Origin of the sequence: Allobosea sp. TND4EK4, assembly GCF_900156025.1 — a bacterium.
GTDB lineage: Bacteria > Pseudomonadota > Alphaproteobacteria > Rhizobiales > Beijerinckiaceae > Allobosea.
This window is the reverse complement of record NZ_FTMO01000002.1, coordinates 1-222,355: the sequence shown is the minus strand read 5'-3', so window position 1 is coordinate 222,355 and position 222,355 is coordinate 1. Positions and strand designations below refer to the sequence as shown.

The window sequence follows — 222,355 nt, the reverse complement described above, 5'->3', positions numbered from 1 at the left end:
GGAAGGCCTGCGCTATGGCGACGAGTTCGTGCGCCACAAGGTGCTCGACGCCATCGGCGACCTCGCGCTCGCCGGATATCCGATCATCGGCGAGTTCCGCTCCTATTGCGGCGGCCACCGCATGAATGTCCGCATTCTCGAGGCGCTGTTCGCAGACCGGGCCAATTTCGCGATCGTCGAATCGCAGCCGGTCTTTGCCGCCCCGCGCAATGCCCAGATCGCCGGCCTCGCTTCGGCCGCTTATGCGCCGGACCTGCACTGAGGCCATGCCTCGGCGCTGAAGCGCGCCGTTGCTGCCCCTTGCCGGCCTTGCTGTCGATCCTCCGAAAACCGCCCCGGAATTGCCCTGTTCGCGTCGCAGATGCCGCATGGCTGTGAAATCCGCCCGGAATTGCTTTTCGGCAGTGGCGCGCGACAGGCGTCTGGGGTAAGCCATGCTCCCCGAACAGGGACGATCGAAAGAGGACTGACGACGTGAGCGTGACGCGCCAAAGCCTTCCGGCAATCCATCGCGGCGCATTTCAGCGCAAGGGCCTGGCCCTGGCGCTCGGTGCCGCCATGCTGCTCGGCGGCTGCGATACGCTGTCCTCGCTGAATCCGTTCGACAAGCCGGAAGTCTACAAGCCGGACCTGACCCCGCCGACGCCCGCAGACAAGCTCTACAATGAGGGCCTTGCCCGTCTGCAGAATGGCGACAGCGAGGGCGCGGCGAAGAAGTTCGAGGACATCGACAAATCCGCGCCGTTCTCGCCCTATGCCCGCAAGGGCCTGCTGATGACGGCCTACACCAATTTCCAGGCCTCGAAGTGGGAAGAGGCGATCACCGCCGGCAAGCGCTTCATCGCCCAGAACCCGGCGAGCCCGGACGCGGCCTATGCGCAGTACATCGTTGCCGTCTCCTATTACAACCAGATCCCGGACGCGACGCGCGACCAGGAGAAGACAGCCCAGGCGATCCAGGCGCTCCAGGAACTGATCGCCCGCTATCCGAAGTCCGAATACGTCCTCGACGCCAAGGAAAAGCTCCTGGTCGCGATGGACCAGCTCGCGGCCAAGGAGATGAATGTCGGGCGCTTCTACCTCCAGAAGCGCAACTACACCGCGGCGGTGAACCGCTTCCGCGAGGTCATCATCAAGTACCAGACCACCCGCCATGTCGAGGAGGCGCTGGAGCGCCTGACCGAGGCCTATATGGCGATGGGCATCACCAGCGAGGCGCAGACGGCGGCAGCCGTGCTCGGGCACAATTTCCCCGACAGCCCGTGGTACAAGGACGCCTATGCGCTGCTGCAGAGCGGCGGGCTGGAGCCGCGCGAGGATCGCGGTTCCTATATCAGCCGCGCCTTCCAGGGCTTCACGCGCACGGTCGGCGGCATCGTCGGGATCAACCGTCTCTGACGGTGGCCGCATGACGAGCCATTGGCACCACGGCCGGCTCGATAGATCATCGCGCGTCCATCCGGACGCTGTTCTGATGATCTATATCATCGCTGCAGCATCGAGTTTGCCCGAAAAGTGGAATCCACTTTTCGGTTCGACGCTGGCGGACTGACGCCGATGCTGGCGCAGCTCTCCATCCGCGACATCGTCCTGATCGACCGGCTCGATCTGGGGTTCCGCGAGGGCCTGAGCGTCCTGACGGGCGAGACGGGCGCCGGCAAATCCATCCTGCTCGACGGTTTCGCTCTCGCGCTCGGCGGCCGCGGCGATGGCTCGCTGGTGCGCCATGGCGAGAGCCAGGGCCAGGTGATCGCGGTGTTCGACCTGCCGCTGGAGCACGCGGCGCGCAAGCTGGCGCAGGCGCAGGACATCGACACCGAGGGCGATCTCATCCTGCGGCGTGTCCAGCATGCCGATGGACGCACGCGCGCCTTCATCAACGACCAGCCCGTCTCGGTCCAGATCCTGCGGATGATCGGCGCGGCGATCGTCGAGATCCATGGCCAGCATGACGACCGCGCGCTGACCGATCCGGCCCAGCACCGGGCACTGCTCGACGGTTTCGGTGGTCTGGAAAGCCAGGCGCAGGCCGTCGCAGCGGCGAGCGAGACGCTGAAGCGGGCGCGGCAGGCCCTGCAGGCCCAGCGCCTGCGCGTCGAGGCGGCCCGCAAGGAAGCGGATTTCCTGCGCCACGCGGTCGAGGAACTGGGCAAGCTGGCGCCCAGGCCGGGCGAGGAAGACGAACTCGCGGCCACGCGGCAGGGCATGATGCAGGCCGAGAAGGTGGCCCGCGACCTGATCGAGGCGCATGAGGCCGTCGGCGGGCAGGGCTCGGCCGTACCGGCACTCGCGGCCGTGCTGCGCCGGCTGGAGCGCCGCGCCGGCCAGGCCCCGGAGCTGGTCGATCCTTCCATCGCCGCCCTCACCACGGCGATCGTCGCTCTGGAGGAGGCCGGCGAGGCGCTGTCCGCCGCGATGCGGGCGGCCGAATACGATCCCCGCGAGCAGGAGCGTGTCGAGGAGCGGCTGTTCGCCCTGCGGGCCGCGGGCCGGAAATACGATGTCCCGGTCGACGGGCTTTCGGTCCTCGCTGCGACGATGGCGAGCGATCTTGCCGCCCTCGACGAGAGTGAATCCTCGCTCGGCCGGCTCGAAGCCGAGCTGGCGGAGGCGGAGGCGGTCTTCGCCGGGCAGGCGAAAGCGCTCTCCGAAGCGCGCAAGGCGGCGGCAGCCCGGCTCGATGCCGCGGTCAAGGCCGAGCTGCCGCCACTCAAGCTGGAGCGGGCCCGCTTCATCACCCGGGTGGAGAGCGACGAGGCTGCCCGCGGTCCCGAAGGGTTCGACCGTGTCGAGTTCTGGGTGGAGACCAATCCCGGCACGCGGCCCGGACCGATGATGAAAGTGGCGTCCGGCGGCGAGCTCTCGCGGTTCATGCTGGCGCTCAAGGTGGTGCTGGCCGAGCAGGGCTCGGCGCCGACACTGGTCTTCGACGAGATCGACACCGGTGTCGGCGGCGCGGTGGCGGATGCCATCGGCGAGCGCCTGGCGCGCCTTGCGCAACGGGTGCAGGTGATCTCGGTGACGCATGCGCCGCAGGTGGCGGCCAAGGCCGGCCAGCATTTCCTGATCGCGAAATCGGCAGCCGGCGAAGGCGAGGCGTCGCGCACCGTGACGGGCGTGACCGCACTCGCCGATCAGGCGCGACGCGAGGAGATCGCCCGCATGCTGGCGGGCGCCTCGATCACGGAAGAGGCGCGGGCTGCAGCGGGGCGGCTGCTCGAGGCGGCCGGGCGGCGGGGCTAAAGGCCCCGTCGAGCGCGCCTCAGTCCGTCCGCGCCAGCCGGTAGCCTTGTCCCGATCGCTCGACGCGGCTGATGCCTTCGACATGCGAGCCGGCCACCAGCCAGCCTTCGTTCGCCGCACGCTCCAGAACGCCGCGACGCGAGTGGATCGCCAATGCGCTGTCGAGATCGTAGGCGAGGCCGAGATCGGGATCGGCCGATTGCAGGCCGGCCAGGTGCAGCGCGTCGCCCCAGAACAGCAGCGGCTGAGCGCCGCCTTCCAGCAGATAGCCGCTATGGCCATAGGTGTGGCCCGGCAGGGGGATGAGCGAGATGTCCGGCATCACCTCGCCCGGCGCGGCTGTCCGGATGCGGCCGGCATAGAGCCTCTTCAAGGTTGCGGTGATGGCAAAGCCGCCGCGCTTGTTCTCGGGAACGGTCTCGCGCTTTGCCTCATCGCCGAAGAAGGCGAAATCGGAAGCCGGCACGACGATCTCGGCGTTCGCGAAAACGGGCTTGTCGCCGTCGAAGAGGCCGAGCGCGTGGTCGCCATGGAGATGGGTGAGCAGGATGCGCTTCACCGCCTCGGGCGCGATGCCGGCCTTTGCCATGGCGGCCGGTGCATGGCCCAGCGCTTCGCCCCAGCTCGGGCCGGTGCCGGCGTCGATCAGGGTGAGGCCGTCCTCGCCGGCGAGCGCGAAGCAGTTCACGACGATGCTGATCTTCGGACCGACCTTGGCGATCGCGGCGGCGCGGGCACTTTCGCCGGCGGGATGGATCAGCACCTCGGAGGAGGTCGAGAAGACGCCATCGACCAGCGGGGTCAGTTCATAGCGGCCGAAGCGATGGGTCATGGTGCGATCTCCCGGTTCGCAGCTTTAGGGAGGTCGGCATCCCTGATGAAGCTCGTTGCGGGCGGACCCGCCCTGTGTGTGGCGCCGCGACCTGCGCATTCCCTTTTTGCGGATTTTGGTCTATGGCCTTGCGTCAATCGATAGCCGTGCGCATCGGGCGCGGGCTTCCTGCGCCGTTCGTCCGTCCGCGCCGCAACACTTTAGGTCCTTTAAGTCCATGTCCTTTTCTCTCACGAGCCCGTCGCTCGCGCGCGCGCTCGCCGACCGCAATTATGCAGAGCCCACCCCGGTTCAGAATGCCGTGCTGGAGGAGAACGCCCGCGGGCGTGACCTTCTGGTCTCGTCGCAGACCGGCTCCGGCAAGACGATCGCCTATGGGCTCGCCATCGGCGAGACGCTGCTGGGCGGGGCCGAGAGGCTCGGCCGCGCGGCTAAGCCGCTGGCGCTGATCATCGCGCCGACGCGCGAACTGGCCCTGCAGGTGCAGCGGGAGCTCGCCTGGCTCTATGAGCATGCCGGCGCCAAGGTGATCTCCTGCGTCGGCGGCATGGATCCGCGCCGCGAGGCGATGCTGCTGGAAGAGGGCGCCCATATCGTCGTCGGCACGCCCGGGCGCCTGCGCGACCATATCGAGCGCCGCCGCCTCGACGTGTCGGAGTTGCGCGCCGTCGTGCTCGACGAGGCCGACGAAATGCTCGATCTCGGCTTCCGCGACGATCTCGAATACATCCTGAAGACCACCCCGGAAGGCCGGCGCAGCCTGCTGTTCTCGGCGACCTTCCCGAAGGCGATCATCCAGCTCGCGCAAAGCTATCAGAAGGATGCGCTGCGGATCGAGGTCGAGGCGGCCCGCCGCGGCCATGCCGACATCGCGTACAAGGCCGTGCGCTGCTACCCCAAGGAGGCGGAACTCGCGGTCGTCAACCTGCTGCGCTTCCACAACGCGCCGGTGGCGCTGGTCTTCTGCAACACCCGTAACGCGGTGCGCCATCTCGAGGCGATCCTGCTGGAGCGCGGCTTCACCGCCGTGGCGCTCTCGGGCGAGCTCGGCCAGAACGAGCGCAACGCGGCGCTGCAGGCGCTGCGCGACGGACGCGCGCGCGTCTGCGTCGCGACCGACGTGGCGGCCCGCGGCATCGACCTGCCGGGGCTCGATCTCGTCATCCATGCCGAGCTGCCCAATGATTCCGAGGTGATGCAGCACCGTTCCGGCCGCACCGGGCGCGCCGGCAACAAGGGCATCAGCGTCGTCCTCGTGCCGCCTTCCCGCCGCCGCAAGGCGGAGCGGCTGCTGATGGAAGCCAAGCTCGAGGCCGAATGGATCGGCCCGCCGACGGCCGAGGAGATCCATGCGCTCGACCAGGAGCGCCTGCTGAAAGATCCGCTGCTTTCCGGCCAGGAGGGCGAGGACGATGCCGGCATGGTCGAGGCGCTGATGGCGGGCCGCGAGGCGCGCGAGATCGCCGCCGCTCTGGTCAGGCTCTATCGCTCGCGGCTGCCCGCCGCAGAGGAGGCCGGCGATCCGGGCTTCGGCCGCGAGGTGCAGCGCGCCCCTCGCACGAACGAGGACTATGCCGCCAAGCGCCGCCCCTTCGGGCGCGACGGCGAGGACGGAGAGCGGCCGCACAGGCAGGCGGGTGGCCCGCGTGGCGAGACTGTGTGGTTCCGGCTCGATATCGGCCGCAAGCAGGGCGCCGATCCGCGCCAGCTCCTGCCGATGCTGTGCCGCCGCGGTCACATCACCCGCGAGGAGGTGGGCGCCATCCGCATCTTCGACACGGAAACCAAGGTCGAGATCGACGCCGAGGTCGCCGAGCGCTTCTACGAGGCGGCGAAAGGCCAGGACCGCGACCGGATCACCATCGAGCCTGCGACCGAGGAGCGGCGCGCGGCGCGCTCCTTCGACGCCAAGGGTCCGGCCTCCGAGGCTCCCCGCGAGCGTGGGTTCGAGAAGAAGCCTTTCGAGAAGAAGCCCTATGTGAAGAAGCCCTTCGGCCGGGACGCGCATGATGGCAAGCCCGCCGAGGGCCGCGGCAAGCCCTACGAGGGCAAGGCCAGGGCCTTCGAAGGAAAGGGCAAGCCGCAGGGCGAGCGCAGCTACGATCCCGCGCGCAGCGACCGCGAGGGCGTGAACGACCCTAACCGCTCCTTCCGCGGTGGGCCGAAGCCGTATGCGGCCCGTGCAGCCGAGAGCGGCGACAGGCCGGGGTTTGCGGCCAAGAAGCCCTTCGTCAAGAAGCCGTTCGGCGACAAGCCCCGTGGCGATGGCCCTGGGCGCCCGGGTGGCAAGCCCTTCGGCAGCAAAAAGCCGCGGCGCGACGACCGCGGCTGATTGCCGGACCTGTCAGTCGTCCTTCCCGCCGGCGCCGAAGCTCCGGCGGATTTCCTTTCTCAGCGCAGGCCGAGGAAGGAAAGGATCGCGAGAACGACGACGATCAGGCCGACGATATAGATGATGTTGTTCATGGAAAGCCCCCGAAACGGATGGGCCGAGCGGCCCCTGTCGCGGAAATGAACAACCATCGGTGGCGAAAGGTTCCTTCCCGGCTCAGCCGACGGCCTTCCGATAGAGATGCCAGCTCGCATGGCCGAGGACCGGCATGGCGACGACCAGCCCAACCAGCAGCGGCAGGCAGCCCAGCACCAGAAGCCCGGTGACGGCAAGGCCCCAATAGAGCATCACGCGCGGATTGGCCTCGACCGCGGCGATCGAGGTGCGCACGGCCGTCGCCATGTCGACATGGCGGTCGATGATCAGCGGGAACGAGACCACCGAGATCGCGAAGGCGAGGATGGCGAAGAGCAGCCCGACCGAATTGCCCAGTGCGATCATGACCCAGCCGTCGAAGGTGGTGAAGGTCGCGCGCAGGAAGTCGGTGGTCGAGACGTTGGCGGGAAGGCCGAGCTGCGCCCGGTAGATCAGCCAGGCGCTGGCGAGCCAGGCGAGGAAGAGCCCGGTCAGCAGCAGCCCGAGCAGCAGGATCTGGCCGATCGCGGGCGAGCGCAGAACGTCGAAGGCGTGGCGCCATGACGAATCCATCCGGAGTTCGCGCCGCCGGCTGATCTCGTAGAGGCCTATCGCAGCAAAGGGGCCGAGCAGGGCAAAGCCCCCGAGCAGCGGGAACAGCAACGGAAAGATGTTGTAGGACACCGTGAGCTGGGCGAGCAGCACGCCGGCGAGGGGATAGATCAACGCGACGAAGGCGAGGTGGCTGGGCTGGGCCTTGAAGTCTTCCCAGCCGCAATGCAGGGCGTCCTTCAGGTCGGCGGTGGTGATGGTGCGGACACGCGGCGTCTCGTCCGCGTGGATACGGTGCAGGGTCGCTTCGTAATGGGTCATGGCGCTTATCCCGGTTCGAGCCCGGTTCGCCACGCTTCCGTCGATCCGATCCTTGGCGTCAACGGCCGTCCGGCGTCGAGCTTCCAATTCGCAGTGGGCTGAGCATACGCGTTCCGGTCGCGCCTGTCGCTGCTCTTCGCGGGGTTGTGAGGGGCGCCGCTCCTGACCTTCCGCGTCGGCGCCTTCTCGCTTAATGCTGTCGCCATGAGCGAGACCGACCCCACCGCTTCCCCGGAAACATCCGTGGCGGAGCTGACGCCGCGCCGCGCCAGACTCGAGCACAAGCGGCTCGCCGCCGAGGTGCAGGCGGCGAACGACGCCTATTTCCAGGACGACCAGCCGATCATGGACGACGCGTCCTACGACGCGAAGCGTCGGCGGCTGGTGGCGCTGGAAGAGGCCTTTCCCGAGCTGAAGGATGCCGACGGCGTCAGCGGCAAGGTTGGCGCCAAGGCGTCGGGCAAATTCGCCAAGATCCGCCACCGCGTGCCGATGCTCTCGCTCGACAACGCCTTTTCGGACGAGGCCGTGGCCGAGTTCGCGGCCCGCGTCTATCGCTTCCTCGGCCGGAAGGAGGAGGCCGGCATCGCCTTCACTGCCGAGCCCAAGATCGACGGGCTTTCGCTGTCGCTGCGCTACGAGAAGGGCGAGCTGGTCTCCGCCGCGACGCGCGGCGATGGCGAGGAGGGCGAGGACGTCACGGTCAATGCCCGCACCATTTCGGAGATTCCGCATGTCCTGACCGGCGAGGACGTGCCCGAAATCGCCGAGGTGCGCGGCGAGGTCTATCTCGGCCATGCCGATTTTGCGGGCATCAACCAGCGTCAGCGCGAGAAGGGGCTGCCGGAATTCGCCAATCCGCGCAATGCGGCGGCCGGCTCGCTGCGCCAGCTCGACGCGACGATCACCGCCGCACGCCCCCTGCGCTTCTTCGCCTATGCCTGGGGCGAGATGCCCGTTCTGCCGGCCGCCACGCAGAGCGGCGTGGTCGAGGCTTTCGAGCGCTGGGGCTTCCGCACCAACCCGCTGATGAAGCGCTGCGAGAGCGTCGCGGAGATGGTGGTGCAATACCGACTGATCGAGAGCCAGCGCGCCACGCTCGGCTACGACATCGACGGCGTGGTCTACAAGGTCGACGATCTTTCCTTGCAGGCGCGGCTGGGCTTCGTTTCGCGGGCGCCGCGCTGGGCGATCGCGCACAAGTTCCCGGCCGAGCTCGCCACCACGATCCTTGAGGCGATCGACATCCAGGTCGGCCGCACGGGCGCGCTCTCGCCGGTGGCGCGGCTCAAACCCGTGACGGTTGGCGGGGTCGTCGTGACGAACGCCACCCTGCACAACGAGGACTATATCCGCGGCTACGATTCCAAGGGCGAGCGCATCCGCGACGGCGAGCCTCCGGACATCCGCGTCGGTGACACGGTGACGGTGAAGCGCGCCGGCGACGTCATCCCACGCGTCGCGGCCGTCGATCTGAGCAAGCGGCCGGCGGATGCCGTGCCTTATGTATTTCCGACGCATTGCCCCATCTGCGGCAGCGAGGCGGTGCGGGAGCATAATCCGCGCACCGGCAAGGAGGATGCGGTGCGCCGCTGCACCGGCGGGCTGATCTGCGCGGCACAGACCGTCGAGAGGCTGAAGCATTTCGTCTCTCGCGATGCGCTCGACATCGACGGGCTGGGGGACAAGCAGATCGAGTTTTTTCACACCGATCCCGACCTGCCCGTGAAGGCGCCGGCCGATATCTTCACGCTGGCCGCGCGAGACGAGGCCAATTTCAAGAAGCTGAAGGACAAGGAGGGCTTCGGCGCGGTCAGCGCGAAGAAGCTGTTCGAGGCCATCGAGGCCGCGCGCAGGCCGCCGCTCAACCGCTTCATCTTCGGGCTCGGCATCCGCCATGTCGGCGAGACCAACGCCCGCCTGCTGGCGCGCAATTACGGCTCCTTCCAGGGGCTGCGGGAGGCTGTCGCGGCGGCGGCCGATCCGGCCTCACCGCAGCGGCAGGAGCTCGATGCCATCGACGGTGTCGGCCCGACCGTGGTCGAAGCGCTGCTGCAGTTCTTCGGCGAGCCGCACAATCAGGAGATGCTCGACCGGCTGCTGGTCGAGGTCGCGCCGCAGCCGCTGGAGGCAGTGGCGACGGCGAGTCCCGTCGCCGGCAAGGTCGTGGTCTTCACCGGTGCGCTGGAGCGGATGACGCGGGACGAGGCCAAGGCGATGGCCGAGCGGCTCGGCGCGAAGGTGGCGGGGTCGGTGTCTTCCAAGACCGATCTGCTGGTGGCCGGACCGGGCGCCGGCTCGAAGCTGAAGGATGCGGCCAAACATGGCGTCGAGGTGATCGACGAGGCCGGCTGGTTCGACCTGGTCGGCGGCTAGGCACGAAAAAGCCGCCGGCACAACCGGCGGCTTTTGGTCCTGTTTCAGGCGCGATCAGCGGTGATGGCGGTGCCGCTTCATGTGGTGGCGGCGGTGCCCGGCGCCGACCGAGGTCTTCTGCGGCACGCCGAGCACGCCCTTGACGCCACCGGTCACGCCGCCCACCGCGCCGCCGACGACACCACCGACCGCCCCGCCCACAGGACCGGCCGCCTCGTTGCCGACGCGGGCGCCGGTGGCCGCGCCACGCGGAATGCCCTGGGCGCTGGCGGCAACGGGCAGGGCGAGCAGGGCCGCGGTGAAGAACAAGGCGATCGGACGCAGGGTCATGAGGAATCTCTCGAAAAAGGCGCCGTCGGGCGGCGCTCCTTGAGGCAACGGCCCGCTGTGCCGCGTTGTTCCGTAGGGGCGATCGCCAGCATCACTTTTCTTCAAGACAGGGTGGCGGGCATCTGCGCTAACCTTGGTCCATGCAGTCGATCACGCAGGAAGAGGCCTTGCTGGAAACCCCGCTTCGGGCGGGCGAGAGCGCGCATCTCTTCGCGGCGCGTCGCTTCGGCGGGCTGGAATTCCTGGCCGCGACGTTCCGCACCCATGCCTATGCGCCGCATGCCCACGACACCTATGCGATCGGGACGATCGAGATGGGATGCGAGATCTGGCATGCGCGCGGGCAGACGCTTCATGCCGGCCCGGGCGACATCGTGATGAACCATCCGCTCGATGTGCATGACGGCGCGCCGAGCGAGGGTGGCTACCGCTATCGGATGAGCTACCCCACCGTCGAGCTGATGAGCGAGATCGCCGCCTCGCTGAGCGGGCGGCCGGCCACCGGCACGCCGTTCTTCCGCGAGCCCGTTGTGCAGGATGCCGAAGGAGCCGCGCTGTTCGGAGCAGCCCATCGGCTGCTGGAGGAAGGCGCCGATGCGCTCGCCGGCGAAGAGGCGCTGATCCGCGCCTACGCCCATATGCTGGCACGGCACGCCGATCTGACCCGGCGCGAGGTCGGCCGGGAAGAGGGGCCTGTCGCGCGAGTGAAGCGGCTGATCGAGGCGCGTCATGACGAGGATCTGTCGCTGGCGGATCTGGCGCAGCTCGCCGGCCTGCCGCGCCATCACCTGATCCGCGCCTTCCGGCGCGAGACCGGGCTGACTCCGCATGCCTATCTGGTCGATGTCCGGGTTCGGCGGGCGCGGGAGCGGCTGCGGCGCGGGGAGATGCCGGGCGAGGTCGCGGCCGCCACCGGCTTCTGCGACCAGCCGCATCTGACGCGGGCCTTCAAGGCGCGGCTGGGCGTGACGCCCGGCGCCTTCCGCGCGGCGCATGCCGGCTGAGCCGGCCTTTCGAGAGAGATTTTCGTCATGTCCAGCATGCGCGACGATATCCGGCGCGGCCTGAGCGATATCTGGCCGGCTGCCGTGGCGGCGGCGCCGATCGGCCTGCTGTTCGGGGCTGTGGCGGCGAGCAAGGGGCTCTCGCCGCTAGAGGTCTTCCTGATGAGCGCGATGGTCTTCGCGGGCGGAGCGCAGTTCGCCGCGATCGAGCTCTGGGCGAACCCGGCACCCATCGCGGCGCTGGTGTTCTCGACGCTGTTGATCAATGCGCGCCATGTGCTGATGGGCGCCTCGCTGGCGCCCAAGCTCCAGGGGTTCGGCCGCTGGCAGAAGCTGCTCGGGCTTTATTACATGGCCGATGAGAACTGGGCGCTGGCCGAGAAGCGGGCGCGCACGCACCGGCTGACGCCGGCTTACTGGTTCGCAATGGTCATCCCCTTCGTGCTGGGCTGGCTGATCAATTCGACGCTGGGCGCCGCGATCGGTGCCGTGCTGGGCGACCCGAAGCGGCTCGGTGCGGATTTCGCCTTCACGGCGTTGTTCATCGCGCTCGTCGCAGCCTTCTGGAAAGGACGCGTGACCTTCTGGACGGTCGCGGCGGCGGGCCTGGCCTCGGCGGTGACCTATCGGCTGGCGGGCCCGCCCTGGCATGTCGCGGCCGGTGCCGTCGCCGGGCTGGCGGCGGCCTGGATCGCTGCGGATGACGCCCCGCAGACCCGACCGATCGTGATCGACGAGGCCGGGCCATGAGCCTCGATCCGATCAACCTTCTCGCCTTCCTCGGCATGGCTATCGTCACTTATGCGACGCGCGTCGCCGGGCTGGCCCTGGCGGGACGGCTCAGCCTGTCGCCCCGAGCGCAGGCGGCGTTCGACGCCATCCCGCCGGCCGTGCTCGTGGCGGTGATCGCGCCGAGCGCGCTCGCGACGGGCTGGCCCGAAACGGCGGCGGCCGCCATCGCCGCGCTGGCGGCGACGCGCTTGCCTTTGCTGGGGGTGGTCGCGGTCGGCGTCGCTGCCGTGGTCGCGTTCAGGGCGGCCGGATGATTTGCGTCCTCCTCCCCGTCGGGAGGAGGTGCTTGCCTATGGCTGAGCCCTTTTTAGTCATTGCGAGGAGCGCAGGGATTCGCTGCGCTCGCAAAGACGCATAGGGTCCCGCGCTACAATGGTTGGCAGGCTGTCTCCAGCCAGGCCCTGGCATCGCCCTCGACCTGCGGCCCGATCTTCTCCAGAACGCTGGCGTGATAGGCGTCGATCCAGGCGATCTCGCCTGGGTCGAGCAGGCTCTTCTCGATCAATGCGCGCTCATAGGGACACCAGGTGATGGTCTCGAAGCCGTAGATCACGCGCTCGGCGCCGGGAATGGCCCGCTCCTCGACCACGATCAGGTTCTCGATGCGGATACCGTAATGGCCCTGCTTGTAGTAGCCCGGCTCGTTGGAGAGGATCATGCCGGGCTCCAGCGGCGTGGTGCCGAGCTTCGACAGCCGCTGCGGCCCCTCATGCACCGAGAGATAGCTGCCGACGCCATGGCCAGTGCCGTGGTCGAAATCGAAGCCGCCCTGCCAGAGCGGAAGCCGGGCGAAGGCATCCAGCTGCGCGCCGGAGGTGCCCTTGGCGAAGACCAGTCGCGAGATCGCGACATGGCCCTTCAGCACGCGGGTGTAGCGGTCGCGCATCTCCTCCGTCGGTTCGCCGATGACGATGGTGCGGGTGATGTCGGTCGTGCCGTCCTCGTATTGCGCGCCGGAATCGACCAGGAAGATGCCCGGCTCGAGACGCCGGTTGCTGCTTTCCGTGACGCGGTAATGGGGCAGGGCGGCGTTGGGACCGGCGCCGGCGATGGTGGTGAAGGAGACGTCCTTGAGCAGGCCCGTGCGGAGCCGCTCCTGCTCGAGGGCCGCGACCGCGTCGATCTCCGTCAGGCCGCCCTTCGGGGCCTCCCGGGCCAGCCATGACAGATAGTTCGTCATCGCCGCGCCGTCGCGCAGATGGGCGGCGCGGGTGCCGGCGAGTTCGGCGGCGTTCTTGCGGGCCTTCATCAGCGCGATCGGATCGGCGCCGGCATCAGGCGTGCCGCCCGCGTCGCGGATGAGGGTGGCGAGTGCCGAGGCACCCGTCGCAGCGTCCAGGCGGACCTTGGCCTTGGCGGCGCCGAGGCGCTTCAGTTCCTGTCCGAGGGCGGCCGGCGCCGCGATCTCGCCGACGGCGCCGATCGCGTCCCCCGCCTCGTTGGTGATCTTCTCGGAGGCGAGGAAGACGGTGGGCCTGCCTTCGCGCGGGACAATGGCATAGCCGAGCGGCAACGGGGTGTGCTCGACATCGCCGCCGCGGACATTGAAGAGCCAGGCGAGGGCGTGCGGATCGGAGACGACCAGCGCATCGACCTTCGCCTCCGCGAGCGCGTCGCGGACGCGGCCGAGCTTGGCGGCTGTGTCCTCGCCAGCGTAATCGGCGCGGTGGGCCTTGACCGGCGCCGCGGGCGGGGCAGGGCGATCCGTCCAGAGCGCATCGATCGGGTTCGGCGCGAGCGGCACGGCCTTGCCCCCCGCCGCGGCGGCCGCCTTTTCCAGCCTGGCGACACCATCGACCGTGTGCAGCCAGGGATCGTAGCCGAGCTCGCCGCCAGCCGGCAGGTTCTGCTCGATCCAGCGTTCCAGCGGCGTCTCCTCCATCCGCACGGGCGTAACGACGGAGGTGTCGGTCTGCGCCGCCGACTGAATGGTGTAGCGCCCGTCCACGATCAGTGCCGCCTTGTCGGCCAGGACCACGGCATGGCCTGCGGAGCCGGTGAAACCGGTCAGCCAGGCCAGGCGCGCCATATGAGCGGGCACATATTCACCCTGGTGCTCGTCGGCGCGCGGCACGACGAAGCCGGCGAGGCCCTGCGCCGCCAGCGCCTTGCGCAAGGCGGCGACGCGGCCGGCGACATGCGCCGGGTCGCTCGGCTCGGAAAAGGACTGGAAGCGGCAGGTCGGCAGGGTCGAATCGGTCATGGTCTCGTCCAGGGCAGAGTGCGCGCATCTTCATGCGGGCGGGCTCGCCACGCCAGCCAAAAGCGCTGTCACCGTCCTGCTCGTACGAGTGGCGCGGCCTGCCGCCATTCAAGGCAGTCGCCGCTTAGCTATGCAAATGAAGACATTCCTTAACGTAGATCAAACTTCGACATGCGTGCAGCGCATATTTCGCATCTGCGAAGTCTCCTTCTCGCAAGTGCAGCATGATCCTACTTTAGGAGCATAAGAGAACGAGGAAGCGACCGGGACTGTCCTTCGTTTTTCGGGAGATGGCCCATGACCTACGTACTGAACAATGCCGACATCCTGCCGGTGCCGGTGATCGCCGCGACGACGCGGGCGGAGCGCCAGGCCCCAGGACTGCTGAAGCGCTTCTATGCCGCAATGATCGAGAGCCGTCGCATCAGCGCCGAGCGCGAGCTGCGCGCCCGCAACCTGACGATCAACGAGACCGGCATCGTGCTGGGCGGCCTTCCCTACGCGACACTGTCGAGCGGCGAGCCGCTTCCCTTCAACCGCTGATGATCCGCCGCCAGGCGCTTTGCGCCGGGCCTTCGAAAGGACCTAAGATCATGATCGCTCTCATCAAGCACATCGCCGAGCAGATCGTCGATGCCGCCAAGTTCACCGTCGCCGTCTGGCACGACGCCCGCAGCCTGCAGGCGGAAACCGAGGCGAAGTACGGCCCGCTGGGCTTCTGAGAAACGATCCCGCGCCGGTCATACGGCGCCGGGGATCAGGCAGGGCGACGCGGCCTCGGGGCTGCGCCGCCTTTTTTCATGACCAGCGTGGCCCAGCCGTCCCGCAGCGAATGGCTCGCCAGGGAAATCCCCTGGTGCCGGTAGACGGAAACGATGCCGGGCACATCCATCGCGAGCAGGCCCGACAGGATCAGCGTGCCGTCATGGGCCAGGATCCGGGCCAGCGAGGGGGCAAGGCGCCTCAGCGGGCCCGCCAGAATGTTGGCGAAGACGAGGTCGAAGTGGCCGGGCCGCGCCGCCTTGGCGTGGCGCACGCCGGGCGCGACGTAAAGGTCGAGCGCCTGTGGCGCATGGTTCAGCCGGGCATTGTGGGCCGAGACCTCCACCGCGACGGCATCGATATCGCCGGCGACGACCTTGCGCCGGATCTGCTTCGCCAGCGCCAGCGCCAGGATGCCCGTGCCGGTGCCGACATCGAGTCCGCGGCGCGGGCGGCGCTTCTTCAGCTCGGCATCGAGCGCCAGCAGGCAGCCCGAGGTGGTGCCGTGATGGCCGGTGCCGAAGGCGAGCGCAGCCTCGATCTCGATGGCGACGTCATTGATCCGCACCGCCTCGCGGTCATGGGCGCCGTGGACGAGGACGCGCCCGGCGCGCACGGGCTTCAGCCCGTCGAGGCTGTTGGCCACCCAATCCTTGGTGTTGACGGTGGCGAAGGGCGTCTCATCGACCAGATCACCGACGATCGGCCGCAGCAGATCCCGCACCGCCTCTTCATCCGGCGGATTGGCGAAGTAGATCTCGACCTTCCACGGCGTGTTCATCGAGAGCGTGGTCACGCCTTGCTCGACCTCGAAGGCGGAAATCGCGGTCTCGGTCGGGTCGAACACCTCGCCGAGCAGCTCGGTCAGGGCCCGGGCCTTCTCGCCCGAGATGGAGAGTTCGAGGACGGTCGCGACCGTCGCTGGCAGGAGGCCTTCGCGCATGGGCTGCGCTTAACAGGGCGCGACGAGGTTGTCATGCGTCTGCGCCCCATTAAGCTTCACCGGCGGGGGAAGCGGGGAGGGGCCGGTGTATTCGCATGTCTGTCTCGGCACGAACGATTTCGAGCGCAGCTTCTCGTTCTACGAGGCGCTTTGCACGGCGCTGGGACTGAAGCTGCGCTTCAAGGATCAGGATGGCGGTGGCGCAGCCTGGCAGCCGGCGGATGACGACCGGCCGCTGCTGTTCCTGACAAAGCCTTTCGACGGGGCGCCGGCCATGCCGGGCAATGGGCAGATGGTCGCCTTTCTCGCGGAGAGCCGGGCGGCCGTCGATCGCGCTCACGCGGTGGCTCTTGCCGCGGGCGGACATTGCGAGGGTCCGCCCGGGCTGAGGCCGCATTATCATCCGAACTACTACGGCGCTTATGTCAGGGACCCCGACGGCAACAAGCTCTGCGTCTGCTGCCATCGGGCCGAGTAGCGGGCCGCGATCAGAAGTGCCGGGCGTTCAGCCCGGCGAAGACCTGCGCGAAGGTACCGTCAGCCTCGGCGAAGCGCAGGGGCTTGCACCGCTCGACGATGACCTCCGTCGCGTCGGCCTGCGTCTCCAGGATCGTCATCACCTCGTCGATGAAGTCGGCCAGCGGCATGGCGTCGGGATCGGTCGCCTGATGCGGCCCGAGCAGCTCGGTCTGGACATAGGGCGGCGCGATCTCGATGACCTCGACCGCAGTGTCCTTGAGCTGCTGGCGCAGCCCCATCGACCAGGAATGGATCGCGGCCTTGGTGGCGGAGTAGGTCGGCGTCGCCGCCAGCGGAACGAAGGCCAGGCCCGAGGACACGGTCAGGACGGTCGCGCGGGGCTGCTTCAGCAGATGCGGCAGCAGCGCGGTGGTCAGCCGGATCGGCCCCAGCAGGTTGGTCGCGATCGTCTCCTCGGCGACGGCGAGGTTGTCGCCGGCCGGGACGTTCTCCGGCTTCATGATTCCCGCATTGTTGAGGACGGCATTCAGCTTCGGGAACCGTGCGACGAGCGTTTCGGCAAAGGCTGTGATGCCGGCCTCGTCCTGGATGTCGAGCGTGACCGAGTGCATGCCCGGATTGGCTGCTGTGACCTCGTCCAGCGGGGCCTGGCGCCGGCCTGCGATGACGACGGTGTTGCCCCTGGCGTGCAGCGCTTCGGCCAGCGCCCGGCCGATGCCGGAGCCGCCGCCGGTGATGAGGATGGTGTTGCCGGTGATGTTCATTGCAAAGGCCCTCTCGTGGTTGCGGGAAGGCAGGTGGCGCCTTTACTCTTCACAAGGAAGAAGGCGCGCGAAAGTGCCATACGCACGAAAAGGAAACTATGCGATGCGGGCGGTTCGGAACGCGGTCGAAGCCGTGCACATGAGCTATGCGGCCATGCCGGAGGTCAGCCCGGCCGTCGAGTCTCTGGTGCGGCAGGTGATTGCACAGGTGGCGGACAAATGGACGATGCTGGTGCTGGAGGTGCTGGAGGAGCACGGCACGCTGCGTTTCAGCCAGGTAGGCCGCCTCGTCGAGGGCATCAGCCAGAAGATGCTGACCAACACGCTGCGGGAGATGGAGCGCGACGGTCTCGTCACCCGCACGGTCCACCCGGTCATACCGCCGCATGTCGACTACACGCTGACCGAGCTCGGCCGCGAGCTCAGCGCCGCCTTCTGCGGCGTCTGGCTCTGGGCCGAGACCTATCACGGGCAGGTGATGGCGGCGCGGGCGGCGTTCCGGGAGCGGGAGAGGGCTTGAGCCCGCAAACCTCATCTTCAACTTTATCTGCAAGACAGCGCCATGCGCTCATGGTGGACCATCCTGCCGAAAGCCTCGCTCGCGGCAGCCCTCTCGGTGGCAGCGTCGCTGGCGCTTGCGGCGACCGTCGTGCCGGCGCTGGGCGGCGTCGTGGACGGCAACGCCTGGCTCATGTGCGTGATCTGCCCGGTCGCGATCGCCTTTCCGGCCAGCGCCTGGCAGTTTCGCCAGGCCGAGCGGCTGCGCGCCGCTCATTCGGTCATCGCCAGCCTGCATGCCGAGCTGGCAGCCTCTCACGATGCGCTGCAGGCGGCGCATGACGACCTCGCTGAACGGGCCCGGCGAGACGGGCTTACCGGTCTGCTGAATCGCGATGGTTTCTTCGCCGCTTTCACCAAATTGGTGCCCGGCAAGGGCGCGGGGGTGCTGCTGATCGTCGATGCCGATCATTTCAAGGCGATCAATGACCGCTTCGGGCATCCGGCCGGCGATGCAGCCCTGCGCGCCATCGCCGAGGTGATCCGCGAGGTCACGGGCGATACCGCCCTCGCCGGGCGCATCGGCGGCGAGGAGTTCGCGATCTTTCTGGAGGGACTCGATCTCGCTCGTGCCGCATCTCTGGCCGAGGCCATCCGGCTGCGAGTCGCCAAGCTCGACCTGATCTCGGAGCAGGGAGACCCCTTGCCGCTGTCAGTGAGCGTCGGCGGAGCGTGTCACGACGGGACCGGCACCGCCGCATCCCTCATGAGCGAAGCCGATCGCCAGCTCTACCGGGCCAAGCATCAGGGGCGCGACCGTGTCGCGTTCGGTGAACCGGCGGCGGCGTAAGGTGGCGATACTCCGCAGCGCTGCGGAAGGCGGTCTTACGTCCCGGGATGCGGAGCATCCGCGATCTGTCCGATGTGCGCTGAAGGCTCTTTATTCGGCGGCCAGACGGGGCCGTGACGGCTCGAAAGGAACAGCCAGCAGGATGGCATCCCGAGAGTCGTCGATGAACGCCGGGTCCCGCCGCAATTCATCGATGCTGCGGGGAGCGGGAAATTCCGAATCCGTATCTTCGAGCCAGCTTTCGGCCGCGAATTCCAACACTTCGCGGGCTTGATCGAAAGCCTCCTCGAGCGTGTCGCCAGCCGTGAAGACACCCCTCACGTCGGGAAACTGGACTCCATAGCAGGACGTCTCGTCCTTATGGACGATGGCAATGTAGTGTCGCATCGCGACCTTCGCTCAATCCCGTTTCCAGCCAGCGTCCCTGTATATCCCATGGACCGTGCCGATGGGAATGTCCCGCTTCGGATGAGGCACGACCGTCATGCGCTTCGTCGCTTCATGCACGAATTTATGATGCGAACCGCGCACGCTCTTGAGAACGAAGCCGTCGCGCTTCAAGCGGCGAATGATGTGGGCGCTGTTGGTGAGTATCGGTGCCTCAATTCCCTGGAGAAGCACCTCGTAACCTACAGGCAACACAGCAAATCGTCGCTAAAGCCGAGGTATTGGTCCACAGAAATCAACTTAAATGATTGATATTATTGCTAAAAACCCCCTCTTACGCAGGGTAGTGAGAGGGGTTGACGAAGCAGTCGCACTTACCCCGCCTTCTGCACGAAACTGTCCAGAACCATCTTCCGGCCGGCCTTGTCGAAATCCACCGTCAGCTTGTTGCCGTCGACGCTGGCGACGGAGCCGGGGCCGAACTTGACGTGGAAGACGCGGGCGCCGGTGTCGTAGGCGGATTCGCCGGTCGATTTCGCCGTCAGCTCGCCCTCGATCAGGAGGGCGCCGCGCTGGCGCTGGCCGGTTCCAAAGTTGCCCTGGCCGAAGCCGCCGCCCGAGCCGAAGCCGCGCCCGCTTTCGGAGAAGCCGCTGCTGCCGCCGCTCTTCGCGCGGTTCTCCTGGGCGCGCTGCCAGCCCGGCGTGTTGTATCTGGAGCCGAAGCTTTCCATGCGCTCGAAGCGCGAGGCGCCGTAGCCGCCCTGGCCATAGGCGGTGGGCGCCTGCTCGACCTCGACATGCTCCTCGGGCAGTTCGTCGATGAAGCGGGAGGGCAGGCTGGTCTGCCAGAGGCCGTGAATGCGGCGGTTCGAGGCGAAATAGAGCTTCAGCTTCTTGCGCGCGCGGGTCAGCCCGACATGGGCGAGGCGGCGCTCTTCCTCCAGCCCGGCGCGGCCGTTCTCGTCGAGCGCGCGCTGGTTGGGGAACAGGCCTTCCTCCCAGCCGGGCAGGAAGACCGTGTCGAACTCCAGCCCCTTGGCGGCGTGCAGGGTCATGATCGAGACGCGGCGCTCGGCATCGCCGTCGGCGACGTCCATCACCAGCGAGACGTGTTCGAGGAAGGCGGGCAGATCCGGGAATTCGTCGAGGGAGCGCACCAGCTCCTTCAGGTTTTCCAGCCGCCCGGCGGCGTCGGCCGAGCGGTCCTTCTTCCACATCTCTGTGTAGCCGGATTCCTCCAGCACCAGCTCGGCGAGCTCGCCCTGCGGCATGTGCTCGGCGCGGGCGGACCAGCGGCCGAAGGCGTCGACCAGCTCGCGCAGGGAGGTCCGCGCCTTGGGCTTCAGCTCGTCGCTTTCCACGGCGGCGCGGGCCGACTGCATCAGCGAGAAGCCGGTGGCGCGGGCGTGGTTGTGCAGGAGCTGGGTCGTCGCATCGCCGAGCCCGCGCTTGGGGACGTTGACGATGCGCTCGAAGGCAAGGTCGTCGGTGGGCGAAACCACGCAGCGCAGATAGGCCAGCGCGTCGCGGATCTCGGCTCGCTCGTAGAAGCGCGGGCCGCCGATGACGCGATAGGGCACGCCGGCCTGGACGAAGCGCTCCTCGATCTCGCGCATCTGTGCCGAGATGCGGACCAGCACAGCGACCTCGCCGAGGTCGTGCCCCTTCGACTGCATCGCCTCGATCTCGTCGGAGAGCAGGCGTGCCTCTTCCTGACTGTCCCAGGCGCCGGTGATCGTGACCTTCTCGCCGGCCTCGCCCTCGGTGCGCAGCGTCTTGCCGAGCCGGCCTTCGTTGCGCGCGATCAGCTTGGAGGCGGCGGCGAGGATGTGGCCGGTCGAGCGGTAGTTGCGCTCCAGCCGGATCACGGTCGCGCCCGGAAAATCGTGCTCGAAGCGCAGGATGTTATCGACCTCGGCGCCGCGCCAGCCATAGATCGACTGGTCGTCGTCGCCGACGCAGCAGATGTTGCGGCGGCCCTGCGCCAACAGCCGCAGCCAGAGATACTGGGCGGTGTTGGTGTCCTGGTACTCGTCGACGAGGATGTAGCGGAAGCGCTCGTGATAGGTCTGGAGCACGTCCGGATGCTCGCGAAAGAGCGTCAGGCAGTGCAGCAGCAGATCGCCGAAATCGACCGCGTTGAGCGCCTTGAGCCGCTCCTGGTAAGCGGCGTAGAGCTTGCCGCCCTTGCCGCCGCCGAAGACGGCGGCCTCGCCCGGCGGCACGTCCTTGGGGGCCAGCCCCCGATTCTTCCACGAGTCGATGAAACCCGCCAGCATGCGGCCGGGCCAGCGCTTCTCGTCCAGCCCCTCGGCCTGGATCACCTGCTTCATCAGGCGGATCTGGTCGTCGGTGTCGAGGATGGTGAAGTCGCTGCGCAGGTCGAGCAGCTCGGCGTGGCGGCGCAGCAGCTTGGCCGAGATCGAGTGGAAGGTGCCGAGCCAGGGCATGCCTTCGGCGACCGAGCCGACGAGATGCGCGACGCGCTCCTTCATCTCGCGCGCAGCCTTGTTGGTGAAGGTCACGGCGAGGATCTGCGAGGGGTAGGCGCGGCTGGTCGAGATCAGGTGGCCGATGCGGGTGGTGAGCACGCGGGTCTTGCCCGTGCCGGCGCCCGCCAGCACCAGAACCGGGCCGTCCGTCGCCTCGACCGCCTGGCGCTGCTCCGGGTTCAGCCCGTTGAGATAACCGGCGGCAGGCTGCGCCGCGGCGCGGGCGGCGAGGCCGCCGGGGCGGGGCATCGGAGCCGAGGTGGTTTCATAATCGGACAAGGGGCGAAGCTGCTCGTGCGTGATTCGTTCTCACGGCAATATAGGTCGTCGCGGGCGCGATTGCGCCCCGCCCGCGAATTTTCCATGGGATGAAGCAGGCCGCGGCCCCGGCACTCAGCAGGAAGCCGGAGCCGCCTTTCAGCCCTGTTCGGGCTCGAAGACCATCGCTTCGCCATTGATGCAGTAGCGCAGGCCGCTTGGGGGCGGGCCGTCCGGGAAGACATGGCCGAGATGGCCGCCGCAATTGGAGCAATGCACCTCGGTGCGGTGCATGCCGAAGCTGAAATCCTCGGTTGTTCCGACGGAGCCTTCCAGCGGCTGGTCGAAGCTCGGCCAGCCGGTGCCGCTCTCGAATTTCTTGCCCGACTTAAACAGCTTCTGGCCGCAGCCGGCGCAGGCGAAGGTGCCGGCGCGCTTCTCGTAGTTGAGGGCGCAGGAGCCGGCGCGCTCCGTGCCGTGGCCCCGCAGGATGCGGTACTGCTCCGGCGTCAGGCGGGCTCGCCACTCGGCGTCGGTCAGCTGGAAGGGGAAGGTCTCCTCGCGCTTCGTCTCGGCGCCGAACATGCTGGACAGGCCCATTGCGATCTCCTTTCGACGTCGCCGCACCCTGTGTGGCCGGCGCGAACGTTCCGTTGGCGCGAATATGGCGATTCAGGTCGCGGATTTCAGCCCCCGGTGCTGCCGCTCCGGTTCACGAAGGCGGGACCCCGCCCGCCGTCGCTCGATCCCGCGTCACCGGACCGTCACGCATATCCTCTAGGCGGCTCGCCACCTTCACGGGAGGAGGCCCAAAGTGGCGCAGACGGCACGGACGGTTCGGCGGACGACGACGCTCGGCTTGAGCACGGCGGTTCAGCGCAGCAAGCCCCTCTCCAAGGCGGGGCTGCTCGAATGGCTGTTTACCCGGGCCTTTTCGGGGCTGGTCTATCCGCAGATCTGGGAGGACCCGGTCGTCGACATGGACGCGCTGGCGCTGAAGGCCGACGACCATGTCGTCGCGATCGCCTCCGGCTCCTGCAATATCCTGTCCTATCTCACGGCGGCGCCGGTCCGCATCAGCGCGGTCGATCTCAACGGCGCGCATATCGCCCTCGGGCGGCTCAAGCTCGCGGCGCTGGCGCGCATGGGCAGCCATGACGACTTCCTGCGCTTTTTCGGTCGGGCGGACGATGCGTCGAACGTTGCTGTGTACGACCGCGAGATCGCGCCGCAGCTCGACGCCGTTTCGCGAAGCTATTGGGAGGGGCGCGGGCTGAACGGGCGGCGGCGGATCAGCCTGTTCGCCAAGGGCTTCTACCGCTACGGGCTTCTCGGCCGCTTCATCGGCACCGGGCATCTGCTGGCGCGGCTGCTGGGCGCGAACCCGAAGGCGATGCTGGCGGCGCGCGACCTTGCCGAGCAGCGTGCGCTTTACGAGAGGCATCTCGCGCCCGTGTTCGAACGCAAGCTGGTGCGCTGGCTGGTGCGCCAGCCGGCCTCGCTCTACGGGCTCGGCATCCCGCCGGCGCAATACGCGGCGCTGGCGGCCGATGGCGACGAGGGCATGCTCGGCGCGCTGCGGCTGCGGCTGGAGCGCCTCGCCTGCGATTTTCCGCTCGCGGACAACTATTTCGCCCAGCAGGCCTTCGGCCGGCGCTATGCGCAGGGGCCGGATGCGGCGCTGCCGCCCTATCTCCAGCCGCGGCATTTCGAGGCGGTGAAGGCGAGAGCCGGTGCGGTGGGCTATCGTCAGGGTTCCGTGACCACCTATCTGGAGGAGCAGCCCGCCAAGAGCTGCGACGCCTATGTCCTGCTCGACGCGCAGGACTGGATGAACGACGCCGAACTGACCGCGCTGTGGACCCAGATCACGCGCACCGCCAAGCCGGGCGCCCGGGTGATCTTCCGTACGGCCGCGGACGAGCGGCTCCTGCCCGGCCGCGTGCCGGCGGCGATCCTCGACCAGTGGCGCTATGAGGAGGCGCGCAGCCGCGCGCTCTGCCGCCAGGACCGCTCGGCGATCTATGGCGGCTTCCACCTTTATGTGCTGCCGGAGGCGGCCGCGTGAGCGCCGCCCCGGCCGCCGGCAGTGGCTCCGCCGCTGGCCTGATGGACCGCATCTACCGGCACCAGCGCCACATCTACGACGCCAGCCGGAAATTCTATCTGCTCGGGCGCGACGAGCTGATCGCCGGGCTGGAGCCGCAGCCGGGCGCGGCGATCCTCGAGATCGGCTGCGGCACGGGGCGCAACCTCATCGGCATCGCCCGGCGTTATCCGCAATGCGATTGCTTCGGCCTCGACGTGTCGAGCGCCATGCTCGACACCGCGCGAGGCGCGGTGAAGCGGGCCGGGCTCGATGGGCGCATCCGGCTCGCGCAGGCGGATGCCACCGATTTCGACCCGCAGGGCCTGTTCGGGCGGCCGGGCTTCGACCGCATCGTGATCTCCTACGCGCTCTCGATGATCCCGCCCTGGCAGGCGGTGGTGGCGCAGGCGATCGCGCGGCTTTCGCCGGGCGGCTCGCTCCACATCGTCGATTTCGGCGACCAGGCCGGGTTGCCGCCGGCTTTCAAGGCGGTCCTGCAGCGCTGGCTGGCACTGTTCCATGTCACGCCGCGGGAGGATCTGCCGCAGGTGGTGCGGCGGCTTGCGGGCGAGGCAGGCGCGACCTGCCGGGCCGAGGCGCCGTTTCGCGGCTATGCGGTGCAGGTCGTGGTGCGAAGGGCGGAGGCCCATGCCCGGCCTTGACTGGAATCTCTCCTGACGAGAGCCTGATCCGTGTCGGGATGGTGGGGTCAAGCCCGACAAGGACGGCTGTAACTGCCGCTAGTGCCGTGTCTCGCCGTCGTCGGCCTCAGCGAGCTCCCGCTCGTCGACCTCGATCGCGGACTTGCCCGGCATGCCGATGATGCGGCCGATGGTGGCGGGCAGGGACATGCGCGTGTGGGCGGCCTTCATCAAGGCCAGGTTGGCGAGGATGTCCGGCGGGAAGGGCGTGACCTTGCGGTGGACCATGTCGACATGCAGCGACAGGTTCTCGCTGGTGGCGGCGAGCCAGCCCTCATGGGCGTGGCGCATCTCCAGATAGTAGTGCAGCCGCTTGTCGTCGAAGGCGATGAGCTGGGCGGTCACCCGCACCGCGTCGCCCTCTGTCAGCTCACGCTTGTAGAGGATGTGGCATTCGGCGGTGAAGGTCGAGGCATGGCGAGTCTCGACATAGTCCCGGGACAGCCCGACCAGCGAGAACACCTCGTCGACCGCCCGGTCGAAGAGCACATGGTAGTAGGCCATGTTGAGATGGCCGTTATAGTCGATCCATTGCGGCTCGACCCGCATCACGGATGAGACGAAGGGCGCAAAGAAGAGCGCCGGGGCGCGTGTCTCGCTCGTCATGATCGCCTCCCTGTCACTCGCTCGGCTCAAGGGCGGGCCGCTGAAAATCCACTGCCCATTCCCGCATCCCTTGCTTTACTATGCACCAAATCGCTGCGCCGTCAGCCGTCCATTCCGCCTCGACGATACGATGGACAGGACCTGTGGCCGCAGCGTAACCCGAAGCGAAACGACAACGTCCCAAACTCGACTTCTACAACCGGATCCATTCGCCATGAGCCTGCCCGCCGCGTCGCTTCACGAGCCCTCCGCCGCCGTCATGCCCCCGCCGAAAGCGGCAATCGAGGCCGTGACGCAGGCGCTCGCCGCCCGCTTCGGCAACCGGCTCGTCACCAGCCTCGCGGTGCGCCAGCAACATGGCCACACGCTCACCTGGATTCCGAATCTGCCGCCGGATGCGGTCGTCTTCCCGCAGAGTACGGAAGAAGTGGCCGAAATCGTGAAGCTCTGCGCCGCCCATGGCGTTCCCGTCATCGCCTTCGGCACCGGCACCTCGCTGGAAGGCCACGTCAACGCCATCCATGGGGGCGTGTGCATCGACATGTCGCAGATGAAGCGGATCGTCGCTGTCCATGCGGAGGACCTCGATGTCGTGGTCGAGGCCGGCGTGACCCGCAAGGAGCTCAACGAGCATCTGCGCGACCAGGGGCTGATGTTTCCGATCGATCCCGGCGCCGACGCCTCGATCGGCGGCATGGCGGCAACCCGCGCCTCGGGCACCAATGCGGTCCGCTACGGCACGATGAAGGACAATGTCCTGGCTCTGAAGGCGGTGATGGCGGACGGCTCGATCATCCAGACCTCGACGCGGGCGCGCAAGACCTCGGCCGGCTACGACCTGACCCGCCTCCTCGTCGGCTCGGAAGGCACGCTGGGCATCATCACCGAGGTGACGCTGAAGCTGCATGGCATCCCGGAGGCGATCGCCGCCGGAGTCTGCCCGTTCCCGTCAATCAAGGCGGCCTGCGACACCGCGATCATGACGATCCAGACCGGCATTCCGGTGGCACGGATCGAACTGCTGGACGAGGTGATGATCAAGGGCTTCAACCTGCATTCCAAGCTCGGCCTGCCGGAGACGCCGATGCTGTTCGTCGAATTCCACGGCACCGAGGCCTGGGTGAAGGAGCAGTCCGAGCGCTTCGGCGAGATCGCGGCCGACCATGGCGGCGGCCCCTTCGACTGGGCGACCAAGGCCGAGGACCGCACGCGTCTGTGGGAGGCGCGGCACAACGGCTATTGGGCCGGCCGGGCGCTGCGGCCGGGCGCCGACACGCTGGCGACCGATGTCTGCGTGCCGATTTCGCAGCTGGCGGATTGCGTCGAGGAAACCAAGCGCGACATCGAGGCGAGCGGGCTGATCGCGCCGATCGCCGGCCATGTCGGCGACGGGAATTTCCACACCCAGCCGCTGCTCGACCTCTCCGACCCGGAAGAGGTGGCGCGGGTGCAGGGCTTCATCGACCGGCTGGTCAAGCGGGCGCTGGCGATGGGCGGGACCTGCACCGGCGAGCACGGCGTCGGCCAGAAGAAGATCAAGTATCTCGAGCTGGAGCACGGCGCCGGGGCGATGGCGGTGATGCGCACGATCAAGCGCGCCCTCGACCCGCAGAACATCCTCAACCCCGGCAAAATCGTCGTGATGTGACGCCATAGCGGCTTGCACCTGGCGGGCGCTTGCCTGAAATCTGGCGATCTTGGCGAAACTTGCGGGCCGCATGCGGCACGCGGGTCATGCAGCCGTCATTGCGGGAAGCGAAGCGGGGAAGCAATCCAGGGAGACTGGGCAACCGCTTCGACCCAGTCCCCGGGATTGCCTCGCTTTGCGCGCAATGACGGATGACTTCATGATGGCGCGACGACAGGGGCATAAAGCGGAATTTGCGTGAGAGTCTGACAGTCCTCGCCGGCCTTCTGGTGCTGGCGCTGCTGGCGGCCCTGATCGGGCCGGGCTTCGTCGACTGGCGCGGCTATCGACCGCAATTCGAAGCCAGGCTGAGCGAAGCGCTGGGTGTCGAGACGACGATCGGCGGAGACATCCAGCTGCGGCTGCTGCCGTCGCCGCGCATCGCGCTCGGACAGGTCCGCATCGGCTCTCCGGGAGGCAAGGACAGCTTCGCGACTGTCGAGGCGGCGAGGGTGGAACTGGCGCTCGCGGCGCTGGCGCGCGGCGAGTTCCGCTTTTCCGAAGCGCGTCTCGACGGGGCGACCCTGTCGCTGTCGATCGACGAGAAGGGCGCCGTCCGGCTGCCGCGGCGCACAGGCGCCGGGCTGGGGGCGCAGGCAAGCCTCGACCGTCTGACGATCAGCCGATCCTCCGTGATCTGGCGCGAGGCCGGGCGGGCCCCGGTGACGCTCGTGCCGGTCGCAGCCGAGGTTTCCGCAGGCAGTTTCGCCGGCCCCTGGCGCTTCGAGGGCGAGGTGGCGGGCAGCTCGCTGCGCGTCACGACGGGCGAGATCGACGAGGCCGGCCGGCTGCGCACGAAAGCGTTCCTGACCGGCGATGACATGCAGTTCAACTTCGACGGCAACGTGCTGCTGTCGCGGGAGGCCGACACCCTCGGCCCGGAGGCGGAAGGAGCGTTCGCGCTTTCGCCGGGCGGGGCGGTTTCGCTGTCCGGCCGCCTGAAAGGAGGCAGCCGCCAGATCGACCTGTACGGCCTGACGCTGGACATCGCCGGCGGGGCCGCGCGGCTGGAGGGGGAGGGGCAATATCTGCCCGCGACCGGCGGGGGCTCGCTGGCGCTGCGGGCGCGGCGGCTCGATGCCGATGCGCTGGCGACCGCGCTGGCCGACCGCAAGGGGTTCGAGCGGGCGCTGAACGGACTGCCGGGGCGGATCGATTTCAGCCTCGATCTCGACCAGATGATCTGGCGTGCCGAGGATTTTGCGGCGCTGTCTCTGCGCGGCAAGCTGGACGAGCACGGGCTCGACGAGGCCACGGCCTCGCTGCGCGTCGCCGGAGCACTGGTCGGTGCCAGCGGCCGCGTCGATGGCGAGGCCGTCTCGGGACGCGTCTCCGTCAAGGCCGAGGATGCGCGACGGGTCGCGCTCGTGCTGGCCCGCAACGGGCTCGACCCGGCCTTGGCCGATCTGGTCGGCGGGCTGGGGCGGATCGATGCCGATGCGGCGGGCCGCTGGGGCGGCGGTACGCTCGCATTCCAGCGTCTCCTCGTCGCCGGCTCCTCGGGGTTGAGGCTGGAGGCTTCCGGCGAATTGACCGATGGACGGCTCGGCGCCAGGGCGACCGTCAGCGGGCTCGATCTCAACACGCTGCCGCCCGGCACCAGCCTCGCGGGTCTCGTCGGGAGGCGGGACATTGCGCTCGACCTCAGGCTCGCCAATGCGCGCTTTCGCAAGGCGCCGCCCGGCTCGGCCTCGCTCGACCTGCGGCGGGAGGGCGCGGCCTGGCGGCTGAGCCGCCTCAGCGTCGACGGCTTCGGCGGGGTCTCGGTCACGGGGGCGGGAGCCCTGCTCGCGGAAGGCGGCGAGATTTCCGGCCGGGTCAAGGCGCCGCGCTTCGAGACGCTGGCCGCGCTGGCCGGGCCCTTGCTGCCTGCCGGAGCGAGCGAGGTTCTGAGCCGCGCGGGCGATGGGCTGTCACGGCTCGATGCGGGGTTTCGCCTGACGCGGGCCGCAACGGGCGAGACCAGCCTTGCCGCGGAAGGCACTGCCGCAGCCGGCAAGCTTGCCATCGACGGCCGTCTCGACCGCGACGGGGGCTGGCAGCGTGCCACGCTGAATTTCGATCTCGGCGACCGGCGCCAGGCTTTCGCGGCGCTGGGCCTGCCGGCGCCGCTGCGCGCCGGGGCGGGCCGGCTCACGCTTGATCTCGGCGGCGGGCGGATCAGCGGGATGCTGGCGGGGCCGGGGCTTTCCATCCTCGTCGAGAACGGGGCGGAGCGGCCGCAGCTGACGCTCCAGGCTGACAGCCCGGCCCAGCTCCTGCCCGAAGGCGCCGCCCGGCTGCTGCCGGATGCGGTGATCGACGCGCATGCGCGGCTGGGGCTCGATGGCGACGCCGTGCGGGTCGACGATCTCACGGTCAATCTCGCCGGCGCCAGCGCGCAAGGGTCGCTGGTGCTGCCGCGCGAGGGCAGGATCACGGGGCGGCTCGTCCTGCCCTCCGCCGATCTGCGGATCCTGACCACGGCCGCGCTGGGGCAGGCCGTGCCGACGCCGGGCGCGACCTGGTCGACCTCCCGTTTCGGCCGGGCGCCGGAGCTTCCGGAGCTCGACATCGCCGTGGAAGCGGGGACGCTCACGGCCCTCGACGGGGTGGCCTTGCAGAAGGCGCGATTTGCCCTGCGCTCCGATGCGGACGGGCTGCGGGTCGAGGAGATTGCGGGTGGCTATGGCGGCGGGCAGGTCACCGGGAGGCTGGCGCTGCGGCGCGACGGCGGGCTGGCGCAGCTCAATGGCCGGCTCGACCTCTCGGGCGTCGATCTTGCGGGCCCGACGAGAGGCGCGCTCGGCGGCAAGGCCTCCGGACGCATCGAGCTGGGCGGTGCGGGGGAGAGCCCTGCGCGGCTGATCGCCGGCCTCTCCGGCGCAGGGAATCTATCCTTGGCAGGCGCGAGGCTCGCCCGCTTCGACCCCAGGGCCTATGAGCGGATCATCGCCGGGACCGGGGAAGACGCCTCCGAAAGCGAGGCGTCGCGCTTGCGCGACCGGCTGGCCGATGCGCTCGACCGCGATTCCTGGGCGCTCGCGGACGTCACGCTGCCCTTCACGCTCGCCGCCGGCATCCTGCGCCTGCAGCCCTTCGCCTTCGAGCGCAACGGGCTGAAGGCGGAGGCGAGCGGGACGGTCGACCTGCGCGCGCTCAACGCCGATCTGCGCCTCGGTCTCAAGCCGCTCGGCCCGTTGCCGAAGGGCTGGCCTGGGGACGCGCCGCAGATCGTCATCGCCTGGCGCGGCCCGCTGTCCGATCTCAAGCGCGAGAGCGATGTCAGCGCGCTCTCCAATACGGTCGCGGCGCGGGCCCTGGCGCGCGAGATCGAACGGGTCGAGGCCTTCGAAGCCGATGCGCGAGAGCGCGCGTTGCATGCAAGGCGCCTGCGGGCCGAACGCGAGATGCACGAGAACGAGCGCAAGCTGCAGGAGTTCCTGAAGGCAGAGGAGGAGCGGCGCGCCGCCGAGCAGAAGCGTCAGGAGGAGGCGCAGCGTGCCGAGGAGCAGCGCCGCCAGGCCGAGCAGGCGAAGGCCGATGCCGAGGCGCGCCGTCGTGCGGAGGCCGAGGAGCGGGCACGGGCCGCGGCCGAGAAGGCCGGGGCTCAGGCGCCGGCGCAGGCCCCGCCACCGGCGCCGCAGCCCCCGCAGGCCGGGCCGATGGTGCTGCCCGGCGCGCCCCGCGCCAGTTCGCCGGAAGGAGCGGTGCAGGCGCCGCCGTCAGTGCCGGCACGGCCGCAGGGCGCGCTTGGCGTTCAGTCGCTGCCAATTGCGCCGGTGCCGGCACCGCGGAGCACCCCGCTCAATTGAGGGGATGATTCAAGGGATTGAGAATTTGATTCGGGTGTTCGGTGTAAGTGCCTGAAAAAGCGGCCTTACTTTCGTGTTCCGCACTGTCCCGGCTTTTTCAGTCTGACTTCGCGCCGGATGAACCATCCACCAGCCGCTGGTAGTGCGCGAGCGCATGCAGCCTGAGCGCCGAGGACAGGTTCGCCTCGCCGCGCCTGGAATCGACTTCGGCGACCAGGGCCGTGATGCTGCGGCCTTCGGCGGCCGCGATCTCCTTCAGCGCGTCCCAGAACGCATCCTCCAGCGAGACGCTGGTGCGGTGGCCGGCGATGCTGAGCGAGCGCTTGCGCTCGGCGCTCATGGCTTGTCCGGAGCGTCGTCGCCATCCAGCCGGTGGCCATCGAGCTTGCGGCCGGCACTGTCACGCTCTGCCTTGGCAAGCGAGCGCTCGGCCTTGCTGAGGCCGAAGCTGATGCGGTTCTGCTCGGCAGTTCTCGCCGCATCGTCGCGCGCCTTCTGCTTCCGGACACGGCGCAGATTGACGATCTCGGCCATGGCTCTTCCTCCGCTCAGGCCGGATGGAGCATCAGCTCGGGCTTGACGGTCTCGTCGAAGAGCTTCGCATCGACGCCGGCTTTCAGCGCCTCCTCGCGCAGGGTCGTGCCGTGGTGATGCGCCGACTTGGCGATGTTCGCAGCCTTGTCGTAGCCGATCGCAGGAGCCAGCGCCGTCACCAGCATCAGCGAGCGGGAGAGCAGCTCCTTGAGCTGGGCTTCGTTCGCCTCGATGCCCTCGACGCAATTGATGCGGAAGCTGTCGGCGGCGTCGGCCAGAAGCCGGACCGATTGCAGGAAGGCGGCGGCGATCACGGGCTTGAAGACGTTGAGCTCGAAATGGCCCTGGCTCGCGGCGAAGCCGATCGTCGCCTGGTTGCCGTGCACCTGCGTCGCCACCATCGTCAGCGCCTCGGCCTGGGTCGGGTTGACCTTGCCGGGCATGATCGAGGAGCCGGGCTCGTTTTCCGGCAGGCTGATCTCGCCGAGGCCCGAGCGCGGGCCGGATCCCATCAGGCGCACGTCGTTGGCGATCTTGAACAGGTCGGAGGCGAGCGCGGCGAGGGTGCCGTGAGCGGCCGCGAGCGCGCCATGGCTCGCCAGCGCCTCGAACTTGTTCTCGGCCGTGCGGAAGGGCAGGCTGGTCAGGCTCGCGACCTCCTTGGCGAAGAGGACGGCGAAATCGGGATGGGTGTTGAGCCCGGTGCCGACCGCCGTGCCGCCCTGCGCCAGGGCGTAGAGCCCGCCCAGAGCCGCCTCGATGCGCCCGATGCCGAGATGGAGCTGCATCGCATAGCCGGAGAATTCCTGGCCGAGGGTGACGGGCGTGGCATCCTGCAGATGGGTGCGGCCGATCTTGACGAGGTCTGCGAAGGCCTTCGCCTTGTCGTCCAGCGCCTTTTCGAGAGCGCGCAGGGCCGGCAGCAGCTTGCGGGTGATCTCCAGCACCGCGGCGATGTGCATCGCGGTCGGGAAGGAATCGTTGGAGGACTGGCCACGATTGACGTGGTCGTTCGGGTGGACCGGGCTTTTCGCGCCGAGGCCAACGCCGAGGATCTCGTTGGCGCGGTTCGCCAGCACCTCGTTGGCATTCATGTTCGACTGCGTGCCCGAGCCGGTCTGCCAGATCACCAGCGGGAAATGGTCGTCGAACTTGCCCGCGAGCGCCTCGTCCGAAGCCTGACCGATGGCGCCGGCGACGCGCTGGTCGAGCAGGCCAAGTCTTGCGTTGACATGGGCGGCGGCCTTCTTGACCAGGACCAGCGCATGGACCAGCGGCAGCGGCATGCGCTCACGCTCGCCTCCGATGCGGAAATTCTGGAGCGAGCGCTGCGTCTGCGCGCCCCAGTAGCGATCGGCCGGCACTCCAATCGGGCCGAAGGAATCGGTTTCGGTGCGCGTTTCGCTCATGGGGCCGGATCCGTCAGAGGGGTTTGGGCGTGAGGTCCTGCTCGCTGTCGCGGGTGTTGTGTCGTCGCGCGGCTTCGACGTCCCGTCGCGTCAGGTCTTCTTGCGGAAGGAATCGAGGCTGACCACCTCGGCGCCGCCATGGTCGGCGTCGTCCTGCGCGTCCTCGGTCACCGCCTTCTCCGCCTTGCCGGGCTTCGGCGCCTCGGCGTCGGCCTTCTTCAGCGCCGGGACTGCGGCGGGTGCGATGCGGGACGGGACCGAAGCGGGCTTCGCCGCAAGGTCGGGCTCGGGCTCGAAAGCGGCAGCCGCGTCCTCGGCCTCCTGCGTCTCGAACTTCAGGCCGAACTGCACGGAAGGGTCGAAGAAGGTGGTGATCGCATCGAAGGGCACCAGCAGCCGTTCCGGCACGCCCGAGAAGGACAGGCCGACCTCGAAGGAATGCTCGCTGACGTTCAGGTCCCAGAACTGGTGCTGGAGAACGACGGTCATCTCCTCGGGATGCTTCTCGCGCAGGCGCTGCGACAGGCGCACGCCCGGAGCTCCGGTCCGGAAGGTGACGTAGAAATGATGCTCGCCGGGCAGGCCGTCGCGCGCCGCTTCCGTCAGGATCTTGCGGACGACGCCCTTCAGCGCCTCCTGCACCATCAGATCGTAACGAAGAACATCCTGGGACATTGTTTCCGCTTCACTAGCCGGCGGGAACAGCCGGGAGGCCAAACATGAAAGTGGAGGCTTCTGTTGCCAGGCGCCTCCGAGCCCCGCCTTACGCGGCTAAACGCAAGGGCTTTGGTTTGGGTACCTGCACCGCTTACGCGGCGACGGCGACCCGAGCATTGTTGTCGTTGGCAACTATGCTTTGGCCCGATAACGGCGGAACCATGCCGAGCAAAAGGACAACCTTTACACCCTCGTCGATCCTGTTTCGCCCCCGCCGAAACCCTTGATCGCCAAGGGCTTGGGTGGAGGCGCCGGGTACTGCCCCCGGGTCCGAAAGGCTTATTTCGAAGTCTGTTTATCGCCATAGCCGGTCTTGCGAACGGCAAAGGGAATATAGGCACAGCCGCGGCGCGGCGAAAGAGTGCGCCGCTGCATTTCGACGGCAAAGCGCATCGGTGAGGTTTTCGGGCCTCAAATGCGAATTGGAGAAGGTGCGGGGTTGGCGCGTGCCGCTCCTGCCGCAGGGCGACAGCTCTTGCTCAAAAGCTGGGGATGCCTGCGGTAAAGGCCCGCGCGGCCGCAGGCAGGACCCGCTATGGTCCGCCGCTCTTCGACGAGATTCGCCATGCGCCAGTATCACGACCTGCTCGACCGCGTGCTGACCGAGGGCGTCCGCAAGGATGACCGCACCGGAACCGGTACGCTCGCCGTGTTCGGCCACCAGATGCGTTTCGATCTCGGCGAGGGGTTTCCGCTCGTCACCACCAAGAAGCTGCATCTGAAGTCGATCATCCACGAGCTGATCTGGTTCCTGCGCGGCGACACCAACATCGCCTATCTGCGCGAGAACGGCGTCACCATCTGGGACGAATGGGCCGATGCGAACGGCGATCTCGGGCCGGTATACGGCCGGCAATGGCGTTCCTGGGCGGCGCCCGACGGGCAGGTGATCGACCAGATCGCCTGGGTGGTGAACGAGATCCGCCGCAATCCGGATTCGCGCCGGCTGATCGTCTCCGCCTGGAATCCGGCCGACATCCCGAAGATGGCGCTGGCGCCGTGCCACTGCCTGTTCCAGTTCTTCGTGCAGCCTTCGGAGGACGGGCGGGGCAAGCTCTCCTGCCAGCTCTATCAGCGCTCGGCCGACGTGTTCCTCGGGGTGCCCTTCAACATCGCGAGCTATGCCCTGCTGACCCATATGGTGGCGCAGGTGACGGGCTTGGGCGTCGGCGACTTCGTGCATTCCTTCGGCGATACGCATCTCTATGTGAACCACCTCGACCAGGCCCGTGAGCAGCTCTCGCGCGAGCCGAAAGCGCTGCCACGGCTGACGCTGAACCCCGCGGTGACACGGCTCGAGGATTTCCGCTTCGAGGACGTGACGATCGAGGGCTATGAGGCGCACCCGTCCATCAAGGCGCCGATCGCGATATGACCCTCTCCATCCGACCCGCGCGTCCCGGCGAGGCCGGGCTCGTCCTGCAGTTCGTCCGCGAACTCGCCGAATACGAGAAGCTGCTGCACGAGGTGGTGGCGAGCGAGGCGGAGATCGATGCGTCGCTCTTCGGCGAGAATCCGCGTGTCTTCTGCGAGATCGCGGAATGGGAGGGCGAGGCCGTCGGCTTTGCCCTGTGGTTCTACACCTATTCGACCTTCCGGGGCCGGCACGGCATCTGGCTTGAGGATCTTTATGTGCGGCCGGAGCAGCGCGGGCGCGGCATCGGCAAGGCGCTGATGGCGCGGCTGGCGAAACGCTGCGTCGACGAGGACCTGCCGCGGCTCGCCTGGTGGGTGCTGAACTGGAACGAGCCGTCGCGGGTGTTCTACCGCTCGATCGGCGCCAGGGCACAGGACGAGTGGACGGTGAAGCGGCTGGAGGGCGAGGCCCTCGCGACGCTCGGCGGGGAAGGCTGAGCGGGATGGCCGAGCTTCCCCTCGTCCTGGTCGCTGCGCTCGCCGACAACGGCGTCATCGGCAATGACAACCGGCTGATCTGGCGGCTGAGGAGCGACCTCCGGCGCTTCAAGCAGCTGACGATGGGCTGCCCGATCATCATGGGGCGCAAGACCTTCCTGTCCATCGGCAAGCCCTTGCCGGGCCGCCGGACCATCGTGCTCACACGCGATGCCACCTTTGCGGCCGAGGGCGTCGAGGTCGCGCATTCGGTCGAGGCGGCGGTGGCACTTGCCCGCAGGATCGGGGCGGAGATGGCCGCGCCCTCCGTGATCATCGGCGGCGGCACCGAGATCTACCGGCAGATGCTGCCGCTGGCCGACCGGCTGGAGCTGACCTTTGTCCATGCGACGCCGCGGGGCGACGCGACCTTTCCGGACTGGCCGCACGACGCGTTCGTCGAGACGGCGCGCGAAGATCACCCGGCCGACGCCGAGAACGAGCACGCCTTCACCTTCGCGAGCTTTGCGCGGCGCCAACCCTGTTCGCCCGGGCGATAGCGCGCCTGCACGCGTCTTTTGGACGCATCGTTGCGGGATCGCGGCACATATGCGGCTTCCAAACGTCGCTTTCGGGGCGGCCTGGTCGTCCTATTGCCGCTTTCCGTTCACGATGAATGGCTTGCGCCGTTGACGAATCCGTGGCCCATGACCAACTCAGGCCGGCGCCCTGCCAGGGTGCCGGCATCGGGTTGCCTTCGGGCAGAGCCCCAAGCATGACAAACGAACGAAAGGGAACGGGCCGAGAATGCCTTGGAGCAACCAGAGCGGCGGTGGCAACAACGGGGGAGGACCCTGGGGTCAGCGCGGAGGCAGTGGTGGCGGCGGCCCCTGGGGCGGCGGCTCCGGAGGCGGTGGCGGCAACGGCAATCCGCCCGATCTCGAGGACATCCTGCGGCGCAGCCAGGACCGGCTCAAGAACCTGCTTCCCGGCGGCAATCTCGGCGGGCGCGGGCTGATCCTGGGGCTGCTTGCCCTGATCCTGCTGTGGCTCGGATCCGGCATCTATTTCGTGCGGCCCAACGAAGTCGGCCTCAACATCGTCTTCGGCCGGTTCGTCGGCAAGACGGGCGAGGGCGCCAACTGGAACTGGCCCTATCCGATCGGCTCCGTCGTGAAGCCCCAGGTGACGAACGTCATCACCACCGAGGTCGGCTTCCGGACGGTCGAGTCGGTGCGCCAGTCGCGCCAGACGGACGTCATCGAGGAGAGCCTGATGCTCACCGGCGACGAGAACATCGTCGACATCGATTTCATCGTGCAGTGGCAGATCGACCCCGCCGCGCCGGAAGACTACATCTTCAACATCCAGGACCCGCCGGGCACTGTGAAGGCCGTGGCCGAGAGCGCGATGCGCGAGGTCACCGGCAAGCGCAACATCCAGCCGGTGCTCACCACCGATCGCGGCGCGATCGAGACCGAGGTGCGCCAGCTGATGCAGGACACCCTGAACGGCTATAAGGCCGGCGTGCAGATCCGTCTCGTCCAGCTGCAGAAGGTCGATCCGCCGCAGCAGGTCATCGACGCCTTCCGCGACGTCCAGGCGGCCCGCGCCGACCAGGAGCGCCTGCGCAACGAGGCGCAGACCTATGCCAACCGCGTCGTGCCGGAGGCGCGCGGACGCGCCGCCCAGCTGACGCAGTCGGCTGAAGCCTACAAGGAGCAGACCGTGGCGGAAGCGCGCGGCCAGGCCAGCCGCTTCAACGCGGTCTACGAGCAGTACAAGAACGCTCCGGGCGTGACGCGCGAGCGTCTCTTCCTGGAGACGATGGAACGGGTGATGGGCGGTACCGACAAGATCATCCTCGACCAGAACGGCAACGGACAGGGCGTGGTGCCCTATCTGCCGCTGGGCGAACTCCAGCAGCCCCGGCGGCCCGCGCCGGGCGCCCCGCAGCAGGGAGGCACCCGATGAACGGTTCCTTCCTTCGCGCGGCGGCGCTCGTCGTCGTCATCGCCGCCGCGGTCGTGTTCTACGCCTGCACCTTCATCGTCTCGCAGACGCAGTCGGCGCTCGTGCTGCGCCTCGGCGCCGTGCGTGCGGTCAAGACCGAGCCCGGCCTCTACTTCAAGTGGTTCGCGCCGGTCGAGACCGTTACGCTGCTGGACAACCGCATCCTCGATCTCGACCTGCCGGCGCAGGAAATCATCGCCTCGGACCAGAAGCGTCTCGTCGTCGATGCCTTCACGCGCTACCGCATCTCCGACCCGCTGCGCTTCTACCAGGCGGTCAACAACATCCCGCGGGCGAATTCGCAGCTGACCTCGATCGTGAACGGCAATGTCCGATCCGTCCTGGCCGACGCGACCTTCACCGACATGGTGCGGACCGAGCGCTCGCGGCTGATGGGCCGCATCCGCGACGAGGTCAACCGTGAGGCCGCGCGCTTCGGCATGACAGTCGTCGACGTCAAGCTGCGGCGCGTCGATCTGCCGGCGGCGAACTCGGCGGCGGTGTTCCAGCGCATGCAGACGGAGCGTCAGCGCGAGGCGGCCGAGGCACGCGCGCTCGGCGCCCAGCAGGCGCAGGAGATCCGGGCGCGGGCCGACAGGGATTCGACGGTCATCGTCGCCCAGGCCCAGCAGCAGGCCGACGAGATCCGCGGCCAGGGCGAGGGCGAGCGCAACAAAGTGTTCGCCGAAGCCTTCGGCAAGGACCCCGAGTTCTTCGCCTTCTACCGCTCGATGCAGGCCTATGAAGCCAGCATCAAGCCCGGCGACACCCGGATGGTCCTGACGCCGGACTCGCCGTTCTTCCAGTTCTTCAACGGCCCCAACGCGCAGCGTGGGAACGGCCAGCCCCAGGCGCCCGCCGCCTCCGGCACGACCGTGCCCGCGCCGGCGAGGCCCTGATCCCGGCGAGCGACGCGGATGTGGGATTTCATCGCGGCGCTCGGCCTGGTCTTCGCCATCGAAGGCATCCTCTTCGCCTCCATTCCTCATCTGGCGAAGGATGCCCTGCGGAGCGCGGCCGAGACCCCGCCAGATCGGATGCGTCTGATCGGACTGGGCTCGGCGGTGCTCGGCGTGGTGCTCGTCTGGCTCGCCCGGGGCAATTGGTAGAACACGACGACGCGCACGATCATGCGATGACGTGATCGTGCGTCGCTCTCATGCCGCATTTCGGGGTTCAATCTGGCACGGAAATCACGTCGCCTGAGCATCGTACCGAAAAGAGGATTCCGCTTTTCGGAAGAATCCGATGCTGCAACGATAAGATCGGTCGCTGCTTCGCGTCGGTTGCGATGCGCGGCGATCCGCCCGGCCTGCCTTTTTCGGACAAGAGGATCCAGATGGCATCGAATACCGTTTCCGCAGCCTCCCGGCCTGTTCGCCTTGCGCTCGCCGCCGGGGTCGCCGGGCTCGCGCTGATGACGCCCGTGGTGGCGCCTGCACAGGCGAACACGCCGCTGCTGCAAGGCCAGACTTCGCTCGCCGATCTGGTCGAGCGGGTGATGCCGGCCGTGGTCAACATCTCGGCCGTCACCACGGCCGATACGAAGGGCCGCAACATGCCGCAGCTGCCCCAGCTCGGCCCGGACACGCCCTTCGGCGATCTGTTCGAGGAGTTCTTCAACCGCCGCAACCAGCAGGGCGAGCGGCAGGCGCCGCAGCAGCGCCGCTCGCAATCGGCCGGCTCGGGCTTCATCATCGATGCGGCGGGCCTGATCGTGACCAACAATCACGTCATCGGCGACGCCAACGAGATCACCGCCATCCTGAGCGACGGCACGCGCCTCAAGGCCGAAGTCGTCGGCAAGGATACCAAGGTCGACCTCGCCGTCCTGCGGGTGAAGTCGGACAAGCCCCTGCCGTTCGTGAAGTTCGGCGATTCCGACAAGATGCGGATCGGCGACCCGGTGATGGCGATCGGCAACCCGTTCGGGCTCGGCGGCTCGGTCTCCTCCGGCATCGTCTCGGCCCGCAACCGCGACATCAGCCAGGGACCCTACGACACCTATATCCAGACCGACGCAGCCATCAACAAGGGCAACTCGGGCGGCCCGCTGTTCAACATGGCCGGCGAGGTCATCGGCATCAACACCGCCATCCTCTCGCCGACGGGCGGCTCGGTCGGCATCGGCTTCGCCGTGCCGTCGTCGCTGGCGACGAACATCGTCGAGCAGCTCAAGGACTTCGGCGAGACCCGCCGCGGCTGGCTCGGCGTGCGGATCCAGAGCGTGGACGATGCCACGGCCGACGCGCTCGGCCTTGGCAGCGCCCGCGGCGCGCTGATCGCCGGCGTGGACGAGAAGGGTCCGGCCAAGCCCGCCGGTCTCGAGACGGGCGACGTCATCACCAAGTTCGACGGCAAGGATGTGAAGGATTCGCGCGACCTGCCGCGCATCGTCGCGGCGACGCCGGTCGGCAAGGACGTGCCGGTCCTGATCATGCGGAAGGGCAAGGAGCTGTCGAAGACGGTCAAGCTCGGCCGCCTGGAGGATGGCGAGAAGGTCCAGACCGCCGCGGCCAACAAGCCGCCGGTCGAGACCGCCAAGCCCGCCGTCGCGACCGCGCTCGGCCTCGAGCTCTCGGCGCAGAACGACGAGCTGCGCAAGCGCTATTCGCTGAAGGACGGCCTCAAGGGCGTGATCGTCACCAAGGTCGATCCGAACTCCAACGCGGCCGACAAGCGCATCCAGGTCGGCGAGCTGATCGTGGAAGTGGGGCAGGAGGCGGTGAACTCGCCCGACGACGTCACGAAGCGCCTCGACGCCCTGAAGAAGGAGGGCAAGAAGTCGGCCCTGCTTCTGGTCTCGAATGCGCAAGGCGAGGTCCGCTTCGTCGCTCTGGCGATGAACTGAGGCGAGCCCGGCTTGCAGAAGCTGGAGGGCGGCCCGGAAGGGCCGCCCTTTTCATGTCCGCACCGCGTCACGGCCTGTCGCGTTGGCGAGGGGCGCCGATCCCGTTAGAGCAGGATTGCTGCGTCGCGACGCACATGCCCGGAGGCTGACATGAAGATGAGCGACATTCCCTTCGTCACCACGGATTGGTCGACGATCCCGGTGGAGGTCCATGCCGGCGACAGCGGCGAGGCAACCTGGCGGGTTCAGCATTTCGGTCCCGAGGGCAACCGCATCAGGGTGCGGATGGTCGAGTACTCGCCCGGCTATGTGGCCGATCACTGGTGTTCCAAGGGGCACATCATCCTGTGCCTCGCCGGTGAAATGGAGACGCGGCTGGAGGATGGACGCGTCATGCCGCTGAAGGCCGGGATGAGCTACCAGGTCGCCGACGGCGCCGAGGCGCATCGCTCCAGCACGGCGACCGGCGCGACGCTGTTCATCGTCGATTAGTCGCCAGCCCTCGGTTCAGGCTCGGACGATCTCGGCGCCGGTATAGCCTTGCGCATAGAGCAGCGCGGCCAGATCGGCATGCTCCAGCCGGGCATGGGCCGCCGCCGCGACGGCAGGCTTGGCGCGGAAGGCGACGCCGAGGCCGGCTTCGCCCAGCATGGCCAGGTCGTTGGCGCCGTCGCCGATCGCCAGGGTCTGCGACGGGGCGAGGCCGAAGCGCGCGCGCAGTTCCACCAGCGAATCGAGCTTGGCCTGCTTGCCGAGGATCGGATCGGCGACCTCGCCAATCAGGATGCCGTCCTGCGCGATCAGGACGTTGGAGCGGTGCTCGTCGAAGCCGATCGTGGCGCTGATCGGCCCCGTGAACACGGTAAAGCCACCGGAGACCAGGGCCGTGTAGGCGCCGTTGGCGCGCATCGTCCGGACCAGTTCGCTGCCGCCCGGCGTCAGGGTGATGCGGTCGCGGATGATCTCGTCCACGACGGACAGCGGCACGCCCTTCAGCAGCGCGACGCGCTCGCGCAGGGCCGGCTCGAAGGCGATCTCGCCGCGCATGGCCCGCTCGGTGATGGCGGAGACGAGGTCCTTGAGGCCGACATAGGCGGCGAGCTCGTCGATGCACTCCTGGCCGATCATGGTCGAATCCATGTCGGCGAGGAACAGGGCCTTGCGGCGCTCGGCGAGGGGTTGGACGATGATGTCGATGGCGGGGTCGCCCAGCGCGGCGCGGATATCCGCTTCGAGCTTGCGCGGCTCGCCCGCTTCCGCGAAGAGATCGGCCGCGACCTCGCCGTCCAGCACGGCCGAGCCGGTGACGCCCGGCACCGCCCGGCAGAGCCTGTCGAGCGCAGCGGCGCCGAGCAGCGCCTGGCCATGGGCGGAAACGAGCGTCGCGACGAGCATGGGACAGACCGGGTGGAACGGACGGGAGAGACGATCAGGGCGGTGCTCATCGCAGGTCCCACCGCCAGCGGCAAGTCCGCGCTGGCGATGGCTCTGGCGAGAGCCTTCGGCGGCGTCGTGGTCAATGCCGATTCGATGCAGGTCTATCGCGACCTGAGGATCCTCTCCGCACGGCCGACGCCGGAGGAGGAAGCCGCGGTGCCGCACCGGCTCTATGGCCATGTCGACGGTGCGGTGAACTCCTCTGCGATGCGCTATGCGGCGGATGTCGCGGCGTTGCTGCCGCAGCTCCGGAAGGAGGGGCTCCTGCCCATCTTCGTCGGCGGCACCGGGCTTTACTTCAAGGCGCTGACGGAGGGTTTCTCCGCGATGCCGCCGGTCCCGGACGAGGTGCGCGCGGCCTTCCGGGAGCGGGCCGACGGCGCGGCGACCGAAGCGCTGCATGCCGAACTCGCGGTGCGCGATCCCACGATGGCGGAGCGCCTGCGCCCGTCCGACCGGATGCGGATCATGCGCGCGATCGAGGTCCACCTGGCGACCGGGCGCTCGCTTGCAAGCTTTCAGGGCGAGCGCGAGCCGGGGCCGCTCTCCGGCGCGGGGACCCTGCGCCTGTTCGTCAGTCCTGAGCGGGAAAGGGTGCGCGCTGCGATCGACCGGCGTTTCGAGGCGATGATCGATCAGGGCGCGCTCGCCGAGGTCGAGCGGCTGAAGGCGCGTGGGCTCGATCCGCTGCTGCCGATCATGCGGGCGCATGGCGTGCCGGGACTCATTGCCCATCTCGATGGGACGCTCTCGCTGGAGGAGGCGATCCGGCTTGGCCAGGCCGATACGAGGGCCTATGCCAAGCGTCAGGTGACGTGGTTCCGGCACCAGATGGAGGGCTGGCAGGCGGTGGCGCCGGAGGTGGCCCCTGATGTCACCCGCGCGGCGCTGGCGCGGTAAGATCAGGCGGCGTTCGCGAGCGGCTGCTCGTCCGCCAGCGCGATCCGGTTGCGGCCTTCCTTCTTGGCGCGATAGAGCGCCTGGTCGGCCCGGTTCGTCAGCGCCGCCAGCGTCTCGCCCTCGCGCCGGCAGGCGATGCCGCAGCTCGCCGTCACGGCCAGTTCCAGCGTCTCGGAGACCGGCAATGCCCGCTCCGCCAGCGCCGCCTGCATGAGCGAGGCCTTCTCCAGGGCATCGCCGGCTGCTCCGCGGATGAGGATGGCGAACTCCTCGCCGCCGAAGCGCCCGATGAGGCAGCTTTCGGTCCGGAAGACGCCGAGCAGCAGATCCGCGAAGGCGCGGATGGCGGCGTCGCCGGCCGGATGGCCATGGGTGTCGTTGATCTGCTTGAAGTGATCGAGATCGATGATCAGCAGGCAGATGGCGCTCGCGTCGCTCGAGCTGGACTGGATCGCGGCATTGGCGCGTTCGGTGAAGGAGCGGCGGTTCAGCAGCGCGGTCAGCGGATCCGTCTCGGCAAGGCGCCGCAGTTCCTTCTCCCGCTCCTCGCGCTGGCCGATCTCCTCGGAGAGGGCCCGCCGCGTCGCGCGTTCGATGCCGACTTCGAGCGCGAGCGTGGCGGCGCGCTGCTCGAGGGACTGGTTGGCGCGCATGAGGGCGGAGATGTCCGACAGCGTGATCACGAGTCCGTCGCCGAGAAGCGCCAGCGAAACCTGGAGCCAGATCTGTCTGCCGGCCGCCAGGAACTCGACCTCGAACTGGTCCGGACGGAGCAGCTCGACCGCATAGCGCAGACGCGCCCAGGTCTCCTCATTCGCAAGGAAGGGCAGGATCTCGCGCACATCGCTGCTGAACAGCATGTCGGGATCGGTGCCGCAGAGCGCGGCGACCCGCTGATTGGCGGACAGCACGCCGAGGCCGGTCAGCCGCGCGTCCTCGTCCCGGACAGCCTCGACCGCGACGATGCCGAAGGGCGAGGTCTCCATCAGCAGCATGAGGAATTCTTCGCGGAAGCTCATCTGGCGGCAGAAGACGATGAGATGGCGACCGCCCTCGGCGTCGGTCGTCGGCAGGATCAGGCGCTCGAAGATGCCGACGCGTGCCGTGCGTACCGTACGGTGGACGGTGTAGGTGGCGAGCCCTTCGGCCAGAGCCCTGTCGTAGCAGCGGATCGTGAACTCCGCGACGTCGCTCTGGAGATTGGAGACGTAGCCGCCGGTGCGGTCGCGGCCGGTGGTGCGGGGCAGGGTGCGACCGCAGGTCTCGTAGCGGTAGTCGCCGGTCGGTGTCGGCGACATGAACATGATGTCGTCGCCGGCGGCTTGGATGGCCAGTGCCTGCAAGGCCTCGTGCTGCGCGCCGGCTGGCCCCGAGGCCAGCATCTCGAAATGCCGCATCAGCACCGCCACTTCCGGCGCATGGGCCCGAGTGAGAATGCTGCGCGGGTTGACGTCCTGATACATAGAGCCGCCCGTGATTTGATCTGACGCTAGGGCAGTGCGCTTGCCAAAAGGTTGCGGTGTGGCGGCGCGGCTCCGCATGTCCGGCATTTTCGCCAACACGGTTGCGAAATGGTTGCGCTTGACCGGGCAGCTCTCCTCCGCTAGCGTCCGGCAACTTCCGCAAAGGATCACGAGCGCGATGCGCAAGCTTATTCTCGTAAAGGTGCGCTGGTAGGGGCCGGTTTCAAGACCGGGCGTCCCCAACGCCAGCGCATGCCCAGGCCCCTCCGAGGGCCTTTTTTATTGCCCGAATTCCCGACTTCACCGACATCACAAAAAAAGCCGCGAGGAGAGCGTTATGAGCGAGATGATGACCGGAGCCGAGATGGTCGTCCGCGCGCTTCAGGACCAGGGGGTCGAGCATCTGTTCGGCTATCCGGGCGGCGCCGTCCTGCCGATCTACGACGCGATCTTCCAGCAGGACAAAGTCAAGCACGTCCTCGTCCGCCACGAGCAGGGCGCGGTCCATGCGGCCGAGGGCTATGCCCGCTCCGGCCCCGGCAAGGTCGGCTGCGTGCTCGTCACATCCGGGCCCGGCGCGACCAATGCCGTCACGGGCCTGACCGACGCGCTGCTGGACTCGATCCCGCTCGTCGTCATCACCGGCCAGGTTCCGACCCATCTGATCGGCTCGGACGCCTTCCAGGAGTGCGACACGGTCGGCATCACCCGCTCCTGCACCAAGCACAACTACCTGGTGAAGAGCATCGCGGATCTGCCGCGTATCCTGCACGAAGCCTTCTATGTCGCCGCCAACGGCCGACCTGGCCCGGTCGTCATCGATATCCCGAAGGATATCCAGTTCGCGACCGGCGCCTATAGCCGCCCGCGCGACAACCAGCACAAGACCTACCGCCCGGTGGTCAAGGGCGACCTCGGCAAGATCAAGGCCGCGGTCGAGCTGATCGCCTCGGCCAAGAAGCCGATCTTCTACACCGGCGGCGGAGTGATCAATTCAGGCCCGCATGCCGCGTCGCTCCTGCGCGAATTCGCGCGGCTGACCGGTTTTCCTGTCACCTCCACACTGATGGGGCTCGGCGCCTTCCCGGCTGCCGACAAGCAGTGGCTCGGCATGCTCGGCATGCACGGCACCTACGAGGCCAACCTCGCGATGCATGACTGTGACGTCATGATCAACATCGGCGCGCGCTTCGACGACCGGATCACCGGGCGCATCGACGGCTTCTCGCCGCGCTCGAGGAAGATCCATATCGATATCGATCCGTCCTCGATCAACAAGACGGTCAAGATCGACATCGGCATCGTCGGCGACTGCGCCCATGTCCTGGAGGACATGGTCCGGATCTGGCGCGAGACCTCGCCGCAGATGGACAAGTCCGCGCTCGCGGCCTGGTGGACGCAGATCGAGGGCTGGCGTGGCCGCAAGAGCCTGTCCTACAAGCGCTCCGAGACCATCATCAAGCCGCAATACGCCCTGCAGCGCCTGCAGGAGCTGACCAAGGATCGCGACACCTACATCACGACCGAAGTCGGCCAGCACCAGATGTGGGCGGCGCAGTATCTCGACTTCCAGGAGCCCAACCGCTGGATGACCTCGGGCGGGCTCGGCACGATGGGTTACGGCCTGCCGGCTGCGATCGGCGTGCAGATGCGCCATCCCAAGGCGCTGGTCATCGACGTCGCGGGCGAGGCCTCGATCCTGATGAACATGCAGGAGATGTCGACGGCGGTGCAGTATCGCCTGCCGGTCAAGGTCTTCATCCTGAACAACGAGTACATGGGCATGGTGCGCCAGTGGCAGGAGCTGCTGCATGGCGGGCGCTATTCGGAGAGCTATTCGCAGTCGCTGCCCGACTTCGTGAAGCTTGCCGAGGCCTATGGCGGCCACGGCATCCGCTGCGACGATCCCGACAAGCTGGACGACGCGATCATGGAGATGATCAAGACGCCCAAGCCCGTGATCTTCGACTGCATCGTCGCCAAGGAGGAGAACTGCTTCCCGATGATCCCGTCGGGCAAGGCGCATAACGAGATGATCCTGCCCGATTTCGAAGGCGATACCGGCCAGATCATCGACGCCAAGGGCAAGCAGCTGGTCTGAAGGACGGCAGTGGGCAGCAGGCCGCAGGCAATCGGGTTGGTCCGACTGCCTGTTGCCGATGGCCGACTGCGCAAGGGAGCGAAGCGACAATGGCCACCATCGGCCTCATCGGCGGCATGAGCTGGGAATCGACGGCGGTCTATTACCGGCTGCTGAACGAGGGCGTGCGCGCCCGTTCCGGCGGGCTGCATTCGGCGGACGTCCTGCTGCATTCGGTCGATTTCGCGCCGATCGCCGAGATGCAGGCCGGGGGCGACTGGGCGGCCGCCGGGGCGGCGCTGGCGGCGAGTGCCCGGCGTTTGCAAGCGGGCGGCGCCTCCTGCCTCGTGCTCTGCACAAACACCATGCACAAGGTCGCCGACCGCATCACCGAGGCGACGAACCTGCCCTTCCTGCATCTGGCGGATGTGACCGCCCGCGCGGTCAAGGCCGCCGGCTCGAAGCGGCCGCTGTTGCTGGCGACGCGGTTCACCATGGAACAGGGCTTCTATCGCGACAGGCTGAAGGCGTTCGGCGTCGAGGCGCTGGTGCCGCAGGCTCCCGAGCGCGACGAGGTTCATCGCATCATCTACGAGGAGCTCTGCCGCGGTCGGATCGAGCCGGCCTCGAAGGCGCGCTACCTCGCCATCGTCGAGCGGGCGGTGCGCGAGGAGGCCGCTGACGGTGTCATTCTCGGCTGCACCGAGATCGGCCTCCTGATCGGGCAGGGGGTTTGTGCCGTGCCCGTCTTCGACACGACGGCGCTGCATGTCGCCGCTGCGCTGGACTTCACCGCCGAACTGGAACGGGCCGCCGCATGAAGCTGCTGATCGGCAACAAATGCTACTCGTCCTGGTCGCTCAGAGCGTGGCTGTTGCTGCGCGCCAGGGGCATCGCCTTCGAGGAGCAACTGGTGCTGCTGGACGCGCCCGGTTTCAAGGATGCGGTGTTCGCGGCCGCGCCCGGCAGCGGTGGCACGGTTCCGACCCTCGTGGATGGCGAGATCGCCGCCTGGGAGACGCTGGCCATTGCGGAGTATCTGCATGACCGGTTTCCGGACGCCGGCATCTGGCCATCGGACATGGCGGCGCGGGCCCATGCCCGTGCCATCTCCAGCGAGATGCACGCCGGCTTCTCCTCCCTGCGCAATGCCTGCCCGATGAATCTCGGCAAGCGCTATGCGGCGCGCGATCGCGGGCCGGGCGTCGCTCGCGACGTCGAGCGCATCACATCCCTGTGGCGGCAGGCGCGCGAGCGCTTCGGCGGGGCAGGGCCGTTTCTCTATGGCGCGTTCAGCGCGGCCGACGCGATGTTCGCGCCGGTGGTCACGCGGCTCGATACCTATGCGATCGCGGTCGATGCCACCTCGCAGGCCTATATCGACGCGGTTCTCGCGCTGCCGGCCTATCGCGACTGGCTGGACGGCGCGCTGGCCGAGCCCTGGATCGTCGCCCATGACGAGGTGGACGAACCGGCCATTGCCGATCTTCGCAAGCTCTAGACTTTCAAGCCCTTCAACCCGCCGCCACAGGTCTTCCGATGTCGAGCACCGCCACGCACTACCCCAACGCCCCGAAGTCGCAGCCCAGCGCGCGCCACACCCTGGCGGTGATCGTGGACAACGAGCCCGGCGTTCTTGCCCGCATCGCCGGGCTGTTCTCCGGCCGCGGCTACAACATCGAGAGCCTGACCGTTTCCGAGACCGAGCATGACAAGCACATCTCTCGAATCACGGTGGTCACTTCCGGCACGGCCAATGTCATCGACCAGATCAAGGCGCATCTCGACCGGCTGGTGCCGGTGCACCGCGTCGTCGACCTGACGGAGCAGGGCGAGGCGCTGGAGCGCGAGCTGGCGCTGGTCAAGGTCGTCGGCAAGGGCGACCACCGCGTCGAGGCGATGCGGCTGGCCTCCGCCTTCGGCGCGCGCACGCTCGACGCCTCGCTGACCTCCTTCGTCTTCGAGCTGACCGGCTCGACCGAGGAAATCGAACGCTTCATCAAGCTGATGACGGTGGTCGGCCTCACGGAAGTCTCCCGCACCGGCATCGCCGCCATGAGCCGCGGGCCGGACGCGATGTAATTGCCGGATATCCAGGTATCCCCTATACGGATATCCGGATGTGGAGGCGGGCATGAAGGTCCAGGTCGCGAAATGGGGCAACAGCACCGCTGTGCGGTTGCCGAAGGCGGTGGTGAAGCAGCTCGGGCTGCGCCCCGGCATGGCGCTCGACCTCACCGTGGACGCTGGAGCATTGACACTCTCGGCAGGGGACGAGGCAGGGGGCATGCGGCGGCCTCAGCCGCTGACGCTCGACTGGATCGTATCCGAGATGCGGCGTCTCGGGCGTGAGCAGGAGCCTGAAACGCTGGATTGGGGAGGCGATGTGGGTGCGGAGGCCGTCGATGACGACGCCACGCACTGAGCGCGAAGCGCTGCGCCCCGGCGAATTGATCCTCGTCGATTTCGAGCCGATCCGAGGCTCCGAGCAGTCCGGGACGCGGCCAGCTCTCGTCGTATCGGCGCAGGCGATGCAGGCCGCGGGGCGGCGGGCGATCGTCTGCCCGATCTCGCGAAACCCATCGCCCTGGCCGACCAAGATCCCGCTGCCGGACGGCCTTCCCGTGACAGGAGCCGTGCTGGCCGACCAGATCCGGACCATCGATCACGAACAACGTGTGCTCCGGCGCCTGGGGGAGGCCCCGCGTCACGTCCTGGACGATGTCCGCGAGGTGCTGGCGCTCCTGCTCGAAATCTCGCCTGCGAAATCGGAATGATGCTCTCGCTTGAACACATCGCCCTCGGCCTCGGCGTCATCGGCTTCGCCTGCCTCGCCTGGCCGGTGGTGATGCGGCTGACCGGGCGCGCGACGGCCCCGCAACCGGCGCCGGGAAGCAGCCTGCGCTCGCCGTTGTGGTGGGCCGGCTTCGTCCTGACCGTGGCTGCGATCGGCCTGCTGAGGGTGGCCCAGCAGGGCTGAGTTCAGCCCGCGAAGCCGCCTTCCGCCAGGAACTCGCGTTCCTGGGCCGTCGTCCGGCGGCCGAGCACCGCGTTGCGGTGCGGGAAACGACCGAAATCGCGGATGATGTCGCGGTGGATCACGGCGAACTTCACGCCCTCCGCGTCCTCGGCTGCGGCGCAAAGATCGACGCAGCGCTGCTGGTCGGCCAGCTCCTCGGAATGCATGTGCGGCATGTAGAAGAAGCGCTGCTCGGGCGGCTGATAGTGCTGGTCGAAGCCTTTCGCGATGGCTTCCTCCGCGATCGCCAGCGCCTTGGCATCCGTGGCGAAGGCGCGCGGGCTGCCGCGGAACATGTTGCGCGGAAACTGGTCGAGCAGGATCAGGAGCGCAAAGGCGCCCTCCGGCGTGTCCTGCCAGCCGTCGAGCTTCCCTGCGGCGGCGGCCTCGTGAACCGGGAGGAAACGCCGCGTGATCTCCGCGTCGAAGGCCTCGTTCTTCTCGAACCAGCGCTCGGGCCCTGCTTCGCGCCAGAAGGCGACGATGTCGGCAGCGGTCGGCAAGGTCATGGTCTCTCCACTCTTGTGTTCGCGTGCCAGACATAATCGTTCCGGCTCAGGCGACCAGTGGTGAAATCGCGCTTGCCCGGCTCGCCTGGCTCCGTTAAAGGCAGAACCGTAACGTACGGTACTGGAGCTTTTGCCGACGATGACCGAGGCCGCCGCAGAGACGCAGGGCGAGGCGCTGACCGCGCGCCAGCAAGCCGTGCTCGATGCTGTGCTGGGCCTGATGGTGGAAAAAGGCGACCAGCTCACCATGACCGCCGTGGCGCGGCGGGCGAGCTGCTCCAAGGAGACTCTTTACAAGTGGTTCGGCGACCGCGACGGGCTGCTCTCGGCGACGGTGCGCTGGCAGGCCTCGCAGGTGAGGGCGGGCAATTTCGACCGCCAGCGGCTCGATGCCGGCGCCTTGCGCGAGAGTCTGATGCGCTTCGCCGCCAATTGGCTCGAGGTGATCTCCAGCCCGACCTCGATCGCGCTCAACCGCGTCGCCGTCAGCGAGGCAGCCTCGCGCGACGGCACGCTCGGCCGCATCGTGCTGGCCAATGGCCGCTTCGCCATCGGCGAGCGGCTGAAGCCGGTACTCGAAGCCGGACGCGAGGCTGGTCTGCTCGCCTTCGACGATACGGAAACGGCGTTCCGCACCTTTTTCGGCCTGGTCGGTCGCGATGTGCAGATCCGGCTGCTGCTCGGCGATGCGCTCAAGCTGGACAAAGCCGGGATCGCGCGCGATGTCGAGCGCGCCATCGACCAGTTCTTCACCCTCTACGGCACGGCACAGAACGATCCGCGCCGGACCACCCATAACGCGTGACAAAGGAGACACCCATGCGCGTCTATTACGATCGTGATGCCGACATCAACCTGATCAAGGGCAAGAAGGTCTGCATCGTCGGCTACGGCTCCCAGGGCCATGCCCATGCGCTCAACCTGCGCGATTCCGGCGTCAAGGACGTCGTCATCGCGCTCAAGGCCGGTTCGGCCACGCGCAAGAAGGCCGAAGAGGCCGGCTTCGCGGTGATGACCCCGTCCGAGGCCGCCAAGGTCTCCGACGTCATGATGATGCTGACCCCCGACGAGCTGCAGGGCGACATCTACCGCGACGAGCTGCACGGCAACATGAAGGAGGGTGCCGCCCTTCTGTTCGCGCACGGCCTCAACGTGCATTTCAACCTGATCGAGCCGCGCAAGGACCTCGACGTGCTGATGGTCGCGCCGAAGGGCCCCGGCCACACCGTGCGCTCCGAGTATCAGCGCGGCGGCGGCGTGCCGACCCTGATCGCGATCCACCAGGACGCCACCGGCAACGCCCATGACCTCGGTCTCTCCTACGCCTCGGCCAATGGCGGCGGCCGCGCCGGCATCATCGAGACGACCTTCAAGGAGGAGTGCGAGACGGACCTGTTCGGCGAGCAGGTCGTGCTCTGCGGCGGCCTGGTCGAGCTGATCAAGGCCGGCTACGAGACGCTGACGGAGGCCGGCTACGCCCCCGAGATGGCCTATTTCGAGTGCCTGCACGAGGTGAAGCTGATCGTCGACCTGATCTATGAGGGCGGCATCGCGAACATGAACTACTCGATCTCGAACACCGCTGAGTATGGCGAGTACGTCACCGGCCCGCGGATCATCACGGCCGAGACCAAGGCGGAGATGAAGCGCGTGCTGACCGACATCCAGTCGGGCAAGTTCACCCGCGACTGGATGCTGGAGAACAAGGTCAACCAGACCTCGTTCAAGGCGACCCGCGCCCGCTACGCCGCTCATCCGATCGAGGAAGTCGGCACCAAGCTGCGCGACATGATGCCGTGGATCAAGGCGAAGGCCCTGGTCGACAAGACCAAGAACTGACCCGTCCTCTCATCCGGATTCAACCGCCTCGCGGTTTGCATCCGGATTCCATCGCAAGAAATTGGCAAGGTTGACGAAACCTTGCCGGAGACCGGAGCGGGCGCCCTGTGCGTCCGCTCTTTTGTTTAACGGGACCGGCTGCGGCGTTAACCCCTCGGAACCCATGCTCGCCTCCCGGCGTTTGCTCCTCATGAGAACCCATCCGCAGGACGAGGCCATGAGGACGTATCGGGAGGCGATCGACGGCGAAATGAGGCGGCGGAATGCTGCTCGTGCAAGGGCGGAGCATGCGCCGCGATGGGATGATCGGCCCATGCGGCTGGCCTTCTTCGGCGCGCTCGCCCTGATGCTCGCCGTCAACGCCCTGCTGAACGTCTTCCCGGGCTGAGCCGGCGCTTCACATCCGCAGAGGAGGCGGTCGTCATGCCAATCGAGACAGAAGAACGCGCGAAAGAGCAGGCCTCCATGCGCGAGGGAGAGAGCTTTCAGCCGCTGCGTGCGGAGGCTCACACGACGCTGGATCCGGCGCGCGAGACGCCGGTCGAGGCCCGCCAGGGGTTCCTGGGGCGTCCGGTCCTGATGGTGCTGGTGGCGGGACTGGTCCTGGCGATGATCGCCTGGTTCGTCGTCGACATCTCGGTCTGATATCCGGTGGCCGAGGCTCGATGATCAGTGAGGACGTGACGTATCCGAGTTTGCCGAACCCAAGGGAGGCGACGATGGAACTGATGCGTATTCTCGAGACGCCGGGGGTCGTCAGGGTTGTCCTGGCCCTGTCGCTGGCCATGATGATGGCGATCGTCATCGGGCTGATCTAGCGTGGCCGCGGCCTGCCACGATCAGCGGGTCATGAACTCGGCGAGACGACCGGCCCCATAGAGCAGGCCAAAGCCCCAGGCGAAAGACGCCAGCCAGTTGGCCATGTGGAACTGAAGCGCCGGCATCCGCACGATGCCGGCCACCACCGCGATGACGGCGCGCAGCGGCCCGAAGAAGTGGCCGATGAGGATGCTCGCCACCCCCCATCTTTCGAAGAAATCGTGCCCCTTTCTCAGCATCTGCGGGTTGTTTCGGAACGGCCAGTAGTCGTGCACGCGGGGGCCGAGAAACAGCCCGGCCCAGTACGAGACCAGGAAACCTGTACCCGCTCCTAGTGAGGCCGAAATGGCGAGCGGCACCAGATCGAGGCCTGAAGCGCCGGCCGCCGCGCCGAAGGCGGTGAAGAACATCGTGGCGGGCACGAGCCAGGACAGGATTGCCACGCACTCGCAGAAGGCCACCAGGAAAACGATCGGGATCGCCCATTCCTGATGGACGCGCATGAACTCGACGAGGTCGCGCGTCAGCTGTTCCAGGCCGGAGATCACGAAGCGTTTCCTTTGCCGTGGCGAACGGGCGGAGGGGAAGGGCGGAGCGAGGCTTATGGCCGTGCCAAGACGGGCTTGGCAACCGGCATCCTCCCGCGATGCCGGCTGGCTTGCGGCGCAAGCCGGGCATCGCCTATGACTCGGCACAACGAGCAAGCAGGCGGCCGCCTCCGACACGGCCGGCGGGGAAACGAATTCATGACGTTGCAGGATCGCCCGCGGCAGGGCGCGGGAGCGGACGGCCCGGCGGTCGCGCTGGGCGGTGTCGACATCACGTTTCATCTCGCCGATGGCGGGCGCTACCAGGCCGTGCGGGACATCGACCTTGCCGTGAAGCCGGGCGAGTTCGTCTCGATCGTCGGGCCGACCGGTTGCGGCAAGTCCACGCTGCTCAACGCTGCGGCCGGGCTGCTGTCGCCCTCGCAGGGCACCGTCTCGATCTTCGGCAAGCCGCTTGTGGGCCTCAACCGCCGCGCGGGCTATCTCTTCCAGCAGGATGCGCTGATGCCGTGGAAGACGGCGCTGGACAACGTCAAGGTCGCGCTGGAGCCGATGGGCGTGCCCGAGCGGGAGGCTGATGCCCAGGCGCGCGAGTGGCTGGCGCGTGTCGGCCTGCGCAGCTTCGTCGACCGCTATCCGCACATGCTCTCGGGCGGGCAGCGCAAGCGTGTCAGCCTGGCGCAGATGCTGATCCGGAACCCGGAGATCATCCTGATGGACGAGCCCTTCGGGCCGCTCGACGCACAGACGCGGCAGATCATGGGCAATCTCCTGCTCGATCTCTGGTCGCGCGACCGCAAGGCGCTGATGTTCGTCACCCACGATCTCGAGGAGGCGATCGCGCTGTCCGACCGCGTCGTCGTGATGTCGGCGGGCCCCGCCGCCGGCATCGTCGCCGATTACGCGGTGAGCCTGCCGCGTCCGCGCGACATCGCCGACATCCGCCTGGAAAAGGCCTTCCACGAGATCCATCGCGACATCTGGTCTTCCCTGCGCGTCGAGGTCCAGAAGGCCTATGCCATGGGCGAGGGGAAGGAACTCGTCGAAGGCCAGCAGTCGGTCGGGGGAGAGGCGCGATGAAGCGGATCAAGCTCCTTTCCCTCCAAGTCCTCGTGATGCTGGTCTTCCTGGCGACCTGGCATGTCGTCACGGCGACGAGCCTGTTCGGCGACGTCAAGACGATGCAGTTCTTCTTCTCGACGCCGGCGGCGGTGCTGGGCCGCACCTTCAACCAGCTCACCGGCAGCGAGATCTACTACCATCTCGGCATCACCCTGACGGAGACGGTGCTGGCCTTCGGCATCGGCTCGGCGGCCGGCATCCTGTTCGGCTTCGCCTTCGCGCGGCGCGAGCTGCTGTCGGCGGTGTTCGACCCCTATATCAAGGCCGCCAATGCCCTGCCGCGCGTGGTGCTGGCGCCGATCTTCGCGCTCTGGTTCGGGCTCGGCATCTGGTCGAAGGTCGCGCTGGGCTTCACGCTCGTCTTCTTCATCGTGTTCTTCAACGTCTATCAGGGCGTGCGCGAGGTCTCCCCGACCATTCTCGCCAATGCCCGCATGCTCGGCATGAACGAGCGCCAGCTCTTCAAGCATGTCTACTGGCCCTCGGCGCTGACCTGGATGTTCTCCTCGCTGCACACCTCGGTCGGATTCGCGCTGGTCGGTGCGGTGGTGGGCGAATACCTCGGCTCCTCGGCCGGTCTCGGCTACAAGATCCACGAGGCCGAAAGCGTCTTCGACGTCACCGGCGTCTTCTCGGGCATGCTGATCCTGACGATCTTCGTCATCCTGATCGACGCGCTGGTGACGCTGGTGGAGCGGCGGCTGCTGGTCTGGCGCCCGGTCCAGAGTTCGACGACGACGGCATAGCGCTCGTCTTGCCGATCCTGGCGGATCGCGCCTATCCTCGCAGCCAAGCGCCCCCAGAGGCGCAATCCAGACATCCCTTGGAGGAACACCCATGAAGCTCACCCGCCGCGACGCGCTGACCGCGCTCGCCATTTCCGGCATGGCCGGCCCCGTTTCGCTTCCCGCTCTGGCTCAGACGGCCGAGAAGCCCGACGTCACCCTCGGCGTCGGCGGCAAGGCGCTGCTCTATTATCTGCCGCTCACCGTCGCGGAGAAGAAGGGCTACTTCAAGGAACAGGGGCTCAACGTCACGATCAATGATTTCGGCGGCGGCGCGAAGTCGCTGCAGGCGCTGGTCGGCGGCTCGGTCGATGTCGTCACGGGCGCCTATGAGCACACCATCCGGATGCAGGCGAAGGGGCAGGACATCCGGGCCGCGATCGAGCTCGGCCGCTTCCCCGCCATCACCATCGCGGTGCGCAAGGACCTCGCCGACAAGGTGAAGACCGCCGCCGACTTCAAGGGCCTCAAGATCGGCGTGACCGCGCCGGGCTCGTCCACCGCGCTGACGGCGCAATACGCCATGGTCAAGGCCGGGCTGAAGGCGACGGACGCCGCGATCATCGGCATCGGCGCGGGCGCCAGCGCCGTCGCCGCGATCAAGCAGAAGCAGGTCGACGTCATCTCGCATCTCGACCCCGTCACCTCGAAGCTGGAGGCCGATGGCGACATCGTCGTGCTGATCGATACCCGCACCGAGGCGGGGACGAAGGCGCTGTTCGGCGGCTCGAACCCGGCGGCGGTGCTCTATCTCAAGAACGACTTCGCCGAGAAGAACCCGGTCACCACGCAGAAGCTGGTCAACGCCTTCATGAAGGCGCTGAAATGGCTGGAGACGGCCAAGCCGGAGGAGGTCGCGGACCTCGTGCCCCAGGAATATCTGCTGGGCGACCGGCCGCTTTACCTGCGCGCGGTCAAGAGCTCGCAGGAGGCCTATTCGCGCACCGGCATCGCCAGCGCGGACGGCATGAAGAGCATGTACGATTCGCTGAAGCTGCTCGATCCGGAGCTGACGAGCTCGAATGTCGACCTGAGCAAGACCTTCATCGAGACCTTCGCGAAGAAGGCGCAGAGCGGGTCGTAGGCCCGGCTCGGTTCGCGCTGAACCACGCCGTCATCCCGGATCGACGCCGCTGAAGCGGCTTGTCCGGGATGACTGGGGAGCGGTGGGTAGCCAGGCCGCATCCCCGTGATGCCGCCCATCACCGCTTTCGATTGGCGCCCGGCGCGGGAGCGGCTAGGTTCGGGCTCCCGCCGACGATCCCCCGGTCTGCCTGATGAACATCCTGTCGATCCAGTCGCATGTCGCCTATGGGCATGTGGGCAATGCGTCCGCCGTGTTTCCGATGCAGAAGCTCGGCGTCGAGGTCTGGCCGATCCATACGGTGCAGTTCTCCAACCACACCGGCTACGGCGCCTGGAAGGGCCGGGTATTCGACGGCGGCATGATCGACGAGGTGATGGAGGGCATCGCCGAGCGCGGCGTGCTGCCGAACTGCGACGGCGTCATCTCCGGCTATATGGGCTCTGCCGATATCGGGCATGCGATCCTCTCGGCGGTTGCCGGCGTCCGGACCGCCAATGCCAAGGCGCTCTACTGCTGCGATCCGGTGATCGGCGATATCGGGCGCGGCGTCTTCGTGCGGCCGGGCATTCCGGAGTTCATGCGCGAGCAGGCGGTGCCGGCGGCCGACATCGTGACGCCGAACCAGTTCGAGCTCGAATTGCTGACCGATATCGGGGTGACAAGCCTGGCGGACGCGCATCGCGCGGTCGAGGCGCTGCGGGATGCCGGGCCGAAGGTCGTGATGGTGACCTCGCTCGTCACCGAGGAGACGCCGGACGACGCCATCGATCTGATGGCGGCGGACGGGGCCGGGAGCTGGCGGGTGCGCACGCCGAAGCTGGACGTCAGCGTCAACGGCGCGGGCGACGCGATCGCGGCGCTGTTCTTCACGCATTACCTGCGCGAGCGCTCGGCCGCGGCGGCGCTGAGCAAGGCGGCCTCGTCGGTGTATGGTTTGCTGAAGCGGACCAAGGAGGCGGGATCGCGCGAGATCCTGATGGTCGCGGCGCAGGACGAGTTCGTGATGCCATCGCGGGTGTTCGAGCCCGAGGCGATCTGAGGCGTGCCGCTTTTCCGAGGAGACGCAGCGTCATCCCGGGCCTGCCCCGGCGCTGCTTCGCAGCTTGTCCGGGATGACGGCGTGGATCGGTTGCCTCTCCGACGCGACGGAACGCCATGAAGCTGCGCGTCGGGACCTTCAATGTCGAGAACCTGCTGACGCGGCATCGCTTCGAGCAGGGCGGGCGGACCGAGACGGCCGCGGCAATGTCGCTGTTCCATTTTCCGCGTGCGGACGAGCGCGATGCGGTGGAGCGCTCGCTGGCGGTCGCGCTCGAGGACGACAAGCGGCAGATGACCGCGCTGGCCATGGCGGAGGCGCAGGCCGATCTGTGGATGCTGCAGGAGGTCGACTCGCTCGCCAGCCTGCAGGCGTTCTTCGCCAATTACGTCCACCGCATCGCCGATCACCGCTACGGCCATTTCACGCTGATCGACGGCAACGACAGACGCAATATCGATATCGCCTTCGCGGCGCGTCGCGACCTGCTTGGACCGGGGCAGGTGAGGGCGGTGTCCCACAAGGAACTCAGCTTCGCCGAGGCGGGCCTCTACGACGGGGATCTCGCTGCGCTTGGCATTCCCCGCCACGGCAAGGTGTTCGCGCGCGATTGCCTGGAGATCGAGCTCGAATTCGGCCGTCGCCGGCTCTCGCTCTTCGGCTGCCACTTCAAGTCGATGAACAATGGCCGCGAGGACGGGCGCCAGGTGACGCTGCCGGTGCGCCGGGCGGAGGCGCGGGCGGTGCGCTTCCTGATCGAGCAGCGCTTCGGCCACGACTGGCGCGAGGCGAACTGGATCGTGCTGGGCGATCTCAATGGCTACCGCCACGGGCTGGGGCCGCTGGCCGAGCCGGTCGACGAGGGTATCAGCGGGATCGAGCCGCTGCTCGACGGTTTCGCGGTCGATCCCACCCGGACCTTGCCGGCGCATGAGCGCTGGACGCATTTCCGGCGCTACTGGTCGGAGGCCCAGGAGCGGTTGATCGACAGCCATATGCCGCTCGATCACATCCTGCTTTCGCCTGCGCTGGCGGCCGCCAATCCCGCGCCGCCGATCCGCATGATCCGACGTGGGCTGCCCTACCGCGTGCCGCTCGACCCGCGGGACCCCGACCGCTCGATGGGCAAGCTCGCCACCGCCTGCGACCGCTATCCGCGCGTGGGCTGGGACAGGCCCAAGGCCTCCGACCACTGCCCGCTCACCGTCGACCTGACGATTCCCTGAGGTTTTGCGATGAAACGCCGCTTCGTCACGCTCGATGTCTTCACCACGCGCCGCCATGCCGGCAATCCGCTGGCGGTGGTGCTGGAGGCGGACGGGCTCGATACCGAGGCGATGCAGGCCATCGCCCGCGAGTTCAACCTGTCGGAGACCGTCTTCATCCTCCCGCCGGAAAAGCCGCAGCATCGTGCCGCGGTGCGCATCTTCACGCCGGGCGGAGAGCTTCCTTTCGCGGGCCATCCGACGGTGGGCACGGCGGTCTGGCTGGCGCTGCATGACGATGCGGCCGGGAACCTGCCGGAAATGCTGGTGCTGGAGGAAAAGGTCGGTCCCGTGTCCTGCGCCGTCGAGATCAAGGGCAGCCATGCCGGCCATGCCGTCTTCACGCTGCCGCGCCTGCCGGAGCATGTCGGCCAAGCGCCGGGGACGGACGCTGTGGCGGCGGCCATCGGCCTTGCTGCCGCCGATATCGGGTTCGATGGACATTCTCCGGCCAGCTATTCGGCCGGCGTGCCCTTCCTGTTCGTGCCCGTCGCGACCCGCGAGGCCGTCGGCCGGGCGAAGCCGCAGGCGGCGGAATGGCAGGCGGCGATCGGGCAGGGCGGGGCTTTTCTCTATACCCGGGAAACTGCCGAGACCGGCCATGCCTTCCATGCCCGGATGTTCTGGCCGGGCGCGGGCATCGGCGAGGACCCGGCCACCGGCGGCGCGGCGGCGGCTTTCGCCGGGGCGATCATGGCTTATGACCGGCCGGAGGATGGCGACCACCGCCTCGTCATCGAGCAGGGCTACGAGATGGGCCGGCCCTCGCAGATCGCGCTGGAGATGAGCGTGCGCGGCGGGGTGCTCGCTTCGGCAAGGATCGGGGGCTCGGCCGTTCTGGTCAGCGAGGGCGTGCTTCTGTGAGCGAAGGTATCGTCGAGGGTCGCATCGTCGCGCTCGACAGGGTCGAGGCCCGGCTGGTGCCCTGCGACTGGGTCTATGCGCGGGAGAACGAGGCCGCGATCGCTGCGCATTGGGCCGACATCAGTGCCGGAAAACCGGCGATGTTCAATGGCCGCGTGCTGTTGCAGCATACGGCCTCGATCCGCGACGGGGTGTTCCAGGCCGGCTATTTCGAAACGGACTACGCCGCCTTCATGGCTTGGCGCGATGCCGGCTTTCCGGGCCCGACCGTCCGGAACGGCTTTGCCATGGCCGCGCTGAGGGCCAGCGACGGGGCCTTTCTCTGCGGAAAGATGGGGGGTCACACGGCCAATCCCGGCAAGGTCTATTTCGCTGCCGGGACGCCGGATCGCAGCGATGTCCGCGCCGACGGCTCCGTCGATCTCGGCGGCAGCGTGACCCGCGAGCTGGCGGAGGAGACCGGGCTGCGCGCCGAGGATGTGACGGTCGGCGAAGGCTGGACCGCGCTGATCGAGACGGGCCGCGTCGCCTTCATGCGCCCGGTCGGGATCGACCTGCCGGCGCAGGCGGCGCGCGAGCTGATGCTGGAGCGGATGATGTCTCTCGAGGACGAGGAGCTCTCCGACATCGTGATCGTGCGCGACATGGCGGACAGCGAAAAGCACGACATGCCGCCCTTCATGCGCCGCTATCTCGCGCATATCTTCGAAGGCAGTTGATCCTGCCTGCCCTCGTGAAAGCCATCCGATGACCGCCCCTGCAACAGCCCACCCCGAAGCGCTTCCGCTCCCGGCCGAGAATCCCTTCGCGGCGCGCTGGGAAACGCCGTTCCGGCTGCCGCCCTTCGACGCCATCAAGCCGGAGCATATCCGCGCGGCGTTCGAGGCGGCGCTTGCCAAGCACAAGCACGAGATCGCGGCGATCGTGGCGGAGAAGGCGGAGCCCGACTTCACCAACACCATCGAGGCGCTGGAGCGTGCGGGACGTGCCCTCAGCCGTGTCGGTGGCGTGTTCTACAACCTCGCCGGCGCCGATACCAACGAGGCGCTGCAGGCGATCGAGCGGGAGATGTCGCCGGTGACCTCTCGGCACTGGTCGGCGATCATGATGGACGAGGGATTGTTCGCGCGTGTCGATGCGGTGAACGCGAAGCGAGATTCGCTCGGCCTCGGTGCCGAGCAGGCGCGGCTGCTCGAACGCACCCATAAGGGCTTCGTTCGCTCCGGCGCCAGGCTCGGGGCCGAGGACAAGAAGCGGCTCGCCGCGATCAACGAGCGGCTGGCGGGCCTCGGCACGCAGTTCAGCCAGAACGTGCTCAAGGACGAGTCAGCCTATGCGCTCTTCATCGAGGACGAGGCGGGGCTCGCCGGCCTGCCGGACTTCGTGAAGGCGGCGATGGCGCGCGCCGCGGCCGATCGCGGCAAGCCCGGCCAGCATGCGGTGACGCTGTCGCGTTCGGTGATCGAGCCGTTCCTGACCTTCTCGAGGCGGCGGGATTTGCGGGAGCAGGCCTTCATCGCCTGGAGCAAGCGCGGCGAGAACGGCAATGAGAGCGACAACCGGGCCATCGTCGCCGAGATGGTGATGCTCCGGGCCGAAAAGGCCAAGCTGCTGGGCTATCCCACCTTCGCGCATTTCAAGCTCGACGATGCGATGGCGAAGACGCCGGAGCATGTGCGCGGCCTGCTGGAGCTGGTCTGGAAGCCGGCGAAGGCCCGCGCGGCGCGCGAGGCGGCCGATCTTGCGGCGCTGGCTCAGGCCGAGGGCGAGAACGAGCCGATCCGGCCCTGGGACTGGCGGCACTATGCCGAGAAGGTGCGCCAGAAGACCTACGCGCTCGATGAGGCCGTGCTGAAGCCCTATCTCCAGCTCGACCGCGTGCGGCAGGCGGCCTTCGACGTCGCCGGCAAACTCTTCGGGCTGTCCTTCGCGCAGCGGCCGGAGCTCAAGGGCTATCACCCGGATGTCCGCATCTTCGAAGTGACCGAGACCGCGAGCGGGCGCCATATCGGCCTGTTCGTCGGCGACTACTTCGCCCGCGCCTCGAAGCGCTCGGGCGCCTGGATGAGCGCCTTCCGCGGCCAGCGGAACCTCGATGGCGAAACCCGGCCGATCATCGTCAATGTCTGCAACTTCGCCAAGCCCGCGGAGGGGGAGCCGGCGCTGCTCTCGCTCGACGATGCCCGCACGCTGTTCCACGAATTCGGCCATGCGCTGCACGGGCTTCTCTCGGACGTGACCTATGGCTCGCTCGCCGGCACGGCGGTGTCGCGCGATTTCGTCGAGCTGCCCTCCCAGCTCTACGAGCACTGGTTCATGACCCCCGAGGTGATGCGCGCCTATTGCATCCATGCCGAAACCGGCGAGCCGATCCCGGAGGCGCTGATCGAGAAGATCGGGAAGGCCCAGACCTTCAACCAGGGGTTCTCCACCGTGGAGTACACCTCCTCGGCGCTGGTCGACCTCGCCTTCCATTCGCTGGAGGCGCCCGCCGAGGTCGATCCGCTCGCCTTCGAGGCGGCGGAGCTGAACCGGCTCGGCATGCCGGCCGAGATCACCATGCGCCACCGCACGCCGCACTTCACCCATGTCTTCTCGGGCGACGGCTATTCGGCGGGCTATTACAGCTATCTCTGGTCGGAGGTGATGGACGCCGACGCCTTCAACGCCTTCACCGAGACCGGCGACGTGTTCTCGCCCGCCGTCGCGGACAAGCTGAAGCGCTACATCTATTCGGCCGGCGACACCCGCGATGCGGCTGAGGCCTACACGCTCTTCCGCGGCCGCCTGCCGACACCGGACGCGTTGCTGGCGAAGCGGGGGCTGGCGGCGTAGCTACTCGCATCATTCTCGGGCGAAGCGAAGCTTCGACCCGAGAAGCTCAGTCCGAAAGGGCGCTGGTTTCCGAGATACTCGGGGATGCTCGGGTCAAGCCCGAGCATGACGGTGCCTCTCAGCCCGGATAACCGAACTTCGCCTTCGTCGACCGGATCTGCCCGGTCGCCGCCGCGTCGCTGCCGGCGGAGCAGGTGGTGCGGGCGCGGGCGATGTCGCCGCTCATCCGGTCATGCACGCCCTTGGTGGTGTGGCCGGTGGCGAGGTCGTTGTCGATCACCGCCTGGAAGCGCTCGATCTCGCCCGAGCAGCCCGTCCCGGCCGGCATGCGGAAGGTGTTGGGCGTGACGCCCGGCGCGGCCTGCTGCGGGGAGGGAGCCGGCGGAGCCGAGGCCGTCTGCGTCTGGCAGCCGGCGAGCGCGAGGCCGAGGCCGGCAACGGCGAGAAGGGTGGGGCGCATGGTCGTCTCCGGCAAAGCTGGCGCCGAGGATGCCCGATTCCCGGTTGCGGTCAATCATGCCCCTGCAGCGGCAGGAACGGCACGAGGACCGCGAACAGCGCCGCCGCCAGCGCCGCGAGCCAGACCGCGCCGAGGCCGACGAGATAATGCGCGATCGCGCCGTTGACGCAGCCGGAGCAAAGGCCGAGCCAGAGCACGAAATGGCGCACCCAGCCGAGACGGGGGCCGCCGGTGAGGGCGGCGGCGATGCGCTGGCCCATCTTCACCAGCGTGCCGGTCATGTAGGTCAGGGCGATGGTGACCTCGCCGTCGCGCTGGAAGACGGCGTTCTCGGCGCCCATGGCGAAGGCGAGGAGGACGGCCCCGGCGAAGGCGAGGCCGATGCTGTCGAGGGACGCGGCGACGGCGAGCGCCAGCGCGACCAGCCAGAGCACGGCGGATTTGCGCCGCCGCCCGGCGAAATGCCCGACCAGCGAACCGCAGACGACCCCGCCGACGAAAAGCGCGAGGATGGTGCCGATGGTGGCGATGTTGCCGCCGTTCAACCCCGCCGTGGCGATGCCGAGCCGGGTGGTGTTGCCGCTCATGAAGGAGACGAAGAAGCCGCCGAGGCTGATGAAGCCGATGGTGTCGATATAGCCGGCGAGACCCGACAAACAAAAAGCCAGGCCGATGGCCCAGCGGTTGTACAGCATCATGCGATCGATCCTCCGCGCGACTCGCGGGCGGGACGATAGTGGCGCCATGCCGGCAGGCACCGCAAGCGGTTGGACCGCGACACAAGCTTGCGCGGCGTGCCGGCTTCGGGTTACAGAATGTCGCAAGGTTCACGAGGACTTCTCTTGCCGCAGGCTTTCGCCCACAGCTGCCGCACCGACCGCGCCATGGCGCGGAATGCTGCTCTGCGCGCGCGCCCGGCTGCCTCGCTTCTCGGCCTGCTTCTCCTTATCAGCCCCTGAGGGCCGGCCGGGCTTTGCCTGGGCGCTCAGGGGAGTGACGAGACCGCCGACTTCAGAACCCCCGCGCCTGCCGAGCGACGACCGCCGCGGCGCCGATACCGGACCAGACCCATGACCCACCCGATTCAGAGCGGCTCGCAGCACGCCGCGCCGAGCCACACCGCCGCCGCCAGGGACCGCGTCCTGATCTTCGACACCACCCTGCGCGACGGCGAGCAGTGCCCCGGCGCCACCATGACCTTCGAGGAGAAGCTGGAGGTCGCCGACGCGCTCGACGCGATGGGCGTCGATATCATCGAGGCCGGCTTCCCGATCGCCTCGGAGGGCGATTTCGAGGCCGTGTCCGAGATCGCGCGACGCATCAAGCGCGCGACCGTGGCGGGGCTGGCCCGCGCCATCAGCGCCGATATCGCGCGGGCCGGCGAGGCCGTGCGCCATGCGGCGCGGCCGCGCATCCACACCTTCGTCTCGACCTCGCCGATCCATCTGGAGCACCAGATGCGCAAGAGCGAGGCGCAGGTGCTGGACATCATCACGGCCACGGTCGCGCAGGCGCGCAATCTGGTCGAGGACGTCGAATGGTCGGCGATGGACGCCACGCGCACGCCGATCGAGTATCTGTGCCGCGCGGTCGAGACCGCGATCAAGGCCGGCGCGACCACGATCAACCTGCCCGACACGGTCGGCTATGCCACGCCGGCCGAGTACCGCGCCATGTTCGAGGCGGTGCGGGCGCGGGTGCCGAACGCCGACAAGGCGATCTTCTCGGCGCATTGCCACAATGATCTGGGGCTGGCGGTGGCGAATTCGCTGGCCGCGATCGAGGGCGGCGTGCGGCAGGTGGAGTGCACCATCAACGGCATCGGCGAGCGCGCCGGCAACGCCGCGCTGGAAGAGATCGTCATGGCGCTGAAGGTGCGCGGCGACGTGATGCCCTACGAGACCGGCATCGAGACCACGCAGCTGATGCGCGTCTCCAAGGCGGTCTCCTCGGCGTGCTCCTTCCCGGTGCAGTACAACAAGGCCATCGTCGGCCGGAACGCCTTCGCCCATGAGAGCGGCATCCACCAGGACGGGATGCTGAAGAACCAGTCGACCTACGAGATCATGACGCCGGCCTCGGTCGGCGTGACCAAGACCTCGCTGGTGATGGGCAAGCATTCGGGCCGGGCGGCCTTCCGCTCCAAGCTGAAGGAGATGGGCTACGATCTCGGCGACAACCAATTGGAGGACGCCTTCACCCGCTTCAAGGCCTTGGCCGACCGCAAGAAGCACGTCTACGACGAGGATATCGAGGCGCTGGTCGACGAGAACATCGCCACCGCCCATGACCGCATCAGGCTGGAATTGCTCACCGTGATCGCCGGCACGCGCGGCCCGCAGCGCGCGACCATGAAGCTCGCGGTCGACGGGCGCTCGGTGACCGAGGAGGCCGAGGGAAACGGGCCGATCGACGCCGTGTTCAACGCGATCAAGGCGATCGTGCCGCATGAGGCCGTGCTGGAGCTCTACGACGTCCATGCCGTCACCGAGGGCACGGACGCGCAGGCCGAGGTCACCGTGCGGCTGTCGCGCGACGGGGCGGCCGTGACCGGGCGCGGGGCCGATCCCGACACGCTCGTCGCCTCGGCCAAGGCGTATCTGGCGGCGCTGAACAAGCTGGTGGCCCGCGGCGTGCGCCAGCACGCCCAGGCGGCCGAGTAACCTCCCAGCGTCATTCTCGGGCGGCACGCAGTGCCGACCCGAGAATCTCATGACGCGGCGGCGCCTCACGCGGCACGAGATGGCCGGGCCAAGCCCGACCATGACGCGGCGCGAGCTCCGATTCCGGTGGATGACGCCGGCGCGATCTGGCGCCGGCCCGGTTCTTGCCCTCTTTTGCTTTTCCGGAGCGGCCGCCCCGTGCGGTCGCATGGGGAGCAAGGCCGATGGGCTATTTTCCGAACTGGACGCTGAAGACCTCCGGCGCCGTGATGCCGGACGAGCGCATGCCGACGGGCCAGACCGTCGTCGCCGGCCTGCAGCATGTCGTGGCGATGTTCGGCTCGACCGTGCTGGCGCCGGTACTGATGGGCTTCGACCCGAATGTCGCGATCTTCTTCTCGGGGATCGCGACGCTGCTGTTCTTCGTGATCACGCGCGGGCAGCTGCCGAGCTATCTCGGTTCGTCCTTCGCCTTCATCGGCGTGGTCATCGCCGCCACCGGCTATGCCGGCTCGGGCCCCAACCTCAATATCGGCGTCGCGCTGGGCGGCATCATCGCCTGTGGTGCGGTCTACGCGCTGATCGGCGTGATCGTGCAGGCGGTGGGCACGCGCTGGATCGAGGCGCTGCTGCCGCCGGTGGTGACCGGCGCGGTCGTCGCCGCGATCGGCCTCAACCTGACATCGGTCGCGATCGGCATGATCTCGGCCAGCCCCTACACCAAGTGGATCGCGCTGTTCACCGTCGTCGCGGTGGCGCTCGTCGCGGTCTATGGGCGCGGGCTGGCGCAGCGGCTGCCGATCCTGATCGGCGGGCTCGGCGCCTATCTTCTCTATTGGCTGACCGCCTCGTCCTTCGGCGCGCCGACAATCGATTTCAGCAAGGTCGCCAACGCCGCCTGGTTCGGCCTGCCGCATTTCACCGCGCCGGTCTTCGAGGCGAAGGCGATGATGCTGATCATGCCGGTCGCGATCATTCTGGTCGCGGAGAATCTCGGGCATATCAAGGGCATCGCGGTGATGACCGGCCGCAGCTTCGACCACATGATCGGCCGCGGCTTCATCGCCGACGGCATCGGCACCATGATCGCCGGCTCGGGCGGGGGCACGGGCGTCACCACCTATGCCGAGAACATGGGCGTGATGGCGGTGACGCGGGTCTATTCGACGCTCGTCTTCGTCGCCGCCGGCATCATCGCGGTGCTGCTCGGCTTCTCGCCCAAGTTCGGAGCTGTGATCGGCACGATCCCCGTGGCGGTGCTGGGTGGCCTCGCCGTCGTCGTCTTCGGCCTGATCGCCGCGACGGCGGGGCGCATCTGGGTCGAAGCGAAGGTCGATTTCTCGCAGCCCAAGAACCTGATCACGGTGGCGACCGCGCTCATCCTGGGCGCCGGCGATCTCAAGCTGCCGATCTTCGGCTACGAGCTCGCGGGCATCGGCACGGCGACCTTCGGCGCGATCGCGCTCTACCACCTGCTGAACCGCCGCGCGGCGTGAGCCTTCGGCGGCCTTCGGTGCAAAAGCGGCGGCCGCCGTAAAATTTCTGTCGCAGACGGGTGGACAGGTGAGGGGGGCTTTGCTACACGCCCCCTGCCTGACGCGGACGACTTCTCCGCCGAGGGCGACGCTTCGTGGCGTTTGGGTGATTAGCTCAGTTGGTAGAGCAGCTGACTCTTAATCAGCGGGTCGTAGGTTCGAGCCCTACATCACCCACCACGACACTCCAATATATTCAGCGACTTACGAAGGGCGGGCTTCTGGTCCGACGAGGCGACATCGCGTCAGGTCGCAAAGCCGTCGCGCCGAACCATAAGGCTGGGTCGGCAGACTGACTCCGTTGCCGAAAAGCGGACGCTTCCGACTTTTCTAGGCTTGCTTATGGAGAAGGCCGGGCAGCTCGATCTGCCGATGGATGCCGATCCTCGCAAGGAACCGCTCATCGTGGCTCACGGCGACCAGGGCACCGTCGTAGGCGGCGAGCCCTGCCTCGATCGCCTCGACCGAGGCGAGGTCGAGATGATTGGTCGGCTCGTCCAGTAACAGCAGCGCAGGCGGCCGCAGCCCGCCCAGGATACAGGCAAGCCCGGCCCGGAGCATCTGACCGCCGCTGAGCGTGCCGACGGTCTGGAGGGCAGCATCTGCCCTGAACAGGAAGCCGGCAAGTGCGGCGCGGCAGGCGTTTTCGTCGGAGCCGGGGTTCAAGCGCTTGAAGTTATCCAGGATCGAGGTCTGCGAATCCAAGATGCTCACGCGTTGGTCGAGCATGGCCAGGGTTACGAAGACGGAGACGGTGCCGGCAATGGGAGGCATCTCCCCGGCGATTAGCTTCAGCAGGGTCGTCTTACCGGAGCCGTTCGGCCCGACGACCGCGAGACGCTCCGGCCCGGACACAAGAAGCGAAAGATCGCGGATCAGCGGGGCATCGGCTCGATAGCCCGCTGTGACTGCATCGAGCTTCAGGACTTGCCGATGCGGCGAAAGTCCTGTGGGCGGCAGCACGATCGACAGGTGCTGCAGGATCTCGACACGCGCCCGGGCTTCCACCTCGGCCTGCTGCGCTTCGCTGCGTTGCCGTTCGATGCGCCGCGCAGCATCGCCCCGGCTCGCTTCGGCAGCGTTCTTCCGGGCGCCGAGCAGAATGCGAGGGAGATCGCCCCGGGTACCCTTCCGAGCTCCGGCCCCCTCGCGGCGATTCTGCCGTTCTGTTGCGATCTGGGCCTTGCGCTCGGCATCGGCTGCCTGCTTCTGCGCATAGGCGAGGTCTTGCTGGGCTGCCTGCAGCTCGATCGCCTTGCGCGCCTGATAGGCGTCCCAGTTGCCGCCATAGCGCGTGGCACCGAGCGAACTCATCTCGACGATGGCATCCATCTGTCCGAGCAGGTCCCGATCGTGGCTGATCACGATCGCCCCGGCACGCCATTCGGCGAGCAAGGCGATCACCGCTTCGCGGCCGTCCCGGTCGAGATTGTTCGTCGGCTCGTCCAGCAGGAGGAAGTCGGGCTTCCAGAGGGTTGCGGCGGCGAGACTAACCCTCGTTCGTTGTCCGCCGGAGAGTTCCGACAGCTTCACATCCGGGCCTGCGTCCACGCCGTGGAGGGCGAGGGCGGTCACGATCCGCTCGTCAAGCGTCCAGTCGGCCTCCGCCAGTTCCGCGAGCGTGGCGTCGCCGGCTTCCGCGCGGCGAAGGATCGCAAGTGCGCCCCGAGCGTCAAAGACATCGGCGATCGTCTCACGCGGGTCGATCTGGACGGTTTGGCGGACGACGCCGACTGTTCCGCTCACGACGATCGTCCCGGCCAGCGGTCGCAATTCGCCGATGATGAGTTTCAGCAGGGTCGATTTGCCGATCCCGTTGCGCCCGATGAGGCCGACGCGCTCCTGACCGAAACCGAGATCCAGGCCGGCAAAGACGCTGCGCCCCTCCGGTGTCGCCCAGGTCAGGCCCGAAAGGGTGATAGACGGCATGCGAGCAGATGTCCGGGAAAGCAATAACAGCACGTATCCGTGCTGTTATCATTCGAAGGCTTGAAACGCAACGGTTCCGTGCTGTTTATGCGGCGTCAGGGCGTGGAGGCATCGATGCGAAAACCCGGCGGACGGCCGACCCGAGAGCAGGCGGGTGTCCTTGAGATGCAGATTCTCGAGGGCGCGCGGTCGGTTTTTTGCCGCAGCGGCTTCGCCAACGCGTCTCTGGAAGAGATCGCGTTGCGCCTCGGCGTCTCGAAGCACACGATCTATCGTCGCTTTCCGAATAAGGCGGCGCTGCTCGACGCTGTGGTCGAGCAGGATCTGGGCCGATTCCGCGCCGCCCTGGTCGCGGCGGCGAAGGAGGGTTCCGGAGCTTTGGATGCGCTGCGCCGGATGGCCGGGCGCTATGTCCGGATTGGCTCATCGCGTGACTATGCGGCGTTCTATCTCTCGGTCAGCGCAGAGGCAGCCCTTTCGGCGACGCTTCGCGGGCGACTGGCGGAGTGGTCGCGGTCGGCCCTGGAGCCGCTCGTTGCTGCGCTTGCCGAGGCGCAGGCCTCAGGTGCGTTGCGGCCCGGACATACCGAGTCGGCCTGCGACATCCTCGTCGATCTTCTCGAAGGCGCCAATAACCGTGCCCGGTTGCGCCGAGACGCCGCCGCCGATGGCGAAGAGCAGCAGGCTTTGTTCGAGCAACGCTGGGCGGTCTTCCTGGCGGCCTTTGGAACGGTGCCTCTCTCGCCTGAGGAAACCCGGCCCGGGAACTGAGCCGCACGGTGCGTCGGGGCCGGCTGCCCGTCCGGCGTTGTGTACGTGACCGAGACTGACGGCCTCGACATCCTCCATTTGCGCTCGCCTCATGCCGACGGCTTGCCAATGACCATGACCCATGGACGGTGGAGCTCGATCCTGGAGCTCACCAAGGTCATAGGCCCGGTCGTCGACCCGACGCGCCATGGCGGTTCTGCCGCGGACGCATTCCATCTGGTCGTGCCCTCGATCCCGGGCTTCGGCTTTTCCGGCAATCGGGTGCCGAGGAACCGGGCGCAGCGCTGCTACAAGAACCTCTGCCATTTCAGCGCGGTCAGGAACGGTGGACATTTCCCGGCCTGGGAACAGCCCTAACTCCTCACGCGGGAGGTGCGGGCTGCGTTCCGTTCGCTTCGCTAACGAACAACTCCGGCGGCCGCCGGCAAAATGATGCCCGCGGCTTTGCTTCGACGAATCCCGAACCGGCTCAGGCAGGCTTGCCTGGCGCCCGTCTCAGCCCAGCGTCACTTCGGCGGCCAGGCCCCCTCCCGGCCGGTTTGCCAGGTGAAGCGAGCCGCCAATCGCGACGGAGAGCTGCTGGGCGATGGCGAGGCCGAGGCCGGTTCCGCCGGTGTCGCGGCTGCGTGACTGCTCGACGCGGTAGAAGGGCTGGAGGACGGCGTCGAGCTGATCGGCGGGAATGCCGGGGCCGCTATCGAGAACGGTAATGCGGAGCTTGCCGTCGGCGGCCCTGTCGACCTGGATTTCGGCCTCGCCGGCGAATTTCAGAGCGTTGTCGATCAGATTGCTCAGGATGCGCCGCAGCGCATGGGGCCGCGTGACGACGACGCCCGGGATCGTGCGCGGAACGGCCACAGCCTTGCCGGTATCCTGATAATCGAAGGCGATGCTCTCCACGAAGGAGGCGATATCGATGCGCGTCGGCTTCTCGGTATCGCCATGGGCGCTCTTGGCATAGGCGACGCCTTCGCGGACGAGCCGCTCGATCTCGGAGAGGTCGTTGATCAGCCGGTGCTTCTCCGGGCTTTCCTCGGCCATCTCCGCGCGCAGCTTCATGCGCGTGATCGGCGTCTGAAGGTCGTGGGAAATCGCAGCGAGAATCTGGACCCGTTCCTGGAGATAATGCGCGATGCGATCGCGCATGGCGTTGAAGGCGCTCGCGGCATAGGCGACCTCGGCCGGGCCGGTCTCTTCGAGCCTCACGGCCTTGCGGCTCGGGTCGAGCGCCTCGGCGGCATTGGCAAAGCGCTGCAGCGGCTTGATCGCGAGTTGCACGGCCAGCCAGGTGCAGAGCACGAGCAGGGCGAGCTGGGCCGCAAGCAAATAGGGCAGCCAGGTCGCGAGGGGCATCAGAGCCGGCAGCACGTCGATCGTCACGGGCGAGCCGTCGTTCAGCGTGACATGCGCCTGGAGATGCTCGCGCTTTCCGGGGATGCTCTCGACCTTGACGGGAAAGCGCCCTCCGGCCGCGACATTGATGGCCTGCGCGATCTCCGCTGCCCGCGGGCTCAACTCGGGCACGCCGGGCAGGCCGGTCCCGATTTCGTACCGATAGGTCCGGCGGTCCAGCATCGAAAGCCATTGCGGGCGCTCCTGCGGCGGAAGGCGGTCGAGCAGCGCGATCGAGGTAGCGACGTCGTTCTCCAGCGTCGTGTACATCGTCGCCTTGGCGCTCATGGTGCGCTCGTAGAACAGGACGGCGAAGGACAGGACATGTGCCGCCGCTAGTCCGGCGAACAGAATCAGGAACAGCCGCGAGCGCAGGGTGCGCGGCAGATGCAGGAGCCTGCGCATCTGGCTGGCGAAGCTCATTGCCGGGCCGTGACGATCTCGACCGGCGTGGCGAGGACATAGCCCTCGCTGCGAACGGTCTTGATGTAGGCGGGCTCGCGCGCATCGTCGCGCAGTCGCTGCCGGACACGGCTGACGAGCAGGTCGATCGAGCGGTCGAACAGCTCCGCCTCGCGTCCCTGGGTGAGATTCAGGAGCTGGTCGCGCGAGAGCACGCGCTGCGGATGATCGAGGAAGACCCGCAGCAGCCGGTATTCCGCGCCGCTCAGCGCCACTGCCGTGCCGTCTGCGTCGAGCAGGTGACGCGCGACGGTGTCGAGCTGCCACTCCCCGAAGGCGAGCAGCTGGCCCGCCTCGGTGACCTGCAGGTTCGGCGGCATCATCCGCGTGCGCCGCAGCACGGCCTTGATCCGCGCCAGCAGCTCGCGTGCGACGAAGGGTTTCGCCAGATAATCGTCGGCGCCCATCTCCAGCCCGACGATCCGGTCGGTGTCGTCGGCCCGGGCGGTCAGCATCAGCACCGGCGTCGCCTTGTGCTTGCCGGCCCGCAGCTCGCGACACAGCACGAGACCGTCATCGCCGGGCATCATCACGTCCAGGACAATCAGGTCGACCCGGTCGGCTTCGAGGAAGGCGCGCATCTGCCGCCCGTCGGCTGCCGTCGTCACCCGCAGGCCGTTCTTTTTCAGATAGCTCGATACGAGATCCCGGATCTCCCGATCGTCGTCGACGACGAGTACGTGGTCGATGTGATCCATCGGCGATGGCTTCCAGCTTCCGTTTCCCCGTCAATAGCAGAGGTCGAGCCGCCTGCGTGGCGCGCGGCGCGGAAGATTTGTACCCTCGTGTATCGCGGGCCGGGCCCGACATTGATGCGGACAATCTTCCCGTCGAACACTTCGCCGTCTTCCTGCACGGTGCCGGGGAGCACGTGGCCGCGACGGTTCGGGCTGCTTGCCCGTCACACCCATCATGAAACGATCAGGAAGGAAGCTTCGATGCGCGCGCGTTTTGTTTCGATCGCCCTCGGCGGGGCGTTGCTGTCGCTGGCCGGAAGCTGGTCCGGGGCGCAGGCCGCGACCGTCCGCAATATCGTCATCGTCCATGGTGCCTTCGCCGACGGCTCGGGCTGGCGCCAGGTCTCCGACCGACTGACGACGAAGGGCTACAACGTCACGATCGTGCAGGAGCCGCTCACGTCCCTGCAGGAGGACGTGGCCGCGACCCGCCGCGTCCTGGCGCTGCAGGATGGGCCGGCGATCCTCGTCGGGCACAGCTATGCCGGCATGGTCATCACAGACGCCGGCAATGACGCCAAGGTGGCGGGGCTGGTCTATGTCGCCGCCTTCCAGCCGGAGAAGGGCGAGAGCCTGGGTGCGCTTGCCGCCCGAAAGCCGGTTCCTAACGCGCCGCCGGATGCGATCAAGGCGACCGAAGATGGCTATCTCCATCTCGATCCGCAGGCCTTTCCCGCCGCCTTCGCGGGCGATCTCCCCAAGGCCGAGGCTGAGTTCCTGGCGCGCTCTCAGGTCTTCGCGGCGAAGGCGGCCTTCTCTGCCGAGGCCGGCGATCCCGCCTGGAAGAGCAAGCCGAGCTGGGCGCTGGTCGCAAGCCATGATCGGTCGATTAACCCCGAGCTCGAACGCGAGATGGCGCGCCGGGCGGGCAGCAAGGTCCGCGAAGTCGCGTCGAGCCACGCCGTCTATCTCTCGAAGCCGGCGGAGGTCGCTGCGTTGATCGTCGAGGCAGCCGAGGCCGTCTCGCGATAGCGCTCCCAGACGCCGGCCTACACGCCGTTACAGAACGGCCCGCCCGCAAAACATGGGAGATACGCTGGAGAGGCTGAGTGGCGTGCATCCGACGGAGGCCACCTTGCAGGTGGCCTCCGTCATCCTTGCGAGGCCCCGCCATGATCTTGTTCGTCATCTCCTATCTGGCCGGTGTGCTGACGATCGTCAGCCCCTGCATTCTTCCGGTCCTGCCCTTCGCCTTCGCGCGTGCCGATCAGCCCTTTACACGCGGCATCCTCCCCATGGTGATCGGCATGGCGCTCACCTTCTCCGTCGTAGCGAGCCTCGCGGCGATAGGGGGCAGCTGGGCTGTTCAAGCGAACGAGGTCGGCCGATGGGCTGCGCTGGCCGTGCTCGCGCTCCTCGGCGCGACCCTTGTCTCGCCGCGCGCCGCAGCCTTCTTCACCCGTCCGATCGTGGCGGTCGGCCACAGGCTTGCGAGCAGCCCTGAACCCGAAGCGTCCTCGATGGGCGGTTCGCTCCTGCTTGGAATCGCGATTGGTCTGCTCTGGGCGCCTTGCGCGGGGCCGATCCTGGGGCTCGTCCTGACAGGCGCGGCGCTGCAGGGGCCCGATGCCAAAACGACCCTGCTTCTGACCGCCTATGCCGCCGGCGCTGCGACCTCCATCGCCCTGGCTGTCCTGGCTGGCGGCCGGGTTCTGGCGGCGATGAAGCGTACGCTGGGCGTCGGCGAGCATATCCGTCGAGGCGTCGGCTACGCCGTGCTCGCGAGTGTACTGGCGATCGGTTTTGGGCTCGATACTGGACTTTTGACGCAACTGTCCCTTGCCGGCACAACCGGTATCGAGCAGAGGCTGCTGGCGGGGCTTGGCGGCGAAGGCGCCGTGGCGGCCAGCCAGCGCCTCGCAGAGAATGGCGGACCTTGGCCGACCGGCACTCCAGCAAAGTTGTACCGAAGCCCGCTGCCGGATCGTGGCGCGGCTCCGGGTTTCGAAGGCGCCGTGACCTGGCTCAACTCCGGGCCGCTGAAGGCCGAGGAGCTGCGCGGCAAGGTCGTTCTGGTCAATTTCTGGACCTATTCCTGCATCAACTGCATTCGCACCCTGCCTTACATCCGCGCCTGGGCGGAGAAGTACAAGGACAAGGGGTTGGTCGTGGTGGGCGTCCACACTCCGGAATTCGCCTTTGAGAAGAGCATCGGCAACATCCGGCAGGCGATTGCGCGTTTCGGCATCACCTTTCCGGTCGCGGTCGACAATGACTTCAGGATCTGGCGGGCCTTCCGCAACAGCTATTGGCCGGCGATTTATGTCGTCGATGCCCAGGGCCGCATCCGGCACAGCCATTTCGGCGAGGGCGACGAGAAGCAGTCGGAGCGGGTGATCCAGGATCTTCTCGCGGAAACTGCCGGAAGCCGGGGAGCCTCCGTCGGGGCCGTCGTCCCGGACATGCAGGGTGAGCAGGCTCCCGTGGATCCGGCCCGCCCCGCGCGCTCGGGCGAGACCTATCTCGGCTATGAGAAGGCCTCCGGCTTTGCCTCGCCGGAGCCCGTCGCGGGAGACCGGTCGCGCGAGTACAGCCTTCGAACGCTGCCGCTCAACCGATGGGGGCTCGCAGGCCGATGGACAGTCGGCGCCGAGAGCGCGGCGCTCGATCAGCCGGGTGGCGGGATTGCCTTCCGCTTCAGGGCGAGGGATCTGCATCTGGTGCTGGGTCCTGGCCCGGCGGGCCGGCCGGTGCGCTTCCTTGTCACCATTGACGGTGTGGCGCCGGGCGCTGACCACGGCGCCGACATCGACGCCGGGGGCAGCGGCACGATCTCCGAAACGCGGCTCTACCAGCTCGTCCGTCAGGCCGGCGATGTCAGGGAGCGCAGCTTCGAAATCCGCTTCCTCGACGCCGGCGCGGAGGCCTTCGCCTTCACCTTCGGCTGACCAGGTCTGGGCCGCTAAGCTGATCCGTGCGGATCTTCAGCCGGGCCGGCTGAAGATCCGCGGCATGCGCTTGTCACGGTCACGATCCGCCATGCGGGTTCATCACGGCTTTGAGTTCGAGATGATCCTCGATGCCGTAGACTCCGTATTCGCGCCCGATTCCCGATTCCTTGAAGCCGCCGAACGGCGCCAGCGGCTCATGCATGACACCGTTGATCGCGACCCGGCCCGCATCGATCCGGCCCGCCAACGCCCGCGCCCGCTCGACATCCTCGCCGAGGACATAGGCATGGAGCCCGAATTCGGTGTCGTTCGCGATTTCGACCGCATGGTCCTCGTCGTCATAGGCGATCACGCACAGGACCGGACCGAAAATCTCCTCCCGCGCGACGGTCATCGTGTTGGTGACGTCGGCAAAGACGGTCGGCTTGGCGAAATAGCCCCGGGGCATGTTGTCAGGGCGGCCTTCCCCGCCTGTGATCAGGCGCGCGCCCTCTTCGACGCCGATTCGGATGTAGCCCTGGACACGTCGGTACTGCTGGCGATTGACCAACGGCCCGAGGGTTGTCCGCGGATCGCGGGGGTCTCCCTGCACGATCGTGCCGACCGCAGTTTTCAGCGCTTTGCAGAACGCATCCATCTGTGACCGCTTCACCAAAATCCGCGTGCCGGCGATACAGGCCTGGCCGTTGTTGGTGAAACCTGCCGCCAGCGCGATCGAAGCCGCCTTCTCAAGATCGGCATCCTCCATCACGATCGTCGGCGCCTTGCCACCCAGTTCGAGCGTCAGCCGCGTCATGTGCGTTGCAGCCTTCGCCATGATCGCCTTGCCAACGCGTGTCGAGCCCGTGAAGGAAATCTTGCGGATGGCGGGATCTGAGGTCAGCGCTTCGCCGACGACTTCGCCCCGGCCAGTCACGACATTGATGACGCCGGCCGGCGCGCCGGCTGCGTGCAGGCATTCGGTGAACAACTGCGTCTGCCAGGCGCTATATTCGCTGGGCTTCACGATGACAGAGCAGCCGGCCGCCAGCGCGCCCGCCATCTTCACGCTGATCGCGTTGTAGACGCTGTTCCAGGGGACGATGTGCAGTGCCACGCCTGCAGCCTGCGCGACCACCTCGGTATCGTTGATCCGCCGCGAGAACGCGAAGTCCTCGAGCAGCCGAGCCGCAGCCAGGAAATTGTTGGCGGCGAGCCCGGCGCGCCACCTGGCCTGCTCGATGGGGCCGCCATATTCGAGGACAGTAGCCTCCGTCAGCGCGTCAGAACGGGCGCGGACCGCTTCGCTGAGATTGTAGAGAAGCTCGATGCGCTCCTTCCGACAGCTTCGCGACCAGCCCTTGAAGGCGATTCGGGCGCTGTCGACCGCTTGCCTGGCGTCGTCCTCGTCGGCCATCACGAGAACACCCAGCGGCTCTTCCGTGGCCGGATTGACGAGGCCGAGCTCCTCGCGGCCATGCGCCGTGCGGAACTCGCCGCCGATATAGACCTGATCGAAACGATGCATCGGGATCTCCCTTGGTGGCCGGGGCCCGGAATCCGGGCTTTGCCGGGCGTGTGCGACCTTGCTCAGATTGCAAGCCCCTTCGCGTCGCCATCGACATAGAGCCGGTGAAGCCAGCGGCGATCGATCAGCCATGTCCCGCCCTGTTGGGTAAGGCCGATTTCATAGCGGCCGCCGATCGTGAGACGGTGTTGTTTGCCGTCAGGATCCGTGAGGGCGAGATCCACGACCGCATCGACGCGAGCGCTCGCCCGGATCCGATCCGGCTGGATGTCGATGACCGGATTGACAAGCTTGTGCTGCGTCCAATCCGCCCGCGACAGCCTGGCCATCGCGGCGCGCATATAGGTTTCTGCCGGGACTGGAGCCGCTCCTCCCGAAGGGGCAGGCCGCACCGTGCCAGCGAGGCAGGCGAGATAGGTGGCCTCATCGCGGTCATCGGCCGCCTGTGCCAGCCGGGCCAGCAGCTGGCGAATCGCCAGATCGTGCAGTGCCATTTCCATCGCGACGGGGATCATCGTGCTCGTCCTTGTTGATCACCTGGACAGACGGCTGCCGGCCCCGATGGGCGCTGGACATCGCGCGACCGTCCGGGATGCGGCATTCTCTTGGCCGGCCCTAAGGCGCGAGCCTTGTGAAGACGTAGTCGCGCGCCTTCACCCGTGCTTCATGGCAGGCGAAACAGGTCTCGTGCTGGGCCTTGTCCACCGGCCTGCCGTCGATGAAGCGCCCGAAACCCCAGCCGCCGCTGGCAGCGAACTTTTTCGAGTCCTTGACCATTACCTGCACGGTCGTGGCCGCGCCGGGGACGAGGGCGGATTCGAACTCGGGCGACTGGATGTGCTTCCAGGCCAGCTTCACGAGCACCGTGCCATCTGGAAAGGGCAGTGTCTTGGCGCGGTAGGCGGCGATCGCCGTCGGGTTGCCGACGACGGCGCGAAGCTCGTTGAGAGGTTCATGCTCCAGCGCCGGCGCGATCAGCTCCCATTTGCGGTACCCGTCCGGGACATTGACCCCGTAGATCGGCGAGGCGGGCTTGCGAACTCCTTCGCCTCTGGCGATGGAGATCGCCCCGACGATGGCCATGGCGAGAGCGGCGCCGGCATAGGGTCGCCCGGAAAGGGCTTTCATTGGAGAGCTCCCTGGGCCGCCGTCAGAGCCGGTCTGCTTCGATCACGGCCTCGGCAAATTCCCGTGGCGCCTCCTGCGGCGGGTTGTGGCCGATGCCGCCCTTGAAGAGCCGATGCTCGTAACGGCCGGTGAAGCGCTTCCTGTAGGCGGCCGGCTCCGGATGCGGCGCGCCGTTGGCGTCGCCCTCAATGGTGATGGTCGGTACGCCGATGCTCGGGAAGGCCGCGAGCCTGCGCTCGATCTCATCATATTTTGACTCGCCCTGCGCCAGGCCGAGGCGCCAGCGGTAGTTATGGATCGAGATGGCGACGTGGTCGGGATTGTCGAGCGAGGCGGCCGACCGCGCGAAGACCGCGTCGTCGAGTTTCCATTCCGGGGAAGCCAGCTCCCAGATCAGGCGGGCGAAGTCCTTGGTATACTTGGCGTAGCCAGCCTCTCCCCGCGCCGTGGCGAAATAGTACTGATACCACCACTGCAGTTCGGCCTTGGGCGGCAGCGGCGCCTTGTTCGCCTCCTGGCTGCCGATCAGATAGCCGCTGACCGAGACCATCGCCTTGCAGCGTTCCGGCCAGAGCGCGGCGACGATGTTGGCAGTCCGGGCGCCCCAGTCATAGCCGGCGATCACGGCCTTCTCGATCTTCAGCGCGTCCATCAGCGCAATGACATCGGTGCCGAGCGCGGCCTGCTGGCCGTTCCGAGGGGTCCCGGCCGACAGAAAGCGGGTTGAGCCATAGCCGCGCAGATGGGGCACGATCACCCGGTAGCCGGCTTTCGCCAGAAGGGGCGCGACCTCGACATAGCTGTGAATGTCGTAGGGCCAGCCATGCAGCAGCAGCACCGGCGGGCCCTCCGCCGGACCGGCCTCGGCATAGCCAACATCGAGCGTGCCGGCCACGATCTGCTTCAGCGGAGCGAAGGAGGTCTCGCCAACCCTGTTGGTGCGGCCGGGAGCCGGGGCGGAGGTGCGGGTCTGGGCGCTGGCCGCGCCGATCGTATCGAGCTGCGCAAGGACGGTGCCGAGCGCCATTGTGCCGAGGAATTTCCGTCGTGGGTGGTCGATATGCTCTGACATGGCCGTATTCCCCTTTGCTCGAATGCAGGGAGAGGAAGCCTGTCGGCTGTATCGTGGCTGTGTCGCAAAACCCCGGAATTGAAAGCCCGCGTAGGATCGCGTTCCCCGGATACGCAAGCATACAATCAGCCCGGGCTCCCCGCTCCGGGGCATTCACGGCGGCCGTGGCGCGGGGCTGACGTCATCGTATGCCGATGTATCCAGTCCTGGAAACATCGACGATTCCTTGCGCATCGGACCAGTCCGCACACACGCCGGACATTTCAGCTTGGGACTGGCACTGCCGCAAGCCGCCGCCTGTCGCGGCGTCAAGGATGGAGCGGTTCATGACCAAGATCGATAAAGTCCTCTACACGGGCAAAACCCATACGGTGGGAGGGCGCGAGGGTGTCTCGCTCAGCGCCGACGGCCGGCTCGATATCAAGCTGTCGCCTCCCGGCAGCTCGGCTCCCGGCACGAATCCTGAGCAGCTCTTCGCCGCTGGGTGGTCGGCCTGCTTCATCGGCGCGATCGGCATCGCCGCCGCAAAGCGCAAGCTTGCCCTGCCGCCGGACCTTGCGGTCGATGCCGAAGTCGATCTCGGCATGACCGACGGCGCCTATCTCCTGCAGGCGCGTCTCACTGTCAGCCTCCCCGGCCTCGCCCGGGAGTTGGCCCGCGACCTCGTCGACGAGGCTCACCAGACCTGCCCCTATTCCAAGGCCACCAGGGGCAACATCAATGTCGCACTGAACGTCGTCTGACGGTGATCCGGGGCCGGCCATCGGCCGGCCCGTTCGACCGTTCGGCTTGATGGGCCCGGTGTCGGCTTGCCGACACCGGGCTTTCGTCTCGCGGTCGGCAACTCAATTTGCGGCGCCGGACAGCAGGGAGGCGATCGCCGGAAGCCATGACGCATCGTGGATGTCGCGGCTGTCCCAGGCGCAGGGAACCGCGGCGAGCGCCGCCACCGCCAGCGCCACGAAGACGACCTTGATCCCAGATGTCCTTTTCATGGGGTGTTCCTCCAGATCCTCCGGAACGGGCGCCTTTCAGGCGGGCACCGGCAAGAAGACGGCCTTGGTCTCGAGGAAGGCCACGAGGCCTTCGGGCCCGCCCTCGCGCCCGACGCCGGAGAACTTGCGGCCGCCGAACGGCACGGACGGGGCAAGTTCGACGCCGTTGATGCCGACCTGGCCCGTGCGGACCCGGCAGGCGAGGGCGTAGGCCCGCTCCACATCCCGGCTGTAGATGCTTCCGCTCAATCCGAGCTCGCTGTCGTTCGCGATGCGGACCGCCTCGTCCTCGTTGTCATAACCCTGGATCGTGACGACCGGCCCGAAGACCTCCTCGCGAGCGATCGCCATGTCGGGGGTCACATTCACGAAGACCGTCGGATCGATGAAATGGCCGCGATCGAAACCTCTCGTGCGGCCACCGCCGGTCACGATCTCGGCGCCCTGCCGTATCCCCTCGGCGATGTATCCGAGAACGCGGTCGGCTTGGCGCCGGTTGAGCACCGGCCCGATTTGGGTCTGGGGATCGCGGGGGTCGCCGACGCGAAGCCGGCCGATGATCCCGACATAGGCATTGACAGTCTCGGCAAGGCGCGCGCGCGGAGCGAGGATTCTCGTCTGTGCGAAGCAGATCTGGCCCGAGAACGGCATGGTGAATGGCGCGAGCGCGGCCATCGCCGTAGGCAGGTCAACATCCCCCAGCAGGATCGCCGCCGACTTGCCGCCGAGTTCGAGCGTCGCGCGCGCCATCCGATCTGCCGCGGTGGCCCCGATCTGCCGCCCGGCAGCGACGCTGCCGGTGAAACTGATCTTCTCGACAGCCGGCGATGCAACCAGATACGCGCTTTCCTCACGATCTCCCGTGATGACGTTGACGACCCCGGCCGGAATGCCTGCTTCGTGCGCGCACTCGGCGACGAGGAGACCCTCCAGGGGACTTTCCACCGGCGACTTGAGGATGCAGCTGCAGCCGGCAGCGAGAGCTGCGCCGAGCTTGTGGGCCGTGATCGGGAATGTCGCATTCCACGGCGAGATCAAGGCGGCGACGCCGACCGGCTCGCGGCGAATGCGAGCATGGCCCCTGGCCGTCGGCCGCCGGTCCTCGAAAGCGAAGCTGCCGGCAAGGTCGGCATAGTATGCGTAGCGTGCGAGGCCTGTCCTGACGAGGTTTGCGGCCAGAGAGACCGGCATTCCAACCTGTGCCGTCGAAAGGCGCGTCAGCAGTTCAAAGCGCTTTTCCAGCAGTGCGACGAACCGCTTCAGGTAAACGGAGCGTTCCGGGCCCGTCATGAGGGGCCAGGGGCCCTGATCGAAGGCAGCGCGTGCGGCAGCTATCGCCCGGTCTACATCGCTACGGTCGGCGAGCGGGAGGTCGGCAAGGGCATCTTCGGTCGATGGGTCGATGACCGTGGTGCGCTGGGCCGAATGGCTCGGGATCCATTCTCCGCCGATATAGAAGCGCGAGATGAGGTTTCGGGACAGGTCTTCCTTGATGTCGAGCATGGCAGGTCTCCTTCGTTCATCCCGAAGGCTGCTGCGATCGCGTATCGCGGATGTGTCCGGAAAGAGCCCAAATGTATCGCGTCGTACCGGGGCATGCCTTGCGCGACCTGCCCAGGCGCCGTCGGGTCCTGAGACGTCTCGGTCTGCCTCATGCGAGGTCCGTCGTTCGGGCTGTGCCGATCTGCGAATGTGCTGAGGAGACGAGGCGCCAGATATCGTCCAGCGCACGCATGTCACGCGTATCGCGTCCCTCCGACGGGCTGCGGTGGAGCGGTGCAATCAGCTCGAACGCGTCCGAGAGCCGGCCACGTCCGATCCAGAGCCGGGCGAGATCGCTTGCGCATCTTACCTCCCACGCTCTCGCCCCTTGCTGCCGAGCGCTTGCGAGTGCTTCCAGCAGCAATTCCTCGGACCTACCCGCTCGGCCGCAGGAGGGGTTCGGGATCCTGGATTGCATGCGGAGCAATTCCGGGAGGGCGAAACCATCACCGCCGTTCTTGCAGCGCTCGATGGCCCGCTGGACCAGATCCAGGGCCTCCGAGCCACGTCCGCTCTCAAGGTACCCTTCGACCAGAGCCATTTCGAAGGTCGTTGTCAGCATCTCGTATCGATTGGATTGCAGGCGCGCCAGACTGGTCCGGATTGAGGCGATCGCCTCCTGCGGGTGGCCCATTTTGATGGCGAGCGCTCCCCTCAGACCTTCGAGGGCGGCAATATTGGGCCCGAGCCCGTTCAACTCGCTAGATCTGGAAAATTCGTCAAGCGTGGCAGCCGCTTGATCGAGTTCCTCCATCCACAAGTACAGCGAGACCGCACCCAGCAATGCGATGCAATAGGTCACCGGGTGATCGAGCGCGGCGGCTTCGGAAATCGTCTGCTCGACTTGTTGCCTGGCTTGATCCGGATAACCCTGGAGCCACAGCGTGCGGGAGAGGGCGATGCCGGATCGGTTCCGGTAGTCGAAGCCGTAGTGGAGCGTCCAGCTGCGTCGCGACGGAAGACTGAGGCGCATCGCGTTTTCGAGTTCTGGCCGCGCAAGGGCCTGATTGCCCATGAGATGCTGCGAGACGCCAGCGAGAGAGGCTGCGACCGCAATGGCTTCCGGTCGGTCAATGTCCTTGGCGACCTCGACGGCCTGCTGCGCCCACATCATTGACGACCGGAAGTCTCCAATCCGCTCGAAGAATATCTGAAGGCGAGCCAGCAGCCGCAGTTGCCCCCAGGTGTCAGCCAGGGCTTGCGAGATCGCAAGGGCGCGTCGCAGCGCGACCTCGGCTTCATCGACACTGCCACGGGTGAACATCAGCGTGAGGCCGAGAGCCGCTTGGAGTTCCATCTCGCTTGCCGTGCCGCGATGTCGGTCATCGAGCCTTGCGATCGCCTGCTCACACCAGTCCCGGCACTCGACGAGCAGCGAAAGCGACAGAAGCAGCGGAATGCTCACCGCGGCCAATGGGACGCCGATTTCGAGATCTCCATGCGGCCCGAAACTCCAGGCCAACGCGCTTCTGAGGTTACCGAGTTGGCTGGACCAGCGGGCGGCTCGTTCGAAGCCTTCTTCCGATGCGGGCGCGGCTTGCGTGAGTCCTGCGAGATAGTACGCCGCATGGCGACGCGACGTATCCTGGACGTCCTCGGCTCCGCGAACGCTGTGTTTTTCCTTGGCGAAGGCCCTCGTCATCTCCAGCAATCTGTAGAAATCCGGATGCTTCGATCGATCCGGCACGATCAGCCCTTTGGCGACAAGGTTGTCTACGGCCGCCGCGGCAGCCTGCGTATCAATCCCGCCATCGGCGACGACAAGGCGGGCGGCGTCGACCGGGAACGGCCCCCAGAACACCGACAGTCTCTCAAGCGTCCGCTGCTCGACCTCAGGCAGGAGATCGTAACTCCAATCGAGCGTCGCCTGCAGAGTTTGCTGCCTGGGAACCGCGGTTCGCCGTCCGGACCAGAGCAGGCTGAGGCGTTTGCCCAGATCGGTGAACGTCGCCTCCACGCCGTGCAAGGCCGCCCGCATGGCCGTGAGCTCGATGGGCAGAGCCAGCCCGTCGAGCCGCCGGCACATCTCGGCAATGAGACGAGCCTCGCCGACGCTGGTTTCGAATGCGGCATTGCCGGCCGCTGCCCGCTCAAGGAAGAGTTCGACCGCGGGAAAGCCGGACAGTTCTTCCAGTGTCAAAGCCGTCGCATCTGCAGGACATTGGAGGGGACCGAGCCAGTGAACCTGCTCGTTTCGTGCTCGCAGCGGCTCGCGGCTGGTCGCGAGGATGCTCACCCGTGGCGCCGCCTCCACAATCCGCTCCGCAATTCTCGACACAGCGTCGACGAGGTGCTCGCAATTGTCGATGATCAGCACCAGTTCGCGAGTCTCAATCTGTGCGAGAAGCGCTGCCAGCGGATCCTCGGTCTGAACCAGGATGCCGAGCGCTCCCGCAAATGCCGAGGGGACAAGCGAGGCATCCGCGAAAGATGAGAGGTCAGCGAAACTGACCTCCCATCCCTCGCGCGACAGCCGGTGACCCGTCTCCACCGCAAGCGCCGTCTTGCCCGAGCCGCCGGCGCCGACGATCGTGAGGAGCTTAGGCTCGGCGAGCAAACCGAGAACCAGCTCGATATCCGCCTCTCGGCCGATCAACCGCACTCGCGGCGGCAGAGCTTCCGCACGGCTGAAGGAGGAGAGCCGCGGCGCCCCGGCACGCAGATCTCCCGAGAGTGATGGGCGGGCCTCGCTCGCAACCTGCCCGTTGTTGACCTGACCGACGAAGGCGTAGCCGACCCCGACCTGCGTCGCGATATAGCGTGCTCCGTTTCGGCCGTCCCCCAGGGCCTTTCGCAACCCGGCCATCTGAAACCGGAGGCTGCTTTCCTCCACGACGACATCAGGCCAGACCCGGCTGAGCAATTCCCGCTTGGAGAACACGCGCCCGGGCCGCTCGATGAGTGCAAGCAGGAGGTCGAGCGCTCGCCCACCAATCCCGACGGGACGGCCTTCTTCCGTGAGCAGCCGCGCGCCTGGCGAAAGCCGGAAGGGCCCGAAGGTGATCTGCTCGGGCTCGCGACTCGAAGGTCGAGGCTCCACGCGACACCCTCTCTCGATCTTGGCTGCCTGGGCGAATTGGCTGCCTTGGCGGGCCGGCTGCAGCGAGAACGACCTGCAACATGCCCGGGGAGCCGAGCGACAAGAGAAAGTCTATCATATGATCCGTGCCGCCAACACCGCCCGTCTCGACGCTGCCAAAACTCGCCGCGACGCGGGCCCAAACAGGCGCTGGCAGGAACTAACGACCTCTCACTGGCGATTCGGAGGCCACCGCGCCAGCGTAAGCTCTCATCCGAAAGAATGCGGAGTTCAGAGATGCTGTTCTTGCCGGTTCATTGTCACAACCATGATGTGACGGCTGCCGTTTCGCCAGCTTCCGGGGCAGGCGGATCGATCGCCGCGCGCGCTATCGAGATGGCGAGTGGATGGCTGCGTGGCGGTCGAAAACGCACCGCTGCGAAAGTTGGCGACCCTCGGACATCGACGGAATTGCTGGCGAGCGTCTCGCACGATCTCCTGACCCCGATCACGCGCATGAAGCTCCGTGCCGAGTTGATCAGCGCCTGCGCGGTCCAACAGAAGTTCATGGCCGATCTCGACGAAGTCGACGGGCTCGTCCGCAGCATTCTCGCTTACGCGGCCAGCGCTCATGGCCGGGCGGAGGCGTGCGTTAACGTTGAACTCGCCTCATTGCTGCGTTGCCTGACATTGGATTATCGGGATTCGGGCAAAGACGTCGAATTATCGGATACGTTCCCGGCCGTTGTCCCGACCCAGCCGCGGTCGCTTCGGCGCATCCTGACGAACCTGATCGATAACGCCCTCAAATATGGCGGCGCGGCGGAAATCGCCATGGAGATCGATGAAGGGGCGTCATTGAGCATCCGCGTGCTCGATCGTGGACCGGGGTTGCCGGAAGAACACTTGCGCACCGTCATCAGGCCCTTCGTGCGTCTTGGATCCGGCTCGAATGTCGCGGAAGGGTTGGGGTTGGGGCTCGCGACGGCCAGCAATCTGGCACATGCGCTGAGCGGATCGCTCTCCCTCAGCAATCGCGAAGGAGGCGGCCTGAAGGCAGAACTCCGGCTCCCAGGATATCGCCAACCTTGTTAGCGGCCCTCGAAATACAGAGGCCCAAGACGGGACGTGCCACTTCCGACATTCGTGCTCTGATTGCGAGCCGCTTCGCGATCGCGCCATCGGCGGACCTTGGGCCAGCGCCAGTGGCGGTCGTTCAGGTTGTCGCCGGGCTCCGTCGAGTTTCGACCATGGCTTGGAGGAACTGATCTCAAGCCGAGGCGGCGCGTCCTGGTCGAAGGCTGCGAACTGAGCGGAGCCCGAATGCATCGCGCCCGGCAGCGCGTCAAGCTTGGCCAGGAGCCGACCTCGAAATCAGAGCGCGGCGGACGTTGCGTGGACAGGCCCCGAGACGGGCCTGTCCCTTCGTGAGCCTTCAGCGGCCTGCTGCCGACAGTCGGCCGAGGCGCGAAACATAGTACGCGCCGGCCGCCTGCAGCGCCTGGGTATCCGCGCGCCGGGCGTCGTAGAGGAGGAAGGGCTCCGCCCAGGCCAGCGCACAGCGATGGGCGGTCGCTTCCAACGGCTTTAGTAGATCGCGCAAGGAGAAAAGGTTGGCGCCGTCTGGGGCATAGGCCGCCTCGACGTTGCCGGCGGTCGCCACGATCAGGAGCGGCTTCCCGGCGAGCGTCGCGCCCTCGGCCTCATAGGCCAGGTAGAACATCCGGGTCAGGACAGCGTCTTGCCAGGCCTTGAGCAGCGACGGCGTCGAGTACCACTGCACTGGGAACTGCAGCACGATACGTTCGGCGGCGACGAGCCGGGCGACCTCTGCGTCGGCATCGACGCGCCCATCGGGATAAAGTGCCTGCATGTCGACGATCTCGACCTCCGGCAGAGTGGTGGCGGCGTCGAGAAGGGCACGGTTGGCGCGCGAGCTCGCGAAATGGGGGTGAAACAGCAGGATAAGGGTCTTGGTCATGGCATCCTCCTTCGGGGAACGAGGCGAGGGTGCCTTTCGCGAAAAAATCACTCCAATGGATGATCAATATATCCTAATATCCATACCATGAATTTGCGGTCGTTCGATCTCAACCTGCTCGTGGTGCTCGACGCGCTGCTCGACGAGGCGCACGTCTCGCGCGCGGGAGAGCGAATCGGCCTGTCGCAGCCTGCCATGTCGAGCGCGCTGGAGCGTTGTCGCCATCTCTTCGCGGACAGGCTGCTGGAGCGCGGTGCGGGCGGAATGGTGCTGACCCCGAAGGCGCAGGCGCTTGCCGCCCCGATCAAGGAAGTTCTCGCCGGCATGGCGGCCCTGCTCGACAGGCGCGAGCCGGACCTGGCGACGATCCGCCAGACCGTGCGCGTCGTCATGGCCGATCTGCCAGCCGTCGCCATCGGTCCGGCGCTTCAACGCCGACTTGCGCAGACTGCGCCCGGTATCACGGTCGTGGTAATGCCCTGGCATGGCGCGGCGGCGGCGCTGGACGGGCTCGGGCGCGGGAGCATCGATCTCGCCGTCTCGGTGTTCCCGAAGGTCGATGCCGATTTCACCCGTCGGGAACTGCTTCAGGAGCACTATCGCGTGGCGATGCGGCGGGGCCATCCGGCGGCGGGCGCCTTCGATCTGGACCGCTGGCTCGCCTATCCGCACCTGCTGGTCTCGGGGCGCGGTGACGCGCGCAGCCCGCTCGACGAAGCCCTGGCGTGTATCGGCCGGGCGCGCCATGTCGGCATGGTCGTGCCGAGCTTCATCATGGTGCCGCCGCTGCTGGCAGAATCTGACATGATCGGGCTTCTACCGAGCCGTTGCCTGCCGGAGCGGGTCAGGGGCGAGATCGTCGCCTTCGAGCCGCCGATCACCGTCGAAGGCTTTCCGCTGCACAGTGCCTGGCACAAGCGCCGCGCGGCGGACCCGGCGGTGCAGCATGTCGCGAGGCTGATCGAGGAGCTGGTTGCGGCCCTGCCGGGCTGAGAACGCGATAGCGGCCCCGCCCTATGGCGCTGTTCGCGGCCGTGACGCGCCAATTCCGGAGATTGGCCTTCGCCTGAGGGCAGACCTTGTGAAATCGCCAGCCGTCAGAGGGACGATAGGGTCAGCGAGCGTTGCAGGTGATCTGGACGCTTATGTTGCCGGCCTCATCGGCCAGGTCCGAGGCGAGGGCTTGTCGCGGATGCGAGCGGGGCCACGGCTGGACGGTATGCTCTTGCCGTTTCATGCTCTTGGCGTCGCGATCCGAGGCCGCAAGCATGCATCCGTTTCCAGAAGCCGCCGAGCCCATCCTGCGAGTCGTGCTGGGCCTGGCGTCGGGCCTTGCCATCGGATGGCAGCGCACGGTTCGGCACAAGAGCGTGGGCATCCGGACCTTCGGCATCGTCGGGCTCGGCACGGCGGCGGTCGCCAGCGTGTTCAGCGAGACGCTTTATCCCGATGCGGCGAGCCGGGTCGTGCAGGGCGTGCTGACCGGCATCGGCTTCCTCGGGGCGGGGCTCATCATCCGCCGCCCTGACGATCCCATGCCGCATGGGCTGACGACGGCGGCGGCGATCTGGGTCACGGCCGCGCTGGGCTGCGCGGCCGGGCTCGGCCATTGGCCGGTCGTCGTCACGGCCACGCTGCTGGCGCTGGGGCTGCTCTTCCTCGACCATTCCCTGGAGATGCGTCTGCAGCAGCGGCATCCCTTGCCCGAGAGCGAGAAGGAGCCCCCGAGGGACCCCTGAAACTCCGAGAACCTTCGGCGCGCTGCGGCGTTTCCCTTCAAAGGAGCTCGCCGCCATGATGTCAGACTATACCGCCGCGCCCGACAATACGCCTGCGGTTCCGCAGCCGCCGCCGGAAGCGCCGCCGATGACGCCGGGCAACGTGCCGCCAGCCCCGCCGGTCGAGTCGCCGCCCGACGAGGAACCTCTCGGCATCCCGGCGGAGCCGCCGCCGGAGCTGCCGCCGAACGCGCCTCCGGAAGCCCCGCCGGCGACGCCCATCGACCTGCCGCCCGGCCGCGACCCGCGCCAGCCGCAGGAGTGACGGCTTTCGCCGCGCGATCTCAGAGTGGCGGCGCCTCGCCGCTGCCGATGTCCCAATAAAGCCCTGCCATCGCGGTCAGCCCCTCGCGGGCGATCGTCACGGGCAGGTGCTCGTCCGGGGCATGCTGGGAGCAGCCGGGGTAGGAATGCGGCACCCAGATGGTCCGCAGCTTCAGGACCTCGGCAAAGATGTCGTTGGGGAGAGAGCCGCCGAGATTGGGCAGCAGCGCCGGTTTCTTCTCGGTGCTGCGGGCGATCGACTCGATCGTGAAGCGCACCCAGGCGTCGTCGGGATCGAGCCTTGTCGCACCGAAGCGCTCCGTGCCCGGCATGATGATCTCGACCATCGGGAAGCCCTGACGGTCGAGATGGCGGCGCAGGGCCGGGACGACGTCGCGCGGGTCGATCCCGACGACGAAGCGCAGCGCGCAGCGGGCCCAGGCACTGGGCGGCACGGCGTTGACGGGCGTCTCCGGCACGCCGGATTTCATCGCCAGCACGTCGAAGGAGCACCAGCCGAAGACCTGCTCCGCCGGCGACAGGCCGGGCTCGCCCCAGTTCGGATCGATCACCGGCCCGTCCGGCCCGCCATCGACTTCGCAGTCGGCGACTGCGCGGCGTACCCCCTCCGGCAGTTCCTTCGGCACCCATTCATGGATTCGGATCTGCCCGGTGGGCGAGGTGATCGAGGCGATGGCGTGGGCGAGCTGGATCGCCGGATCGGAGAGCAGGCCGCCCCAGTTGCCGGAATGATGACCGCCCTCGCGGGCAACGATCTGGAGATCGAAGGTGATGACGCCGCGGGCGCCCAAAAAGACCGTGGGGCGTTCCGCGTTGAGGCGCGGGCCGTCGGAGGCGATCAGGATGTCGGCTTTCAGCAACTCCGCTTCGTCCTGGCAGAGCTCGCGCAGGCCGGGCGAGCCGGATTCCTCGCCCATCTCGATCAGGTACTTGGCGTTGAAGCCGAGCTTGCCGCGCGTTTCCAGCACGGCGCGCAGGCCGTTGAGGTTGATCAGATGCTGGCCCTTGTTGTCGACGACGCCGCGCCCGTACCAGCGCCCGTGCTTCTCGACGAGCTTCCAGGGTGAGAGGCCCTCGCTCCACTGCGCATCGAGCCCGCGGATGACGTCGCCATGGCCATAGCCGAGGATCGTCGGCAGGGACGCATCCTCGATCCGCTCGGCGTAGAGGAAAGGGCCCTTGGCCTTCGGGTGGGTGAGGATGCGGCAGGTGAAACCGAGCGATTCGAGCAGGGGCCGCATCTCCTGTTCGAGATACTCGCCGAGGACGGGCGCGCGGTCCGGGTTCTGGCTCTCGCTGGGAATCGCGACGAGGCGGGACAGGTCCGCTTTCATGCGGCCCGAGTCGAAATAATCCTGAGCGTTCGCGATCGCCTGCGCGCGGGTCATGTGTGGTGGTCTCCGAATAGCCAGGTCGGCACAGTGGCGGGGGACGAGTGATCGCGCCAGTGCGGGAATGCTCGGGCTAGCTATGTCCGCTGGACAAGGCGCCTGGTCTCGACCAACAAGACACACAACGATCCGTCACGACGTCATCCCGGGCGAAACGAAGTGAAGACCCGGGATCCATTCCGGACCGTTTCCGATCATGGTTCCGGCATGGATCCCGGATCGACGCCGCCTGCGGCGCCTTGTCCGGGATGACATCGGGGTTCTTCTCGACCGCTTCTGGCAACCGCCTCATGATCTTCAGGCCCCATCCCCACCAGCTCACCGCCCGCGACGCCATTCTTGCGGCGCGCGCCAGGGGGGCCGCCGGTTTCCTGCTCGGCGACCTGACAGGACTCGGCAAGACGCTCTCCGCCTGGCTCGCGCTCTCCGCCATGCCGGAGGAGGAGGTGCTGGTGATCTGCCCCAAGGGGGCGATCCCGCAATGGCGGCGCACGATGACGCTCTCGGGCCTGCCGGCGAAGCGCGTGACGCTGATGAATTTCGAGAAGACCAAGTCGCTGCTCGCCGCGCCCGCCGATTCCAGGAAGCGGTCTGTGCGGGCGAAGAACAACGAGCTGGCGAAGCTCGGTACGCCCAAGCGCGTCTGGCCGCTGGTGGTGATCGACGAGGCCCATCGCATCCGCAACCCGAATTCGCAGCAGGGCCTGGTCTGCCGGCAGATGGCGGCTGCGGCCGATTTCACGCTCTATATGAGCGCGACCGCCGGGCAGTCGCCGCATGAACTGTCCTATCTCGCGCCGCTGCTGGCCAGGGCGGCCGGCATGCCGAGCGCCGATCTCGACGGGTTCCGCGCTCTGATGAAGCGGCTGAAGATGGGCCGCGCGAAGGGGCGGTGGAAGAACTGGAGCTGGGAGCCGAACGAGGCCGACCGCAAGGTCATGGCCGATCTGCTCTATCGCGGCGCCCATGCGATCGGGCTCCGGCGCCGGCCCGAGGAGATCGCCGGTTGGCCGGAGGTGCAGCGGGAACTGGCGCCGATCGCTCTGGATGGCCCGGCACGCAAGCTCTACGAGGCGACCTGGCGCGAGTTCCGCAAGGAGCTGGGGCTGGCAGGCGGCTCCACCCGCAAGCCGCAGGGCTGGGCCGCGGACCTGCGCTTTCGCCAGAAGGCGAGCCTGCTGCGGATCCCCGGCACGGTGGACTTTTGCGACGATCTGCTGGGCAATGACGAGCAGGTCGCGATCTCCGTGGCTTTCCTGGAGACCAGCGCGATGCTCGGCGATGCCTTGCGCGGCCATGGCTGGCGCGTGGGCGAGATCAACGGGGAGCGCTCCGGCACCCAGAACGAGGAGACGCGGATCGCCTTCCAGACGGGGGCTCTCGACGCGGTGATCTTCACGGTGACCGAGTCGATTTCGCTGCATCGCGGGGAGATGCCGGGTGGGGAGCGCGAGCGGGCGCTCGTCATCCACGACATGCGCCATAGCGCCATCCAGCTCCAGCAGATCGAGGGGCGCTGCCACCGTGACGGCCAGCACGCCACCATCTTCTATGCCTATGCCGAGGACACGGTGGAGGAGGCGGTCGCGGGCACCGTCATCCAGCGCATGGCGGCGATGGAGGGCCTCGCCGGCGACGACACGCGCATGCTGGAGGCAATCGCCGAGATCGTGGAAGGGCGGCTGGGCTGAACCTCTCCGTCATTGCGAGCGAAGCGAAGCAATCCAGGGGGCGTCAAGCTCTGCCGCGTCTGGATCGCTTCGCTTCGCTCGCAACGACGGCGAATCTCTAACCCTCGCCGCGCTCCGGCCCCAGATGCGCCAGGCGCTCGCGCACCTTCGCATCGTCCAGCAATTCGCCCGCCTCGCCCTCGAGGCGATGCCGCCAGTTCGGCTTCTCGGTGGTCGTGCCCGGCACGTTCGGCTGCGTGCGGATGGCCAGCGCGTCCTCGATCGCCAGCAGCTTCAGCGTGCAGGGTGATCTGGCGATGTAGCGGATCGCGGCATCGACCACCGGCTCGGTCTCCTCCGGCGCGGGGCGTTCGCCCTGAACCAGGCCCTCGCGCTCCAGCGAGCCCCAGAAGATGCCGCGGTCCCAGGCCCGCTGCTCCTGCAGGGCCTGGGGCTGCTCGCCATCGTCGATATCGGAGCCGGCCCACCAGCCGGCGGTCGGCACGAGATCATGGGTGGTGGTGAGTGCCGCGGCCGCAGGGTCCCAGTCTGCGGGCGGAATATAGCTGTGGTCGTCCCGCTCGAAGCGCAGCACCCGCAGGCCGGCGACGCCTTGGCCGCGGAGATAGCCGCGAAAGCCGTCGGGCAGGATGCCGAGGTCCTCGCCGATGAGGACGGCACGGTGGCGCCAGGATTCGAGCGCGATCAGGCGGAACATCGTTTCCGCGGGGAAGGCGACATAGGCGCCATCGACCGCGCTCGCGCCCTCCGGCACCAGCCAGAGCCGGCTCATGCCCATGACATGGTCGATGCGGATGCCGCCGACATGGCGCAGGCTGGCGCGCAGGGTTTCGATGAAGGGCGCATAGCCTGAGGCTGCGAGGCCGCGCGGGGAGAAGGTGGTGAGTCCCCAGCTCTGCCCCTCGGCTGAATAATAATCGGGCGGGGCGCCGACCGAGAGACCGGTCAACACTTCCTGCTGGCGGCTCCAGGCATGGCTGCCGGAAGCGTCCATGCCGATGGCGAGGTCGGCGATCAGCCCGACCTTCATGCCGCCCTCGCGGCAGATCTGCTGGGCTTGCCCGTAGGACCGGCCGGTGAGCCATTGCAAGAAGATCTGGTACTCGATCTCCTCCGCATGGGCCTCGGCGAAGGCGGCAACCTCGGCGCTGTCCGGGTCGCGATAGACCTCCTGCCAGCCGCGCCAGTGCCAGGCAGCCGGATCGCGCAGCAGCTCGCTGGCATGCAGCACTTCGAAGACGGCATGGCTGCGCAGCAGCGGCGAGGCTTCCGCAAGTGCCTGCTCGAAGGCGGCGCGCTGCGTGGCGAGGGCGTCATGTTCGCGCAGCCTGCGGAAGAGCGCGTGCAGCAGGCGCTGGCGCAAGGGCGACGCGAGCGGCCAGTCGATCAGCGGCTCGGCGGCGAGGGCCTCCATCGTCCCGCCGAGCCCTTCCTCGGCGATCACGGCGGCAACGAAGCCGGGCGGGAAGACCGCCTCCGGATCGGCATGGAGCGGGTTGTAGAACAGCCGCGTCGAGGGCGAATAGGGGCTGAAATGGCTTGGCGAGGCGCCGTAGAGGGCGTGGACCGGGCTGATCGCCAGCGCGTCGGCGCCGAGCCGCGCGGCCTTGCGGCCGAGTGCCGCGACGCCGGCGAAGGTGCCGATCCCGCCATCATGAGGGGAGCGCAGCGAATAGATCTGGGCGGCGAGGCCAAAGCCGGGCCGGCCGTCATTGAGATCGGCGAAGGTGGTGCAGCGCTCGGGAGCGGCGGCGACGGTGACATCGCCATCCGGCAGGTGGACCGTGTGATAGCCGGGAATGTCGAAGCTCGGAAGGGTGAGCATCCCGTTCTGGCTTTCGAGAGCCACGACGAGGCGGCGCTCCCCCGCTTCCAGCGTGATCTCGACCCTGCTGCCGGCCTCGCCCCGTACAGGCAGCACGACGATCTGCCCGATGCGCGTCGTGGTGAAGCGGGCCTCGGCGGCTGCGTTCGCCCTCTGCTCGCCGGCCGCAAGCGCTTCGCGCAATTCGCCTTCGCCATGGGTCTCTAGCCCGAACGCGGCGAGGATGGCCCGCAGGGTGCCTGGCGAGACGCTATGCAGCTTGCCGGCCTGATCGGTCCATTCCGGGGAGATGCCAGCGCGTGTCGCAAGCTGGCGCAGGAGGTCGTCGCTCAACGGTCGTCTCGCTTCAGCTTCGTTGTCAGAATCGCGCCGCCGTTCCGGACCGGCAACGCGCTCATGGAAAACCCGATCACGGCTTGCCGCCTACGCTGTCATGCTCGAGCACGATCAGCGCCAGCGGCGGCAAGGTCAGCGAGAGCGAATGGGCCTGGCCGTGCGAGGCGATGGCCTCGGCGGTCATCTCGCCGGCATTGCCGAGGCCCGAGCCGGAATAGAGCCCGGCATCGCTGTTCAGCCGCTCGCGCCAGAGGCCGGGAGCGGCCACGCCGATGCGGTAGCCTTGGTGCGGCGTCGGCGTCATGTTCGCGACGATCAGGAGCGGGGGCTGGCCGTCTCCGGCCGAGCGGGTGAAGGCGAAGACGGCGTTGACGTTGTCGTCGGCGATGACCCAGTCGAAGCCGTCGGGCGTGTGATCCAGCCGGTGCAGCGCCGGCGTCGCCTTGTAGAGCGCGTTGAGATCGCGCACGAGCTGCATCGTGCCGCGCCGGCGCTCGTCATAAGGGTGCGGCCATGGGAAGGGCGCATCGACCTTCCACTCGTCTTCCTGCCCGAACTCGCAGCCCATGAAGAGCAGCTTCTTGCCGGGATGAGTCCACATCATCGCCAGGCAAAGCCGCAGGTTCGCGAAGCGCTGCCAATCGTCGCCCGGCATGCGGGAGAGCAGCGAGCCTTTGCCGTGCACGACCTCGTCATGCGAGATCGGCAGCATGAAATGCTCGGAGAAGGCGTAGACGAGGCCGAAGGTGACGTCGTCGCCATGCCAGCCGCGATGCACCGGATCGCGCTGGAAGAAGCGCAGCGTGTCGTGCATCCAGCCCATGTTCCACTTGAAGTGGAAGCCGAGCCCGCCGAAATCGACCGGGCGGGTCACGCCCGGCCAGGCGGTCGATTCCTCGGCGATGGTGATCGCCCCGCGCCCGCGCGCTCCAACCAGCGTGTTGAGCTCCTGGAAGAAGGAGATCGCCTCGAAATTCTCCCGCCCGCCGAGATGATTCGGCACCCATTCGCCGTCCTTGCGGCTGTAGTCGCGATAGAGCATCGAGGCGACCGCATCGACGCGCAGCCCGTCGAGATGGAAGGTCTCCAGCCACCACAAGGCCGAGGCGATCAGGAACCCGCGCACCTCGCGTCTTCCGACATTGTAGATCAGCGTGTTCCAGTCGATGTGGAAGCCCTGGCGCGGATCCTCATGCTCGTAGAGCGCCGTGCCGTCGAAGCGGGCGAGGCCGTGCTCGTCGGACGGGAAATGCGCCGGCACCCAGTCGAGGATCACGCCGATTCCGGCGGCATGGCAGCGGTCGACGAAGCGGGCGAAGGCCTCCGGTGAGCCGAGGCGTGAGGTCGGCGCGAAAAGCCCGAGCGGCTGGTAGCCCCAGGAGCCGCCGAACGGATGCTCGGTGATCGGCATGAGCTCGACATGGGTGAAGCCCATATGGTCGAGATAGGGGATCAGGCGATCGACCGCCTCGTCCCAGGAGCCCATCTGGCCCCATTCGGTCCGAAGCCAGGAGCCGACATGGACCTCGTAGACGGAGAGCGGTTCATGGATCGCGTTGCGCTTTTCGCGCTTCGCGACCCAGTCGGAATCCTTCCAGTCGAAGGCCGGTGCGGCCGCGACGACGGAGCCGGTGCGCGGCGGCAGCTCATGTTGCCGGCCGAGCGGATCGGCCTTCCAGGGGAGGCGCTCGCCGCTCGCGGCCGTGATCGCGTATTTATAGACGGCGCCGGGGCCGATGCCGGGGATGAAGAGTTCCCAGATGCCGGGGCCGAGCCGCCGACGCATCGGGTGCCGGCGGGTGTCCCAGCCGTTGAAATCGCCGACGACGGCGAGATGGGAGGCGTTCGGCGCCCAGACGGCGAAGAGCACGCCCTGGATGCCGTCGATGGTGGCGGGATTGGCGCCCAGCCGCGTCGAGAGTTCGAAATGCCGCCCCTCGGCAAAGAGATAGATGTCGTCATCCGACAGCAGCAGGCCGAAGGAATAGGGATCGGCGGCCTCGGTGATACCGTCCGGCCACGAGACGCGCAGCCGGTAAGGTTCGTCCTCCGGCGTGGCGGCTTCGAAGACGCCATTGCCCTGCGTGATCATCGCGACCGCCTCGCGCGTTTCGCCGTCGCCGGTGACGAGCTCGACGTAATGGGCGCCCGGCAGGAAGGCGCGGACGAAGGAGCCGCCCTCATAGGGATGCCGGCCGAGTACGGCGAAGGCATCCGGATGGCGAGCCTCCGCCAGCATCGCAATGTCGTGCGGGGAGAGTATCGGGAGGGCAGGCGACGTCGAGCGCATCAAGGGTCTTTTCAAGAGGGGCGTGCCGCCGAGGCGCGCCTGGTCATGATGCAACGCAGCAGAGCCGGTCGGCGTTCCGGCCGCAAGATGGCGTCAGTTTGGGCTTGCCTGAGCCGGAACCAAGGGCCGATGCTACCGTTATTGGTCCGGGCGGATGCCCTCAAGCTTGGAGAGCCGAGATGAGTCGGGATCAGATTGTCCGCGACACCGCCTATGCGATTTGGGAAGCCGAAGGAAAGCCGCAGGGCCGTGACGCCGAGCATTGGCGCCTTGCAGAGGAGCGCGTTGCAGCGAGCACGGCCGGCGGCCAGGCCACGGCGAAGGCGCCCGTGAAGGGCAAGGCTGCGGCCTCCGCCAAGCCGGAAGCGCGCGAGCCGGCCAAGAAGGCCGCGACCAAGGCGGCGGCTGCGAAGCCGGCCGCAAAGTCTGCCGCCAAGACCAAGGCCTGAGCGCGCCACCGTTGTCATCCCGGGCCAAAAGCCCGGGTTTTGGCGTGATGGCAGGTCGGCTCGGCGCATGCCGCCTTCTCGATCGGATTGCAGCCCGAGGGCCCGGCCGCGGGATTGCGGAGCGGGCTTGTTTCACGCGTGAAATCAGGACGCCGATGGAGCTGCGGGGCAGGACGCCTTGCTCGCAGCTCTTCTGCGCGACGGGCCGTGGTCACGCCGCCAAAGCGCGGGCGTAGACGTCGGCATAGCGGAAGGTGGGCTTGCGCCAGTCGAAGCGCTTGGCCATGGCGTGCTCGCGCATCACGCGGAAGGCTCGCTTGCTGCGAAAGGCTTCGAGCGCGCGCGCGACGGCTCCCGAAAGCCCGGCGCCGGTGAGCGAGGAAAACAGGAAGCCTGAAAGCCCGTCGTCGATCGTGTCGACGAGCCCGCCCGTGCGGTAGGCGATCGGGAGAGCCCCGGAACGCTGCGCATACATCTGGCTCAGTCCGCAGGGCTCGAAGCGCGATGGCATCAGCAGGAAGTCGCTGGCGGCGAACAGGCGGCGGGCCTCGGCATCGTCGAAGCCGATGCGCGCCGCGACCGCGTGCGGATATTGCCGGGCCAGCTTCTCGACGGCGTCCTCGATGCGGGGCTCGCCCCGGCCGGTGACCACGAGCTGGCCGCCGCTGGCGACGATCGTCTCGGCCGCTTCCAGCGAGAGATCGATCCCCTTCTGGTGGACCAGCCGCGACACGATGGAGAAGAGCGGGCCGCGCGATTCCGGCAGCTCGAAGGTCCTGCGGATTTCCGCGGCGTTGCGCCGCTTCCACTGCCGGATGATCTGCTCGGAGGTCTTGCCGCCCTCGATCAGGGCGTTCCAGGAATCGTCGATGCCGTTGACGATGCCGGTCAGGCGGCCTTCGTCCATCCTCATCTTGAGCAGCCCGTCCAGTCCGCAGCCATGCTCGGGGGTGGTGATCTCGTGGGCGTAGGTCTCGCTCACGGTCGTGACATGCGAGCCGTAATAGATCCCGCTCTTCAGGAACGAGACCTTGCCGTGGAACTCGGCGCCGTTGACGTTGAAGGCGAGGTCCGGGATACCCAGCGCCGCCATGCGCTGCGGCTGGTAGAGCCCCTGATAGGCGAGGTTGTGGATCGTCAGGATCGACGGCGTCGCCAGCCCCTTCCAGCGCAGATAGCCGGCAGCCAGGGCCGAGGGCCAGTCGTTGACGTGGAGGATGTCCGGCTTCCAGTTCGGGTCGGCTTCGCCGGCAGCGATTTCGGCTGCGGCGAGCGACAGGCGGGCGAAGCGGATGTCGTTGTCGCCGAAATCGCCCCCCGCGAACGGGCCGTAGGGCGAACCCTCGCGGTCGTAGAGCTCGTCACAGAGCACTGCGTAGATCGTCAGGCCGTCGGCCGTCGCGAAACGGCCGAGCGACCAGGCCGGGAGGCTCGCGGTGCGCGGCATCTGCCGTACGATGTCCATCGCGGGCCTTGCCTGGCGCACCTGGCGGAAGCCGGGGAGCAGGACACGAACGTCGCAGAAAGCCCGCAACTGGCGGGGCAGAGCGGTCGAGACCTCGCCCAGGCCGCCAGCCTTGATGAAGTCGCCCATCTCCGAGGTGACGAAGAGCAGCTTGGTCGTCGCGGGAATGGGGGAGGGCCTGTCGTAAGGATCGTCCTTGACGGCCGGCGCATAAGTCAGGGCATGACCTGAGGTGGACGAGACACCTTCGGCGCCAGCCAACTTCAACACCTCGGCCATCGTAACGCCCCCGGACCCGCCAGAACGTCAACGTCCACGCCGCCCACCGGTTCCATGCTGCGGCGCGAAAATTTCATGCAAGTTCGAGGCCGATATCCGGAACGTTCGGCAACGCGTCACGTTCCTGCCTTCGCGACGAAACATGGCGGCTGGATATGACGGCGGTATTGCATCGGCAACCGTTCGTCCGCGTCAGCAGGGTTACAGGGGTCAAGAATGGCTGACGGACAGGCGAAGCAGTTCGAGGTGCGTGCGGGTCAGGCGACGGAGCTCGGGGCGGTGCATGACGGGGAGGGCACCAATTTCGCGCTGTTCTCCGCCCATGCGGAGCGTGTCGAGCTCTGCCTCTTCGACGAAAGCGGGCAGAACGAGACGGCACGGATCACGCTTCCGGAATATACCGACGAGGTCTTTCACGGGTATCTGCCGGGCGTGAAGCCCGGCCAACGCTACGGCTATCGTGTCCATGGCCGCTTCGCGCCGGAGGAAGGCCACAGGTTCAACGCCAACAAGCTCCTGCTCGACCCCTATGCCCGCGAATTCGCCGGGCAGGTCCTGTGGAACGAGGCGCATTACGGCTACGACGTCAACGCCGATGCCGACGAGGACCTGACCTTCAGCGAACTCGACAGCGCGCCCTTCATGCCGAAATGCGTCGTCGTCGACTGGGCGGCGGATGCGGCGGCGCCGGCCAAGCCTGCCGTTCCGTGGGATCGGACGATCTTCTACGAAACGCATGTGCGCGGCTTCACCAAGCTGCATCCGGCGGTGCCGCAGGATATGCGCGGGACCTTCGACGGGCTCGGCGAGCAGGCGATCATCGACTACATCAAGAGCCTCGGCGTCACCTCGGTGGAGCTTCTGCCGGTCCATGCCTATCTCGACGACCACCACCTCGCCGCCAGGAACCTGACGAATTACTGGGGCTACAACACGATCGGCTTTTTCGCGCCGATGCAGCGCTACGAGGGCAAGGCGCACCTCTCCTCCTTCCGCGACATGGTGCGCAAGTTCCATGATGCCGGGCTCGAGGTCATTCTCGACGTGGTCTACAACCACACCGCCGAAGGCAACGAGATGGGGCCGACGCTCTCCTTCAAGGGCATCGACAACTTCGCCTATTACCGGACGATGCCGGAGGAGCCGCGCTTCTACATCAACGACACCGGCACCGGGAACACGGTCAACACCAGCCATCCCCGCGTGCTGCAGATGGTGATGGATTCGCTGCGCTACTGGACGCAGGTGATGGAGGTGGACGGTTTCCGCTTCGATCTCGGCACCATCCTCGGGCGCGAACCGCATGGCTTCGACCAGCGCGGGGGCTTCTTCGATGCGATCGGCCAGGACCCGGTCCTGCGCAAGGTCAAGCTCGTCGGGGAGCCCTGGGACATCGGGCCGGGCGGGTATCAGGTCGGCGGCTTCCCCCCCGGCTGGGCCGAGTGGAACGACAAGTATCGCGACACGATCCGCGGCTACTGGAAGGGCGAGGAGGGCATGGTCCGCGATCTGGCCGCCCGCATCACCGGCTCGGGTGACATCTACGACCAGCGCGGGCGCCGGCCATGGTCAGGCGTGAACTTCCTCACCGCCCATGACGGCTTCACGCTCCACGATCTCGTCTCGTACAACGAGAAGCACAACGAGGCGAATGGCGAGGACAACAAGGACGGCCACGGGCACAATTTGTCCTTCAACTACGGCGCCGAGGGGCCGACCGAGGACGAGGGCATCATCGCCGTTCGCGAACGGCAGAAGCGCAACATGCTGGCGACGCTGCTGCTCTCGCACGGCACGCCGATGCTGCTCGCCGGCGACGAGCACGGCCACTCGAACCGCGGCAACAACAACGTCTACTGCCAGGACAACGAGATCGCCTGGATGCGCTGGGAGGAGCTGACCAGGCGCGACAAGGCGCTGACCGGCTTCGTCCAGCGCGTGGCGCAGCTGCGCGCCGAGCATCCGATCTTCCGCCGCGCTTCCTTCCGCGACGGCTGCGTCCTGCGCTGGGTCAATCCGGCCGGCGGCGACCAGCAGGAGGAGCATTGGGACGACGAGGGCCTGCGCTCCATCGGTCTCCTGATGCACATGCCCGATGTGGAAGAGGGGGGCGACGAAGCCCTGATCCTGTTCAACAGCTTCGACGGGGCCGTCGTGTTCAAGATCCCGCCGCGGGTGAAGGCAGGCTCCTGGTCGGTCGTGCTCGACACCGAGACCGGGCCGGATTCCGACGAGGGCCGCAAGGGCCTGAAGGCGGATCAGGAAATCACGCTCGCCCCGCGCTCGCTGATCGTCCTGATGTAACGGCGCGTCTGTCATTCCGAGGCATGCCTAAGGCATGAACCGGGAATGACAGACGCCTAGACCTTCCGCCAGATGCCCGCGCTTCGTGCGGGCATCTCGCCGTCGGCGCCTTCCGTTGACGGAATGAGCCTCTCCCACCGCCCGCCGGGCAGCCGCAGCGGCACGGTTTCGCGCGCGCGATTGAGAGCGATCAGCAGGCTCTCGCCATCGCCGCTGAGATGAAGGCAGAGCGCATCCAGCCCGCTCCATTCCGCATCCTCGATGCGGCTTCCATCGGGCTTCAGCCACACGGCGTCGGGCGGGTCGCCCGCGCCCGTCAGAAAATTGTCGAGGCTCAGCAGCGGATGCTCACGCCGCAGCCGGGCGAGCTCCGCGACGAAGGCGATCAGCTTCTCATCCGCATGCTCCCAATCCAGCCAGAATGCGGCATTGTCCTGGGCATAGGCGTTGTTGTTGCCATGTTGCGTCCGGCCGAATTCGTCGCCGGCCGTCAGCATCGGAATGCCCCGCGAGAGGAAAAGCGTGGCCAGCAGAGCGCGGATGTCGCGGGCGCGGGCGGCGAGGATGTCGGGGTCGTCGCTCAGCCCTTCGGTGCCGTTGTTCCAGCTGTGGTTGTCGTTCTCGCCGTCGCGATTGTCTTCGCCGTTCGCCTCGTTGTGCTTGGCCGCGAAGCAGGCGAGATCGGCGAGCGGAAAACCGTCATGGGCCGCGATGTAGTTGAGGCTCGCCCGCGGCCCGCGATGGTCCGCTGCGAACAGGTCGGAGGAGCCCGCCAGCCGTGTCGCCAGCGCGCCGGCCATCCCGCCATCGCCACGCCAGAAGCGGCGGACATCGTCGCGGTAGCGGCCGTTCCATTCGGCGAAGGGTGCGGGGAAGCGCCCCAGCTGGTAGCCGCCGGGGCCGACATCCCAGGGTTCGGCGATCAGGATCGCCTGCGACAGGTCCGGGTCCTGCAGCATTGCGCAGAGCAGCGGCGCATCGGGCGTGAAGCCCTGCTCGTTGCGGCCCATCACCGTGCCGAGATCGAAACGGAAGCCGGCGGCTCCCAGCCTGCGCCAATAGCGCAGCGCATCCATCGCCATCCGCACCGCCGGAGCGCGGTCGAGCGCCAAAGTGTGGCCGCAGCCGGTATCGTTGACCAGCCGGCCGGGATCGTCGGCGGCGTGGCGGTAGTAGACGGCGTTGTCGAGCCCACGCAGGCAGATCGTGGCGCCGAACTCGTCGCTTTCGGCCGTGTGATTGAAGACCATGTCGAGGATCACACCGATGCCGGCTTCGGCGTAAGCCTTGCAGAGCTTCGCGAGATCGGCCCGGCCGCCCGGCGCCAGGCGCGGATCGAGCGCGAAAAAATTGACGGGGTTGTAGCCCCAGGCATTGGCGAGGCCGAGCGGAGGCAGGTGGCGCTCGTCCATCCAGGCCGCGAGGGGCAGCAGTTCGACATGGCTGACGCCGAGGCGCTGGAGATGCGCGACGATGGCAGGTTCGGTCAGCGCGGCCAGCGTTCCGCGCAGACGCTCCGGCACCTCCGGATGGCGCATGGTGAAGGATTTGACCGCGAGCTCGTAGATGAAGGCCGGGTTTTCCCCGGCGCCCTCCGTCCCGGCCGGGGCCGGGGGGAGCAAAGGAGCGCCGAGCCTGCCTTCGACCACGCAACGCGGCGCCAGATCGGCGGTGTCTTCTCCGAACTGTGCCAGGCGAGGGTCCCAGCGGAAGGGCCGGTCGATCCGCGTCGCGTAAGGGTCGATCAGCAGCTTGGACAGGTCGAAGCGATGGCCGCGATCGGGCTGAAACGGGCCCTCGACGCGCAGGCCGTAATGCAGGCCCGCCCCAGCTCCGGGCAGAAACCCATGATGGATATCGCCGCTGCGGCAAGGCAGCGGCAGGCGCGCGACCTCGTGCTCGCCACCCGCGTCGAAGAGGCAGACCGAAACCCGCTCGCCATGGCGCGAGAAGACGGCGAAGGCGATCCCGTCTTCGGTCACCGTCGCGCCCATCCCTGCCGGCAGCGGGCAGGGAGCGATGGCGGGAGCCCTCATCGCCTGCTCAAAGTTGCGCGGCGGGCTTCAGCGGCACGTTCCAGATGCGCTCGGCATATTCGCGGATGGCGCGGTCGGCGCTGAACCAGGCGCAATGGGCGGTGTTGGTCACCGACATGCGCCACCACGTCGCCGGGTCCGCCCAGAGCCCGTCGATGCGCCGCTGCGCCTGGCGATAGCTCTCGAAATCGTTGAGCACCATGAACCAGTCGTTCGCCCGCAACCCGTCGACAAGGCCGGCATAGCGGCCGCGCTCGCCCGGCGAATAGGCGCCGCCCGCCACCGCGTCGAGCACGCCCTCGAGATGCGGCGCGTCGCGGATGACATCGGCGGTTGGGCGCGGGTTGCGCTTGGCGGCTTCGACCTGTTCGGCCGTCATGCCGAAAATGACGATGTTCTCTTCGCCGACGCGCTCGCCGATCTCGATATTGGCGCCGTCGAGCGTGCCGATCGTGACCGCGCCGTTGAGCGCGAATTTCATGTTGCCGGTGCCTGACGCTTCCATGCCGGCGGTCGAGATCTGTTCGGAGAGGTCGGCGGCCGGGATGATCGTCTCTGCCAGGCTGACATTGTAGTTCGGCAGGAACACCACCTTCAGCCGGTCGCGGGTGGTGATGTCGTTGTTCACGACGGCTGCGACGTCATTGATCAGGTTGATGATGGACTTGGCCGTCGCGTAGTTCGAGGCTGCCTTGCCGGCGAAGATCTTCACCCGCGGCGCCCAGTCCCGATAGGGCTCGGAGCGGATGGCGTCGTAGAGCGCGATCGTCTCGAGGATGTTGAGGAGCTGGCGCTTGTATTCGTGGATGCGCTTGATCTGGACGTCGAAGAGCGCGTTCGGATCGACCGTGACGCCGCAATCCTGACGGATGACCTTGGCGAGGCGCTCCTTGTTGGCGCGGCGGATGGCGCGCAGCCTGTCATGCAGCCCGGTGTCGCCGGCATGGGCGCCCAGCCGGCGGATCAGGCCGATATCGTCGGTGACGGCCTCGCCGCAGGTCTCCTGCAGCAGCGAGGTCAGCCCGGGATTGGCGCTGAACAGCCAGCGCCGCTCGGTGATGCCGTTGGTGACGTTGGTGATGCGATCGGGGAAGACCGCGTGGAGCGGGGCGAAGACCGTCTCCTTCATCAGGCTCGAATGCAGCGCCGAGACGCCATTCACCTTGTGCGAGCCGACGAAGGCGAGATGCGCCATCCGCACGCGCCGCCCATGGCTCTCGTCGATGAGCGAGAGGGTCGCCAGATCGGCTTCCGGATTGTCGCGCCTGACGTCGTTGAGGAAGCGCGCATTGATGCCGAAGATGATCTGCATGTGCCGCGGCAGCAGGCGCTCCATCAGCGCGACCGGCCAGGTCTCCAGCGCCTCCGGCAGGAGGGTGTGGTTGGTGTAGGAGATCGTGGCGCTGGTGATCGCCCACGCCGCCTCCCACTCCATCTTGTGCTGGTCGATCAGGAGCCGCATCAGCTCGGCGACGGCCAGCGAGGGGTGGGTGTCGTTGAGCTGGATCGAGACCTTGTCGGACAGGTTCTCCAGCGTGCCGAACTGGCGGTAGTGGCGCCGAACGAGATCCTGCAGCGAAGCCGAGGTGAAGAAGAACTCCTGCCGCAGGCGCAATTCCTGCCCCGCCGGTGTCGAATCGTTGGGGTAGAGCACCTTGGAGATGGCCTCGGCGCGGTTGCGCTCGGCGACGGCCCCGATGATGTCGCCCTGGTTGAAGGCGTCGAGCGAGAGCGGGTGCATGGCGCGGGCGCGCCAGAGCCTCAGCGTCGTCGCGTCGCGGCCGCGCCAGCCGACGATCGGCGTGTCGTAGGCCACGGCGAAGACAGTCTCCTCCGGTGCCCAGAAGACCTCGCCCGGCATCGTCGTGCCGGTGACGGAGCCGCCGAAGCCGATGCGGTAGGAGGCCTCGCGGCGCTCGAACTCCCAGGGGTTGCGGAAGGAGAGCCAATCCTCGGGCACCTCGATCTGCTTGCCACCGTCGATGCGCTGCTTGAACAGGCCGTGATCGTAGCGGATGCCGTAGCCCAGCGCCGGAACGCCGGTGGTGGCCATCGCCTCCATGTAGCAGGCGGCGAGCCGCCCCAGGCCGCCATTGCCGAGCGCGGCATCGGGCTCGATCGTCTCGATCCGGTCCAGATCGACGCCCAGCTCGCGCATCGCCTGCGCCATCGCACCGGTGAGGCCGAGATTGTTCAGTGTCTCGGCCAGCGAGCGCCCGATCAGGAATTCAAGCGAGAGATAATAGACCCGCTTGCGGCCAGTCGCGTAGCTTTCCTTGGTCGTCCCCTGCCAGACATCGATCGCGTGATCGCGCGCGGCGAGAATACCGGCGGTCAGCCAGTCATGCGGCTGTGCCACCGACGGGTTCTTGCCGAGCGAATAGGTCAGCTTGCGCAGGATTTCCGTCTTCAGCCGTTCGACCTGGTCGTCAGGCTCGAAGTGGACGGCGGGCTTGGAGCTGGCGACGGCGTGGTCGGACAAGGCGGGCGTTCCCTGCGGTTGCGGCCGGCGGGACTGTCGAGCGATCGAGCGCGCAAGTCCAGATCAAACTGCCCATATTGCGAATTCGGGTCCCGGCCGGCTGTACCCTCAGTCGCGGACTTCGGTGCGGGCCCGCTCGCCGAGGTTCCGCGCGCCTTCGACCGAGGAATCGGTCAGCCGGACGATGCTGTTCCAGGCCTCGCGCGTGTAGGCGCCCTGATGGACCACGGCGTCATAACCGACCACGAGCACGAGGATCACGAGCAGCAGGCGGAACAAGATTTTCTCCTTCGGGTCTCGCGAGCAACGCGGTTCCAGCGGCGGAGTTCCGCTTCTGCGGATCCGCCGCTGGCCAAGCCGGGGGCATCTGCAGATCGGCCCGGCGGCGACGAAGGCCGCGGCGCCCAACGACGATGCGATGAGACCTGTTGGCGGACCTGTGACGCCGGCATCTTCAACCCCGCACGGCTGAAGCCCAAGGCGATGCGGGCCGAGATGCCGATGACGTATTGGCGGAACCTGCCCGAGGCCGAACTGATTGCTCCCCTGATCGCGGGCGCAATGCGCCGAGCCGAGGAGATGGTGATGAAAGGGCCGACGCATCCGCCCGAACGACATGTCCGGCAGGCGCAGCGCCAGGCGGAGGCCGGCGCGGCCGAGGATGCCGCAGCGCTCGACAGCTGGGCAGCGGCGGCGACGGCGTTGCGGCTCGGGCAGGCGGCTTAGCAGCCTGCCGGTCCTGCAGGAAACCCCTTCGTCGTCCCGGCTTGATCGGGGACCCATTCCGGACGGGTTCAGGCATGGACCCCGGGTCTGCTCCGCGCTCCGCCGGGGATGACCGCGCTTCCATGAGCCAGGAAGCCGTCATCACCCGGCCATCAATTCCCTGAGCCGCAGCAGCGAGATTTTCTCCACCTGCGCCAGCGCGGCTTCGAATTCCTGCTCCGAGTCGTTCTTGAGCCGGGTCTCGAACGCCGCGAGGATGTCCGCCTTGCTCGCGCCTTTCACCGCCATGATGAAGGGAATGCCGAAGCGGGCCTTGTAGGCGTCGTTCAGGGCGGTGAAGCGCGCTCGCTCGTCCGGCGTCAGCCGGTCGAGCCCCGCAGAAGTCTGCTCACCGATCGATTCTTCCGTCATCTCGCCAGCGGCGGCGAGCTTGCCAGCGAGATCGGGATGGCCGCGCAGCAGCGTCGTCAGCCGCTCCCGGTCGCCGGCGCGCATGATCCTGGCCATCGCGGCATGGAGCGCCGGCGCCTCGTCATGGGCAGGCGTAATGCCGGCGTCAAACGCGGCCTCGGCGATCCAGGGCGCGTTCTCCCAGATGCGGCCGAAGACCTCGACGAAGAGCGCCTTCGGCACGGCAGACGGGCGATAGCCGCCGGCGGGCGGGTGATGGCGGACCCAATGCCGGGCGATGTCGAGGCGGGTCGCGACCCAGGCCTTGTCGTGGCTCTTCACGTAATCGAGGAAGCGCGCGAGCGCCGCGGCGCGTCCGGGCCGGCCGACGAGGCGGCAATGCAGGCCGATGGACATCATCTTCGGCGCGGTCTCGCCCTCGGCGTAGAGCGTGTCGAACGAGTCCTTCAGATAGGCGAAGAACTGGTCGCCGCTGTTGAAGCCCTGCGGCGTGGCGAAGCGCATGTCGTTGGCGTCGAGCGTATAGGGCACGGCGAGTTGCGGGCCCTTCGGCCCCTCGAGCCAGTAGGGCAGTTCGTCGGCATAGACATCGGCCGTGTAGAGGAAGCCGCCTTCCTCCATCGTCAGCGGAATCGTGTTTTCCGAGCTGCGGCCCTGATAGCAGCCGAGCGGGCGGGCACCCGTCAGCTCGGTCTGGATGCGGATGGCCTCAAGGATGTCGGCGCGCTCGCGCTCCTTGGGCACGTCGCGATAATCGATCCATTTCAGGCCGTGGGTCGCGATCTCCCAGCCGGCTTCCTGCATCGAGGCGGCGATCTCGGGATAGCGGGCCAGCGCGCTCGCCACGGCGAAGACGGTGACCGGCATGGCGCGCTCGGTGAACATGCGCCAGAGCCGCCAGTAGCCGGCGCGCGAGCCGTATTCGTAGATCGACTCCATGTTCATGTGGCGCTGGCCAGGCCAGGGCGCGGCGCCGACGATCTCGGAGAGAAAGGCTTCCGAGGCGGCATCGCCGTGCAGGATGTTGTTCTCGCCGCCTTCCTCGTAGTTGATCACGAACTGCACCGCGATGCGGGCGTGCCCCGGCCAATGCGGGTGAGGCGGAGTGCGGCCGTAGCCCTTCATGTCACGGGGATAGGCAGTGTCGGTCATGGCGGGCGGCGCTCGCAAAGTGATTCAGGTGACGGGTCTAAGGCGTGGGGAGGACAAGGGAAACAGCGCCGTCATTCGGGCTGCAAATGCCTCAGCTCCCGCGATAGGTCGTGTAGCCGAAAGGCGAGGCCAGCAACGGGACATGGTGGTGGCGGCTGGTGTCCGAGATGCCGAACCGCACCGTCACCACGTCGAGAAAGGCGGGCTCCCCCAGCGGCACGCCGCGCGCGCGGAAATAGGGGCCGATGGCGAAATCGATCTCGTAGATGCCTGCCCGCGTCGCTTCGGGAGCGAGCAGGGGGACGTCGGTGCGGCCATCGGCATTGGTGACGGTCTCTGCCAGCGTCTCCGGTCCGCCCGCCCCGATCCGCCGCAGCGAGATCGCGACGCCCGCTGCCGGAATCCCGCCATGGGTGTCGAGGATATGGGTCGTCAATCCGGCCATGATCAGCTCTTCGTTGTTTCGCGCGGAGGCCAGCAACTTGCATGCCGGCGCCAGCCAACCGTAATTTGCGGATCGGCGAAGTCCACCGGCCTGTCGGGCCGGCTCGCCCGGGCAGAGGACCGCGACCGCCATGCTCAGCGCCTATCTGATGGAATGGGGCAGCATGATGCTGCGTTGGCTCCATGTCATCACGGCGATCGCCTGGATCGGCTCCTCCTTCTTCTTCATCCATCTCGATGCGAGCCTGCGGGCTGCGCCGGACATTCCGCAGGGAACCGGAGGGCGCGCCTGGCAGGTCCATGGCGGCGGCTTCTACGAGATGCGCAAATACATGGTCGCGCCCGCCGTGATGCCGGCCGAGCTGACCTGGCACAAATGGCAGAGCTACTGGACCTGGATCTCCGGCTTCTTCCTGCTGGTCTGGGTCTATTACGCGCAGTCCGAACTCTACCTGATCGATCCGGCGGTGATGCAGCTCTCTCCCTTGGCTGCGGGCGCGATCGGCATCGCGGCGCTGGCGGGCGGCTGGCTGATCTATGACGGGCTGTGCAGATCGCCCCTGGGCAAGCACGACCTCTCTCTCGGGCTGATCGGCTTTGCCTATGTGGTCGCGGCGAGCTGGGCCTTCGCAAACGTCTTTTCGGGGCGCGGCGCGCTGATCCATACCGGTGCGCTGATGGCGACGATCATGACCGCCAACGTCTTCTTCAACATCATGCCGGGCCAGCGAAAGGTGATCGCGGCGCTGACGGCCGGCGAAATGCCCGATCCGAAATACGGCAAGGCCGCCAAGCAGCGCTCGACGCACAACAACTACATCACCCTGCCGGTGCTGTTCCTGATGCTGTCGAACCACTACCCGGTCACCTATGCCAATGCCGCGGTCATTCCGCTGCTGGTGGCGCTGGTGATCGTGGCGGGGGCGCTGATCCGGCATTTCTTCAATGTCCGCCATGCCGACCACGCGAAGTCCCCCTGGTGGTGCTGGGCGGTCGCGATCCTGGCGCTCTGGCTCGCTTTTTGGGTGGCCATGTCGGCCTCGCCCGGCGGGCGCGAGCGATTGGGCCTCGCGCCGCGTCAGGCAGCGAAGCCGATGCTTATGGCCGGTCTGAGCCTGCCGCCGACCGAGGTGACGGACATCGTCACCGGGCGCTGCGCGATGTGCCATGCGGCCGAGCCCACATGGCCCGGCCTGCAGATCGCGCCGAAGGGCGTGCTGCTCGAGGGGGCGGAGCAGATCGCCCTGCACGCCCGCGCCATCCGCACGCAAGCCGTGATGACGCATGCGATGCCGCCCAACAACCTGTCGGGCATGACGTCTGACGAGCGGCGGGTGCTGGCACGGTGGCTTGCGGGCGGAGCATCCTGAACGGCGCCGGTCGGCGATGGCATGTGCTCTTTCCTGAGCCTGCCGACAGCCCGTTCACGGATGCGTGAACTCATTCAGATTCGGTTCAGGTGAAATACCACAGTCTCCGGCCGCTGAGAGGCTGGAGACCGATCCCAAGAATGGGAACGTCCACGCCTTGGGACCTTGGGGGTTCCGTTGGAACGCGTGGACGTGCGGCGCGCCGGCTATTGGGCGGCGGGGATCGGTTTTGTCTTGGCATGGGGCGTCCTGTGCTGGCCCTGGCTTTCCGGGTCGGTCACGATTCCCTTCGACGCCAAGGCGCATTTCCAGGCTCAGATCCAGTTCCTCGCGCGGGCCATCCATTCCGGACAGTCGCCGTTCTGGAACCACAACATCTTCGCCGGATCGCCGCAGATCGCCGATCCGCAATCGCTGATCTTCTCGCCGGCGATCCTGTTGGCGCTGATCTCGTCCAATCCGAGCTTCCGCGAGGTCGATGCCTTCGTGCTGGCGCATCTGCTGTTCGGCGGGCTGGCGCTGATCATGCTGTTCAAGGACCGCGGCTGGCACCCGGCGGGCGGGCTTCTCGCCGCGCTGGTCTTCGCCTTCGGCGCCTCCGCGGCCTGGCGCGTGCAGCATGTCGGCCAGATCGCGAGCCTCGCCTTCTTCGCCATCACGCTGTGGCTGACCGCCCGGATGCTGCAGCGGAACTCGCTGCTTTCGGGCCTGTTCGCGGGGCTCGCCGGCGGGCTCATGGTGCTCGACCCCGACCAGATCGTGCTGCTCGGCGGTTACGTGCTGGTCGGCATCGTGGTCGCGCACTGGATTTCAGGCGGCTGGCCGGCCTTGCGCGCCAGCCTGGCGCCGCTCGCGGTGGCCTGCGCCGCCGGCCTGGCCCTGATCGCGCTGCCGATGGTGTGGACCTGGCTGTTCGCCGAAGCCACGACGCGGCCCGAGATCGACCTCGTCGAGGCTGGACGCGGCTCGCTGCATCCGGTCTCCCTGCTGACGGCCTTCATCGGAGACCTGTTCGGCGCGAAGAATCCCAATGTCGATTTCTGGGGGCCGTACAACAATCCCGGCTGGGCGAAGGAGCTCTTCCTGTCCCAGAACATGGGGCAGGTCTATTTCGGCGCGCTGCCGCTGCTGCTGCTGGTCGCGCCGGGGATGACGCGCGGCTTCCTGTGGGACAAGGGCATCCGGCCGCTGACCATCGGCTTCGGCTTCATGGTGCTGTTCGCGCTCGGCCGGTACACGCCGCTGTTCCAGTTGACCTATGACTACCTGCCCGGCGTGAAGGTTTTCCGCCGGCCGGCCGACGCGACGTTCCTGATCGGCGCCCTCGGCGCGGTGCTTTCCGGCTATGTGCTGCATCGCATCCTGACCGCGGAGAAAGCTGTCTCGTTCCGGCGCGACCTCGCCATCGGGGCCGGCGTGGTGCTGGCGGCCATGCTCGCCGCCCTGCTGGTGTCGCGCGGCGAGGGGCATCTGGCGCAGGCCTGGCTGCCGATCGGCCAGGCGCTCGGCTGGTTTGCGGTGGCGATCCTGCTCTTCCTGGCGCTGCAGCGCTGGCGCTCGGCGCTGGCGCCGGCCGTTTCCGTCGCACTGGTCGCCGGCCTGATGGCGGCCGATCTCCATGCCAATAACGGCCCCAACGAATCCACCGCGCTCCCGCCGAAGCTTTACGATGTGCTTGAGCCGACCACGAAGAACGAGACGATCGCGCTGTTGAAGCGCCTGACGGCGCAACCGGCCGGCTCGGCGCGGCGCGACCGGGTCGAACTGCTCGGCATGGGCTTCGAATGGCCCAACGCCAGCATGGTGCATGGCTTCGATCACACGCTGGGCTACAATCCGCTCCGGCTCGAGGACTTCTCCGAGGCTGTCGGCACGCGCGACGGCATCGCCAGCCCGTCCGAGCGCAAGTTCACGCCGCTGTTCCCCTCCTATCGCTGCCGCATGGCGAATCTGCTGGGGCTGCGCTACATCGCCTCGCCGGTTCCGATCGAGCAGGTCGACCATGCCTTGCATCCCGGCGACCTCAGGCTCGTCGCGCGCACGAAGGAAGGCTATGTCTACGAGAACCCGCATGCGCTGCCGCGCGTGCAGTTCGTCGGCGGCTGGCAGTTCGCCGATTTCGACAGCATGAAGCTCTCGGGCCGCTGGCCGGACAGCGCCGACCCGCAGCAGGTCGTGCTGCTCGACAGCGAGCCGCCGGCGGCGGCGCATGAAGGCCCGGCCGGCGTCCGCGCCGAGGTCAAGCTGACGCGCTACGGCAACGCGCATGTCGAGATCGACGTCGATACGCCGGCCGTGGGCTTCGTGGTGCTCAACGATATCTGGCATCCGTGGTGGCGCGCCGAGGTCGACGGGGTCGAGACCGAGATCCTGAAGGCCAATGTGCTGTTCCGGGCCGTGCAGGTGCCGGCGGGCAAGCACAAGGTGCGCTTCAGCTTCCGGCCGCTGGAAGGCGCCATCGCAGAGCTGCGCGAGCGGATCGATCCGCAGGAGCCGGCCGACACCGCCCCGCCGGCGCCGATGCCGGAACTCGAGGGGCCGGGCGTGGCGGAGGCTCCGTTGCGCGGGCCGACCCTGGCCGGGCCTTCGGCGAGCGTGCGGGATTCGCTGGGGCTCGGGAACGGGGCCATGGCGACGCTCCGCAGCGGCACGGCGGCCGCCCATATGCCCGGGGAATCGCTGGCTCAGTGAGCCAGAGGCCGCCTTCGGCGCATCTCAGGACGAGGCGCACCGAAGGCGTGCCATCTCACGCCACGCCCAGCTTCTTCTGAAGGCTGGTCGAGGAGGTGGTGTATTGGAAGGTCAGCCGCTTGTCGGGATAGACGTAGCGATGGACCTTCTGGGCGCAGAGCGCGCCTTCGTGGAAGCCCGACAGGATCAGCTTGAGCTTGCCCGGATAGGTGTTGATGTCGCCGATGGCGAAGATGCCGGGCGTGCTGGTCTCGAAGGTTTCGGTGCCGACGGGGATAAGGTTCTCGTGGAGATTGAGGCCCCAATCCGCGATCGGCCCCAGCTTCATCGTCAGACCGAAGAAGGGCAGCATCGCGTCGCAGGCGATCTCGAAGGTTTCGCCCGCCGCGTCGCGGCAGATGGCGGCTTCGAGCCTGCCGTTCTCGCCCCTCAGACCCGTGACCTGGCCGAGCTTCATCTCCAGCTTCCCGGCGGCGACGAGTCCCCGCATCTGCTCGACGGAGTGGGGTGCGGCGCGGAAATCGTCGCGCCGGTGCATCAGCGTGACGCGGCGGGCGATGGGCTGGAGATTGAGCGTCCAGTCCAGCGCCGAATCCCCGCCGCCGATGATCAGGACATCGCGACCGCGGAAGGTCTCCATGCGGCGCACGGCGTAGTAGACCGAGCCCTCCTCATAGGCCTCGATCCCGGGGATGGGCGGCTTCTTCGGCTGGAAGGAGCCGCCGCCGGCGGCGATGACCACGGTCTTCGTCTCGAAGACCGTGCCTGCATCGGTGACGAGCCGGAAGCGCGGCGCCTCAGCCGTTCCGATCGATTCGACGGTCTCGATCATCTGGCCGAGATGGAAGGTCGGTCCGAACGGCCTGATCTGTTCCAGCAGATTGTCCACCAGCGCCTGGCCGGTGACCAGAGGGAAGCCGGGGATGTCGTAGATCGGCTTCTCGGGATAGAGCTCGGCGCATTGGCCGCCGACCTTGGGCAGGATGTCGACGAGATGGGCGCGGATATCGAGCAGGCCGAGCTCGAAGACCGCAAAGAGCCCGCAGGGCCCCGCGCCGACGATGACGACGTCGGAGTCGATGACCTCGCCCGGATTGGCAGCCTCGCTCATCCTCAGGCGCCCGTATCGGCCTTGAGGCCGGCGGCGGCGATGCCGGCGATGGCGGCCGCCTCGTCATTGTCGGAGGTGTCGCCGGAGATGCCGACGGCGCCGAGCAGCGCGCCATCGGTCGCGCGGATCAGCACGCCGCCCGGCACCGGGACGAGAAGGCCGCCCACCGCATGCGTCGCGGCCTCGATGAAATAGGGCCGCTCCTGCGCCATCTTGTGCAGCGCGCGAGAGCCGAGGCCGAGGGCGACGGCGCCGTGAGCCTTGCCGAGCGCGATCTCCCCGCGCTTCAGGCTGGTGCCGTCCTGCGCGGCGAAGGCCTTCTGCGCGCCGCGCGCGTCGATGATCGCGATGGCGAGGGGCTTGAAGTCTTGCGCGGTGGCGTGTTCGAGGGCCGTCGAGAGGATGGCCTGGGCCTGTGCGAGCGTCAGCATGATGGGAACTCCGATAGGGCGGCCGCCGTTTCTGACAGTCTGTCGCCCTTTGGGGAAGCGGAGGGCGGGAATGCCCTCCATGAGCCGCAGGGTGGGCAGGTGGATGGCCCGCTCTGCCGCGCTCGCGGCGTCGCGCTTGCGTCACAGGCTGCGAGCAGGCTTGATAGCACCCCAAACAAGGAGGGCTCCATGGGTCTGTTCAGTTTCATCAAGGAAGCCGGTGCCAAGATCTTCGGCGGCAGCGAGGCGAAGGCCGCGAGCGCCGACGATCTCAAGAAGGAGCTCGCCGGCCATGGGCTGCCCTCGGACGTGACGGTCACTGTCGATGGCGACAAGGTGAAGGTCTCGGGCCAGGCTGTCTCGCAGGAGCAGGCCGAGAAGATCATCCTCGCGCTCGGCAACACGACCGGTGTCGCGCAGGTCGATTCCGAGCTGATCGTCGAGAAGGAAACGCCGGCCGCGGTGTTCTATACGGTGAAGAAGGGCGACACGCTCTGGAAGATCGCCGAGGAGCATTACGGCAAGGGGCAGGGCGCGAAATACGCCGAGATCGTCAAGGCCAACACGCCGCCGGTGAAGAATCCCGACCTGATCCAGCCGGGTTGGGTGCTGCGCATCCCGCCGCTGGCCTGATCGGCCCCTCCAGGACATCCCGTCCTGCCGGGGCTTGACCCGGGCGCGGCCTGCACGAAATTCTCGGGCCGAAGCTCAGCTTTGCCCGAGAACGACGTTGTCGGCGAAGCCGACGGAGACTGTTCGCATGACGATCACCGATCTCGATATCGACGCCATCAAGCAGGGCCTCGCCGAGGGCTCGATCCTGCTCATCGATGTGCGCGAGCCGCATGAATTCGCGGCCGGGCATATCCCCGGTTCGCTCTCCCATCCGCTGTCGCAGTTCGATCCGGCAGCCCTGCCGGAGGCGGCGGACAAGCGCATCGTCTTCTCCTGCGCGGCGGGCGTGCGCTCGCGCCATGCGCTGGCCGCGGCGCAAGCGGCTGGGCTCGCCGTCGACGCCCATTACATCGGTGGTTTCAAGGACTGGGCGATGCGCGGCGAGAGCATTTCGTTCGACTGATATCAAGGCGCCGCAGCATGTCGCGGCGTGCCGTCCAAGGGATTTCCTCGATGATTCTTTCTCCGGGAAAGGTCGCCAAGGGCAAGGGCGATGTCCGCCGCGGCGCGGCCGAGGCCGCGAACTGGATCGTGCGGGGCTACAGCATGATGATCTCGCTCGCCGACAGGGCGGAGCGCTTCCCGCGCTGAGTCCTCGGCGGCCCCTGCGCCGCACGCCGCCCCGATGCGTGTCGCAGCGGGGCTGGTGGCGCGGCGATTCAGCTTCTAGTCTTTCATTCGACCAATCGAGGAAACCTCCATGCGCCCCATGAAATTCGGTTTCGGCCAGCCGGTGCGGCGGGTCGAGGACCAACGCCTGACGACCGGAACCGGCCGCTACACCGACGACATCGCCGCGGAAGGCGCGCTGCACGCCTATGTGCTGCGCTCGCCCTATGCCCATGCCCGCTTCACGATCCGCGACAAGCAGGCGGCCCGCCAGCTCAAGGGCGTCAAGCTAGTCCTCACCGGCGAGGATGTGGCTGAGTACGGCGATCTGCCGTGCAAGGGACATATCAAGACGACCTCCGGCGAGATGTCGCAATCGCTGCCCGTGCCGGTCCTTCCGACGGACACGGTGCGCCATGTCGGCGAGGCGGTGGCCTTCATCGTCGCCGAAACGCTGGCGCAGGCGCGCGACGCCGCCGAGGCGATCGCGATCGACTGGGACCCGCAGCCGGCCGTGACCGGCATCGCGGAGGCGCTGGCCGACGGCGCGCCGCAGGTCTGGCCCGACCGCACGGGGAATGTCGCCTTCGAGGCCGAGCAGGGCAACCGCGAGGCCACCGAGAAGGCCTTCGCCAAGGCCGCGCGCACCGTCTCGCTCACCATCGTCAACAACCGGCTCGCCTCCAACTACCTCGAGACGCGCGCCTGCATCGCCGATTACGACAAGGCCGAGAAGCGCTGGACGCTGACGCTGGGCAGCCAGGGCAGCCATGGCATGCGCGACCTGATCGCGACCTATGTGCTCAAGGTCGACCCCAAGCGCATCCGCGTGGTGACGCCGGATGTCGGCGGCGGCTTCGGCACCAAGATCTTCCTCTACCGCGAATATCCGCTGGCGATGATCGCGGCCGAGAAGCTCAAGCGCCCGGTGCGCTGGGTCGCCGACCGCAACGAGCATTTCCTCGCCGACACCCATGGCCGCGCCAACCTCTCGACGGCGACGATGGCGCTCGATTCGCGTGGCCGCTTCCTCGGTCTCAAGGTCGATCTCTCGGCCGAGATGGGCGCCTGGCTCTCGCAATACGGGCCCTTCATCCCCTGGGTCGGCACCACGATGACGCCGGGCTGCTACAACATCCCGGCCGTGCATGTCGTCTTCCGCGGCGTGCTGACCCACACGACGCCGGTCGATGCCTATCGCGGCGCCGGGCGGCCGGAGGCGGCCTATCTGATCGAGCGGCTGGTCGACGCCATCGCCCGCGAGACCGGCAAGACGCCGGACGCGGTGCGCGCGCTGAACTTCGTCAAGCCCTCCGAGATGCCGCACAAGACGCAGACCGGGCCGGTCTACGATTCCGGCGAGTTCGAAGGGCATATGCGCCGCGCCATGGAGGTGGCCGACTGGAAGGGCTTCAAGAGCCGCCACGGCGCCGCGAAGAAGGCCGGCAAGATCCGCGGCATCGGCATGGCGAGCTATATCGAGGCCTGCGGCGGCGGCGGGCCGGAGAGCTCGACCGTGATCTTGGAGAAGGACGGCATGGTGACGGTGCTGATCGGCACCCAGTCGAACGGGCAGGGCCATGAGACGGCCTATTCGCAGCTCGTCTCGCAGCATCTCGACATCCCGATGGATCGCATTCGGGTGATCCAGGGCGACACGGACAAGGTCGAGACCGGCTCGGGCACCGGCGGCTCGCGCTCGATTCCGGTGGGTGGCGCGGCGCTCGACAAGGCGACCGCGATCCTGACCGACAACCTCAAGCAGCTCGCCTCCGAGAAGCTCGAGGCGGCGGTGGGCGATCTCGAGGTCGCGGACGGCGCCGTGCGGATCGTGGGCACCGACAAATCGCTCGACCTCGCGGCCATCGCGGCGCTGCCGGGCGCCAGCCCGGAGATGCTGAAGGTGCATCAGAGCTGGCAGCCGCCGGAGGCGACCTATCCCAACGGCACCCATGTCTGCGAGCTGGAGATCGACCCCGGCACAGGCCACACCGAGATCGTCAACTATGTCGTGGTCGACGATTTCGGCGTGACGCTGAACCCGCTGATGCTGCAGGGGCAGGTCCATGGCGGGGCGGTGCAGGGCATCGGCCAGGCGCTGATGGAGGAGATCCGCTTCGATCCGGAAGGCCAGATGCTGACCGCGACCTTCATGGACTACGCCCTCCCGCGGGCCATCGACGTGCCGAATTTCCACTTCGAGACCCGCAATGTCCGCTGCGTCACCAACGCCATCGGCGTGAAGGGCGCGGGCGAGGCAGGGGCGATCGGCGCCTGCCCGGCGGTGATGAACGCGATGGTGGATGCGCTCGACCGCGCGGCCGGCATCAAGGCGATCGACATGCCGGCGACGCCGCTCAAGGTGTTCACCGCGCTGAAGGAGGCGGGCTACCCGCTTTGATGCAAGGCGGAACTTGCGGCCGCGCAAGTCGCTTCACGCAAAAGCGACTTGGCGCTGTCGTCTCGATGAGGTTGATCTAGAAGCATTCCAAAGCGGCGCTTTCCAGCGCCGTGGCTTCAAGGGGTAACTTCATGATCCGCACCGTTCTCGTCGTCGCCGGCCTCGGGCTCGGCCTCACCGCCGTGATGGCCCAGTCCAATCCCATCGCCGAGCGCCAGCAGATCATGAAGGCGGTCGGCGGTGCGACCCGCGAAGGCGCGGCCATGGCGAAGGGCGACGTGGCCTTCGACGCCGCCAAGGCGCAGACCGTGTTCAAGACCTATGCCGATGCGGCGGCCAAGATGCCGGCCCTGTTCCCCGACAGCTCGAAGACCGGCGGCGAGACCACGGCGGCGCCGAAAATCTGGGAGGATCAGGCGGGCTTCAAGGCTGCTTTCGTGAAGTTCGGGCAGGATGCCGAGGCCGGCGCCAAGGCGGCCGACCTTGCCAGCTTCCGCACCGCCTTCGGCGCGGCGACGAAGAACTGCGGCACCTGCCACGAGGTGTACCGCATCAAGAAGTGAGGGCGGCGCGCCACTGCTCTTGCAGCGCGCCCGGTTCGAGGCCCGGAAGCAACGCGTGATCCCGGGCGAAGCGAAGCGTGGACCCGCGATCCATTCCGGAACGCTGACGACTTGTGTTCAGGCATGGGTCCCGGATCGGCGCTGCTTCGCAGCCTGTCCGGGCCCCCCCTTTGCGGGTTTTTGACTCCGTCCGGCTCTCTCGAACACCTCTCATTCCAGCCTTGCCCTCCTTCTGCCCAGCGTCCACTCTGCCGGCTCGCTTCTGGAGATCGTGATGCTGTTGCTGCGCCGCCTGCTGGTCACCCTCGTCGTCCTGGCGGCGATCGGGCTCGGCGGCTTCTGGCTCCTGACCGATCCGCGGATCGTCTCGCCGGCTCCGGAGGTCGGGGCGCTGCCGGCGGCCGATCTCGACAACGGCAAGCTGCTCTTCGCCGCGGGCGGTTGCGCCTCCTGCCACGCCACTCCCGGACAGGAAGACCGCACCAAGCTCGGCGGCGGTCTCGCGCTCACCTCCGCCTTCGGCACCTTCCACGCGCCGAACATCTCGCCCCATACGCGCGACGGCATCGGCAACTGGGGCGTGCAGGATTTCGTCGACGCGATGGCGGCCGGCGTCGGGCGGCAGGGCGAGCATCTCTACCCGGCCTTCCCCTACACCTCCTACCGGCTGATCCCGCCCAAGGCCCTGGCCGACCTCTTCGCCTATATCCGCACGCTGCCGCCCATCGAAGGCAAGGCCGCTGCCCACGAGCTGCGCTTCCCCTTCAACATCCGCCGGCTCGTGGGCGGGTGGAAGTTGCTGTTCTTCCAGGGCGGCTCCTTCCAGCCCGACCCGACGAAGAGCGAGGCCTGGAACCGCGGATTCTATCTCGTCAACGGGCCGGGCCACTGCGCCGAATGCCACTCCAACCGCAATGCGCTCGGCGCTATCGTCCAGGCGACGCGCTTCGCCGGCGGGCCTGATCCGGAAGGCAAGGGCTGGGTGCCGAACATCACGCAGGACGAGGCGAACGGGCTCGGCAAATGGTCGAAGGATGAGATCGCCGAGCTGCTGAAGACCGGCTTCACCCCCAGCTTCGACAGCGTCGGCGGCTCGATGGCCGATGTCGTGCGCAACACGGCGCAGCTCTCGGATGCCGACCGCGCGGCGATGGCGGAATATCTGAAATCCCTGCCAGCGGTGCAGGGGCCGGCGAGGCCGCGGGGCGGGGGAGGTTAGGAGGGTTTGCTGGGGGCCGAACGGAGGCGCTGTGGGCCGTCACCCCTTGCAAGCCAAGGATTTGCTGCAACACTGGACCCCGGCTTGATGAGGGGGCTTCCATATGTTGCGCATCGGATTGTTCGGAGCAGCTCTGGGGATCGCGCTAGGCGCCGCCGGAACGGCGCAAGCGCAAGCGAGCCCCGAGTGCCGGGGCATGAGGCAAGTCAAAGCCTGCAACTGCGCAGTGAATTTCGGGGGCAGGGTCGAGGCGGATCCCCATGTCCCCGGGCGCAAGCGCTGGCGGGCGCCTTCGAAGCGCTCTCAGGCATTTACCGCGTATCTGAACTGCGCGGGCGCCGTCGGCCTCTAACCCAGGTGGGAAGGCCCTTCAGCGACCGCTGCCGGATGGGCCGCTGCAGATCGTCGCCGGAGGCGCGAAGCCGGATGGCGAGGGCCAAGGAACGGCGCCGGGCTGGCGGCGTTCCATAAGTGGCGCCTTCCGAACGCGAAACGACTTATGCCGGGCAAGGACAAGACGGCGCAAGCCGAGCAGATCCGACACGAGTGGCTGCTGCCCTCTTCGGTGACCTTAGGTTCGGCGGTTCGATCCAAAGGGATTGAACGCGAGCTGCGGAGGAAGCTTGCCTGGGGCCTGCGCAAGCATCTGACCGTGGACGCTGGCCGCATCGTCGTGTCATCGCACGATAACGACGCCGATGCCTTTCAGGAAATCCTCAAACGCGTCGAAGGGGAAGTGGAAAGTCTGCCCCGGTTGCCGGTCCTTCCCAGCGAGATCGAGGACATCCTTTCGATCTCTGCGCGAGAGCGGCACAAATGGCTCGCTGACGGGCGCTTGCAGAGCGCTGGCACCCGAACCGTCAAGCTTCGTGGCCGCGCCAAGAAGGTCACCTTCCACGTCTTCGATCCACGGCACGTCGAGGACATTCTGGACGCCGATTTGCCGGAGCTGTGGCGCGAGGAAGACGCGAGAACCGCCGCAGAGAACCGTAAGCGGGCTGCCGGCAAGGCCGCTATGCAGCGGGCGGCCAAAGGCAAGGCCATCCCCGACGCTGCACCTGATGAAAGCGAGCGTCTGGAAGGCTGGCACGAATTCGATGCAGAAGGCTTTCTCCGCTGAGCTCTTGTCCGGCGACATGATGGGCAGCCATCGCGCCGCCCCCTATCACGTCAGCACCATTCAGCCTCCGCGCCAGGCGCGGCAATCTCAGCTTTGAGCGTTGGCCCGCCTGCCTCTTTTCGCAGGGGGCTGTGCCGCCGGGGCGGTGCCTTTTCTGCGCTGATTCCCGAGACCCATCTTCTTCGCGAGCTGCGAGCGGGCCTCGGCATAGCTCGGCGCCACCATCGGATAATCGGCGGGAAGCCCCCATTTCGACCGATATTCCTCGGGCGTCATGTCGTAAGCCGTGCGCAGATGACGCTTCAGCGATTTGAACTTCTTCCCGTCCTCCAGGCAGATCAGGAACTCGGGCGTGATGGACTTCCGCACCGACACAGCCGGAGCCTTTTCCTCGACGACCGGGGCAGGTTCCTTGCCAAGCCCAACCAGGGCAGCGTGCGTGGTGGCGATCAGACCGGGCAGGTCGGCCGTGGGCACGCGGTTGTGCGCGACGTAGGCTGAAACAATTCCAGCCACGAGGTCGACGACGACGTCGTTATTGTCTGTCATGTGATCTGGCACTCGCGAATCTAATTTTTGAAACATCGAAGAATATGCCTTGGGACGCAAGCGCATTCCAGAATTCCGCGTCGAAACGCGGCGCAGTTAGGCATTGTTACCTAAGATGGGGTATTTCAACAACGCAGGAGGGGCGGTTTGGATTGGCGAAACATCCCCGGATCACTGCTTTCGTGCTTGCGGCCGTGTCAACCGCCCTGATTATCTTAAGCCCAGGCAGACTTGCGGCAATCATCTTTGCGGTCGGTATGATGGTTGATCCCAAAAGCGCCCTGTGACCGCATCGGGTCGGTAGCGGACCTGGCCGTCAGCCGCCCTTGAGGCTGAGCGTCCGTGCCGACGCGGTTGAGGCCGGGAGACTGCCCCATGGTCGGCGAGGCCCGGCCATGGCCCTCGGCACGGCATGAAACTTATCCCCGCCTCCCGCCACGCCCTTAATCTCCCATCACCTCGTCCCCGAGGGGCAGCCATCCGGAGGTGTGCCGTTGGTGGGGGCGGGTCGGCGCCTGCGGCTGGTCTCACAAGCCGGACTCGGGAGGTCGCGGGGCACCGCCCTGGGGGTAATACGGCCCCTGCGCGAGGAGCTCGCTGGACGGACAGGCGGCGCGGAAGGGTTTCGCGAGCGCGGTGGTGAACAGGCCGTGCCGGGCCGGCGAGGGACAGGCCCCTCCCGCAACCCGGAGCCAGCGGCCAAAGCGCTGCCGGGCGGACGGAACGCCGGACGCGGCGCCTTCCTTACAAGCGCGGCCCGTGGCTTGAAAATCGCCGGAAGCGGAGCGCCACGGGGCGTGCGGAGGGTGGCTCAATCCCTCCGCGCCGCATCCTGGCTCAATGGAAGCGGCCCGATACCCCTGCGCCTCGCGGCGCTCCGCTGCCCTTCACCGATCAACGAACGCGACAACGCGGGCGGGCGCAGAGCTGTGCGTCGCCTTGTGTTCAGCTGGCTGTTCCGGCGTATTGCGCCTCGCTGACCTGCTCCAGCCACTCCACGGCCGAGCCGTTCAGCTTTTCCTGGAGCGCGATATGGGTCATCGCCGTGGTCGCGGTGGCGCCGTGCCAGTGCTTTTCGCCGGGCGGGAACCAGACCACGTCGCCGGGGCGGATCTCCTCGACCGGGCCGCCTTCACGCTGGGCCCAGCCGCAGCCTGAGGTGACGATCAGGGTCTGGCCGAGCGGGTGCGTGTGCCAGGCGGTGCGGGCGCCGGGCTCGAAGGTGACGAGCGCGGTCGCGATCCGGGCCGGGTCCGGCGGGTTGAACAGCGGGTCGATGCGGACCTGGCCGGTGAAGTACTCGGCAGGGCCCTTGCCGGAGGGTTGCGAGCCGGCGCGTCGGATGTCCATGGGGGGCCTCGTCTGGCGGGCGGGTGGGTTCAGGAAAAGCGCGGGTCATCCCGGATCTCCGCTTCGCTGCGTCCGGGATGACCCGCGCACCGTCCGAGCCTGCCGAGCGCCCGGCGGCCGCCGACTATTCCATCACCGCCGCCTTGAGGATGCAGACCATCAGCGCGCTTCCGGGCTCGGTGCCGACGCAGCGGACGATGTGGCGGCGGTCGCAGCGGTAGCGCAGGGTTTCGCCCGCCTTGGCGCGCTGGACGATGTCGCCGACCTCGACCTCGAACTCGCCGGAGGTCACCGAGAGCGATTCGATCGAGCCGCGCTGATGGCCTTCGGAATCGAGCTCGCCGCCTGGCTCCGCGGAGACTTCGTACCATTGCAGCCACTCGACCGTCTTGATCCAGCCGACGATGGCGAGGCGCAGCTTGCCGTCTTCCGAGACGAGGATCGGCGTGTCGGCGCGGGTGGTCTTGTCGATGAAGGGCTCTTCCTCGGCGCTGGAGAGCACGCGCTCGATCGAGATGTCGAGCGCCTGCGACAGCCGCCAGATCGTCGCCAGCGTGGGGTTGGTCTCGTTGCGCTCGATCTGGCTGATGATCGACTTGGCGACGCCGGACTGCTCCGCGAGGTCGGACAGGGAGAAGTTATAGGCCTTGCGCAGCCGCTGGATGGTCTTGCCGAGCTGGCCGGAGATCACCTGGGCGCCGGATTCCAGCTCCCGCCCGCCGCGCTCTTTGGTCTCGATGCCCATTCTGACCGTCCTGCTCGCTGTTCCGGATCGCCTGCCTCGCGAACGATCTTTTTAACGAACGGACCATGCCCGCTCCGGCGGCGAGGAGCAAGCTGGACGGCTCAGGTGATGCGGCTGGGGCCGACTTCGCGCTGGGCGCGGCGGGCGATGCCGAGCTGGCGCTCGCGGAAGATGACGTAGATGCCGGAGCCGATCACGATGAAGGCGCCGATCAGGATGGTCGAGGCCGGCCATTCGCCGAACCAGAACCAGCCGATCGCGACCGCCCAGAGCATGGTCGAATATTCGAAGGGCGCGACCAGCGAGGCGTCGCCATAGCGATAGGCCTGGACGATCAGGATCTGGCCGAAGCCGCCGAGGATGCCGATCACCACCATGGTCAGCGCGTCCTTCAGGTCCGGGACGTGCCAGCCGAGCAGGATGGTGGAGAGGCCGAGCAGGCTGGTCAGCAGCATGAAGTAGAAGACGATGGCGCCGGTGCGCTCGGTCTGCGTCAGCAGGCGGACCTCGACCGAGGCGAAGGCCGAGCAGAAGGCGCCGGCGAGACCCAGCGCGGCGCCCAGCGCCGCCTTGGGCCCAAGCGCGTGGCTGCCGGCGCCGAGATGCGGCGAGAGCATGATGAGCACGCCGACGAAGCCGATCGTCACCGCGCTCCAGCGATAGATCCGCACGCGCTCCTTCAGGATCAGCGCCGCGAGCACGACGACGGCCAGGGGGGCGGCGTAGCCGATGGCGACCGCCTCCGACAGCGGCAGGAACTGCAAGGCCGCGAAGCCGCAGAACATCCCGGTCGAGCCCATGATGCCGCGCTTGAGGTGGCCGCGCAGATTGACCGTCTTGAGCGCCGCCGGAAGCTCTGCCCGCCAGGCGAGCCAGATCAGCAGCGGGATCATCGCGAAGAAGGAGCGCGCGAAGACGATCTCGCCCGTCGGATAGCGCGTCGAGATCGATTTGATGCCGGCCGACATCAGCGTGAACGCCAGCGCCGAGAGCAGCTTGTAGGTGATGCCGAGAAAGGGGGACAAGGCGCGGGCCGGCGGGAGGGCAGGACGGATTCGAGCGAAGCCGTTCCGTTCTTAGACCATGTCCAGGCGAGGCGGCGAAGCGTGAACTGCGCAGGGCCGGTAGGCAGTCGTGTCATTCTCGGGCGAAGCCTTGGCTTCGACCCGAGAAACCCGTGACGATGATGGCAGGAGCGTATTCCTGCCGGGGATGCCCGGGTCGAGCCCGAGCATCATGCGGCTGCGTCGGCCACCCGTTCAGAACGTGCCGCGGAAGGCGCCGCCGTCGATCAGGAAGTTCTGGCCGGTGATGTAGCCGGCATGGGCGCTGGCCAGGAAGGCGCAGAGCTTGCCGAATTCGTCGGGGGTGCCGAGGCGCCCGGCCGGGACTGAGGCGAGGCGGCGCTTGGTGGCCTCCTCGACCGTGATGTTCTGCATCTCGGCCATCTTGCCGACGGAGCTCTTGATTCGGTCGGTGTCGAAGACGCCCGGCAGGATGTTGTTGATGGTGACGCCGGAGCCCGCGACCTCGCGCGCCACGCCGGCCAGGAAGGCGGTCAGGCCGGCCCGCGCGGCCGAGGAGACGTCGAGGCCGGTCAGCGGCGTCACGACGCTCGCCGAGGTGATGTTGACGATGCGGCCGAAGTTGCGCGCCACCATGCCGTCGATCACGCGCTGCACCAGCTCCAGCGGCGTTGCCATGTTCTGGACCACGCCTTCGAGCAGGGCCTCGCGCGAGACCTCGCGGAAGGGCTTGGGCGGCGGGCCGCCATTGTTGTTGACCAGGATGTCAGGCTGGGGCGCTGCGGCGAGCAGGGCGTCCTGACCGGCCCGGGTCGACACGTCCGCGGCCACGGGAATCACCGTCGCGCCGGTGCTGGCACGGATCTCGCTGGCGGTGGCCTCGAGGACAGCGGCGTTGCGGCCGTTGATCACCACGATGCAGCCGGCCTGCGCCAAGGCTTCGGCGCAGCCGCGGCCGAGACCCTTGCTGGAGGCGCAGATGACCGCGGTGCGGCCCGAAATTCCGAGATCCATCGATATTCTCCGTAGGTTCCGCGGCCTGCCGCCGCATGTATCCAGTCTCGCCAGGGTGATCACGGATTGCCGGCTCCGTCATCAAAGCGCAACGCAAATCGGTCACACGCCGCAAGCATCGCAACGACTGGGGCCGGGCGGGATGAGCGACGAGGACAATGCGAAGCAGGTTCGCGCCATCTTCATTTCAGACCTGCATCTGGGCACGCGCGGCGCACAGGCCGATCTCGTGCTCGAATTCCTGCGGGCCTATGATGCGCCGCAGATCTATCTGGTCGGCGACATCATCGACGGCTGGCGGCTGAAGAGCGGCTGGTATTTCCCGCAGACGCACAACGACGTGGTGCAGAAGCTGCTGCGCAAGGTGCGCAAGGGCTCCAAGCTGATCTACGTTACCGGCAACCACGACGACTTCCTGCGCGATTTCACCGGGCTGCAGTTCGGCGGCATCACGCTCGTCGACGACATCATCCACGAGACGGCGGACGGCAAGCGCTTCCTCGTCATCCATGGCGACCTGTTCGACCTGGTCGTGCGCAACGCCAAATGGCTCGCGCTGCTCGGCGACTGGGCCTACACCGTCGCGCTCGCGCTCAACATGGCGATCAACAAGGTGCGGCGCTTCCTGAAGCTGCCGCACTGGTCGCTCTCGGCCTGGGCCAAGCAGAAGGTCAAGAACGCGGTCAACTATATCGGCGAGTTCGAGACCTGCCTCGCCAGCGAGGCCCGCCGCCACCAGGCCGATGGCGTGATCTGCGGCCATATCCACCACGCCGCCCATCGCGAGATCGAGGGGCTGACCTATATCAACACCGGCGACTGGGTGGAGAGCTGCACCGCCTTCATCGAGCATCACGACGGGCGCTTCGAGATGATCCGCTGGCCGCAGAGCCGGCTGAAGGGGGAGGCCGCCGTGCCGGTCGTGGTCCCCGCCCGCCCCGTTCGCAGGCCGGAACTCGTCGAGGCGGCGTGATGCGCGTCCTGATCGCGACCGACGCCTGGCGGCCGCAGATCAACGGCGTGGTGCGCTCGCTGGAGCGGATGATCGAGGCGGCGCCCGATTTCGGCGCCACCGCCGCCGCCCTGACGCCCGAAGGCTTCCGCCAGATCGGCCTGCCGAGCTATCCCGATATCCGCCTCGCGCTCGCCACCCGGCGGGCACTGGCGGCGCGGATCGCGGATTTCGCGCCGGACCATATCCACATCGCCACGGAAGGGCCGATCGGCTGGCTGGCGCGGGCGGTCTGCCTGGCGCAGAAGCGCCCCTTCACCACAAGCTACCACACCCGCTTTCCGCAATATGTCGCGGCGCGCTGGCCGATTCCCGAGAGCTGGAGCTACGGGCTGCTGCGCCGCTTCCACGCGCCGGCCTCCGCGGTGATGGTCTCGACCCCGACGGTCGAGGCGGAGCTGAGCGGCCATGGCTTTTCCAACATCGTGCGCTGGGGCCGCGGCGTCGATCTCGGCCTGTTTCATCCGCGCCCGCAAAGCCTGCTCGACCTGCCGCGGCCGATCTTCCTCAGCGTCGGACGCGTCGCGGTCGAGAAGAACCTGGACGCCTTCCTGTCGCTGCGGTTGCCGGGCAGCAAGGTCGTCGTCGGCGACGGGCCGGCACGCGGCGATCTCCAGCGGGCCTATCCGGATGCCCATTTCCTCGGCACGCGGGAGGGCGAGGATCTCGCCGGCATCTATGCCTCCTGCGACGTCTTCGTCTTCCCCAGCCTGACCGACACCTTCGGCATCGTGCTGCTGGAGGCAGCGGCGAGCGGGCTGCCGGTGGCGGCCTTTCCGGTCCAGGGGCCGAGCGACGTCTTCGCGGGCAGCGAGGCAGCGGTGCTCGACGAGGATCTGCGCAAGGCGGCGATGCGGGCGCTGCGAATCCCGCGCGAGCTGCCGCTGGAGCTGGCGTCCCGCCACAGCTGGCATGCCAGCGCGGCGCAGTTCTACGGGCATATCCGCAGTGTCGCGCAGCAGGCCGGCTTCGTGCCGCAGGAGGGACTGACGACTGCCGGCGGGGCGCCGCTCAAAGCCTTCGCGAGCGGGCGTGGCGGGGAAGGGCGCGTTCGGCGGCAGCACCAGCCGGCTTGAGCTCGGCACGGAAGCCGTCCCGCCGCTCGTGCACCGAGGCGATGACAAGGCCCATCGGCACGCCGAGCCCGACTAGCGCGGCCTCCGACAATTGCAGGCTGGCTTCGATCGTCTCCGGAACCGCGTCGTTGACTCCGATCTCGTAGAGATGGCGCGCATGTGCCGCATCGCGGGCGCGGGCAACGATGACGATATCCGGCCTCAAGGCGCGCGCGGCGCGGACGATCTCATCGACGGCGCGGGCATTGTCGATCGTCACGATCAACGCCGTCGCCTCTTCCAGGCCACAGAGCTTCAGGAACTCCGGCTGCGTCGCGTCGCCGTAGAAGGCGGGGCGGCCGGCCCGGCGCTGGGCGGTGATCAGCGCGGCGTCCGAATCGATGATGATATGCGACTTGCCGTGCTCCTCGAGCATCGAGGCGACAAGGCGCCCGACGCGGCCGCCGCCGACCACGACGGCCCGCGCCGCGCGGTCGTCGGGGGGAAGAACCTTGGCCTCGTCCGGCAACGCGACCGGGATGGCGAGCCTCGACGCCATATTGCGGGCCAAGCGCGCCAGGAAGGGCAGGGCAACCATGGTCAGCGAAACGGCGGCGAGGACGATGCTGCTCGCCTTGTGGTCGAGCAGCTTCGCGCCGGTGGCCGCGTTCAGCAACACGAAAGCGAATTCGCCGCCAGGGCTGACCATGATCGCGGTTTCGAGCGCTGTGGCGGTGGAGAGGCGGAAACGCCGGGCCAGCACGAAGACGATGCCCGTCTTGGCCAGGATCAGGCCGATCGCCACGGCCAGGATCGCCAGCGGATTCGCCGCGATCTCGGCCGGGTTGATGCCCATGCCGACAGTGAGAAAGAAGACGCCGATCAGCAGCGACTTGAACGGGTCGATCGTGACCTCGATCGCGCGGCGGAACTCCGTCTCGGCCAGCAGCAGACCGGCGATGAAGGCGCCGAGCCCCATCGAGAGCCCGGCGGCGGCGGCGATGAGGCCGGTGCCGAGTGCGGTGAGCAGCGTCGCCGCCATGAAGCTTTCGCTCGAATTGCTCGCCGCCACGAGGCGGAAGAGCGGGCGCAAGGCGAGCCGGCCGATGACCACGATGATGGCAATGGCGACCGCCGCCTGGATGAAGGCCTGAGCCAGCCCGGCCAGAAGCTCCCGGCCGCCGTTCTGCGCGTCGAGCACGCCGATCAGGAACAGCAGGGGGATGACCGCGAGATCCTGGCAGAGCAGCACGGCAAAGCTGGCGCGCCCGGCCGAGGTTGTCATGCGCTTCTTGGCGGCGAGCAGTTCCACCACCATTGCCGTCGACGACAGCGCCAGCCCGAAGCCGATGATGAGCGAGGCCGCCGCCGGCTGACCCAGCGAATAGGCGACGATGCCGATCGCGCCCGCGCTGAGGCCGACCTGGCCGAGTCCGAGCCCGAAGACCAGGCGGCGCATGGTCTTGAGGCGCTCGAAGGAGAGTTCAAGACCGATCACGAAGAGCAGAAAGGCGACGCCGAGCTCGGCCGGCCCGGCCAGGGCCTCGGCGTTCGAGACGGTGACGCTGCGCAGCAGCGGCAGCGTGGCGAGGAGGCCGCCAAGCCCGAAGGGCCCGAGCAGGGCCCCGCAAGCGATGAAGGCGATGATCGAGTTGATCCTCAGGCTCTTGGCGATCGGCACGATGACGCCGGCCGTCGCGAGCACGACGACGGCGTCCTTGTAGGCGGAAGGATCGACTGAAGAGGCCAAGGGGCCGGACCCTGCGATTCGAGGCTGAAGGGAGCGCGGTGATAGTGGCGGCTCGCGGCCTCCCGGCACAACCCTTGAATCGCTTCGAGGCGCGAAATTCGCCTTGCGGCACGCAAGCTTAGCCGCATTTGCTGAGAGCGGGGCGAGAAAGCGATTTTCGCACGGGCCTGCGATGGGCTAGCCTGCGCGCCTCAAGCCCAGAAGGACCGTCCATGCGCTTTGCCGGCACCGAGAACTATGTCGCGACCGAGGACCTGACGGTGGCCGTCAATGCCGCCATCCGGCTGGAGCGTCCGCTGCTGGTGAAGGGGGAGCCGGGAACAGGAAAGACCGTGCTGGCGGAGGAGATCGCGGCGGCGCTCGGCGCTCCGCTGATCACCTGGCACATCAAGTCGACGACCAAGGCGCAGCAGGGACTCTACGAATACGACGCCGTCAGCCGCCTTCGCGACAGCCAGCTCGGCGACCCGCGCGTCAGCGATATCGGCAATTACATCAAGCGCGGCAAGCTCTGGGAGGCGTTCGTCGCGCCGGAGCGGCCGGTGCTGCTGATCGACGAGATCGACAAGGCCGATATCGAGTTCCCCAACGATCTGCTGCTCGAACTCGACCGCATGGAGTTCCATGTCTACGAGACCGGCGAGACGATCAGGGCGGCGCAGCGGCCTGTGATGATCATCACCTCCAACAACGAGAAGGAACTGCCCGACGCGTTCCTGCGCCGCTGCTTCTTCCACTACATCCGCTTCCCCGATGCGGAGACGATGCAGAAGATCGTCGAGGTACATTTCCCCGGTATCAAGAAACGGCTGATGGAGGAGGCGCTGCGCCTGTTCTTCGAGGTGCGCGAGGTGCCGGGGCTGAAGAAGAAGCCCTCGACCTCCGAGCTGCTCGACTGGCTGAAGCTGCTCGTCGCCGACGATGTCGGGCCGGAGGTGCTGCGCGAGCGCGACCCCCGCAAGGTCATCCCGCCGCTGCACGGGGCACTGCTCAAGAACGAGCAGGATGTCAGCCTGTTCGAGAAGCTGGCCTTCATGGCGCGGCGGGAGGGGCGGTGAGGGGCGGGGCCGCCTTGCAAGGCGGGACCGCCGCGGCGAGATCGACCTTGGGATCGATGGCCCGCACGGCTTCCGTCAGGTCGAAGTCGCGCAACACCGGCACATAGTCCCGTGTCTCCGACGTCCTGAGGTAGCCGGTCATGGTGACCGGCTTGGTGGAAGGCTCGCCGAGGCGGCAGGCCTTGTCGGCACCGAGCGCAAGGCTGCCGCGATTGCCGCTATTCTGCGGACCTGTGAACATTTCCTCGCGGAACGCGCCCAGGCGCGCAGCGTCCGCGGCGTTCAGCCTGAAGACGGTGAAGCGCCGTCCCGGCGCGGCCAGCACCGGCAGCGACGCGAGTTCCGTCGCATCACGCACTTCTTCCAGCACGGCTTTGCGCTCGTGGCGGCTGCCATCCTTCGGCAAGGCGACGATGGTCATGGTGACGCCTCCCGGCAGCGGCCGGATATCGGCCGGGAGGCTTATCCCCGCGCGCAACTGCGACAATTCCGTCGTGCGGATGTCGATCCTCGAGAGTTTCGGCAGGGATGTCAGGGGAACATGGCCGCAGCCGGCCGCGAGGCTGGCGAGCAGGAGGCCGGCGAAGGGAGTGATGCGCATGGGATCTCTTAAAATCGTCGATTGACGTCTAATAATTCATCTCTTACTTTAATTTTGTCAATCGAGGAATTCATTATGTCAATGCACCTCCAATCCGCTGCGACGTTCCCCCCCGACGCCGCCATGCGCCTCCGCAAGGTCAGTCTCTTTGCCCGTGCCTTCAGCTACGCCGCCGGGGCGCTGATGGTCGTCGGCCTGGTCTGGCTTTGGACCGATACCGACGCGCTCCTCCATCATGCCCGCAGCACGATCGGACTGCGGGACGCCCTGATCGCGCCTTCTCCGAGGGGCTACTGGGCCGCGTTCGGCCTCGCCTGGATTCCCGCGCTGCTCTTCGTCCTGGCGATGCTGAGGCTGGGAAGGCTGTTCCGCGCCTTCGGTCAGGGCAGGGTGCTCGTCGATGACAACGCCACCTCGCTGCTGCGCGTGGGCTGGCTTCTGGTTGCCTGCGGCGCCGTCACCCCGGTGGTTCGTGCCCTGCAGAGCATCGCGATCACGATCGACAATCCGCCGGGGCATGGGTATCTGGCGATCACGCTCGACCCCGGGGTTTTCGCCGCCATGGCGGCGGGCGCCGCGCTGATCGCCTTCGGTCATGTGCTGCGGGAAGCGATCCGGCTGTCGGACGAGAATCAGAGTTTCGTGTAAGCCGGCCTCATGCCCGTCGTCGTCGAACTCGATGTCATGCTCGCGCGCCGCAAGATGCGCTCGAAGGAACTCGCCCAGCGGATCGGCCTGACCGAGCAGCAGGTCTCGCAGCTGAAGTCGGGAAAGGTGCGCGGGATGCGCTTCGACACGCTGTCGCGCATCTGCGACGTGCTGCAATGCCAGCCGGGCGATCTGCTGCGCTATGAGCCGGGGCCGGAGATCGAGGGCGACTGACCCCCTCGCAAATCGGCGGTGGCATCGCTAGGTTCTGCCCATGCTCCGCCTCATGCTGCTCCGCCATGCGAAATCGAACTGGCCGGCCGGGGTGGCCGATCGCGACCGGCCGCTCGCGCCGCGCGGCCGCGAGGCCGCGCCGCTGATCGGCGGCTATCTCGCGGAGGAGCTCCTGCTGCCCGATCTCGTGCTGATCTCGCCCGCCAGGCGAACGGTCGAGACCTGGGAGCTGGTGGCGCCGATGTTGGCCGAAAAGCCGGCAAGCCAATACGAGCCGCGCATCTACGAGGCCAAGGCCTCGGCGCTGCTCGATGTCGTGCAGGAGACCGAGCCTGCGGTGAAGACGCTGCTGATGATCGGGCACAATCCCGGCTTCGAGGAGCTGGCGCAGCGGCTGACAGGCCATGGCGACCGCTATGCCGCCGCACGGATGAGCCAGAAATACCCGACATGCGGGCTCGCGGTCCTCGACTTCGCGGTCGAGGACTGGCGCGACGTCGCCGGGCGCGGGGGACGGCTGGACCGTTTCGTCACGCCGGCCTCGCTCGGCGAGGGGCCGGACGACTGATGGCGCCTGCGTGAGCGATCCCTCCTATCTCGACAGCGCGCGGAACGCGGCGCTGGCCTTTGGCGACAGCCTGCTCGGGCTGGCGAAGCCGCGGCTGCGGCTCGGCGTGACCGGGCTGTCCCGCTCGGGCAAGACGGTGTTCACCACCGCGCTGATCCAGAACCTGATCGAAGGCGCCAAGCTGCCGGTCCTGAAGGCCTCGGCGCAGGGTCGCATCGCGCGGGTGCGCCTTGCTCCGCAGCCCGATGCGGACGTGCCGCGCTTTCCCTATGAGGCGCACCGCGCCGCGATGACGGGCGAGGAGCGCCGCTGGCCGGACTCGACGCGGCGGATCTCGGAGCTTCGGGTGGAGATCGATTACGAGCGGGCCGCCGGCTGGTTCAAGGGGCCGGCGACGCTGACGCTCGACATCGTCGACTACCCCGGCGAATGGCTGCTCGACCTTGCCCTGATGGGGCAGGACTACAAGGCATGGTCGGCGCAGGCAGTGGCCGATGCCCGCAAGCCGCATCGGCGCGCATCGGCCCGGGCCTGGCTCGACGACCTGCCGAGCCACGATCCGGAAGGGCTGCCGGACGAGCTCAGGGCCGAGGCGGCGAGCGAACTGTTCAAGGTCTATCTGGCCAAGCTGCGGGCGGACCCCGAAGCCGTGGCGGTCACGCCGCCCGGCCGCTTCCTGATGCCGGGCGACCTCGAAGGTTCGCCGGCGCTGACCTTCGCCCCGCTCGATCTCGGGCACGACCGCGCACCGCGTCCCGGCACCTTGGCGGGGCTGATGGAAGAGCGGTTCGAGGCCTATAAGCGCGTGGTGGTGGCGCCGTTCTTCCGCGATCATTTCGCCCGGCTCGACCGCCAGATCGTGCTGGTCGACGTGCTGGCGGCGCTCGATGCCGGCGCGCCGGCGCTGGCAGATCTCGAAACAGCGCTGGGGCAGGCGCTCGCGGCCTTCTCCGTCGGGCGCAATTCCTGGCTCAGCAGCCTGTTCGCGCCGCGCATCGAAAAGGTGCTGTTCGCGGCGACGAAAGCCGACCATGTCCATCACAGCAGCCATGACCGGCTTGCGGCGGTGATGAGGCAACTTGTCTCGCGCGCGGCCGCTCGGGCGCAGGGCGCGGGCGCGCAGGTCGAGGCAATGGCGCTGGCGGCGGTGCGTGCGACGCAGGAGGTGCGCATCCGGCAGGGGCGCGAGGACCTGCCCGCCATCGTCGGCGTGCCCGAGGCCGGGGAGGAGATCGACGGACAGGTCTTCGACGGGGTCGCGGAGGCGGCGATCTTCCCGGGGGAACTGCCGGAGCGGGCCGAGGCAATCTTCGACCCGAAAGTGCACTGGCAGGTCAGGGCGCCGCGTTTCCGCCCGCCGCTGGTCGAGCCCGATGCCGGCGGGCGGCTGAAGCCGCCGCCGCAAATCCGCCTCGACCGGGCACTGGAGTTCCTGATCGGGGACCGGTTGGCGTGAGGGGAGGCTGCTAGCATGAGCAAGGCGCCACGCGCGATCCGCCTCGGCGAGCCGGCAGCCGAAGGCGAGCTGCGCCTCGGCCACGGCGATGTCGCGGTCCTGCCGGAAAGCGAGCCGATCGATCTCGTCGAGGCCGCGGCCGCGCCGGTCGCGAGGCGGCGTTTCTCGTTCGGCTCGCTCTTCGTCGCAGGCCTCTCGGGATTTCTGGCGCTTGCGGCCGGCGTCTGGGCCCAGAACACCGTCACGAGCCTGATGAGCCAGAACCCCGTGCTCGGCTATGCCGCGCTCGCCTGCGCGGTGGTGGCCGGGTTCGCGCTCCTGGTCATGCTTGGACGGGTGCTGCGCGACATCCTGCGCGAGCGCAAGGTCGAGGCGCTGCGCGAGCGGGCGAGCGGCCTGCTTCTCGGCGGAACGCTGGACGACGCCAAGTCTTTGGCGGGAGACCTCGCGAGTCTCTACAAGGGGCGCGCGGAGACAGCGAAGGGGCGCGCGGAGCTGGATGCGGCGCTGCCGCAACTCTTCGCGCCGCGCGACGTGCTCAGCGTCGCGGAACGGACCCTGCTGGTGCCGCTGGATGCGCAGGCGCAGGCGCAGATCGCCATCGCGGCCCGCCGGGTCTCCCTGGTGACGGCTGTCAGTCCGCGGGCGATCGTGGATGTCGTTTTCGTGCTGGTGGCCTGTGCGCGGCTGCTGCGCAGCATCGCCGGGATCTATGCTGGGCGGCCGGGGACGCTCGGCCTGCTCAGGCTCGCCCGCCAGGTGCTCAACCACCTCGTGCTGACCGGAGGCATGGCAGCGGGCGACGCGGTGATCCAGCAGGTGCTGGGGCAGGGGCTCGCCGCCAAGCTCTCGGCCAAGCTGGGAGAGGGCGTGATCAACGGCATGCTCACCGCACGCATCGGGCTGGCGGCGCTGGCGGTGTGCCGGCCGCTGCCCTTCGTCGAGGCGCAGGCCCCGACGCTCTCGGAGGTGGCGGGCGACTTCGCGAACTGGCGCGGCGGGAAGGCTGAGCAGGGCTGACCCGGCAGAAACTGCCGGCTGCGACAGATTCTGCATGGCGGAAGCTGTCGCGAAACCTCTCGTAAAGCATCCAAGCCCTTGAAAAGACATGGCGCGTGCCGTGGCATGCGGCGTGCAGAATTTCGCCTCGAGTTGTGGGCCGCCCTTGCGGGTGTGCCGGTCGAGGTGAGGGTTCCATGGGTGTTTTCAGTGCGCTGACGACAGCGGTTTCGGGGATGACGGCGCAGTCCTATGCGCTGGAGAACATCTCCGGAAACATCGCGAATTCCCGCACGGCCGGCTACAAGCGCGTGGACACGACCTTTTCAGACCTGGTGCCGGATTCGGCTCTGAACCGGCAGATTTCGGGCTCGGTCGCCGCCTACAGCCGGGCGACGAACACGATCCAGGGCGACCTCAATGCCACCCGGATCGACACCAATGTCGCGCTCAACGGAGACGGCTTCTTCGTGGTCGATCAGCGCCAGAGCGGCGTCGGCGCCAGCACCACCTTCAGCAACAAGAACCTCTATACGCGCCGCGGCGATTTCGACTTCGATGCCAACGGCTATCTGGTCAATGGCGCAGGGTATTTCCTGAAGGGCCTGAAGATCGACCAGGTCACCGGCCAGCTCGTCGGGACGCAGCCGGAGGTCTTGCGCATCACCAAGGAGCAGTTCCCGGCCAAGGCCACCACCTCGATCGAGTACCGCGCCAATATCCCGGCCGTGCCGGGGACGACACAGAAGACGCAGGGCGGCACCGAATTCCTCAACCCCGCCTCGGTCACGGCGGCTGGCACGGCGCCCAACCCTTACGCGGCCAATGCCGCCGTGATGGGCAACAACATCGGCAGCTTCCTGGCGACCTCGATCCCCGGCGGATCGGTCACCGTCTACGACACGCTCGGCAAAGCGACGAGCGTCGAAATGCGCTGGGCCAAGATCGACAACGGCAATGCCGGTCCGCCGGTCACCACCGGCACCTGGGGCCTGTTCGTCGCACAGAACACCAGCGCGACGACCGCAGGCCAGGTCGCCTATGTCCAGGCTGGCCAGACCGTCAGCTTCGGCACGACCGGGCAGATGGTGTCGCCCAGCACGGGCGATATCACACTGCCGACCATGACGATCAACGGCACCAGTATCTCCGGCATCAATCTCACCACCGGCGGCAACGGGCTGACCCAGAACGGTGACGTCAGCGGGCAGATCAACGCGCGCAGCATTCGCCAGGACGGCTACACGGCCGGTACGCTCGACCGCGTCTCGGTCTCCGCCGAAGGGCAGGTGATCGGCACGTTCTCGAACGGCCAGGTCGTGGCTCTGGCCCAAATCTCCGTCGCGCGCTTCAACGCCGATAACTCGCTGAAGCGGCTCGATGGCGGGGCATATGAGGAAACGATCGAATCCGGCGCGCCGATCATCGGGCTCGGGACCTCGCAGATGGTCGGCGGCAATGTCGAGCAGTCCAATACCGACATCGCCGACGAGTTCTCGAAGATGATCGTCACCCAGCAGGCCTATTCGGCCAACACCAAGGTCATCAGCACCGCTCAGGAAATGCTGTCCTCGGTCTTCAACATCATCCGCTGAGGCGGCGCAGTCTGGCGGCCCAGGAGGGTCGTTGGTAACGACAGGAGTTGGCGATGGGGCTCAGCACCTCTCTCGGCACGGCGATCAGCGGGCTCAACGCCACGCAGGTCGGCATCGGCGTCGTCTCGCAGAACGTCGCCAATGCCGGGACCGCGGGCTATGTGCGTCGTGTCGTCTCGACCGCCGACAGCCTCTCCGGCCAGCAGATCGGTGTTCAGAACACGCAGGTCCAGCGCCTGCTGGACACCATCGTCCAGAGCCAGCTCTGGCAGGAATCGGCCGGGGCCGGCTATACCTCGACCCGCGCCAAGGCGCTGTCCAATCTCGATCAGCTCTACGGTGCGCCCGGCAGCGCGACCGCGCTCGATACGATCTACAACAAGTTCACGGGCGCCCTTCAGGGCCTCCAGAACGATCCCTCCTCCTATAGCCTGCGTTCCCAGGTGCTGGACGCGGCGGGCACGCTCGCACGGCAGCTCAACACGCTGTCTAACGGCGTTCAGGCCCTGCGGACGCAAGCCGAGGCCGGGATCGGCACGGCCGTCGCCAAGGTCAACGAGCTGCTGGGCGCGCTGACCAAGGTCAATGCCCGCGTCGTCTCCAGCCAGAACGACAGCGCGGCCGCGACGCTCAAGGATCAGCGCGACTCGATCCTTTCCGAGCTGTCGCAATATGTCGACATCAAGACCACCGAGGATGCGCGCGGCGCGGTGAGCGTCGTGACCGGCTCCGGCGTCCAGATCTTCGACGGCCAGGCCTCGGTCACCTTCGGTTTCGACCAGCACTCGGATGTGCGGCCCGGCGACCGCTGGAGCACGGACCCGGCCCAGCGCGGCGTCGGCACGATCACGATCCGGGACGCCTCCGGCAATTCGTCGGATGCGATCGCCAACAACGTCTTCCGCTCGGGCTCGATCGCGGCCAATATCGAGCTGCGCGACAAGACGCTGGTGCAGGCCCAGGGCCAGCTCGACGAGATGGCCGCACAGATGTCGAAGGCGCTGTCCGACCGCGAGGTCGCGGGCACGGCTGCGACGAGCGGAGCCCAGAGCGGCTTCGGGGTCGACCTCACCGGCCTGCAATCGGGCAACACGATCACGCTCGACTACCAGATCACACCGGGCGGGCAGACGCGGCGCTTCACCTTCGTGCGCGTCGAGTCGAACGCATCCCTGCCGCTGCCGGCTTCGGCACAGGGGGACGTCAACAACCAGGTCGTCGGCATCGACTTTTCGGGCGGCATGGCGTCGGTCGCCTCCCAGATCCAGTTGGCGATCGGAGGCGGCTTCTCCGTTTCCGCCACTGGCTCGACGCTGCAGATCCTCGACGACGGCGCGACGGGCACCCGCGACGTGCTGGGCCTGACGGCGCGGCCGACCAGCACGGCGCTCTCCTCCGCCGGCGGCACTGCCGAACTGCCCTTCTTCGTCGACGGCTCCGGCTTGAAGGCCTTTACCGGGTCCTATGAAGGCGTTTCCCAGACGGTCGGGTACGCCGGGCGCATCACCCTCAATCCCGCGCTGATCGCCGACCGCTCGCTGCTGTCGGTCTACAGCACCAGCCCGGCGACCGCTCAGGGCGATGCCACCCGGCCGCAGCTGATGCTGGACAGGCTGACGAAGAGCCAGCGCTCCTTCACCAACGCGGTCGGGCTCGACGGCGGCAATGCCAGCTCGAGCATGACGGTCTCCTCCTATGTGCAGAGGGTCGTCTCGTCGCAGGGGCAGGTCGTCGCCTCCGCGAAGAGCCTCGACCAGGGGCAGCAGGTCGCGCTCGCAGCGATCCAGAGCCGCTTCCAGGCGACCTCGCAGGTCAGCGTCGACCAGGAGATGTCGCAGCTGATCGAACTGCAGAATGCCTATGCCGCCAACGCCCGCATCATTTCCACGGTCAAGGAGATGATGGACGTGCTGATGAGAGTGTGAGGCCGCGATGACCATCAACGCTTATGGGACTGGCGCCTATCGCGCCGCGAGCGGCCCGAGCTTCGTCGGCCAGCGCGCGCAGTTCGACGATCTCCAGCGTCAGCTCGCGACGCAGGAGAAGAGCACGACCTATGGCGGCCTCGGCACCGACCGCACGGTCAGCCTCGACCTCAACGCCAAGCTCGCGACGATCGATTCCTGGCTGCACGGCATTCAGCTGTCGAGCACGAACCTCAAGCTGATGTCGGACGGCGTCAGCACCTTCGGCAAGCTGGCGAGCGACGCCCGCAACAACATGACCGCCAACTCCTATCTGCCCAGTTCGACCGGACAGACGGGCCCGCAGGTCCTGGCGACGGACAAGCTGAAGCAGACCCTCGATATCCTCAACAATTCGGTGAACGGGCGCTACCTGTTCTCCGGCAAGACCACGGATACCGAGCCGACCGCCAGCTTCGACCGGATCATGAACGGCGACGGCGCGGGCAGGGCCGGCGTCAAGCAACTGATCGACGAGCGCCGTCAGGCCGATCTCGGCTCGGGACTGGGGCGGCTCACCGTCGGCGGCAGCGGCACGACGGCGACGATCTCGGAAGAACCGACGGTCCACCCCTATGGCTTCAAGATCGCGACCGCCAACGCGACCGGCACGGCGATCACCACCACGCTGAATGCCGGGCCCCCGGCCGATGTCGGCGTGAACGTCACCGCCCAGCCGCTGGTCGGAGACGTGCTCAGCATCGGGCTCAACCTGCCCGACGGCACGACCACGACCATCCAGCTCACGGCGCGCGCGAACGGGAGCAACGGCCCGGCCTCCACGACCTTCGAGATCGGGCCCGACGTCAACACGACGGCGGCGAATCTGCGGGCGGCCATCGGTGCGGCGCTCGGCACGGAGGCACAGACCACGCTCTCGGCGGCTTCCTCCCAGGTCGCGGCACAGAATTTCTTCGCCGGCAGCGCGAGCAACCCTCCGGTGCGCGTGCCCGGCCCGCCCTTCGCGACGGCGACGGCGCCGCCCTCCAATACCGGCGCGGCGGCGACGGCAACGGTGATCTGGTACAAGGGCGACGATGGCTCCGATCCGGCCCGCAGCACCTCGACGGTGCAGGTCGACCAGGGCCAGCGCGTCGGCGTCGGGGCGCGGGCGAACGAGCAGGCCTTCCAGATCGGTCTCGCCCAGTTCGCCATCATGTCGGCGGAAACCTTCTCGGCCGCCGACCCGAACTCGCAGGCGCGCTATGGAGCCATGGCGGCCCGGGTGAACGACAGGCTGGGCTTCGGAGGAACGGCGCAGAAGCCGACGGAGATCATCACCGAACTCGGTTCGGCGCAGGCTGCGCTGAAAGGCGCGCAAACCCGGCACCAGACGACCCAGGATTACCTGACCACAACGCTGTCCGGCGTCCAGAATGTGTCGAAGGAAGATGTCGCGGCCCAGATCCTGGCGGTTCAGACCCAGCTCCAGTCGAGCTACCAGGTTACCGCGATGCTCTCGAAGCTGACGCTGACCAGCTACCTCTGAGCGGGATCCGGGTCGCCTGTCTCACAACGAAAGAAGCCGCCCGAACGGGCGGCTTCTTTCGTTCGCGGAGGTGGTCGGGCTCAGCGCCCGCGCAAGCCTGCGGCAATGTCGCGGTTGATGCCGATCAGCACGCCGAGGCTCTGCGCCTGCGGAGTGATGCTGATCTGGATCGTCTGGTTGAAGATGAAATTGGCCAGAGCCAGGATGTTCTGCTTGATTCCGACCGGGAGCGGATTGTCCTCCGCCGTGACGGCACTGACGAGCAGCATCCAGAGCCGGCGATTATAGGTCAGGGCTTCCTCTAGGTCACGCTTGCGCGCTTCCCAGTCGTCGGCAACGATCTGGAGCCGTGTCGCGGCCTTGATCAGGAGGGAGGCTTCGAGCTCTCGAGGAGAAACGACGGCTTGGGCGGTCTTGGCGGCGGCGGCGTAGGCGTTAAACCCGTTTTGCATGCTCGATGAGATCCGCTTCGTAGGCGATCAGCTTCTTGGCTGCCTTCAGAGCCTTGTAGAGGTCGCCGCTTAAGATGCGGTTATTGATCTCGTGAATATGCGGCAGAGCGCTCGGCGCAGCTTCGAGGAACTCGCGTACGAGCGTGAAGAAGGTTTCGTGCTGGTGCGTCGGGTCCTGCGCCAGGTACATCAGCTGGATCGCGAAGTAGATCTTCTTCGCCGGCGTATCGGCCGTCGTGGCGGTCAGGATGTCCTTCTCGCGCAAAATCGGCGCGTCGCCCTCGATGAAGAAGCGCGTGCGCTGCTCGTCGTTGCGGATCACCACCTGGCCGACGATGATCCGTTCACGCGGCTTGAGCTCGACCTTGAGAGCCATGTTGCCTTGAGCCTTCTGGCTGGAGGGAAAAGGGGCGGGAGCCCCTTACTGGAAGAGGCGAAGGACGCCCTGGTCGGCCTGGTTGGCCAGCGACAATGCGGTCTGGGAGAGCTGCTGGCGGGTATTGAGGGCCAGCAGGCTCGCGCCTTCCGCGTTGGAATCGGCCGCGACGAGGTTGTCGGCGCCCGTGGTCAGCGTGTTCGCGAGGTTCTTGGTGAAGTCCTGACGGGTCTGCACCACCGACAGGCTGGAGCCGAGCGTCGAGGAGGTCGAGCGCAGCGAGGTGAGGGCGCTGGTCAGGATGTCGGACATGTTTGTCAGGGCGTTGTCGTCCTGGATGTTGAACTGGCCGGTGACGGCGGTGCCGCTGACCGCCTGGAGGATGCCGAGATTGGCCGCCGTGATGGTTTCGCCCTGGACATCGAGCTTGGCCTGGTTGGTGCCGGTCTTCTCGTTGAAGATGATCGACAGCTTGTCGCCGGCGAGCAGGTTCTTGCCGTTATAGCCGGCATCCTTCGCCAATTGGTCGATCTGCTTCGTCAGGTCGTTGAACTGGTTGATCAGGTTGGTGCGGACCGTCGAATTGCCCGCGGCAGCCGGGATACCGGTGTTCGCGGTCGTCAGCGGCAGGCCGAGCAGATCGTTCTGGCTGTTGGTGTCGCTCTGCGAGTTGGCGAGCGCGGTGTTGGCCGCTGCGTTGCTGGCGATACCGATCTGGAGCGTGGAAGAGCCCGTGCCGGTGACGTTCAGCTTGCCGCTCGAGTCGATCGATGCGTTGGCGATGCCGGAGCGGTTGATCTCGTTGACGACGTCGCGGATCGTGGAGGTTCCCGTCAGCGTCGTGGAAACGAAGGTGGTGCTGCCGGCGCGGATCGAAAGGGTGATGTTGGCACCGAGACCGAGCGTCGCATCCGTGGTGACGCCCGTCGTGGAATTGTAGGACGCCGCGCTACCGGCGCCGCCGAGCGTGGTGTCGAGAGCGATGTCCTTCGCACTCTTGTTGCCGGTATAGGTGGTGCCGCCGATCTTGCCGCCGACGGTGATCGTGCCGTTGGTCGCGCTGCCGATGGCGGCGGGGCGGTTGGCTGCGGTATCGGCCTGCGCCTGCTTGATGGTCGATTGCAGCGACTGGACGAGCTTGGCGATCGCGTCCACGCCCTGAGAAGCGGCCGTGATGGTCTGGATGCCGTTGGAGATGCCGTCGAGCAGGCCGGTGAGGGCGCTGGACCGGTCGCTGAGGCCGAGCGAGGTGAAGTAATTCACCGGGTTGTCGATGGCCGAGTTGACCTTCTTGCCCGTCGAAAGCCGGTTCTGAATAACGGACTGCTGGTCGCGGGTCTGCTGAAGGGTCAGAAGATTCTGCCTGACGCCGCTGGTGAGAATCGGATTCGCCATCGTTCGGTCCCCTACAGCGCGATTCGGCGCTTGCGGTTTGATCTCGACCGACAATGCTTTGTTAAGGATAAAAATTGGTTAACGGGGCGGGCGCGACGTCCCGGCGCGATCCGCGCAAACGAAAACGGCGGGGCTTTCGCCCCGCCGCTTCGGTTCTTCGGCCCGCCTTCTGCAGGCTGCCCGCTTCTGCGGACGAAGGATCAGAACAGGCGCAGGATCGCCTGGTCGGCCTGGTTCGAGAGCGACAGAGCGGTCTGGGACAGCTGCTGGCGGGTCTGCAGGGCGAGCAGGTTGGCCGCTTCCTGGTTCGTGTCGGCCTGGACGAGGTTGTCCGCACCGGCGTTCAGGGTGTTCGCCAGGTTCTTGGTGAAATCCTGGCGGGTCTGCACCGTCGAGAGGCTCGCGCCCAGCGACGACGACGTCGAACGCAGCGAGGTGAGCGCGCCGGTCAGCGTGTCCGCCATCGTGCTAAGCGAAGTGTCATCCTGAATGTTGAACTGACCGGTCGTCGCGGTGCCGCTGACGGCTTGGCCGATGCCGAGATTGGCAGCGGTGATCGTCTGGCCCTGGACGTCCAGCTTCGACTGCTGGGTACCGGTCTTCTCGTTGAACACAATCGACAGCTTGTCGCCCGTCAGCAGGTTCTTGCCGTTAAAGCCTGCATCCTTAGCCAGCTGGTCGATCTGAGCCGTCAGATCGTTGAACTGGTTGATGAGGTTCGAGCGGACGGTCGAGTTGCCCGTAGCGGTGATACCAGTGGTGTAATCACCCGCGATCAGACCAAGCGCGGTGTTAAGCGTGCCCGACTCGGAGTCGGTCGCGGCCGCCGCGGCGGTCGTGCCCGAGCCGAGACCGACCTTGAGCGTGTTGGAGCCGGAGCCGGTGACGTTCAGCTTGCCGGCATCATCGACAGAGGCGGTGGCGATGCCCGACTTGTTGATCTCGTTGACGAGGTCACGAACCGTAGCGCCGGTCTTCAGGGCGGCGGTATACTTCGTATTCCCGGCCGAGATGGTGACGGCAACGTTGGTATTGGTCGAGGTGTCGATGCCGAGGTTACCGGCATAGGAGGCCGTCGCGGTGTTGGCGGTGGCGCCGTTGTCGTCGGCAAGCGCCTTGTCGAGGACGGTGTCCTTCAGGCTCTTGCTGTTCAACGCCGTTTCCGCAGCCGTCGCCAGCGCCGTGCCGGCCTTGGTCGGACGGTTTGCCGCGTTGTCGGCCTGAGCCTGCTTGATGGTCGACTGCAGCGACGACACGAGCTTGGTGATCGAGTCGATGCCCTGCGAGGCGGCCGTGATCGTCTGGATGCCGTTGGAGATGCCGTCCAGGTTCTTCGTCAGCTGCGAGGCGCGGTCGTTCAGGCCGGCAGCAGTGAAGAAGTTGACCGGATCGTCGACCGCCGAATTGACCTTCTTGCCCGTCGAGAGGCGGAACTGGGAGGTCGAGGCGGCGTCCTTGATGGAGCTGAGCGAGCCGAGGGCGGCGCGGACGCCAGACGTGAGAGAAACAGTAGCCATGATTGAAACCCTTCTGGGATGGTGCCTTCTGGCGTCGAAGCCATCCTGGCCGCGACGGGGTGACACTGCGCGGCGTGGTCGTAACGAGTGGTAAATTTCGCCGGTCGAATGCCGCGTGATCAGGCGCGACTGAGGATGTGGTTAACGAATTCACGGTGCCCTGCCGGAACCGATGCGGGCCAAGAAAAAGGCCCGCATCGCTGCGGGCCTTGCGCGATCCTGTCCAAGAGCCAACGCCGGCGCAGCTCCTTCAGGCCGTAACCTCGACCGACTGTCCCGGCACGGGCGGCGCTTTCCCGCGCTCCGCCAAGGCCCGGGCGAAAAGCCGGAGCCGGAGGGTCGCCTCGTCGGGGACCATGCTCACGGTTTCGCCGGTGCGGGGGTCGCGCTCCTGCACGACGACAGAGTGGGTGTTCTGCTCGATGACGACACGGCGCTGCAGGGCCTGCTGCGAGCGCTGCAGGGCGGCGTTGTCGTCGGAGGCCCGGGCCTGTTCCGCCTGCGCCTCCAGCTTCGCCTGCCTGCGCGTCTCCGGCCGGATATCGAGCTGGACCGCGCCGCCGGCACTCGCAGACTGGACGGTCTTCTCCGGTGCCAGATCGACTGCGACGCTGCCGGGCTGGGTCGATACGTCGGAACGCGAGATCGCCGGAGAGCCGGCGATGGCTGTGATTCTGGGCGGGCTGCCGAAATCCATGTGTCACTCCTTCTGGAGTTGAAAACGGCGCCGTCGCGCCGCCTCGTCGACATAGGCGTGTGCAGGCAGACCTGCCCGAACCTGGGAAGGCTGCCAGAAAAGATTGAATCGCCCGTTAGAAAATTAGGTAAATGTTGACGCTTGCCATGGCAGCCGCCCGAACCGGCGGCTCACAGCCGTCGCGAGACGACCAGAGGGCCGGCATTGGGGCGCGCGTAGAGGCCGGCGCCGACCGATGCCGTGGGGCCGTAGCCGGCGGCGCGCATCGGCTTGTTGGCGTCCGAGGCGAGGTCGCGGATCACCGATTCCGAAACGGCGCGCGCCGTCGCGAGCACGATCTGGTTGGTCTCGATCAGCAGCTGGAAGGCGAGGTGCGAATCCTTCAGGCGCTTCACCAGCTCCGGGGCGAAGCGGGCCAGCGCGACCGCGTTCAGCTTCACCTGCTCGACACCGCGCATATAGATGCCGGCGAGTTCGGTCTTGCGGGGCTCGCGCTGCATCGCCTCGGGCAGGCGGCCGGCCCGTACCAGCTCCGTCTCCTCGCCGACCAGGTGCGACAGGGCGCCGAGCGCCTCCAGCACGGCCTCGATCAGGGCCCGCGCATCGGCGGCGCCCGAGACGCGAGGCCGCTCGTCGAGAATGCGTTCCGCCACCGACATGCTCAGGCTCCCTTGGCGGCCTGGGCGCCCTGAGCCTGCATGGTCAGCATCTCGCGCAGGATCTGATCGGAGACGCCGATCCCGCCCGCCTTCTGGATCTGCTGGGCGTACTGGTTGGTCAGCTGCGTGCGCCAGACATCGCCGCCGACGCCATTCTGGCCAAGCGGGCCTTCGGCGCCGGTATTGGAGAACATGTGCTGCGTCATCTGCTCGAGGAACATTGCCTCGAAATCGTCGGACTGCTTCTTCGCCTTGGCCGCCTTGGCTGGGTCGAGCGCGCCCGAGATGCCGTCGACAAACTTTCCGGCGACCTGGCCGGCGACGCCGAGGGCGAGCTTGGCAGCCGGGAGAGCGAGAGCGGCAGTCATCACATCACCTCGATTTCAGCCTGGAGGGCGCCGGCCGACTTGATGGCCTGGAGAATGGAGATCAGGTCGCGCGGGCCGATGCCGAGCGCATTCAGCCCATCGACGAGTTCGGCGAGCGTCACGCTTTCCTTCACCAGCGCGAGCTTGTTGCCGCCGCCGGTGTCGACCTTGACGTTGGTGCGCGGGGTGACCACGGTCTGGCCGCCGGAGAACGGCTCGGGCTGGCTGACCTGCGGCTGCTCGCTGATCGTCACGGTGAGGTTGCCCTGGGCGACGGCGACGGTGGAGACGCGGACGTCCTTGCCCATCACGATGATGCCGGAGCGCTCGTCGATCACGACGCGTGCCAGCTGGTCGGGCTCGACCTTGAGCTGCTCGATATCGGTAAGCAGCCTGATCATGTTGCCCTTGAAGCGGGGCGGGATCTGCAGCGTGATGGTGGACGGATCGGTCGGCTCGGCGGAATCGCCGCCGATGAAGTCGTTGATCGCGGCCGCGACGCGGCGCGCCGTCGTCAGGTCGGGATTGCGCAGCGACAGGCGAAGAGTCGATAGCTTGTTGAGCGCGAAGTCGATCTCGCGCTCGACCGCGGCGCCATTGGCGATGCGACCCACGGTCGGGACGCCGCGGGTGATCTTGCTGGCGTCGCCCTCGGCCGAGAAGCCGGCGATTGCGACCGGGCCCTGCGAGACAGCATAGACCTCGCCGTCGGCGCCCAGCAGCGGCGTCACCAGCAGCGTGCCGCCCTGCAGCGACTTCGCGTCGCCCATGGCGGAGACGGTGACGTCGACGCGGGTGCCCTGGGTGGCGAAGGGCGGCAGGTTCGCCGTCACCATCACCGCCGCGACGTTGGCGGTGCGCATGTTGGCGCCGCGGGTGTTGACGCCGAGCCGCTCCAGCATCGCGGTCAGCGACTGCTTGGTGAAGGGCGCGTTGTTGAGCGTGTCGCCGGTGCCGTTGAGGCCGACGACGATGCCGTAGCCGAGGAGCTGGTTGGTCCGCACGCCCTCGACGGAAGCGAGATCCTTGATGCGGGAGAGCGCGAAGACCGGCTGTGACGACAGGCCGACGACCACGGCCAGCAGGGCGGCCACGGGCTTCAGCAGTTTCGTCAGGGCGGGCTTGCGGAACATTCTTCAGCACCGGAGGCAATGGCGGTCGGACCTGCCTTGCGAGCCTCATGCCAAATCGACGGCATTTGAAAGATGTTGTTTTTCAGATGTTTGCCCGCTGGTGCCAGATTGGCGGACGCCGCCGCAGCCTGCCGTTCCTGCCGGGGCGGCACATTCTGCCGGGTGCTTTACCGCCTGTTAACCATGCCGGCGCAGTTTCGGCTCATCCTTACGAGGCCGCCATGATCAGGATCGACCAGCGCGCGCCCGTCTCGAACGTCGGCCCGACGAGTTCGGCGAGGCGCACGGGCGGCTCCGCCTTCACGCTTCCCGCTTCCGAGAGCGACGCGCCGGCACGCAGTGCGGGCGTCACGGCCGCAGGCCCGCTCGACATGCTGCTCGCCGTCCAGGCGGACGGGGATCAGCAGGAGCGCAAGCGCAAGCAGGCGCGTCGCGGGCACGACCTGCTCGACGGGCTCGACCGCCTCAAGGCGGCGCTCCTTTCGGGCCGCGTGCTTCCTTCGGAGCTTGACCGTCTGAAGAACGCGCTCGCCCTGCGCCGCGAGACGACGGACGACCCGCGCCTCGACGACGTGCTGGCGCATATCGAGTTGAGAGCCGCCGTGGAACTGGCGAAGCTCGGCCGGTGAGCCGGGCCGGATCGATCAGCGGATGAACTGATCGACATACTCCGCGCCGAGGCCATTGCCGGCGTAATGGGCGCGGCATTTGTCGAGGCGGGTGAAGACGTCGTCGTAGCCGAGGCATTTGCCGTCAGGATCGACATAGATCATCGCCCCGTTCACCTGGAACATCGTGATCATCTCTTCGACATCGGGATCGACGACGAGCGTGTGCGTCTCGCCGGGCGCTTCGTAGACATAGGCGCCCTCGGTCGCCACCCAGTCGTGCTCGAGGTAGCGCCATTTGCCCTTCAGCACATAGCCGTGCACCGGCAGCGGATGGCGGTGGCGCGAGAGCACGCCTGCGCGCCGGACCTTCAGCAGGTTCATCCAGTAGCCACGGGACACGCAGAAGAGCAGCGGGCGGAACCAGACATTGTCGTCGACCGGCACCCAGACGCGCTCATCCTCCGGGATCACGTTCGGAACGATCAGTTCCGGCGGAGACTCCTTCGGCTGCGGATGGCGATAGGGCGTCCAGCGCTCCTCCTGGCTGGCGGCGACGGGCATGGGGGTTCCCGTGTTCATGGCGCTTCTCCCTTGCTTTCTTTTTCATCCATGCCGCTGACGGCCCGATTCAAATCATGGCCGCAAGCGCTTGTTTGTGCGCCGTTTTCAGACGGCCAGATAGCCGCCGTCGACCGGCAGGACGGCTCCGGTGATGAACTGCGCGGCGTCGGAGAGCAGGAAGGCGATGGCGCCGCCGACATCGCCGGGCTTGCCCCAGCGCCCCATCGGCGTGCGGGCCAGGATCGGGGCGGAACGGGCGGCATCCTCGACGAGCGGACGCGTCAGCTCGGTCTCGATCCAGCCGGGCGCGACGGCATTGACCCGGATGCCGTCCGGCGCCCAGGCGGCGGCGAGGGATTTGGTGAGCTGGCCGATACCACCCTTGGAGGCGGCGTAGCCCGGCGCAAAGGCCGAGCCGTGAAAGGTCAGCATCGAGGCGATGTTGACGATGGCGCCGGCCGTCCCATCCCCGGACTTCACGGCCAGCCTGTCCCTGGCGGCGAGGCACATGCGCATCGTGCCCGAGAGGTTGACCTCGATGGTCAGGCGAAAGGCGTCGATCTCGAATTCCTTGCCGCCGCGCTGGATCATGCCGGCACAGTTGACCAGCGCGTCGATCCGGGGGCAGGCGGCGACGATGGCCGCGACCTCGTCGTCTTTCGTCACGTCGAGCCGGGCGTGGCGGATCGCGGGGTGGGACGGAGGGGCGGCGACCTCTTCCGCGGTGAGCCCTGTCGCCAGGACATCGTAGCCGGCCTGGGCGAGCGAAAGGGCTGCGCCCGCGCCAATGCCGCGCACGCCGCCGGTGATCAGGGCGAATTTCGAAGAGGTCATCATGCACCGAGGCTAGCGCATCTTGCGGCCCCGTTGCATGCGCCTTTCGCGAGGGACTGAGACGCCGGACGCGGGGCTGGTAGCAGAGCGTCTCCGCTATTGAAGCTTGTATTTCATCGAGAGCATCGCCGTTCCGCTGGTCTCGTAGTCGCTCGCGACGAGCGGCAGCTTTCGGGCGAGGCCCAGATCGAGCGATGCCTGCCAGGGGAGGTCGGCTGCCTTGGCAAGATCGACCGTCAGCTTGACCTCGGGCGTGAGGGCCGAATGGAGGCCGTCGCCGGGCGCGAAGACATAGTTGCCATTGACGCCGAGCTGGGAGGTCAAGGTGAGGTGCGGCAGCACTTCCTGACGATACCCGATCAGCGCGTCGCCGGCCTGCTCGGGCGAGGCGCCGACGGCCGTCGTGCCGCTCGTCGACATGCCCCAGATGAGGCCGCTTCCGGCGGCGACAGGCTGGGCCAGGCGCCAGCCCAGGCTGGCGTCGCGGGAGGCCCCGGGCGTGGCGGGGCTCGTCAGCGTCGTCGAGAGCGAGAAGACATCCCGTCCGAGCCTGAAGCCGACCGAGCGATCCCGGTCAGCCATGCCGACGTCGTCTCGCGAGGCGAAGCCGTTGCGGATGATGTCGACCGGTATCGGCGTCCGCGCCTTCATATGCCCGCCCGAACCAGCCGTAAGGCGGCCGATTGCGGCCAGCGACGGGTCGAAGACCACCGCGCTCGTCTCGACCGATTCCGTGGCGGTGGCGGACAGGGCCTCCGCCGCTTCGGGATCGAGCAATCCGCCACGCGGAATAGGGATCTGGGCAGAATCGGCCGAGGGCTGGGCGGCGGCCGGACCAGCCAGTAGCAACGCGAGCGCCGGCAGGAGGCGGCCAAGGCAGAGACGGGAGATGGCAGGCACGGCGTCCGGTCATGGGTTCGGATGAGCGACACAGGATGATCGCCAGCGAAGGCGCCGATATTGCGGCGGTGCAGCATGAGGGTGTTCGGGCTGGCCTTCAAAGGCGGCTGCCGGGCCGCTGCGGGCATGCCTTTCTTCCAAAGGTCGTTGGCCGAAAAGTCGATTCCCCTTTTCGGCCTGATGCTCTAGGAAGCCTGCAGCCGCTGGCCGGGGCGGAAGCCCGCGGTTTCGGAAGGTCGCATCGCAAGAGCAGGGGTCACCGCATGAGCAAGATCAAGGTCGCCAACCCGGTCGTCGATATGGACGGCGACGAGATGACCCGCATCATCTGGCAGAAGATCAAGGACACGCTGATCTTCCCCTATCTCGACCTCCAGCTCGACTATTACGACCTCTCGGTCGAGAATCGCGACGCCACTGAGGATCAGGTGACCATCGACGCCGCCAACGCGACCAAGAAGCACGGCGTCGCCGTGAAATGCGCCACCATCACGCCCGATGAAGGCCGCGTGAAGGAATTCAACCTCAAGCAGATGTGGAAGAGCCCCAACGGCACGATCCGCAACATCCTCGGCGGCGTGATCTTCCGCGAGCCGATCATCTGCAAGAACGTGCCGCGCCTCGTCCCGGGCTGGACCCAGCCGATCGTGATCGGCCGCCACGCCTATGGCGACCAGTACCGCGCCACCGACTTCAAGTTCCCCGGCAAGGGCACGCTGTCGATCAAGTTCGTCGGCGAGGACGGCGCGGTGATCGAGAAGGAGGTCTTCAAGGCCCCCGACGCCGGCGTCGCCATGGCGATGTACAATCTCGACGAGTCGATCAAGGATTTCGCCCGCGCCTCGCTGAACTACGGCCTGATCCGCAAGTACCCGGTCTATCTCTCGACCAAGAACACCATCCTCAAGACCTATGACGGGCGCTTCAAGGACATCTTCGAGGAGATCTACCAGGCCGAGTTCAAGGCCGAGTTCGACAAGCTCGGCATCACCTACGAGCACCGCCTGATCGACGACATGGTCGCCTCGGCGATGAAGTGGTCGGGCGGCTATGTCTGGGCCTGCAAGAACTACGATGGCGACGTGCAGTCCGACACCGTGGCGCAGGGCTTCGGCTCGCTGGGCCTGATGACCTCCGTGCTGATGACGCCGGACGGCAAGACCGTCGAGGCCGAGGCCGCGCACGGCACCGTGACCCGCCACTATCGCGAGCACCAGAAGGGCCGCGAGACCTCGACCAACTCGATCGCCTCGATCTTCGCCTGGACGCGGGGCCTTAGCCATCGCGCCAAGCTCGACAACAATGCCGAACTCGCAAAGTTCGCCACGCTGCTCGAGAAGGTCACGGTCGACACGGTCGAGGCCGGCGACATGACCAAGGATCTCGCGCTGCTGGTCGGCCCCGACCAGAAGTTCCTCTCGACGACCGGCTTCCTCGAGAAGGTCAGCGAGAACATGCGCAAGGCGATGGCCGCCTGAGCGGCAAGCCTTCCCTCACGCGGAACGAGCCCGGCCGCAAGGCCGGGCTTTTTCGTTCGGCGATGGGGCGTCGGGGAACGGCGCCCCGCGCCGGCGCGTTGACGGCAGCAGGCGATGCTTCCAGGCGTGACACAGATCAATGTGGGTGACGCAGAGAGCACGTCATGGTGTGATCGGTGCCTGTCATGGGCAGAGCAACGAGCGGAGAGGGAGACACGGCATGTCGGATGGGGCTTCGAAGATGGAACTGGACGAGCGGATCGCGCTGATCCGCAACAACATCTCCGACCTGATGGAGCAGGCGTCGGGCGCATCCGGCTCGGCGAGGGAGGAATCCATCGCCGACCGCCTGAACGAGCAACAGGACATGCTCAACGACCTGCTGAAGAAGCGCGAGGCGATGGGCCAGGACTGAGCCTCGTTCGCGCCGAGCCCACCCCTCTGGCGATCTCGCATCAGGGGTGGGCGACGGCCCGGCCTATTCCACGATGACCGGCTTGCGCGCGAGAATACGCAGGCCGCTGACCGGGGCGTTCAGCACATAGCGCAACTCGTAGGCCCCGGGCTGTTCCGGCGCCTCCAGGGTCGCCTCGACATTCTCGGCGGGGAAGAAGCGCGGTCCCTCGGCATCGATCGGCGCATCGGGCGCGACCAGCACCACCCGGTCCTGCTCGCCATTCGGGCCGATGCCGCGGACGGGCAGGGCCTGGCGGCGGCCGACCCGCTCGGGCGCTGCCAGCGTCGCGAGGGGCTCCGTGACGACGAGCGGCCGGCGCAGCAGGATCGCCGGCTTTCCGTCCCGATCCACCATCAGCCGCAACTCGTAATCGCCCGCGACGCCCGGCGTCTGCACGGACGGCACGCTCACCTTCGGCTCCAGCACGACGATCGCCTTGTCGGCCGGATCGTCCGGCCGCGCAATCGCGAGGCGGGCACCTTGCGGGGCGCGGCTCAGGAAGGCGCTGAGCGGTGCCCCGGCCATGATGCTGCGAGCGACAGACATCGACGGTCCCGTCGCCGCTGCGGCCGGCTTTTTAGCCTGCGCGAACGCCGTTGCCGGCCAGAGGGCTGAGGCGAGGCAAAAGACGCGCCGTGAGAACGCGGGCCGGGCGAGGGGGGCCGCCGCCATCAGGCCATCGCGGCGGCGACAGCCTCCAGCGCGGCCTCCGCCTTGCTGCCGTCGGGCCCGCCTGCCTGGGCCATGTCGCGGCGACCGCCGCCGCCCTTGCCGCCAAGCTGCTCGGACGCCGCGCGCACCAGCGCCACCGCATCGAAACGCTCGGTCAGATCGGGCGTCACGCCGACCACGACACCGGCCTTGCCATCCTCCGCCACGCCCACGATGGCGACGACGCCGGAGCCGACACGGGCCTTGGCCTCGTCGGCCAGGCTCTTCAGGTCCTTCATCTCGATGCCCGTGACCGCGCGCGCCAGAAGCCTGGCGCCAGCGATCTCGCGGATCGGATCGCCGGCCTCTCCACCGCCGCCCATGGCGAGCTTCTTGCGGGCTTCGGTCAGCTCGCGGTCGAGCTTGCGGCGCTCCTCGATCAGCGCGGCGAGCCGGTTGCCGGCCTCGGCAGCCGGAACCTTGAGCAGGCTTGCCAGACCGTCGAGCAGGCGCGAATCCTCATTGAGGCGAAGCCGCGCCCCGTTGCCGGTCATGGCTTCCAGCCGGCGCACGCCGGCTGCGACCGCGCTCTCGGCGACGATGCTGACCACACCGATATCGCCGGTCCGGTTCGCATGGGTGCCGCCGCAGAGCTCGACCGAATAGGCGCGGCCGGTGGCGTTGGTGCCCATCGAGACGACGCGGACCTCGTCGCCGTATTTCTCGCCGAACAGCGCGCGGGCGCCGGAGGCGATGGCCTCGTCGACGCTCATCAGGCGGGTGGTGACCGGCTCGTTCTTCAGCACGATCGCGTTCGCGATCTCCTCGACCTCCCGCAGCTCCTCGGCCGTGATCGGCTTGGGATGGGAGAAGTCGAAGCGCAGGCGATCCGCGGAGACCAGCGAGCCCTTCTGCGCGACATGGTCGCCCAGCACGAGGCGCAGCGCCTCGTGCAGCAGGTGGGTCGCGGAATGGTTGGCGCGAATGGCGGTGCGGCGCCCGTGATCGACCACAAGTTCGACCGCCGCGCCGACGCTGAGCTCGCCCTCCCTCACCGTGACATGATGGGCGAAGACGTCGCCGAGCTTCTTCTGCACGTCGGATACGGTCGCGATCACGCCCGGCGCCTTGACGGTGCCGGCATCGCCGACCTGGCCGCCCGACTCGCCGTAGAAGGGCGTCTGGTTGACCAGCATGAAGCCGCTCTCGCCGGCCTTCAGCGAGGTGACCTCGGCATTGTCGCGGATCAGCGCCGTCACCACGCCCTCGGCGGTCTCGGTGTCGTAGCCGAGGAATTCGGTGGCGCCGAACTTGTCGCGCAGCGGGAACCAGAGCGTCTCGGTCGCGGCCTCGCCGGAGCCCGACCAGGCGGCGCGCGCCTTGGCCTTCTGCTGCTGCATGGCGGCGTCGAAGCCTTCGACATCGACCGTGATCCCGCGGGCGCGCAGCGCGTCCTGCGTCAGGTCGAGCGGGAAGCCGTAGGTGTCGTAGAGCGTGAAGGCCACGTCGCCCTTCAGGCTCTGGCCAGCGTCCAGATTCCGCGAGGCCTCGTCCAGCAGCGAGAGGCCTCGCGTCAGCGTGGTGCGGAAGCGGCCCTCCTCCAGCTTCAGCGTCTCGGTGATCAGCGCCTCGGCGCGCAGGAGCTCGGGATAGGCACGGCCCATCTCACGGGTCAGAGCCGGCACCAGCTTGTGCATCAGCGGCTCCCTGGCGCCGAGCAGCTGCGCATGGCGCATGCCGCGCCGCATGATCCGGCGCAGCACATAGCCGCGGCCTTCGTTCGAGGGCAGGACGCCGTCGGCGATCAGGAAGGCGGAGCAGCGCAGATGGTCGGCGATGACGCGGTGGCTCGCCTTCATCGGGCCTTCGGGGTCGACCGAGGTCAGGTCGGCGATGGCGCCGATCAAAGCGCGGAACAGGTCGATCTCGTAATTGTCGTGCGTGCCCTGAAGGACGGCGGCGATGCGCTCAAGGCCCATGCCGGTGTCGATCGAGGGGCGGGGCAGGTCCGTCCGGATGCCGCCCGCGGCCTCTTCATACTGCATGAAGACGAGATTCCAGATCTCGATGAAGCGGTCGCCGTCCTCGTCCGGCGAACCGGGAGGCCCGCCCCAGATCTTGTCGCCGTGATCGTAGAAGATCTCGGAGCAGGGGCCGCAAGGGCCGGTATCGCCCATGCGCCAGAAATTCGCGGAGGTCGGGATGCGGATGATCTTGTCGTCGGTCAGGCCGGCGATCTTCTTCCACAGGGCATGGGCTTCGTCGTCCTCGGAATAGACCGTGACGAGCAGCTTGTCCTTGGGCAGGCCGAATTCGCGCGTGATCAGGGTCCAGGCGTGGGTGATCGCCTGTTCCTTGAAGTAGTCGCCGAAGGAGAAATTGCCCAGCATCTCGAAGAAGGTGTGGTGCCGCGCGGTGTAGCCGACATTGTCGAGATCATTGTGCTTGCCGCCGGCGCGGACGCATTTCTGCGCGGTGGTGGCGCGCGAATAGGGGCGCTTCTCCTGGCCGGTGAAGACGTTCTTGAACTGCACCATGCCGGAATTGGCGAACATCAAGGTCGGGTCATTGCGCGGCACGAGCGGGCTCGAGGCCACGACCTCATGGCCGTTGGACTTGAAGTAGTCGAGAAAGGTCGACCGAATCTCGTTGACGCCGCTCATCGCTGTTCGAACTCGTGTTTCATCGGGCTGCCCTCCGGGCCGGGCCGGCGGTTTCAAGCGTTCTAGTGAGGCCGCTTGCCGCTGTCGAGAGAGCGCAGATCGCAAGGCGTTGAGCCCAAACGAAAACGGGCGGCCCCCAGGGCCGCCCGTTTTCGGGTTACGTCATACTCTGATCAAGTCCGAGCATGACGCCAGGCGGAGCGTTCGCTCAGGCCTCGCCCTCGTCGAGATCGTCGGCGGTCGGCGCGGCCTCTTCCAGGATGCGCTCGGCGACGAGGCCGGAATTCTGGCGGATGGTGGCCTCGATCTTCGCGGCCATGTCGGGATTGGCCTTGAGGAAGGCCTTGGCGTTCTCGCGGCCCTGGCCGAGGCGCTGGCTGTCGAAGGAGAACCAGGCGCCGGCCTTCTCGACCATGCCTGCCTTGACGCCGAGGTCGATCAGTTCGCCGACCTTCGAGATGCCTTCGCCGAACATGATGTCGAACTCGACCTGCTTGAAGGGCGGCGCGACCTTGTTCTTGACGACCTTGACGCGAACCTGGTTGCCGGTCGCTTCCTCGCGGTCCTTCAGCGTCGAGATGCGGCGGATGTCGAGGCGCACCGAGGCGTAGAACTTCAGCGCGTTGCCGCCCGTCGTCGTCTCCGGCGAGCCGTACATCACGCCGATCTTCATGCGGATCTGGTTGATGAAGATGACCATGCAGTTCGAGCGCGAGATCGAGGCCGTGAGCTTGCGCAGCGCCTGGCTCATCAGGCGCGCCTGCAGGCCGGGCTGAACGTCGCCCATCTCGCCCTCGATTTCGGCGCGGGGAGTCAGCGCCGCGACCGAATCGACCACCAGCACGTCGATGGCGCCCGAGCGGACGAGGGTGTCGGTGATCTCGAGCGCCTGCTCGCCGGTATCGGGCTGCGAAATCAGCAGGTCGTCGAGATTGACGCCGAGCTTGCGGGCGTAGATCGGGTCGAGCGCATGCTCGGCATCGACGAAGGCACAGACGCCGCCCTTCTTCTGGGCTTCGGCGATGGTGTGCAGCGCCAGCGTGGTCTTGCCCGAGGATTCAGGCCCGTAGATCTCGATGACGCGACCCTTGGGCAGGCCACCGACGCCGAGCGCGATGTCGAGCCCGAGCGAGCCGGTGGAAATCGTCTCGATCTCGATCGAGGGCGAGTTCTTGCCGAGCCGCATGATCGAACCCTTGCCGAAGGCACGTTCGATCTGGGAGAGCGCCGCGTCGAGCGCCTTGGCCTTGTCCATCGAGGAGCCTTCCACGAGCTTGAGATTCGCCTGAGACATGGATTCGGCTCCTTATGGCAGGGCGGGGGGGTGATCACAATCGAAGCGTGACGCCAGATTGGTCATGATTTGTTCTCTCCAGCAAGTTCTTTTTTTGTTCTCAATGTCCGTTTGCTGACAGGAGTTGTCAGGAGGGTCGCTTCTCATGCGTCTGGCGGCGTGTTTTGGAATTTTTTGACCTTGATCATGCGTTGGGCGCATGCCGTTTTGGCTTCATTGCGTTGGTTCGGCGGTCCACATTCTGTTAGTTGCGCGGCTCGCCCCGTCATTTTTCGAAAGTTGCCGCCCTTGTCTTCCGCATCCCCGTCTGCCGCGCCGGCGAACTCCGCAGGTCGCGTGCTGTTCGCCAGCCTGATCGGCACGACGATCGAATTCTTCGACTTCTATATCTACGCCACGGCGGCGGTGATCGTGTTCCCGAAGCTGTTCTTCGCGGCGGGGGATCCGACCTCGGCGATGCTGCAATCCTTCGCCACCTTCGCGATCGCCTTCTTCGCGCGTCCGATCGGAGCTGCGCTGTTCGGGCATTTCGGCGACCGGATCGGCCGCAAGGCGACGCTGGTCGCCGCCCTGATGACGATGGGCCTGTCGACGGTGGCGATCGGCCTGCTGCCGACCCATGCGCAGATCGGCATCGCCGCGCCGCTGCTGCTGGCGCTGTGCCGGCTGGGCCAGGGGCTCGGGCTCGGCGGCGAGTGGGGCGGGGCGGTGTTGCTCGCGACCGAGAATGCGCCGCGCGGCAAGGAAGCCTGGTACGGCATGTTCCCGCAGCTCGGCGCGCCAATCGGCTTCATCATGGCGACGGGGAGCTTCCTGCTGCTCTCGGACATGCTGGGCGAGGAGCAGTTCTTCGCCTTCGGCTGGCGTATTCCCTTCATCGCCAGCGCGCTTCTGGTGTTCATCGGCCTCTGGATGCGGTTGCGGATCAGCGAGACGCCCGCCTTCCGCAAGGCCATGGACAAGCATGAACGCGTGAAGGTTCCGCTGGTCGAGGTGTTCTCGGGGCACAAGCTGCCGCTGCTTCTGGGCACCGTCGCGGCGCTGGCCACCTTCGTGCTGTTCTACATCATGACGGTGTTCTCGCTGAGCTGGGCGACGACCAAGCTCGGCTACAGCCGCAACCAGTTCCTGCCGGTGCAGATGGCGGGCGTGGTCTTCTTCGGGCTGACGATCCCGCTCTCGGCGCTGATCGCCGACCGGATCGGGCGGCGTCGCGCGCTGATCGGCACGTCGCTGGCGATCGCGGCCTTCGGGTTTCTGGTGGCGCCGCTCTTCGTCGCCGGCAGCATCGTCAGCGTGGTGGTGTTCTCGGTCATCGGCTTTGCGCTGATGGGCTTCACCTACGGGCCGCTCGGCACCGCGCTGGCGGAGATCTTCCCCACAGCGGTGCGCTATACCGGCGCCTCGCTCACCTTCAACCTCGGCGGCATCCTCGGCGCTTCGCTCGCACCCTATATCGCGACGGAGCTCGCCACCCGCTACGGCCTCGCCCATGTCGGCTACTATCTGACGATCGCGGCCGTTCTGACGCTGGTCGCATTGCTGGGGATGGGCCGGCCGGTGGCCGAGGCCGCCCGTGCGAAGGTCGCGCCGGCCGAGTGAGGCTGGTCAGGGCAGGGGCGCTTCAGGGCGAGACGGCGTCGCCCAATCGCCTCGCCCATTGCGCTCGTGAGGCGCCGCGGCTTTGCGGGCGCCTCACCCCATCGCAGCCTTCACCGTCTCCACGAGCTGCTTCATCGTGAAGGGCTTGGGCAGGAACTGGAAGCCCTCGCCCTCCGGCAGGTTCTTGCGGAAGGCTTCTTCCGCATAGCCGGAGACGAACACGACCTTGGTGTTGGGGTTGCGCTTGCGCAGCTCGCCGAGCAGCGTCGGGCCGTCCATTTCGGGCATCACCACATCGGAGACGACAAGGTCGATCTGGCCGTCGTTCTGCAGGAAGATGTCGAGCGCCTCGACGCCGGAGGCGGCCTCGTGGACGGTGTAGCCGCGCGAGACCAGCATGCGGGCGTTGAGCGCGCGCACCGCGTCCTCGTCCTCGACCAGCAGGATCACCCCGGCGCCGGTGTGGTCGGCCGCGAGCTTCTTCGGGGCTTCGCGCGCGGCGGCCTCTGCGGCGATCTCCTCCTGGCTCGGCACATGGCGCGGCAGGAAGATCCGGAAGGCCGTGCCTCTGCCTACGGCCGAGTCGACAAAGACGAAGCCGCCGGTCTGCTTGACGATGCCGTAGACCATCGAGAGGCCGAGGCCGGTGCCCTTGCCGACCTCCTTGGTGGTGAAGAAGGGCTCGAAGATCTTGTCGAGGTGCTCCTGCGGGATGCCGGTGCCGCTGTCCTCCACCTCGAGCAGGACGTAGTCGTCGGTCGGCAGGGCTTCATGGGCGAAGCTCGCGCAGTCCTCCCGGGCGACGTTGCGGGTGCGCACGGTCAGCTTGCCGCCGTCCGGCATCGCATCGCGGGCATTGACGGCGAGGTTGACGATGACCTGCTCGAGCTGGCCGAGATCGGCCTTGACCGGCCAGAGGTCGCGGCCCTGGCGGACATCGAGCGTGACCTTGTCGGCGACCACCCGCTTCAGCATCAGCGACAGGTCGGACAGGACCTCCCCGAGCTCCAGCACCTGCGGGCGCAGCGTCTGGCGGCGCGAGAAGGCGAGCAACTGCCGCACCAGCGCCGCGGCGCGATAGGCATTCTGCTTGATCTGCATGATGTCCGGGAAGGACGGATCGGTCGGCCGGTGGCTGGCGAGCAGGAACTCGGAGGCGTTGATGATGACCTGCAGCACGTTGTTGAAGTCGTGCGCGATGCCGCCGGCGAGCTGCCCGACCGCCTGCATCTTGCCGGCCTGGTCCATGTTGTCGCGCAGCTTGCGCTCGGCGGTGGTCTCCAGCGCGTAGACGATGGCGCGCTCGCCGTCGCCATCCTCGCTGGCGGCGACGGGGGAGAGATAGAGCCGCGCCGAGCGCCCGTCCTCGCCCGCAAGCGTGACGTCGAGCGGGGGCAGGTTGGCGCGGCCCTCCATGGTCTCGGCCAAGGCCTTGTCGAGGCCGGAGCCCGGCGCCGCCATGTCCTGGATCGACGCGGCTTTCACGCCGGCCGGGGTAAGCCGGGCGAAGGCGGCATTGGAGCGCAGGATGGCGCCGGTCCTGTCGACGGTGGCGATCGCCATCGGCGTCGAATGGAAGAAGCGCGCGAAGCGCACCTCCGCGTCGCTGCCGCTGTCGGCGCCGGCCTCGCCGGTCGTCCGGTTGAGGACGAGGGTGCGGGAGGGGCCGGCCCGGCCGTCCTGCCCAAAGGCCACCTGGTGATGCAGCCGCACGGGCAGCACGGCACCGTTGCGGCGCTTGAGATCGACATCGAGGATCTCGATGCGCACATCGCCGGGCTGGCCGCGAATGGCCTGGATCAGCGCGGCGGCCGAGGGCGTGCAGATGTCGTCGAGATGCAGCCCGCCGGAGCCGAAGCGGGCAAGGTCGAAATCGAGCCAGCCGGAGAGCGTGGCGTTGAGATAGGAGACCTCGCCATCGGCGTCGATCGAGACGAAGCCGGCGGGCGCATGGTCGAGATAGTCGATCGCGTGCTGAAGCTCCTGGAAGGCGTTCTCCTGCCGTTCGCGCTCGGGCGTGATGTCGGAGACGCTCCACAGCGTCGCGGTGCCGTTCTCGCGGCGCACCGGCGAGACGCGGACCCGGTACCACCCGACCTCGCCACGCCCGTTCAGCGCGGGCTCCAGCCGCACCTCCTCGACGAGGCGGCGATGCTCACGCGCGGCGGTGGCGAGGCGATAGATCGCCTCGGAGACGTCGGCGCGCCCGGTCAGCAGGCGGCCGACGGGCTTGAGGTCGTTGGCGCCGGTCGCGCCCGCGAGCCTGAGATAGGTCTCGTTGGCATAGACGATGTCGTTCTCGCCCTCGGTGACCACGATGCCGTCATCGGCGCCGTCGACGACGAGCTTGGTGAGGTCGTTGCGGGCGGCGCGGCCGGCGAACTGCACGAGGCCGATCGCATAGGCGAACAGCCCGAAGACGCCCACCACCGACAGCAGCGCGAGCAGACCCAGGATCAGCGGCTGCGCCCATTCGTTGGCGAGGAAGCCGAGCCCGATCGCCGCGCCGACCAGGAGGCCGGCGACGAGCAGGATGAGGCCGATGTGACCGGGCTTGTCCGACCGGTCGATCGCGCTGGTGGCCGTGCTTCCGCTCATTGCGGTCAAATCCGTTTCCTTGCCCCAGTCGTCGAACCGTCCTGCCGAGACGGGCGAGCGGCTTTCGCCATGTGTTACCCACCGTCGAGTTAGGCGCGGCGACCCTTCAGGCGCAAGACGTAACCGATGACTTCGGCGACAGCCTTGTAGTGTTCGACAGGAATTTCTGCGTCGATCTCGACGGTTGCGTAGAGGGCGCGGGCAAGAGGCGGGTTCTCGATGATCGGCACGCTGTGCTCGCCCGCCACCTCCCTGATCTTGAGCGCCATCGTATCGACGCCCTTGGCGAGGCAAAGCGGCGCGGCCATGCCGGGCTCGTATTGCAGCGCGACGGCGAAGTGGGTCGGGTTGGTGATGATGACGGTCGCCTTCGGCACCGCCGCCATCATGCGCTTGCGCACGCGGCTGGCGCGGATCTGGCGCAGCTTCGCCTTGACCTCGGGATTGCCTTCGGAGTTCTTGAACTCCTCCTTCATCTCCTGCTTGGTCATCTTCTGGCGCTGGTACCAGGAAAAGCGCTGCCAGACGAAGTCGCCGATCGCGACGATGGCGAAGAGCGCGAGCACCGAGCCCATCAGGCGGATCGCCAGCGAGAGCGCCGCCGGCAGCAGCGCGGCGACGTCCATTTCGGCGAAGTTCTCGAGCCGGTCGTGCTCGTTCCAGAGCGTCAGCCAGATGACGACGCCGATCAGCCCGGTCTTGGCGAGACCCTTGGCGAAGTTGACCCAGGCCTCCTTGCCGAACAGCCGCTTCACGCCCGAGAGCGGGTTGATGCGGTCGAATTTCGGCATCATCGGGTCGAAGGTCCAGAGCGGCCGGTGCTGGAGCACCGCGCCGGCCAGTCCCGCGCAGAGAATGAACGCGAAGGGCATGCCCAGTGCCATGAAGCCGGTCAGCACGCCCTGGCGGGTCACCTGCATGAAGCCCGCGCCATCGGCCGGAACCTGGTGTGCATTCATCAGGAAGGCGCGCAGCGAGACGAGGGATTCGCGTGCCGACCAGCCGGCCCCGACCAGCAGCGCGAGCGTGAAGCCGCACAGCACGAAGAAGGTCCCGATCTCCTGCGATTTGGGGACGTCGCCTTTCTCGGTGGCCTGATCCAGCTTTCGCTGTGTCGGGTCTTCTGTCCTGTCTTCCTTGTCGGCATCTTCGGACATCGCCCGTCAGCCTCCCGTGAACTGGCGCAGGAAGGTGCCGAGATCGTTCATGAAGACGCTCATCATCACGCTGAGCACGACGAGGAGCACCAGCATGCCGCCGAAGATCGAGGCCGGCACCGCGAGGAAGAAGACCTGGAGCTGGGGCATCATCCGCGCCAGCACACCGAGGCCGAGATTGAACAGCAGGCCGAAGACGATGAAGGGCGCGGAAATCTGCACCGCGATCGCGAAGCCCTGGCCCGCGGAGCGGACCGCCAGCGTCATCACGTCGGTGATGTCCGGCGCCCCGCCCGGCGGCAGCAGGCGGTAGCTCTCATGGATGGCGGCGATGGCGAGATGATGCAGGTCGCTGGTCAGCACCAGGGTGATGCCGAGCATCGTCAGGAAGTTGCCGATGGAGGGATTCTGCGCGCCGGCCGTCGGGTCGACCGTCATGGCGAAGCCCAGCCCCATCGCCTGGGCGACGATGGTGCCGGCGGTCTGCAGCGCCGCCATCACCAGCCGGGCGCAGACGCCGATGATCAGGCCGATCAGCACCTCCCCGACCAGCAGCGTCACCAGCGCCGGCAGGTCCTGCGGAATCGGCAGGCTAGGCCGCGCGATTGGCAGGATGACCAGTGCGATGAAGAAGGCCAGCGAGAGCCGCCCGCGCGAGAAGATGAAGCGCTCGCCAATGCCCGGCATCAGCATCACCATGGTGCCGACGCGCGCGAAGACCAGCACGAACAGCGCGCCGATCTGGGGCAGGATCGCGATCTGCATCGGGCCGGGGCCGGTTCCGCGCCAGGATCGGGTCCGCGCGCTGCATTCTCCTGCCTGGGAGGAATGCAGCCGGGGCAGGTCATCCGCCCGTGGCGATTCGCACGGCGACCCGTCCCATATAACCCGCAAGCGCGTCTCCCATGAACGGAAGAAGCAGCAGCAGGGCGGCAAAGACGGCCAGAATCTTCGGCACGAAGACGAGCGTCTGCTCCTGGACCTGCGTCAGCGCCTGAATCAGCGAGACGACGAGGCCGACGGCAAGCGCGATCGCCATCAGCGGCCCGCCGACCTTGAGGAAGGTGACGATGCCGTCGCGGGCGAAGTCGAGAATGGCTCCTGAGGTCATGGTACCGTCCTGTCGATTTCGTTGATCCGCGCCGTCATCCCGGACCAGCTGCGAAGCAGAGCCGATCCGGGATCCATGCCTGAGCGCTTTTCGGAGAGGTTCCGGAATGGATCCCGGATCTTCGCTGCGCTTCGTCCGGAATGACCCGCGCTTCTGGTCTAGATGTCGGCTCCGAGCGGGTGCCGACGCCCGTCAGACCGGCATCCGCATGATTTCCTCATAGGCCGCGATCACCTTGTCGCGCACGGCGACCAGGGTCTGGATCGCGGTCTCGCTCTCGGCGACGGCGGTGACGACGTCCACCACATCGGCGCGGCCCGCCGCGACGCTCGCGGTCTGGGCGTCGGCCTTGCGTCCCGCTTCCGCGGTGGCGTCGAGCGCCTTGCCGAGCAGGGAGGAGAAGTCGACCCCGCCGGTCTCGCTCGCGCCGCCGGTGGGCGGCTTACGCATCAGATTGCCCGCACCCATGCCCTGGATGTTGGCGTAGGCGCCCGCGGCGAAGCTCGGCGTGGCCATGGCTCAGATCTCCTTCTGGAGGCGCTTAGGCGCGCAGGATGTCGATGGTGCGCTGGATCATCCGCCGGGTGGAGGAGATCAGGTTCAGGTTGGCCTCGTAGCTGCGCTGGGCCTCGCGCATGTCGACCATTTCGACGAGCTGGTTGACGTTGGGCATCTTGACGTCGCCATTGGCGTCGGCGGCCGGATTGCCGGGCTCGTGCTTGACCTTGAACTCGCTGGGGTCGCGCTGGACCTTGCCGAGCGCGACGAGCTGGGCGTCGAGTCCGCGGTCGAGATGGCGCTCGAAGCTGACCACCTTGCGGCGGTAGGGGTCGGCCCCAGGGCGCTCGGGACCCGAATCGGCATTGGCGATGTTTTCGGCGATGACCCGCATGCGGCCCGACTGGCTGCGCAGGCCCGAGGCGGCGACGGCGATGCTCTTGATCAGGTCCATCAGCTTCTCCCTCAGCCGCCACTCTTGCCGATGGCGATCTTCATCAGGCTCAGGCCCTTGCTGTAGAGCGAGGCGGCGAGCTGATAGTCCGACTGGTTCTGCGCGACCTTGAGCATCTCGTCCTCGAGGCTGACCGCGTTGCCGTTCGGCGTGGTTTCGAAGCGCGGGGCGCCGGTCCCGTCGAAGCCGCCATGGCCGCCGGCGATGCTCATATGGCCCGCGCTGGTGCGGGCGAGGGAGACGCCGCCGAAGCCATTCGTGCTCGGTGCCTTGAGGTCCGTCGGCTTGAAACCGGGGCTGTCGGCGTTGGCGACGTTCTGGGCCAGAACCTTCTGCCGGGCCTGCTGATAATACATCCGCGTCTTCAGCGCCTGGAGGAGGCCGCCGCCGATGCTCGCTCCGTCATTCGCCATGGCACGGTTCCCGGAAGGAGCGGGAACAGACCCGCATCACTGGGCAAATCTTGCCGGGTCCATGGTTAACGCCGGGTTAAGATGTGGATGTTTCGGCAAACCCGTTAACTACGCGTTCACCATATTTCCCGATCGGGAAAGCCATGTGCTATAGGCAAGGTGTTGAACCTTGGGCGAAACTTCGGGTCGAAGTGCCGGCCCGGGCGGCCGTGGCGAGATGAGGGCGTGCCTTGCAGAGCTTGTTCGGACTTGAACTGACGACCGCGCAGAAGGTGATCGTCGCCTCCGTGGTCATTCTCGTGCTGCTCGCCCTGCTCGGCCTGTTCGTGCGGCAGATTCAGGGCGGGCGGCTCAAGGTGCCGGGGCAGGCGGGCGGGCGCCAGCGCCAGCCGCGGCTCGGTATCGTCGATACCTACGACCTCGACCGCCAGCGCCAGCTCGTGCTGATCCGGCGCGACAATGTCGAGCACCTGGTGATGGTGGGCGGCGCCTCCGACGTCGTCATCGAAAGCAACATCATGCGCGGCAGCGCGCGCTCGACGACGCCGATGTTCAGCGAGGCCGCCGCCCAGGATCGACCGCTCCCGCCCTTCGAGACGCTCGTTCCACCGAGCGAGCCGGCCCTGCGGGCGGGCGACGAGTTGCGTCGCGCCGGCGTCTCTGCCGATGCATCCGAGATCGCTGCTCCCGCTCCGATGCGGTCCCCGCAGGCGATCGCGGAAACGGCCATCCCGGCGGCGGCTGCCGGTGCCGGCTTTGCTGCAGCGGGCGCCGCCAGCAGGGCTCCCTCGGCCGCTGCTCCGCCCTTGCAGCCTCCGATGATGTCCGGCCAGCCGCCGAGCTTCGCGCGCGAGCATGCGCCGGCGCCCGCCGTCAGCCCCGGCGAGCTCGACGACATGACGCGTCAGCTCGAAGCGGCCCTGAAGCGGCCCTTCTCGGCCGTGCGCCCCGCCAATCTGCCGGACGAGGCTCCCGCAGAGATGGCGCCCGCACCGGTGATCGTGACGCCGCCGCCGGCGAAGCCGCCGGTGGCACCGCAGCCCAGCTTGGCCAAGCCGACCGATGCCAGGCAGGCGGATGCAAAAGCCACCGATGCCAGGCCTGCCGAAGCCAAGCCTGCCGATGCCAAGCCTGCCATGGCGCCGAAGGCGGCCGAGCCCGCGCCTGCGCCCCTGAAGCCGCAGGCCATGCTCGACATGGAGGCCGAGCTCGAAGCCGCGCTCGGCCTGAAGCCGAAGCAGGCAGAGCCAGGTGCTGCCGCTTCCAAGGCCGCCGAGCCGAGGATCGAGCCGAGGGTGCCCGAGCCCCGTCCCGTCGCCTTCGATCCGCCGCCTGCGCCGGTCGCTTCCGGGCCGAAGCCGGCGGAGCCTGCGCCACCCGCCGCCAAGCCGGCTGCGCCGGTGCAGCAGCCCTCTGTCGCGGCGCCCGAGCCTGCCGCCCTCGTGCAGGACGAGCCGGAAGCCGCCGCGGAGCCGGCGAAGGCCGAAGCTGTAAAGGCCGAACCAGAGAAGCCGGCCGAACCGGCGAAGGAGCTGGATCCGTTCTCGGTCGATGCGATCGAGGCCGAGTTCGCGCGCCTGCTCGGCCGCGACACCAAGCGGAAGTCCTGAAGCGGGCCACCGCAGGCGCGTCGTCTCCATCCGGAGCTGCCGACCTGTTCCCGAGGACCGCGCCGGGCGCTGGGCAGCCTTCGCCGAGGCCGGCCCGCTGCCTGACTTCGTCATCAACAGGAATGTCGATCCCGGCCTTGCCCAGCCTCTCCGGCGAGTTGTCTGGGGGCTGTGACACGCTAGCTTCGTCCGGCCCGGCCGGTTGAGTCGGGCTGCAGGCGGCGCGCGCGTGGATTACCGAAACGGCAGGACAGCATGGCGGCTCGGCCGCTCCCTTGTGGGAGCGTTGCTGCTCGCTTGCCTGACGGCGACGCCGGCCCTGCCGCAGACGCTCTCGCTGGATTTCGGGCAGGGCGGCGTCGCCGAGCGCGCGCTCCAGCTCATCGCCGTCATCACCGTGCTGTCGCTGGCGCCGTCGATCCTGGTGATGGTGACGTCCTTCACCCGGATCGTTGTGGTGCTGTCGCTGCTGCGCTCGGCGCTGGGCACGCAGACGGCGCCGCCCAACGCGGTCATCATCGGGCTGTCGCTGTTCCTGACGGGCTTCGTGATGGCACCGACCCTGCGCGAGGCCTATGCCAACGCCATTCAGCCGCTGGTCGCGGGGCAGATCCAGCCGCAGGAGGCCTATAATCGCGGCGTGGTGCCGTTCCGTGCCTTCATGCTCAAGCATGTCCGCGAGAAGGATCTGCAACTCTTCCTCGACATGTCGCAGGGCGCGCGACCGCAGACGCCGCAGGATATCGGGATCGAGGTGCTGGTGCCGGCCTTCATGATCTCGGAGCTCAGGCGTGCCTTCGAGATCGGCTTCCTGCTCTTCGTGCCGTTCCTGATCATCGACCTTGTGGTCGCATCGATCCTGATGTCGGTCGGCATGATGATGCTGCCCCCGGTGACGGTGGCGCTGCCCTTCAAGCTGATCTTCTTCGTGCTCGTCGACGGCTGGGGGCTGGTCGCTGGCTCGCTGGTGAAGAGCTACGGCGGCGGATAGCCGCGCGGCGATGCGCATCGGGCCAAAGCCTTGGCCCGAATTCTTGCGGCCTTGATTCAGCCAGCTTCAGCCGACCAAGACGCGCCCGCGCTCGATGCGCAGGCTGAGCCGGCCGTTCTTGAGCGCCAGCGCCTTCTCGCCGAAGACCTCGCGGCGCCAGCCCTTCAGGGCGGCGACGTCCGAGAAATCGTCCGACGCGATGGCGTCGAGGTCGTCGCTGGTCGCGATGATCTTGGGGGCGACCCGCTCGGCATCCGACACCGCCTTGAGCAGGACCTTGAGCAGGTCGAGCACCGCGCCGTTGGTCGGCCGGCCGCGCTCGCGCTCCAGACGGGGCAGGGTCTTGGGATCGATGGCCGCAGCGCGCTCGATCGCCGCCAGCACTTCGGCACCGTTGCGCGAGCGCTCGAAGCCGTTGGGCACGGAGCGCAGCTCTGCCAGCGCCTCGGTCGATTGCGGCCCGCGCTGGACGATGTCGATCAGCGCGTCGTCCTTGAGGACGCGCTGGCGCGGCACGTCGCGCGTCTGTGCCTCGCGCTCGCGCCAGGCGGCGATCTCCATCAGGAGGGGCAGCTCGCGCGGCTTGCGGATGCGGCCCTTGAGACGCATCCAGGCATTTTCGGGCTTGACCTCATAGGTCGAGGGAGAGGTCAGCACCGCCATCTCCTCGCTCACCCATGCCTCGCGGCCGCTGGCGTCGAGGTCGGCCTTCAGGGCGAGATAGATGTCGCGCAGATGGGTAACGTCCGCCTCGGCATAAACGAGCTGCGCGTCGTTGAGCGGCCGGCGCGACCAGTCGGTGAAGCGCGAGGATTTGTCGATGCGCGCCTTGGCGAGGTCGTTGGCGAGCTGCTCGTAGCCGACCGAGTCGCCATAGCCGCAGACCATGGCCGCGACCTGCGTGTCGAAGAGGGGCTTGGGCAGCACGCGCCCGAGCAGCCAGACGATCTCGAGGTCCTGCCGGGCGGCGTGGAAGACCTTGACCACGGCCTCGTTGCTCATCAGCGCGAAGAAGGGGGCAAGATCGATGCCCGGCGCCAACGGATCGACCAGCACGGCCTCGTCGGGCGATGCGAGCTGGATCAGGCACAGCTTCGGATAATAGGTCGTTTCCCGCAGGAATTCGGTGTCGACCGTGACGAAGGGGTGGCCGGCGAGGCGCTCGCAGGCGGCGGCAAGCTCGGCGGTGTCGGCGATCAGGTTCATCAGGTCGGCTTAGCGGAGGAAGCGCCTACCCGTCGAGTCCGCGCCACGCAGGATTTATCGGCTTATACGGCATTCGTTCCAGACTGCGGCCGAAAAACGCGGCCCATCCTCAATCGCCCAAAAGTTCCTGGCCTTTCGATGATTGATCAGATGCGCATGCTGAGCGAAGACCCGCGCATAGCATTCGGGACGCTCGTAGTGGCGGCTCTTGGCCACTTTGAGGCCGGCCCGGAAGGCAGGTGTCGGCGTCTGCACGCTGAATGCGCTCGTCGCCGTCATCACCACGAACGCAGCCGTTGCGACCAGCAACCGTCTGAGAGCCATGTATTCCCCCTGCCGCAGGCTGTCGAGCATGGTGCGGCATGCCCTTGGCTAAGCTGTCACGACTGAACCATCCTTGACAAGCCGCGCGCCCGCGTGTGCTTACGCGACAAGCATCGGCCCGCTGCGAGCGGGCCATTCGCGCCTTCAAAGAGACCGATCCCGTGACCCTGCATCGCTACCGTTCCCACACCTGCGGCGCGCTCCGCGAGAGCGACATCGGCTCGCAGGTCCGGCTCTCCGGCTGGTGCCACCGCATCCGCGACCATGGCGGCGTGCTGTTCATCGACCTGCGCGACCATTACGGCATGACGCAGGTCGTGATCGATCCTGACTCTCCGGCCTTTGCCGATGCCGAGACGCTGCGCTCGGAATGGGTCGTGCGCGTCGACGGCAAGGTCAAGGCGCGACTCGAAGGCACCGAGAACGCCAACCTGCCGACCGGCGCGGTCGAGGTCTTCGCGACCGGCATCGAGGTTCTCGGCCCGTCGGCCGAGTTGCCTCTGCCCGTCTTCGGCGATCTCGAATATCCCGAGGACACGCGGCTGAAATACCGCTTCCTCGACCTGCGCCGCGAGAAGCTGCACAACAACATCATGCTCCGGGCGAAGGTCATCGATTCGATGCGCCGGCGCATGAAGGAGTCCGGCTTCTCCGAGTTCCAGACGCCGATCCTGACCGCGTCCTCGCCGGAAGGCGCGCGCGACTTCCTGGTGCCGAGCCGCCTGCATCCCGGCAAGTTCTACGCGCTGCCGCAGGCGCCGCAGCAATACAAGCAGCTCCTGATGATGGCGGGCTTCGACCGCTACTTTCAGATCGCGCCCTGCTTCCGCGACGAGGACCCCCGCGCCGACCGGCTGCCGGGCGAGTTCTATCAGCTCGACGTCGAGATGAGCTTCGTTGAGCAGGAGGACGTCTTCGCGACGATGGAGCCGGTCATCGGCGGCATCTTCGAGGAATTCGGCAACGGCAAGTCCGTCACCAAGAACTGGCCGCGCATCCCTTACGCCGAAGCGATGGCGAAATACGGCTCCGACAAGCCGGACCTGCGCAACCCGCTGATCATGCAGGATGTCTCCGAGCCCTTCCGCGGCTCGGGCTTCAAGGTCTTCGCGCGCATTCTCGAAGGCGAGAAGAACCGCGTCTGGGCGATTCCCGCCCCGAAGGGCGGTAGCCGCGCGTTCTGTGACCGGATGAACTCCTGGGCGCAGGGCGAGGGGCAGCCGGGCCTCGGCTATCTCATGGTCAAGGAAGATGGCGAGGGGCAGGGGCCGATCGCCAACAATATCGGTCCGGAGCGCGTCGCCGCGATCATCGCGCAGATGGGGCTGAAGGGCGGCGATGCCTGCTTCTTCGTCGCGGGCGATCCGGACAAGTTCGTGAAGTTCGCCGGCGCGGCCCGCAACAAGGTCGGCCAGGAGCTCGGCCTGATCGACGAGAATGCCTATGCCTTCGCCTGGATCGTCGATTTCCCGATGTTCGAGTACAACGAGGACGAGAAGAAGGTCGATTTCTCGCATAATCCCTTCTCGATGCCGCAGGGCGGGCTGGAGGCGCTGACGACGCAGGACCCGCTCTCGCTCAAGGCCTTCCAGTACGACATCGCCTGCAACGGCTACGAACTCGCCTCGGGCGGCATCCGCAACCATCGCCCCGAGGCCATGGTGAAGGCCTTCGAGATCGCCGGCTATGGCGAGGAGACCGTGATCGAGCGCTTTGGCGGCATGTATCGCGCCTTCCAGTACGGCGCGCCGCCGCATGGCGGCATGGCCGCGGGCGTCGACCGCATCATCATGTTGCTGGCCGGCGCCACCAACCTGCGCGAGGTCGCGCTGTTCCCGATGAACCAGCAGGCCGTCGACCTTCTGATGGGCGCGCCGGCCGAGGCCTCGCCGAAGCAGCTGCGCGAGGCGCATCTGCGTATCAACGCGCCCGAAAAGAACGGCTGAGCAGGGTCATGACGGCTTGGACGATCCGGCGGGCGCTGCCGCTCGCCTGCCTGATGGCACTGCCGCTCGGCGCCTGCGTCTCTGCCGGCGCTGACAGCGCCGGGCGCGCCTCCACCCTGGCGACGACGGTTTCGCGGGCCCATGCCTGCAAGGCGGGCGCGCCTCAGCGCACCACGCTCGACCGTTTCCTGGCTGCCGAGCAGGCGCGCGGCGCCAGCCCGGAGCAGCTTGCCGCGGCGCGTTCGACCTATGTCACTGTTTCCGAAGCCGAGATGGTCAACCAGAGCGTCAAGCCGCAGGCCTGCACGCCAGAGGAGCGGGAGGTCCTGAAGCGCCGGATGGCCGAGATCCGCGCCGGGACCTTCGATCCGCGCTGATCCGTTCCGCTGGCATCATGGCCCGAAAGCTCATCCCCGCCGCGGCCATGGCGCCCGGGCTCGCCGGATGCGCCATGCCGATGGCCGGGCCGATTCCAGGGACGGTCGACGATGCCGCCGCCACCGTCTCGCGCGCCTATGATTGCCGGCTCCGTGTGGATCGCGGCCGCGTGCTGGCCAGGTTCGACAGGCAACAGCGGCCGAGCTTCATCGCTGCCAGCGCGAGCCACGCCGTGAAGTCCTACAAGGCGCCGCATGCTTGCGGTGCGGCGGAGCGGGAGCGTGTGGCCGGCGAGCTGACGGCGCTCGCCCGGCGCTGAATTTTCTTGATTCTGCTCGGCGTCGTGGCCAGAAGGCGCCGATGCCTGCCGCCCTCGTCACAGCCATCGTCGTTTCATACGACAGCGCCGAAGTCCTGCCCGCCTGCCTCGATGCGCTGGCAGGTGAGGGCGTCCCGGCGATCGTCGTCGACAATGCGAGCAGCGACGACAGCCGGGCGATCGCGGAAGCGCGGGGCGCCCGTGTCATCGCCAATCTCCGCAACGAGGGCTATGGCCGCGGCAACAATATCGGCATGGCCGCGGCGCAGACGCCCTTCGTCCTGATCGTCAATCCGGATCTGGAGGTCAGGCCGGGCGCCGTATCGGCGCTGCTGGCGGCGGCGGAACGCTATCCGGATGCCGGGATGCTGGCGCCCCGCATCGTCGAGCCCTCGGGCCGGGTCTTCCTGCAGCCGCGCTCGCTGCTCTCTCCGCCCCATCTCAACCGGGCTGGCGCGATGGCGATTCCGGAGGGGGACGCCTGCCTGCCGTTTCTGTCCGGCGCCTGCCTGCTGGTGAGGCGGGAGGTTTTCCTGGCGCTCGGCGGGTTCGATCCCGCGATCTTCCTGTTCTATGAGGATGACGATCTATGCCGGCGCCTGCGCGATGCCGGGCATGCGCTGGTCCATGTGCATGAGGCGGAAGCCGGCCATGGGCGCGGGCGCTCCTCGGCCCCGTCTCCGCTGCGGCGCTTCCGGGCGCGCTGGCATCTGGCCTGGTCGGAGCGCTATGTGGCGCGCAAATACGGGTTGCCGGCGCCGGGCAGGCTCCCGATCTGGCGGAACATGGCGAAGGCCTTCGGCTACGGGCTGCTGTTCAAGCGCGAGCCGATGTTCGCCCATCTCGGATCGGCCGCCGGAGCGCAGGCCTGGATGCGCGGGGAGACGGCGCTGGCGCAGGAAGGGCTCGAAGACGGGCCGGCGGTGGCCCCGTGATCCGTTCCGCACCGACGGTCGAGCAGGCGCTCAGCAGCCCGCATAACAATTTCGGCTGGCTGAGGCTGGCGATGGCGCTCGCCGTCGTCGTCTCGCACGCCTATTCGGTGACCGATGGGCGGGTGGAGCAGGAGCCCTGGTTCCAGACCACCGGCTTCACGCTCGGCGAGCATGCCGTGAACGGCTTCTTCGCCATCTCCGGCTTCCTCGTCACCATGAGCTTCCTGCGGCGCGGCTGGCGCGACTATCTCGTCGCGCGGCTGCTCAGGATCGCGCCGGGCCTGATCGCGGCGACGCTCGTGGTGGCGCTCGTGCTAGGCGTGGCCATGACGACGCTCGATTGGCGTGCCTATCTCGCCGATCCGCGCCTGTGGCGCTTCATCTGGGGCACGCTGACGAGCTTCAAGAGTGCCGCTGCGCTGCCGGGCGTGTTCGGGAGCAACCCGTTCCAGTTCCCGATGGGGACGGTCTGGACGCTGAAATACGAGACGCTGTGCTATCTCGGTGTGCTTGTCGCGGGGCTGGCCGGGCTGCTGCTGCGACCTCGGCTGGCATTGGCCGCGGTAATGGCGCTGGTGCTGGCTGTCGTGGCCCGAGAGGCCCTTGCGCCGCACGGGGCGAAGAGCGTCGAGACGGCGCTGCGGCTGCCGCTGATCTTCGCGGCCGGCGGCCTGATCTATCTTTATCGCGAGAAGGTACCGCTCTCGCTGCCGCTCCTGGCGGTCGCGCTGGTGCTGCTCGTGCCGCTCTCGTTCACGCCGCTGTACAAGGCGGCGCTTTATCTGGTGACGGCCTGGGGCGTGCTGGTGCTTTCCCTGGCGCCGTCGCTGACCGGGCGGCTCGCGGAGCCCACCGCAGACCTCTCCTACGGCGTCTATCTCTATGGCTGGCCGATCCAGCAGGCCCTGCACGCCTTGATGCCGGCGATGCCGGCAACGGCTCTGCTGGTTCCGTCTCTGCTGCTCTCGCTGGTCGTGGCGGGGCTGTCCTGGTTCCTCGTCGAGAAACCGGCGCTGGGCCTCAAGCGCCGGCTGCTCGGAGCGCGCTGACCGCAGTGACGAACTCCGCGATGCGGTCGCTGAGCAGCAGCGGCAGCAGCGCCTCGATCCGGTCCTTCGGCAGTTCCCACCAGCGGGTTTCCAGCAGCGAGGCGACGGTCGCCTCGTCGAAGCGCAGGCGCACGACCCGGCCCGGGTTGCCGGCGACAATGGCGTAGGGCGGCACGTCCTTCGTCACCACCGCGCGCGCCGCCACGACGGCGCCATGGCCGATCGTGACGCCGGACATCACCATGCATTGCGAGCCGAGCCAGACGTCGTGCCCGATCACGACATCGCCGCGGGTGGCGTCGAAGCCCGTGATGCCCGCCGCCTTCGGCCAGAGCCTCGGCAGGGCAGGGAAGGGGTAGCTCGTCACCCAGTCGAGCCGGTGATTGCCGCCCAGCAGGATCTCGACGCCGTCTGCGATCGAGCCGTAGCGGCCGATGACGAGGCGGGCACCGCTCTCGGAAAAGCGCACCTTCGGCCTGCCATAGGTAAAGGGACCGATGGCGAACTGTCCCGGCCGCCGGGCGAGGAGATGCGCCAGATGCAGCCGGGTCTGGTTGTCGCGGTTCAGATATTTGCGCAGCAGGCCACGCGCGGCGGACGGGAGGCCCGCCCACCACGCCTGAAGCGCGCTCGGACGCCAGTCGCGGTCCTCCGCCGCGACAGCGGCTTCCGGCTCACTGCGCATCGGCCTTGATGTCGATCTTGTCGAAAATCTCGGCGGGTTGCGTGATGGTCAGCACGTCCGCGAGTCCGAGGCCGGAGACCGACCGGGCGCTCGCCTGCACCGTCAGGGTGCCGGGCTTGGCGACGAAGCGGGAGACGGCGCTCGCAAGCGTCTTGGCGCCCTCCGACGGTCCCAGGATCGCGGCCAGGCCCATGCTTGCCATCATCGCATATTGCTGGCGCACCTCCTCGACCTTGCGCTTGGACTTGCGGGCCTCGTTCTCGATCAGCTTCTCGATCAGGCCGAAGTTCTGCAGCTTGATCTCGATCGCGCGTGCGGTGGCGCCCAGAGCCGCAACCTGCGCGAGGGCGACATCGCTGGCGAAGAGGTCCTTGGTGACATTGCCGAGGGTGGCGTTGGCGTCGATCCGCGCGAGATTGGCGGCGCCGAAGGACAGCGGCTTGATGCCGAGTTCGTTCTTCACCGAATCCCAGGCCAAATCGAGCTTGGCCGAGAGGTCGAGCGAGGTGATGCCCATGGCGATGAGATCCTTCAGCGCCGGGTTCGCCTCCGTGGGGACGATCGGTGCGACCAGCTTGTCGATGGTCAGGCCCATGCTGGTGGGCACGCCGTTCAACTGCTCGCCGCCACGCAGCTCGAAGGTTCCGAGCGCCACCTTGATCGGCGCCTCGGAGGGCCTGGCGGCCGGCGCGTCGATCGCGATGCCGGAGAACCGCACCGTGCCGATCTTCGGGACGAAGCGGCGGAAATCGAGATGCTCGATGTCGGCGTTGGGCTCGGCGAGGACCGCGCGCAACTCGCGGAAGGAATTGGCGAAGGAGAAGCCGGAATAGCTGATGAGGTCGAAGCGGCCTTTGACCGGACCGCTGGCGAACTGCATGCCTTCCATCGCGAAGCCGGATTTCTCGGGCGCGTCCTCACCGAAGGCGATGCGCGCGATCTTCAGGTCGATCGGATCGTCGGGCCGGGCCTTGTCGGCCGCGCCGGCGGGCTTGCCCGGTTTCGGCGGGGGGATCAGGCGCATGGTGATGTCGCGGACCTCGCCGCTGCCGTATTCGATGGAATCGAGCAAAGCGAGCCCGGACAGGGCCAGGCGCTTATGCGCCTCGTCATCGGCGGCCTTGGCAGCCTTGTCGTCCGGCTTGGCGCCGGAGGTCCTGTCGACCTCGGCGGAGGCCTTCCCGATCCGGTCGATCACCTCCAGCATCGGCTCGGTGCCGACCTTGGCGGCAAAGCCACGGCCGTTCATCCGGCCGATCGACATGGTGCCGCCCTTGCCCAGGTCGAGGTCGTAGCCCTCCTGCTCGAACTTGCCGATCAGCGGCAGATAGGGCTCGTCGGTGCCGGGAGCGGACTTCTCCGTCAGCACGCGCGCGGTCTGCTTGAGATCGAGCGCCTCGAAGGCGGTGCGCTTCAGCGTGCCCTTCATCGGGCCGGTCGGGCCGCCTTGCGCCGTGACGCTGCCACTGGCGGATTCGCCATGGGCGATCTTGCCGTCGCGGATGTCGGTCAGGCGGATGTCGCGATAGGTCGTGCTCTGCTTCTGCTCGCCGACGCTCTGCTCCATCGTCAGCTCGGGGGCGCTGATCTCGGCCGCCGTGAGCTTGGCGGCACGCATCGAGGCCGGCTCGTTGGCAGCCGAGGAGAACAGCGCCAGGAAGGCGTCCTTCTCGAGATTCGAGCCCTTCACCGCCAGTTTCGGGATGCGCAGGGTCATCTTGCCGAGATCGATGCGGACGTCGTCGATCTGGAAGTCGGCGGCGCGAGCGGGCCCCGCCGTCCAGGCCAGGAGGGCGACGAGGGCGGTGCCGGCGAGGGAAGCCGATCGGCGCGAGCGCGCAGCGGTCATGAAGATCTCCTGTACGTGGCCGCGGGAAACTGCCGCAACAGAGCGGTGAAAGAAAGCCATCTCGTGACGTGCCTCGTCATTCGCTCGGATGATCGTGACCGTGATCTTGACGGGCGAGGGCGAAAGACCCCTTCTGCCGAAGATTCGCCATCTGCGACGGCTAGCAGGCCGACGGGCGACGAAGCGCCCCGGAGACCACCAGCGATGACCGCCATTCGCGCCGCTCTCACCGCCCTTGCCCTCACTCTGTTCGCGGCGGTGCCCGGCGGCGCGGGCGCGCAGGCCCAGCCTGCGGCGCAGGAGGCGGCCCTGGAGTCGCTGGTCATCGTCAGCGGCGCCAAGCGCAACGCCTTCCAGGTCGAGGTGATGCGCAACCCCGAGCAGCGCGCCAAGGGGCTGATGTTCCGCCGCTACATGCCGCCGGACCGGGGCATGCTGTTCGATTTCGGCGCCAGCGAGCCGGTCGCGATGTGGATGCAGAACACCTATATCCCGCTCGACATGCTGTTCATCCGCAAGGACGGCACGATCGCGCGGATCGCCGAGAACACCGAACCGCTGTCGACGCGGACGATCCCCTCGGGCGAGCCGGTGCTCTCCGTGCTGGAGATCAATGGCGGCGTCGCCAGGCAGCTCGGCATCAAGCCGGGCGATATGGTCGAGCATTCGCTGTTCAAGCGCTGAGCGTCGCCTGCCGGAGCAGGCGCCCCCCCTGCGTTGGCGAAGGCCGCTCCTGCCTCTATCATCAGCGAATCGGTGAGCGAGGACTTCGGGTGCGCGCGATCAATCTTGTGCTTCGGGGCCTTATTGCCGCGGCGTCCCTCGGCATGCTGGCCTGCGCGCTGATCCTGCTCTCCAAGGCCGGCGGCAATATCCTGGGCTCCATGCAGGCGTCCTTCGCGCATGACAGCGGGCGCTCGATCTCGCTCATCATGAAGGCGATCGACGAGTGCCTGTTCGGCATCATCCTGATCCTGATGGGGGCGAAGGTCGCGGCCTCCTTCGTTCTGCCGGAAGAAGCGGCCAAGACGTTTCCGCGATGGATGCAGCCGAGCAGCATCGCCGATCTCAAGACCACGTTCTGCCAGGCTGTCCTCGTCTACCTGATCGTCGACTTCGCCACCGACATGGCGGTGCTCGACGTGAAGTCCGACGTTGCCTACCTCGTTTTGCCGGCCTGCGTCCTGCTCATCGCTCTCGCGCTGAAGCTGATGCCGCACTCGGCTGCCCACTGAGGGCTGCGACCTCCGGTCAGCCGGGGCATGGGCCGGCAGCGGCCCGGACGCGGTCCCGGCCGGCTTTCGCTTGCGGGGCAAGGGGCTGGCATGATAGCCAACCGCAGCGTTTCGGATGTCGTCGGGGTATAGCGCAGCCCGGTAGCGCATCTGCTTTGGGAGCAGAGGGTCCCAGGTTCGAATCCTGGTGCCCCGACCATCCGAAGCGCCTGTAACACTTCTGGTGACGGCCGAGCGCATTCCATGACCGCACGCATCTATCGCCCCGCCCGCACCGCCATGCAGTCCGGCACGGCCAAGACCGAGCGCTGGCTGCTGGAATACGAGCCGGAGAAGGCCCGCGAGATCGAGCCGCTGATGGGCTGGACATCCTCCTCCGACATGAAGAGCCAGCTCAAGCTCTGGTTCGACACGCAGGAGGAGGCGGTCGCCTACGCCACGCGCAACGGCATTCCCTATCGCGTCGAGCAGCCGCACGATCCCAAGCGCCGCTCGATCTCCTATTCGGACAATTTCAAGTTCTCGCGCGTCGGCCAGTGGACGCATTGACGCCGGCAGGCGAGGGCTGAGCATTCAAGTTTCCGGGCCCGTAGCTCAGCTGGATAGAGCAACGGACTTCTAATCCGTAGGTCGCTGGTTCGAACCCAGCCGGGCTCGCCATTACGCTTTCGCCTTTCGCGGCTTTTCGGCTTCCGGCGCCATCTTCGTGCCGGAAAGGCATCTCATCGGGTCTGCCCTCCGGCCAAGCCGCTTCCGACTCTCGTGCGGCATGCCAGCCCGCAAGGATGGATGATGTTCTCGCTCTCTCCCGCGATCGACCGCTTCAGCGCCTTCCTGACGGCGAGCCATGCGCGGGCCTGCGCCTTCCTGCTTCTGCTCTCGCTCGCGGCGTTTCTGCCGGGGCTGACCACGCTGCAGCCGGTCGATCGGGACGAGCCGCGTTTTGCGCAGGCCACCAAGCAGATGCTGGAGACCGGCGACTACGTCGATATCCGTTTCCAGGGAGAGGCGCGGCACAAGAAGCCGGTCGGCATCTACTGGCTGCAGGCGGGGGCGGTGAAGGCGGGCGAGGCGCTGGGCGTGCCGCAGGCGCGCACCCAGATCTGGCTCTATCGCATTCCCTCGCTCCTGGGCGCGATTGCGACCGTCCTGCTGAGCTATTGGGCGCTTCTGGCCTTCCTGGCGCGGCGCTATGCGTTGCTCGGGGCGGCGCTGATGGCGGGCGCCGTGCTGCTCGGCGTCGAGGCACGCATCGCCAAGACCGATGCCGTGCTCGCCGCCTGCGCCGTTGCCAGCATGGGCGCGCTCGCGCGGGTCTGGCTGGACTGGACGCGCTCGCTCGCCTTCGTGCCCGGCCGGCGCAACTGGCTGGTGTTCTGGGGCGCGACGGCGCTCGGCCTGCTGATCAAAGGCCCGATCGTGCCGATGGTCTGGGGTCTCGCCATCCTCGTCCTCAGCCTGCGCGAACGCTCGTTCCGCTGGCTGAAGCCGCTGCGCTTCGGACCCGGGATTCTGCTTTGCCTCATCGTCGTGCTGCCCTGGTTCGCCGCGATCATGATCAAGACGGGCGGGCATTTCTTCGCCGAAAGCGTCGGGCAGGACATGCTCGGCAAGGTGGCCGAAGGGCAGGAGAAGCATTGGGGGCCGCCGGGGCTCTACCTGCTGTTCTTCTTCGCGACCTACTGGCCCGCGGCGGCCTTCGCGGCGATGGCGATCCCCTTCGCCTGGATGCGACGCAAGGAGCCGCAGGTGGCGTTCCTGCTCGCCTGGATCGTGCCGTCCTGGCTGGTCTTCGAGGCGGTGCCGACCAAGCTGCCGCACTATGTTCTGCCGCTCTACCCGGCGATCACGGCGCTGCTGCTGCTGGCGCTGATCAATGGCGGCATCGACCGCTGGCGGCGCGGCGCGGTCGCGACCGCCTGCCTGGTCGTGATTGTTCCACTCGCCCTCATGATTGTGCTGATCGGCGGCAACTGGCGGCTCGATCACGCCGTCCCGTGGCTGGCGCTGCCGGTCTTCGCGCTGATGCTGATCGCCGGTCTCTCGGTCGTCGCGGCCTTCCGGCGGCTCGACCTGGAGGGCGCGCTCTGGCGCTGCGTCATCGCGAGCCTGCTCTTGACCTTTGCGGTTTATCCCTTCGCGATCGAGAGCCTGCGCTCGCTGAAGATATCGCCGCGCCTGGCGGACGCTGCCCGCTCGGTGGGCTGTGCCGATCCGGCGGTGATGACGCTCGGCTATCGCGAACCCAGCCTCGTCTTCCTCACCGGCACCGATCTCGCCATGGCGCCGACCGGGGCGGAGGCCGCGAATTTCCTCAACCAGCCCGGCTGCCGCATCGCCTTCGTGGAAGCGCGTTTCGGCGACGAGTTCCAGAAGGCGCTTGCCGCGCTGCCCGCCAAGCCGCGGCTGGTGACGACGATCAACGGCTTCAACATCAACGGCGGAAAGCTGCTCTCGATCGCGGTCTACGCCAAGACGCCGGGATAAGACGCCCGAAGGGCGCGATCACCATTGCGAGCGGCTTCCTGCCGAAAACCGCGTTCTCCTTTGCGGCCCGATGCTTTAGAGGAATGCCCGAACCGTTTGCCGGATGACGTTGCCTTGACCGAAACTCCCTCCGCCCAACCGCTCTTGAGCGTCGTCGTGCCGGTGCGCAACGAGCAGGGCAACATTGCGCCGCTGATCGGCGATATCGAGCGGGCCTGTACCGGCATCGGCCCATTCGAGGTCGTCTACGTCAATGACGGCTCCAGCGACGGCACGGCTGCCGCGCTCGCCGAACTCGCCGCGACGAAGCCCTGGCTGCGCATCGTCACCCATGCGCAGTCCTGCGGGCAGAGCGCGGCGGTGCGCAGCGGCGTCCGCCATGCGCGCGCGGCCATCGTCGCGACGCTGGATGGCGACGGGCAGAACGATCCGGCCTTCCTGCCGCAGATGGTCGAGGCGCTGCAGCGCGGCGGGCTCGAGGCGGGGCTGGTGCAGGGCCAGCGCGTCGGGCGCAAGGACACCGGCTTCAAGCGCTGGCAGTCGAAGGTGGCGAATGCGGTTCGGGTCAAGGTGCTGCGGGACGAGACTCGCGACACCGGCTGCGGACTCAAGTGCTTCCGGCGCGAGGCCTATCTGGCGCTGCCCTATTTCGACGCGCTGCACCGCTTCATGCCGGCGCTGATGGCGCGGGAGGGATACAAGGTCCTGCATGTCGACGTGCGCGACCGGCCAAGGCTCACCGGCGTCTCGAATTACGGCTTCTTCGACCGGCTCTGGGTCGGAATCCTCGATCTGGCCGGTGTGTGGTGGCTGATCCGGCGGCGCAAGCGCGTGCCGCAGATCGTGCATTCGGAAAGCCTGCTGGAGACCCCGTGATGCTGATCGATCTCCAGCACCGCATCGGCGATTATTTCCACGACGTCTTCGTCAACAACCTCGACTGGTGGGTGCTGCTCGGCGTCGTCGCGCAGGGACTCTTCACCATGCGCTTCGTCGTGCAATGGTGGGCCAGCGAAAAGGCCAAGCGCTCCGTCGTGCCGATGACCTTCTGGTGGTTCTCGATCGGCGGCGGCGCCCTTCTGCTGATGTATGCGCTCTACCGGCGCGACCCGGTCTTCATCCTGGGGCAGGGCTTCGGCGTCTTCGTCTATGTCCGCAACCTGCAATTCGTGCTGCGGGCGAAGGCGCGTGGCGAGGACAGCAATTCCGCGCCTGGCTAGGGCCGGCGTCGCGCTCCGGCTCGACCGGAGCCTCTCGCGGCAAGGTCGCTTCGTTCGCCTCCTTCTGCGTTTCCCGGGTGCCCGCTTCGCTCCACCCGCGGATGCCGAGAACTGCCTTCAGCTCTTCTGCGGCGTCGCCGGGTCGGCAGGCTGCCCTTCGGCGGCAGCTCCCTCCGCGGCGGGCTTGGGGGGCTGCGGCGCCCGCACCGGCGGGGCGTAGCCCGGATAGCGCTCGCGATAGGCTTTCAGAAACTCCGAGATGGCGTCGGCATTCGCGGCAGCGCGTGCCATTTCGCGGATGTCGGACGGGCGGCCGCGGCTGGCGCCAGCGACGAAGGCGAAGGTGCGCGCATCGACGCTCTGCGCCATTTTCTGCGCGTATTTGCTGCGCAGCCGGTCGAGCGACAGACCCTCGCCCGCCATCACATAGGACACGGCCGCGCGCATCACGTCGGCACGCTGGCCATCGCTGAGGGGCGTGCTGCCGCGCCAGCTCTCGTCGAGGATGCGCTCATAGGCTTCGCCCGCCTCCCGCCAGCGCCTGCCGGTCCAGAAGATGTCGGCACGCAGGCGGTCAACCTCGCCGCCCTGTTCGCCCTCCAGCATCTCCAGCGCCTGGTCGCTGCGGGAGAGGTCGGAGAGGCCCTTGGCCTCCAGCAGAAGGCGGGCGCGCTTCACATCGGCCGGCAGCTCGACGAGCCGGGTCGAGGCGAGCGCGCGCACCGCGTCGGCCGGCTTGCCGTTCATCAGGTCGATCATCGCCAGCCGGGCGGCGACCGTCGAGCGGGCTGCCCCGGTCAGGCGCTTGTCCATCTGGTACTTCAGGATTTCGGCCGCCTGGTCGAGCAGGTCGAGCTCCACCAGCCGGTCCGCGAGGAGGCGGGTGATCTCGTCGCCGCGCCGCCCAACCGGCAGGAATTCCTTGAAATCGTACGAAAGCGCGAGAGCCTCGATCCGGGGCAGCTTGTCGCCGCCGCCTTGGCTGAAGAGCTCGGCAAAGCGCTGGGCGGTCTCGTCGTGCATTCGCCGCGTCAGCGGATCGTCGGAGAAGGTCTCGTTGGCGCGGCGCGCCACCAGGAACGCGTCGCGCCAGCGACCCTGGCTAATATAGAGGCGGTTCAGCTGCGCCAGCGACTCCATCTCGATAGGCCCGCCCCGCCAGGTCACGGCGACGGTTTCAAGCCGGGCGATGGCCTCGTCGATCTTCAGATCACTGCGCTTTTCCACGTCGGCCAGCTTGACGGCGCGCAACTGGGCCTCCGCGGCGACGGGACGGCTCCCGGCGTCAAAGAGCGGACGGTAACCCTCCATGGCGACGTCGGCCCGTCCGCCGGCGTCGTTCAGCATCGCCTGGAGCAAGGCGAGCCGTTCGGGATCGACCTCCTCACTGGGCATGTCGGCGAGACGCTGGATCTGTTTTTCCGCGACGCCCATGTCCTGCGTCGCGAGCGCGGCGCGCGCCATCGCCTCGCGGAGCTTCGCCTGCAACTCCGGAGGGTAGCGGTCGAGATGGGCTTCGCCGCGGCGGAAGTCCACAAGCGCCTGCGTGTTGCGGCCGAGGCGCTGCTCGACGAGCCCCCGCCATAGTCCAGCCTCCGCGTCCGCCTTCAGCGCTGGCGCTTCGAAGGCGGCGAGCGCCTCCTTATCGCGATGCATCTGTGCCGCAGCGAGACCCTTCAGGAAGAGTGCCTCGCGGTTGACGCGCATGGAGGGATCGTCTGCAAGAAGGGCGCTCAGCGGCCCCAGCGCCTCGGCGGCGAGGCCGTTGGCCAGATGCAAGCGGGCGAGGGCGAGGCGCGTCGCCGATTTGCGGGCCCGCGAAGCGCCCGCAGCCTCGCGAGCCAGTTCGCGGCCGTGATCGCGGACAGAGCCCTGCTGCAGCCTGGTCCACCGCTCGCCATCCAGCAGCGGCGAAGGCATTGCCTCGGTGGCCTTGTCCTGCTTGTCGTCGGCCGTCGCGACATCCAGCGAAACATTGAGGCCACCATTCCGGCCGATCATAATTTGTTCGGTGCCGGCGCGAGCGACGATGTCGTCGGCACGGGGCTGGATCGCCACGCCCTGCGCGGTCGGGATCAACTCGAACTCGACGAAGCGGTAGGATTTCGGCGTCGAACGCGTCGGCCCCAGCGCCGTCGCGATCGCGAGCGGCAGCCCGGCGGGGCCCGATTCGAGCCAGTGCACCCCGGTGAGGCCGGGCAGGGGCACGACGAGGCTGGTCTGGCCGCGATCATCGACGCCGCGTTGCGGCTCGACGGGCAAGGCTGGCCGGCCCGCATCCTCGCCCAGGTCGAGCGACCAGGCGTTGCCCTCGGCGAAGAAGCGCGTCAGCGGCTGGCCGTTGAGCCGCAGCCGCACCAGCGTGACCTTGCCCTCTCGCGAGACGGTGCTCTCCGCGATCAGCGCGGGGAGCTGTCCCGCGATGCTGGACGGGTCGATCGTGTCCCGCGTATCGAAAGCGAGCACCATCGTCCCGGCATCAAGGAAGGCGGCTGCGCCGGTCGGGCGTGGAAAGCGGAACTCGATGCGCTTGTCGGCGGCGGCGATCTGCACCTTTCCGGGCGGCGGCTCCGGAGCGGCCGGCTGGGCGACCGGGGCCGCGGGTCTGGCCTCGGCGGCCTGCGCCTCCTGCACGGCCGGACCGGCCGATCCAGGCTTGGCCTCTCCCGTCGTCGGAGCCGGCTTGGCGCTTTCGGGCGTTGCGGGCTGCTGCGGCTTCTCGAGATCGGTCAAGCTCCCGATTGGCGGCTTGGCCGGTTTCAGCAGATCGACGACCAGTCCGGTTTCGTCGCTGAAGTCGCGCACCTGCCAATCGGCGGGCACTGAGAAGTTCAGCTTGAGGCCGTCCTTGGTGGGTTCGGCCGCCATCAGCCCGAAGCCCTTGGGGAGGCCCGCGCGCAAGGCTGCCGCATCGGCCGTCATGGGCTTGTCGAAGGTCAGCGTCAGCGTCGTTCCGTCGCGCGCGCTCTTCAGCGCCGTGCCGGCGGGGGTGTTGAAGATCAGCCGCTCAAGTGTCGGCAGGCTGGCGCTGGTGAGGGTCAGGACCGGTGGCGGCGCTTGTGGGCGGACGCTCTGGCGCGCCCGGACCTCCGCCAGGCGCAGCCGCTCTGTCAGCTCGGCGATGGCCTCGGGCGGCGGGCCGGGCAGCACGCCTTTCCAGCTTTCGGGCAGCAGGTCGATGAATGCCTTGTCGCCGGCCTCGATCAGATTGGCTTTATAGATCTGGGTCAGCGCCAAGCGCATGCCGCGGCCGTCCGGATCGACACGGGCGACGGAGATATAGTTCGGCAGCTCGCGTGCGATCTTTGCGGCATCGATCTGGACGGGCGTGCCGAAGGCGACGATGAGCACGCCGTTCGCGACGCTGATGCGTGTCTGCGTCGGCTCGTCGAAGGCCAGGGACAGGCGCCCGAAGCCGGCGGCCATCGGCTCGCCCCGCAGCTTCGCCGTGGCGGCCTGCGCAGGCGCGTCGAGACCGGCGGCGAGCGCAAGCGCTGCCAGCCCGATACCGAAAGCGAGAGAACGCGATAGACGCAAAACCGGAAACCCGACCCAACGCAACGGAGCGCCCAGCCACGCGACCGCGTGGAGGAACCCGCGGCTACGCTAAGCCGTCAAGCATAACAGCAGCTTAATGTGTGGCCGTCGTTGCGCCGTGTGGCTAGCGTTGCGGCGCGATCGCCGGCAACTCGTTGCTCGGCAGGGCATTCTGCGCCGAGGCGCGCTCCAGCGCAGGCGTGCGCCCGCTGGTGGCGAGTGCGACGGTCAACTTCTCGGCCTTGTCGGGCGCCATGGCGGCGAGAACCTCGGACATCTTGCGCGGGTTCATCTGCTGCACGACAGGCACCAGAACATCGAGGCCCAGCCGGTCGAAGACACGGGCCGCGTCCTTGGGCTTCATCGCCTCATACATGATGACGAGGTTCTTGATCGCCTTGGCTTCGTCGGCGGCCCCCTTGGTGCCGGGCGCGACCTTCTCTTCCATCGTCTTGAGGTCTCCGAGGCGGCCGTCGAGCTTCTTCTCGGCCGTGCCGAGCAGGCGCTCGCGCATCTCCAGCTCGCGCATGCGGCTGTCCAGCTCCTCGCGGCGTTCGCCGAGGCGTTCGAGCAACGCCCTCTCGGCGGGCGAGACCGGCTCCCTTGTCCCGTTGATCAGGCCAGCCTTGTTGTTGGGGTCCGCGGCGCGGGCCGCTTCCGCCTTGGCGTCGGCTGCTGCCTTCTCTTTTTCCTTCTCGGGATCAGGCGCCGGGACCGAGCCGGTCGTCTCGGGGTCGAGATGGTCCGCCGCATGGACCCGGGCCGTGGTCTTCGCCATGGCCCAGACCTCCTTGCCCTTGCCCGAGCCGCTCTCCGCGAGAATGGTCCTGCTGGCCGGCACTGTGCCGGGATAGGGCTCTGCCGTCCATGCAAGCAGCTTCAGCGCCAGGAGACCCATGGCGCCGAGAATGACTGCAGGCAGGAGACGCGGCCTCTCGATCACGCAGCCTTGCCCTCCATCTGCGCTTCGAGGCGGCGGGCGGCGCGGGCGCGGATTGCGGCGGCGGACTGGGCCGCGCTTTCGAGGCGCGAAACCGGCGCAGGCTGCGGCACCGCCGGTGCGGCTGTCTCGGTCTTGGCGACAAGGCTGGCCGCGCTGACGATCTGCCCGATGCGGTCCATCACCGCCTGACCGGCCTCGACCTGGGCGGCGAGGTCTGCCGCGTAGCGCTCCGCCGTGCGCAGGCGCTCGTCGAGCGTGCGGTCGCAATCGTTCAACGTGTTCTTCAGGCCGGCGATGGCGCGCTCGGCATTGTCGGTCGCGGTGATCAACGCTCCCACCGTCTGGCGCATGCCCGCCTCGTCCGCCTTCAGTCGCTCGATTCGCTTCGCCAGGATGTAGCAGGTGACGATCGTGGCCACGAGGAGGCTGGCCACCAAAGCATCGGCGATGAGATTGAGAGTCATGCTGTCCTGCTCAGTTAGAAGCGCCGAGGTGGCTGGCAAGGCTGTCGAAGGCGGCGAGAGTGGTCTTGGAGCGGCGCAGCGGCTGGACCACCTGCACCGCGATCTTGCCATCGACCCGGCCGATGCGGCCTTCGGTGACGATGAAGTCGCCGCAACGCAAGGAGACCGTCGCGTCAGGCCGTGCGTCGAACATCAGCGTGTCGCCGATCTCGAGCTTCATGACCCGCTTTAGCGGCATCTGGGTCTCGTGCAGCACGCAAGTGACGTCTACGTCGGCTTGCCAGACTTCCGTGGCGAGATGGTTCTCCCAGATCGGATCGCGCCCGAGCTTCTCACCCATGAAGCTTTCGAGCAGCAATTCGCGGATCGGCTCGATGGTGGCATAGGGCAGGATCAGATGCAGCGAGCCGCCGCGGCCTTCCATGTCGAACTTGAGCTCGACCCGGATGGCGGCGTTGGCTGGGCGCGAGATCGAGACGAAGCGCGGATTCGATTCGACCCGGTCGATCGTGAAGCTCACCGGCGAGAGCGGGCGGAACGCCGCCTGGGCGTCGCCGAGCACGAGCTCGATCACGCGGCGGACCATCCTGATCTCGATGGAGGTGAAGGGGCGCCCGTCGATACGCGGGGCGGGCTGTCCGCGCTTGCCGCCGAACATCGTGTCGAGAACCGAGTAGATCAGCGTCGACTCGATGGTGATGAGGCCGAAATTGTCCCATTCCTCGGCCCTGAAGACCGAGAGCATCGCGGGCTGCGAAATCGAGTTGATGTAGTCGCCGAAGCGTACCGACCGGATGCTCTCCAGCGTGACCTCGACGTTGTCGGTGAAGAAGTTGCGAAGGCTGGTCGAGAGCAGACGCACCAGACGCTCGAAGATGATCTCGAGCATCGGCAGCCGCTCATAGGCGACCGACCCCGAATCGACGATGGCCTGGATGCCATTGCGGGAGGCTGAATCCTCGCCGCTGGAGAAACCGAGCATCGTGTCGATTTCGTCCTGCGACATCAGGCGGTCGATGCCGCCTTCCTGTTCGCCGTCCTCGTCGACGATGTCGGGCACCGTGGCCCATTCGGCGGCCATGCCTTCGGGCGTCAGCGGATCGTCCCCGCCCGGCCTGTTGGGATTGTCGCGATCGGAACTCATTGAACCAGCAGTTCCTTGAAGAGCACGGCATCAACCTTGGCGGGGTAGACCGTCACGTTGACGCGGCGAAGCAGTTCTTCCTTCAGCCGGTACATGCCGGCGGAGCCTTCGAGATCGGAGGGCCTCAACTCGCGCATGAAGACCTGGAACGCATCCTCGACGCGGGGCAGCAGCGGTTTCACCTCTTCGGCGACTTTCGGGTCGCCGATCTCGAGCGAAACCTTGATCTTCATCACGGGCTGCCGCTCCTGCTGGCCGCCATTGGTCATGCCGATCATCATGTCCTTCATGTCGAGGAAGGTGACGGGCTTCTTGGCCTTGGCGGCTTCGGCGGCCTGATCCTGAGCGGGAGGCTTCTTCAGCAGGAAGAACCAGGCGGCACCGCCGCCGCCGCCGGCGAGCAGCAGAACCGCGGCGCCGATGATGATGAGCTTCTTCTTGCCGCCCTTACCACCCTTGGGCGCCTCTTCGGCCGCGCCTTCCTCTTCCGTCTTGGCAGTCTTCGCCATCTGTTGCCTCGGCCGTGCGCACGGCGTTCTGCCGTGCTGTCGACCTTCGCCAATCACAGTTAACGCGCCGTTAAGGGCGGCAGTTTTTGCCGGGTCGTTCTTGCCGGAGGAGCGGGTGGTGCCGGGCAGTCCGGTCCTCGATACGGGCAGCTGTGATCAATGATTTCAGAGGCTTGTATGATTTAACCATGTTGGCATGCAGGTTGCGGAGAGAAGGCCGTGGCGACTGCGCTGGGGAGCGTCGAGGTCGCCGCGGGACAAGATCGGGAGTTTTCGCCGTGGAGAACGCGCTTCTCGTCGGCCTTTCGCGACAGGTCGCCCTGTCGCGAGAGCTTGAAGTCATCGCCAACAACATGGCGAATGTGGGCACGAACGGCTTCAAGGCGCGCAGCGCGCGCTTCAACGAATTCGTCATGCCCAAGGCGAAGGCCGAAGCCTTCAAGCCGGCCGACCGGGCCCTTTCCTATGTCATCGACAAGGGGACGCCGCTCGATCTCTCGCAGGGCACGATCGAGTTCACCGGCAACCCGCTCGACGTCGCGCTGAAGGACGACAATTTCCTCGTCGTCCAGACCCCTGCCGGCGAACGCTACACCCGCGCCGGCTCGCTGACGGTCAATCGCCAGGGCCAGCTCGTGACCCAGCTCGGCCAGCCGGTGATGGGCCAGGGCGGCCCGATCAATTTCGGACCGAGCGAATACGATCTTCGCATCGCCGCCGACGGAACCGTCACCAGCGACCAGGGGACCCGCGGCCGCCTGCGCCAGGTGCGCTTCGCCGATCCGACCACGCTCGTCAGCGAGGGCAACAACCTCGTGTCCTCCACCGCCGCGCCGCAGCCGCCCCTGCCGGGCTCCAAGTTCGAGACCGGCGCGCTGGAGCGCTCGAACGTGAAGGCGGTGAGCGAACTGACCCGCCTTATGGAGGTGCAGCGTGCCTATCAGGACGTCGCCAGCATGATCACCCGCAACGACGACCTGCGCAGCAAGGCGATCTCCCGCCTGGCTGACCAGCAAGCCTGACCCGAGAAGGAGCCAACGCCATGCGCGCCATGCAGACTGCGGCCACCGGGATGGCCGCCCAGGAGATGAACGTCCAGGTCATCTCCAACAACATCGCGAACGTCCGCACCACCGGCTTCAAGCGGCAGACGATCAATTTCCAGGACCTGCTCTATCAGAATTTCCGCAGGGCCGGCTCCGCCACTTCGGACCAGAACACGCAGGCGCCCGCAGGGACGTTCGTCGGTTCGGGCGTGAAGGTTGCCTCGACCGGCCGGGTCATGACGCAGGGCAACATCTCGCCGACCGAGAAGCCCTACGATCTCGCCATCCGCGGCGAGGGCCTGTTCAAGGTCCGCATGCCGGACGGGCGGACGACCTATTCGCGTGACGGTTCCTTCGACCTCGACTCCCAGGGCCAGATCGTCACGCGCGACGGCTATGTCGTCGAGCCCGGCATCACGGTTCCGAACAACGCGACGTCGGTAAGCATCAATGCGCAGGGCACGGTCGAGGCGATGATCCCCGGCCAGACCGCCCCGCAATCGCTGGGCCAGATCCAGCTCACGCGCTTTGTCAACAAATCGGGTCTCGAATCGATCGGCGACAACCTCTTCATCGAGACGGCGGCCTCGGGCCAGCCGATCGACGGCTTCGGCGGCGGCGAGGGCTTCGGCACGCTCCAGCAGAACTATCTCGAAGAGGGCAACGTCCAGGCGGTGACGGAGCTCACCGCGCTGATCGCGGCGCAGCGCGCCTATGAGATGAACTCCAAGGTCGTCTCGGCAGCCGATAGCATGATGTCGGCGACCACCCAGATGTTCCGCGGTTAAGGAGGGCAGGGCCGATGCTTCGCTTCACCCTCGCCGCCACGCTCGCCTCCGCCGCGCTGCTGGCCGCGGCTCCGGCCCTTGCCCAGCAGGCACGGGGCAAGCATGCCCCGGTCGCAATCGCTGCGGCGGTGCCACAGCAGGTTCAGCCGGCGCTGCCGCCGCAGGCGCCAAAGCTGCAACTGCGCCCCGAGATCTATCTCTCGCGCGACCTCGTCACCTTCGGCGACCTGATTGCCGGGCTTGGCGGCGAGACGGCGCAGATCGCCGCCTTTCGCGGACCCGCGCTCGGCGACACCGGCACGATCCAGGTGGCGCGGATCGTCGAGGCGGCGCGCGGTGCCGGCATCATCCGCGATGCGGCGGAGCTGGAGAGCCAGGGCTTCGCGCAGGTCGTCGTGACACGCGCGGCCCGTCGCGTCACTGCCGCCGACATGGAGGCCGCCGTCAGGCAGGGCCTCAAGGAACGTTTCGGGGTGGATGCGCAGATGTTCGCGCTCGCTGTCGATGGCGGGGCCCCCTCCATCGCGATCGAGCCGGAGCTGACGGGCGATCTTTCCGTCATCGACCTCTCCTATGATGCGCGGGCCCGCCGCATCCAGGCGCGGCTCGCCGTGCCCGGCAGCGCCGCGATGCGGCTGAAGCCGCTGCGCATCTCCGGCCAGATGGTCGAGACCATCGAGGTGGTCGTCCCGAGGCATGCGATCGCCCGCGGCGAGACGCTGACCGCGAGCGACGTCATCGTCGAGCGCCGCCCGCGCGACGGACAGGCTGCGGAACTGATCGCCGATTCCCGTGCCGCGATCGACAAGGTGGCGCGCCGCGCGCTGATGGCCGGCGTGCCGCTGCGCAGCGGCGACGTACAGCGCGAGGAGATCGTCGCCAAGGGCGAACTCGTCACCATCGTCTACGAGTCGCCGGGGATCCTCATCACCATGCGCGGCCGGGTCAACGAATCCGGCGCGATGGGCGACGTCGTCTCCGTCACCAACCCCCAATCCAAGCGCGTTCTCCAGGGCACGATCACCGGCCCCGGCCGCGTCTCCATCAAGCCGGCCATCGGCCGCATCGCCAGCGCTCAGTGAGTTCCGACATGCGTCTTTCCGTGAAATCCGCCCCGACCAACCGCCGTATCGCAAGGCTCTCCGGCCTGCTGCTGCTGACCGCCTCGCTCGGCGCCTGCGGCGTCGGCGACCGGCTCGCCAATGTCGGCCAGGCGCCGAACCTCTCAGCGATCGAGGATCCGACTGCGGCAAAGGGCTACAAGCCCGTCCAGATGCCGATGCCGGCCATGGAGCACGCCTCCTATGCGCCGAATTCGCTTTGGCGGACCGGCTCGCGCGCCTTCTTCAAGGACCAGCGGGCCCGCAATGTCGGCGACCTCGTCACCGTCAAGGTCAAGGTGACCGACAAGGCCCAGCTCAACAACTCGACCCAGCGTTCGCGGAAGAACGCGGAGAAGGCGGGTGCGCCCAACTTCCTCGGCTTCGAGAACAAGGTCGACAAATACCTGCCGGACGGAGCCTCCGCCTCGTCTCTGCTGAAGCTGGACTCCGACGCGTCCAGCGCGGGCACAGGGTCGATCAACCGCTCGGAGACCCTGACGACCAATGTTGCCGCCGTGGTCACGCAGAACCTACCCAACGGCAATCTCGTGATCGAGGGCAAGCAGGAGATCCGCGTCAACTTCGAGGTGCGCGAGCTCATCGTGGCCGGCGTAATCCGGCCGGAGGACATCGACAGCGACAACACCATCGACTCGTCCAAGATCGCTCAGGCCCGCATCGCCTATGGCGGCCGCGGCCAGATCACGGACGTCCAGCAGCCGCGCTACGGCCAGCAGGTGATGGATATCCTGCTGCCTTTCTGACGCTTCCTCCTGGCCCCGCGCAACACGCCGTCATCCCTGGGCAAGACCGGGATGACGGCCTCCCCAGAGACGGTCAGCCGCTCTCTTCAGGACTTTACCACCCAATCCGGCCGGCGCGGACGCTCCCCCTCGTCCCCGCGCCGAACCGGTCGGCGGTCTCTCCCGAGCCGCCGAACCCCCCGCCGCCCGCCACGCTCCCCAAGCTTTCAAGGCAGGCGGCCATGAGCCCCGCGTTCTCCCGACGCGGGGCTCTCTCGTCTTCACAGCTTTCGGCCGAGCAACGGTGCGAGGGCCGATCTGCTTTCCCGGCGGGCATCTTTCGCTCGACAGCCGCATGAGCTTCTCCTTAAACCCGTGCCGGTTCGGCCAGGAGTTCCGCGGGTGCCCCAGTCAGGTACAAGGCGTTTGCTCCGGCGTTCTCGAGCGCTGGTCGTGCGAGGACGCTACTGGCGGCAGCGCCTCGTCTTCTGGGTCGGCGCCCTTGCCATCGGCCTCGTCAGCGCCGGCTTCGCCAAGCTGGCGGACGAGGCGCAACGCGTGTTCGCGATCATCGGCGAAGCACAGGGCCCCCTGCGCTTCACGCCGTTGCTGGTGACGCCGCTCGGCTTCGTTCTGTGCGCGTTCGTTGCGGGCCGCTATGTTCAGGGTTCGCAAGGCAGTGGCATCCCGCAGGCCATCGCCGCCCGGCATCTGCGCGAGGATGAGGAGCGCTCACGGTTCCTCTCGCTGCGGATCGCCGCTGGAAAGATCGTCATGACGGTCGTGGGCCTCCTGTGCGGCGCGTCCATCGGACGCGAGGGGCCGACCGTGCAGGTCGGCGCCTCGATCATGCTCCAGGCGGCCCGCTGGGGCGGTATGGTCCAGGCTCGCGGGTTGATCCTCGCGGGGTCCGCGGCCGGCATCGCGGCGGCATTCAATACACCGCTGGCCGGCATCGTCTTCGCCATCGAGGAGATGAGCCGGACCTATCAGGCCCGCGCCAACGGGATCGTGCTCTCGGCCGTCATCATCGCCGGGCTGGCATCACTCGCCGTCGTCGGGAACTACACCTATTTCGGCTTCACCAGCGCGACGGCCGAGCTGCGGCGCGATTGGCTGCTGATCCTGGCCTGCGGCATCGTTGGCGGTGCGGCCGGCGCCTTCTTCAGCAGCGGCATGATCGCCCTGACGAGGCGCATCCGGCGGCTGAAGGCTGGGACGCCGCTTGGCCGCTCGCTGGCGATCGCTCTCGTTGCCGGACTGGTCGTTGCGGTTCTCGGCGTCGCGAGCGACGGCATGACCTTCGGGACGGGATATGCGCAGGCTCGCAGCGCGATCGAAGGCACGCCTTTGCCGCCTTCCTTCTTCATCACCAAGTTCCTGGCGAGCCTGGCCTCCTCCATCTCCGGAATTCCGGGCGGGTTGTTCGCGCCTTCGCTCTCGGTCGGCGCAGGGCTCGGCAGCACGCTCGGGCAGCTTCTCGGCTCGCCGATCGGGCTGGCGGCGGTCCTCGGGATGGCCGGGTATTTCTCCGGCGTCGTCCAGGCGCCGATGACCGCCTTCGTCATCATCCTGGAGATGACGGGCAACCACGATAATGTCACGGCCCTGATGGCGGCTTCCGTGCTTGGATATGGGACCGCGCGGCTGATCTCGCGAGAACCGCTTTACCACGCGCTGTCGCGCCTGTTCATCGCCGATGTATTGCGGATCCGGCGCCAGCAGCCGACGGCCGGCAGCGCCGCCGCTCCGGGGGGCGCCTAAGGCGCAGCCAGGCCGGATCTTGTCGCGTGCCGTTCCCTGTCAGCTGCGGCTTGTCGGCTCGTAGCGCAAGACACCCGCCAGCCCACCCTTCGCTCCGTCCGGACGGTCGCTCGGGTGGTTGATGCCGTCACTGACGGGGACTTCGCGGAAATCGAAGGGGCTGACTCCCTCGATGCAGGCGACGTTCACACCGAACTGGCGCGGATTCGAGCGGCGCTGGTGGTGGGTGTAGATGCCGCAGGCGGCGCAGAAATAGTGCTTCGCCGTGCCGGTGTTGAACCGGTACTCGGTCAGCGCATCCCCGCCTTCGAGAATGCGGATGCCGTCGCTGTCGGCCGAGACGACGACGGCGCCGCGCATGCGGCAGAAGGAGCAGTCGCAGCGGCGGGCCGTGTTCAGGCCGTCGACCAGCACCGCCTCGAAACGGACGCGCCGGCAATGGCAGGCCGCCTGGACCGTGATCCGCTCCACCATCGCTGCCTCCTCCGCCGTCCGGTTTCGCTCAATCGTCGCGGAAGACGCGCTCGTTGCGCTCATGGCGCTCCTGGGCTTCCAGAGAGAGCGTCGCGATGGGTCGGGCCTCGAGGCGCTTCAGCGAGATCGGCTCGCCGGTCTCCTCGCAATAGCCATAGGAGTTGTCATCGATCCGGGCGATGGCCGCCTCGATCTTGGCGATGAGCTTGCGCTGGCGGTCGCGTGCCCGCAGCTCGATGGCGCGGTCGGTCTCGGAGGAGGCGCGGTCGGCGATGTCGGGATGATTCTCGCTCTCCTTCTGCAGGGTCACGAGGGTCTCCTTCGCCTCCTTCAGGATGTCCTCCCTCCAGGCGAGGAGCTTGTTGCGGAAGTACTCCCGCTGACGCTCGTTCATGAACGGCTCGTCATCGGCCGGTTTGTAGTCCGCATCGAGAATGATCTGCTTCGACATGGCGCGCTCTCTTGCGTTGTCCGCCCACGCGCCCTTCGGCCTTGCCGAAGGGGGTGAGCCGATTTGGCGCCCTTATAGCGATCCGTCTCAACAGGAACAATCGGTTCCGGCGAGGCTTCGACAGGGTTGTGCCGCGGCGTGCGGAAAGCCTTCGCAGCCGGCAGGCCGTCTCAGCGCACAGTGCCGATCGCGGCCGCGATATCGGCCTCGATCAGCTTCGCCACCGGCTGGCGATAATGCGTATGGTCGAAGAACAGATCCGGATCGTGCAGTTCCGGCCTGTCCTTCTTCCAGTCGACGAGGACGGTATGCGGACGGCGGGTGGCGAGACCTTCGAAGGCCGACCTGCAGGCGGCGTCCGCCTTCGCATTGGCTGTTCCGGGCTTTGGAAGACCGGTCGCGTAGACCGGCGTGCGCAGAAGCAGGAGGACCGTTTCCGCCGGGGCGCGCTTCATCAGCGATTCGAGCGCCAACGCAGCCGGAAACGGGCCTTCGAGATTGCCGCCGCCGGTCTCGGCGTGCTGTTGCAATTTCGCAAGGAGGGCGGGATCGCGCCCATAGCCCTGGTCGCGATAGCCTTGTTCGTAGTTCCAGTAGCCGTCCGGACGGCCGCGCGCCGGGTTTTCTGACAGAATGTAGCCGACGCGCCGCAGCATCTCTTCGAGCAGGTCGTAGCGCATCAGCCCCACCAGATATTCGGCTGTGCTCCGGCTGAACAGCCAGAAGGGGAAGGGCTTATCGTTGGGCAGGGCCGGATCGACGGTACACCACCCCCAGTCGATGCCCACGACCATGACCTTCGGCGCCTGCCGGCGGTGCCGCAGGAACCAGTCCATGATGGTGAGGACCTCCTTCGGCCTGGTCGCGGGCGCGATCAGCGAGACGAAGCGCAGGCCCGTCGCGGCGTCCAGCCGCTCGGGCGAGAGGAGCTGGACGTGGGAGTTGCCGAAGATTGCCGAATCGAAGGCCGGGTCGCGGCCGCGGCTGGCGGCGGCCGTCCGCGGGCCCTGTGGCCGCACACCCTCCTTGAGGGCGAGCGGGGAGCGCCCCGTGTCGTAGGGATCGAGCAGGTACGCCGCCGCCAGGAAGGCGGCGCAGACGAAGAGCGCCGCCGCCACCATCGTCAAGGTGAAACGGGTCCAGCGCCGTGTGTCGGAAAACCGCGCCATCGCCTCAGAACTGGAAGTAGATGAACTCATAATTGGCGTCTTCGCCGATCTTGAGCAGGACGATTACGAACAGCAGGCCGAGCAGCACGGCGAGCCAGCGGGCGGGCGGCAGCCGGTGGACGAGGGTCCAGGCGGTCGGGCCCAGGATGGCGAAGGCGGCGGCCGGGAGCAGCGCTCGCCATTTGAAGCCGGTCCCGAGGGGGGCAAGCCCAAACAGGCCCTTGTAGATCGCCAGCGCAGCTTCGAAGTTCGTCGCGCGGAACAGCACCCAGCACAGCGTCACGAACAGGAAGGTGAGCAGCCAGCCGAGCGCGGCCGGCATCTGCCAGCCGGCCCTGCGCCAGAACAGGGCGACGATGAGCGCCAGACCATGGGCAACGCCCCAGGCGACGAAGGTGAGGCCGGCCCCGTGCCAGAGCCCGCCCAGCGCCATGGTGGCGAAGAGCGCCCAGACCTGCGTCGGCAGGCCCGAGCGCGAGCCGCCCAGCGGGATGTAGAGGTAGTCGCGCAGGAAGCGCGACAAGGTCATGTGCCAGCGCCGCCAGAAATCCTGGATCGAGAGCGAGCGATAGGGCGCCTCGAAGTTCTGCGGCAGCACGATGCCGAAGAGCAGGGCCAGGCCCAGCGCCATGTCGGTATAACCCGAAAAGTCGAAGTAGATCTGGAAGGTGAAGGCCAGCGTCGCCTGCCAGGCCTCCGCCATGCTGATCACCTTGCCGGCGGCGGCAGCGGCGAAAACCGGGTTGGCGTATTCGGCGAGCGGATCGCCGATCATGACCTTCTTGGCGAGGCCGAATGTCAGCAGGATCAGCCCCCGGGCGAAGCGCTCGGCGGCGTCCGGCCGCGCGTAAGGCCGTTCGTCGAACTGGTGCATGATCTCGCGCCAGCGCACCAGCGGGCCGGCCAGCACCTGCGGAAAGAAGGCGATGTAGAGCGCGTAGCGGACGAGATCGAAGCGCGGCGCCTGCCCGCGCCGGAGATCGGTCAGGTACATGATGTGGTGGAAGGTGAAGAAGGAGATCCCGAGCGGCAGGGCCAGCTCGAGCTTCGGTGCCGGCAAACCCGGAATCATCCCAGCGAGATCGGCGAAGAAGTTGAAGTATTTGAACAGCGCCAGAACGGCGAGATTGGCGATGATCGCAAGGGTGATCAGACCCCCGGCCTTCGTCTTCTGGAACGCCTCGGCGATGAGCCAGTTCAGCCCGATGGACAGCAGCAGCAGCGGCAGGAAGCGCCAGTCCCACCAGCCGTAGAAGGCGAAGGACAGCGCGACCAGCAGCGGCAGACGCCAGCGCGGCGCGAAGCGCTCCGCGAGCCCGTGCAGAGCGAGCGCCAGCGGCAGGAAGGCGAGCAGGAAGACGAAGGAATTGAACAGCATCGCGACTGGCAGGCGGCGGGAATGGTTGCCGCCTTAGCCGATTATGCAGGGGCTGTCATGTCCGCCTCCGCCAGGCCCGACCGCCGCATCGCGGGCACCCTCATCGCTCCAGCTCGAACTCCCGTGCGAGCAGTTCATAGTTGCGCAGGCGCAGGGGCGGATCATCGAGGAAGTCCTGGATCATGAATTCCTCTACGCCGGTGGTGTCTGCCATGCGCCGAAGCCTTGCCTTCACGCCGGCCGGCGTGCCGACGAGGAAGGCCGGCCAGTCCTCGTCGCCGGCTGCGACCATGCCGCCCATGATCGCGACGGCCTCGTCGAGCGTCGGCAGGTGCTCGACCATGATGCGCTCAGGCTTGCGACGCTGGCGGAAAACGGCGCGGACGGGCATGGCGAGGCGCTCCGCCTCCTCCGGCGTCTCGCCGATGATGACGCGGACGGCGATGAAGGCCTGCGGCGCGGCGATGCCCGCGGCATAGGTCGAGGGCCGGAAAGCGGCGCGATAGGCCGCCATGGAATGCGGCGCCTGCTCCGGCTTGTGGAACGCGCTGCAGGCGAGGCCGAGGCCGAGCATGGCGGCGCGCTGCGCGCTTTCCTCGCTGACCGCCAGAATCCAGGGCAGCGGGCCTGGTGGCTCGTCGCGCATGATGCCGATGCCATGGAAGGGAGAGGCCGGGGGCAGGTCGTTGCCGAGCCAGCTGATCAGTTCCTCGACGCGTTCCGCGTGATCGTCCGGCAGCTCGATCTCGCGCAGGCGCTTCAGCGCCCGATCGGCGAGAGGCCCCGCCGTCGCCCGGCCAATGCCGACATCGATCCGGCCCGGAAAGAGCGCGTTCAGCGTGCGCATCGCCTCTGCGACCTTGTAGGGGCTGTAGTGGTTCAGCAGCACGCCACCCACGCCGATGCGGATGCGCGATGTGGCGCCGGCCAGCGCCGCGGCGAAGACCTCCGGCGCGGGATTGGCCTCGAAGGCGACGTCGTGATGTTCGACGATCCAGTAGCGGGTGAAGCCGAGGCGCTCGGCCTGCTGCGCCATGGTGATGGCCGTGCGCAGCGCGCCGCCCGAGGTCGAGCCCCCGGGCACGACGAGCGGATCGAGGATGGAGAGTTTCATGTAAGCCGCCGTTTTGCGAGGGGGAGGCCCCGGCTTCGGCCGGCGCCTCAGGGCTCACTTCAAGGTGAAGGCGGAGGGGGCGATCAGCTTCGCCTTCAGATCCATCGCCTTGGCCTTGGGCAGCATGCCGGCCTCGATCATGAAGGCTTGGTCCGCCGTCAGGTTGGCGACATCGGTCTCGGTCATCACCGGCGTGAAGTCGTAGAGCGGCAACTGGGCGCGGGCATCATCGATCGAGATCTTCTGCTCCTTGGCGGCGATGGCCAGCGCCTCCTCGGGGTTCTTGGCGATGAAGTCGATCGCCTTGAGGTGAGCAGCGAAATACGCTGCGACGAGGTCGGGATGCTTTTCCAGAAAGGCCGAGTTGGCGCCGATCACGGTGGTCGGCCTGATCAGGCCTTCGCCGCTGGTCAGCGGCCGGCCGCCGGCCTTCTCGACCAGGGTGACATCGGCGCCGGCGAGGGTCGCGACGTCGACCTGACCGGCGAGCAGGGCCGCGCGCGCCGTCGGCAGGTCCATGTTGATGTATTCGACATCGGCCAGGGTGAGCTTCTGCGAGACCAGGGCGGCCACCAGGAGCTGGTTCAGCACAGTGCCTTTCGGGCCCGCGATCTTCTTGCCCTTGAGATCGGCAAGCCTGGCCGGGCCGTCGGCGCGGGTCATCAGGAAATAGGCCTTGGGCGAGCGGGCATAGGCCGCGACGATCTTGAGCGGGGCACCGTTCGCCGCCGCCAGGATCGCCGAGGTGCCGCCCAGCACGCTGGCGATGTCGATCTCGCCGGCCGCTATCGCCTGCGTCTGCTGCGCGCCGGAGGTGATGACCGGCGCCTCGACCTTGATGCCGAAAGGCGCGAAGGCCGCGTCGAGAAAGCCCTTCTCGCGCATGACGATGGAGGGCAGGTTGAAGGGGGCGGTGACATAGGTGATGTGGACGACCTTCGGCTTGTCGGCCGCATGGGCCGGGCCGAACAGGAGCGCGGCGGCAAGGCCGAGCGAGGCGAAGAGTTTCATGGGGGTTCTCCTAGGAAAGAGCGGCGGGTTCAGGCCGGGCGGCGGCCGGGTCGGCCATCAACCGGGCGAGGATCGTTCGGCGGTAGCGGTTGGCCTCCGGCGCGGTCGGGTCGCGCGGGTAGGGGAGCTCGATGTTCTCGCGGCCGACGATGCGGCCGGCCTGCATTTCGAGCACTCGCTCGCCAAGCAGCACCGCCTCCTCGACATCATGGGTGACGAAGACGACCGTGGGCTTCCGGCGCTGCCAGATGCCGACGAGTTCGTTCTGCATGGCGCGGCGGGTGAAGGCGTCAAGCGCGGCGAAGGGTTCGTCGAGCAGCAACACTTCAGGTTCGAGGACGAGGGCGCGCGCGATGGCAACGCGCTGGGCCATGCCGCCGGAGAGCTGGCCTGGCATCGCTCCGGCGAAGGCTGAGAGCCCGACCAGGTCCAGCGCGGCCGTGCAGCGTGCCGCGGTCTCGTGCCTGGGCAGCCGCCCGTGCAGGCCAAAGCCGACATTGCCGCGCACGTCCAGCCAGGGCATCAGTCGCGCCTCCTGGAAGACGACGCCGATGCGCAGCGGCCCGGCCTGCGCGGGGCGCCTGATCTCCCCCTCGCTCGGTGACTCCAGCCCGGCAAGAATGCGCAGCAGCGTGGTCTTGCCGCAGCCGCTGCGGCCGACGAGGGCGGTGAAGGAGCCCTTCGGCAAGACGAGGTCGATGTCGGCCAGCGCCCTGACCTCGCCGCCATCGACGCGATAGCGGCGCCCTATGCCGACAAGTTCAAGCACGGGCCATCTCCAGGTCGCCGGCGAGCCAGGGCGCGAGCGTGCGGATCGCGAGTCGCAGCAGCAGGTCGGCCGCCAGCCCGAGCGCGCCGATGACCAGGATGCCGGCGAGCACGATGTCGGTGCGGGCGAGGTTCTCGGCGTCGACGATCATGTAGCCAAGGCCGGCGGAGGAGGCGATCAGCTCGGCGCCGACGAGCGCACGCCAGCTATAGCCGAGCCCGATGCGCAGGCCGACGACGATGGCCGGCAGGGCTGATGGCAGGACGATCCGCAGCATGATCTCGGGGCGCGCGAAGCCGCAGACGGTGCCGACATCGATCAATTTGCGGTCAACCGCGGCGAAACCGCCGCGCACGCCCAGGAAGATCGGAAAGAAGCAGGAGAGGACGATGATGCCGATCTTTTGGGTCTCGCCGATTCCGAGCCAGAGCATCAGCAGCGGCATCAGGGCGAGCGGCGGGATCTGGCGCAGGAATTCGAGCAGCGGTTCGAACGTGGCGCGAAGCGGCCGGCTCAGCACGAAGAGCAATGCCAGCGGCACGGCAAGAGTGATCGCGAACGCATAGCCGAGCGAGACGCGCCTGAGGCTGACGAGGCTGTGCCGGGCGAGTTCGCCGGAAGCGATCAGATCGCCCATCGTGTCGGCGACCGTGGCGGGGGCGGGCAACAGGAAGGCGCTGACCCAGCCCAAATGGCCGGCCAGCCACCACAGGCCGATGACGGCGGCGAAGACCGCAATGGTGATGGGGCGTAGCAATGGGGTAATGCCAAAATAGCAGGAGCGGGCTCTTCAATAGAGCCGCCTGAATCTATGGCAAGTCTGTCACGGCGAACGTATTGTCGCAGTCTATATTTGAAATATTACAAGTAAGAACTGAATTGGCTGTTCGGCTTTTTCCTCTTGACCTCGCTGGGTGCGACGCCGGCGGGATGCCCTTGCCCTTCGCCGCAGGAGCACATCGAAAGGGGCTCCCGGATGGTTTCGGAGCCTCCTGCAGCATCCTGAGGTGCCGCTGCGCGGCTCCTCAGGTCAGGGCCCCGGGACCCCCGGTGCAGATGCAAGGCTCTCGAACGCCCGTCTCACAGCGGAATGTTGTCGTGCTTGCGCCAGGGGCGTTCGACGCTCTTGGTGCGGAGCATGGCGAGTGCGCGGGCGATGCGCTTACGGGTTCCGTGCGGCATGATGACCTCGTCGACATAGCCGCGCTCGGCCGCCACGAAAGGCGACATGAAGCGGTCCTCGTATTCCTTGGTCTGGCGCGCGATGGTCTCAGGCTCGCCGCCGCGGAAGATGATCTCGACAGCGCCCTTGGCGCCCATCACTGCAATCTGGGCCGTCGGCCAGGCGTAGTTCACATCGGCGCCGACATGCTTGGAGGCCATCACGTCATAGGCGCCGCCGAAGGCCTTGCGGGTGATGATCGTGACGAGCGGCACTGTGCATTCGCTGTAGGCGTAGAGCAGCTTGGCGCCGTGCTTGATCAGGCCGCCATATTCCTGCGCCGTGCCGGGCAGGAAGCCGGGAACGTCGACGAAGGTCACGATCGGGATCTCGAAGGCGTCGCAATAGCGCACGAAGCGGGCGGCCTTGCGGGAGGCGTCGGAGTCGAGCACGCCGGCCAGCACCATCGGCTGGTTGGCGACGATGCCGACCGTGCGGCCCTCGATGCGCCCGAAGCCGGTGACGATGTTGCCGGCATAGGCCGCCTGGATCTCGAAGAAGTCGCCCTCGTCCACCGTCTTCAGGATCAGTTCCTTGATGTCGTAGGGCTTGTTGGGATTGTCGGGGACGAGCGTGTCGAGGCTCATATCAACACGGTCCGGCACGTCGAAAGACGGCCATTCCGGGACGCCGACCGTGTTGTTGGCGGGCAGGAAGTCGATCAGGCGGCGGACCTGCAGCAGCGCCTCGACGTCGTTCTCGAAGGAGCCGTCGGCGACCGAGGACTTGCTGGTGTGGACCTTGGCGCCGCCCAGTTCCTCGGAGGTGACGGTCTCGTTGGTGACGGTCTTCACCACCTCCGGGCCGGTGACGAACATGTAAGAGGTGTCGCGGACCATGAAGATGAAGTCGGTCATCGCCGGCGAATAGACGTCGCCGCCGGCACAGGGGCCCATGATCACCGAAATCTGGGGGATGACGCCGGAGGCCATCACGTTGCGCTTGAAGACCTCGCCATAGCCGCCGAGCGCCGCCACGCCCTCCTGGATGCGGGCGCCGCCGGCATCGAACAGGCCGACGATGGGCGCGCGCATCTTCAGCGCCATGTCCTGGATCTTGATGATCTTCTGGGCGTGGGTCTCGGAGAGCGAGCCGCCGAAGACGGTGAAGTCCTTGGAAAAGACGAAGACGGTGCGGCCGTTGACCGTGCCCCAGCCGGTGACGACGCCGTCGCCGGGAATCTTCTCGGCCTTCTCCATGCCGAAATCGACGCAGCGATGCTGCACGAACATGTCGAACTCCTCGAAGGAGTCCCTGTCGAGCAGGAGTTCGATCCGCTCGCGCGCCGTCAGCTTGCCGCGTTGGTGCTGCGCCGCGATGCGCTTCTCGCCGCCGCCCTTGCGGGCCCCCTCGCGGCGGGATTCGAGCTGCTCGAGAACATCTTTCATGGCGCTTAACCCCGGCTACGGATCGTTCATCCGGATTAAGCGGGGCCGGCGCGCCTGTCCACGTCCGGCCTGTGCGGCTTTCGGCTAGTCGCCTTGCGTCCTGTCGGACGCGAACTGGCGATCTCGCCTTTGGCCGATGCCTATCCTTGGGCCGATGCCTAGCCTTGGGCCGATGCCTAGCCTTGGGCCAACAACAGCACGGCGGCGTCGAATTCCCGCCGGCGGATGGCGCGGCGCTCGGCCGCCTCCTCGTCCTGGCCCCAGACCTCGATCTGGTAGTCCTCATCCAGATGGGCGGCGCTCCAGGTGGCGTCGGGATCGATCAGCCCGTTCGCCAGAGCCAGCATCAGCACGGCCGAGCCGGTCAGTGTCATGACGTTGTGAGCTCCGGCGAGGGCGATGGGTGCGGAAATCCCGGCCACCTTCCGGGCGACGGCATCGAGGGTGCCGGCCGGCTGCTCGACGAAGACGATCCCCTCCGACAGCAGGAAGCGGGCGCCGACCAGGCTCTCGACCGCCCCCAGGATCGGTTGCCAGACGGCGTTCTGGCGCTCGACCAGCGCCTCCGGCTCGCCGGCGCGGTAGCAGAGCGCGTCGGAGCCGGCATAGCGGAGGATCTCGGCGCGAACCGCCGCCTCCTGCTCGACGACGCCATCGAGTGCCGAGTTGACCAGCCGGGTCAGCGGCATCGCGGCGGGGTCGATCCTCTCGGCCTGCGCCTGCCACTCTGCCGCCAGGGCCTCGGCGACGGAGCGGGAGGCGACGGCAAGGGCCTTGCGAGCGGGGGTCTTGGCCGTGCGGCCGTCGAGGGCGACGTGGTGCAGGCCGTCGCGCTCGATGACCCCGGCTTCCTTGTAGAAGCGGGCGGGAAGGGGATTGCGCATCGCCTGCTGGGCGGCGGCAACGGGGTCTGGCTGGCGCGCGCCGGGCGAGCCGAAACGGGCAAGGAAATCGTCGGTCGACATGCCGCAGCCTTAGCCGATCGGATCGCGGAGGGGAATTCCGCTTGTGGCTTGGCGGAAGGGCCCGGCCGGCGGGTTCAGTCGCCGAAGCGATCCTGCCAGGATGGCAGCGCGCGGGCGAAAGGCAGGGCCGTCGCCGCATGGATGCCCCGGGCCACCGCGCGGGCGAGAACATCGGCCGCCGTCGCGCAAAGCTCGGTCAGCGCGAAGGCGTCGGATGGCGCGCCGCTATAGCCGGTCGCGGCGGCGAAGACGATGTCGCCGTCGAGCGGGGCGTGGGCGGGGCGAAGCGCCCGGCCGAGCCCGTCATGGGCGGCGAGCGCCAGCCGCTTGGCCTGTGCCTTCGTGAGGACCGCGTCGGTGGCGACCAGCGCGATCGTCGTGTTCTGGCCGGTGCCGCCCTTGAAGCGCAGGGCAAGATCGTCAGGGCTGATCTTTTCCGGCCAGCCGCGCCCGCCGAACTCGCCGTCCTGCTCGTAGGGCGCCGCCCAGAAATGCGGGCCGTCGCCGATGGTGGCGCTGCCGACCGCGTTGACCGCGACCACCGCGCCGACCATCTGGCCTGTCGCGGCCCGCGCGCTGGCGGAGCCGAGCCCGCCCTTGAGGTTGACGGTGGTGGCGCCGAAGCCGGCGCCGGCGGTGCCGAGCGCGAATTCCGTGGCGGCGGTTGCTGCAGCCTCGGCGCCGAGCCGGCGATAGGGCGATTCACGGGTTCCGGCCGCCCAGCTCTTGTCGCCGCCATTGGCGAGATCGAACAGGATCGCCTGCGGCACGATGGGAATGCGGTGGCCGGCGACCGGGAAGCCGCGGCCCTGGCTCGCGAGCCAGCTCATCGCGCCGTCCGCCGCGCTCAAGCCCCAGGCCGAGCCGCCGGAGAGGACGATGGCGTCGATGTGCTCCACCGTCATCTCCGGCTCGAGCAAGGCGGTGTCGCGGGTGCCGGGGCCGCCGCCGAGCACGGCGGCCGAGGCCGTGGTCGGCCTGTCGAAGAGGATGGCGGTGACACCCGTGGCCGCGGCCGTATCATGGGCGTTGCCGACGCTGACGCCGCGGACATCTGTGAGGAGATTGCGCATGAGCGGGATCCGAAGCCGAACCGAATCGTGCCGGGCACGTTAGGCTTCACATTACGATCTTTTCATCCTCGGGCCATTCGGGGGTCACGGGCAGCAGGCGATGGTGGCTTCATCGCCGATCGGCTTCGAGACCCGTCCGGGCGAATTCGGATCGTCCTCACAGGAGATGTCCATGAAACGCATCGCGCTCATTGCAGCCTCGTCCATCGTGGCGTTGACGGGGACCTTCGCCCTCGCCCAGCCGCAGCCGATTCCGCCGGCTGGCGGCGACCGCAAGCCGGAGCAGACCGAGAGCCGCGAGCAGCGCCGCGACGACTGGCGCCAGCAGCGCGTCGAGCGGATGAAGGCGCGCCTCGACGAGCGGCTCGGCCGCGTCCGCGAGGAACTCAAGCTGAAGCCCGAACAGGTTGCATCCTGGGACCGGCTGGAGGCCTTGATCCGGCAGCGCTCCACGGAAGGCGGCAATCGCTGGGAGGCGATGCGCGAGATGCGCGAGCGCCTGCGGCACGCCGACCTGATGGAGCGCATCGAAGCGCGCGCGCAAAGGCTGGGCGACCGGGCTGCTCACGCCAAGGAGCTCGCCGATGCGGTTCGCCCGCTCTGGTCGACGCTCAGCGACGAGCAGAAGACGGTGCTGCGCCGCTCGGTGCGCGAGGCGATGGGCCAGGGGCGCGAGCGCATGCGCGAGATGCGGGCCTGGCACGGACGCTGGGACCGGGGTGACCATGACGGCGATCGCGGTCCGCGCCACTGGCGCGACGATCGCCGGGATAATCGTCGCGGCGGGCCAGACGGACCGGGCCGGTTCGGCGGCGACGACGACGAGTAAGCTGAGGCCGGCTGCTCGCAGCCCTTAGCCCTGTGACGCAACGAGGCCCGTTTCCGGCTGCTTGTCGGGAGCGGGCCTTCATGCGAAGGACCGCCCGCAACGCGAGCCGGCGGCCATGCGCTTCATCCAGACCTTCGACCTCTACCCCTTCCTCGATTCCGTCGTCAGCCTCGCGTCCGCCTTCGTGCTGGGCATGCTGATCGGGGCCGAGCGGCAGTATCGCCAGCGCACGGCCGGCCTGCGCACCGCGGTGCTGGTGGCGGTCGGGGCAGCCGCCTTCGTCGATCTCGCGATGCGGCTGGGCCATGCCGATGGCGCGATCCGCGTCATCGCCTATGTGGTCTCCGGCATCGGCTTTCTCGGCGCCGGCGTGATCATGAAGGAGGGCATGAACGTCCGCGGCCTCAACACCGCCGCGACGCTCTGGTGCTCGGCTGCCGTGGGCGCCTGCACGGGTGCGGACATGGTGGCGGAAGGCGCGCTGATCACGCTCTTCGTGATTGCTGGCAACACGCTGCTGCGGCCGCTCGTCAACGCGATCAATCGCATCCCGCTCAACGAACAGGCGCTGGAGGCGACCTACGAGGTCGTCGTCACGACGAGCGCTTCCGCGCTGGCGCAGGTGCGCGAGACCCTGGTGGAGTATCTCGAGGCGGCGCAATATCCGGTGAGCGACGTGACCACGCAGGAGCGCGGCGAGGAGTCCGTCGAGATCGTCGCCAAGCTGATCAGCACCGCGATTGCCCGCAAGGAGCTGGATCAGGTCGTCGACCGCATCTCCGGGCTGCCCGGCGTCAGCCATGCCACCTGGGAGAGCAGCACGGCCGATTGAGGCGGCCGTGCCCGTCGTCGCGGGAGAGGAGGCGGGGCGTTCAGCCGCCGACCGCGTCGTTGACGCATTTCTTGGTGAAGCTGGTCTTGGCCGCGCCGGCGAGCTTCCTGTCGGCCGCCTGCTTGTCGCAGGAGGCGGTCGCGTCCTTCTGGCACTTGGTCAGGAAACTCGTCTTGGCGGCCCCGGCCAGCTTCTTGTCGCCGGCCTGGACGGAACAGCTCTGGGCATAGGCGAAGCTCGCCGAGCAGGAGAGCGCGAGGGCGAGCAGCAGGGTCTTGGTCATGCGAATCTCTCTCGGAGAACCACGGGCGGCTATGACGCTACGGCATTGAGGCAGGAGTGGGAACAGGAAAGCACCGGCTCCCATCCCGATTCCGCAATGTACGGCAAGGGGCGGAACGCGTTGGCTTTTCGCGATTCACCATAACGATTCAGTTTGGATTCACGCCTTCCTGTTTACGTCTCGTCAGGAACTGCGATGCGAGGGCGAAGCATGAAGCAGCACTGGTTGACCTGGGGGATGAGAGCCTTCATCGGCTCCGTCTTCGTTCTGTCCCTTTTCGGGCCGTACACGATATCGATCCTGATCGGATGCCTGTGCATCGGCTGCTATTGCTTCCGCGACGAGGTCGGCTCGCATCTGTGAGGCGAGGGCTGCGCCCGCGCCCGGCTGCCGGCCGGTTCAGCCGCGGGTGATGACCGGCACGCCGATCAGCAGCGGGTGGAGCCAGAGCGCGAAGACGACATAGAGCGCGAGCCCCGCGACGATCGCGATCACGTCGCGGCGGCCGAAGGCGACCGGGCCCATCGCCGCCAAGCGCGCGATCTCCTCCGGGCGGCGCTTCACCGAGATGCGTGCCATCACCGCCCAGGCGAGGAAGCCGCCAAACAGGAGCATGCTGCCGAGATCGCCATTGGCGAGGAGATGGGCGGTGGCCCAGATCTTCACCGCCAGCAGCATCGGGTGCTTGACGCGCGACAGGAGCCAGGAGGGCCGCTTGCCGACGGCCAGCAGGATGAAGATCGGCAGGTTGAGCAGCAGCGCCAGATGCCGCGTCCAGACCGGCGGCTCCCAGACGACCGTATAGCCGGCCGCGCGCTGGAGGCCGTAGCCATAGATCAGCAGCCCGAAGCCGATGATGGAGACGGCCGAATACAGCCCCTTGTAGCCGCCCGCGCCGAACCGCTCGATCAGCCTTGCGCGCAAATCGCGCTTCATCGTGACGGCGTGCATGCCGAGAAACAGGACGAGGCCGAGAATCAGCAGGAGCATGCGGGGAACGCCTCAGGTTGGAGCGGTTCCAACCATGGACCGGCGGGGTGGGGCCTGCAACTGGGCGGGGGCGTCAGTAGCACTAGCGGATTCTTCAGATCCGCTAGTAGCAGGCCCAGCGGCAGAGCAGCGTCGAAAGGTCGTTGGGCAGCCTCAAGAGCCGAACAGGCCTGTATTCGCGACCTGATACAGGAAACAGTTGCTCTCGGTGACCGACTCCGTCACCTGTATTGACTCCAGCCCCGGCCTGATCTTCTTTGTATGTTCCTTGTTGGGGGCGCTAGTGAGGAACAGCCTGCACTGCATCTTCTGCCGAGAGGTCCTTCAGGGCCGGGGGAGCTGGGAGCATATTCTGCTCAACGCCTTTGGCGGGAAAGCGAAGACCAAAACGCTGTCCTGCGCGATGTGCAATAATAAGCTGGGCGGCACGATTGACCGGGAACTGGCCGAGCAATTCACTTTAGTCCGCAACCTATTTGAGATGGTCTCAGGAGACGGCCGGGACGCCCCGTCCCTCTACAAAGTCCAAGCAGGAAACCGAAAGATCAACCTGTTAGGGAACGGCAGGGTCACGTTGGCAGGAAGGCCATTCACCGTTGAGGAGTTGGGTGGCGGGCAGTTCCGTGTGGCGATTAACGTCCAGAGCTTGGATGAGCTAGAAGCAGTAATCCCGCATATCGTGGCAAAGACGGGGATCGCGGAGGATAGACTGCGCGAGCAACTTGCCGGCGCTCAGTTCACCGATACTCAGGATCGACCCGGCATAATCAGTCACAAATACTCATTGGGCGGCGAGGGTGCCATGCGGGCGGTTGCGAAAGCCTGCTTGCTGCTATGGGGAAGAACGCTCGGGAATGAGGAGGCGCAGAAACCGGAGTATGATGAGGTCCGTAGTTTCATCCGCAATGGAAGCGCGGATTTTCTGAGTGCGAGAACCTTCTTAGATAGCCGCCCGTTAGCCCGCGCGGACGAGGTCGAAAAAGCGTACGGCCCGCTGTTTAACTTCGTCGGTGTAACCAGCGACGCGCGTGGCAAGGTGGTAGGGCACTTTACTGTCTACAACCTCCTTGGGTTTCAGGTCGTGCTTGCGGAAGGTGGCGCGGCCCCCTGTAAAACCGTCAGTCTCGCCAACAATCCGCTTGATCCGAAAATCTGGTCCGACAAGGCAGATAAAGTTGGAAGTCTTCTGGATGCGGATTGGCTGGCAGTGCCGAGCTTCGAGACCGACGAATACCGTCGCCGCTCCGTCGCGATGATGGAGTCCTACTATCGCATCATAGGAGCGCGCGCTGTTGGCCGGATCGTAGACCGCGTTTGCGCCCGCTATGGTTTTGCGGGAGACGATCCGATACCGCCCGAAATGCTCAACCTCATCCAAGAAGAGATCGCAGTGAGAGTTGCCCATAACATCGCAGGTCTCCCACTGACCATTCCAGTTTCTCCAGAAGAAATTGCAGGGAGTGTCCGGAAAGCGAAGAAGGGTGAACCCACCAGCTGATCGACACCTCGGTCGTGCGGGTTCATCTACAGGGTACGACAGGAAAATAGAGAGCAGTAGCCTACGCAGTTTCGAGAGCTGTGCATCGGGAGCGTATGACGGCCGAAGCAAAGGCTCAACAGCCAAGCCGAAAGTGCGCCGAAGGCCCGCCTGCGAAAGCGAAAGGGGACGGCGATTGCTCGCCATCCCCTTGGATATCTCTGGCAGGCGGGCCTTTTGGCCCGCCTGCGTTCGATCAGCGCGAGTAGAACTCGATGACCAGGTTCGGTTCCATCTGCACCGCATAGGGCACGTCCGTCAGCGTCGGCGTGCGGGTGTAGGTGGCGGAGAACTTGGTGTGGTCGGCGTCGATGTAGTCCGGCACGTCACGCTCGGCGAGAGCGGCCGACTCGATGACGATGGCGAGCTGGCGCGAGCTCTCCTTGACCGCGATCACGTCGCCCGGCTTGACCTGGTAGGAGGCGATGTTGACGCGCTTGCCGTTCACGGTGATGTGGCCGTGGTTGACGAACTGGCGGGCGGCGAAGACAGTCGGCACGAACTTGGCGCGGTAGATCACCGCGTCCAGGCGGCGCTCGAGCAGGCCGATCAGGTTCTCGCCCGAGTCGCCCTTCAGGCGGATCGCCTCGGCGTAGTAGCGGCGGAACTGCTTCTCGGAGATCGAGCCGTAATAGCCCTTCAGCTTCTGCTTGGCGCGCAGCTGCGTGCCGAAGTCGGACGGCTTGCCCTTGCGGCGCTGGCCGTGCTGGCCGGGGCCGTATTCGCGGCGGTTGACCGGGGACTTCGGGCGGCCCCAGATGTTCTGACCGAGGCGGCGGTCAATCTTGTATTTCGCCTCATGGCGCTTCGACATGTCGCGTGTCCTCTCAGGTTCGCGAGGTGAGGACCGCGCCCTCCTGCTCCCCGGCATCGGGCCGGGGCGACAGATCCGGCTCCCGAAGGAGAGCGGATCGCGGGTGCGGAAAAAGTCACGCGGCCCCGTAAGGAGCCGCGCGACTGGAGGGCGATATGGCGCAAGCCACTCGCGAAGTCAAATCCGGCAAAGGACCGTGCCTGGACCGGTCGGTCGCCGCGATGGCGGTGGCGAGGGCGCGATCGCCGGCAGACTGTCCCAAGGGAGAGGGCCTCAGGCGGCCAGCGGGATCGGCTCGATCGTGACCTGGGCGAGGCCGTAGCCCGCCAGCGCGATGCGCAAGGGGGCGCTCAATCCGCCGCCGCTGGTGAAGACGGCGGTGGATTCGGGCGGGAGCAGCGGGGCCGCCGGGCCGAGAAGGTCGGCCACGCGGCGGGCGATGGCCGGGGCCGGGTCGATCCAGGTCACGGGCCAGGGTGCGAGGCGCTTCATCCGCTCCAGCAGCAGCGGGTAATGCGTGCAGGAGAGCGTGACGACATCGGTGCGCCGGCCGTGAGCCTCGATGAAGCAGGGCGCGATCTCGGCGCGCACGACCTCGTCATCGACCGGCTCCCCCTTCAGCGCGCTCTCCGCGAGGCCGGCGAGACGCGTCGCGCCCACCAGGGTGACGTGGTGGGCGGTGGCATAGGTCCCGATCAATTCGCGGGTGTAGTCGCGTGCAACGGTGCCGGGCGTCGCCAGAACGGAGATCAGCCCGCTGCGCGTCGCCATGGCTCCGGGCTTGATCGCGGGCACGGTGCCGACGAAGGGGATGCCGAAGCGAGCCCGCAACGCCGGCAGGACCAAGGTCGAGGCGGTGTTGCAGGCGATGACCGCAAGATCGGGATGGAAGCGCTCGACCAGCCGCTCCATCACGGCCAGCGTCCGCGCCACGAGTTCGGCTTCGCTCAGCCGGCCATAGGGAAAGCCGGCATCGTCGGCGGCGTAGACGATATTGGCGTGGGGACAGGCCTGCGTCAGCCGCGCAAGGACCGTGAGCCCGCCCAATCCGGAATCGAAGACGAGAAGGGTCGGCTGGGTGCGGGGAAGAGCCAGTGGGCGGTAGCCCGTCCCGGCGAGAAGATCGACCTGCATGAGCGCGCCGCGAAACATCAAAGCGCGATTGCGCCAGAGAGGCGTTAAGCGAGCGTCAACATGCGGCCAAGCCGGGTCTCTCAATTTGATTGACTCCGTCCACTATATACGATGCCCTGGCGTGGGAGGGCCGCGGCATGGCGGACAACGAACCACCGGCGGTCGCGGCGATCCGCCGTTTCAACCGCTTCCACACGCGCGGGGTCGGCGCGCTCGGCGGCAACCTGCATGGCTCGGGCTTCACGCTGACGGAGGCGCGGGTGCTCTACGAGCTGGCTCAGCGCGACGACTGGCGGGCCGGGGAGCTGGCGCAGGCGCTCGCGCTCGACCCCGCCTATCTTTCCCGCATCCTGAAGCGCTTCGAGGGCAAGCGATGGCTCGTCCGGCAGCGCTCGCAGGCGGATGGTCGCGCCTTTGGCCTCGCATTGACCGAGCAGGGGCGGGCGGTCTTCGGAACGCTGGAGAGCGCTTCGCGGGCGCAGGCGGAGGCCATCCTCGAGCGCCTCTCCGCGCCGGAGAGCGAGCGGCTGGTCGCGGCGCTCGCCGATACCGAGGCGCTGCTCGCAGGCGGGCGGGCCGAACGGGCAATCGCGATCCGCGAGCACCGTCCCGGCGACATGGGCTGGGTGATCGGGGCCCATGGCCGGCTCTATGCGCAGGATTATGGCTGGGACATCGGCTTCGAGGCGCTCGTGGCCGAGATCGCCGCCCGATTCCTGCGCGAGTTCAAGCCGGGCCGCGAACGCTGTTTCATCGCCGATCTCGAGGGCAGCCCGGCCGGGTCGGCCTTCGTCGTCGAGGCCGATGAGCAGACGGCGAAGCTCCGGCTCGTCCTCGTCGAGAAGCGCGCGCAGGGGCTGGGCCTCGGCAAGCGGCTGGTGGCGGAGGCGATCGGCTTCGCGCGCGCCGCGGGCTATCGGCGCATGGTGCTGTGGACCAACGATATCCTGCACGCCGCCCGCGCCATCTACGCGGCGCAGGGCTTCAGGCTCGTCGCCACGGAGCGCCACCACTCCTTCGGGCAGGACCTGGTCGGCGAGACCTGGGAGCTCGACCTCTCGGCGAGGTGAGGCGGGCGCGTCAGGCCTTCAGCTTCAGCAACGTACCGGCCGCCGCACGCCCGGCCAGGGTCGCGCCGCCGACCGTCATCGCCCCGCCGCCGGCCGTCGCCTCGCCTGCGATCAGCAGCTTGCCGCCGATCGGTTGCGCCAGCGCCTCGCGCGCGGCCTCGTGGCCCGGCAGGCAGACGGAATAGGAACCCTTGGCGAAAGGGTCCGTCCACCAGGCCGGGAAGGAGACGGCCTTCACCGCGGCGCGAAAATCGCCGCCGATCATCCGGGCCAGCAGATCCGTCGCATGCTGGCGCGCGGCGTCCGGCCCCGCTTCGGACAGGCGGCGGGCGAAATCGCCGCCGCAATAGCCGATGACGAGGTCTTTCCCGTCCGGATACATCTCGAAGCTGATCAACTGCTCAGGCTTGCCCGATTCGATCAGGGTCGTGCCGGGCGCGATGTCGAAGCGGTCGCCCACCACCTTCAGCGCGATCTTGGTCAGGGCGCCCATCCGCAGGCCGGCGAGCGCAGCCTCGGTGGCCGGCGGCAGCGCGGGCGTGAAACGGATCGTGCCGGCCTTGAGCACGCCGATGGGGACGGTGAGGATGCAGGACCGCGCCTCGATCGTGCCCGTGGGCGTGGTGACGGAGACGCGCGGCCCGTCCCAGCGGATCGCCTCGACCGGCTGGTTCAGGCGGATGTCCAGCCCTTCGGCGTGCCGGGCAACCAGATTGCCATAGCCGCTCGGCACCAAGAGGTCGTCGCCCGCCCAGAGGCGCTGATAGTCCCGCGCCGAGATACGGTCCGCTTCCTCGCCGATCGAGAGCAGCAGGCCGGAGGCGGCGACCGGCGCCGTCTCCGGGGCGAGATCGCCGAGCAACTCGGCCACCGAGAGGTCGCGGCTGGAGATATCCGCCGTCTCCAGCTTCCGGTCGATCTGGCGAAAGGCCTCGCGGCGGCGCCTGCGGTCGTCCGCCGGCATCGGATTGCCGTCGGCGAAGGCACGAAAACCGCCGCCCCAGGATTCGGATGTGGTCTGCACGCCGAGATCGCGGGCGATCGTCGCCCAGGGATTGCGCTCCGCCCAGTGGATATACATCGCACCGGCATCATAGGACGGCCCGAGCGTCGTGTCGGTCCAGGCCCGCCCGCCGACACGCCCGCGAGCCTCGAGGATCACCGCGCTGCGGCCGGCTGCCTTCAGCGCATGGCCGGCTGCGAGGCCGGCCGCGCCGGCCCCGATGATGACGACATCGATATCGGCCGCCTTCGCCCGCCCGGCTATCGCGAACCCAGCGGCCATGGCGGCGCCTCCGGTCAGGACCATGCGTCTGTCGAGCGGGGCGTAGCGGCGATTCATGACATGAAGATGCCGCTCGCCGGCCGTCAGGCAATGGCTGCGGCGTGGAAATCGGAGCGACAAGCGATCACGACCTTGGGAGGCGCCCGCGCGAGCAGAGCTCACTACGCCAGTTCTACATTAGAATAGTTATTTTTTGGACCAATTCTATAGTTTCGCTCCAAGTGATTCAGTAATTGACAGTCAATATTGCCGACAATATGGCAATCTAGCCTGATGATGAAACATAAGGCATTGTTTATACTCATTTTAAATTCGACGGGCCGGTCAGTTGATCGCGGCCCGGCGAAGACGGGACCGGGCGATGGGCGGACATTTCGACAAGCTGCGCGGGGGCGTGGCGCTGGGGACCTTGATGCTGGCGCTGCTGCCTTCTGCCGCGCAGGCACAACAGAGCACGGCGCGCGGCGCGGCCGCCGCCAACCCGGCGGGGGCCGCGCCGGTGGTGCTCGACCAGATCACCGTGCAGGGGGAAGGGCGGCCGGGCGGCGTGCTGCTCAACGGGCCGACGACCACGCGGGTGACGCGCCAGGAACTCGACCGCGAGCAGGTGCAGAGCCTGACGGACCTGTCCAACCGCGTCGAAGCCGGCATCACCTTCAACCGCGCCACCAACTCGCTCAACATCCGCGGGCTCGACGGCGCGCGCGTGCTGACGACGGTCGATGGCATCCGCCAGCCCTTCCTGGTCGATACGCGCATCAATCGTGGCGCCCAGAACGCCTTCGACTTCGATTCGCTGTCGACGCTCGACCTGCTGCGCGGCGGCGGCGGCGGCGCGACGCTGGGCAGCGGCGCGCTGGGCGGCGCGCTCGCCGTGCGCACGCTCGATCCGGAAGACCTGATCCGCAACGGCCGGTCCTTCGGGGCCCTGGCCAAGACCGGCTATGACAGCACGGACCGTGCCTGGTTCGGCAGTGGAGCGACCGCCGCGCGGCTGAACAACACCTGGTTCCTGCTGCAGGGCGGCTTCCGCGACGGTCACGAGGTCGACAGCAAGGGCAACATCAAGACCATCGGCGCTTCGCGCACGGCGCCGAACCCGAGCGACTTCAACCAGTACAACGTGCTGGGCAAGGTCTATCACTATGTCGACCAGGTGCATCGCTTCGGGATCACCGGCGAGTTCTTCAAGCGGGCCGACCGCACCCAGATCCGCACCAACACCGTCTCGCTCACCGGCAATTTCCGGCCCGGCGCCTACCAGACCGGCGAGGATGTCGAGCGCAACCGCGTCTCGCTGAGCTACGACTACAAGCTGCCGGGCTCGATTTTCGACGAGGCGCATGCGCAGCTCTACTGGCAGCGGCTGCGGCGGGACGATCTGGTCTCGGCCTATCGCTATACCAGCGTGATCGGGCCCTATGGCCGCGACAACTCCAATGTCGAGAACGCCTATGGCTTCAACGGCCATGTGCTGAAGAGCTTCAGCACGGGCGCCTTCTCCCACAAGTTCACGGCCGGGACCGAACTCAGGATGTCGACCCTGGAGCAGTATTCGGCCGGCGTCGACAATTGCCGCCGTCCGTATACGGGCGCCTTCACCGCCTGCAACAACCTGCACACCAACCAGGCCGACCAGCCGGATGTCGACGGCAAGCTCGCCGGCTTCTATCTGCATGACGAGATCGGCCTGCTGCAGGACCGGCTCCGGATCACGCCCGGCCTGCGCTACGACTGGTATCAGGAGAAGCCGCAGTTCACGGCGTCCTACTTCTCGGGCGGGTCGGCGCCCACCAGCCTGCCGGCTGGCTCCAGCGACTCGGCCTGGTCTCCGCGCGTCAGGCTCGAATACGACCTGCTGAAGAACGCGCCCTGGGTGAAGGACGTGACGCTCTTCGCGCAATGGTCGAAGAGCTTCCGGGCGCCTACGGCCAACGAGCTTTACGGGCGCTTCGGCGCGGTGGGCACCTATCTGCGCACGGGCAACCCGAATCTGCGCCCTGAACTGGGCAATGGCGTCGATGTGGGGTTGCGCTTCGGCGACAAGCAACTCGGCGGTTCGGTGACCTATTTCCACACCAACTACCGCAACTTCATCGACACCTATCAGGTGGCCCCGGCCGGCGGGCTCTATCCGCAGGGTGGCATCACCGGCTACCGCAATATTCCGCGCGCTGAAATCCAGGGCGTAGAGGTCAATGGGCAGTATGCCTTCGCGCCGAACTGGCTGGTGCGCGGCTCATTCGCCTATACGCGCGGCATGAACAAGACCGACGACACATTCCTGAACTCGATCCCGCCGATGCAGGGCATCGTCGCGGTCGCCTACGGGACCGAGAACTGGGGCGCGGAGGTCTCGACCAAGCTCGCAGGCAAGCGCGACGACGTCGCCCTCTCCGGCACCGATACGGGCTTCAAGGCCCCGGGCTATGCGATCTTCAACGCCTCGGCCTGGTGGAGGCCGATGCCGCAGATCGCCGATCTTGAACTGCAGGTCGGCGTCTACAATATCTTCGACAGGAAGTACTTCGACGCGGTCAACGTCCCGCTCTCGCGCCCCCAGGCGCGCGACTATTACAGCGAGCCAGGCCGTACGGTGAAGGCGACGCTGAAGTACCAGTTCTGACCGGGTCGCTTCGAGACCCTCCCGGTCCGCCGAGGCCGGCTCTTCGGAGCCGGCCTTTTTTCATGCCTCGGGGTCGCCGCCCTGCTGGCGCGCCAGCAGCCGCGCCTTCCTCGGTCCCTCGACCAGCGACTTGAAGACGCCGCGCAGGGTCCGCGCCTCCTGCTCGGTCAGGTCGAGCCGGTGCAGGATGTCGCGGAGATTGGCGGTCATGACCGGCTTCTTGCCGGGCGGGAAGAAGCCGCAGAGGTCGAGCTCGGCCTCGAGATAGTCGAACAGCGAGAAGATCATTTCGCGCTGCGCCGGTGGCGAGAGATTGGCTTCGCGGAAGGGTGGCTCTCCGCCCGTCGCCCTGAACCACTCATAACCGTTGAGAAGCACGGCCTGGGCGAGGTTCAGCGAGGCGAAGGCGGGGTTGACCGGGAAGGTCAGGATCGCATCGGCCAGGCTGATCTCCTCATTGGTGAGACCGATGCGCTCGCGTCCGTAGAGGATGCCGACACGCTCGCCCGCGCCGATGCGGCCGGCGATGTCCGGCATGGCCTCGGCCGGCGTGAAGACACGCTTCATCTGGCCGCGCTCGCGCGCCGTTGTCGCCAGGACGTGGTTGAGATCGGCGACCGCCTCGGCGGCGGTGTCGAAGAGACGGGCATTGTCGAGAATGTAGGTTGCGCCGGAGGCGGCTGCCGTCGCGCCCTTCTTCAGGCCTCCACCGGTCGGCCAGCCATCGCGCGGAGCGACGAGGCGCAGCTCGGAGAGGCCGAAATTCGCCATCGCACGAGCGCACATGCCGATATTCTCGGCAAGCTGCGGCTCGACTAAGATGACGACGGGGGCGGGGGCCTGGATGGCAGGGCGGGTGCGGTCGGTGCCGGAACCGGTCATGGTCTCTGCTGTTGGGTCTTCTGAAGCGGCTGCGGTCTGACGCGCTCCTGTCCGCCGCCAAGGCTCCGGGGTCAACCCCCGGATATCTCGTGAAGGGCTACCGAATGAGCAATGACGGGATGTTCGTGATCTGGATCCTGCTCGCGGCCGTGCCGGTCGGGCTGCTGCTGATCTCGCTCTGGTCCCGGGCCAAGCCGCCCGGGGAGGACCGCGCCGAGGTGCTCGAGCGCGAGACGAAGCTCCCGGAAGAGCCCTGAACCTCAGCCGGCCGCGGCTTCTACCGCCCGCAGCACGCGCAATGTGTTGCCGCCGGCGAGCTTGGTCAGGTTCTCCTCGGACCAGCCGCGCCGGATCAGCTCCGCAATCACGTTCGGGAAGGTGGTGGTGTCCTCCAGCCCGTCCGGATTGACCCAGCCGAAGAAGTCCGAACCGATGCCGACATGGTCATGGCCGATGCGCCTGGCGAGGTAGTCGAGGTGGTCGCAATAGCCGGCGACCGTCGCCTTCGGGCGCGGGCCGACCTTGCTTTCGATCTCGGCCTCGACCTTGGCGTAGTTCATGCCCTCGGGCGTCTTGCCATACTGGTCCTTGGCCGGCCTGTGCCAGTCGCGTGACGCCTGGCTGATGAAGTCGGGCACGAAAGTCGCCATCACGACGCCGCCATTGCCGGCAACCCGATCGAGCACGTCGTCGGGGACGTTGCGCGGGTGATCGCAGAGCGAGAAAGCGTTGGAATGGGACCAGACGACGGGGGCCGCAGTCACGTCGAGCGTGTCGTGCATCACCTTGGGCGAGACATGGGCGAGGTCCACGACCATGCCGAGCCGGTTCATCCGGCGGATCACGTCCTTGCCGAAGCCGCTCAGCCCGTTGTTGCGCGGCGCATCGGTGGCGGAATCGCACCAGTCGTGGCTGTCGTTGTGGCAGAGCGTCATCAACCGCACGCCGAGGTCGAAATAGGCGTCGAGCGCGTCGAGCTCATTGTCCAGCGCCGAGCCGTTCTCAATGGTCATGAACAGCGCGATACGGCCTTCGGCCTTGGCGGCCTCGACATCGGCAGCCGAGAGCCCGGGCCGGAATGCGTCCGCATGGCGCTTGAGGATCGCGCGCATCAGGGCGATCTGCGCGAGCGCGAAGCCAGCCGGCTTGGGGTGGTTGGGCGGGACATAGGCCGCGAAGAACTGGCCGGCGAGCTTGCCGGCCTGCATGCGCGGGATGTCCGTGTCCACCTCGGCATGGACCCTGGACAGGTCATAGATCGCGACATCGCCCTTCGCCTTGGCGTCCTTGCGGATGACGTAGGGCAGGTCGTTATGGCCGTCGATCAGCGGGACGCGGTCGAGCAGCGCCAGCGCCGCGGCATAGGCATTGTCCTGGACGGGTGGTTTGGCGAGGGCCATGGCGCAGTCTCGATGGGGAATCGGGGAGCGCACTCTGACAGGGAGTGTCACGGCAGGCGAGGGCGCCCGGCGCAGGGCTGATCATTGCCTGGCGTCATGCTCGGGCACGCCCCGAGCATCTCATGCAGAAGAGGTGCGTCGATTGACAAGAGATTCTCGGGTCCGCGCAAAGGCGGCCCGAGAATGACGCGTTGTTCAGCCGAACCGCGCGGCCGCGAAGGGTGTCGGGTCGACGAAGACCTTCTGGCCGGTCACCATCTCCGCGATCATCCGGCCGGTCACCGCCGCGAGCGTCAGGCCGTGATGGGCGTGGCCGAAGGAGAACCACAGCCCCTTATGCTTCGGGGCGGGTCCGATGATCGGCATCATGTCCGGCGTGCAGGGGCGGCGGCCGAGCCAGGGCTGCGGATCGATGCGCTCGCCCAGCGGGAAGAGCTGCCTAGCGATGGGCTCGGCGCGGGCGAGCTGCACCGGCGTCTCGGCGGCGTCGCGGTCGGCGAACTCCGCCCCGGTGGTCAGGCGGACGCCCTGGCGCATTGGCGCCAGGAAGTAGCCGCGCTCGGTGTCCAGCACCGGGTGGTTCAGGACCGCGTTGCCCTGCGGCTTGTAGTGCATGTGGTAGCCGCGCTTGACCGCCAGCGGCAGGCGGTAGCCGAGATTGCGCGTCAGCATGTCGGCCCAGGGGCCGAGCGCGACGACCACGTCCTTCGCCGTCGCCGTGGTGCCGTCGGCGAGGGTGACGCTCCACTCGGCGCCCTCCTGCTTCAGCGTCCCGGCATCGCCGAGCGCGAGCTGGCCGCCGAGCGCCTCGAATCGCGCGACATAGGCCTTCGACAGGCCGAGCGGATCGATCACCGTGACCGGGTCGGTCCAGTGCAGGCCGCCGACCAGGCTGCCATGATCGAGATGCGGCTCGGCCGCCGTGAGCGCGCCCATGTCGAGTGCGCGGTAATTCACGCCGAAATCGCGCTTCCAGCGGGCGGCCTCGGCGAGGCGCGTGTCCCGCTCCTGCTCGGTGCGGAACACCTTCATCCAGCCGTTGCGGCGCAGCAGGTCGCTCGCGCCGGCTTCCTGGGCGAGGGCGTCATGCTCGGTGACGCAATGCTCGATCAAGGTCGCGTATTTGTGGGCGATCGCCTCGTGCTGGGAAGCGCGCGAATGCATCCAATAGGAGAACAGGAAGGGCGCGAGCTTCGGGATCGCCTGCCAGTGATAGTGGGCATCGATCGTGTTGTTCATCGCGTAGCGGATGAGCGCGCCGAAATCGTGCGGGAAGCCGTAAGGGTAGACACCCTCGCGCTGGATCAGCCCGGCATTGCCGTAGCTGGTCTCCTCGCCCGGGGAGCGCTTGTCGACCAGAATGGTCGAACGGCCCGCCTTTTGCAGATGAAGTGCGACCGAGATGCCGACGATGCCAGCGCCGAGAACGATCGTATCCGCCCGCATGATGATGCTCCCACCAATCCCCTGAGGGAGAGAATACCGTTTTGCCGGGCCTTGTCAGCGGCGGCGCGCATTCCTGCGGTGAAAACGGAAATCTTTCGTGGTTCCTGCGGGCCCAGCCTGCAGAGATGTCACCAGGGCGTCAAAATCAGGCGTCCCGTGAAATTTTATGCCGGCGCAGGACTGCGATGCCGTGCCGGTGGATGACGTGGCGGTCCGGCTGGGCCAGTGTGGCCGTCCACCTCAGGTCGATTCCAGAGCTTCCCGCCGATGCGCGCCGCCGCCATACCCGCATCCGCGCTCGCCTGGCTGGGGCGCCATGGCACGCAGGGCTTCGCCCTCTCGATCCTGCTGGGGCTGGCCCTGCCGCAGTTTTCGGCGGCGGCGCGGCCGGTGCTCCCGGTCACCATCTTCTGCTTCACCACAGTCGTTTTCCTGCGGCTGGATCTCGGGGTCACCGCGGGGCTGCTGCGACGCCCGGCGAAACTCCTGGCCGCCTGCCTCTGGCTGATCGCCGCGCCCGCGCTGGTGATCGGCGCTGCGCTCGGCCTTGCGGGGCGAGAGAGCCTCGATCCCGGCATCGTGCTCGGCCTCGCCATCATGGGGGCCGCGCCGCCGATCATGTCCTCGCCCGCCGTCGCCATCCTCTACGGCTTCGAACCTTCGCTCATCATCGCCAGCGTGATCCTGACCACGATCGCGAGTCCCATCGTCTCACCCGTTCTGGTGGAATGGCTCGCGGGCGCGGCCGTCCCGCTCGACCGCGCGGCGCTGATGCTGCGGCTGCTTGTCTTCATCGGCGGCGGCATGGCGGTGGCGAGCGTGCTGCGCCTGTGGCTTGGCCTGCCCCGTATCCGGGCGATGAAGGCCAGCCTCGATGGCTTCGGCGTGCTGATGTATTTCGTCTTCGCCATCGCGGCGATGGATGGCGTCACGGCCGCCGCGCTGGCGCAGCCGCGCCTCGTGCTGTTCGTGCTGGCTTGCGTCTTTGGCGTTTCGGCCATCGGGCTCGCGGCGACCTGGCTGTGCCTGCGGCTCCTGCCGGGGCCGGAGCGCTTCATGGTCGGCTATGGCAGCGGCCAGCGGAACATGGGGCTGCTGGTCGCGGCACTGGGGGCCGGAGTCTCGCCGGCGACCTTCCTGTTCTTCGCGCTGGCGCAGTTCCCGATCTACCTGCTGCCATGGCTTCTGCGGCGCGTGGCCGCCCGGATCGGCCAGGAAGTCCCTCCCTCCGCTGCTGACGACCGCTGACGCCGCCGTCTGCGAGACCGCTAGCATCGCAGGGAGGTGGCGCCATGATCACGTTGTATTCCGGGCCGCTCAGCCTGTTCGCGCGCAAGGTCGAGATCGCGCTTCTGGAGAAGGGGCTGCCCTTCGACCGCGTGATGGTGCCGTTCAACCAGGTCACCGGCTACGACCCGAAACATCCCGAGGTCGTCGCGCTGAATCCGAAGCGGCAGGTGCCGGTGCTCAACGATTGCGGCCTCGTGCTCTACGACTCCACCGTGATCCTCGACTATCTCGACGAGGCCTACCCGGAGCCGCCGTTGATGCCGGAAAGCCCGGTCGAACGCGCCCGCTGCCGCCTGGACGAACTCTATGCCGACGAGGTGATGCTGCCGGCGCTGAGGCCGCTGATGCACCGCACCGGGCCGCTCGCCGCCGATCGCGACCGGCGCATGGCGCAGGAAGCGGATGCGCTGATCGCGGAAGGCGAGCTGTCGCGGCATTACGAGGTGCTGGAGCTGAAGCTCGCCGGCCGCGCCTTCTTCGGCGGGGAACTCGCGAACTCCGATATCGCGCTGTTCATGAGCGTGCTGTTCGCGCTGCGGCTCGGCGGCCCGGGGCTCGACGGCTTTCCGGGACTGGCGGGCTGGTTTTCGCGGCTGCGCCTGCGGCCGGCCTTCGGGCAGGTCGCGGCGGAGATCGCCGAGGCCGACCGGCGGCTGTCGGTTCCGGTGAAATCGCGCTTCGCCTGATTGCGGCGGGGCCGGCGGGGCGCTAAACCGCCCGGCATGAGCGCCACGATCCGTATCGCCCCCTCGATCCTCTCGGCCGATTTCGCCAAGCTGGGCGAGGAGGTGCGCGCGATCGACGCCGCCGGCGCCGACTGGATCCATTGCGACGTGATGGACGGGCATTTCGTGCCCAACATCACCTTCGGCCCCGATGTGCTGAAGGCAATCCGCCCGCACACCACCAAGTTCTTCGACGTGCACCTGATGATCGCGCCGGTCGATCCTTATATCGAGGCCTTCGCCAAGGCCGGCGCCGACCTGATCTCGTTCCACGTCGAGGCGGGCCCGCATCCGCACCGGACGCTGCAGGCGATCAAGGCTCAAGGGAAGCAGGCGGGCATCGTGCTCAATCCGGGCACGCCGGCGAGCGCGGTCGAGGCGCTGATCGACGAGGTGGACCTGATCCTGCTGATGACGGTCAATCCGGGTTTCGGCGGGCAGCGCTTCATCCGCTCGGTGGTCGAGAAGGTCAGCCAGGTGAAGGCGCTGATCGGCGGCCGGCCGATCGCGCTCGAGATCGACGGCGGCGTCACCCCGGAGACGGCGCCGCTGGTGGTGAAGGCGGGGGCGGACACCCTCGTCGCAGGCTCGGCCGTGTTCAAGGGCGGGCCTTCGGCCTATGCCGGCAATATCGAGGCGATCCGCAAGGCGGCGGAAGCCGCGCGCGGGGAGTGGGTTTGAGAATTTAAACTGCGCCGTCATTCCGGGCGCAGCGAAGCGGAGACCCGGGATCCATGCCCGAGCATCGGTCATCGAGGCTCAGGCATGGATCCCGGATCGGCGCCGCTCCGCGGCTTGTCCGGGATGACGGCGCCCATCATGTGAAAGACGGCAAATGATCCCGCGCTATTCCCGCCCCGAGATGGTCGCCATCTGGGAGCCGCAGACGCGGTTCCGGATCTGGTTCGAGATCGAGGCGCATGCCACCGACAAGCTCGCCGAGCTCGGCGTGGTGCCGAAGGAGGCCGCCGCGACGATCTGGGCGAAAGCGAACGACGCTGTCTTCGACGTCGCGCGCATCGACGAGATCGAGCGGGTCACCAAGCACGACGTCATCGCCTTCCTGACGCATCTGGCCGAGATCGTCGGCCCCGAGGCGCGCTTCGTCCACCAGGGGATGACCTCGTCGGACATCCTCGACACGACGCTCTCGGTGCAGCTCGCCCGCGCCACCGATCTTCTGATCGCCGATGTCGATGCGCTGCTCGCCGCCATCAAGCGCCGCGCCTTCGAGCACAAGTTCACTCCCACGATCGGCCGCTCGCACGGCATCCATGCCGAGCCGGTCACCTTCGGGCTCAAGCTCGCCCAGGCCTATGCCGAGTTCGATCGCTGCCGGGCGCGGCTCGTCGCGGCCCGGGCCGAGATCGCGACCTGCGCGATCTCCGGCGCCGTCGGCACCTTCGCCAATATCGATCCACAGGTCGAAGCCTATGTGGCCGAGCAGATGGGCCTCGCCGTCGAGCCGGTCTCGACGCAGGTGATCCCGCGCGACCGCCATGCAATGTATTTCGCGACGCTCGGCGTCGTCGCCTCGTGCATCGAGCGGCTGGCGACCGAAATCCGTCATCTCCAGCGCACCGAGGTCTATGAGGCGGAGGAGTTCTTCTCGCCGGGGCAGAAGGGCTCCTCGGCGATGCCGCACAAGCGCAACCCGGTCCTGACCGAGAACCTGACCGGCCTTGCGCGCCTCGTGCGCGGCATGGTCACCCCGGCGCTGGAGAACGTCGCGCTCTGGCACGAGCGGGACATCTCGCATTCCTCGGTCGAGCGGATGATCGGGCCGGATGCGACGGTGACGCTCGATTTCGCGCTCGCCCGACTGACCGGCGTCGTCGACAAGCTGCTGATCTATCCGCAGAACATGCGCAAGAACCTCGACAGGCTCGGCGGGCTGCACAACTCGCAGCGCGTGCTGCTGGCCCTGACCCAGGCCGGCGCCAGCCGCGAGGAGAGCTATTCGATGGTCCAGCGCAACGCGATGCGCACCTGGGAGTATGGCGAGGACTTCCTCACCAACCTGCTCGCCGACAAGGACGTCACGGCCCGGCTTTCGGCGGCGCAGCTCAAGGCGATGTTCGACGAGGGCTATCACTTCAAGCACGTCGACACGATTTTCGAGCGCGTCTTTGGCGAGGCTTGATCAACTGGACTTCGGTCCCTTCAGAGCTATCTAGCCCGATGAAAACCGCCGATACCGACATCCTCATCATCCCCGGTTGGTCGGGCTCCGGACCCGACCACTGGCAGACCCGCTGGGAGACCCGCCTGCCGACGGCACGGCGGGTCGAGCAGGAGGACTGGTACAAGCCGACCCGAGACGGCTGGTCGAACACCATCATCGCGGCCGTGCGCGCGGCAACGCGGCCGGTCGTGCTGGTCGCGCATTCGGCCGGCGTCAGCGCCGTCGCCCATGCGGCCGAGCATCTCAGGCATGGCGAGGTGGCGGGCGCCTTCCTGGTCGCTCCGGCTTCCGAGCGGGCCAAGCGCGCCGTGCCCGGCATGGCGGAGGACTTCATCGCGCATCGGCGCGAGCGGCTGCCCTTTCCCTCGGTGCTCATCGCCAGCGCGACCGACCCCTACTGCACGCCGGCGGAGGCGAGGGCGCTGGCCGAAGCCTGGGGCTCCGAGTTCGTCGATGCCGGCGACAGCGGGCACCTCAACACGGAGTCGGGGCACGGTCCCTGGCCGGACGGACTTCTGCGTTTCGGTGGCTTTCTCAAGAGCTTGAGCGCGGTTCCGCAGAGGGTGATTCAACAGTAGTTTGCGGTCAGGCGCCCGTTGCCGGCCGTCGCTGCCTTCCCGCCCTGCCCGATGTCGGGTCCCTGCGGTGCTACCTCTTGCCGATTGCCAATCCCACGCCGCTGAGAGTCAGGGCGATGGCAACAATCTGCATCTGCCCGATCGAGTCGCCCAGCATCGCTGGCGCCGAAAGCGTTCCGACGATCGGGACGATCAGCATTCCCGTTGCCGCAACCGACGTCGGCAGTCGCTTGAGAACGGAAAACCAGGTCAGGTAGCACAGCGCCATCGGCCCGAGCGCCATGTAGAGCAGGCCGATCATTCCAGCCGGCGACAGCGAAAAGGGATGGGGCTGCTCGAACAGGAGGCTCAGCACCACCATCGGCAGACAGCCAAGCCCCACCTGCCAGGCCATGAAACTGGTGAAGGGCATGGCCACGGGCTTGCGACTGCGCACGGCCCCGACGGCGAACAGAACAGCGGCTGACAGCGCGAAGGCGATGCCGGGCCATTTCTCGCTGTCGAAACCGGGGCCTCCCATGAGCGCGGCCAGACCGGCGACGCCAAGAAACGTCGCCAGCAGGCTTCGCAGCGTCGGGCGTTCCTTGTTGATCGGCCAAGCCAGCAACATGGCCCAGATCGGCATGGAGTAGGCGATCAGCGCCCCTTCGCTGACCTTCAGCCAGTTCAAGGACAGGGCCGTGAAGCCCATCCAGGCGAAAACGTTGATAAACGCGCCCGTCGCGATGCTCACCCATGCCTCTCGCGGTGCGGCCAGGCTTTCGCGACGAATGCCTGCGACAGCCGCGAGCGCGGCGGCTCCAAGGAGTCCCGCCATGCCACGAGCGAACAGGGCCGGCCAGTCCTGCAGAACGAATTTCAGGACTGTCCAGTTCAAGCCCCAGCCGCAGGCGGTGACGATGAGCAGGCCGATGGCCCCTCTGTCCCTCGGCGCGACGATCGTCTCGTCGTATCCAGGCATCAGCGCCGTGCGCCTCAGCGGTGGCCGGCTTTCAGGGCCTGGTCGAGATCGTCGTAGAGATCGTCGATGTCCTCGATGCCGGTCGACAGCCTGAGCAGATCGGCCGGGCAGGGCGTGCCGGGGCCCTCGATGGAGGCGCGGTGCTCGATCAGGCTCTCGACGCCGCCGAGCGAGGTCGCGCGCTTGTAGAG

214 protein-coding genes, 3 tRNA genes, 1 other RNA gene and 2 pseudogenes (1 of these 220 cut by a window edge) are annotated in these 222,355 nt (G+C 67.5%); 117 read left to right on the top strand and 103 right to left on the bottom strand.

Going from position 1 to position 222,355, the window contains the following annotated elements:
* The 3 genes from lpxC to recN all read left to right on the top strand — a co-directional run.
* Nucleotides 1-262: the end of a UDP-3-O-acyl-N-acetylglucosamine deacetylase gene (gene lpxC, locus BW981_RS06020; RefSeq protein WP_076437242.1), read on the top strand. Its footprint begins 686 nt before the window's first position; only the last 262 of its 948 coding nucleotides appear in the window; its start codon lies beyond the left edge, outside the window; its stop codon occupies nt 260-262.
* Between the two features lie 272 nt (nt 263-534).
* Nucleotides 535-1,398: an outer membrane protein assembly factor BamD gene (locus BW981_RS06015; RefSeq protein ID WP_280174186.1), complete on the top strand. Its 864-nt coding sequence runs from the start codon at nt 535-537 to the stop codon at nt 1,396-1,398.
* A 159-nt stretch (nt 1,399-1,557) separates the two neighbouring features.
* Nucleotides 1,558-3,243, top strand: a complete 1,686-nt coding sequence (gene recN, locus BW981_RS06010) for a DNA repair protein RecN (protein WP_076437759.1) — start codon at nt 1,558-1,560, stop codon at nt 3,241-3,243.
* A gap of 19 nt (nt 3,244-3,262) precedes the next feature.
* Here the strand turns inward: recN and BW981_RS06005 are convergent, their stop codons facing one another.
* Complete coding sequence (locus BW981_RS06005) at nt 3,263-4,075, bottom strand: AidB family quorum-quenching N-acyl homoserine lactonase (protein WP_076437240.1); 813 nt, start codon at nt 4,073-4,075, stop codon at nt 3,263-3,265.
* A gap of 217 nt (nt 4,076-4,292) precedes the next feature.
* Between BW981_RS06005 and BW981_RS06000 the strand changes: the two genes are divergently transcribed.
* A complete protein-coding gene (locus BW981_RS06000) occupies nt 4,293-6,407 on the top strand; it encodes a DEAD/DEAH box helicase (RefSeq protein WP_076437238.1) in 2,115 nt (704 codons plus the stop codon).
* Between the two features lie 59 nt (nt 6,408-6,466).
* Here the strand turns inward: BW981_RS06000 and BW981_RS23595 are convergent, their stop codons facing one another.
* The gene (locus tag BW981_RS23595; RefSeq protein WP_280174181.1) at nt 6,467-6,598 is read right to left on the bottom strand and encodes a hypothetical protein; all 132 of its coding nucleotides are present in this window, start codon (nt 6,596-6,598) and stop codon (nt 6,467-6,469) included.
* Between the two features lie 25 nt (nt 6,599-6,623).
* The gene (locus tag BW981_RS05995; protein ID WP_076437236.1) at nt 6,624-7,415 is read right to left on the bottom strand and encodes a DUF2189 domain-containing protein; all 792 of its coding nucleotides are present in this window, start codon (nt 7,413-7,415) and stop codon (nt 6,624-6,626) included.
* A 204-nt stretch (nt 7,416-7,619) separates the two neighbouring features.
* Here BW981_RS05995 and ligA point away from each other — a divergent pair, with 204 nt between their 5' ends.
* A complete protein-coding gene (gene ligA, locus BW981_RS05990; RefSeq protein WP_076437234.1) occupies nt 7,620-9,791 on the top strand; it encodes an NAD-dependent DNA ligase LigA in 2,172 nt (723 codons plus the stop codon).
* Nucleotides 9,792-9,845: 54 nt separating this feature from the next.
* On the opposite strand, the gene BW981_RS05985 is transcribed toward ligA, so the two are convergent.
* Nucleotides 9,846-10,121 (bottom strand): hypothetical protein, encoded by a 276-nt coding sequence (locus BW981_RS05985; RefSeq protein ID WP_076437232.1) that lies wholly within the window; start codon nt 10,119-10,121, stop codon nt 9,846-9,848.
* 140 nt (nt 10,122-10,261) lie between these two features.
* Here BW981_RS05985 and BW981_RS05980 point away from each other — a divergent pair, with 140 nt between their 5' ends.
* The 3 genes from BW981_RS05980 to BW981_RS05970 are packed head-to-tail and all read left to right on the top strand — an operon-like array spanning nt 10,262 to nt 12,171.
* Nucleotides 10,262-11,125: an AraC family transcriptional regulator gene (locus tag BW981_RS05980; RefSeq protein WP_076437229.1), complete on the top strand. Its 864-nt coding sequence runs from the start codon at nt 10,262-10,264 to the stop codon at nt 11,123-11,125.
* Between the two features lie 27 nt (nt 11,126-11,152).
* Nucleotides 11,153-11,875, top strand: a complete 723-nt coding sequence (locus BW981_RS05975; protein WP_076437228.1) for an AzlC family ABC transporter permease — start codon at nt 11,153-11,155, stop codon at nt 11,873-11,875.
* Nucleotides 11,872-12,171: an AzlD family protein gene (locus BW981_RS05970; RefSeq protein ID WP_076437226.1), complete on the top strand. Its 300-nt coding sequence runs from the start codon at nt 11,872-11,874 to the stop codon at nt 12,169-12,171. The genes BW981_RS05975 and BW981_RS05970 overlap by 4 nt, the downstream gene beginning before the upstream one ends.
* A 113-nt stretch (nt 12,172-12,284) precedes the next feature.
* On the opposite strand, the gene BW981_RS05965 is transcribed toward BW981_RS05970, so the two are convergent.
* Nucleotides 12,285-14,120 carry an aminopeptidase P family protein gene (locus tag BW981_RS05965; RefSeq protein ID WP_076437225.1) on the bottom strand — a complete coding sequence of 612 codons (1,836 nt, stop codon included), beginning with the start codon at nt 14,118-14,120 and terminating at the stop codon, nt 12,285-12,287.
* Between the two features lie 297 nt (nt 14,121-14,417).
* Between BW981_RS05965 and BW981_RS05960 the strand changes: the two genes are divergently transcribed.
* A complete protein-coding gene (locus BW981_RS05960) occupies nt 14,418-14,663 on the top strand; it encodes a hypothetical protein (RefSeq protein ID WP_076437223.1) in 246 nt (81 codons plus the stop codon).
* A 50-nt stretch (nt 14,664-14,713) separates the two neighbouring features.
* Nucleotides 14,714-14,842, top strand: coding sequence for a hypothetical protein (locus BW981_RS23590; RefSeq protein ID WP_280174180.1), 129 nt, complete (start codon nt 14,714-14,716; stop codon nt 14,840-14,842).
* Between the two features lie 35 nt (nt 14,843-14,877).
* On the opposite strand, the gene BW981_RS05950 is transcribed toward BW981_RS23590, so the two are convergent.
* Entirely contained in the window at nt 14,878-15,825 is a 948-nt protein-coding gene (locus tag BW981_RS05950) for a 50S ribosomal protein L11 methyltransferase (protein ID WP_076437220.1), read from the bottom strand.
* An 85-nt stretch (nt 15,826-15,910) separates the two neighbouring features.
* On the opposite strand from BW981_RS05950, the gene BW981_RS05945 reads away from it, so the two are divergent.
* A complete protein-coding gene (locus BW981_RS05945; protein WP_076437218.1) occupies nt 15,911-16,303 on the top strand; it encodes a VOC family protein in 393 nt (130 codons plus the stop codon).
* A gap of 10 nt (nt 16,304-16,313) precedes the next feature.
* On the opposite strand, the gene BW981_RS05940 is transcribed toward BW981_RS05945, so the two are convergent.
* A complete protein-coding gene (locus tag BW981_RS05940; protein ID WP_076437217.1) occupies nt 16,314-17,069 on the bottom strand; it encodes an SDR family oxidoreductase in 756 nt (251 codons plus the stop codon).
* 139 nt (nt 17,070-17,208) lie between these two features.
* On the opposite strand from BW981_RS05940, the gene BW981_RS05935 reads away from it, so the two are divergent.
* Together BW981_RS05935 and BW981_RS05930 are read left to right on the top strand one after the other, a co-directional pair.
* The gene (locus BW981_RS05935; protein ID WP_076437757.1) at nt 17,209-17,589 is read left to right on the top strand and encodes a winged helix-turn-helix transcriptional regulator; all 381 of its coding nucleotides are present in this window, start codon (nt 17,209-17,211) and stop codon (nt 17,587-17,589) included.
* Between the two features lie 42 nt (nt 17,590-17,631).
* On the top strand, nt 17,632-18,417 hold the full coding sequence (locus BW981_RS05930; protein ID WP_076437215.1) for a GGDEF domain-containing protein: 786 nt from the start codon (nt 17,632-17,634) through the stop codon (nt 18,415-18,417).
* A 90-nt stretch (nt 18,418-18,507) separates the two neighbouring features.
* Here BW981_RS05930 and BW981_RS05925 read toward each other — a convergent pair whose 3' ends face one another.
* The 4 genes from BW981_RS05925 to msrB form a co-directional block, all read right to left on the bottom strand.
* Nucleotides 18,508-18,804, bottom strand: a complete 297-nt coding sequence (locus tag BW981_RS05925; protein WP_076437213.1) for a type II toxin-antitoxin system HicB family antitoxin — start codon at nt 18,802-18,804, stop codon at nt 18,508-18,510.
* Nucleotides 18,805-18,816: 12 nt separating this feature from the next.
* Nucleotides 18,817-19,038 (bottom strand): type II toxin-antitoxin system HicA family toxin, encoded by a 222-nt coding sequence (locus BW981_RS05920; RefSeq protein ID WP_348521401.1) that lies wholly within the window; start codon nt 19,036-19,038, stop codon nt 18,817-18,819.
* A gap of 140 nt (nt 19,039-19,178) precedes the next feature.
* Entirely contained in the window at nt 19,179-21,545 is a 2,367-nt protein-coding gene (locus BW981_RS05915; RefSeq protein WP_076437754.1) for an ATP-dependent helicase, read from the bottom strand.
* A gap of 168 nt (nt 21,546-21,713) precedes the next feature.
* Nucleotides 21,714-22,139 (bottom strand): peptide-methionine (R)-S-oxide reductase MsrB, encoded by a 426-nt coding sequence (gene msrB, locus BW981_RS05910; RefSeq protein WP_076437752.1) that lies wholly within the window; start codon nt 22,137-22,139, stop codon nt 21,714-21,716.
* Between the two features lie 229 nt (nt 22,140-22,368).
* On the opposite strand from msrB, the gene BW981_RS05905 reads away from it, so the two are divergent.
* Together BW981_RS05905 and BW981_RS05900 are read left to right on the top strand one after the other, a co-directional pair.
* Nucleotides 22,369-23,622, top strand: a complete 1,254-nt coding sequence (locus tag BW981_RS05905) for a BtaA family protein (RefSeq protein ID WP_083712199.1) — start codon at nt 22,369-22,371, stop codon at nt 23,620-23,622.
* Complete coding sequence (locus tag BW981_RS05900; protein ID WP_348521398.1) at nt 23,619-24,305, top strand: class I SAM-dependent methyltransferase; 687 nt, start codon at nt 23,619-23,621, stop codon at nt 24,303-24,305. Before BW981_RS05905 ends, BW981_RS05900 begins: the two co-directional genes overlap by 4 nt.
* 78 nt (nt 24,306-24,383) lie before the next feature.
* Here BW981_RS05900 and BW981_RS05895 read toward each other — a convergent pair whose 3' ends face one another.
* Nucleotides 24,384-24,950, bottom strand: coding sequence for a thioesterase family protein (locus BW981_RS05895; RefSeq protein WP_076437211.1), 567 nt, complete (start codon nt 24,948-24,950; stop codon nt 24,384-24,386).
* A gap of 259 nt (nt 24,951-25,209) precedes the next feature.
* On the opposite strand from BW981_RS05895, the gene BW981_RS05890 reads away from it, so the two are divergent.
* Together BW981_RS05890 and BW981_RS05885 are read left to right on the top strand one after the other, a co-directional pair.
* Nucleotides 25,210-26,598, top strand: a complete 1,389-nt coding sequence (locus BW981_RS05890) for an FAD-binding oxidoreductase (RefSeq protein WP_076437748.1) — start codon at nt 25,210-25,212, stop codon at nt 26,596-26,598.
* Between the two features lie 233 nt (nt 26,599-26,831).
* Nucleotides 26,832-30,431 carry an AsmA family protein gene (locus BW981_RS05885; protein WP_076437210.1) on the top strand — a complete coding sequence of 1,200 codons (3,600 nt, stop codon included), beginning with the start codon at nt 26,832-26,834 and terminating at the stop codon, nt 30,429-30,431.
* Between the two features lie 97 nt (nt 30,432-30,528).
* Here BW981_RS05885 and BW981_RS05880 read toward each other — a convergent pair whose 3' ends face one another.
* From BW981_RS05880 to ssrA, 5 genes are all read right to left on the bottom strand, one after another.
* Nucleotides 30,529-30,771, bottom strand: coding sequence for a ribbon-helix-helix domain-containing protein (locus tag BW981_RS05880; RefSeq protein WP_076437208.1), 243 nt, complete (start codon nt 30,769-30,771; stop codon nt 30,529-30,531).
* Nucleotides 30,768-30,965 (bottom strand): DUF4169 family protein, encoded by a 198-nt coding sequence (locus tag BW981_RS05875; protein ID WP_076437206.1) that lies wholly within the window; start codon nt 30,963-30,965, stop codon nt 30,768-30,770. The genes BW981_RS05880 and BW981_RS05875 overlap by 4 nt, the downstream gene beginning before the upstream one ends.
* A 14-nt stretch (nt 30,966-30,979) precedes the next feature.
* Nucleotides 30,980-32,374 carry a class II fumarate hydratase gene (gene fumC / locus BW981_RS05870; RefSeq protein ID WP_076437204.1) on the bottom strand — a complete coding sequence of 465 codons (1,395 nt, stop codon included), beginning with the start codon at nt 32,372-32,374 and terminating at the stop codon, nt 30,980-30,982.
* A gap of 90 nt (nt 32,375-32,464) precedes the next feature.
* The gene (locus tag BW981_RS05865) at nt 32,465-33,049 is read right to left on the bottom strand and encodes an SspB family protein (RefSeq protein WP_076437202.1); all 585 of its coding nucleotides are present in this window, start codon (nt 33,047-33,049) and stop codon (nt 32,465-32,467) included.
* A 49-nt stretch (nt 33,050-33,098) separates the two neighbouring features.
* Nucleotides 33,099-33,454: a transfer-messenger RNA gene (gene ssrA / locus BW981_RS05860) on the bottom strand.
* A 202-nt stretch (nt 33,455-33,656) separates the two neighbouring features.
* On the opposite strand from ssrA, the gene BW981_RS05855 reads away from it, so the two are divergent.
* From BW981_RS05855 to BW981_RS05820, 8 genes are all read left to right on the top strand, one after another.
* Nucleotides 33,657-34,466, top strand: coding sequence for a thymidylate synthase (locus tag BW981_RS05855; RefSeq protein ID WP_076437200.1), 810 nt, complete (start codon nt 33,657-33,659; stop codon nt 34,464-34,466).
* On the top strand, nt 34,463-34,945 hold the full coding sequence (locus BW981_RS05850) for a GNAT family N-acetyltransferase (RefSeq protein ID WP_076437198.1): 483 nt from the start codon (nt 34,463-34,465) through the stop codon (nt 34,943-34,945). Before BW981_RS05855 ends, BW981_RS05850 begins: the two co-directional genes overlap by 4 nt.
* Nucleotides 34,946-34,950: 5 nt before the next feature.
* Nucleotides 34,951-35,484 (top strand): dihydrofolate reductase, encoded by a 534-nt coding sequence (locus tag BW981_RS05845; protein WP_076437196.1) that lies wholly within the window; start codon nt 34,951-34,953, stop codon nt 35,482-35,484.
* A gap of 247 nt (nt 35,485-35,731) precedes the next feature.
* Entirely contained in the window at nt 35,732-36,898 is a 1,167-nt protein-coding gene (gene hflK, locus BW981_RS05840) for an FtsH protease activity modulator HflK (RefSeq protein WP_076437194.1), read from the top strand.
* The gene (locus BW981_RS05835; protein ID WP_076437193.1) at nt 36,895-37,836 is read left to right on the top strand and encodes a protease modulator HflC; all 942 of its coding nucleotides are present in this window, start codon (nt 36,895-36,897) and stop codon (nt 37,834-37,836) included. The genes hflK and BW981_RS05835 overlap by 4 nt, the downstream gene beginning before the upstream one ends.
* Before the next feature lie 18 nt (nt 37,837-37,854).
* Nucleotides 37,855-38,046: a DUF2065 domain-containing protein gene (locus BW981_RS05830; protein WP_076437191.1), complete on the top strand. Its 192-nt coding sequence runs from the start codon at nt 37,855-37,857 to the stop codon at nt 38,044-38,046.
* A 230-nt stretch (nt 38,047-38,276) separates the two neighbouring features.
* Nucleotides 38,277-39,788, top strand: coding sequence for a DegQ family serine endoprotease (locus tag BW981_RS05825; RefSeq protein ID WP_083712223.1), 1,512 nt, complete (start codon nt 38,277-38,279; stop codon nt 39,786-39,788).
* Between the two features lie 150 nt (nt 39,789-39,938).
* Entirely contained in the window at nt 39,939-40,280 is a 342-nt protein-coding gene (locus tag BW981_RS05820; RefSeq protein ID WP_076437189.1) for a DHCW motif cupin fold protein, read from the top strand.
* A 15-nt stretch (nt 40,281-40,295) separates the two neighbouring features.
* Here BW981_RS05820 and serB read toward each other — a convergent pair whose 3' ends face one another.
* Nucleotides 40,296-41,183, bottom strand: a complete 888-nt coding sequence (serB, locus tag BW981_RS05815; RefSeq protein WP_076437188.1) for a phosphoserine phosphatase SerB — start codon at nt 41,181-41,183, stop codon at nt 40,296-40,298.
* 87 nt (nt 41,184-41,270) lie between these two features.
* On the opposite strand from serB, the gene miaA reads away from it, so the two are divergent.
* Nucleotides 41,271-42,125: a tRNA (adenosine(37)-N6)-dimethylallyltransferase MiaA gene (gene miaA, locus BW981_RS05810; protein WP_244560258.1), complete on the top strand. Its 855-nt coding sequence runs from the start codon at nt 41,271-41,273 to the stop codon at nt 42,123-42,125.
* A gap of 2 nt (nt 42,126-42,127) precedes the next feature.
* Here miaA and BW981_RS05805 read toward each other — a convergent pair whose 3' ends face one another.
* The gene (locus BW981_RS05805; RefSeq protein ID WP_076437184.1) at nt 42,128-43,588 is read right to left on the bottom strand and encodes a GGDEF domain-containing protein; all 1,461 of its coding nucleotides are present in this window, start codon (nt 43,586-43,588) and stop codon (nt 42,128-42,130) included.
* A 337-nt stretch (nt 43,589-43,925) separates the two neighbouring features.
* On the opposite strand from BW981_RS05805, the gene BW981_RS05800 reads away from it, so the two are divergent.
* The 7 genes from BW981_RS05800 to BW981_RS05770 all read left to right on the top strand — a co-directional run bounded on the left by BW981_RS05800 (nt 43,926) and on the right by BW981_RS05770 (nt 48,648).
* Nucleotides 43,926-45,689 (top strand): acetolactate synthase 3 large subunit, encoded by a 1,764-nt coding sequence (locus BW981_RS05800; protein WP_076437183.1) that lies wholly within the window; start codon nt 43,926-43,928, stop codon nt 45,687-45,689.
* 89 nt (nt 45,690-45,778) lie between these two features.
* The gene (locus BW981_RS05795; protein WP_076437181.1) at nt 45,779-46,489 is read left to right on the top strand and encodes an aspartate/glutamate racemase family protein; all 711 of its coding nucleotides are present in this window, start codon (nt 45,779-45,781) and stop codon (nt 46,487-46,489) included.
* Entirely contained in the window at nt 46,486-47,169 is a 684-nt protein-coding gene (locus BW981_RS05790; RefSeq protein WP_076437179.1) for a glutathione S-transferase family protein, read from the top strand. The genes BW981_RS05795 and BW981_RS05790 overlap by 4 nt, the downstream gene beginning before the upstream one ends.
* Before the next feature lie 38 nt (nt 47,170-47,207).
* Nucleotides 47,208-47,750 (top strand): acetolactate synthase small subunit, encoded by a 543-nt coding sequence (ilvN, locus tag BW981_RS05785; protein ID WP_076437177.1) that lies wholly within the window; start codon nt 47,208-47,210, stop codon nt 47,748-47,750.
* 52 nt (nt 47,751-47,802) lie between these two features.
* A complete protein-coding gene (locus BW981_RS05780) occupies nt 47,803-48,093 on the top strand; it encodes an AbrB/MazE/SpoVT family DNA-binding domain-containing protein (RefSeq protein ID WP_139333647.1) in 291 nt (96 codons plus the stop codon).
* The gene (locus BW981_RS05775; RefSeq protein ID WP_076437174.1) at nt 48,074-48,445 is read left to right on the top strand and encodes a type II toxin-antitoxin system PemK/MazF family toxin; all 372 of its coding nucleotides are present in this window, start codon (nt 48,074-48,076) and stop codon (nt 48,443-48,445) included. The genes BW981_RS05780 and BW981_RS05775 overlap by 20 nt, the downstream gene beginning before the upstream one ends.
* Entirely contained in the window at nt 48,442-48,648 is a 207-nt protein-coding gene (locus tag BW981_RS05770; RefSeq protein WP_076437172.1) for a hypothetical protein, read from the top strand. Before BW981_RS05775 ends, BW981_RS05770 begins: the two co-directional genes overlap by 4 nt.
* A 2-nt stretch (nt 48,649-48,650) precedes the next feature.
* Here BW981_RS05770 and BW981_RS05765 read toward each other — a convergent pair whose 3' ends face one another.
* Nucleotides 48,651-49,196: a DUF924 family protein gene (locus tag BW981_RS05765; RefSeq protein ID WP_076437170.1), complete on the bottom strand. Its 546-nt coding sequence runs from the start codon at nt 49,194-49,196 to the stop codon at nt 48,651-48,653.
* 139 nt (nt 49,197-49,335) lie between these two features.
* On the opposite strand from BW981_RS05765, the gene BW981_RS05760 reads away from it, so the two are divergent.
* The 4 genes from BW981_RS05760 (at nt 49,336) to BW981_RS05745 (ending at nt 51,680) form a co-directional block, all read left to right on the top strand.
* On the top strand, nt 49,336-50,001 hold the full coding sequence (locus tag BW981_RS05760) for a TetR/AcrR family transcriptional regulator C-terminal domain-containing protein (RefSeq protein ID WP_083712196.1): 666 nt from the start codon (nt 49,336-49,338) through the stop codon (nt 49,999-50,001).
* Between the two features lie 14 nt (nt 50,002-50,015).
* A complete protein-coding gene (ilvC, locus tag BW981_RS05755) occupies nt 50,016-51,035 on the top strand; it encodes a ketol-acid reductoisomerase (RefSeq protein WP_076437166.1) in 1,020 nt (339 codons plus the stop codon).
* Nucleotides 51,036-51,198: 163 nt separating this feature from the next.
* Entirely contained in the window at nt 51,199-51,423 is a 225-nt protein-coding gene (locus BW981_RS05750; RefSeq protein ID WP_076437164.1) for a hypothetical protein, read from the top strand.
* A 35-nt stretch (nt 51,424-51,458) separates the two neighbouring features.
* Entirely contained in the window at nt 51,459-51,680 is a 222-nt protein-coding gene (locus BW981_RS05745; RefSeq protein ID WP_076437162.1) for a hypothetical protein, read from the top strand.
* A 194-nt stretch (nt 51,681-51,874) separates the two neighbouring features.
* Here BW981_RS05745 and BW981_RS22275 read toward each other — a convergent pair whose 3' ends face one another.
* Nucleotides 51,875-52,402, bottom strand: coding sequence for a DedA family protein (locus BW981_RS22275; RefSeq protein WP_175624060.1), 528 nt, complete (start codon nt 52,400-52,402; stop codon nt 51,875-51,877).
* Between the two features lie 198 nt (nt 52,403-52,600).
* Here BW981_RS22275 and BW981_RS05735 point away from each other — a divergent pair, with 198 nt between their 5' ends.
* From BW981_RS05735 to BW981_RS05700, 8 genes are all read left to right on the top strand, one after another.
* Complete coding sequence (locus BW981_RS05735) at nt 52,601-53,482, top strand: ABC transporter ATP-binding protein (protein ID WP_076437161.1); 882 nt, start codon at nt 52,601-52,603, stop codon at nt 53,480-53,482.
* Nucleotides 53,479-54,270, top strand: coding sequence for an ABC transporter permease (locus BW981_RS05730; protein ID WP_076437159.1), 792 nt, complete (start codon nt 53,479-53,481; stop codon nt 54,268-54,270). Before BW981_RS05735 ends, BW981_RS05730 begins: the two co-directional genes overlap by 4 nt.
* A 139-nt stretch (nt 54,271-54,409) precedes the next feature.
* Nucleotides 54,410-55,393 (top strand): ABC transporter substrate-binding protein, encoded by a 984-nt coding sequence (locus BW981_RS05725; RefSeq protein ID WP_076437742.1) that lies wholly within the window; start codon nt 54,410-54,412, stop codon nt 55,391-55,393.
* A 193-nt stretch (nt 55,394-55,586) separates the two neighbouring features.
* Nucleotides 55,587-56,435 carry a pyridoxal kinase PdxY gene (gene pdxY / locus BW981_RS05720; RefSeq protein WP_076437157.1) on the top strand — a complete coding sequence of 283 codons (849 nt, stop codon included), beginning with the start codon at nt 55,587-55,589 and terminating at the stop codon, nt 56,433-56,435.
* A 116-nt stretch (nt 56,436-56,551) separates the two neighbouring features.
* A complete protein-coding gene (locus BW981_RS05715) occupies nt 56,552-57,661 on the top strand; it encodes an endonuclease/exonuclease/phosphatase family protein (protein WP_076437156.1) in 1,110 nt (369 codons plus the stop codon).
* A gap of 9 nt (nt 57,662-57,670) precedes the next feature.
* Nucleotides 57,671-58,564 (top strand): PhzF family phenazine biosynthesis protein, encoded by an 894-nt coding sequence (locus tag BW981_RS05710; RefSeq protein WP_076437154.1) that lies wholly within the window; start codon nt 57,671-57,673, stop codon nt 58,562-58,564.
* Nucleotides 58,561-59,283, top strand: coding sequence for an NUDIX hydrolase (locus BW981_RS05705; RefSeq protein WP_139333646.1), 723 nt, complete (start codon nt 58,561-58,563; stop codon nt 59,281-59,283). The genes BW981_RS05710 and BW981_RS05705 overlap by 4 nt, the downstream gene beginning before the upstream one ends.
* Before the next feature lie 28 nt (nt 59,284-59,311).
* Nucleotides 59,312-61,399, top strand: coding sequence for a M3 family metallopeptidase (locus tag BW981_RS05700; protein ID WP_083712193.1), 2,088 nt, complete (start codon nt 59,312-59,314; stop codon nt 61,397-61,399).
* 118 nt (nt 61,400-61,517) lie between these two features.
* Here BW981_RS05700 and BW981_RS22985 read toward each other — a convergent pair whose 3' ends face one another.
* Together BW981_RS22985 and BW981_RS05690 are read right to left on the bottom strand one after the other, a co-directional pair.
* The gene (locus BW981_RS22985) at nt 61,518-61,859 is read right to left on the bottom strand and encodes a hypothetical protein (protein WP_076437737.1); all 342 of its coding nucleotides are present in this window, start codon (nt 61,857-61,859) and stop codon (nt 61,518-61,520) included.
* Between the two features lie 50 nt (nt 61,860-61,909).
* Entirely contained in the window at nt 61,910-62,557 is a 648-nt protein-coding gene (locus BW981_RS05690; RefSeq protein WP_076437153.1) for a YoaK family protein, read from the bottom strand.
* Between the two features lie 372 nt (nt 62,558-62,929).
* Between BW981_RS05690 and BW981_RS05685 the strand changes: the two genes are divergently transcribed.
* From BW981_RS05685 to BW981_RS05675, 3 genes are all read left to right on the top strand, one after another.
* A complete protein-coding gene (locus BW981_RS05685) occupies nt 62,930-64,522 on the top strand; it encodes a 2-isopropylmalate synthase (protein WP_076437151.1) in 1,593 nt (530 codons plus the stop codon).
* Between the two features lie 224 nt (nt 64,523-64,746).
* Nucleotides 64,747-66,018: a solute carrier family 23 protein gene (locus BW981_RS05680; protein ID WP_076437149.1), complete on the top strand. Its 1,272-nt coding sequence runs from the start codon at nt 64,747-64,749 to the stop codon at nt 66,016-66,018.
* Nucleotides 66,019-66,161: 143 nt separating this feature from the next.
* Nucleotides 66,162-66,237, top strand: a tRNA-Lys gene (locus BW981_RS05675).
* A gap of 150 nt (nt 66,238-66,387) precedes the next feature.
* On the opposite strand, the gene BW981_RS05670 is transcribed toward BW981_RS05675, so the two are convergent.
* Nucleotides 66,388-67,986 carry an ABC-F family ATP-binding cassette domain-containing protein gene (locus BW981_RS05670; protein ID WP_076437148.1) on the bottom strand — a complete coding sequence of 533 codons (1,599 nt, stop codon included), beginning with the start codon at nt 67,984-67,986 and terminating at the stop codon, nt 66,388-66,390.
* Nucleotides 67,987-68,073: 87 nt separating this feature from the next.
* Here BW981_RS05670 and BW981_RS05665 point away from each other — a divergent pair, with 87 nt between their 5' ends.
* Together BW981_RS05665 and BW981_RS05660 are read left to right on the top strand one after the other, a co-directional pair.
* Complete coding sequence (locus BW981_RS05665) at nt 68,074-68,757, top strand: TetR/AcrR family transcriptional regulator (RefSeq protein WP_076437146.1); 684 nt, start codon at nt 68,074-68,076, stop codon at nt 68,755-68,757.
* A gap of 42 nt (nt 68,758-68,799) precedes the next feature.
* A pseudogene (locus tag BW981_RS05660) lies at nt 68,800-69,012 on the top strand (epoxide hydrolase); the annotation flags it as partial.
* Between the two features lie 240 nt (nt 69,013-69,252).
* On the opposite strand, the gene BW981_RS05655 reads toward BW981_RS05660, so the two are convergent.
* Together BW981_RS05655 and BW981_RS05650 are read right to left on the bottom strand one after the other, a co-directional pair.
* Entirely contained in the window at nt 69,253-70,572 is a 1,320-nt protein-coding gene (locus BW981_RS05655) for a sensor histidine kinase (protein WP_076437142.1), read from the bottom strand.
* Complete coding sequence (locus BW981_RS05650) at nt 70,569-71,309, bottom strand: response regulator (RefSeq protein ID WP_076437141.1); 741 nt, start codon at nt 71,307-71,309, stop codon at nt 70,569-70,571. Before BW981_RS05650 ends, BW981_RS05655 begins: the two co-directional genes overlap by 4 nt.
* A gap of 240 nt (nt 71,310-71,549) precedes the next feature.
* Here BW981_RS05650 and BW981_RS05645 point away from each other — a divergent pair, with 240 nt between their 5' ends.
* Nucleotides 71,550-72,320, top strand: coding sequence for an alpha/beta fold hydrolase (locus BW981_RS05645; protein ID WP_076437139.1), 771 nt, complete (start codon nt 71,550-71,552; stop codon nt 72,318-72,320).
* A gap of 140 nt (nt 72,321-72,460) precedes the next feature.
* Nucleotides 72,461-74,236: a cytochrome c biogenesis protein DipZ gene (locus tag BW981_RS05640; RefSeq protein WP_076437137.1), complete on the top strand. Its 1,776-nt coding sequence runs from the start codon at nt 72,461-72,463 to the stop codon at nt 74,234-74,236.
* A 79-nt stretch (nt 74,237-74,315) separates the two neighbouring features.
* Here the strand turns inward: BW981_RS05640 and BW981_RS05635 are convergent, their stop codons facing one another.
* The 4 genes from BW981_RS05635 to BW981_RS05620 form a co-directional block, all read right to left on the bottom strand.
* Nucleotides 74,316-75,746, bottom strand: coding sequence for an aldehyde dehydrogenase family protein (locus tag BW981_RS05635; RefSeq protein WP_076437135.1), 1,431 nt, complete (start codon nt 75,744-75,746; stop codon nt 74,316-74,318).
* Between the two features lie 62 nt (nt 75,747-75,808).
* Nucleotides 75,809-76,261, bottom strand: a complete 453-nt coding sequence (locus BW981_RS05630) for a nuclear transport factor 2 family protein (RefSeq protein ID WP_076437132.1) — start codon at nt 76,259-76,261, stop codon at nt 75,809-75,811.
* A gap of 100 nt (nt 76,262-76,361) precedes the next feature.
* Nucleotides 76,362-76,829 carry a cytochrome P460 family protein gene (locus BW981_RS05625; RefSeq protein WP_244560257.1) on the bottom strand — a complete coding sequence of 156 codons (468 nt, stop codon included), beginning with the start codon at nt 76,827-76,829 and terminating at the stop codon, nt 76,362-76,364.
* A 67-nt stretch (nt 76,830-76,896) separates the two neighbouring features.
* Nucleotides 76,897-77,946 carry an alpha/beta fold hydrolase gene (locus BW981_RS05620; protein ID WP_076437127.1) on the bottom strand — a complete coding sequence of 350 codons (1,050 nt, stop codon included), beginning with the start codon at nt 77,944-77,946 and terminating at the stop codon, nt 76,897-76,899.
* A gap of 326 nt (nt 77,947-78,272) precedes the next feature.
* On the opposite strand from BW981_RS05620, the gene BW981_RS05615 reads away from it, so the two are divergent.
* Nucleotides 78,273-78,689 carry an organic hydroperoxide resistance protein gene (locus tag BW981_RS05615; RefSeq protein ID WP_076437735.1) on the top strand — a complete coding sequence of 139 codons (417 nt, stop codon included), beginning with the start codon at nt 78,273-78,275 and terminating at the stop codon, nt 78,687-78,689.
* Nucleotides 78,690-78,791: 102 nt separating this feature from the next.
* On the opposite strand, the gene BW981_RS22980 is transcribed toward BW981_RS05615, so the two are convergent.
* The 3 genes from BW981_RS22980 to BW981_RS05605 are packed head-to-tail and all read right to left on the bottom strand — an operon-like array spanning nt 78,792 to nt 83,523.
* On the bottom strand, nt 78,792-78,941 hold the full coding sequence (locus BW981_RS22980; RefSeq protein ID WP_175624059.1) for a hypothetical protein: 150 nt from the start codon (nt 78,939-78,941) through the stop codon (nt 78,792-78,794).
* A gap of 36 nt (nt 78,942-78,977) precedes the next feature.
* A complete protein-coding gene (locus BW981_RS05610; protein ID WP_244560234.1) occupies nt 78,978-80,681 on the bottom strand; it encodes an aldehyde dehydrogenase in 1,704 nt (567 codons plus the stop codon).
* The gene (locus tag BW981_RS05605) at nt 80,593-83,523 is read right to left on the bottom strand and encodes an ATP-binding protein (RefSeq protein WP_076437122.1); all 2,931 of its coding nucleotides are present in this window, start codon (nt 83,521-83,523) and stop codon (nt 80,593-80,595) included. Before BW981_RS05605 ends, BW981_RS05610 begins: the two co-directional genes overlap by 89 nt.
* A gap of 276 nt (nt 83,524-83,799) precedes the next feature.
* On the opposite strand from BW981_RS05605, the gene BW981_RS05600 reads away from it, so the two are divergent.
* Nucleotides 83,800-84,597 (top strand): sensor histidine kinase, encoded by a 798-nt coding sequence (locus BW981_RS05600; protein WP_175624058.1) that lies wholly within the window; start codon nt 83,800-83,802, stop codon nt 84,595-84,597.
* 340 nt (nt 84,598-84,937) lie between these two features.
* Here BW981_RS05600 and BW981_RS05595 read toward each other — a convergent pair whose 3' ends face one another.
* Complete coding sequence (locus BW981_RS05595) at nt 84,938-85,483, bottom strand: NAD(P)H-dependent oxidoreductase (protein ID WP_076437117.1); 546 nt, start codon at nt 85,481-85,483, stop codon at nt 84,938-84,940.
* A gap of 87 nt (nt 85,484-85,570) precedes the next feature.
* On the opposite strand from BW981_RS05595, the gene BW981_RS05590 reads away from it, so the two are divergent.
* From BW981_RS05590 to BW981_RS05580, 3 genes are all read left to right on the top strand, one after another.
* Complete coding sequence (locus BW981_RS05590) at nt 85,571-86,476, top strand: LysR family transcriptional regulator (protein ID WP_076437114.1); 906 nt, start codon at nt 85,571-85,573, stop codon at nt 86,474-86,476.
* Between the two features lie 275 nt (nt 86,477-86,751).
* On the top strand, nt 86,752-87,222 hold the full coding sequence (locus BW981_RS05585) for an MgtC/SapB family protein (RefSeq protein ID WP_076437112.1): 471 nt from the start codon (nt 86,752-86,754) through the stop codon (nt 87,220-87,222).
* Between the two features lie 55 nt (nt 87,223-87,277).
* The gene (locus tag BW981_RS05580; protein WP_076437110.1) at nt 87,278-87,526 is read left to right on the top strand and encodes a hypothetical protein; all 249 of its coding nucleotides are present in this window, start codon (nt 87,278-87,280) and stop codon (nt 87,524-87,526) included.
* Between the two features lie 19 nt (nt 87,527-87,545).
* Here BW981_RS05580 and BW981_RS05575 read toward each other — a convergent pair whose 3' ends face one another.
* Nucleotides 87,546-88,934 (bottom strand): M20 family metallopeptidase, encoded by a 1,389-nt coding sequence (locus BW981_RS05575; protein ID WP_076437108.1) that lies wholly within the window; start codon nt 88,932-88,934, stop codon nt 87,546-87,548.
* Between the two features lie 293 nt (nt 88,935-89,227).
* On the opposite strand from BW981_RS05575, the gene BW981_RS05570 reads away from it, so the two are divergent.
* Nucleotides 89,228-90,628 carry an SNF2-related protein gene (locus BW981_RS05570; RefSeq protein ID WP_076437734.1) on the top strand — a complete coding sequence of 467 codons (1,401 nt, stop codon included), beginning with the start codon at nt 89,228-89,230 and terminating at the stop codon, nt 90,626-90,628.
* A 97-nt stretch (nt 90,629-90,725) separates the two neighbouring features.
* Here the strand turns inward: BW981_RS05570 and malQ are convergent, their stop codons facing one another.
* Together malQ and glgB are read right to left on the bottom strand one after the other, a co-directional pair.
* Entirely contained in the window at nt 90,726-92,786 is a 2,061-nt protein-coding gene (gene malQ / locus BW981_RS05565) for a 4-alpha-glucanotransferase (RefSeq protein ID WP_076437106.1), read from the bottom strand.
* A 76-nt stretch (nt 92,787-92,862) separates the two neighbouring features.
* On the bottom strand, nt 92,863-95,028 hold the full coding sequence (glgB, locus tag BW981_RS05560) for a 1,4-alpha-glucan branching protein GlgB (RefSeq protein WP_076437104.1): 2,166 nt from the start codon (nt 95,026-95,028) through the stop codon (nt 92,863-92,865).
* Nucleotides 95,029-95,258: 230 nt separating this feature from the next.
* On the opposite strand from glgB, the gene BW981_RS05555 reads away from it, so the two are divergent.
* The gene (locus BW981_RS05555) at nt 95,259-95,528 is read left to right on the top strand and encodes a DUF2934 domain-containing protein (protein ID WP_076437102.1); all 270 of its coding nucleotides are present in this window, start codon (nt 95,259-95,261) and stop codon (nt 95,526-95,528) included.
* Between the two features lie 211 nt (nt 95,529-95,739).
* Here BW981_RS05555 and glgA read toward each other — a convergent pair whose 3' ends face one another.
* The gene (glgA, locus tag BW981_RS05550; protein WP_244560233.1) at nt 95,740-97,254 is read right to left on the bottom strand and encodes a glycogen synthase GlgA; all 1,515 of its coding nucleotides are present in this window, start codon (nt 97,252-97,254) and stop codon (nt 95,740-95,742) included.
* 234 nt (nt 97,255-97,488) lie between these two features.
* On the opposite strand from glgA, the gene glgX (BW981_RS05545) reads away from it, so the two are divergent.
* Nucleotides 97,489-99,576: a glycogen debranching protein GlgX gene (gene glgX, locus BW981_RS05545; protein WP_076437098.1), complete on the top strand. Its 2,088-nt coding sequence runs from the start codon at nt 97,489-97,491 to the stop codon at nt 99,574-99,576.
* Nucleotides 99,577-99,632: 56 nt separating this feature from the next.
* Here glgX (BW981_RS05545) and glgX (BW981_RS05540) read toward each other — a convergent pair whose 3' ends face one another.
* From glgX (BW981_RS05540) to BW981_RS22975, 3 genes are all read right to left on the bottom strand, one after another.
* Nucleotides 99,633-101,612 carry a glycogen debranching protein GlgX gene (glgX, locus tag BW981_RS05540; RefSeq protein ID WP_076437097.1) on the bottom strand — a complete coding sequence of 660 codons (1,980 nt, stop codon included), beginning with the start codon at nt 101,610-101,612 and terminating at the stop codon, nt 99,633-99,635.
* 7 nt (nt 101,613-101,619) lie between these two features.
* A complete protein-coding gene (locus BW981_RS05535; protein WP_076437095.1) occupies nt 101,620-104,094 on the bottom strand; it encodes a glycogen/starch/alpha-glucan phosphorylase in 2,475 nt (824 codons plus the stop codon).
* A gap of 108 nt (nt 104,095-104,202) precedes the next feature.
* Nucleotides 104,203-104,373 carry a hypothetical protein gene (locus BW981_RS22975; RefSeq protein WP_175624049.1) on the bottom strand — a complete coding sequence of 57 codons (171 nt, stop codon included), beginning with the start codon at nt 104,371-104,373 and terminating at the stop codon, nt 104,203-104,205.
* Nucleotides 104,374-104,511: 138 nt separating this feature from the next.
* Between BW981_RS22975 and BW981_RS23370 the strand changes: the two are divergent.
* Nucleotides 104,512-104,655: pseudogene (locus BW981_RS23370) on the top strand (DUF4130 domain-containing protein); the annotation flags it as partial.
* A gap of 306 nt (nt 104,656-104,961) precedes the next feature.
* Here the strand turns inward: BW981_RS23370 and puuE are convergent.
* On the bottom strand, nt 104,962-106,383 hold the full coding sequence (gene puuE / locus BW981_RS05525) for an allantoinase PuuE (RefSeq protein ID WP_076437092.1): 1,422 nt from the start codon (nt 106,381-106,383) through the stop codon (nt 104,962-104,964).
* A gap of 91 nt (nt 106,384-106,474) precedes the next feature.
* Complete coding sequence (gene uraH, locus BW981_RS05520) at nt 106,475-106,828, bottom strand: hydroxyisourate hydrolase (protein ID WP_076437732.1); 354 nt, start codon at nt 106,826-106,828, stop codon at nt 106,475-106,477.
* Nucleotides 106,829-106,958: 130 nt separating this feature from the next.
* Between uraH and BW981_RS05515 the strand changes: the two genes are divergently transcribed.
* Together BW981_RS05515 and BW981_RS05510 are read left to right on the top strand one after the other, a co-directional pair.
* Nucleotides 106,959-108,197: a urate hydroxylase PuuD gene (locus BW981_RS05515; protein WP_076437090.1), complete on the top strand. Its 1,239-nt coding sequence runs from the start codon at nt 106,959-106,961 to the stop codon at nt 108,195-108,197.
* 234 nt (nt 108,198-108,431) lie between these two features.
* The gene (locus BW981_RS05510) at nt 108,432-110,888 is read left to right on the top strand and encodes a glycosyltransferase family protein (protein WP_139333641.1); all 2,457 of its coding nucleotides are present in this window, start codon (nt 108,432-108,434) and stop codon (nt 110,886-110,888) included.
* Nucleotides 110,889-110,943: 55 nt separating this feature from the next.
* Here BW981_RS05510 and BW981_RS05505 read toward each other — a convergent pair whose 3' ends face one another.
* Both BW981_RS05505 and BW981_RS05500 read right to left on the bottom strand, forming a co-directional pair.
* Nucleotides 110,944-111,999 carry an NAD(P)/FAD-dependent oxidoreductase gene (locus BW981_RS05505; protein WP_076437086.1) on the bottom strand — a complete coding sequence of 352 codons (1,056 nt, stop codon included), beginning with the start codon at nt 111,997-111,999 and terminating at the stop codon, nt 110,944-110,946.
* A gap of 2 nt (nt 112,000-112,001) precedes the next feature.
* Nucleotides 112,002-112,430 carry a GlcG/HbpS family heme-binding protein gene (locus BW981_RS05500; RefSeq protein WP_076437085.1) on the bottom strand — a complete coding sequence of 143 codons (429 nt, stop codon included), beginning with the start codon at nt 112,428-112,430 and terminating at the stop codon, nt 112,002-112,004.
* Nucleotides 112,431-112,619: 189 nt separating this feature from the next.
* Between BW981_RS05500 and lysM the strand changes: the two genes are divergently transcribed.
* The 7 genes from lysM to BW981_RS05470 all read left to right on the top strand — a co-directional run bounded on the left by lysM (nt 112,620) and on the right by BW981_RS05470 (nt 119,017).
* Nucleotides 112,620-113,063 (top strand): peptidoglycan-binding protein LysM, encoded by a 444-nt coding sequence (gene lysM / locus BW981_RS05495; RefSeq protein WP_076437083.1) that lies wholly within the window; start codon nt 112,620-112,622, stop codon nt 113,061-113,063.
* A gap of 127 nt (nt 113,064-113,190) precedes the next feature.
* Nucleotides 113,191-113,508: a rhodanese-like domain-containing protein gene (locus BW981_RS05490; protein ID WP_076437081.1), complete on the top strand. Its 318-nt coding sequence runs from the start codon at nt 113,191-113,193 to the stop codon at nt 113,506-113,508.
* Between the two features lie 50 nt (nt 113,509-113,558).
* Nucleotides 113,559-113,696 (top strand): hypothetical protein, encoded by a 138-nt coding sequence (locus BW981_RS22965; protein WP_175624057.1) that lies wholly within the window; start codon nt 113,559-113,561, stop codon nt 113,694-113,696.
* A 109-nt stretch (nt 113,697-113,805) separates the two neighbouring features.
* Nucleotides 113,806-116,115: a xanthine dehydrogenase family protein molybdopterin-binding subunit gene (locus BW981_RS05485; RefSeq protein WP_076437079.1), complete on the top strand. Its 2,310-nt coding sequence runs from the start codon at nt 113,806-113,808 to the stop codon at nt 116,113-116,115.
* A gap of 131 nt (nt 116,116-116,246) precedes the next feature.
* Nucleotides 116,247-116,678, top strand: coding sequence for a c-type cytochrome (locus tag BW981_RS05480; protein ID WP_076437077.1), 432 nt, complete (start codon nt 116,247-116,249; stop codon nt 116,676-116,678).
* 274 nt (nt 116,679-116,952) lie between these two features.
* Entirely contained in the window at nt 116,953-117,897 is a 945-nt protein-coding gene (locus BW981_RS05475) for a c-type cytochrome (protein WP_175624056.1), read from the top strand.
* 499 nt (nt 117,898-118,396) lie between these two features.
* A complete protein-coding gene (locus BW981_RS05470; protein ID WP_076437075.1) occupies nt 118,397-119,017 on the top strand; it encodes a hypothetical protein in 621 nt (206 codons plus the stop codon).
* Nucleotides 119,018-119,104: 87 nt separating this feature from the next.
* Here the strand turns inward: BW981_RS05470 and BW981_RS05465 are convergent, their stop codons facing one another.
* The 5 genes from BW981_RS05465 to BW981_RS05445 all read right to left on the bottom strand — a co-directional run bounded on the left by BW981_RS05465 (nt 119,105) and on the right by BW981_RS05445 (nt 123,700).
* A complete protein-coding gene (locus tag BW981_RS05465; RefSeq protein ID WP_076437073.1) occupies nt 119,105-119,566 on the bottom strand; it encodes a Ros/MucR family transcriptional regulator in 462 nt (153 codons plus the stop codon).
* A 945-nt stretch (nt 119,567-120,511) separates the two neighbouring features.
* Nucleotides 120,512-120,916, bottom strand: coding sequence for a (R)-mandelonitrile lyase (locus tag BW981_RS05460; protein ID WP_076437071.1), 405 nt, complete (start codon nt 120,914-120,916; stop codon nt 120,512-120,514).
* Between the two features lie 124 nt (nt 120,917-121,040).
* Nucleotides 121,041-121,661, bottom strand: a complete 621-nt coding sequence (locus BW981_RS05455) for a helix-turn-helix domain-containing protein (protein WP_076437069.1) — start codon at nt 121,659-121,661, stop codon at nt 121,041-121,043.
* 101 nt (nt 121,662-121,762) lie between these two features.
* Complete coding sequence (locus BW981_RS05450; RefSeq protein WP_175624055.1) at nt 121,763-122,686, bottom strand: DMT family transporter; 924 nt, start codon at nt 122,684-122,686, stop codon at nt 121,763-121,765.
* A gap of 234 nt (nt 122,687-122,920) precedes the next feature.
* On the bottom strand, nt 122,921-123,700 hold the full coding sequence (locus BW981_RS05445) for an SDR family oxidoreductase (RefSeq protein WP_076437065.1): 780 nt from the start codon (nt 123,698-123,700) through the stop codon (nt 122,921-122,923).
* A 142-nt stretch (nt 123,701-123,842) separates the two neighbouring features.
* On the opposite strand from BW981_RS05445, the gene BW981_RS05440 reads away from it, so the two are divergent.
* Both BW981_RS05440 and BW981_RS05435 read left to right on the top strand, forming a co-directional pair.
* Nucleotides 123,843-124,673 (top strand): UDP-2,3-diacylglucosamine diphosphatase, encoded by an 831-nt coding sequence (locus tag BW981_RS05440; protein WP_076437064.1) that lies wholly within the window; start codon nt 123,843-123,845, stop codon nt 124,671-124,673.
* Nucleotides 124,673-125,788, top strand: a complete 1,116-nt coding sequence (locus tag BW981_RS05435; RefSeq protein WP_076437062.1) for a glycosyltransferase family 4 protein — start codon at nt 124,673-124,675, stop codon at nt 125,786-125,788. Before BW981_RS05440 ends, BW981_RS05435 begins: the two co-directional genes overlap by 1 nt.
* Here BW981_RS05435 and BW981_RS05430 read toward each other — a convergent pair.
* Nucleotides 125,724-127,517, bottom strand: coding sequence for a cation:proton antiporter domain-containing protein (locus BW981_RS05430; RefSeq protein WP_076437060.1), 1,794 nt, complete (start codon nt 127,515-127,517; stop codon nt 125,724-125,726). The genes BW981_RS05435 and BW981_RS05430 overlap by 65 nt on opposite strands.
* A gap of 212 nt (nt 127,518-127,729) precedes the next feature.
* Between BW981_RS05430 and BW981_RS05425 the strand changes: the two genes are divergently transcribed.
* On the top strand, nt 127,730-128,575 hold the full coding sequence (locus BW981_RS05425) for an AAA family ATPase (RefSeq protein WP_076437059.1): 846 nt from the start codon (nt 127,730-127,732) through the stop codon (nt 128,573-128,575).
* Here BW981_RS05425 and BW981_RS05420 read toward each other — a convergent pair.
* Complete coding sequence (locus BW981_RS05420; protein WP_076437057.1) at nt 128,550-129,176, bottom strand: hypothetical protein; 627 nt, start codon at nt 129,174-129,176, stop codon at nt 128,550-128,552. The genes BW981_RS05425 and BW981_RS05420 overlap by 26 nt on opposite strands.
* Before the next feature lie 123 nt (nt 129,177-129,299).
* Between BW981_RS05420 and BW981_RS05415 the strand changes: the two genes are divergently transcribed.
* From BW981_RS05415 to BW981_RS05380, 8 genes are all read left to right on the top strand, one after another.
* Nucleotides 129,300-129,824: a DUF2975 domain-containing protein gene (locus BW981_RS05415; protein WP_175624054.1), complete on the top strand. Its 525-nt coding sequence runs from the start codon at nt 129,300-129,302 to the stop codon at nt 129,822-129,824.
* 9 nt (nt 129,825-129,833) lie between these two features.
* Nucleotides 129,834-130,058: a helix-turn-helix domain-containing protein gene (locus BW981_RS05410; RefSeq protein WP_076437053.1), complete on the top strand. Its 225-nt coding sequence runs from the start codon at nt 129,834-129,836 to the stop codon at nt 130,056-130,058.
* Between the two features lie 40 nt (nt 130,059-130,098).
* Nucleotides 130,099-130,626 (top strand): SixA phosphatase family protein, encoded by a 528-nt coding sequence (locus tag BW981_RS05405; RefSeq protein ID WP_076437051.1) that lies wholly within the window; start codon nt 130,099-130,101, stop codon nt 130,624-130,626.
* Nucleotides 130,627-130,678: 52 nt separating this feature from the next.
* The gene (locus BW981_RS05400) at nt 130,679-132,082 is read left to right on the top strand and encodes a YcjX family GTP-binding protein (protein WP_244560256.1); all 1,404 of its coding nucleotides are present in this window, start codon (nt 130,679-130,681) and stop codon (nt 132,080-132,082) included.
* A gap of 15 nt (nt 132,083-132,097) precedes the next feature.
* Nucleotides 132,098-133,102, top strand: coding sequence for a YcjF family protein (locus BW981_RS05395; protein WP_076437047.1), 1,005 nt, complete (start codon nt 132,098-132,100; stop codon nt 133,100-133,102).
* A 176-nt stretch (nt 133,103-133,278) separates the two neighbouring features.
* Nucleotides 133,279-134,676: a flagellar hook protein FlgE gene (locus BW981_RS05390; RefSeq protein ID WP_076437045.1), complete on the top strand. Its 1,398-nt coding sequence runs from the start codon at nt 133,279-133,281 to the stop codon at nt 134,674-134,676.
* A 53-nt stretch (nt 134,677-134,729) separates the two neighbouring features.
* Complete coding sequence (flgK, locus tag BW981_RS05385; RefSeq protein ID WP_076437043.1) at nt 134,730-136,601, top strand: flagellar hook-associated protein FlgK; 1,872 nt, start codon at nt 134,730-134,732, stop codon at nt 136,599-136,601.
* A gap of 7 nt (nt 136,602-136,608) precedes the next feature.
* Nucleotides 136,609-138,129, top strand: a complete 1,521-nt coding sequence (locus tag BW981_RS05380) for a hypothetical protein (protein WP_076437041.1) — start codon at nt 136,609-136,611, stop codon at nt 138,127-138,129.
* A gap of 80 nt (nt 138,130-138,209) precedes the next feature.
* Here the strand turns inward: BW981_RS05380 and flaF are convergent, their stop codons facing one another.
* The 8 genes from flaF to BW981_RS05340 form a co-directional block, all read right to left on the bottom strand.
* Nucleotides 138,210-138,581 (bottom strand): flagellar biosynthesis regulator FlaF, encoded by a 372-nt coding sequence (flaF, locus tag BW981_RS05375; protein WP_076437039.1) that lies wholly within the window; start codon nt 138,579-138,581, stop codon nt 138,210-138,212.
* Nucleotides 138,565-138,957: a flagellar biosynthesis repressor FlbT gene (gene flbT, locus BW981_RS05370; protein ID WP_076437037.1), complete on the bottom strand. Its 393-nt coding sequence runs from the start codon at nt 138,955-138,957 to the stop codon at nt 138,565-138,567. The genes flaF and flbT overlap by 17 nt, the downstream gene beginning before the upstream one ends.
* A 45-nt stretch (nt 138,958-139,002) precedes the next feature.
* Nucleotides 139,003-140,352 (bottom strand): flagellin N-terminal helical domain-containing protein, encoded by a 1,350-nt coding sequence (locus BW981_RS05365; RefSeq protein WP_076437035.1) that lies wholly within the window; start codon nt 140,350-140,352, stop codon nt 139,003-139,005.
* A gap of 200 nt (nt 140,353-140,552) precedes the next feature.
* Complete coding sequence (locus BW981_RS05360; RefSeq protein ID WP_244560232.1) at nt 140,553-141,935, bottom strand: flagellin N-terminal helical domain-containing protein; 1,383 nt, start codon at nt 141,933-141,935, stop codon at nt 140,553-140,555.
* A 184-nt stretch (nt 141,936-142,119) separates the two neighbouring features.
* Complete coding sequence (locus BW981_RS05355) at nt 142,120-142,566, bottom strand: hypothetical protein (RefSeq protein ID WP_076437033.1); 447 nt, start codon at nt 142,564-142,566, stop codon at nt 142,120-142,122.
* A gap of 170 nt (nt 142,567-142,736) precedes the next feature.
* Nucleotides 142,737-143,225 (bottom strand): hypothetical protein, encoded by a 489-nt coding sequence (locus BW981_RS05350; protein WP_076437031.1) that lies wholly within the window; start codon nt 143,223-143,225, stop codon nt 142,737-142,739.
* 2 nt (nt 143,226-143,227) lie between these two features.
* Nucleotides 143,228-143,593, bottom strand: coding sequence for a rod-binding protein (locus tag BW981_RS05345; protein WP_076437029.1), 366 nt, complete (start codon nt 143,591-143,593; stop codon nt 143,228-143,230).
* Nucleotides 143,593-144,726, bottom strand: coding sequence for a flagellar basal body P-ring protein FlgI (locus BW981_RS05340; RefSeq protein ID WP_076437027.1), 1,134 nt, complete (start codon nt 144,724-144,726; stop codon nt 143,593-143,595). Before BW981_RS05340 ends, BW981_RS05345 begins: the two co-directional genes overlap by 1 nt.
* A 221-nt stretch (nt 144,727-144,947) precedes the next feature.
* Between BW981_RS05340 and BW981_RS05335 the strand changes: the two genes are divergently transcribed.
* Nucleotides 144,948-145,355: a flagellar assembly protein FliX gene (locus tag BW981_RS05335; RefSeq protein ID WP_139333640.1), complete on the top strand. Its 408-nt coding sequence runs from the start codon at nt 144,948-144,950 to the stop codon at nt 145,353-145,355.
* A 15-nt stretch (nt 145,356-145,370) separates the two neighbouring features.
* On the opposite strand, the gene BW981_RS05330 is transcribed toward BW981_RS05335, so the two are convergent.
* The 3 genes from BW981_RS05330 to BW981_RS05320 form a co-directional block, all read right to left on the bottom strand.
* Nucleotides 145,371-145,916, bottom strand: a complete 546-nt coding sequence (locus BW981_RS05330; RefSeq protein ID WP_076437025.1) for a 2,4'-dihydroxyacetophenone dioxygenase family protein — start codon at nt 145,914-145,916, stop codon at nt 145,371-145,373.
* Nucleotides 145,917-146,003: 87 nt separating this feature from the next.
* Nucleotides 146,004-146,735, bottom strand: a complete 732-nt coding sequence (locus BW981_RS05325; RefSeq protein WP_076437023.1) for an SDR family NAD(P)-dependent oxidoreductase — start codon at nt 146,733-146,735, stop codon at nt 146,004-146,006.
* 93 nt (nt 146,736-146,828) lie between these two features.
* Complete coding sequence (locus tag BW981_RS05320) at nt 146,829-147,632, bottom strand: hypothetical protein (protein ID WP_139333639.1); 804 nt, start codon at nt 147,630-147,632, stop codon at nt 146,829-146,831.
* 263 nt (nt 147,633-147,895) lie between these two features.
* Between BW981_RS05320 and BW981_RS05315 the strand changes: the two genes are divergently transcribed.
* Together BW981_RS05315 and BW981_RS05310 are read left to right on the top strand one after the other, a co-directional pair.
* On the top strand, nt 147,896-149,110 hold the full coding sequence (locus BW981_RS05315) for an NADP-dependent isocitrate dehydrogenase (protein WP_076437019.1): 1,215 nt from the start codon (nt 147,896-147,898) through the stop codon (nt 149,108-149,110).
* A 220-nt stretch (nt 149,111-149,330) separates the two neighbouring features.
* Nucleotides 149,331-149,525, top strand: a complete 195-nt coding sequence (locus tag BW981_RS05310) for a hypothetical protein (RefSeq protein ID WP_076437017.1) — start codon at nt 149,331-149,333, stop codon at nt 149,523-149,525.
* A gap of 63 nt (nt 149,526-149,588) precedes the next feature.
* Here the strand turns inward: BW981_RS05310 and BW981_RS05305 are convergent, their stop codons facing one another.
* The 3 genes from BW981_RS05305 to recA all read right to left on the bottom strand — a co-directional run bounded on the left by BW981_RS05305 (nt 149,589) and on the right by recA (nt 154,175).
* On the bottom strand, nt 149,589-150,113 hold the full coding sequence (locus BW981_RS05305; RefSeq protein ID WP_139333638.1) for a hypothetical protein: 525 nt from the start codon (nt 150,111-150,113) through the stop codon (nt 149,589-149,591).
* Nucleotides 150,114-150,238: 125 nt separating this feature from the next.
* The gene (gene alaS / locus BW981_RS05300) at nt 150,239-152,881 is read right to left on the bottom strand and encodes an alanine--tRNA ligase (RefSeq protein WP_076437013.1); all 2,643 of its coding nucleotides are present in this window, start codon (nt 152,879-152,881) and stop codon (nt 150,239-150,241) included.
* Between the two features lie 208 nt (nt 152,882-153,089).
* Nucleotides 153,090-154,175, bottom strand: a complete 1,086-nt coding sequence (gene recA / locus BW981_RS05295) for a recombinase RecA (protein WP_076437011.1) — start codon at nt 154,173-154,175, stop codon at nt 153,090-153,092.
* Nucleotides 154,176-154,463: 288 nt separating this feature from the next.
* Between recA and BW981_RS05290 the strand changes: the two genes are divergently transcribed.
* Nucleotides 154,464-155,777, top strand: a complete 1,314-nt coding sequence (locus BW981_RS05290; RefSeq protein ID WP_076437009.1) for an MFS transporter — start codon at nt 154,464-154,466, stop codon at nt 155,775-155,777.
* A gap of 93 nt (nt 155,778-155,870) precedes the next feature.
* On the opposite strand, the gene BW981_RS05285 is transcribed toward BW981_RS05290, so the two are convergent.
* The 7 genes from BW981_RS05285 to flgB form a co-directional block, all read right to left on the bottom strand.
* Nucleotides 155,871-158,375 carry a cell cycle histidine kinase CckA gene (locus BW981_RS05285; protein ID WP_076437007.1) on the bottom strand — a complete coding sequence of 835 codons (2,505 nt, stop codon included), beginning with the start codon at nt 158,373-158,375 and terminating at the stop codon, nt 155,871-155,873.
* 89 nt (nt 158,376-158,464) lie between these two features.
* Complete coding sequence (gene flhB / locus BW981_RS05280; protein ID WP_076437005.1) at nt 158,465-159,532, bottom strand: flagellar biosynthesis protein FlhB; 1,068 nt, start codon at nt 159,530-159,532, stop codon at nt 158,465-158,467.
* A gap of 6 nt (nt 159,533-159,538) precedes the next feature.
* The gene (gene fliR / locus BW981_RS05275; protein ID WP_076437004.1) at nt 159,539-160,297 is read right to left on the bottom strand and encodes a flagellar biosynthetic protein FliR; all 759 of its coding nucleotides are present in this window, start codon (nt 160,295-160,297) and stop codon (nt 159,539-159,541) included.
* Nucleotides 160,298-160,376: 79 nt separating this feature from the next.
* Nucleotides 160,377-160,643, bottom strand: coding sequence for a flagellar biosynthesis protein FliQ (gene fliQ, locus BW981_RS05270; RefSeq protein WP_076437003.1), 267 nt, complete (start codon nt 160,641-160,643; stop codon nt 160,377-160,379).
* Nucleotides 160,644-160,835: 192 nt separating this feature from the next.
* Nucleotides 160,836-161,159, bottom strand: a complete 324-nt coding sequence (gene fliE / locus BW981_RS05265) for a flagellar hook-basal body complex protein FliE (RefSeq protein WP_076437001.1) — start codon at nt 161,157-161,159, stop codon at nt 160,836-160,838.
* A gap of 25 nt (nt 161,160-161,184) precedes the next feature.
* The gene (flgC, locus tag BW981_RS05260; RefSeq protein WP_076436999.1) at nt 161,185-161,595 is read right to left on the bottom strand and encodes a flagellar basal body rod protein FlgC; all 411 of its coding nucleotides are present in this window, start codon (nt 161,593-161,595) and stop codon (nt 161,185-161,187) included.
* 11 nt (nt 161,596-161,606) lie between these two features.
* Nucleotides 161,607-162,008: a flagellar basal body rod protein FlgB gene (flgB, locus tag BW981_RS05255; RefSeq protein ID WP_076436998.1), complete on the bottom strand. Its 402-nt coding sequence runs from the start codon at nt 162,006-162,008 to the stop codon at nt 161,607-161,609.
* Between the two features lie 230 nt (nt 162,009-162,238).
* Between flgB and BW981_RS05250 the strand changes: the two genes are divergently transcribed.
* Both BW981_RS05250 and fliP read left to right on the top strand, forming a co-directional pair.
* A complete protein-coding gene (locus tag BW981_RS05250; RefSeq protein ID WP_083712189.1) occupies nt 162,239-163,618 on the top strand; it encodes a flagellar biosynthetic protein FliO in 1,380 nt (459 codons plus the stop codon).
* Between the two features lie 277 nt (nt 163,619-163,895).
* Nucleotides 163,896-164,609, top strand: a complete 714-nt coding sequence (gene fliP, locus BW981_RS05245; protein WP_244560255.1) for a flagellar type III secretion system pore protein FliP — start codon at nt 163,896-163,898, stop codon at nt 164,607-164,609.
* A 66-nt stretch (nt 164,610-164,675) separates the two neighbouring features.
* On the opposite strand, the gene rnd is transcribed toward fliP, so the two are convergent.
* Both rnd and BW981_RS05235 read right to left on the bottom strand, forming a co-directional pair.
* Nucleotides 164,676-165,815, bottom strand: a complete 1,140-nt coding sequence (rnd, locus tag BW981_RS05240) for a ribonuclease D (RefSeq protein WP_076436993.1) — start codon at nt 165,813-165,815, stop codon at nt 164,676-164,678.
* A 54-nt stretch (nt 165,816-165,869) separates the two neighbouring features.
* On the bottom strand, nt 165,870-166,169 hold the full coding sequence (locus tag BW981_RS05235) for a hypothetical protein (protein ID WP_076436992.1): 300 nt from the start codon (nt 166,167-166,169) through the stop codon (nt 165,870-165,872).
* Between the two features lie 137 nt (nt 166,170-166,306).
* On the opposite strand from BW981_RS05235, the gene aspS reads away from it, so the two are divergent.
* The 5 genes from aspS to BW981_RS05210 are packed head-to-tail and all read left to right on the top strand — an operon-like array spanning nt 166,307 to nt 170,766.
* A complete protein-coding gene (gene aspS / locus BW981_RS05230; RefSeq protein WP_076437726.1) occupies nt 166,307-168,085 on the top strand; it encodes an aspartate--tRNA ligase in 1,779 nt (592 codons plus the stop codon).
* An 8-nt stretch (nt 168,086-168,093) separates the two neighbouring features.
* Nucleotides 168,094-168,462: a hypothetical protein gene (locus tag BW981_RS05225; protein WP_076436990.1), complete on the top strand. Its 369-nt coding sequence runs from the start codon at nt 168,094-168,096 to the stop codon at nt 168,460-168,462.
* Between the two features lie 17 nt (nt 168,463-168,479).
* Entirely contained in the window at nt 168,480-168,782 is a 303-nt protein-coding gene (locus BW981_RS05220; protein WP_076436988.1) for a hypothetical protein, read from the top strand.
* A 41-nt stretch (nt 168,783-168,823) separates the two neighbouring features.
* On the top strand, nt 168,824-169,717 hold the full coding sequence (locus BW981_RS05215; RefSeq protein ID WP_076436986.1) for a glycosyltransferase family 2 protein: 894 nt from the start codon (nt 168,824-168,826) through the stop codon (nt 169,715-169,717).
* Complete coding sequence (locus BW981_RS05210) at nt 169,717-170,766, top strand: acyltransferase family protein (RefSeq protein WP_244560254.1); 1,050 nt, start codon at nt 169,717-169,719, stop codon at nt 170,764-170,766. The genes BW981_RS05215 and BW981_RS05210 overlap by 1 nt, the downstream gene beginning before the upstream one ends.
* Here the strand turns inward: BW981_RS05210 and BW981_RS05205 are convergent.
* Nucleotides 170,738-171,451, bottom strand: a complete 714-nt coding sequence (locus BW981_RS05205; protein WP_083712188.1) for a CatB-related O-acetyltransferase — start codon at nt 171,449-171,451, stop codon at nt 170,738-170,740. The two genes, BW981_RS05210 and BW981_RS05205, sit on opposite strands and share 29 nt — an antisense overlap.
* Entirely contained in the window at nt 171,441-173,300 is a 1,860-nt protein-coding gene (locus BW981_RS05200; protein WP_076436983.1) for a hypothetical protein, read from the bottom strand. Before BW981_RS05200 ends, BW981_RS05205 begins: the two co-directional genes overlap by 11 nt.
* A 204-nt stretch (nt 173,301-173,504) precedes the next feature.
* Between BW981_RS05200 and BW981_RS05195 the strand changes: the two genes are divergently transcribed.
* The 8 genes from BW981_RS05195 (at nt 173,505) to BW981_RS05160 (ending at nt 178,242) form a co-directional block, all read left to right on the top strand.
* On the top strand, nt 173,505-173,984 hold the full coding sequence (locus tag BW981_RS05195) for a DUF192 domain-containing protein (RefSeq protein ID WP_076436981.1): 480 nt from the start codon (nt 173,505-173,507) through the stop codon (nt 173,982-173,984).
* 89 nt (nt 173,985-174,073) lie between these two features.
* Nucleotides 174,074-174,535: a YqhA family protein gene (locus BW981_RS05190; protein WP_076436970.1), complete on the top strand. Its 462-nt coding sequence runs from the start codon at nt 174,074-174,076 to the stop codon at nt 174,533-174,535.
* A gap of 122 nt (nt 174,536-174,657) precedes the next feature.
* Nucleotides 174,658-174,734: transfer RNA gene (locus BW981_RS05185), tRNA-Pro, on the top strand.
* A gap of 44 nt (nt 174,735-174,778) precedes the next feature.
* Nucleotides 174,779-175,084 (top strand): ETC complex I subunit, encoded by a 306-nt coding sequence (locus tag BW981_RS05180; RefSeq protein WP_076436968.1) that lies wholly within the window; start codon nt 174,779-174,781, stop codon nt 175,082-175,084.
* Between the two features lie 34 nt (nt 175,085-175,118).
* Nucleotides 175,119-175,195: transfer RNA gene (locus BW981_RS05175), tRNA-Arg, on the top strand.
* A gap of 132 nt (nt 175,196-175,327) precedes the next feature.
* Entirely contained in the window at nt 175,328-177,022 is a 1,695-nt protein-coding gene (locus BW981_RS05170; protein WP_244560231.1) for an ArnT family glycosyltransferase, read from the top strand.
* Between the two features lie 114 nt (nt 177,023-177,136).
* On the top strand, nt 177,137-177,898 hold the full coding sequence (locus tag BW981_RS05165) for a glycosyltransferase family 2 protein (RefSeq protein ID WP_076436964.1): 762 nt from the start codon (nt 177,137-177,139) through the stop codon (nt 177,896-177,898).
* Nucleotides 177,898-178,242, top strand: a complete 345-nt coding sequence (locus BW981_RS05160; RefSeq protein ID WP_139333637.1) for a lipid-A-disaccharide synthase N-terminal domain-containing protein — start codon at nt 177,898-177,900, stop codon at nt 178,240-178,242. Before BW981_RS05165 ends, BW981_RS05160 begins: the two co-directional genes overlap by 1 nt.
* Before the next feature lie 117 nt (nt 178,243-178,359).
* On the opposite strand, the gene BW981_RS05155 is transcribed toward BW981_RS05160, so the two are convergent.
* The 5 genes from BW981_RS05155 to fliL form a co-directional block, all read right to left on the bottom strand.
* The gene (locus tag BW981_RS05155; protein WP_139333636.1) at nt 178,360-181,779 is read right to left on the bottom strand and encodes a hypothetical protein; all 3,420 of its coding nucleotides are present in this window, start codon (nt 181,777-181,779) and stop codon (nt 178,360-178,362) included.
* A 124-nt stretch (nt 181,780-181,903) separates the two neighbouring features.
* Nucleotides 181,904-182,722, bottom strand: a complete 819-nt coding sequence (locus tag BW981_RS05150; protein ID WP_076436960.1) for a MotE family protein — start codon at nt 182,720-182,722, stop codon at nt 181,904-181,906.
* Nucleotides 182,719-183,186 (bottom strand): DUF6468 domain-containing protein, encoded by a 468-nt coding sequence (locus tag BW981_RS05145; protein WP_076436958.1) that lies wholly within the window; start codon nt 183,184-183,186, stop codon nt 182,719-182,721. The genes BW981_RS05150 and BW981_RS05145 overlap by 4 nt, the downstream gene beginning before the upstream one ends.
* 10 nt (nt 183,187-183,196) lie before the next feature.
* Nucleotides 183,197-184,267, bottom strand: coding sequence for a flagellar motor switch protein FliM (gene fliM / locus BW981_RS05140; protein ID WP_244560253.1), 1,071 nt, complete (start codon nt 184,265-184,267; stop codon nt 183,197-183,199).
* Between the two features lie 59 nt (nt 184,268-184,326).
* Entirely contained in the window at nt 184,327-184,839 is a 513-nt protein-coding gene (fliL, locus tag BW981_RS05135; protein WP_076436954.1) for a flagellar basal body-associated protein FliL, read from the bottom strand.
* Between the two features lie 278 nt (nt 184,840-185,117).
* On the opposite strand from fliL, the gene flgF reads away from it, so the two are divergent.
* The 5 genes from flgF (at nt 185,118) to BW981_RS05110 (ending at nt 190,283) form a co-directional block, all read left to right on the top strand.
* On the top strand, nt 185,118-185,861 hold the full coding sequence (gene flgF, locus BW981_RS05130; RefSeq protein ID WP_076436952.1) for a flagellar basal-body rod protein FlgF: 744 nt from the start codon (nt 185,118-185,120) through the stop codon (nt 185,859-185,861).
* A 20-nt stretch (nt 185,862-185,881) separates the two neighbouring features.
* Nucleotides 185,882-186,673 carry a flagellar basal-body rod protein FlgG gene (gene flgG, locus BW981_RS05125; protein WP_076436950.1) on the top strand — a complete coding sequence of 264 codons (792 nt, stop codon included), beginning with the start codon at nt 185,882-185,884 and terminating at the stop codon, nt 186,671-186,673.
* Between the two features lie 14 nt (nt 186,674-186,687).
* On the top strand, nt 186,688-187,755 hold the full coding sequence (gene flgA / locus BW981_RS05120; RefSeq protein WP_076436948.1) for a flagellar basal body P-ring formation chaperone FlgA: 1,068 nt from the start codon (nt 186,688-186,690) through the stop codon (nt 187,753-187,755).
* A gap of 8 nt (nt 187,756-187,763) precedes the next feature.
* A complete protein-coding gene (gene flgH, locus BW981_RS05115) occupies nt 187,764-188,540 on the top strand; it encodes a flagellar basal body L-ring protein FlgH (protein WP_076436946.1) in 777 nt (258 codons plus the stop codon).
* Nucleotides 188,541-188,921: 381 nt separating this feature from the next.
* Entirely contained in the window at nt 188,922-190,283 is a 1,362-nt protein-coding gene (locus BW981_RS05110; protein ID WP_076436944.1) for a chloride channel protein, read from the top strand.
* A gap of 39 nt (nt 190,284-190,322) precedes the next feature.
* Here BW981_RS05110 and BW981_RS05105 read toward each other — a convergent pair whose 3' ends face one another.
* The 11 genes from BW981_RS05105 to BW981_RS05055 all read right to left on the bottom strand — a co-directional run bounded on the left by BW981_RS05105 (nt 190,323) and on the right by BW981_RS05055 (nt 201,297).
* Nucleotides 190,323-190,757, bottom strand: coding sequence for a GFA family protein (locus tag BW981_RS05105; protein ID WP_076436942.1), 435 nt, complete (start codon nt 190,755-190,757; stop codon nt 190,323-190,325).
* Between the two features lie 28 nt (nt 190,758-190,785).
* Nucleotides 190,786-191,208, bottom strand: coding sequence for an RNA polymerase-binding protein DksA (gene dksA, locus BW981_RS05100; RefSeq protein WP_076436940.1), 423 nt, complete (start codon nt 191,206-191,208; stop codon nt 190,786-190,788).
* A 170-nt stretch (nt 191,209-191,378) separates the two neighbouring features.
* Complete coding sequence (locus BW981_RS05095; RefSeq protein WP_083712187.1) at nt 191,379-192,377, bottom strand: hypothetical protein; 999 nt, start codon at nt 192,375-192,377, stop codon at nt 191,379-191,381.
* A gap of 4 nt (nt 192,378-192,381) precedes the next feature.
* On the bottom strand, nt 192,382-193,755 hold the full coding sequence (locus BW981_RS05090) for an MBOAT family O-acyltransferase (RefSeq protein ID WP_076436936.1): 1,374 nt from the start codon (nt 193,753-193,755) through the stop codon (nt 192,382-192,384).
* 100 nt (nt 193,756-193,855) lie between these two features.
* Nucleotides 193,856-194,869, bottom strand: coding sequence for an MsnO8 family LLM class oxidoreductase (locus BW981_RS05085; RefSeq protein WP_076436934.1), 1,014 nt, complete (start codon nt 194,867-194,869; stop codon nt 193,856-193,858).
* A 54-nt stretch (nt 194,870-194,923) separates the two neighbouring features.
* A complete protein-coding gene (locus tag BW981_RS05080) occupies nt 194,924-195,880 on the bottom strand; it encodes an ABC transporter substrate-binding protein (protein WP_076436932.1) in 957 nt (318 codons plus the stop codon).
* Nucleotides 195,881-195,890: 10 nt separating this feature from the next.
* Nucleotides 195,891-196,649 carry an ABC transporter ATP-binding protein gene (locus BW981_RS05075; RefSeq protein WP_076436930.1) on the bottom strand — a complete coding sequence of 253 codons (759 nt, stop codon included), beginning with the start codon at nt 196,647-196,649 and terminating at the stop codon, nt 195,891-195,893.
* Nucleotides 196,642-197,406: an ABC transporter permease gene (locus tag BW981_RS05070; RefSeq protein ID WP_244560230.1), complete on the bottom strand. Its 765-nt coding sequence runs from the start codon at nt 197,404-197,406 to the stop codon at nt 196,642-196,644. Before BW981_RS05070 ends, BW981_RS05075 begins: the two co-directional genes overlap by 8 nt.
* A 323-nt stretch (nt 197,407-197,729) precedes the next feature.
* Nucleotides 197,730-199,259: an acyl-CoA carboxylase subunit beta gene (locus tag BW981_RS05065; protein ID WP_076436926.1), complete on the bottom strand. Its 1,530-nt coding sequence runs from the start codon at nt 199,257-199,259 to the stop codon at nt 197,730-197,732.
* Nucleotides 199,260-199,435: 176 nt separating this feature from the next.
* Nucleotides 199,436-200,224 (bottom strand): ATP12 family chaperone protein, encoded by a 789-nt coding sequence (locus BW981_RS05060; protein ID WP_076436925.1) that lies wholly within the window; start codon nt 200,222-200,224, stop codon nt 199,436-199,438.
* 74 nt (nt 200,225-200,298) lie between these two features.
* The gene (locus tag BW981_RS05055) at nt 200,299-201,297 is read right to left on the bottom strand and encodes a P1 family peptidase (protein ID WP_076436923.1); all 999 of its coding nucleotides are present in this window, start codon (nt 201,295-201,297) and stop codon (nt 200,299-200,301) included.
* A gap of 172 nt (nt 201,298-201,469) precedes the next feature.
* On the opposite strand from BW981_RS05055, the gene BW981_RS05050 reads away from it, so the two are divergent.
* The gene (locus tag BW981_RS05050) at nt 201,470-202,126 is read left to right on the top strand and encodes a Spy/CpxP family protein refolding chaperone (RefSeq protein ID WP_076436921.1); all 657 of its coding nucleotides are present in this window, start codon (nt 201,470-201,472) and stop codon (nt 202,124-202,126) included.
* 115 nt (nt 202,127-202,241) lie between these two features.
* Entirely contained in the window at nt 202,242-202,958 is a 717-nt protein-coding gene (locus BW981_RS05045) for an MgtC/SapB family protein (RefSeq protein WP_076436919.1), read from the top strand.
* 40 nt (nt 202,959-202,998) lie between these two features.
* Here the strand turns inward: BW981_RS05045 and BW981_RS05040 are convergent, their stop codons facing one another.
* Complete coding sequence (locus tag BW981_RS05040) at nt 202,999-203,241, bottom strand: hypothetical protein (protein WP_076436918.1); 243 nt, start codon at nt 203,239-203,241, stop codon at nt 202,999-203,001.
* Nucleotides 203,242-203,451: 210 nt separating this feature from the next.
* Here BW981_RS05040 and BW981_RS22960 point away from each other — a divergent pair, with 210 nt between their 5' ends.
* Nucleotides 203,452-203,604, top strand: a complete 153-nt coding sequence (locus BW981_RS22960) for a hypothetical protein (protein ID WP_175624053.1) — start codon at nt 203,452-203,454, stop codon at nt 203,602-203,604.
* 36 nt (nt 203,605-203,640) lie between these two features.
* Here the strand turns inward: BW981_RS22960 and BW981_RS05035 are convergent, their stop codons facing one another.
* Nucleotides 203,641-204,231: an NnrU family protein gene (locus BW981_RS05035; RefSeq protein WP_076436916.1), complete on the bottom strand. Its 591-nt coding sequence runs from the start codon at nt 204,229-204,231 to the stop codon at nt 203,641-203,643.
* A gap of 208 nt (nt 204,232-204,439) precedes the next feature.
* On the opposite strand from BW981_RS05035, the gene BW981_RS05030 reads away from it, so the two are divergent.
* Nucleotides 204,440-205,729, top strand: coding sequence for an HNH endonuclease (locus BW981_RS05030; protein ID WP_175624052.1), 1,290 nt, complete (start codon nt 204,440-204,442; stop codon nt 205,727-205,729).
* 235 nt (nt 205,730-205,964) lie between these two features.
* Here the strand turns inward: BW981_RS05030 and rpsD are convergent, their stop codons facing one another.
* Together rpsD and murI are read right to left on the bottom strand one after the other, a co-directional pair.
* Nucleotides 205,965-206,582, bottom strand: coding sequence for a 30S ribosomal protein S4 (gene rpsD, locus BW981_RS05025; RefSeq protein ID WP_076436912.1), 618 nt, complete (start codon nt 206,580-206,582; stop codon nt 205,965-205,967).
* 273 nt (nt 206,583-206,855) lie between these two features.
* Nucleotides 206,856-207,716: a glutamate racemase gene (murI, locus tag BW981_RS05020; RefSeq protein ID WP_076437721.1), complete on the bottom strand. Its 861-nt coding sequence runs from the start codon at nt 207,714-207,716 to the stop codon at nt 206,856-206,858.
* 137 nt (nt 207,717-207,853) lie between these two features.
* On the opposite strand from murI, the gene BW981_RS05015 reads away from it, so the two are divergent.
* The gene (locus BW981_RS05015) at nt 207,854-208,786 is read left to right on the top strand and encodes a bifunctional helix-turn-helix transcriptional regulator/GNAT family N-acetyltransferase (protein WP_076436910.1); all 933 of its coding nucleotides are present in this window, start codon (nt 207,854-207,856) and stop codon (nt 208,784-208,786) included.
* 10 nt (nt 208,787-208,796) lie between these two features.
* Here BW981_RS05015 and BW981_RS05010 read toward each other — a convergent pair whose 3' ends face one another.
* A complete protein-coding gene (locus tag BW981_RS05010; RefSeq protein WP_280174176.1) occupies nt 208,797-210,071 on the bottom strand; it encodes a flavin monoamine oxidase family protein in 1,275 nt (424 codons plus the stop codon).
* Between the two features lie 361 nt (nt 210,072-210,432).
* Here BW981_RS05010 and BW981_RS05005 point away from each other — a divergent pair, with 361 nt between their 5' ends.
* Nucleotides 210,433-212,697 carry a TonB-dependent hemoglobin/transferrin/lactoferrin family receptor gene (locus tag BW981_RS05005; protein WP_076436906.1) on the top strand — a complete coding sequence of 755 codons (2,265 nt, stop codon included), beginning with the start codon at nt 210,433-210,435 and terminating at the stop codon, nt 212,695-212,697.
* Nucleotides 212,698-212,757: 60 nt separating this feature from the next.
* Here BW981_RS05005 and BW981_RS05000 read toward each other — a convergent pair whose 3' ends face one another.
* The gene (locus BW981_RS05000; protein ID WP_076436904.1) at nt 212,758-213,579 is read right to left on the bottom strand and encodes an RNA methyltransferase; all 822 of its coding nucleotides are present in this window, start codon (nt 213,577-213,579) and stop codon (nt 212,758-212,760) included.
* Nucleotides 213,580-213,668: 89 nt separating this feature from the next.
* Here BW981_RS05000 and BW981_RS22955 point away from each other — a divergent pair, with 89 nt between their 5' ends.
* Nucleotides 213,669-213,836: a hypothetical protein gene (locus BW981_RS22955; RefSeq protein WP_175624051.1), complete on the top strand. Its 168-nt coding sequence runs from the start codon at nt 213,669-213,671 to the stop codon at nt 213,834-213,836.
* Nucleotides 213,837-213,839: 3 nt separating this feature from the next.
* Here BW981_RS22955 and BW981_RS04995 read toward each other — a convergent pair whose 3' ends face one another.
* Nucleotides 213,840-214,979 (bottom strand): dipeptidase, encoded by a 1,140-nt coding sequence (locus BW981_RS04995; protein ID WP_076436902.1) that lies wholly within the window; start codon nt 214,977-214,979, stop codon nt 213,840-213,842.
* A gap of 195 nt (nt 214,980-215,174) precedes the next feature.
* Nucleotides 215,175-216,425 (bottom strand): NAD(P)/FAD-dependent oxidoreductase, encoded by a 1,251-nt coding sequence (locus BW981_RS04990; RefSeq protein WP_076436900.1) that lies wholly within the window; start codon nt 216,423-216,425, stop codon nt 215,175-215,177.
* Nucleotides 216,426-216,692: 267 nt separating this feature from the next.
* On the opposite strand from BW981_RS04990, the gene BW981_RS04985 reads away from it, so the two are divergent.
* The 5 genes from BW981_RS04985 (at nt 216,693) to BW981_RS04965 (ending at nt 221,203) form a co-directional block, all read left to right on the top strand.
* A complete protein-coding gene (locus BW981_RS04985) occupies nt 216,693-217,673 on the top strand; it encodes a hypothetical protein (protein ID WP_076436898.1) in 981 nt (326 codons plus the stop codon).
* Nucleotides 217,674-217,717: 44 nt separating this feature from the next.
* Nucleotides 217,718-218,401 carry a glutathione S-transferase family protein gene (locus BW981_RS04980; RefSeq protein WP_244560229.1) on the top strand — a complete coding sequence of 228 codons (684 nt, stop codon included), beginning with the start codon at nt 217,718-217,720 and terminating at the stop codon, nt 218,399-218,401.
* 36 nt (nt 218,402-218,437) lie between these two features.
* Nucleotides 218,438-219,121 carry a ribulose-phosphate 3-epimerase gene (rpe, locus tag BW981_RS04975; protein ID WP_076436897.1) on the top strand — a complete coding sequence of 228 codons (684 nt, stop codon included), beginning with the start codon at nt 218,438-218,440 and terminating at the stop codon, nt 219,119-219,121.
* A gap of 154 nt (nt 219,122-219,275) precedes the next feature.
* Nucleotides 219,276-220,583, top strand: coding sequence for an adenylosuccinate lyase (gene purB / locus BW981_RS04970; RefSeq protein ID WP_076436895.1), 1,308 nt, complete (start codon nt 219,276-219,278; stop codon nt 220,581-220,583).
* Nucleotides 220,584-220,621: 38 nt separating this feature from the next.
* Nucleotides 220,622-221,203, top strand: coding sequence for an RBBP9/YdeN family alpha/beta hydrolase (locus BW981_RS04965; RefSeq protein ID WP_076436893.1), 582 nt, complete (start codon nt 220,622-220,624; stop codon nt 221,201-221,203).
* Nucleotides 221,204-221,273: 70 nt separating this feature from the next.
* On the opposite strand, the gene BW981_RS04960 is transcribed toward BW981_RS04965, so the two are convergent.
* Both BW981_RS04960 and BW981_RS04955 read right to left on the bottom strand, forming a co-directional pair.
* Complete coding sequence (locus tag BW981_RS04960; RefSeq protein ID WP_076436891.1) at nt 221,274-222,164, bottom strand: DMT family transporter; 891 nt, start codon at nt 222,162-222,164, stop codon at nt 221,274-221,276.
* A gap of 14 nt (nt 222,165-222,178) precedes the next feature.
* On the bottom strand, nt 222,179-222,355 hold a 177-nt coding region (locus tag BW981_RS04955; protein WP_175624050.1), incomplete at its 5' end, for a PLP-dependent transferase.

What these genes read in the sequence shown, in the direction of transcription:
- BW981_RS05395 (WP_076437047.1), top strand. Translation starts at nt 132,098, where the DNA reads ATGAGCAAGGCGCCACGCGCGATCCGCCTCGGCGAGCCGGCAGCCGAA.
- puuE (WP_076437092.1), bottom strand. Translation starts at nt 106,383, where the DNA reads ATGACCGACACTGCCTATCCCCGTGACATGAAGGGCTACGGCCGCACT.
- BW981_RS05845 (WP_076437196.1), top strand. Translation starts at nt 34,951, where the DNA reads ATGGCCGAGCTTCCCCTCGTCCTGGTCGCTGCGCTCGCCGACAACGGC.
- BW981_RS05485 (WP_076437079.1), top strand. Translation starts at nt 113,806, where the DNA reads ATGCGCCCCATGAAATTCGGTTTCGGCCAGCCGGTGCGGCGGGTCGAG.
- BW981_RS23590 (WP_280174180.1), top strand. Translation starts at nt 14,714, where the DNA reads ATGATCGCTCTCATCAAGCACATCGCCGAGCAGATCGTCGATGCCGCC.
- flgA (WP_076436948.1), top strand. Translation starts at nt 186,688, where the DNA reads ATGCTTCGCTTCACCCTCGCCGCCACGCTCGCCTCCGCCGCGCTGCTG.
- fliQ (WP_076437003.1), bottom strand. Translation starts at nt 160,643, where the DNA reads ATGACCTCAGGAGCCATTCTCGACTTCGCCCGCGACGGCATCGTCACC.
- BW981_RS05975 (WP_076437228.1), top strand. Translation starts at nt 11,153, where the DNA reads ATGTCCAGCATGCGCGACGATATCCGGCGCGGCCTGAGCGATATCTGG.
- BW981_RS05640 (WP_076437137.1), top strand. Translation starts at nt 72,461, where the DNA reads ATGATCTTGTTCGTCATCTCCTATCTGGCCGGTGTGCTGACGATCGTC.
- BW981_RS05685 (WP_076437151.1), top strand. Translation starts at nt 62,930, where the DNA reads ATGACCCACCCGATTCAGAGCGGCTCGCAGCACGCCGCGCCGAGCCAC.
- BW981_RS05085 (WP_076436934.1), bottom strand. Translation starts at nt 194,869, where the DNA reads ATGAAACTCTCCATCCTCGATCCGCTCGTCGTGCCCGGGGGCTCGACC.
- BW981_RS05715 (WP_076437156.1), top strand. Translation starts at nt 56,552, where the DNA reads ATGAAGCTGCGCGTCGGGACCTTCAATGTCGAGAACCTGCTGACGCGG.
- BW981_RS05475 (WP_175624056.1), top strand. Translation starts at nt 116,953, where the DNA reads ATGCTGTTGCTGCGCCGCCTGCTGGTCACCCTCGTCGTCCTGGCGGCG.
- BW981_RS05805 (WP_076437184.1), bottom strand. Translation starts at nt 43,588, where the DNA reads ATGTATCAGGACGTCAACCCGCGCAGCATTCTCACTCGGGCCCATGCG.
- BW981_RS05770 (WP_076437172.1), top strand. Translation starts at nt 48,442, where the DNA reads ATGATGCTCTCGCTTGAACACATCGCCCTCGGCCTCGGCGTCATCGGC.
- miaA (WP_244560258.1), top strand. Translation starts at nt 41,271, where the DNA reads ATGGCTCTGGCGAGAGCCTTCGGCGGCGTCGTGGTCAATGCCGATTCG.
- BW981_RS05925 (WP_076437213.1), bottom strand. Translation starts at nt 18,804, where the DNA reads ATGCGACACTACATTGCCATCGTCCATAAGGACGAGACGTCCTGCTAT.
- BW981_RS04995 (WP_076436902.1), bottom strand. Translation starts at nt 214,979, where the DNA reads ATGGCCCTCGCCAAACCACCCGTCCAGGACAATGCCTATGCCGCGGCG.
- BW981_RS05795 (WP_076437181.1), top strand. Translation starts at nt 45,779, where the DNA reads ATGGCCACCATCGGCCTCATCGGCGGCATGAGCTGGGAATCGACGGCG.
- BW981_RS05730 (WP_076437159.1), top strand. Translation starts at nt 53,479, where the DNA reads ATGAAGCGGATCAAGCTCCTTTCCCTCCAAGTCCTCGTGATGCTGGTC.
- BW981_RS05215 (WP_076436986.1), top strand. Translation starts at nt 168,824, where the DNA reads ATGCCTGCCGCCCTCGTCACAGCCATCGTCGTTTCATACGACAGCGCC.
- BW981_RS05555 (WP_076437102.1), top strand. Translation starts at nt 95,259, where the DNA reads ATGAGTCGGGATCAGATTGTCCGCGACACCGCCTATGCGATTTGGGAA.
- BW981_RS04960 (WP_076436891.1), bottom strand. Translation starts at nt 222,164, where the DNA reads ATGCCTGGATACGACGAGACGATCGTCGCGCCGAGGGACAGAGGGGCC.
- BW981_RS05980 (WP_076437229.1), top strand. Translation starts at nt 10,262, where the DNA reads ATGCAGTCGATCACGCAGGAAGAGGCCTTGCTGGAAACCCCGCTTCGG.
- BW981_RS05790 (WP_076437179.1), top strand. Translation starts at nt 46,486, where the DNA reads ATGAAGCTGCTGATCGGCAACAAATGCTACTCGTCCTGGTCGCTCAGA.
- pdxY (WP_076437157.1), top strand. Translation starts at nt 55,587, where the DNA reads ATGAACATCCTGTCGATCCAGTCGCATGTCGCCTATGGGCATGTGGGC.
- murI (WP_076437721.1), bottom strand. Translation starts at nt 207,716, where the DNA reads ATGCAGGTCGATCTTCTCGCCGGGACGGGCTACCGCCCACTGGCTCTT.
- fliE (WP_076437001.1), bottom strand. Translation starts at nt 161,159, where the DNA reads ATGGCCACGCCGAGCTTCGCCGCGGGCGCCTACGCCAACATCCAGGGC.
- BW981_RS05630 (WP_076437132.1), bottom strand. Translation starts at nt 76,261, where the DNA reads ATGATCCCCGTCGCGATGGAAATGGCACTGCACGATCTGGCGATTCGC.
- BW981_RS05855 (WP_076437200.1), top strand. Translation starts at nt 33,657, where the DNA reads ATGCGCCAGTATCACGACCTGCTCGACCGCGTGCTGACCGAGGGCGTC.
- rpe (WP_076436897.1), top strand. Translation starts at nt 218,438, where the DNA reads ATGAGCGCCACGATCCGTATCGCCCCCTCGATCCTCTCGGCCGATTTC.
- BW981_RS05700 (WP_083712193.1), top strand. Translation starts at nt 59,312, where the DNA reads ATGACCGCCCCTGCAACAGCCCACCCCGAAGCGCTTCCGCTCCCGGCC.
- BW981_RS05225 (WP_076436990.1), top strand. Translation starts at nt 168,094, where the DNA reads ATGACGGCTTGGACGATCCGGCGGGCGCTGCCGCTCGCCTGCCTGATG.
- BW981_RS05960 (WP_076437223.1), top strand. Translation starts at nt 14,418, where the DNA reads ATGACCTACGTACTGAACAATGCCGACATCCTGCCGGTGCCGGTGATC.
- BW981_RS05670 (WP_076437148.1), bottom strand. Translation starts at nt 67,986, where the DNA reads ATGCCGTCTATCACCCTTTCGGGCCTGACCTGGGCGACACCGGAGGGG.
- BW981_RS05680 (WP_076437149.1), top strand. Translation starts at nt 64,747, where the DNA reads ATGGGCTATTTTCCGAACTGGACGCTGAAGACCTCCGGCGCCGTGATG.
- BW981_RS05095 (WP_083712187.1), bottom strand. Translation starts at nt 192,377, where the DNA reads ATGGCGCGGTTTTCCGACACACGGCGCTGGACCCGTTTCACCTTGACG.
- BW981_RS05965 (WP_076437225.1), bottom strand. Translation starts at nt 14,120, where the DNA reads ATGACCGATTCGACCCTGCCGACCTGCCGCTTCCAGTCCTTTTCCGAG.
- rpsD (WP_076436912.1), bottom strand. Translation starts at nt 206,582, where the DNA reads ATGTCGAAGCGCCATGAGGCGAAATACAAGATTGACCGCCGCCTCGGT.
- fliM (WP_244560253.1), bottom strand. Translation starts at nt 184,267, where the DNA reads ATGGCCGCCGAATGGGCCACGGTGCCCGACATCGTCGACGAGGACGGC.
- BW981_RS05410 (WP_076437053.1), top strand. Translation starts at nt 129,834, where the DNA reads ATGCCCGTCGTCGTCGAACTCGATGTCATGCTCGCGCGCCGCAAGATG.
- alaS (WP_076437013.1), bottom strand. Translation starts at nt 152,881, where the DNA reads ATGAGCGGCGTCAACGAGATTCGGTCGACCTTTCTCGACTACTTCAAG.
- BW981_RS05820 (WP_076437189.1), top strand. Translation starts at nt 39,939, where the DNA reads ATGAAGATGAGCGACATTCCCTTCGTCACCACGGATTGGTCGACGATC.
- BW981_RS05065 (WP_076436926.1), bottom strand. Translation starts at nt 199,259, where the DNA reads ATGAAAGATGTTCTCGAGCAGCTCGAATCCCGCCGCGAGGGGGCCCGC.
- flhB (WP_076437005.1), bottom strand. Translation starts at nt 159,532, where the DNA reads ATGTCCGAAGATGCCGACAAGGAAGACAGGACAGAAGACCCGACACAG.
- BW981_RS05735 (WP_076437161.1), top strand. Translation starts at nt 52,601, where the DNA reads ATGACGTTGCAGGATCGCCCGCGGCAGGGCGCGGGAGCGGACGGCCCG.
- BW981_RS04990 (WP_076436900.1), bottom strand. Translation starts at nt 216,425, where the DNA reads ATGCGGGCGGATACGATCGTTCTCGGCGCTGGCATCGTCGGCATCTCG.
- BW981_RS23595 (WP_280174181.1), bottom strand. Translation starts at nt 6,598, where the DNA reads ATGGTTGTTCATTTCCGCGACAGGGGCCGCTCGGCCCATCCGTTTCGG.
- BW981_RS05930 (WP_076437215.1), top strand. Translation starts at nt 17,632, where the DNA reads ATGCGCTCATGGTGGACCATCCTGCCGAAAGCCTCGCTCGCGGCAGCC.
- BW981_RS05595 (WP_076437117.1), bottom strand. Translation starts at nt 85,483, where the DNA reads ATGACCAAGACCCTTATCCTGCTGTTTCACCCCCATTTCGCGAGCTCG.
- BW981_RS05160 (WP_139333637.1), top strand. Translation starts at nt 177,898, where the DNA reads ATGCTGATCGATCTCCAGCACCGCATCGGCGATTATTTCCACGACGTC.
- uraH (WP_076437732.1), bottom strand. Translation starts at nt 106,828, where the DNA reads ATGGCCGGATTGACGACCCATATCCTCGACACCCATGGCGGGATTCCG.
- ilvN (WP_076437177.1), top strand. Translation starts at nt 47,208, where the DNA reads ATGTCGAGCACCGCCACGCACTACCCCAACGCCCCGAAGTCGCAGCCC.
- BW981_RS05060 (WP_076436925.1), bottom strand. Translation starts at nt 200,224, where the DNA reads ATGTCGACCGACGATTTCCTTGCCCGTTTCGGCTCGCCCGGCGCGCGC.
- BW981_RS05220 (WP_076436988.1), top strand. Translation starts at nt 168,480, where the DNA reads ATGGCCCGAAAGCTCATCCCCGCCGCGGCCATGGCGCCCGGGCTCGCC.
- BW981_RS05380 (WP_076437041.1), top strand. Translation starts at nt 136,609, where the DNA reads ATGACCATCAACGCTTATGGGACTGGCGCCTATCGCGCCGCGAGCGGC.
- BW981_RS05465 (WP_076437073.1), bottom strand. Translation starts at nt 119,566, where the DNA reads ATGACAGACAATAACGACGTCGTCGTCGACCTCGTGGCTGGAATTGTT.
- BW981_RS05745 (WP_076437162.1), top strand. Translation starts at nt 51,459, where the DNA reads ATGCCAATCGAGACAGAAGAACGCGCGAAAGAGCAGGCCTCCATGCGC.
- BW981_RS05455 (WP_076437069.1), bottom strand. Translation starts at nt 121,661, where the DNA reads ATGGGCATCGAGACCAAAGAGCGCGGCGGGCGGGAGCTGGAATCCGGC.
- BW981_RS05490 (WP_076437081.1), top strand. Translation starts at nt 113,191, where the DNA reads ATGACGATCACCGATCTCGATATCGACGCCATCAAGCAGGGCCTCGCC.
- BW981_RS05765 (WP_076437170.1), bottom strand. Translation starts at nt 49,196, where the DNA reads ATGACCTTGCCGACCGCTGCCGACATCGTCGCCTTCTGGCGCGAAGCA.
- BW981_RS05285 (WP_076437007.1), bottom strand. Translation starts at nt 158,375, where the DNA reads ATGAGCGGAAGCACGGCCACCAGCGCGATCGACCGGTCGGACAAGCCC.
- BW981_RS05590 (WP_076437114.1), top strand. Translation starts at nt 85,571, where the DNA reads ATGAATTTGCGGTCGTTCGATCTCAACCTGCTCGTGGTGCTCGACGCG.
- BW981_RS05600 (WP_175624058.1), top strand. Translation starts at nt 83,800, where the DNA reads ATGCTGTTCTTGCCGGTTCATTGTCACAACCATGATGTGACGGCTGCC.
- BW981_RS05690 (WP_076437153.1), bottom strand. Translation starts at nt 62,557, where the DNA reads ATGATGCTGTACAACCGCTGGGCCATCGGCCTGGCTTTTTGTTTGTCG.
- BW981_RS05585 (WP_076437112.1), top strand. Translation starts at nt 86,752, where the DNA reads ATGCATCCGTTTCCAGAAGCCGCCGAGCCCATCCTGCGAGTCGTGCTG.
- BW981_RS05345 (WP_076437029.1), bottom strand. Translation starts at nt 143,593, where the DNA reads ATGACTGCCGCTCTCGCTCTCCCGGCTGCCAAGCTCGCCCTCGGCGTC.
- BW981_RS05615 (WP_076437735.1), top strand. Translation starts at nt 78,273, where the DNA reads ATGACCAAGATCGATAAAGTCCTCTACACGGGCAAAACCCATACGGTG.
- BW981_RS05480 (WP_076437077.1), top strand. Translation starts at nt 116,247, where the DNA reads ATGATCCGCACCGTTCTCGTCGTCGCCGGCCTCGGGCTCGGCCTCACC.
- BW981_RS05650 (WP_076437141.1), bottom strand. Translation starts at nt 71,309, where the DNA reads ATGGATCACATCGACCACGTACTCGTCGTCGACGACGATCGGGAGATC.
- glgX (WP_076437097.1), bottom strand. Translation starts at nt 101,612, where the DNA reads ATGAGGGCTCCCGCCATCGCTCCCTGCCCGCTGCCGGCAGGGATGGGC.
- BW981_RS05000 (WP_076436904.1), bottom strand. Translation starts at nt 213,579, where the DNA reads ATGACCGGTTCCGGCACCGACCGCACCCGCCCTGCCATCCAGGCCCCC.
- flgG (WP_076436950.1), top strand. Translation starts at nt 185,882, where the DNA reads ATGCGCGCCATGCAGACTGCGGCCACCGGGATGGCCGCCCAGGAGATG.
- BW981_RS05800 (WP_076437183.1), top strand. Translation starts at nt 43,926, where the DNA reads ATGAGCGAGATGATGACCGGAGCCGAGATGGTCGTCCGCGCGCTTCAG.
- BW981_RS05340 (WP_076437027.1), bottom strand. Translation starts at nt 144,726, where the DNA reads ATGTTCCGCAAGCCCGCCCTGACGAAACTGCTGAAGCCCGTGGCCGCC.
- BW981_RS05405 (WP_076437051.1), top strand. Translation starts at nt 130,099, where the DNA reads ATGCTCCGCCTCATGCTGCTCCGCCATGCGAAATCGAACTGGCCGGCC.
- rnd (WP_076436993.1), bottom strand. Translation starts at nt 165,815, where the DNA reads ATGAACCTGATCGCCGACACCGCCGAGCTTGCCGCCGCCTGCGAGCGC.
- BW981_RS22980 (WP_175624059.1), bottom strand. Translation starts at nt 78,941, where the DNA reads ATGAAAAGGACATCTGGGATCAAGGTCGTCTTCGTGGCGCTGGCGGTG.
- BW981_RS05635 (WP_076437135.1), bottom strand. Translation starts at nt 75,746, where the DNA reads ATGCATCGTTTCGATCAGGTCTATATCGGCGGCGAGTTCCGCACGGCG.
- BW981_RS05445 (WP_076437065.1), bottom strand. Translation starts at nt 123,700, where the DNA reads ATGGATCTCGGAATTTCGGGCCGCACCGCGGTCATCTGCGCCTCCAGC.
- serB (WP_076437188.1), bottom strand. Translation starts at nt 41,183, where the DNA reads ATGCTCGTCGCGACGCTCGTTTCCGCCCATGGCCAGGCGCTGCTCGGC.
- BW981_RS05875 (WP_076437206.1), bottom strand. Translation starts at nt 30,965, where the DNA reads ATGGCCGAGATCGTCAATCTGCGCCGTGTCCGGAAGCAGAAGGCGCGC.
- recA (WP_076437011.1), bottom strand. Translation starts at nt 154,175, where the DNA reads ATGTCTCAGGCGAATCTCAAGCTCGTGGAAGGCTCCTCGATGGACAAG.
- BW981_RS05440 (WP_076437064.1), top strand. Translation starts at nt 123,843, where the DNA reads ATGAGCGACGAGGACAATGCGAAGCAGGTTCGCGCCATCTTCATTTCA.
- BW981_RS22965 (WP_175624057.1), top strand. Translation starts at nt 113,559, where the DNA reads ATGATTCTTTCTCCGGGAAAGGTCGCCAAGGGCAAGGGCGATGTCCGC.
- BW981_RS05145 (WP_076436958.1), bottom strand. Translation starts at nt 183,186, where the DNA reads ATGACTCTCAATCTCATCGCCGATGCTTTGGTGGCCAGCCTCCTCGTG.
- BW981_RS05420 (WP_076437057.1), bottom strand. Translation starts at nt 129,176, where the DNA reads ATGCGCATCACTCCCTTCGCCGGCCTCCTGCTCGCCAGCCTCGCGGCC.
- BW981_RS05515 (WP_076437090.1), top strand. Translation starts at nt 106,959, where the DNA reads ATGCTCAGCGCCTATCTGATGGAATGGGGCAGCATGATGCTGCGTTGG.
- flgH (WP_076436946.1), top strand. Translation starts at nt 187,764, where the DNA reads ATGCGTCTTTCCGTGAAATCCGCCCCGACCAACCGCCGTATCGCAAGG.
- BW981_RS05750 (WP_076437164.1), top strand. Translation starts at nt 51,199, where the DNA reads ATGCTCGCCTCCCGGCGTTTGCTCCTCATGAGAACCCATCCGCAGGAC.
- BW981_RS05200 (WP_076436983.1), bottom strand. Translation starts at nt 173,300, where the DNA reads ATGACCGCTGCGCGCTCGCGCCGATCGGCTTCCCTCGCCGGCACCGCC.
- BW981_RS05045 (WP_076436919.1), top strand. Translation starts at nt 202,242, where the DNA reads ATGCGCTTCATCCAGACCTTCGACCTCTACCCCTTCCTCGATTCCGTC.
- BW981_RS05865 (WP_076437202.1), bottom strand. Translation starts at nt 33,049, where the DNA reads ATGTCCCAGGATGTTCTTCGTTACGATCTGATGGTGCAGGAGGCGCTG.
- BW981_RS05460 (WP_076437071.1), bottom strand. Translation starts at nt 120,916, where the DNA reads ATGGACATCCGACGCGCCGGCTCGCAACCCTCCGGCAAGGGCCCTGCC.
- BW981_RS05835 (WP_076437193.1), top strand. Translation starts at nt 36,895, where the DNA reads ATGAACGGTTCCTTCCTTCGCGCGGCGGCGCTCGTCGTCGTCATCGCC.
- BW981_RS05180 (WP_076436968.1), top strand. Translation starts at nt 174,779, where the DNA reads ATGACCGCACGCATCTATCGCCCCGCCCGCACCGCCATGCAGTCCGGC.
- ligA (WP_076437234.1), top strand. Translation starts at nt 7,620, where the DNA reads ATGAGCGAGACCGACCCCACCGCTTCCCCGGAAACATCCGTGGCGGAG.
- hflK (WP_076437194.1), top strand. Translation starts at nt 35,732, where the DNA reads ATGCCTTGGAGCAACCAGAGCGGCGGTGGCAACAACGGGGGAGGACCC.
- BW981_RS05415 (WP_175624054.1), top strand. Translation starts at nt 129,300, where the DNA reads ATGCGCCTCCGCAAGGTCAGTCTCTTTGCCCGTGCCTTCAGCTACGCC.
- fliL (WP_076436954.1), bottom strand. Translation starts at nt 184,839, where the DNA reads ATGGCGAAGACTGCCAAGACGGAAGAGGAAGGCGCGGCCGAAGAGGCG.
- BW981_RS05645 (WP_076437139.1), top strand. Translation starts at nt 71,550, where the DNA reads ATGCGCGCGCGTTTTGTTTCGATCGCCCTCGGCGGGGCGTTGCTGTCG.
- BW981_RS05625 (WP_244560257.1), bottom strand. Translation starts at nt 76,829, where the DNA reads ATGGCCATCGTCGGGGCGATCTCCATCGCCAGAGGCGAAGGAGTTCGC.
- BW981_RS05760 (WP_083712196.1), top strand. Translation starts at nt 49,336, where the DNA reads ATGACCGAGGCCGCCGCAGAGACGCAGGGCGAGGCGCTGACCGCGCGC.
- BW981_RS05310 (WP_076437017.1), top strand. Translation starts at nt 149,331, where the DNA reads ATGTCGGATGGGGCTTCGAAGATGGAACTGGACGAGCGGATCGCGCTG.
- msrB (WP_076437752.1), bottom strand. Translation starts at nt 22,139, where the DNA reads ATGTTCGGCGCCGAGACGAAGCGCGAGGAGACCTTCCCCTTCCAGCTG.
- BW981_RS06000 (WP_076437238.1), top strand. Translation starts at nt 4,293, where the DNA reads ATGTCCTTTTCTCTCACGAGCCCGTCGCTCGCGCGCGCGCTCGCCGAC.
- BW981_RS05895 (WP_076437211.1), bottom strand. Translation starts at nt 24,950, where the DNA reads ATGACGAGCGAGACACGCGCCCCGGCGCTCTTCTTTGCGCCCTTCGTC.
- BW981_RS05850 (WP_076437198.1), top strand. Translation starts at nt 34,463, where the DNA reads ATGACCCTCTCCATCCGACCCGCGCGTCCCGGCGAGGCCGGGCTCGTC.
- BW981_RS05725 (WP_076437742.1), top strand. Translation starts at nt 54,410, where the DNA reads ATGGCCGGCCCCGTTTCGCTTCCCGCTCTGGCTCAGACGGCCGAGAAG.
- BW981_RS05915 (WP_076437754.1), bottom strand. Translation starts at nt 21,545, where the DNA reads ATGCCCCGCCCCGGCGGCCTCGCCGCCCGCGCCGCGGCGCAGCCTGCC.
- BW981_RS05780 (WP_139333647.1), top strand. Translation starts at nt 47,803, where the DNA reads ATGAAGGTCCAGGTCGCGAAATGGGGCAACAGCACCGCTGTGCGGTTG.
- BW981_RS05935 (WP_076437757.1), top strand. Translation starts at nt 17,209, where the DNA reads ATGAGCTATGCGGCCATGCCGGAGGTCAGCCCGGCCGTCGAGTCTCTG.
- BW981_RS05470 (WP_076437075.1), top strand. Translation starts at nt 118,397, where the DNA reads ATGCCGGGCAAGGACAAGACGGCGCAAGCCGAGCAGATCCGACACGAG.
- BW981_RS05305 (WP_139333638.1), bottom strand. Translation starts at nt 150,113, where the DNA reads ATGTCTGTCGCTCGCAGCATCATGGCCGGGGCACCGCTCAGCGCCTTC.
- BW981_RS05090 (WP_076436936.1), bottom strand. Translation starts at nt 193,755, where the DNA reads ATGCTGTTCAATTCCTTCGTCTTCCTGCTCGCCTTCCTGCCGCTGGCG.
- BW981_RS05985 (WP_076437232.1), bottom strand. Translation starts at nt 10,121, where the DNA reads ATGACCCTGCGTCCGATCGCCTTGTTCTTCACCGCGGCCCTGCTCGCC.
- BW981_RS05205 (WP_083712188.1), bottom strand. Translation starts at nt 171,451, where the DNA reads ATGCGCAGTGAGCCGGAAGCCGCTGTCGCGGCGGAGGACCGCGACTGG.
- BW981_RS05350 (WP_076437031.1), bottom strand. Translation starts at nt 143,225, where the DNA reads ATGTCGGTGGCGGAACGCATTCTCGACGAGCGGCCTCGCGTCTCGGGC.
- BW981_RS22960 (WP_175624053.1), top strand. Translation starts at nt 203,452, where the DNA reads ATGAAGCAGCACTGGTTGACCTGGGGGATGAGAGCCTTCATCGGCTCC.
- lysM (WP_076437083.1), top strand. Translation starts at nt 112,620, where the DNA reads ATGGGTCTGTTCAGTTTCATCAAGGAAGCCGGTGCCAAGATCTTCGGC.
- BW981_RS05035 (WP_076436916.1), bottom strand. Translation starts at nt 204,231, where the DNA reads ATGCTCCTGCTGATTCTCGGCCTCGTCCTGTTTCTCGGCATGCACGCC.
- BW981_RS05235 (WP_076436992.1), bottom strand. Translation starts at nt 166,169, where the DNA reads ATGCTCGACAGCCTGCGGCAGGGGGAATACATGGCTCTCAGACGGTTG.
- recN (WP_076437759.1), top strand. Translation starts at nt 1,558, where the DNA reads ATGCTGGCGCAGCTCTCCATCCGCGACATCGTCCTGATCGACCGGCTC.
- BW981_RS05950 (WP_076437220.1), bottom strand. Translation starts at nt 15,825, where the DNA reads ATGCGCGAAGGCCTCCTGCCAGCGACGGTCGCGACCGTCCTCGAACTC.
- BW981_RS22985 (WP_076437737.1), bottom strand. Translation starts at nt 61,859, where the DNA reads ATGCGCCCCACCCTTCTCGCCGTTGCCGGCCTCGGCCTCGCGCTCGCC.
- BW981_RS05335 (WP_139333640.1), top strand. Translation starts at nt 144,948, where the DNA reads ATGATCAGGATCGACCAGCGCGCGCCCGTCTCGAACGTCGGCCCGACG.
- BW981_RS05830 (WP_076437191.1), top strand. Translation starts at nt 37,855, where the DNA reads ATGTGGGATTTCATCGCGGCGCTCGGCCTGGTCTTCGCCATCGAAGGC.
- BW981_RS05970 (WP_076437226.1), top strand. Translation starts at nt 11,872, where the DNA reads ATGAGCCTCGATCCGATCAACCTTCTCGCCTTCCTCGGCATGGCTATC.
- BW981_RS04980 (WP_244560229.1), top strand. Translation starts at nt 217,718, where the DNA reads ATGATCACGTTGTATTCCGGGCCGCTCAGCCTGTTCGCGCGCAAGGTC.
- flgB (WP_076436998.1), bottom strand. Translation starts at nt 162,008, where the DNA reads ATGGCGAATGACGGAGCGAGCATCGGCGGCGGCCTCCTCCAGGCGCTG.
- BW981_RS05080 (WP_076436932.1), bottom strand. Translation starts at nt 195,880, where the DNA reads ATGAAACTCTTCGCCTCGCTCGGCCTTGCCGCCGCGCTCCTGTTCGGC.
- flgK (WP_076437043.1), top strand. Translation starts at nt 134,730, where the DNA reads ATGGGGCTCAGCACCTCTCTCGGCACGGCGATCAGCGGGCTCAACGCC.
- BW981_RS05325 (WP_076437023.1), bottom strand. Translation starts at nt 146,735, where the DNA reads ATGATGACCTCTTCGAAATTCGCCCTGATCACCGGCGGCGTGCGCGGC.
- BW981_RS05575 (WP_076437108.1), bottom strand. Translation starts at nt 88,934, where the DNA reads ATGACCCGCGCGCAGGCGATCGCGAACGCTCAGGATTATTTCGACTCG.
- BW981_RS05775 (WP_076437174.1), top strand. Translation starts at nt 48,074, where the DNA reads ATGACGACGCCACGCACTGAGCGCGAAGCGCTGCGCCCCGGCGAATTG.
- BW981_RS05880 (WP_076437208.1), bottom strand. Translation starts at nt 30,771, where the DNA reads ATGAGCGCCGAGCGCAAGCGCTCGCTCAGCATCGCCGGCCACCGCACC.
- BW981_RS05890 (WP_076437748.1), top strand. Translation starts at nt 25,210, where the DNA reads ATGCCCCCGCCGAAAGCGGCAATCGAGGCCGTGACGCAGGCGCTCGCC.
- BW981_RS05390 (WP_076437045.1), top strand. Translation starts at nt 133,279, where the DNA reads ATGGGTGTTTTCAGTGCGCTGACGACAGCGGTTTCGGGGATGACGGCG.
- BW981_RS05005 (WP_076436906.1), top strand. Translation starts at nt 210,433, where the DNA reads ATGGGCGGACATTTCGACAAGCTGCGCGGGGGCGTGGCGCTGGGGACC.
- flbT (WP_076437037.1), bottom strand. Translation starts at nt 138,957, where the DNA reads ATGGCTCTCAAGGTCGAGCTCAAGCCGCGTGAACGGATCATCGTCGGC.
- BW981_RS05580 (WP_076437110.1), top strand. Translation starts at nt 87,278, where the DNA reads ATGATGTCAGACTATACCGCCGCGCCCGACAATACGCCTGCGGTTCCG.
- purB (WP_076436895.1), top strand. Translation starts at nt 219,276, where the DNA reads ATGATCCCGCGCTATTCCCGCCCCGAGATGGTCGCCATCTGGGAGCCG.
- BW981_RS05365 (WP_076437035.1), bottom strand. Translation starts at nt 140,352, where the DNA reads ATGGCGAATCCGATTCTCACCAGCGGCGTCAGGCAGAATCTTCTGACC.
- BW981_RS05330 (WP_076437025.1), bottom strand. Translation starts at nt 145,916, where the DNA reads ATGAACACGGGAACCCCCATGCCCGTCGCCGCCAGCCAGGAGGAGCGC.
- BW981_RS05040 (WP_076436918.1), bottom strand. Translation starts at nt 203,241, where the DNA reads ATGACCAAGACCCTGCTGCTCGCCCTCGCGCTCTCCTGCTCGGCGAGC.
- BW981_RS05435 (WP_076437062.1), top strand. Translation starts at nt 124,673, where the DNA reads ATGCGCGTCCTGATCGCGACCGACGCCTGGCGGCCGCAGATCAACGGC.
- BW981_RS05195 (WP_076436981.1), top strand. Translation starts at nt 173,505, where the DNA reads ATGACCGCCATTCGCGCCGCTCTCACCGCCCTTGCCCTCACTCTGTTC.
- BW981_RS05710 (WP_076437154.1), top strand. Translation starts at nt 57,671, where the DNA reads ATGAAACGCCGCTTCGTCACGCTCGATGTCTTCACCACGCGCCGCCAT.
- BW981_RS05170 (WP_244560231.1), top strand. Translation starts at nt 175,328, where the DNA reads ATGTTCTCGCTCTCTCCCGCGATCGACCGCTTCAGCGCCTTCCTGACG.
- BW981_RS05050 (WP_076436921.1), top strand. Translation starts at nt 201,470, where the DNA reads ATGAAACGCATCGCGCTCATTGCAGCCTCGTCCATCGTGGCGTTGACG.
- BW981_RS05015 (WP_076436910.1), top strand. Translation starts at nt 207,854, where the DNA reads ATGGCGGACAACGAACCACCGGCGGTCGCGGCGATCCGCCGTTTCAAC.
- BW981_RS05570 (WP_076437734.1), top strand. Translation starts at nt 89,228, where the DNA reads ATGATCTTCAGGCCCCATCCCCACCAGCTCACCGCCCGCGACGCCATT.
- glgX (WP_076437098.1), top strand. Translation starts at nt 97,489, where the DNA reads ATGGCTGACGGACAGGCGAAGCAGTTCGAGGTGCGTGCGGGTCAGGCG.
- BW981_RS05425 (WP_076437059.1), top strand. Translation starts at nt 127,730, where the DNA reads ATGCGCTTTGCCGGCACCGAGAACTATGTCGCGACCGAGGACCTGACG.
- ilvC (WP_076437166.1), top strand. Translation starts at nt 50,016, where the DNA reads ATGCGCGTCTATTACGATCGTGATGCCGACATCAACCTGATCAAGGGC.
- BW981_RS04965 (WP_076436893.1), top strand. Translation starts at nt 220,622, where the DNA reads ATGAAAACCGCCGATACCGACATCCTCATCATCCCCGGTTGGTCGGGC.
- dksA (WP_076436940.1), bottom strand. Translation starts at nt 191,208, where the DNA reads ATGTCGAAGCAGATCATTCTCGATGCGGACTACAAACCGGCCGATGAC.
- flaF (WP_076437039.1), bottom strand. Translation starts at nt 138,581, where the DNA reads ATGCAAAACGGGTTTAACGCCTACGCCGCCGCCGCCAAGACCGCCCAA.
- fumC (WP_076437204.1), bottom strand. Translation starts at nt 32,374, where the DNA reads ATGAGCGAAACGCGCACCGAAACCGATTCCTTCGGCCCGATTGGAGTG.
- BW981_RS05825 (WP_083712223.1), top strand. Translation starts at nt 38,277, where the DNA reads ATGGCATCGAATACCGTTTCCGCAGCCTCCCGGCCTGTTCGCCTTGCG.
- BW981_RS05995 (WP_076437236.1), bottom strand. Translation starts at nt 7,415, where the DNA reads ATGACCCATTACGAAGCGACCCTGCACCGTATCCACGCGGACGAGACG.
- glgB (WP_076437104.1), bottom strand. Translation starts at nt 95,028, where the DNA reads ATGCTGGCGGAGGCTCGCCATCCGGATGCCTTCGCCGTACTCGGCCGG.
- BW981_RS05665 (WP_076437146.1), top strand. Translation starts at nt 68,074, where the DNA reads ATGCGGCGTCAGGGCGTGGAGGCATCGATGCGAAAACCCGGCGGACGG.
- BW981_RS05355 (WP_076437033.1), bottom strand. Translation starts at nt 142,566, where the DNA reads ATGGATTTCGGCAGCCCGCCCAGAATCACAGCCATCGCCGGCTCTCCG.
- fliR (WP_076437004.1), bottom strand. Translation starts at nt 160,297, where the DNA reads ATGCAGATCGCGATCCTGCCCCAGATCGGCGCGCTGTTCGTGCTGGTC.
- BW981_RS06005 (WP_076437240.1), bottom strand. Translation starts at nt 4,075, where the DNA reads ATGACCCATCGCTTCGGCCGCTATGAACTGACCCCGCTGGTCGATGGC.
- BW981_RS05105 (WP_076436942.1), bottom strand. Translation starts at nt 190,757, where the DNA reads ATGGTGGAGCGGATCACGGTCCAGGCGGCCTGCCATTGCCGGCGCGTC.
- BW981_RS05505 (WP_076437086.1), bottom strand. Translation starts at nt 111,999, where the DNA reads ATGAGCGAGGCTGCCAATCCGGGCGAGGTCATCGACTCCGACGTCGTC.
- BW981_RS05655 (WP_076437142.1), bottom strand. Translation starts at nt 70,572, where the DNA reads ATGAGCTTCGCCAGCCAGATGCGCAGGCTCCTGCATCTGCCGCGCACC.
- flgC (WP_076436999.1), bottom strand. Translation starts at nt 161,595, where the DNA reads ATGGACCTGATCAAGAGCATCGCCGTCGCCGCCTCGGGCCTGCGCAGC.
- BW981_RS04985 (WP_076436898.1), top strand. Translation starts at nt 216,693, where the DNA reads ATGCGCGCCGCCGCCATACCCGCATCCGCGCTCGCCTGGCTGGGGCGC.
- BW981_RS05010 (WP_280174176.1), bottom strand. Translation starts at nt 210,071, where the DNA reads ATGGCCGCTGGGTTCGCGATAGCCGGGCGGGCGAAGGCGGCCGATATC.
- BW981_RS05055 (WP_076436923.1), bottom strand. Translation starts at nt 201,297, where the DNA reads ATGCGCAATCTCCTCACAGATGTCCGCGGCGTCAGCGTCGGCAACGCC.
- BW981_RS05315 (WP_076437019.1), top strand. Translation starts at nt 147,896, where the DNA reads ATGAGCAAGATCAAGGTCGCCAACCCGGTCGTCGATATGGACGGCGAC.
- BW981_RS05620 (WP_076437127.1), bottom strand. Translation starts at nt 77,946, where the DNA reads ATGTCAGAGCATATCGACCACCCACGACGGAAATTCCTCGGCACAATG.
- BW981_RS05940 (WP_076437217.1), bottom strand. Translation starts at nt 17,069, where the DNA reads ATGAACATCACCGGCAACACCATCCTCATCACCGGCGGCGGCTCCGGC.
- BW981_RS05500 (WP_076437085.1), bottom strand. Translation starts at nt 112,430, where the DNA reads ATGCTGACGCTCGCACAGGCCCAGGCCATCCTCTCGACGGCCCTCGAA.